200 protein-coding genes, 1 tRNA gene and 1 riboswitch (2 of these 202 cut by a window edge) are annotated in these 230,686 nt (G+C 59.7%); of the genes, 97 read left to right on the top strand and 104 right to left on the bottom strand.

The genetic code is table 11. From position 1 onward, the window contains the following. On the top strand, positions 1-363 hold the final stretch of the coding sequence (locus BLW70_RS03275) for a type IV pilus twitching motility protein PilT (RefSeq protein ID WP_074871648.1). The gene continues 672 nt to the left of window position 1, outside the view; the window shows 363 of its 1,035 coding nt (coding positions 673-1,035); its start codon lies beyond the left edge, outside the window; its stop codon occupies positions 361-363. 128 nt (positions 364-491) lie between these two features. Here BLW70_RS03275 and BLW70_RS03265 read toward each other — a convergent pair whose 3' ends face one another. Beyond that, complete coding sequence (locus BLW70_RS03265) at positions 492-1,109, bottom strand: C40 family peptidase (protein ID WP_074871646.1); 618 nt, start codon at positions 1,107-1,109, stop codon at positions 492-494. A gap of 250 nt (positions 1,110-1,359) precedes the next feature. On the opposite strand from BLW70_RS03265, the gene BLW70_RS03260 reads away from it, so the two are divergent. After that, on the top strand, positions 1,360-1,779 hold the full coding sequence (locus BLW70_RS03260) for an NINE protein (RefSeq protein WP_074871644.1): 420 nt from the start codon (positions 1,360-1,362) through the stop codon (positions 1,777-1,779). 94 nt (positions 1,780-1,873) lie between these two features. On the opposite strand, the gene BLW70_RS03255 is transcribed toward BLW70_RS03260, so the two are convergent. The 7 genes from BLW70_RS03255 to gshB all read right to left on the bottom strand — a co-directional run bounded on the left by BLW70_RS03255 (position 1,874) and on the right by gshB (position 7,971). Further along, positions 1,874-3,145, bottom strand: a complete 1,272-nt coding sequence (locus BLW70_RS03255) for a dihydroorotase (RefSeq protein ID WP_074871642.1) — start codon at positions 3,143-3,145, stop codon at positions 1,874-1,876. Continuing rightward, positions 3,142-4,146 (bottom strand): aspartate carbamoyltransferase catalytic subunit, encoded by a 1,005-nt coding sequence (locus tag BLW70_RS03250; protein ID WP_074871640.1) that lies wholly within the window; start codon positions 4,144-4,146, stop codon positions 3,142-3,144. The genes BLW70_RS03255 and BLW70_RS03250 overlap by 4 nt, the downstream gene beginning before the upstream one ends. A gap of 27 nt (positions 4,147-4,173) precedes the next feature. Further along, positions 4,174-4,677 (bottom strand): bifunctional pyr operon transcriptional regulator/uracil phosphoribosyltransferase PyrR, encoded by a 504-nt coding sequence (gene pyrR, locus BLW70_RS03245; RefSeq protein WP_008152613.1) that lies wholly within the window; start codon positions 4,675-4,677, stop codon positions 4,174-4,176. 84 nt (positions 4,678-4,761) lie between these two features. Continuing rightward, positions 4,762-5,199, bottom strand: coding sequence for a Holliday junction resolvase RuvX (ruvX, locus tag BLW70_RS03240; RefSeq protein ID WP_005792259.1), 438 nt, complete (start codon positions 5,197-5,199; stop codon positions 4,762-4,764). Further along, positions 5,199-5,771, bottom strand: a complete 573-nt coding sequence (locus BLW70_RS03235) for a YqgE/AlgH family protein (RefSeq protein WP_074871638.1) — start codon at positions 5,769-5,771, stop codon at positions 5,199-5,201. The genes ruvX and BLW70_RS03235 overlap by 1 nt, the downstream gene beginning before the upstream one ends. A 269-nt stretch (positions 5,772-6,040) precedes the next feature. After that, a complete protein-coding gene (locus BLW70_RS03230) occupies positions 6,041-6,940 on the bottom strand; it encodes an energy transducer TonB (protein ID WP_074871636.1) in 900 nt (299 codons plus the stop codon). Between the two features lie 77 nt (positions 6,941-7,017). Next, positions 7,018-7,971: a glutathione synthase gene (gene gshB / locus BLW70_RS03225; protein WP_074871634.1), complete on the bottom strand. Its 954-nt coding sequence runs from the start codon at positions 7,969-7,971 to the stop codon at positions 7,018-7,020. 234 nt (positions 7,972-8,205) lie between these two features. Between gshB and pilG the strand changes: the two genes are divergently transcribed. The 7 genes from pilG (at position 8,206) to trhA (ending at position 19,228) form a co-directional block, all read left to right on the top strand. Then, complete coding sequence (gene pilG / locus BLW70_RS03220) at positions 8,206-8,610, top strand: twitching motility response regulator PilG (RefSeq protein ID WP_008152601.1); 405 nt, start codon at positions 8,206-8,208, stop codon at positions 8,608-8,610. Positions 8,611-8,667: 57 nt separating this feature from the next. Then, the gene (pilH, locus tag BLW70_RS03215; RefSeq protein ID WP_008068134.1) at positions 8,668-9,033 is read left to right on the top strand and encodes a twitching motility response regulator PilH; all 366 of its coding nucleotides are present in this window, start codon (positions 8,668-8,670) and stop codon (positions 9,031-9,033) included. Between the two features lie 10 nt (positions 9,034-9,043). Beyond that, positions 9,044-9,592 (top strand): chemotaxis protein CheW, encoded by a 549-nt coding sequence (locus BLW70_RS03210; RefSeq protein ID WP_074871631.1) that lies wholly within the window; start codon positions 9,044-9,046, stop codon positions 9,590-9,592. A 151-nt stretch (positions 9,593-9,743) separates the two neighbouring features. Beyond that, a complete protein-coding gene (locus BLW70_RS03205; RefSeq protein ID WP_074871628.1) occupies positions 9,744-11,801 on the top strand; it encodes a methyl-accepting chemotaxis protein in 2,058 nt (685 codons plus the stop codon). A 52-nt stretch (positions 11,802-11,853) separates the two neighbouring features. Then, on the top strand, positions 11,854-17,760 hold the full coding sequence (locus BLW70_RS03200; protein WP_074871625.1) for an Hpt domain-containing protein: 5,907 nt from the start codon (positions 11,854-11,856) through the stop codon (positions 17,758-17,760). Next, positions 17,753-18,211 (top strand): chemotaxis protein CheW, encoded by a 459-nt coding sequence (locus tag BLW70_RS03195; protein ID WP_074871622.1) that lies wholly within the window; start codon positions 17,753-17,755, stop codon positions 18,209-18,211. Before BLW70_RS03200 ends, BLW70_RS03195 begins: the two co-directional genes overlap by 8 nt. A 399-nt stretch (positions 18,212-18,610) precedes the next feature. After that, positions 18,611-19,228: a PAQR family membrane homeostasis protein TrhA gene (trhA, locus tag BLW70_RS03190; RefSeq protein ID WP_074871618.1), complete on the top strand. Its 618-nt coding sequence runs from the start codon at positions 18,611-18,613 to the stop codon at positions 19,226-19,228. 6 nt (positions 19,229-19,234) lie between these two features. Here the strand turns inward: trhA and BLW70_RS03185 are convergent, their stop codons facing one another. Continuing rightward, positions 19,235-20,143: a LysR family transcriptional regulator gene (locus BLW70_RS03185; RefSeq protein WP_074871616.1), complete on the bottom strand. Its 909-nt coding sequence runs from the start codon at positions 20,141-20,143 to the stop codon at positions 19,235-19,237. A 107-nt stretch (positions 20,144-20,250) separates the two neighbouring features. Here BLW70_RS03185 and BLW70_RS03180 point away from each other — a divergent pair, with 107 nt between their 5' ends. The 3 genes from BLW70_RS03180 to BLW70_RS03170 are packed head-to-tail and all read left to right on the top strand — an operon-like array spanning position 20,251 to position 22,792. Continuing rightward, positions 20,251-21,492 (top strand): D-amino acid dehydrogenase, encoded by a 1,242-nt coding sequence (locus tag BLW70_RS03180; RefSeq protein ID WP_074871613.1) that lies wholly within the window; start codon positions 20,251-20,253, stop codon positions 21,490-21,492. Between the two features lie 18 nt (positions 21,493-21,510). Then, positions 21,511-21,861 (top strand): RidA family protein, encoded by a 351-nt coding sequence (locus tag BLW70_RS03175; RefSeq protein ID WP_074871612.1) that lies wholly within the window; start codon positions 21,511-21,513, stop codon positions 21,859-21,861. Between the two features lie 28 nt (positions 21,862-21,889). Continuing rightward, positions 21,890-22,792, top strand: coding sequence for a transporter substrate-binding domain-containing protein (locus tag BLW70_RS03170; RefSeq protein WP_074871610.1), 903 nt, complete (start codon positions 21,890-21,892; stop codon positions 22,790-22,792). Positions 22,793-22,953: 161 nt separating this feature from the next. On the opposite strand, the gene BLW70_RS03165 is transcribed toward BLW70_RS03170, so the two are convergent. Beyond that, on the bottom strand, positions 22,954-23,673 hold the full coding sequence (locus BLW70_RS03165) for a 16S rRNA (uracil(1498)-N(3))-methyltransferase (RefSeq protein ID WP_074871609.1): 720 nt from the start codon (positions 23,671-23,673) through the stop codon (positions 22,954-22,956). 133 nt (positions 23,674-23,806) lie between these two features. Continuing rightward, complete coding sequence (locus BLW70_RS03160; RefSeq protein ID WP_074871607.1) at positions 23,807-25,213, bottom strand: adenosylmethionine--8-amino-7-oxononanoate transaminase; 1,407 nt, start codon at positions 25,211-25,213, stop codon at positions 23,807-23,809. A gap of 222 nt (positions 25,214-25,435) precedes the next feature. On the opposite strand from BLW70_RS03160, the gene BLW70_RS03155 reads away from it, so the two are divergent. Continuing rightward, positions 25,436-27,199, top strand: a complete 1,764-nt coding sequence (locus BLW70_RS03155; RefSeq protein ID WP_074871605.1) for an FAD-dependent oxidoreductase — start codon at positions 25,436-25,438, stop codon at positions 27,197-27,199. Between the two features lie 358 nt (positions 27,200-27,557). Here BLW70_RS03155 and llpB read toward each other — a convergent pair whose 3' ends face one another. Beyond that, positions 27,558-28,070, bottom strand: a complete 513-nt coding sequence (gene llpB / locus BLW70_RS03150) for a lectin-like bacteriocin LlpB (protein WP_074871603.1) — start codon at positions 28,068-28,070, stop codon at positions 27,558-27,560. A 428-nt stretch (positions 28,071-28,498) separates the two neighbouring features. Here llpB and BLW70_RS03145 point away from each other — a divergent pair, with 428 nt between their 5' ends. Next, entirely contained in the window at positions 28,499-29,050 is a 552-nt protein-coding gene (locus BLW70_RS03145) for a cytochrome b (RefSeq protein WP_074871602.1), read from the top strand. Positions 29,051-29,082: 32 nt separating this feature from the next. Then, entirely contained in the window at positions 29,083-29,676 is a 594-nt protein-coding gene (locus tag BLW70_RS03140) for a YceI family protein (protein WP_074871600.1), read from the top strand. A 55-nt stretch (positions 29,677-29,731) separates the two neighbouring features. Here BLW70_RS03140 and BLW70_RS03135 read toward each other — a convergent pair whose 3' ends face one another. Further along, on the bottom strand, positions 29,732-30,568 hold the full coding sequence (locus BLW70_RS03135; RefSeq protein ID WP_235864981.1) for a LysR substrate-binding domain-containing protein: 837 nt from the start codon (positions 30,566-30,568) through the stop codon (positions 29,732-29,734). A gap of 178 nt (positions 30,569-30,746) precedes the next feature. Here BLW70_RS03135 and BLW70_RS03130 point away from each other — a divergent pair, with 178 nt between their 5' ends. Next, positions 30,747-31,118: a nuclear transport factor 2 family protein gene (locus tag BLW70_RS03130; RefSeq protein WP_074871597.1), complete on the top strand. Its 372-nt coding sequence runs from the start codon at positions 30,747-30,749 to the stop codon at positions 31,116-31,118. An 86-nt stretch (positions 31,119-31,204) separates the two neighbouring features. Here BLW70_RS03130 and BLW70_RS03125 read toward each other — a convergent pair whose 3' ends face one another. The 4 genes from BLW70_RS03125 to ahcY form a co-directional block, all read right to left on the bottom strand. Continuing rightward, positions 31,205-33,085, bottom strand: a complete 1,881-nt coding sequence (locus tag BLW70_RS03125) for an RNA helicase RhlE2 (protein ID WP_074871595.1) — start codon at positions 33,083-33,085, stop codon at positions 31,205-31,207. A 223-nt stretch (positions 33,086-33,308) separates the two neighbouring features. After that, complete coding sequence (locus tag BLW70_RS03120) at positions 33,309-34,124, bottom strand: substrate-binding periplasmic protein (RefSeq protein ID WP_074871594.1); 816 nt, start codon at positions 34,122-34,124, stop codon at positions 33,309-33,311. A 193-nt stretch (positions 34,125-34,317) separates the two neighbouring features. After that, positions 34,318-35,163: a methylenetetrahydrofolate reductase [NAD(P)H] gene (gene metF, locus BLW70_RS03115; RefSeq protein WP_074871592.1), complete on the bottom strand. Its 846-nt coding sequence runs from the start codon at positions 35,161-35,163 to the stop codon at positions 34,318-34,320. 161 nt (positions 35,164-35,324) lie between these two features. Beyond that, complete coding sequence (gene ahcY, locus BLW70_RS03110; RefSeq protein ID WP_046045260.1) at positions 35,325-36,734, bottom strand: adenosylhomocysteinase; 1,410 nt, start codon at positions 36,732-36,734, stop codon at positions 35,325-35,327. Between the two features lie 23 nt (positions 36,735-36,757). Continuing rightward, a riboswitch (S-adenosyl-L-homocysteine riboswitch) is annotated at positions 36,758-36,860 on the bottom strand. A gap of 198 nt (positions 36,861-37,058) precedes the next feature. Here ahcY and BLW70_RS03105 point away from each other — a divergent pair. Beyond that, the gene (locus BLW70_RS03105; protein WP_074871591.1) at positions 37,059-37,460 is read left to right on the top strand and encodes an acyl-CoA thioesterase; all 402 of its coding nucleotides are present in this window, start codon (positions 37,059-37,061) and stop codon (positions 37,458-37,460) included. A 93-nt stretch (positions 37,461-37,553) separates the two neighbouring features. Continuing rightward, on the top strand, positions 37,554-38,438 hold the full coding sequence (locus tag BLW70_RS03100) for a formate/nitrite transporter family protein (protein WP_074871589.1): 885 nt from the start codon (positions 37,554-37,556) through the stop codon (positions 38,436-38,438). Between the two features lie 113 nt (positions 38,439-38,551). Here the strand turns inward: BLW70_RS03100 and BLW70_RS03095 are convergent, their stop codons facing one another. Further along, positions 38,552-39,721, bottom strand: a complete 1,170-nt coding sequence (locus tag BLW70_RS03095) for an MFS transporter (protein WP_074871588.1) — start codon at positions 39,719-39,721, stop codon at positions 38,552-38,554. A gap of 285 nt (positions 39,722-40,006) precedes the next feature. Between BLW70_RS03095 and BLW70_RS03090 the strand changes: the two genes are divergently transcribed. Together BLW70_RS03090 and BLW70_RS03085 are read left to right on the top strand one after the other, a co-directional pair. Further along, positions 40,007-40,840 carry an EamA family transporter gene (locus BLW70_RS03090; protein WP_074871586.1) on the top strand — a complete coding sequence of 278 codons (834 nt, stop codon included), beginning with the start codon at positions 40,007-40,009 and terminating at the stop codon, positions 40,838-40,840. Between the two features lie 40 nt (positions 40,841-40,880). Further along, on the top strand, positions 40,881-41,264 hold the full coding sequence (locus BLW70_RS03085; protein ID WP_074871585.1) for an MAPEG family protein: 384 nt from the start codon (positions 40,881-40,883) through the stop codon (positions 41,262-41,264). Between the two features lie 146 nt (positions 41,265-41,410). Here BLW70_RS03085 and mltA read toward each other — a convergent pair whose 3' ends face one another. After that, positions 41,411-42,595, bottom strand: a complete 1,185-nt coding sequence (gene mltA / locus BLW70_RS03080) for a murein transglycosylase A (RefSeq protein ID WP_074871583.1) — start codon at positions 42,593-42,595, stop codon at positions 41,411-41,413. A 127-nt stretch (positions 42,596-42,722) separates the two neighbouring features. Between mltA and BLW70_RS03075 the strand changes: the two genes are divergently transcribed. Then, on the top strand, positions 42,723-43,172 hold the full coding sequence (locus BLW70_RS03075) for a c-type cytochrome (protein ID WP_074871582.1): 450 nt from the start codon (positions 42,723-42,725) through the stop codon (positions 43,170-43,172). A gap of 132 nt (positions 43,173-43,304) precedes the next feature. On the opposite strand, the gene BLW70_RS03070 is transcribed toward BLW70_RS03075, so the two are convergent. From BLW70_RS03070 to BLW70_RS03055, 4 genes are all read right to left on the bottom strand, one after another. Further along, entirely contained in the window at positions 43,305-43,700 is a 396-nt protein-coding gene (locus BLW70_RS03070) for a DUF1090 domain-containing protein (RefSeq protein ID WP_074871580.1), read from the bottom strand. A gap of 97 nt (positions 43,701-43,797) precedes the next feature. Beyond that, the gene (gene ligB, locus BLW70_RS03065) at positions 43,798-45,471 is read right to left on the bottom strand and encodes an NAD-dependent DNA ligase LigB (protein WP_074871578.1); all 1,674 of its coding nucleotides are present in this window, start codon (positions 45,469-45,471) and stop codon (positions 43,798-43,800) included. A 251-nt stretch (positions 45,472-45,722) separates the two neighbouring features. Then, on the bottom strand, positions 45,723-46,913 hold the full coding sequence (gene metK, locus BLW70_RS03060) for a methionine adenosyltransferase (RefSeq protein WP_074871576.1): 1,191 nt from the start codon (positions 46,911-46,913) through the stop codon (positions 45,723-45,725). A gap of 18 nt (positions 46,914-46,931) precedes the next feature. Next, positions 46,932-47,927, bottom strand: coding sequence for an ArsR/SmtB family transcription factor (locus BLW70_RS03055; RefSeq protein WP_074871574.1), 996 nt, complete (start codon positions 47,925-47,927; stop codon positions 46,932-46,934). A 273-nt stretch (positions 47,928-48,200) separates the two neighbouring features. Here BLW70_RS03055 and tkt point away from each other — a divergent pair, with 273 nt between their 5' ends. From tkt to fba, 6 genes are all read left to right on the top strand, one after another. Further along, complete coding sequence (gene tkt / locus BLW70_RS03050) at positions 48,201-50,198, top strand: transketolase (RefSeq protein ID WP_074871572.1); 1,998 nt, start codon at positions 48,201-48,203, stop codon at positions 50,196-50,198. Between the two features lie 151 nt (positions 50,199-50,349). Continuing rightward, positions 50,350-51,402, top strand: coding sequence for an erythrose-4-phosphate dehydrogenase (epd, locus tag BLW70_RS03045; protein WP_074871571.1), 1,053 nt, complete (start codon positions 50,350-50,352; stop codon positions 51,400-51,402). Between the two features lie 12 nt (positions 51,403-51,414). After that, positions 51,415-52,578, top strand: a complete 1,164-nt coding sequence (locus BLW70_RS03040) for a phosphoglycerate kinase (RefSeq protein WP_074871570.1) — start codon at positions 51,415-51,417, stop codon at positions 52,576-52,578. 34 nt (positions 52,579-52,612) lie between these two features. Then, entirely contained in the window at positions 52,613-52,834 is a 222-nt protein-coding gene (locus tag BLW70_RS03035; RefSeq protein ID WP_074871568.1) for a hypothetical protein, read from the top strand. A 56-nt stretch (positions 52,835-52,890) separates the two neighbouring features. Next, positions 52,891-53,223: an MliC family protein gene (locus BLW70_RS03030; RefSeq protein WP_074871566.1), complete on the top strand. Its 333-nt coding sequence runs from the start codon at positions 52,891-52,893 to the stop codon at positions 53,221-53,223. A 129-nt stretch (positions 53,224-53,352) separates the two neighbouring features. Next, positions 53,353-54,417, top strand: a complete 1,065-nt coding sequence (fba, locus tag BLW70_RS03025) for a class II fructose-bisphosphate aldolase (protein WP_008081027.1) — start codon at positions 53,353-53,355, stop codon at positions 54,415-54,417. A 208-nt stretch (positions 54,418-54,625) separates the two neighbouring features. On the opposite strand, the gene BLW70_RS29950 is transcribed toward fba, so the two are convergent. The 3 genes from BLW70_RS29950 to BLW70_RS03015 form a co-directional block, all read right to left on the bottom strand. Then, positions 54,626-54,940: a hypothetical protein gene (locus tag BLW70_RS29950; protein ID WP_139273352.1), complete on the bottom strand. Its 315-nt coding sequence runs from the start codon at positions 54,938-54,940 to the stop codon at positions 54,626-54,628. A gap of 239 nt (positions 54,941-55,179) precedes the next feature. Continuing rightward, entirely contained in the window at positions 55,180-55,437 is a 258-nt protein-coding gene (locus BLW70_RS03020; protein ID WP_139273351.1) for a fructose-bisphosphate aldolase, read from the bottom strand. Positions 55,438-56,062: 625 nt separating this feature from the next. Next, a complete protein-coding gene (locus tag BLW70_RS03015) occupies positions 56,063-56,731 on the bottom strand; it encodes a polysaccharide lyase family 7 protein (protein WP_074871564.1) in 669 nt (222 codons plus the stop codon). A 323-nt stretch (positions 56,732-57,054) separates the two neighbouring features. On the opposite strand from BLW70_RS03015, the gene BLW70_RS03010 reads away from it, so the two are divergent. Genes BLW70_RS03010 through BLW70_RS03000 form a run of 3 tightly spaced genes read left to right on the top strand, consistent with a single transcriptional unit; the run spans position 57,055 to position 60,043 of the window. Further along, positions 57,055-59,178: a putative bifunctional diguanylate cyclase/phosphodiesterase gene (locus tag BLW70_RS03010; RefSeq protein WP_074871562.1), complete on the top strand. Its 2,124-nt coding sequence runs from the start codon at positions 57,055-57,057 to the stop codon at positions 59,176-59,178. A gap of 45 nt (positions 59,179-59,223) precedes the next feature. After that, positions 59,224-59,715, top strand: a complete 492-nt coding sequence (locus BLW70_RS03005; protein ID WP_074871559.1) for a M48 metallopeptidase family protein — start codon at positions 59,224-59,226, stop codon at positions 59,713-59,715. A gap of 31 nt (positions 59,716-59,746) precedes the next feature. Beyond that, positions 59,747-60,043: a winged helix-turn-helix domain-containing protein gene (locus BLW70_RS03000; protein WP_008151963.1), complete on the top strand. Its 297-nt coding sequence runs from the start codon at positions 59,747-59,749 to the stop codon at positions 60,041-60,043. A 123-nt stretch (positions 60,044-60,166) separates the two neighbouring features. On the opposite strand, the gene BLW70_RS02995 is transcribed toward BLW70_RS03000, so the two are convergent. Continuing rightward, entirely contained in the window at positions 60,167-60,619 is a 453-nt protein-coding gene (locus tag BLW70_RS02995; RefSeq protein ID WP_074871556.1) for a GNAT family N-acetyltransferase, read from the bottom strand. Positions 60,620-60,789: 170 nt separating this feature from the next. On the opposite strand from BLW70_RS02995, the gene BLW70_RS02990 reads away from it, so the two are divergent. Next, positions 60,790-61,527 carry a substrate-binding periplasmic protein gene (locus BLW70_RS02990; RefSeq protein WP_074871553.1) on the top strand — a complete coding sequence of 246 codons (738 nt, stop codon included), beginning with the start codon at positions 60,790-60,792 and terminating at the stop codon, positions 61,525-61,527. Positions 61,528-61,670: 143 nt separating this feature from the next. Here BLW70_RS02990 and yccS read toward each other — a convergent pair whose 3' ends face one another. From yccS to betI, 9 genes are all read right to left on the bottom strand, one after another. Next, complete coding sequence (gene yccS / locus BLW70_RS02985; protein WP_074871552.1) at positions 61,671-63,854, bottom strand: YccS family putative transporter; 2,184 nt, start codon at positions 63,852-63,854, stop codon at positions 61,671-61,673. A 287-nt stretch (positions 63,855-64,141) separates the two neighbouring features. Further along, the gene (locus BLW70_RS02980) at positions 64,142-65,320 is read right to left on the bottom strand and encodes a BaiN/RdsA family NAD(P)/FAD-dependent oxidoreductase (protein WP_074871549.1); all 1,179 of its coding nucleotides are present in this window, start codon (positions 65,318-65,320) and stop codon (positions 64,142-64,144) included. 132 nt (positions 65,321-65,452) lie between these two features. Further along, positions 65,453-66,790, bottom strand: coding sequence for an ATP-dependent RNA helicase DbpA (dbpA, locus tag BLW70_RS02975; RefSeq protein ID WP_232252256.1), 1,338 nt, complete (start codon positions 66,788-66,790; stop codon positions 65,453-65,455). A 105-nt stretch (positions 66,791-66,895) separates the two neighbouring features. Further along, entirely contained in the window at positions 66,896-68,323 is a 1,428-nt protein-coding gene (mdtD, locus tag BLW70_RS02970) for a multidrug transporter subunit MdtD (protein ID WP_074871546.1), read from the bottom strand. Positions 68,324-68,467: 144 nt separating this feature from the next. Continuing rightward, entirely contained in the window at positions 68,468-69,817 is a 1,350-nt protein-coding gene (locus tag BLW70_RS02965) for a TldD/PmbA family protein (RefSeq protein ID WP_074871542.1), read from the bottom strand. Continuing rightward, positions 69,817-71,259: a TldD/PmbA family protein gene (locus BLW70_RS02960; protein WP_074871540.1), complete on the bottom strand. Its 1,443-nt coding sequence runs from the start codon at positions 71,257-71,259 to the stop codon at positions 69,817-69,819. The genes BLW70_RS02965 and BLW70_RS02960 overlap by 1 nt, the downstream gene beginning before the upstream one ends. Before the next feature lie 266 nt (positions 71,260-71,525). Then, the gene (gene betA / locus BLW70_RS02955) at positions 71,526-73,229 is read right to left on the bottom strand and encodes a choline dehydrogenase (RefSeq protein ID WP_074871538.1); all 1,704 of its coding nucleotides are present in this window, start codon (positions 73,227-73,229) and stop codon (positions 71,526-71,528) included. A 170-nt stretch (positions 73,230-73,399) separates the two neighbouring features. Further along, on the bottom strand, positions 73,400-74,872 hold the full coding sequence (gene betB / locus BLW70_RS02950; protein WP_074871536.1) for a betaine-aldehyde dehydrogenase: 1,473 nt from the start codon (positions 74,870-74,872) through the stop codon (positions 73,400-73,402). A gap of 107 nt (positions 74,873-74,979) precedes the next feature. Then, a complete protein-coding gene (gene betI, locus BLW70_RS02945; protein WP_033060362.1) occupies positions 74,980-75,573 on the bottom strand; it encodes a transcriptional regulator BetI in 594 nt (197 codons plus the stop codon). A 379-nt stretch (positions 75,574-75,952) separates the two neighbouring features. On the opposite strand from betI, the gene BLW70_RS02940 reads away from it, so the two are divergent. After that, entirely contained in the window at positions 75,953-77,902 is a 1,950-nt protein-coding gene (locus BLW70_RS02940; protein ID WP_229768770.1) for a BCCT family transporter, read from the top strand. Between the two features lie 187 nt (positions 77,903-78,089). On the opposite strand, the gene choV is transcribed toward BLW70_RS02940, so the two are convergent. From choV to BLW70_RS02925, 3 genes are all read right to left on the bottom strand, one after another. Next, entirely contained in the window at positions 78,090-79,268 is a 1,179-nt protein-coding gene (choV, locus tag BLW70_RS02935; protein ID WP_074871534.1) for a choline ABC transporter ATP-binding protein, read from the bottom strand. Further along, positions 79,265-80,110, bottom strand: coding sequence for a choline ABC transporter permease subunit (gene choW, locus BLW70_RS02930; protein ID WP_074871533.1), 846 nt, complete (start codon positions 80,108-80,110; stop codon positions 79,265-79,267). Before choW ends, choV begins: the two co-directional genes overlap by 4 nt. A gap of 77 nt (positions 80,111-80,187) precedes the next feature. Then, on the bottom strand, positions 80,188-81,138 hold the full coding sequence (locus BLW70_RS02925; RefSeq protein ID WP_074871531.1) for a choline ABC transporter substrate-binding protein: 951 nt from the start codon (positions 81,136-81,138) through the stop codon (positions 80,188-80,190). Positions 81,139-81,576: 438 nt separating this feature from the next. Between BLW70_RS02925 and BLW70_RS02920 the strand changes: the two genes are divergently transcribed. Both BLW70_RS02920 and gbdR read left to right on the top strand, forming a co-directional pair. Continuing rightward, the gene (locus tag BLW70_RS02920) at positions 81,577-82,953 is read left to right on the top strand and encodes an L-serine ammonia-lyase (RefSeq protein WP_074871530.1); all 1,377 of its coding nucleotides are present in this window, start codon (positions 81,577-81,579) and stop codon (positions 82,951-82,953) included. 571 nt (positions 82,954-83,524) lie between these two features. Further along, on the top strand, positions 83,525-84,628 hold the full coding sequence (gene gbdR / locus BLW70_RS02910; protein WP_074871528.1) for a choline metabolism transcriptional regulator GbdR: 1,104 nt from the start codon (positions 83,525-83,527) through the stop codon (positions 84,626-84,628). 129 nt (positions 84,629-84,757) lie between these two features. Here the strand turns inward: gbdR and BLW70_RS02905 are convergent, their stop codons facing one another. From BLW70_RS02905 to BLW70_RS02880, 6 genes are all read right to left on the bottom strand, one after another. Then, entirely contained in the window at positions 84,758-85,021 is a 264-nt protein-coding gene (locus BLW70_RS02905) for a hypothetical protein (RefSeq protein WP_074871527.1), read from the bottom strand. A 389-nt stretch (positions 85,022-85,410) separates the two neighbouring features. Then, positions 85,411-86,574 (bottom strand): gamma-butyrobetaine dioxygenase, encoded by a 1,164-nt coding sequence (locus BLW70_RS02900; protein ID WP_074871525.1) that lies wholly within the window; start codon positions 86,572-86,574, stop codon positions 85,411-85,413. 14 nt (positions 86,575-86,588) lie between these two features. Continuing rightward, the gene (locus tag BLW70_RS02895; protein WP_074871523.1) at positions 86,589-87,065 is read right to left on the bottom strand and encodes a thioesterase family protein; all 477 of its coding nucleotides are present in this window, start codon (positions 87,063-87,065) and stop codon (positions 86,589-86,591) included. Between the two features lie 144 nt (positions 87,066-87,209). Next, positions 87,210-88,175, bottom strand: coding sequence for an L-carnitine dehydrogenase (locus tag BLW70_RS02890; RefSeq protein ID WP_074871522.1), 966 nt, complete (start codon positions 88,173-88,175; stop codon positions 87,210-87,212). Between the two features lie 142 nt (positions 88,176-88,317). Next, on the bottom strand, positions 88,318-89,205 hold the full coding sequence (locus BLW70_RS02885) for a 3-dehydrocarnitine:acetyl-CoA trimethylamine transferase CdhC (protein ID WP_008151915.1): 888 nt from the start codon (positions 89,203-89,205) through the stop codon (positions 88,318-88,320). A gap of 74 nt (positions 89,206-89,279) precedes the next feature. Next, positions 89,280-90,224: a choline ABC transporter substrate-binding protein gene (locus BLW70_RS02880; RefSeq protein ID WP_007907536.1), complete on the bottom strand. Its 945-nt coding sequence runs from the start codon at positions 90,222-90,224 to the stop codon at positions 89,280-89,282. A 222-nt stretch (positions 90,225-90,446) separates the two neighbouring features. Here BLW70_RS02880 and BLW70_RS02875 point away from each other — a divergent pair, with 222 nt between their 5' ends. Further along, the gene (locus tag BLW70_RS02875; protein WP_074871520.1) at positions 90,447-91,406 is read left to right on the top strand and encodes a GlxA family transcriptional regulator; all 960 of its coding nucleotides are present in this window, start codon (positions 90,447-90,449) and stop codon (positions 91,404-91,406) included. Positions 91,407-91,547: 141 nt separating this feature from the next. On the opposite strand, the gene BLW70_RS02870 is transcribed toward BLW70_RS02875, so the two are convergent. Beyond that, on the bottom strand, positions 91,548-91,964 hold the full coding sequence (locus BLW70_RS02870) for a DUF3010 family protein (protein WP_074871518.1): 417 nt from the start codon (positions 91,962-91,964) through the stop codon (positions 91,548-91,550). A 61-nt stretch (positions 91,965-92,025) separates the two neighbouring features. Then, entirely contained in the window at positions 92,026-92,427 is a 402-nt protein-coding gene (locus BLW70_RS02865) for a lysozyme inhibitor LprI family protein (RefSeq protein WP_074871517.1), read from the bottom strand. Positions 92,428-92,663: 236 nt separating this feature from the next. On the opposite strand from BLW70_RS02865, the gene BLW70_RS02855 reads away from it, so the two are divergent. The 7 genes from BLW70_RS02855 to BLW70_RS02825 all read left to right on the top strand — a co-directional run bounded on the left by BLW70_RS02855 (position 92,664) and on the right by BLW70_RS02825 (position 101,237). Further along, positions 92,664-93,641 carry a dipeptidase gene (locus tag BLW70_RS02855; RefSeq protein ID WP_007907542.1) on the top strand — a complete coding sequence of 326 codons (978 nt, stop codon included), beginning with the start codon at positions 92,664-92,666 and terminating at the stop codon, positions 93,639-93,641. Positions 93,642-93,803: 162 nt separating this feature from the next. Beyond that, on the top strand, positions 93,804-94,334 hold the full coding sequence (locus tag BLW70_RS02850) for a DUF5943 domain-containing protein (RefSeq protein WP_008033249.1): 531 nt from the start codon (positions 93,804-93,806) through the stop codon (positions 94,332-94,334). Between the two features lie 15 nt (positions 94,335-94,349). Continuing rightward, positions 94,350-96,410 carry a dimethylglycine demethylation protein DgcA gene (gene dgcA, locus BLW70_RS02845; protein WP_074871513.1) on the top strand — a complete coding sequence of 687 codons (2,061 nt, stop codon included), beginning with the start codon at positions 94,350-94,352 and terminating at the stop codon, positions 96,408-96,410. A 161-nt stretch (positions 96,411-96,571) separates the two neighbouring features. Next, on the top strand, positions 96,572-98,521 hold the full coding sequence (gene dgcB, locus BLW70_RS02840) for a dimethylglycine demethylation protein DgcB (protein ID WP_074871512.1): 1,950 nt from the start codon (positions 96,572-96,574) through the stop codon (positions 98,519-98,521). Next, positions 98,521-99,741 carry an electron transfer flavoprotein subunit alpha gene (gene etfA, locus BLW70_RS02835; protein WP_074871510.1) on the top strand — a complete coding sequence of 407 codons (1,221 nt, stop codon included), beginning with the start codon at positions 98,521-98,523 and terminating at the stop codon, positions 99,739-99,741. The genes dgcB and etfA overlap by 1 nt, the downstream gene beginning before the upstream one ends. Before the next feature lie 15 nt (positions 99,742-99,756). Beyond that, positions 99,757-100,527, top strand: coding sequence for an electron transfer flavoprotein subunit beta (etfB, locus tag BLW70_RS02830; protein WP_030128552.1), 771 nt, complete (start codon positions 99,757-99,759; stop codon positions 100,525-100,527). A 143-nt stretch (positions 100,528-100,670) separates the two neighbouring features. Then, the gene (locus BLW70_RS02825) at positions 100,671-101,237 is read left to right on the top strand and encodes a GNAT family N-acetyltransferase (RefSeq protein ID WP_074871508.1); all 567 of its coding nucleotides are present in this window, start codon (positions 100,671-100,673) and stop codon (positions 101,235-101,237) included. 846 nt (positions 101,238-102,083) lie between these two features. Here the strand turns inward: BLW70_RS02825 and gbcA are convergent. Further along, positions 102,084-103,379, bottom strand: a complete 1,296-nt coding sequence (gene gbcA, locus BLW70_RS02820) for a glycine-betaine demethylase subunit GbcA (RefSeq protein ID WP_074871505.1) — start codon at positions 103,377-103,379, stop codon at positions 102,084-102,086. A gap of 282 nt (positions 103,380-103,661) precedes the next feature. Here gbcA and gbcB point away from each other — a divergent pair, with 282 nt between their 5' ends. Beyond that, positions 103,662-104,762 (top strand): glycine-betaine demethylase subunit GbcB, encoded by a 1,101-nt coding sequence (gene gbcB, locus BLW70_RS02810; protein WP_074871501.1) that lies wholly within the window; start codon positions 103,662-103,664, stop codon positions 104,760-104,762. Positions 104,763-104,867: 105 nt separating this feature from the next. Here gbcB and BLW70_RS02805 read toward each other — a convergent pair whose 3' ends face one another. Continuing rightward, positions 104,868-105,692: an SDR family oxidoreductase gene (locus tag BLW70_RS02805; RefSeq protein WP_074871499.1), complete on the bottom strand. Its 825-nt coding sequence runs from the start codon at positions 105,690-105,692 to the stop codon at positions 104,868-104,870. Between the two features lie 161 nt (positions 105,693-105,853). After that, positions 105,854-106,894 carry a threonine aldolase family protein gene (locus BLW70_RS02800; protein WP_074871498.1) on the bottom strand — a complete coding sequence of 347 codons (1,041 nt, stop codon included), beginning with the start codon at positions 106,892-106,894 and terminating at the stop codon, positions 105,854-105,856. Positions 106,895-107,025: 131 nt separating this feature from the next. Here BLW70_RS02800 and BLW70_RS02795 point away from each other — a divergent pair, with 131 nt between their 5' ends. From BLW70_RS02795 to BLW70_RS02755, 9 genes are all read left to right on the top strand, one after another. After that, complete coding sequence (locus tag BLW70_RS02795) at positions 107,026-107,742, top strand: TraX family protein (protein ID WP_074871496.1); 717 nt, start codon at positions 107,026-107,028, stop codon at positions 107,740-107,742. Between the two features lie 285 nt (positions 107,743-108,027). Continuing rightward, the gene (gene glyA, locus BLW70_RS02790; RefSeq protein WP_074871495.1) at positions 108,028-109,281 is read left to right on the top strand and encodes a serine hydroxymethyltransferase; all 1,254 of its coding nucleotides are present in this window, start codon (positions 108,028-108,030) and stop codon (positions 109,279-109,281) included. 23 nt (positions 109,282-109,304) lie between these two features. Next, a complete protein-coding gene (locus BLW70_RS02785) occupies positions 109,305-110,555 on the top strand; it encodes a sarcosine oxidase subunit beta (RefSeq protein ID WP_007947735.1) in 1,251 nt (416 codons plus the stop codon). A gap of 14 nt (positions 110,556-110,569) precedes the next feature. Next, positions 110,570-110,899, top strand: coding sequence for a sarcosine oxidase subunit delta (locus BLW70_RS02780; RefSeq protein ID WP_033053963.1), 330 nt, complete (start codon positions 110,570-110,572; stop codon positions 110,897-110,899). Continuing rightward, on the top strand, positions 110,896-113,913 hold the full coding sequence (locus tag BLW70_RS02775; protein ID WP_074871494.1) for a sarcosine oxidase subunit alpha: 3,018 nt from the start codon (positions 110,896-110,898) through the stop codon (positions 113,911-113,913). Before BLW70_RS02780 ends, BLW70_RS02775 begins: the two co-directional genes overlap by 4 nt. Positions 113,914-114,043: 130 nt before the next feature. Further along, on the top strand, positions 114,044-114,676 hold the full coding sequence (locus tag BLW70_RS02770; protein ID WP_074871492.1) for a sarcosine oxidase subunit gamma: 633 nt from the start codon (positions 114,044-114,046) through the stop codon (positions 114,674-114,676). A 133-nt stretch (positions 114,677-114,809) separates the two neighbouring features. After that, positions 114,810-115,667, top strand: a complete 858-nt coding sequence (gene purU, locus BLW70_RS02765) for a formyltetrahydrofolate deformylase (RefSeq protein ID WP_074871490.1) — start codon at positions 114,810-114,812, stop codon at positions 115,665-115,667. Positions 115,668-115,873: 206 nt separating this feature from the next. After that, positions 115,874-117,073 (top strand): formaldehyde dehydrogenase, glutathione-independent, encoded by a 1,200-nt coding sequence (fdhA, locus tag BLW70_RS02760; RefSeq protein WP_074871488.1) that lies wholly within the window; start codon positions 115,874-115,876, stop codon positions 117,071-117,073. A gap of 325 nt (positions 117,074-117,398) precedes the next feature. Continuing rightward, positions 117,399-117,965, top strand: a complete 567-nt coding sequence (locus BLW70_RS02755) for a DUF2780 domain-containing protein (protein ID WP_074871487.1) — start codon at positions 117,399-117,401, stop codon at positions 117,963-117,965. 1 nt (position 117,966) lies between these two features. Here BLW70_RS02755 and BLW70_RS02750 read toward each other — a convergent pair whose 3' ends face one another. Beyond that, entirely contained in the window at positions 117,967-118,854 is an 888-nt protein-coding gene (locus tag BLW70_RS02750; protein WP_074871485.1) for an acyltransferase, read from the bottom strand. A gap of 316 nt (positions 118,855-119,170) precedes the next feature. Here BLW70_RS02750 and rloA2 point away from each other — a divergent pair, with 316 nt between their 5' ends. From rloA2 to creD, 4 genes are all read left to right on the top strand, one after another. Beyond that, complete coding sequence (gene rloA2 / locus BLW70_RS02745) at positions 119,171-119,677, top strand: retropepsin-like aspartic peptidase RloA2 (protein ID WP_074871484.1); 507 nt, start codon at positions 119,171-119,173, stop codon at positions 119,675-119,677. Between the two features lie 74 nt (positions 119,678-119,751). Next, complete coding sequence (gene creB, locus BLW70_RS02740; protein WP_074871482.1) at positions 119,752-120,432, top strand: two-component system response regulator CreB; 681 nt, start codon at positions 119,752-119,754, stop codon at positions 120,430-120,432. Then, positions 120,432-121,853 carry a two-component system sensor histidine kinase CreC gene (gene creC / locus BLW70_RS02735; RefSeq protein ID WP_074871481.1) on the top strand — a complete coding sequence of 474 codons (1,422 nt, stop codon included), beginning with the start codon at positions 120,432-120,434 and terminating at the stop codon, positions 121,851-121,853. Before creB ends, creC begins: the two co-directional genes overlap by 1 nt. A gap of 131 nt (positions 121,854-121,984) precedes the next feature. Continuing rightward, the gene (gene creD / locus BLW70_RS02730) at positions 121,985-123,355 is read left to right on the top strand and encodes a cell envelope integrity protein CreD (protein ID WP_074871479.1); all 1,371 of its coding nucleotides are present in this window, start codon (positions 121,985-121,987) and stop codon (positions 123,353-123,355) included. A gap of 210 nt (positions 123,356-123,565) precedes the next feature. On the opposite strand, the gene BLW70_RS02720 is transcribed toward creD, so the two are convergent. The 8 genes from BLW70_RS02720 to BLW70_RS02685 form a co-directional block, all read right to left on the bottom strand. Continuing rightward, positions 123,566-124,195, bottom strand: a complete 630-nt coding sequence (locus BLW70_RS02720; RefSeq protein WP_074871476.1) for a glutathione S-transferase — start codon at positions 124,193-124,195, stop codon at positions 123,566-123,568. Between the two features lie 248 nt (positions 124,196-124,443). Continuing rightward, a complete protein-coding gene (locus tag BLW70_RS02715) occupies positions 124,444-124,623 on the bottom strand; it encodes a hypothetical protein (RefSeq protein ID WP_074871475.1) in 180 nt (59 codons plus the stop codon). Further along, entirely contained in the window at positions 124,620-125,750 is a 1,131-nt protein-coding gene (locus BLW70_RS02710; RefSeq protein WP_074871473.1) for a PepSY-associated TM helix domain-containing protein, read from the bottom strand. Before BLW70_RS02710 ends, BLW70_RS02715 begins: the two co-directional genes overlap by 4 nt. 72 nt (positions 125,751-125,822) lie before the next feature. After that, positions 125,823-128,258, bottom strand: coding sequence for a TonB-dependent siderophore receptor (locus BLW70_RS02705; protein WP_074871471.1), 2,436 nt, complete (start codon positions 128,256-128,258; stop codon positions 125,823-125,825). A gap of 223 nt (positions 128,259-128,481) precedes the next feature. Then, positions 128,482-129,453, bottom strand: coding sequence for a FecR domain-containing protein (locus BLW70_RS02700; RefSeq protein WP_074871469.1), 972 nt, complete (start codon positions 129,451-129,453; stop codon positions 128,482-128,484). Continuing rightward, positions 129,450-129,968 (bottom strand): RNA polymerase sigma factor, encoded by a 519-nt coding sequence (locus BLW70_RS02695; RefSeq protein WP_074871468.1) that lies wholly within the window; start codon positions 129,966-129,968, stop codon positions 129,450-129,452. The genes BLW70_RS02700 and BLW70_RS02695 overlap by 4 nt, the downstream gene beginning before the upstream one ends. Before the next feature lie 247 nt (positions 129,969-130,215). Beyond that, positions 130,216-130,923, bottom strand: coding sequence for a 3'-5' exonuclease (locus BLW70_RS02690; RefSeq protein WP_074871466.1), 708 nt, complete (start codon positions 130,921-130,923; stop codon positions 130,216-130,218). Next, positions 130,920-132,860 (bottom strand): putative nucleotidyltransferase substrate binding domain-containing protein, encoded by a 1,941-nt coding sequence (locus BLW70_RS02685; RefSeq protein WP_074880389.1) that lies wholly within the window; start codon positions 132,858-132,860, stop codon positions 130,920-130,922. The genes BLW70_RS02690 and BLW70_RS02685 overlap by 4 nt, the downstream gene beginning before the upstream one ends. Before the next feature lie 250 nt (positions 132,861-133,110). On the opposite strand from BLW70_RS02685, the gene BLW70_RS02680 reads away from it, so the two are divergent. Then, positions 133,111-133,572 carry a response regulator gene (locus BLW70_RS02680; protein ID WP_074871465.1) on the top strand — a complete coding sequence of 154 codons (462 nt, stop codon included), beginning with the start codon at positions 133,111-133,113 and terminating at the stop codon, positions 133,570-133,572. 71 nt (positions 133,573-133,643) lie between these two features. Here the strand turns inward: BLW70_RS02680 and BLW70_RS02675 are convergent, their stop codons facing one another. Then, the gene (locus tag BLW70_RS02675; protein ID WP_074871464.1) at positions 133,644-135,821 is read right to left on the bottom strand and encodes a malate synthase G; all 2,178 of its coding nucleotides are present in this window, start codon (positions 135,819-135,821) and stop codon (positions 133,644-133,646) included. Between the two features lie 599 nt (positions 135,822-136,420). Between BLW70_RS02675 and BLW70_RS02670 the strand changes: the two genes are divergently transcribed. Then, positions 136,421-136,939, top strand: coding sequence for a glycine cleavage system transcriptional repressor (locus BLW70_RS02670; protein ID WP_007947710.1), 519 nt, complete (start codon positions 136,421-136,423; stop codon positions 136,937-136,939). 215 nt (positions 136,940-137,154) lie between these two features. Here the strand turns inward: BLW70_RS02670 and rarD are convergent, their stop codons facing one another. From rarD to BLW70_RS02645, 5 genes are all read right to left on the bottom strand, one after another. Next, positions 137,155-138,042: an EamA family transporter RarD gene (gene rarD / locus BLW70_RS02665; protein WP_074871463.1), complete on the bottom strand. Its 888-nt coding sequence runs from the start codon at positions 138,040-138,042 to the stop codon at positions 137,155-137,157. 207 nt (positions 138,043-138,249) lie between these two features. After that, positions 138,250-139,224 (bottom strand): serine/threonine protein kinase, encoded by a 975-nt coding sequence (locus BLW70_RS02660; RefSeq protein WP_074871461.1) that lies wholly within the window; start codon positions 139,222-139,224, stop codon positions 138,250-138,252. A gap of 210 nt (positions 139,225-139,434) precedes the next feature. Continuing rightward, complete coding sequence (locus BLW70_RS02655) at positions 139,435-141,336, bottom strand: PhoX family protein (RefSeq protein ID WP_074871459.1); 1,902 nt, start codon at positions 141,334-141,336, stop codon at positions 139,435-139,437. 58 nt (positions 141,337-141,394) lie between these two features. Continuing rightward, positions 141,395-142,159 (bottom strand): TOBE domain-containing protein, encoded by a 765-nt coding sequence (locus tag BLW70_RS02650; protein WP_074871458.1) that lies wholly within the window; start codon positions 142,157-142,159, stop codon positions 141,395-141,397. A gap of 181 nt (positions 142,160-142,340) precedes the next feature. Further along, on the bottom strand, positions 142,341-143,081 hold the full coding sequence (locus tag BLW70_RS02645; protein WP_074871456.1) for a ComF family protein: 741 nt from the start codon (positions 143,079-143,081) through the stop codon (positions 142,341-142,343). A 93-nt stretch (positions 143,082-143,174) separates the two neighbouring features. Here BLW70_RS02645 and bioB point away from each other — a divergent pair, with 93 nt between their 5' ends. From bioB to BLW70_RS02595, 10 genes are all read left to right on the top strand, one after another. Continuing rightward, on the top strand, positions 143,175-144,230 hold the full coding sequence (gene bioB, locus BLW70_RS02640) for a biotin synthase BioB (protein WP_074871455.1): 1,056 nt from the start codon (positions 143,175-143,177) through the stop codon (positions 144,228-144,230). Positions 144,231-144,389: 159 nt separating this feature from the next. Further along, positions 144,390-145,568 carry an 8-amino-7-oxononanoate synthase gene (gene bioF, locus BLW70_RS02635; protein ID WP_074871453.1) on the top strand — a complete coding sequence of 393 codons (1,179 nt, stop codon included), beginning with the start codon at positions 144,390-144,392 and terminating at the stop codon, positions 145,566-145,568. Continuing rightward, positions 145,561-146,292, top strand: coding sequence for an alpha/beta fold hydrolase (locus BLW70_RS02630; protein WP_074871451.1), 732 nt, complete (start codon positions 145,561-145,563; stop codon positions 146,290-146,292). Before bioF ends, BLW70_RS02630 begins: the two co-directional genes overlap by 8 nt. Next, a complete protein-coding gene (bioC, locus tag BLW70_RS02625) occupies positions 146,285-147,097 on the top strand; it encodes a malonyl-ACP O-methyltransferase BioC (RefSeq protein WP_074871449.1) in 813 nt (270 codons plus the stop codon). Before BLW70_RS02630 ends, bioC begins: the two co-directional genes overlap by 8 nt. Continuing rightward, on the top strand, positions 147,094-147,774 hold the full coding sequence (gene bioD / locus BLW70_RS02620) for a dethiobiotin synthase (protein ID WP_074871447.1): 681 nt from the start codon (positions 147,094-147,096) through the stop codon (positions 147,772-147,774). The genes bioC and bioD overlap by 4 nt, the downstream gene beginning before the upstream one ends. 121 nt (positions 147,775-147,895) lie before the next feature. After that, on the top strand, positions 147,896-148,192 hold the full coding sequence (locus BLW70_RS02615) for a pyrroloquinoline quinone biosynthesis protein PqqE (protein ID WP_074871445.1): 297 nt from the start codon (positions 147,896-147,898) through the stop codon (positions 148,190-148,192). A gap of 279 nt (positions 148,193-148,471) precedes the next feature. Beyond that, positions 148,472-150,277, top strand: a complete 1,806-nt coding sequence (locus BLW70_RS02610; protein WP_074871442.1) for a phenylacyl-CoA dehydrogenase — start codon at positions 148,472-148,474, stop codon at positions 150,275-150,277. Between the two features lie 199 nt (positions 150,278-150,476). Beyond that, positions 150,477-151,766, top strand: a complete 1,290-nt coding sequence (locus BLW70_RS02605) for a GGDEF domain-containing protein (protein ID WP_074871439.1) — start codon at positions 150,477-150,479, stop codon at positions 151,764-151,766. A 90-nt stretch (positions 151,767-151,856) separates the two neighbouring features. Next, entirely contained in the window at positions 151,857-153,653 is a 1,797-nt protein-coding gene (locus BLW70_RS02600; protein WP_074871437.1) for an acyl-CoA dehydrogenase C-terminal domain-containing protein, read from the top strand. A 187-nt stretch (positions 153,654-153,840) separates the two neighbouring features. Next, entirely contained in the window at positions 153,841-155,619 is a 1,779-nt protein-coding gene (locus BLW70_RS02595; RefSeq protein WP_074871435.1) for an acyl-CoA dehydrogenase C-terminal domain-containing protein, read from the top strand. 227 nt (positions 155,620-155,846) lie between these two features. Here BLW70_RS02595 and BLW70_RS02590 read toward each other — a convergent pair whose 3' ends face one another. Then, positions 155,847-156,776 carry a LysR family transcriptional regulator gene (locus tag BLW70_RS02590; RefSeq protein ID WP_074871434.1) on the bottom strand — a complete coding sequence of 310 codons (930 nt, stop codon included), beginning with the start codon at positions 156,774-156,776 and terminating at the stop codon, positions 155,847-155,849. A gap of 169 nt (positions 156,777-156,945) precedes the next feature. Between BLW70_RS02590 and BLW70_RS02585 the strand changes: the two genes are divergently transcribed. The 4 genes from BLW70_RS02585 to BLW70_RS02570 all read left to right on the top strand — a co-directional run bounded on the left by BLW70_RS02585 (position 156,946) and on the right by BLW70_RS02570 (position 159,392). Next, positions 156,946-158,229 (top strand): aspartate aminotransferase family protein, encoded by a 1,284-nt coding sequence (locus BLW70_RS02585; RefSeq protein ID WP_074871431.1) that lies wholly within the window; start codon positions 156,946-156,948, stop codon positions 158,227-158,229. Between the two features lie 251 nt (positions 158,230-158,480). Then, positions 158,481-158,837 (top strand): type II toxin-antitoxin system RelE/ParE family toxin, encoded by a 357-nt coding sequence (locus BLW70_RS02580; protein ID WP_074871430.1) that lies wholly within the window; start codon positions 158,481-158,483, stop codon positions 158,835-158,837. After that, the gene (locus BLW70_RS02575) at positions 158,830-159,150 is read left to right on the top strand and encodes a helix-turn-helix domain-containing protein (RefSeq protein WP_074871428.1); all 321 of its coding nucleotides are present in this window, start codon (positions 158,830-158,832) and stop codon (positions 159,148-159,150) included. The genes BLW70_RS02580 and BLW70_RS02575 overlap by 8 nt, the downstream gene beginning before the upstream one ends. A gap of 83 nt (positions 159,151-159,233) precedes the next feature. Continuing rightward, complete coding sequence (locus BLW70_RS02570) at positions 159,234-159,392, top strand: YqaE/Pmp3 family membrane protein (protein ID WP_007904205.1); 159 nt, start codon at positions 159,234-159,236, stop codon at positions 159,390-159,392. Between the two features lie 148 nt (positions 159,393-159,540). On the opposite strand, the gene BLW70_RS02565 is transcribed toward BLW70_RS02570, so the two are convergent. From BLW70_RS02565 to BLW70_RS02520, 10 genes are all read right to left on the bottom strand, one after another. Beyond that, positions 159,541-161,367: a S9 family peptidase gene (locus tag BLW70_RS02565; RefSeq protein ID WP_074871426.1), complete on the bottom strand. Its 1,827-nt coding sequence runs from the start codon at positions 161,365-161,367 to the stop codon at positions 159,541-159,543. Beyond that, positions 161,333-162,508 carry a pyrroloquinoline quinone biosynthesis protein PqqE gene (pqqE, locus tag BLW70_RS02560; RefSeq protein ID WP_074871424.1) on the bottom strand — a complete coding sequence of 392 codons (1,176 nt, stop codon included), beginning with the start codon at positions 162,506-162,508 and terminating at the stop codon, positions 161,333-161,335. The genes BLW70_RS02565 and pqqE overlap by 35 nt, the downstream gene beginning before the upstream one ends. Beyond that, complete coding sequence (gene pqqD / locus BLW70_RS02555; protein WP_008024193.1) at positions 162,480-162,755, bottom strand: pyrroloquinoline quinone biosynthesis peptide chaperone PqqD; 276 nt, start codon at positions 162,753-162,755, stop codon at positions 162,480-162,482. The genes pqqE and pqqD overlap by 29 nt, the downstream gene beginning before the upstream one ends. Next, a complete protein-coding gene (pqqC, locus tag BLW70_RS02550) occupies positions 162,752-163,504 on the bottom strand; it encodes a pyrroloquinoline-quinone synthase PqqC (RefSeq protein ID WP_074871423.1) in 753 nt (250 codons plus the stop codon). The genes pqqD and pqqC overlap by 4 nt, the downstream gene beginning before the upstream one ends. A 139-nt stretch (positions 163,505-163,643) precedes the next feature. Beyond that, positions 163,644-164,555, bottom strand: a complete 912-nt coding sequence (gene pqqB, locus BLW70_RS02545; protein WP_074871421.1) for a pyrroloquinoline quinone biosynthesis protein PqqB — start codon at positions 164,553-164,555, stop codon at positions 163,644-163,646. Between the two features lie 76 nt (positions 164,556-164,631). Then, positions 164,632-164,706 carry a pyrroloquinoline quinone precursor peptide PqqA gene (gene pqqA, locus BLW70_RS02540; RefSeq protein WP_009045898.1) on the bottom strand — a complete coding sequence of 25 codons (75 nt, stop codon included), beginning with the start codon at positions 164,704-164,706 and terminating at the stop codon, positions 164,632-164,634. Between the two features lie 155 nt (positions 164,707-164,861). Continuing rightward, complete coding sequence (gene pqqF, locus BLW70_RS02535; protein ID WP_074871420.1) at positions 164,862-167,294, bottom strand: pyrroloquinoline quinone biosynthesis protein PqqF; 2,433 nt, start codon at positions 167,292-167,294, stop codon at positions 164,862-164,864. Positions 167,295-167,342: 48 nt separating this feature from the next. Continuing rightward, positions 167,343-168,137, bottom strand: a complete 795-nt coding sequence (locus BLW70_RS02530; RefSeq protein ID WP_074871418.1) for a carbon-nitrogen hydrolase family protein — start codon at positions 168,135-168,137, stop codon at positions 167,343-167,345. A gap of 12 nt (positions 168,138-168,149) precedes the next feature. After that, on the bottom strand, positions 168,150-169,832 hold the full coding sequence (locus BLW70_RS02525; protein ID WP_074871416.1) for a flavin monoamine oxidase family protein: 1,683 nt from the start codon (positions 169,830-169,832) through the stop codon (positions 168,150-168,152). 221 nt (positions 169,833-170,053) lie between these two features. Beyond that, complete coding sequence (locus BLW70_RS02520; RefSeq protein ID WP_007980298.1) at positions 170,054-170,515, bottom strand: Lrp/AsnC family transcriptional regulator; 462 nt, start codon at positions 170,513-170,515, stop codon at positions 170,054-170,056. Positions 170,516-170,719: 204 nt separating this feature from the next. Between BLW70_RS02520 and BLW70_RS02515 the strand changes: the two genes are divergently transcribed. Continuing rightward, positions 170,720-171,367, top strand: coding sequence for a peptidase M41 (locus tag BLW70_RS02515; RefSeq protein ID WP_074880386.1), 648 nt, complete (start codon positions 170,720-170,722; stop codon positions 171,365-171,367). Between the two features lie 92 nt (positions 171,368-171,459). On the opposite strand, the gene BLW70_RS02510 is transcribed toward BLW70_RS02515, so the two are convergent. From BLW70_RS02510 to rpsU, 5 genes are all read right to left on the bottom strand, one after another. Beyond that, positions 171,460-171,536, bottom strand: a tRNA-Ile gene (locus BLW70_RS02510). A gap of 15 nt (positions 171,537-171,551) precedes the next feature. Continuing rightward, a complete protein-coding gene (locus tag BLW70_RS02505; protein WP_074871414.1) occupies positions 171,552-175,298 on the bottom strand; it encodes a bifunctional diguanylate cyclase/phosphodiesterase in 3,747 nt (1,248 codons plus the stop codon). Between the two features lie 121 nt (positions 175,299-175,419). After that, on the bottom strand, positions 175,420-177,270 hold the full coding sequence (gene rpoD, locus BLW70_RS02500; protein ID WP_074871412.1) for an RNA polymerase sigma factor RpoD: 1,851 nt from the start codon (positions 177,268-177,270) through the stop codon (positions 175,420-175,422). Between the two features lie 67 nt (positions 177,271-177,337). Beyond that, complete coding sequence (dnaG, locus tag BLW70_RS02495) at positions 177,338-179,305, bottom strand: DNA primase (protein WP_074871410.1); 1,968 nt, start codon at positions 179,303-179,305, stop codon at positions 177,338-177,340. A gap of 482 nt (positions 179,306-179,787) precedes the next feature. Further along, complete coding sequence (gene rpsU / locus BLW70_RS02490; RefSeq protein ID WP_002551877.1) at positions 179,788-180,003, bottom strand: 30S ribosomal protein S21; 216 nt, start codon at positions 180,001-180,003, stop codon at positions 179,788-179,790. Between the two features lie 199 nt (positions 180,004-180,202). Between rpsU and tsaD the strand changes: the two genes are divergently transcribed. Then, complete coding sequence (tsaD, locus tag BLW70_RS02485) at positions 180,203-181,228, top strand: tRNA (adenosine(37)-N6)-threonylcarbamoyltransferase complex transferase subunit TsaD (protein ID WP_046045367.1); 1,026 nt, start codon at positions 180,203-180,205, stop codon at positions 181,226-181,228. Between the two features lie 35 nt (positions 181,229-181,263). Here the strand turns inward: tsaD and plsY are convergent, their stop codons facing one another. Continuing rightward, positions 181,264-181,833, bottom strand: a complete 570-nt coding sequence (gene plsY / locus BLW70_RS02480) for a glycerol-3-phosphate 1-O-acyltransferase PlsY (RefSeq protein WP_008147193.1) — start codon at positions 181,831-181,833, stop codon at positions 181,264-181,266. A 74-nt stretch (positions 181,834-181,907) separates the two neighbouring features. On the opposite strand from plsY, the gene folB reads away from it, so the two are divergent. Continuing rightward, the gene (folB, locus tag BLW70_RS02475) at positions 181,908-182,264 is read left to right on the top strand and encodes a dihydroneopterin aldolase (RefSeq protein ID WP_008008297.1); all 357 of its coding nucleotides are present in this window, start codon (positions 181,908-181,910) and stop codon (positions 182,262-182,264) included. Further along, positions 182,255-182,773 carry a 2-amino-4-hydroxy-6-hydroxymethyldihydropteridine diphosphokinase gene (gene folK / locus BLW70_RS02470; protein WP_074871408.1) on the top strand — a complete coding sequence of 173 codons (519 nt, stop codon included), beginning with the start codon at positions 182,255-182,257 and terminating at the stop codon, positions 182,771-182,773. Before folB ends, folK begins: the two co-directional genes overlap by 10 nt. An 83-nt stretch (positions 182,774-182,856) precedes the next feature. Here the strand turns inward: folK and BLW70_RS02465 are convergent, their stop codons facing one another. The 11 genes from BLW70_RS02465 to BLW70_RS02415 all read right to left on the bottom strand — a co-directional run bounded on the left by BLW70_RS02465 (position 182,857) and on the right by BLW70_RS02415 (position 197,048). Beyond that, on the bottom strand, positions 182,857-184,086 hold the full coding sequence (locus BLW70_RS02465) for a multifunctional CCA addition/repair protein (protein WP_074871406.1): 1,230 nt from the start codon (positions 184,084-184,086) through the stop codon (positions 182,857-182,859). Positions 184,087-184,149: 63 nt separating this feature from the next. After that, positions 184,150-185,712, bottom strand: a complete 1,563-nt coding sequence (locus BLW70_RS02460) for a SpoVR family protein (protein ID WP_074871405.1) — start codon at positions 185,710-185,712, stop codon at positions 184,150-184,152. Beyond that, complete coding sequence (locus tag BLW70_RS02455) at positions 185,709-186,980, bottom strand: YeaH/YhbH family protein (RefSeq protein WP_074871403.1); 1,272 nt, start codon at positions 186,978-186,980, stop codon at positions 185,709-185,711. Before BLW70_RS02455 ends, BLW70_RS02460 begins: the two co-directional genes overlap by 4 nt. Positions 186,981-187,181: 201 nt before the next feature. Beyond that, positions 187,182-189,104: a PrkA family serine protein kinase gene (locus BLW70_RS02450; RefSeq protein WP_033056218.1), complete on the bottom strand. Its 1,923-nt coding sequence runs from the start codon at positions 189,102-189,104 to the stop codon at positions 187,182-187,184. Between the two features lie 296 nt (positions 189,105-189,400). Next, complete coding sequence (gene glpE, locus BLW70_RS02445; RefSeq protein WP_074871401.1) at positions 189,401-189,730, bottom strand: thiosulfate sulfurtransferase GlpE; 330 nt, start codon at positions 189,728-189,730, stop codon at positions 189,401-189,403. A 33-nt stretch (positions 189,731-189,763) separates the two neighbouring features. After that, the gene (locus BLW70_RS02440; RefSeq protein WP_074871399.1) at positions 189,764-190,645 is read right to left on the bottom strand and encodes a symmetrical bis(5'-nucleosyl)-tetraphosphatase; all 882 of its coding nucleotides are present in this window, start codon (positions 190,643-190,645) and stop codon (positions 189,764-189,766) included. Continuing rightward, the gene (gene apaG / locus BLW70_RS02435; protein ID WP_074871397.1) at positions 190,645-191,025 is read right to left on the bottom strand and encodes a Co2+/Mg2+ efflux protein ApaG; all 381 of its coding nucleotides are present in this window, start codon (positions 191,023-191,025) and stop codon (positions 190,645-190,647) included. Before apaG ends, BLW70_RS02440 begins: the two co-directional genes overlap by 1 nt. A gap of 123 nt (positions 191,026-191,148) precedes the next feature. After that, positions 191,149-191,967, bottom strand: coding sequence for a 16S rRNA (adenine(1518)-N(6)/adenine(1519)-N(6))-dimethyltransferase RsmA (rsmA, locus tag BLW70_RS02430; protein WP_008147203.1), 819 nt, complete (start codon positions 191,965-191,967; stop codon positions 191,149-191,151). Further along, positions 191,964-192,953, bottom strand: a complete 990-nt coding sequence (pdxA, locus tag BLW70_RS02425) for a 4-hydroxythreonine-4-phosphate dehydrogenase PdxA (RefSeq protein WP_074871395.1) — start codon at positions 192,951-192,953, stop codon at positions 191,964-191,966. Before pdxA ends, rsmA begins: the two co-directional genes overlap by 4 nt. After that, complete coding sequence (gene surA / locus BLW70_RS02420) at positions 192,950-194,266, bottom strand: peptidylprolyl isomerase SurA (protein ID WP_139273350.1); 1,317 nt, start codon at positions 194,264-194,266, stop codon at positions 192,950-192,952. Before surA ends, pdxA begins: the two co-directional genes overlap by 4 nt. After that, positions 194,247-197,048, bottom strand: a complete 2,802-nt coding sequence (locus BLW70_RS02415) for an LPS-assembly protein LptD (protein ID WP_074871394.1) — start codon at positions 197,046-197,048, stop codon at positions 194,247-194,249. The genes surA and BLW70_RS02415 overlap by 20 nt, the downstream gene beginning before the upstream one ends. Before the next feature lie 130 nt (positions 197,049-197,178). Between BLW70_RS02415 and BLW70_RS02410 the strand changes: the two genes are divergently transcribed. The 3 genes from BLW70_RS02410 to BLW70_RS02400 are packed head-to-tail and all read left to right on the top strand — an operon-like array spanning position 197,179 to position 199,635. After that, the gene (locus BLW70_RS02410; protein WP_074871392.1) at positions 197,179-198,198 is read left to right on the top strand and encodes an aminoglycoside phosphotransferase family protein; all 1,020 of its coding nucleotides are present in this window, start codon (positions 197,179-197,181) and stop codon (positions 198,196-198,198) included. Further along, positions 198,195-198,866, top strand: a complete 672-nt coding sequence (gene murU / locus BLW70_RS02405; protein WP_074871390.1) for an N-acetylmuramate alpha-1-phosphate uridylyltransferase MurU — start codon at positions 198,195-198,197, stop codon at positions 198,864-198,866. The genes BLW70_RS02410 and murU overlap by 4 nt, the downstream gene beginning before the upstream one ends. 1 nt (position 198,867) lies before the next feature. Beyond that, positions 198,868-199,635: a TerB family tellurite resistance protein gene (locus BLW70_RS02400; protein WP_074871388.1), complete on the top strand. Its 768-nt coding sequence runs from the start codon at positions 198,868-198,870 to the stop codon at positions 199,633-199,635. Positions 199,636-199,755: 120 nt separating this feature from the next. On the opposite strand, the gene BLW70_RS02395 is transcribed toward BLW70_RS02400, so the two are convergent. Beyond that, the gene (locus tag BLW70_RS02395; RefSeq protein WP_074871386.1) at positions 199,756-200,748 is read right to left on the bottom strand and encodes an alpha/beta hydrolase family protein; all 993 of its coding nucleotides are present in this window, start codon (positions 200,746-200,748) and stop codon (positions 199,756-199,758) included. Positions 200,749-200,821: 73 nt separating this feature from the next. Here BLW70_RS02395 and BLW70_RS02390 point away from each other — a divergent pair, with 73 nt between their 5' ends. The 10 genes from BLW70_RS02390 (at position 200,822) to trpE (ending at position 213,392) form a co-directional block, all read left to right on the top strand. Continuing rightward, a complete protein-coding gene (locus tag BLW70_RS02390; RefSeq protein WP_074871384.1) occupies positions 200,822-203,221 on the top strand; it encodes a PAS domain-containing sensor histidine kinase in 2,400 nt (799 codons plus the stop codon). After that, on the top strand, positions 203,222-203,851 hold the full coding sequence (locus tag BLW70_RS02385) for a response regulator (RefSeq protein WP_003210977.1): 630 nt from the start codon (positions 203,222-203,224) through the stop codon (positions 203,849-203,851). 341 nt (positions 203,852-204,192) lie between these two features. Next, entirely contained in the window at positions 204,193-205,317 is a 1,125-nt protein-coding gene (locus tag BLW70_RS02380) for an ABC transporter ATP-binding protein (protein WP_074871381.1), read from the top strand. Positions 205,318-205,366: 49 nt separating this feature from the next. After that, entirely contained in the window at positions 205,367-206,410 is a 1,044-nt protein-coding gene (locus BLW70_RS02375; protein ID WP_074871379.1) for an ABC transporter substrate-binding protein, read from the top strand. Between the two features lie 198 nt (positions 206,411-206,608). Then, on the top strand, positions 206,609-207,856 hold the full coding sequence (locus tag BLW70_RS02370; protein ID WP_074871377.1) for an ABC transporter permease: 1,248 nt from the start codon (positions 206,609-206,611) through the stop codon (positions 207,854-207,856). Between the two features lie 12 nt (positions 207,857-207,868). Further along, positions 207,869-208,693 carry an ABC transporter permease gene (locus tag BLW70_RS02365; protein WP_074871376.1) on the top strand — a complete coding sequence of 275 codons (825 nt, stop codon included), beginning with the start codon at positions 207,869-207,871 and terminating at the stop codon, positions 208,691-208,693. Between the two features lie 160 nt (positions 208,694-208,853). Further along, positions 208,854-210,002 (top strand): iron-containing alcohol dehydrogenase, encoded by a 1,149-nt coding sequence (locus tag BLW70_RS02360; protein WP_074871374.1) that lies wholly within the window; start codon positions 208,854-208,856, stop codon positions 210,000-210,002. 347 nt (positions 210,003-210,349) lie between these two features. After that, complete coding sequence (gene rpe, locus BLW70_RS02355; protein ID WP_008027088.1) at positions 210,350-211,024, top strand: ribulose-phosphate 3-epimerase; 675 nt, start codon at positions 210,350-210,352, stop codon at positions 211,022-211,024. Further along, positions 211,021-211,839 carry a phosphoglycolate phosphatase gene (locus tag BLW70_RS02350; protein ID WP_074871372.1) on the top strand — a complete coding sequence of 273 codons (819 nt, stop codon included), beginning with the start codon at positions 211,021-211,023 and terminating at the stop codon, positions 211,837-211,839. Before rpe ends, BLW70_RS02350 begins: the two co-directional genes overlap by 4 nt. Before the next feature lie 71 nt (positions 211,840-211,910). After that, a complete protein-coding gene (gene trpE, locus BLW70_RS02345; RefSeq protein ID WP_074871370.1) occupies positions 211,911-213,392 on the top strand; it encodes an anthranilate synthase component I in 1,482 nt (493 codons plus the stop codon). A gap of 189 nt (positions 213,393-213,581) precedes the next feature. Here trpE and estP read toward each other — a convergent pair whose 3' ends face one another. Continuing rightward, positions 213,582-215,489 carry an esterase EstP gene (gene estP, locus BLW70_RS02340; RefSeq protein ID WP_074871368.1) on the bottom strand — a complete coding sequence of 636 codons (1,908 nt, stop codon included), beginning with the start codon at positions 215,487-215,489 and terminating at the stop codon, positions 213,582-213,584. Positions 215,490-215,894: 405 nt separating this feature from the next. Between estP and BLW70_RS02335 the strand changes: the two genes are divergently transcribed. The 4 genes from BLW70_RS02335 to BLW70_RS02320 all read left to right on the top strand — a co-directional run bounded on the left by BLW70_RS02335 (position 215,895) and on the right by BLW70_RS02320 (position 219,149). Beyond that, positions 215,895-216,488 (top strand): aminodeoxychorismate/anthranilate synthase component II, encoded by a 594-nt coding sequence (locus BLW70_RS02335; protein ID WP_074871366.1) that lies wholly within the window; start codon positions 215,895-215,897, stop codon positions 216,486-216,488. Positions 216,489-216,497: 9 nt separating this feature from the next. Continuing rightward, positions 216,498-217,547 carry an anthranilate phosphoribosyltransferase gene (gene trpD / locus BLW70_RS02330; protein WP_056741323.1) on the top strand — a complete coding sequence of 350 codons (1,050 nt, stop codon included), beginning with the start codon at positions 216,498-216,500 and terminating at the stop codon, positions 217,545-217,547. Beyond that, positions 217,544-218,380, top strand: coding sequence for an indole-3-glycerol phosphate synthase TrpC (trpC, locus tag BLW70_RS02325; RefSeq protein ID WP_074871364.1), 837 nt, complete (start codon positions 217,544-217,546; stop codon positions 218,378-218,380). The genes trpD and trpC overlap by 4 nt, the downstream gene beginning before the upstream one ends. Positions 218,381-218,447: 67 nt before the next feature. Continuing rightward, on the top strand, positions 218,448-219,149 hold the full coding sequence (locus BLW70_RS02320; protein ID WP_074871362.1) for a lipoate--protein ligase family protein: 702 nt from the start codon (positions 218,448-218,450) through the stop codon (positions 219,147-219,149). Here the strand turns inward: BLW70_RS02320 and crp are convergent. Continuing rightward, complete coding sequence (crp, locus tag BLW70_RS02315) at positions 219,146-219,790, bottom strand: cAMP-activated global transcriptional regulator CRP (protein WP_074871360.1); 645 nt, start codon at positions 219,788-219,790, stop codon at positions 219,146-219,148. The two genes, BLW70_RS02320 and crp, sit on opposite strands and share 4 nt — an antisense overlap. Positions 219,791-220,021: 231 nt before the next feature. Here crp and BLW70_RS02310 point away from each other — a divergent pair, with 231 nt between their 5' ends. Then, the gene (locus BLW70_RS02310) at positions 220,022-220,444 is read left to right on the top strand and encodes an OsmC family protein (RefSeq protein WP_007941657.1); all 423 of its coding nucleotides are present in this window, start codon (positions 220,022-220,024) and stop codon (positions 220,442-220,444) included. A 116-nt stretch (positions 220,445-220,560) separates the two neighbouring features. Here BLW70_RS02310 and coq7 read toward each other — a convergent pair whose 3' ends face one another. The 6 genes from coq7 to hemJ form a co-directional block, all read right to left on the bottom strand. Then, a complete protein-coding gene (coq7, locus tag BLW70_RS02305) occupies positions 220,561-221,208 on the bottom strand; it encodes a 2-polyprenyl-3-methyl-6-methoxy-1,4-benzoquinone monooxygenase (RefSeq protein WP_008147238.1) in 648 nt (215 codons plus the stop codon). A gap of 125 nt (positions 221,209-221,333) precedes the next feature. After that, complete coding sequence (locus tag BLW70_RS02300) at positions 221,334-221,672, bottom strand: histidine triad nucleotide-binding protein (protein WP_008147240.1); 339 nt, start codon at positions 221,670-221,672, stop codon at positions 221,334-221,336. Positions 221,673-221,753: 81 nt separating this feature from the next. Then, entirely contained in the window at positions 221,754-222,542 is a 789-nt protein-coding gene (locus BLW70_RS02295; protein WP_074871358.1) for an SDR family NAD(P)-dependent oxidoreductase, read from the bottom strand. A gap of 62 nt (positions 222,543-222,604) precedes the next feature. Continuing rightward, a complete protein-coding gene (locus BLW70_RS02290; RefSeq protein ID WP_074871356.1) occupies positions 222,605-223,570 on the bottom strand; it encodes a DUF805 domain-containing protein in 966 nt (321 codons plus the stop codon). A gap of 56 nt (positions 223,571-223,626) precedes the next feature. Continuing rightward, positions 223,627-224,595: an NAD(P)H-dependent flavin oxidoreductase gene (locus tag BLW70_RS02285; protein ID WP_074871354.1), complete on the bottom strand. Its 969-nt coding sequence runs from the start codon at positions 224,593-224,595 to the stop codon at positions 223,627-223,629. A 33-nt stretch (positions 224,596-224,628) separates the two neighbouring features. After that, a complete protein-coding gene (gene hemJ / locus BLW70_RS02280; RefSeq protein WP_074871352.1) occupies positions 224,629-225,057 on the bottom strand; it encodes a protoporphyrinogen oxidase HemJ in 429 nt (142 codons plus the stop codon). A gap of 135 nt (positions 225,058-225,192) precedes the next feature. Here hemJ and argC point away from each other — a divergent pair, with 135 nt between their 5' ends. Then, positions 225,193-226,227, top strand: coding sequence for an N-acetyl-gamma-glutamyl-phosphate reductase (argC, locus tag BLW70_RS02275; RefSeq protein ID WP_074871350.1), 1,035 nt, complete (start codon positions 225,193-225,195; stop codon positions 226,225-226,227). Between the two features lie 166 nt (positions 226,228-226,393). Beyond that, positions 226,394-226,744 (top strand): iron-sulfur cluster insertion protein ErpA, encoded by a 351-nt coding sequence (gene erpA, locus BLW70_RS02270; protein ID WP_007947969.1) that lies wholly within the window; start codon positions 226,394-226,396, stop codon positions 226,742-226,744. A 66-nt stretch (positions 226,745-226,810) separates the two neighbouring features. Here the strand turns inward: erpA and BLW70_RS02265 are convergent, their stop codons facing one another. Beyond that, positions 226,811-227,902, bottom strand: coding sequence for an anhydro-N-acetylmuramic acid kinase (locus BLW70_RS02265; protein WP_074871348.1), 1,092 nt, complete (start codon positions 227,900-227,902; stop codon positions 226,811-226,813). Positions 227,903-227,905: 3 nt separating this feature from the next. Continuing rightward, a complete protein-coding gene (locus BLW70_RS02260) occupies positions 227,906-229,330 on the bottom strand; it encodes a peptidoglycan DD-metalloendopeptidase family protein (RefSeq protein ID WP_074871346.1) in 1,425 nt (474 codons plus the stop codon). Positions 229,331-229,542: 212 nt separating this feature from the next. Here BLW70_RS02260 and tyrS point away from each other — a divergent pair, with 212 nt between their 5' ends. After that, a protein-coding gene (gene tyrS, locus BLW70_RS02255) for a tyrosine--tRNA ligase (RefSeq protein WP_074871344.1) crosses the window boundary here: on the top strand, positions 229,543-230,686 show its 5' portion. 56 nt of this gene lie beyond the right edge of the window; 1,144 of the gene's 1,200 nt are visible here — the first part of the coding sequence; its start codon is at positions 229,543-229,545; its stop codon lies beyond the right edge, outside the window.

The following is a 230,686-nucleotide window of genomic DNA, read 5'->3' as shown; positions in this document are numbered from 1 at the left end:
TTTGGCACGCTGCACACGACATCGGCGGCGAAAACCATCGACCGGGTGGTGGACGTGTTTCCGGGAGATGAGAAGTCGATGGTTCGCTCGATGCTGTCCGAGTCGTTACTGGCGGTGGTGTCGCAGACGTTGATCAAGAAGATCGGCGGCGGGCGGATCGCGGCCCACGAAATCATGCTCGGCACGTCAGCGATCCGTAACCTGATCCGCGAAGACAAGGTGGCGCAGATGTACTCGTCGATTCAGACCGGGGGCAACCTGGGGATGCAGACGCTGGATATGTGCTTGAAGGAGCTGGTAAGCAAGGGCTTTATCAGCCGCGAGCATGCGCGGGAGAAAGCGCGCACGCCGGATGGTTTTTGAGGGGGAGTAGATCGTTCCCACGCTCTGCGTGGGAATGCCTCAATGGACGCTCTGCGTCCGCTTCGGCAGGGACGCGGAGCGTCCCGGGCTGCATTCCCACGCAGAGCGTGGGAACGATCAGTGCCGGATTAGCGTTGAACAACCTGCAGGGTGTTCTTCTCTTTCGGCATAACCCGCTTGGCCACCACGTAGTGTTTTTCCCAGTACGGTTTCTTCAGGGTGTCGATGCTCACCGACTTGCCACGACGCGGCGCGTGGATGAAGCGGTCGTTGCCCAGGTAGATGGCAACGTGATTGACCCGACGACTCTTGATGTTGAAGAAAATCAGGTCGCCAGGCTTCAGATCCTTGCGATCGACTTTGTCGCCATGACCGCTGGCCATCGCATTGGACGTGCGCGGCAGATCAAACGTGGCGTCGTTGAACGCGTATTTCACCAGGCCACTGCAGTCGAACCCTTTACTTGGGCTGCTGCCGCCCCAACGGTAGGGTGTACCGAGGACGTTAACGGCGCGGCTCAGCACGTCGCTGCTTTCCTTGCTCGCCATTGGCGGAACAAGGCCGCTTTTGCTGCTCAGTTGAGGAGCGCGTTTTACGGTCTGTTTGTTTTTGCTCGAAGGAGCAGAAACATGGGATTTAGGGGTGTAACCATTAACGTTAGGAAGACGTTGCTCACGATTGGTGGCGTGGGCGGCCAGTGGCATCAAAAGGCAAATGGTTAGCCATGTCTTGAAAAATGGACGCATTAGGCAAGGCTCATATAAGTTAGCGCGCAACTTTATAACAGCTTTTTTGGCCCTTTCGAGGCCGTTGGTCGATTCAACCTTGGGGTCAACGGAACCAAATAAGCTGAAAATAGACGCGATTGTCGGACACAACGCTTGTGCTACAAGGCTTTGACGGGACACAAGGTAGCATTTGCCATACGTCGGCCACCTGTAAAAAAGTCACAAAGATTTAAAGAATATTTATCTATCGTGTGAATCGAGGTCCTTCATGAACACCTATCAACAGCCTGTCTCGCAACAAGACACGCACAGCAAGGTGATTGGTTACCTGCTGTGGATTTTCGGTTTTACCGGCGCTCACCGCTTCTATTACGGCAAGCCGGTGACGGGGACGATCTGGTTCTTCACCTTCGGTTTGTTGGGTATCGGTTGGTTGATCGACCTGTTTCTGATCCCGGCCATGGATCGTGAAGCGGACCTGCGTTTTACCGCCGGGCCCATTGAGTACAACGTTGCGTGGATTCTGCTGACGTTTCTTGGGGTTTTTGGCGTACACCGCATGTATCAGGGGAAGTGGATCAGCGGATTGCTGTACTTGGTGACGGGCGGGTTGTTCTTTCTGGGGGTGCTGTATGACTTCTGGACGCTGAATGACCAGGTGTCGATTCGCAATGCCCAGAGTCGATAACAGCAAAGATCAAAAGATCGCAGGCTTCGCCAACTCCTACAGGGAAATGCATATTCCCGTGTAGGAGCTGCCGCAGGCTGCGATCTTTTCGGTCTTACGCCTGGTGGCTGATGCGTCCATCCACCAGGGTGTAACGCACCACGCCCGGCAGGCTATGGCCAATGAACGGGCAGTTTTCGCCTTTGGACAGCCAGGTCTCGCCGGCCACGGTCGAAGCCGCCGGGTCGAACAGGACGATGTCCGCCGGTCCACCTACCGCCAGTTTGCCCGCCGGCAGGCGCAATGCCTCGGCAGGTCCGGTGCTCAAGCGCGCCAGCAGCGTCGGCAGGTCCAGCAAACCGTCTTCCACCAGCGTCATCGCCAACGGCAGCAGCAGTTCAACGCTGCTGATACCCGGCTCGGTGGCCCCGAACGGCGCCAGTTTGGCGTCCCGCTCGTGGGGTTGGTGATGGCTGGAGATCGCCGACACCACTCCCGATTTCACCGCTTCACGCAGGCCATCGCGGTCGGCGCGGGTGCGCAGCGGTGGCTGGACGTGATAGAGGCTGCTGAAATCGATCAGCGCTTCGTCGGTCAGGATCAGCTGATACAGGGCGACATCGGCCGTCACCCGCAGGCCGCGAGCCTGGGCCTGAGCGATCAGGGCCACGCCACGGGCACTGGTGAGCTGGCTGAAGTGCGCGCGCACGCCACTTTGCTCGACCAGCAGCAGATCACGCGCCAGGGCCACGGTTTCAGCGGTTTCCGGAATGCCAGGCAAGCCGAGGAAGCTGGCGGTCGGGCCTTCGTGGGCCAGGCCACCTTCGGCCAGGTCATGGTCCTGAGAGTTGAAAATCACCGTCAGGTCGAATGTTGCGGCGTATTCCAACGCCCGGCACAGCGTGCGGGTGTTGCGGAAGCTGTCCAGACCGTTGCCGAAGGCCACGCAACCGGCATCGCGCAAGGCGACCAGCTCGGCCAGCTGTTCACCGTCCAGGCCTTTGCTCAGGGCGCCGATCGGGAACACCTTGGTGTTGCCGGCCTCGCGGGCGCGGTCGAGGATCAGCTCGGCCACGGCCGAGGTGTCCAGCACCGGTTTGGTTTTCGGCGGGCAGCACAGGCTGGTGACACCACCGGCCGCGGCAGCGCGGGTTTCGCTGACGATTGAACCTTTACGGCTGTAGCCCGGCTCGCGCAGGGCGACGTTCAGGTCAACCAGCCCAGGGGCGGCGACCAGGCCTTTGGCGTCGAGGGTGTCGACGGCGACAAAACCGGCGGGCGCGGTGCCAAGGGCAATGATCTTGCAGGCTTCAATATGGATATCGGTAACTTGATCCAGGCCGCTGGCCGGATCGATGACGCGGGCGCCGAGAATGCTGAGCTTCACTGGGCGTTCTCCTGCTCGAATTGGCGCTGGGCAGTCTGCCCGCTCATGGCCATGGACAACACAGCCATACGAATTGCGATGCCGTAGGTGACCTGGTTGAGGATGACCGAGTGCGGGCCGTCGGCCACCGCCGACTCAATCTCCACGCCACGGTTGATCGGCCCCGGGTGCATGACGATGCAATCCGGTTTGGCGCCGGCCAGGCGCGCGGTGGTCAGGCCGAACAGGCGGTAGAACTCACCTTCGCTCGGCAGCAGGCCGCCGGTCATGCGTTCACGCTGCAGGCGCAGCATGATCACCACGTCGACGTCTTTCAGGCCTTCGGTCATGTCGGTGTAGACCTTCACGCCATACTGCTCGACGCCGATTGGCAGCAGGGTTTTCGGCGCGATCACGCGGATGTCCGGGCAGCCGAGAGTTTTCAGCGCGAGCATGTTCGAGCGCGCCACCCGCGAGTGCAGGATGTCGCCGACGATGGCTACGGAAAGGTTTTCGAAACCGCCCTTGTGCCGACGGATGGTGAGCATGTCGAGCATGCCCTGGGTCGGGTGGGCGTGACGGCCGTCGCCGCCGTTGATGATCGCCACTTGCGGGCAGACATGTTCGGCGATGAAGTGCGCCGCGCCGGAATCACCGTGACGCACGACGAACATGTCGGCGGCCATGGCTTCCAGGTTGCGCAGGGTGTCGAGCAGGGTTTCGCCCTTGCTCGCCGACGACGTGGACACGTTCAGGGTGATCACGTCCGCCGACAGCCGCTGGGCGGCCAGTTCGAAGGTGGTGCGGGTGCGGGTGGAGTTCTCGAAGAACACGTTGCACACGGTCTTGCCGCGCAGCAACGGGACTTTCTTCACCGCCCGGGCGCCGACTTCGAGGAACGAGTCGGCGGTGTCGAGGATTTCCGTCAGCAGCTCGCGGCGCAAACCGTCGAGCGAGAGGAAGTGGCGCAGCTGGCCCTGATCATTGAGCTGCAGCGGGCGCTTGGTTTCTAGAGGCGTCATCGCGAGGGGGACTCTCAATAGGGCGAATTAAAGGGCGAGGTCTTGCAGTTCGAGCTTGAGTTCCGGGCCGGACAGCTTCACCCGTTCGTGGGCGGCCAGCGACAAAGTCGCGCCGACCACGTTAGGGCGGATCGGCAGCTCGCCGGCGTCCAGGTCCAGCAGGCAGACCAATGTCACGCTGGCCGGGCGGCCGTAGTCGAACAGCTCATTGAGGGCGGCGCGGATGGTCCGGCCGCTCATCAGCACGTCATCGATCAGCACCAGGTGCTGGCCTTCGATCTCGAACGGCAGGGCAGACGGGCGTACTTGTGGGTGCAGGCCGTTCTGGCTGAAGTCGTCGCGGTAGAAGGAGACGTCCAGGGTGCCGAGGGGCGAGTCGCTGCCCAGTTCATCGAGCAACGCCTGGGCGACCCAGACGCCACCGGTACGAATACCGATGTAGCGCGGCTCGCTGATGCCACGGTGTTCCAGGTGCGCCTTGAGACGGGTCGCCATCTGGCTGATCAGTTCGGCGGGATTGGGCAGGCTCATGGTTGCTCCTTCTTGGGCCCGAGCCGGGTTCTGCTGGAGAGGTGGCTCGGGTTGTCGCTAAGTAGAGACGCGTGTTGCGGCTCTTCAGGATTCGAACAATGCGGTGTTTTCGTCGAGCCAGCCTTGCAGCAGCAGGGCGGCGGCGATGGCGTCCACCGGGTTGTCGCGGTAGCTGCCCTTTTGTCCGCCACGATCACGCCGTTCACCCTTGGCTTCGAAGGTGGTCAGGCGTTCATCGTGGGTATAGAAGGGCAGGTTGTAGCGGCCGTTGAGGCGGCGGGCGAATTTCTCAGCGCGCAGGCACATGTCACTCGGCGTGCCGTCCATGTTCAAGGGCAGGCCCACCACCACGGCATCGGGTTTCCACTCTTTGATCAGGGCTTCGACCTGATTCCAGTCAGGAATACCGTTTTGTGCCTTCAAGGTGCACAGCTCGCGGGCCTGGCCGGTAATCACCTGGCCGACCGCAACGCCGATCTGTTTGGTGCCGTAGTCGAAACCCAAAATCAGGCGCAGGGCCATCAGGCGTGTCCCGCCTGGCTGGTCAGCAGGCTGAGATTGACGCCCAGGTGCTTGGCCGCTGCTTCCAGGCGCAGTTCGCTGCTGGTGTTGAACAAGATTTCGGCATCGAACGGGCAGGTCAGCCAGGCGTTCTGGGCCAGTTCGGCTTCCAGCTGCCCGGCTTCCCAGCCAGCGTATCCGAGGGCGATCAGGCTTTTTGCCGGGCCGACGCCGTCGGCGATGGCGAACAGCACGTCCTGGGAGGTGGACAGGGCCAGTTTCTCATCGAGCTCGACGGTGGCCTGATAGCTCTGCCCCGAGGGGTGCAGGACAAAACCGCGGTCGGTCTGGACCGGGCCGCCGATGAAGATCGGCACATGCTGGCAGAGCACCGGCGGTTCGATCTCGGGGCGCAGTTGCTCGAGGATATCGGCCAGGTTGAGGTCTTGCGGACGATTGACCACCAGGCCCATGGCACCATTGGCCGTGTGCTCGACGATGTAGGTCAAGGTGTGCGCAAAGTTCGGGTCGACCATGTGAGGCATGGCGATCAGGAAGTGATGCTTGAGGTAGCTGGGGCTGACGTTCTTCATGAGCGCTAGTGTGGCGTTGGAGGCGCAAACTGACAAGCTGAGGATGGCGCAATTTGGCAGTTGGCACAGACCAAATGTGGGAGCGAGCCTTTGTGGCGAGGGGGTTTAGCGAAACGTCGCACCGCCCCGTTCGGCTGCGCAGCAGTCGTAAAACCATTGTATGCGGTGTGCCGGTCATAACGGGGTTGCAAGCTTGGGGTCGCTTCGCGACCCAACGGGGGCAAGCCCCCTCGCCACAAAGGCCTGCTTCCACAGGGGGGTGTGGGGGGTCAGTTGCTGGAGAGTCTGTCCCCGCGGGCAAACTTCCAGGTGCGGATGATTTCCAGGCGATCGATATCCGCCAAATCCCCGGTAAACGGTGAAAACGGCGCGGCCAGCCGCACGATGCGCTGCGCCGCCTGGTCCAGCAGCGGTTGCCCGGAGGATTCCAGCACCAGCACTTCAAACAGCGAGCCGTCGCGGTTGATCGAAACCATCAGGCGCAAATTGCCGTAGATCTGCTTGCGTCGCGCTTCGTCGGGGTAATTCAGGTTGCCGATGCGCTCGACCTTCTTGCGCCACTCGTCCTTATACCAGGCGCCCTTGTCGCGCATGGTCGACGCGGCACTCAGGCGGTGGATCCGCGGGCGCTTGGCATACAGCTGTTGTTCGCTGGCCAGTTCCGCTTCCAGGCTGGCGATGTCGCTGGACAGCTGTTCACTGTCGAACGTCGGCGCGGCGACTGCAGGTTTGGTGACGGGCTTGGGTTCTTCGGTTTTGGCCGGGGCCTTTTTCGGCTTGGGCGCGACGGTCGTCACGGCTGCTTTCGGTGCGGCTTCGCGCACTTCGGGCTTGGCCGCCGGCGGTGGCGTGACTTTCTGCACCTTGTTGTCCTGGAAAGGCGCGACCTCGGTGGTCTTGGGAATGGCCTTTTTATCCAGGGTGCCGCTGCCTTGCTGATTCTCTTGAGCGAGGAAATCGGCTTTTTCAGGCTTCTTTTCGCTTTTGAAGGTGGCGAGGGTGATTTCCAGGGTTTTGCTGATTTGCTGGGGTTCGACCATCGTAAAGCCGACGCCCAACAGCAAGGCCAGGTGAATCAGCGCCGCGAGAAACAGAGTAAAACCGAGGCGATCAGCCGGGCGCACGCCACGATGGGCGAGTTCAGCAGGTAGATCGGACGGAAGCGTCATGACAAAAAAACCAACATCGCGTTTTTCACAGGCCGCGGATGATAACGCAATGTTGGTCGTTTCTTGGCTGTTCTATATCAACGGGCCTTGAGCTTCTGATCGATGGCATCCATCAACAGGCCGCCGATGTCGGTGCCAAACGCGTTATCGATCTCGCGAATGCAGGTCGGGCTGGTGACGTTGATTTCCGTCAGATGCTCGCCGATCACGTCGAGACCGACGAACAACAGGCCTTTTTCGCGCAGGGTCGGGCCGACTTGTGCGGCGATCCAGCGATCTTTCTCGGTCAGCGGTCGGGCTTCGCCACGGCCACCGGCAGCGAGGTTGCCACGGGTTTCGCCAGCGGCCGGAATTCGTGCCAGGCAATAATCCACCGGCTCACCGTCGATCATCAGGATGCGCTTGTCGCCATCGACGATTGCCGGCAGGTAACCCTGGATCATGATCTGCTGTTTGCCATGCAGGGTCAGTGTCTCAAGGATTACCGACAGGTTCGGGTGGCCAGCGGTGTGACGGAAGATCGAAGAACCGCCCATGCCATCCAGCGGCTTGAGGATCACGTCGCCGTGGTGATCGGCGAATTCACGCAGTACGTCCGGGCGACGGCTGACGATGGTCGGCGGCGTGCACTGCGGGAACAGCGTGGCGAACAGTTTTTCGTTGCAGTCGCGCAGGCTTTGCGGCTTGTTGACCACCAGCACGCCAGCGCGTTCGGCTTGCTCCAGCAGGTAAGTGGAATAGACGAATTCCATGTCGAACGGCGGATCCTTGCGCATCAGGATCACGTCCAGATCGCTCAGCAGCGCGTCGGTCTCGGCTTCGAGCTCGAACCATTTTTCCGGGTTGGCGAAGACTTTCAACGGACGCATCCGCGCCCGCGCTTCGCCTTCGGCCTGGTACAAATCCCCCTGTTCCATATAGAACAGTTCCCAGCCGCGCTTCTGTGCGGCCAGCAGCATGGCCAGCGAGCTATCCTTTTTGTAGGAAATGCCGGCAATAGGATCCATGACAATCCCGACACGAACGCTCATGGGTTTTTCCTCGAATTTGGGTGGTCCGATCGGACACGAAAAAGTGGCGTCAGATTGGCGCTCAGTGTGTTCCCGGTCAAGGAAAAACCACCGCGCCGGTCCCCCGATAGATTGCATTTGGAGACTGTGCTAAAAAGGCTGCCATATCGTTCCGGCCCTTAAACATCAAGGGTTTCGAGCCTCCGGTTATCGGAAATGGACAATTTGATTCGCAAAGGCGACGGCAGAGCATTTATGGAACAGCATTCCAGCGCCTTGAAGGTCATGGTGATCGACGATTCGAAGACGATTCGCCGCACCGCCGAAACGCTGTTGAAGAACGTGGGTTGCGAAGTGATCACCGCCATCGATGGTTTCGACGCCCTGGCCAAGATTGCCGACAATCACCCCGGCATCATCTTTGTCGACATCATGATGCCGCGTCTGGATGGTTATCAGACCTGCGCTTTAATCAAGAACAACAGTGCGTTCAAGTCCACGCCAGTGATTATGCTGTCGTCCAAGGACGGGCTGTTCGACAAGGCCAAGGGGCGCATCGTCGGCTCCGACCAGTTTTTGACCAAGCCTTTCAGCAAGGAAGAACTGCTCAACGCGATCCAGGCCCATGTTCCGGGCTTCGCCGCCGTTTTGCCGCAGTAGGACACGCACAGTGACGCTCGGCCAGCGGGCCCGGCGTCGACAAGAATGGGGAAGACCATGGCACGTATTCTGATCGTCGATGATTCGCCGACCGAAATGTACAAACTGACCGGCATGCTGGAAAAGCACGGTCATGAAGTGTTGAAAGCCGAAAACGGCGCCGACGGCGTGGCCCTGGCCCGTCAGGAAAAACCCGACGCCGTGCTGATGGACATCGTCATGCCTGGCCTCAACGGTTTCCAGGCGACCCGCCAACTGACCAAGGACCCGGAAACCGGACACATCCCGGTGATCATCATCACCACCAAGGATCAGGAAACCGACAAGGTCTGGGGCACGCGCCAAGGCGCCAAGGACTACCTGACCAAACCGGTAGACGAAGAGACCCTGATCAAGACCTTGAACAACGTGCTGGCCGGTTGATCGTCCGGCCATGACCGAGTCGCTGACGGCTTTCGAACTGCTGCTGCAGATCGACCGGCGTTGTCGTCTGCTGGCGGCGGACTTGCCGTCCCAGCCGACCCGACAGGACAGCTGGAGCGGCATCGGCTTTCGCCTGGGCGAACACTGGTATGTCGCGCCAATGGGCGAGGTCAGCGAAGTGTTGCATGAGCCGCGGTTCACCCAGCTGCCGGGGGTCAGGCCTTGGGTCAAGGGCGTGGCCAACTTGCGCGGGCGTCTGTTGCCGATCATCGACTTGAGCGGCTTCTTTTCTGGTAATGAGCCAGGGCATGAGCTGTCAGCCATGCGCAAGCAGCGTCGGGTCTTGGTGGTGGAGCATAACGACGTGTTTTCCGGGTTGATGGTCGATGAAGTCGTCGGCCTCCAGCACTTTGCCCAGGACAGTCTTGAACCGCCGGATACCTTGAGCGGCCCGATTGCACCGTTCATCAAAGGCCGGTTCCAGCGTGAGCAGACCTGGCAGGTGTTCAGCCCGTTTGCGTTGGTGCAGTCACAAGGATTCATGAACGTGGCCATTTGACCGCCGAACCATCCCCTGTGGGAGCGAGCCTGCTCGCGATTGAACGATAACGCGATTTTTCTGATGCACCGCAGCGCCTGAATCGCGAGCAGGCTCGCTCCTACAGGGTTCTCGGCAAGGTTCACAGACGTTGGTTAACAGGCGAGGACCGATGATAAAAGCAAAAACAGGCAAGCCAGAAGGGTCGCGCAGCCGGTCACAGATCATCGCGCTGTTCATCGCGCTGATCGTCTTCATCATGCTGCTGTTCGCCAACTTCGCGTACCTCAACACCCAGGCCACGTACGACAAACAGTACATCGGCCACGCCGGTGAGCTGCGCGTGTTGTCCCAGCGCATTGCCAAGAACGCCACCGAAGCGGCGGCCGGCAAGGCGGCGGCGTTCAAGCTGCTGAGCGATGCGCGCAATGACTTTGCCCAACGCTGGGGCTATCTGAAGCAAGGCGACCCCGCCACCGGCCTGCCGCCGGCGCCGTCCGCCGTGCGCCCGGAAATGCGCGCCGTGCAACTGGACTGGGAACGCTTGCTGAAAAACACCGACGCGATCCTCTCCAGCGAACAGACCGTGCTGTCGCTGCATCAAGTCGCCGCGACCCTGGCCGAAACCGTGCCGCAGTTGCAGGTCGAGTACGAAAAAGTCGTCGAAACGCTCCTTCAGCGCGGCGCCCCCGCCGCGCAGGTGGCCATGGCCCAGCGCCAGTCGCTGTTGGCTGAGCGGATTCTCGGTGCGGTGAACACCGTGCTGTCCGGTGATGAAAATTCGCAGCAGGCCGCTGACGCCTTCGGTCGCGATGCAGCGCGATTCGGCCAGGTGCTCAACGGCATGCTCCAGGGCAATCCGTCACTGAAAGTCAGCCAGGTTGAAGACCGCGATGCGCGGGCGCGGTTGATCGAGATTTCCGAGCTGTTCGAATTCGTCTCGGGTTCGGTGGATGAAATCCTCGAAACCTCGCCGGAGCTGTTCAAGGTCCGTGAATCGGCCACCAGTATCTTTACCCTGTCGCAGACCCTGCTCGAGGAAGCCTCGCACCTGGCCGGCGGTTTCGAAAACCTGGCCGGCGGGCGCAACACCGACACCATTGGCGGCTACGTGCTGGGCCTGTTGGCGCTGATGTCGATCATCCTCATTGGTCTGGTGATGGTCCGTGAAACCAACCGTCAGCTGCGCGAAACGGCCGAGAAGAACGAGCGTAACCAGAACGCGATCATGCGCCTGCTCGACGAGATCGAAGACCTGGCGGACGGCGACCTGACCGTGACCGCCTCGGTGACCGAAGACTTCACCGGGACCATCGCCGACTCGATCAACTACTCCGTGGACCAACTGCGCGATCTGGTGGCGACCATCAACCTCACTGCTGGCCAGGTCGCTGCCGCCGTGCAGGAAACCCAGGCCACCGCCATGCACCTGGCCCAGGCTTCGGAGCATCAGGCGCAGCAGATTGCCGAAGCGTCCACCGCGATCAATGACATGGCCCAGTCCATCGATCAGGTCTCGGCCAACGCCGCTGAGTCCTCGGCGGTGGCCGAGCGTTCGGTGGAAATCGCCAACAAGGGCAACGAGGTGGTGCACAACACCATCCACGGCATGGACAATATTCGCGAGCAGATTCAAGACACCGCCAAGCGGATCAAGCGCTTGGGCGAGTCTTCTCAGGAAATCGGCGACATTGTCAGCCTGATCGATGACATTGCTGACCAGACCAACATCCTTGCACTCAACGCGGCGATCCAGGCTTCGATGGCCGGTGATGCCGGGCGCGGTTTTGCGGTGGTCGCCGATGAAGTCCAGCGGCTGGCGGAGCGCTCTTCCGCCGCCACCCGGCAGATCGAAACCCTGGTGCGGGCGATCCAGACCGACACCAACGAAGCGGTGATTTCCATGGAACAGACCACCACCGAAGTGGTGCGTGGCGCGCGTCTGGCGCAGGATGCCGGGGTGGCCCTGGAAGAAATCGAAGGCGTGTCGAAGACCCTCGCCGCGTTGATCCAGAGTATTTCCAACGCCGCGCAGCAACAGACGTCCTCGGCCGGTCAGATTTCCCTGACGATGAACGTGATCCAGCAGATCACCACGCAGACCTCGTCCGGCTCCACCGCCACCGCCGAGAGCATTGGCAACCTGGCGAAAATGGCCAGCCAGCTGCGGCGTTCGGTGTCCGGTTTCACCTTGCCGGCCGCCAAGGCTGAGGTTGCGGATAAAGTGTGAAACGCCTGCGAGCGAATGCTTTTTTTGAGTAGAGCAGTGATTTGGAGTGGTTATGGGTGATCGGCACGACTATGTGGCCCTCGAGTGGGTCAAAGGCGAGATTGCCGAAACGCTGAAAGTGGCTCACCAGGCGATTGAAACGTTGCTTGATGACCCGCAGGCGACGCACGCCCTCAGCGAATGCCTGGCGTGCGTCCATCAGGTTCACGGCAGTTTGCAGATGGTCGAGTTCTACGGCGCGGCGCTGCTCGCCGAAGAGATGGAACATCTGGTCACCGCCTTGCAACAGAACCGCGTCAGTCATCGCGATGAGACGCTTCACCTGTTGCTGCAAGCCCTTGGTCAACTGCCGATTTACCTCGATCGGGTACAAGGTGCGCGCCGCGACCTGCCGCTGGTGGTGCTGCCACTGATCAACGATCTGCGCAGCGCCCGTGGCGAAAGCCTGTTGTCGGAAACCAGCCTGTTCAGCCCGCAATTGGCGGACCTGCCGCCCCTGGACGAAGCGTCGCTGGCGCTGCTGGAGCCGGCGGATTTACCCAATGTGCTGCGCAAGTTGCGGCAAATGTTGCAAATGGCCCTGGTCGGGTTATTGCGTGAGCAGGATGGCGAAACGAATCTCGGTTACCTGACCAAGGTTTTTGCGCGCCTCGAAGGGCTGTGCGGCAACGCGCCCTTGAGCCCGTTGTGGCAAGTCGCCTCGGCGCTGGTCGAAGGCATGCGCGACGGCTCGATTGCCAACAGCCCGGCGTTGCGCAGCCTGTTCAAGGAGGCCGACAAAGAAATCAAGCGCCTGCTCGAACAGGGCATGCCCGGCATCAATCAGCCGGCGCCGCTAGAGTTGCTCAAGAGTTTGCTGTTCTACATTGCCAAGGCCGAACATCCCACCGGGCAGATGCTGACCATGAAAGATCGCTACGGACTGGACGACGCGCTGCCTGACAGCGCAATGGTCGACGAAGAACGCGTACGGCTGGCCGGTCCCGACCGCGATGCCATGCGCTCGGTGTTGGCCGCTTTGTGTGAAGAGCTGGTGCGGGTCAAGGAACGCCTTGATCTGTTTGTGCGCAGCGACCGCCAACACACCTCGGACCTCGAAAGCCTGCTGGCGCCCCTGCGGCAAATCGCCGACACCCTGGCGGTGCTCGGTTTCGGCCAGCCACGCAAGGTCATCATCGACCAACTGGCGGTGGTGCTGAGTCTGGCCCAGGGTCAACGTGAGCCCAACGACGCGATCCTGATGGACGTCGCCGGTGCCTTGCTCTACGTCGAAGCGACGCTGGCCGGCATGGTCGGCACCGTCGAGCCGGAAAGCCAGGAAGACAGCCGCCTGCCGACCACCGACCTGACCCAGATCCATCAGATCGTGATCAAGGAGGCGCGCATCTGCCTGCAACAGGCCAAGGACATGATCGTCGACTACATCGACGCCGACTGGGACCGCCAGCATTTGCAGCAACTGCCGGCCTTGCTGACCCAGGTGCGCGGTGCATTGGCGATGATTCCGTTGAGCCGTGCGGCGAGCCTGATCGAAACGTGCAACCACTTCATCCGCGAGCACCTGCTGCAGGATCCGGATCATCCCGGCTGGCAGGAACTGGACAGCCTGGCCGACGTCATCACCAGCATCGAGTACTACCTGGAGCGCCTCAGCGACGACCCCGAAGCGCCGGGTGAAAAGTTGCTCGACGTCGCGGAAAAGAGCCTGGCCGCACTCGGCTTTTTCCCCATCGAGCAACAGGTGCCGGTGCTTGAAGATGTGCTCAGCCCGAGTGAAGCGCAGGTCATGCAGGATCTGCAGGAACTGGACGACCCTGAGACCGTCAAGTCGCTGGCCGATGTGTTGGCCAGCCCTGTGTCCTCCGTCAATCCGCCCGCCCTGACAACCCCGGGAAGCCTGTTGCCGCCGCCCAGCGGTGAAGAACCGGTGGACGATGAGCTGCGGGAAGTGTTCCTCGAAGAAACCGATGAAGTGCTGGAAATCCTCCGGGAGTACCTGCCGCGCTGGACGGCTAACCCCGACGATAAATCTGCCTTGAGTGAATTGCGCCGGGCATTCCACACCTTGAAAGGCAGTGGCCGGATGGTCCGTGCGCTGGTGCTGGGCGAGCTGGCCTGGGCGGTGGAAAACCTGCTCAACCGCGTGCTGGAACGTAGCGTTGCGCCGGGGCCGGCGGTGCAACAACTGCTGGGCGATGCGCTGAATCTGCTGCCAGAACTGGTGGCCGAGTTTGCCAGCCATGCCCAGCGCCAGCGCAACGACGTTGACCAATTGGCCGCACGCGCCCATGCCCTCGCCAAGGGCGATACGCCTGCCAGCGATGAAGATACCCAGGATGTGGCGGCCCTCGATCCGCTGTTGCTGGAGATCTTCCGCAAGGAAGCCGAGACCCATCTCGCCAGCCTCAACCGCTTCCTCGATAAAGCCGCGGAGCACGTACCGTTGCAGGCCAGCGACGAGTTGCAGCGGGCGCTGCACACGCTCAAGGGCAGCGCCTCCATGGCGGGCGTATTGCCAATCGCCGAGCTGGCGAAGCCGCTGGATCATCTGGCCCGGGAGTACAAGGCGCACCTGCTCGCCCTCGACCTGGACGAAGTCGAACTGCTGCTCGAAGCCGAAGGCTTGTTCCGTCTCGGCTTGCGACAGCTCAAAACCGACCCGCTGGCGGAGATTCCCGGCGCCCGCTCATTGATCGAGCGAACCCAGGCGTTGCTGGCCGAGCGACTGGAAATGCTCCTGAGTGCGCCCAATACCGGGCTGCGCATCAAGCGTGATCCGCAACTGATCAACAACTTCCTCGCCCAAGGCATGGACATCCTGCTGGACGCCGAGAGCCTGTTGAAACGCTGGCAGCAACATCCCGGCGAGCGTCAGGAACTCAGCGCGTTGCTGGACGAATTGACCACCCTCGGCGAAGGCGCGCACCTGGCGGATCTGCATCCGGTGGATGAGCTCTGCGAAGCCTTGCTCGACCTCTACGGCGCGGTGGAAGAAAGCAGCCTGGCGGTCAGCGAGGCGTTTTTCCATGAAGCGCAAAGTGCCCATGAAGCTCTGATCAACATGCTCGACGAACTGGCTGCCGGCCAGGAAGTCAGCCCGCAACCGCAACGCATCCGGGCCTTGCGCGGCTTGCTCGATGAGAGCCTGGATCCGTCGGCGATGGGGCTGATTCGCAGCGATGGCAGCCGCACGCTGAGCATCCGGGAACTGGGTAGTGCCACGGCCGAACTGGAACAGACCGCGACCCAGGTCGAGCTGGACGACGAGATCGTTTCGATCTTCCTCGAAGAGGCGGTGGATATCCTCGAAAGCGCCGGTCAGGCGTTGCAGCGCTGGCTGGACGACCCGGACAACGCTGCGCCGCTGTTGTCGTTGCAGCGAGATTTGCACACCCTCAAGGGTGGTGCGCGGATGGCCGAGGTCGAGCCGGTCGGTGAGCTGGCCCATGAACTGGAAAGCCTTTACGAAGGCCTGGTGGATCGCCGCTACGCTTACAGCGAAGCCTTGGCGCACTTGCTGCAACACAGCCATGACCGGCTCGCGCAGCTGCTTGATCAGTTGCAGAACCAGCGGCCATTGGCTGATCCGGCTGAGGTGATCGAGGCCATTCGCGAGTTTCGCCAGGGCAACGCCAGCACTGTTGAGGCGGTCGAACCGGCACGGGCCGAGGATTCACCGGGGCATGATCCAGAGCTGCTGGAGATCTTCCTCGAGGAAGGTTTCGACATCATCGAAAACTCCGGCGCGGCGTTGGTGCGCTGGCAGGCCGAGCCGTCGAATCGTCAGGAAGTGGAAACCCTGCTGCGTGATTTGCACACCCTCAAGGGTGGCGCGCGGATGGTGGAAATCGCGCCGATCGGCGACCTCGCCCATGAGCTGGAATTCCTCTACGAAGGCCTGTCCGCTGGCGTGTTGCAACCCACTGCCGCGTTGTTCGGCTTGTTGCAAAGCAGCCACGACCGACTGGCGCAGATGCTCGACGCGACCCGCGCCGGTCAGCCTTTGCCGCCCGCCGATCAACTGATCGATGAGATCAGGAATTTCAGTCATCCGGCCGTGCCCGAAACACCGACGCCGGTCCAGGTGCCTGCAACGCCGAAAATCGAGACGCCGGCACAGCAACCGGATGCCGGCGCGGACATGGTCAAGGTCTCGGCAGAACTGCTCGACGATCTGGTCAACCTGGCCGGCGAAACCTCGATTTTCCGTGGCCGGATCGAACAACAGGTCAACGATGCGCGCGTGACCCTCAGCGAGATGGAAACCACCATCGAGCGCATGCGCGACCAATTGCGCCGGCTCGATACGGAGACTCAGGGGCGGATTCTCAGCCGTCAGCAAGTCGAAGCCGAACGCCTGGGCTACGAAGAATTCGATCCGCTGGAAATGGACCGCCACTCGCAGTTGCAACAACTGTCGCGCGCGCTGTTCGAATCCGCCTCCGACTTGCTCGACCTCAAGGAAACCCTCGACCGACGCAATCAGGACGCGGAAAACCTGCTGCAACAACAGGGCCGCATCAACACCGAATTGCAGGAAGGCCTGATGCGTACGCGCATGGTGCCGTTCGAGCGGATGCTGCCGCGCTTGAAGCGGATCGTCCGCCAAGTCTCCGGCGAATTGGGCAAGGACGTGGAATTCATTGTCGGCAATGCCGAAGGCGAGATGGACCGCAACGTCCTCGAACGCATGGCCGCGCCGCTGGAACACATGCTGCGCAACGCCGTGGATCATGGCCTGGAATCGGCCGAGGTGCGTGTCGCGGCAGGTAAACCGGCTCAGGGTCGTATCACCCTCGACCTGTCGCGAGAGGGCGGCGACATCATTTTCGACATCCGCGACGACGGTGCCGGCGTGCCGCTGGACGCGGTGCGGAGCAAGGCGATCAAACGCGGGTTGCTGGCCCCGGACAGCGACATCAGCGACCGCGATGTCCTGCAATTCATCCTGCAACCGGGGTTCTCCACCGCCGAGAAAATCACCCAGATTTCCGGGCGCGGCGTCGGCATGGACGTGGTGCATGAAGAGGTCCGGCAGCTCGGTGGCAGCATGAGCATCGACTCTGTGCCGGGGCAGGGCGTGCACTTCCGCATTCGCCTGCCGTTCACCGTGTCGGTCAACCGGGCCTTAATGGTGCAATGCGGGGAGGATCAGTACGCGATCCCGCTGAACACCATCGACGGCATCGTTCGCGTGCTGCCCAACGAACTTGAAGGGCACTACCGGCTCGATCCGCCGACCTACCAATACGCCGGGCAACACTATGAACTGTGCTACCTCGGCGAACTGCTGAAAACCAGCCATCGCCCGAAACTGCTGGGCCAGAGCCTGCCGTTGCCGGTGTTGCTGGTGCAGTGCAACGAGCGGCACATCGCGGTGCAAGTCGACGCCATGGCCGGCACTCGCGAGATCGTGGTCAAAAGCCTCGGCCCGCAATTTGCGGCGGTGCAGGGTTTGTCCGGGGCGACGATTCTCGGCGATGGGCGGGTGGTGCTGATTCTTGATTTGCTGGCGCCGATCCGCGCGATGCAGGCCCGCTTGCCGCAACAGCCAGTGACTCAGGACGCGGAGGCCGAACCGCACAAGCCGCTGTTGGTGCTGGTGGTCGATGACTCGGTCACCGTGCGCAAGGTCACCAGCCGTCTGCTGGAACGCCACGGCATGAACGTGCTGACCGCCAAGGACGGGGTCGACGCCATGCTGCTGCTTGAAGACCACATGCCTGACCTGATGCTGCTGGACATCGAAATGCCGCGCATGGACGGTTTTGAAGTCGCGACCCAGGTCCGCGCCGACGAACGTCTGCAGCACCTGCCAATCATCATGATCACCTCCCGCACCGGGCAGAAACACCGCGACCGCGCCATGGCCATCGGCGTCAACGACTACCTCGGCAAGCCGTACCAGGAATCGGTGCTGCTCGATAGCATCCACCTGTGGAGCAAAACCCATGCTTGAGCACCGCACCAGCAACCTCACCGGCCTGCTGCTGCCCTTGGCTGACCGCAACCTGATCTTGCCCAACGTCGCTGTGGCGGAGCTTATCGATTACCAACCCAGTGCCTTCGACCTCGACACACCGCCGTGGTACCTGGGGTTGGTGAAGTGGCGGGATCGACAGATTCCGTTGATCAGTTTCGAGTCGGCATGTGGGCAGAAAATCGTCATCGGCGAGCGGGCACGAATCGTCATCCTCAATGCGCTCGGCGGGCGGCCCGATTTGAAATTCATTGCCTTGCTGGTGCAGGGGATTCCGCGGTCTTACAAGCTTGATAGTCAGTTGAGCTATGTGGATGTGCCGTTGTGCTCGCTGGAACAGGCGGCGGTGCAGGTGGGGGAGCAAGTGGCGAAGGTGCCGAATTTGTTGGCGTTGGAGGAGTTGCTCGTAAAGGCCGGTTTGGCCAGCTGATCGTTGACTGGCCCCCAACTGATCGTTCCCACGCAGAGCGTGGGAACGATCATGGCATCGGTTTCTGCGTTAAACCCGGCGTGAGCCGTCCACATCGTCCGCCCCGGAAGTCGCGCTAATCTCAAAAAGTGTGGAGCTTGATCTGGCCCCATCGCGAGCAGGCTCACTCCCACATTGGGTCGGCGTCGTCTACAAAACCCCTGTGGGAGCGAGCCTGCTCGCGATGGCGTCGGCATGGTCAACCATTAACCTGACCGTAACGATCCGTCTCCACCCAACACCCTGAGGTGATTGCCGGACAGCGCTCACAAGGTGGCATTGTGTTCTGAAACATTGCGCTTTTAGTCTCAAGGCCTGAGCCTTGCGCGATGCGGTAATGAATCTTGAGGTGAGCAACGCATGTATCACGGGGAAAGATTGAACGCCTGGACGCATCTGGTCGGGGCGGTGGCTGCGTTTGTCGGGGTGGTGTGGATGCTGGTGATTGCCAGCATGGACGGTAGCCCGTGGAAGATTGTCAGCGTGGCGATCTACGGGTTCACCTTGTTGGTGCTTTACAGCGCGTCGACCGTTTACCACAGCGTGCGTGGACGCAAGAAAGCGATCATGCAGAAGGTCGATCACTTCTCGATCTACCTGTTGATTGCCGGCAGCTACACGCCTTTTTGTCTGGTGACATTGCGCGGTCCGTGGGGCTGGACGCTGTTCGGGATTGTCTGGGGGTTGGCGCTGATCGGCATCCTGCAAGAAATCAAACCGCGCTCGGAAGCGCGGATTCTGTCGATCGTGATCTATGCGGTGATGGGCTGGATCGTGCTGGTGGCGGTCAAGCCGTTACTGGCGGCGTTGGGCAGTACAGGTTTCGCCTGGCTGGCGTCGGGCGGCGTGCTGTACACCGTGGGCATTGTCTTTTTTGCGCTGGACAGTCGTTTGCGCCATGCCCACGGGATCTGGCATCTGTTCGTGATCGCCGGGAGTTTGCTGCACTTCGTGGCGATCATGTTTTATGTCCTTTGAAGACCTCTAAGGGATCAAGCGATCCAGCTGCGCCTGCGCCCGTCGGCTGAACACCTGCAACAAGTCGCTCAGGGTGTGGGGCGGCGGTTCGTCGGCGCGGGTTATCGCATACAAGGTGATCGGTAGCGCGGGTGCCAGAGGTCGAATCGCCGTGGCGGCGGGGGATGCGCCGAGCGCGGTAAACGGGTCGATCACTGCCAGCCCGGCGCCGGATTCAACCATCGCCCGCGCCAGCGAATAGGTCTGCACGGCGATGCGAACCCGTGGCGGTGGCTCGACCGCCTCAAGATAGCTGTCGAGCCTGGCCGCCAGCGGATCGGCGCTGGACAGGCCGATCAGCGGCGCGCCGGCCAGTTCGCTCAATGGCAACGGTTGGCCCAAGGCGTCGTCGGCCCAATAACCCAGCGGCGCCAGCGCCACCAACACCCCGCAAGCCAACACCTGTGCCTTCAGGCCCGGGTGATCCGGCGGTTGCAAGGTCAGTGCGACATCCACTTCACGCATCAACAAATTCTGCATCAGCTCACGGCTGTGGGCGCTGGACAGCTCGCAGACGATGTCCGGGTAGCGTTGCGTCCATTCGTTGATGGCCGGCGGCAGCAGCGACAGCGCCAGCGCCGGAATCGCGCCGATCCGTACGCTGTGACCCGGCTCGCGTCGCAGGCTCTGGGCCAGGCGTCGCACGCCTTGCAGGCTTTCGGTGACCTTGTCGACTTCGCGCTCAAGCTCCAGCGCTTCGGGCGTGGCCTGCAATTTACCGCGCACCCGCAGGAACAGCGGGAAGCCCAGTTGCTGCTCGGCGTGTTGCAGCACTTTGCTCACCGCCGGCTGCGACACGTGCAGCAACTGCGCGGCGCCACTGACCGAACCGGTCTGGCGAATGGCCTGGAAAATCTCGATGTGTCGCAGTCGCATGGCAAGTCCATAACCTTTGTTTATGGGTCAAGCATCTTTATGCATTGTTCAACGCCTGTCACCTGGTCCTAACCTGAAACCTGTTTCAACAACGGTTAAGGACAGACATGGCTCAGCGGGTTTGCATCATCGGTGGTGGCGTCATCGGGCTGACGACGGCTTACGCACTGGTACGCGACGGTATCGACGTGACGCTGATCGAGGCCCGGGATTCGTTGGGCAGCGAGACCAGTTTCGCCAACGGCGGCCAGTTGTCCTACCGTTACGTCGCGCCGCTGGCCGATGCCGGCGTACCGCTTCAGGCGCTTGGCTGGATGCTGCGCGGTGACTCGCCGTTGAAGCTGCGCCCGCGCCTGGACCCGGCGCAATGGCGCTGGATGGCGTCCTTCCTGGCGGCTTGCCGTCGTTCGGTGAATCAGCGCAACGGCGCGCACCTGCTGCGTCTGGCGCTGCTGAGCCAGTCCACACTGCAAGGCTGGCGCGAAGAAGACCGCCTCGACGGTTTCGACTGGCGGCGCAACGGCAAACTGGTGACGTTTCGTGAAGCCGCGAGTTTCGAGCATGCGCGCCATGGCCTGGCCGATCCGCAACAGCAACACGTGCTGTCGCAGGCCGAATGCGCACAACTGGAGCCCGCACTCGCTGAGGCGCCGTTTGTGGGCGCGATTTATACCCCCGACGAAGAGGTCGCCGATTGCCATGCTTTCTGCCAGCGATTGATGGCTCGGCTCCAGGCGTCGGGCCGCTGCGAGTTTTTGCTCGGGCGCAAGGTTACCGGCATTCGCCACGCGGACGGTGCGGTGCAGGCCGTCGAAATGGGTTCGCAGGTGTTGCCGGTCGAGCAACTGGTGATTGCCGCCGGCCATCGCAGCCCGGCGCTGGCATTGCCGGGCATGAACCTGCCGCTCTATCCGCTCAAGGGCTACAGCCTGACCTTGCCTATCCGCGCTGAACATCGCGCGCCGGAGCTGAGCATCACCGATTACAACCGCAAGATCGTTTACGCCCGTATCGGTGACCAACTGCGCGTAGCGGCGATGGTCGACATTGTCGGTTTCGACCCGGCGCTCGACCCCAAACGCTTGGCGTTGATCAAGCGCCAGGCACAGGAAACCTTGCCGAACGCCGGCGATTACGACGCTGCCATTGAGTGGGCCGGCATGCGCCCGGCTACCCCTAGCGGCGTGCCGTTGATCGGGGCCACGGCGTACCGCAACCTGTGGCTCAACCTCGGCCATGGCGCCCTGGGTTTTACCCTGGCCTGTGGCAGCGCCCGGTTGCTCAGCGAGTTGATCGCCCGGCGCACACCGTCGATTGAAATGCAGGGCCTCGCCCCCCGCGTCGCCTGACTTGAAAAGGAAAAACCGATGAGCATCAACCGTATCAACAGCAACAGCCGCCTCTCTGGCGCGGTGACCTTTGGCGATCTGGTGTTTCTCTCGGGGCAGGTGCCGGGTGACAGCACCGACGTCACCGGGCAAACCGCCGAGGTGCTGGCGAAGATCGACGCGTTACTGGCCGAGGCTGGCAGCGACAAGGATCATCTGCTCAACGCGACCATTTACCTGAACGACATTGGTCGCGATTTTGCTGCCATGAACGAGGTCTGGTCGCAGTGGTTGTCGCCGGGCAAGGCGCCGACCCGGACCACCTTGCAGGCGCAACTGGCCCGTCCAGAAGTGTTGGTGGAAATCACCGTGATCGCCGCCCGTCGCTAATCGTTCAAACCCACAACGGAGAATAACAATGCAAAAAATCACGTTGATCGGCTGCACCCTCGGCCTGCTGCTCGCCAGTCAGGTCCAGGCCAACGAAGCGCCGCTGACTGGCACGCTGAACAAGGTCGCCAATGCCAAGAGCATCACCCTGGGCTATCGCGACGCGTCGGTGCCGTTCTCCTACGTGGGTGATCACACGGGGCAGCCGATGGGCTATTCGGTGGACCTGGCGAGCAAGATTGTCGAGCGCATCAAGCAAAAACTCGAGCTGCCGGATCTGCAGGTGAAGTACAACCTGGTGACCTCGCAAACGCGCATTCCACTGGTGCAGAACGGCACGGTCGACCTTGAATGTGGCTCCACCGGCGTGACCACCGAGCGCATGCAGCAAGTGGCGTTTTCCTACGGGTTTATCTACGTGAAGGGGCAGTTGCTCACGGCGAAGGACAGCGGCATCAAGAGCTTCGCCGACCTGCGCGGCAAGAACGTCGTGACCACCGCCGGCACCACCAACGAACGGTTTCTGAAGAGCTACAACGTCGATCACAAGATCGATATGTTCGTGATCAGCGCCAAGGACCACGGCGAAGCGTTCCAAATGCTGCAATCGGGTCGAGCGGCGGCGTTCTACATGGATGACGCGCTGCTCTACGGCGAACGCGCCAAGGCCCGCGATCCGCATAACTGGGTGGTGGTGGGCGAGGAGCAGTCGCGGGAAATCTACAGCTGCATGGTGCGCAAAGGTGACCCGCAGTTTCTCGAATTGGTGAACTCGACACTTGCCGATCTGTACAGCTCGGGCGAGATCAACGGCATCTATCAGCGCTGGTTCCAGCAACCGATTCCACCCAAAGGCCTGAACCTGGAATTTCCGATGACCAGCGAACTGAAAGCAATCATCGCCAAACCGGTGAGTGATCCGGTGCAATAAGATCGTTCCCACGCTCTGCGTGGGAATGCCTCAAGGGACGCTTCGCGTCCAGTGACGCGGAGCGTCACGGGCTGCATTCCCACGCAGAGCGTGGGAACGATCAGTACGCGGTCTCCTGTGGGAGCGGCGGTGCGACGATTCGACTTGCTCGCGAAGAGGCCCTAAAAGTCACCCCAAAGTTGTTGGGCAACTGCCAATGCCACCACCGGCGCGGTTTCGGTGCGCAACACGCGAGGGCCGAGGCGGGCGGCGTGAAAACCGCCAGCCTTGGCCTGCTCGACTTCCGCATCGGACAACCCGCCTTCCGGGCCGATCAAAAACGCCAGCGTCGCAGGCTTCGCATGACTCACCAATGGTTCGGCCACCGGATGCAGCACCAACTTCAATTCTGCTTGAGTCTGCTTCAACCAATCCGCCAGTAGCAGCGGCGGATGAATCACCGGCACACGTGAACGCCCGCATTGCTCGCACGCGCTGATTGCAACCTGGCGCCAGTGCATCAGGCGTTTGTCGGCGCGTTCGTCTTTCAGCCGGACTTCACAGCGATCGCTGAAGATCGGGGTGATTTCCGTGACCCCCAGTTCGGTGGCTTTCTGAATCGCCCAATCCATCCGCTCGCCACGGGACAAGCCCTGGCCGAGATGGATCTGCAAAGGCGACTCGACCTGCCCGGTGAAGCTTTCATCGATCTGCACGACGACGCGCTTTTTGCCGACCTCCACCAGCGTGGCGCGGAACTCATGGCCCGAACCGTCGAACAGTTGCAGCGCATCACCCTCGGCCATGCGCAACACGCGGCTGATGTAATGGGCCTGGGCCTCGGGCAACTCGTGTTCGCCAGTGCTCAAGGGGGCGTCGATAAAGAAGCGGGACAGTCTCATGCGGATTCTCTTTAATTTGATCGTTCCCACGCTCTGCGTGGGAATGCCTCACCGGACGCTCTGCGTCCGCTTTTGGGGCGCGGAGCGTCCCGGGCTGCATTCCCACGCAGAGCGTGGGAACGAGCGTTGCCAATCAGCCCGGATCGCGGAAGCCCGGGTGAAAGTCCTTCGGCACCGAAACACTGACGCTGTCGCGGGTCGCGATGTCGATGCCTTCACTCGCCACTTCGGCCAGGAAGTCGATCTGTTCGGGCGTGATCACGTACGGCGGCAAGAAGTACACCACGCTGCCCAGCGGTCGAAGTAAAGCACCACGCTCCAGCGCATGCTGGAACACTTTCAAGCCGCGACGTTCCTGCCACGGATAAGCTTCCTTGGTGGCCTTGTCTTTGACCATCTCGATGGCCAGCACCATGCCCGTCTGGCGCACTTCCGAAACGTTCGGGTGCTCGGCCAAGTGCGCGGTGGCGGTGGCCATGCGCTGGGCCAGTGCCTTGTTGTTCTCGATGACGTTGTCTTCTTCGAAGATATCCAACGTCGCCAATGCCGCCGCGCACGCCAGCGGATTGCCGGTGTAGCTGTGGGAATGCAGGAAGGCGCGCAGGGTCGGGTAGTCGTCGTAGAAAGCGCTGTAGACATCTTCGGTGGTCACGCAGGCCGCCAACGGCAGGTAGCCGCCGGTCAGGGCCTTGGACAGGCAGAGGAAGTCCGGGCGGATGCCGGCCTGTTCACAGGCGAACATCGTGCCGGTGCGGCCGAAGCCGACGGCGATTTCGTCGTGGATCAGGTGTACGCCATAGCGGTCGCAGGCTTCGCGCAGCAGTTTCAGATAAACCGGGTGGTACATGCGCATGCCGCCGGCACCCTGGATCAGCGGCTCGACGATGACGGCCGCGACGCTGTCGTGGTTCTCGGCCAGGGTCTGTTCCATGGCGGCGAACATGTTGCGCGAATGTTCTTCCCAGTTCATGCCTTGCGGGCGCAGGTAGCAATCGGGGCTCGGCACCTTGATGGTGTCCAGCAGCAGCGCCTTGTAGGTTTCGGTGAACAGTGGCACGTCGCCCACCGACATCGCCGCCATGGTCTCGCCGTGGTAGCTGTTGGTCAGGGTGACGAAGCGCTTCTTGTTCGGCTGGCCGCGGTTGAGCCAATAGTGAAAGCTCATTTTCAGCGCGACTTCGATGCAGGACGAACCGTTATCGGCGTAGAAACACCGGGTCAGGCCTTCCGGCGTCATCTTCACCAGACGCTCGGACAACTCGATCACTGGCTGATGACTGAAACCGGCAAGGATGACGTGCTCCAGCTGATCGACCTGATCCTTGATGCGCTGGTTGATCCGCGGATTGGCATGGCCAAACACGTTGACCCACCAGGAGCTGACGGCATCGAGGTAGCGTTTGCCTTCGAAGTCTTCCAGCCAGACGCCTTCACCGCGCTTGATCGGGATCAGCGGCAGCTGTTCGTGGTCTTTCATCTGGGTGCAGGGATGCCACAACACCGCGAGGTCGCGTTGCATCCACTGATCATTCAGGCCCATTTTCAGTCTCCTCGAGGCGGCTCGCTGGGTGCGCGGGCAAACAATCGCGCAAGCCTATGCAATGCGTGACGTGGGGACAACCCATTGTGTCGATTGAGCTACTTTGTATAGGTGGATAGACGTCGCTGGCGGCCTTTTGATGGCTGACGTATTCTTCGCGGTTCTTTGAGCTGTCTGGCTCGCAAAACCGCTATTTCCTCGTGTATTTCCGGAGTTCGCTGAATGTCTGCTGGTTGGCTGCGCGCCTGTGCGCTGGTGATGTTGGGGCTGTTCAGCGTGTCTGCGCTGGCCAAGGATAAAACCGCGATCGTGATCGGCGGAGGGCTCTCTGGCCTCACGGCGGCTTACGAACTGCAAAACAAGGGCTGGCAGGTCACCCTGCTGGAAGCCAAACCGAGCCTGGGCGGTCGCTCGGGCATGGCCACCAGTGAGTGGATCGGCAACGACAAGACCCAACCGGTTCTGAACAAGTACGTATCGACCTTCAAGCTGAGCACCACGCCGGCCCCTGAGTTCGTGCGGACCCCGGGCTACCTGATTGACGGTGAGTATTACACCGCCGCCGATCTGGCCACCAAGCAGCCGGCCACCAGCGACGCGCTCAAGCGCTACGAAAAGACCCTGGACGATCTGGCGCGCTCGATCGAAGACCCGCAGAACCCGGCGGCCAACAGCACACTGTTCGCCTTGGACCAGATCAGCGTGTCCAACTGGCTCGACCGCCTGAATCTGCCGGCCACGGCACGTCAGTTGGTGAATCAGCAGATTCGTACCCGTTATGACGAACCGTCGCGCCTGTCGCTGCTGTACTTCGCACAGCAAAGCCGCGTTTACCGTGGCGTTGCCGACCGTGACCTGCGCGCTTCACGCCTGCCCGGCGGTAGCCCGGTGCTGGCACAGGCTTTCGTCAAACAACTGAAAACCATCAAGACCAGCTCCCCGGTCTCGGCGATCAGCCAGGACAAGGACGGCGTGACCGTCAAAGTCGGCAGCGTTGGTTATCAAGCTGATTACGTCGTCGTGGCCGTGCCACTGCGCGCACTGAACAAGATCCAGATGACTCCGTCGCTGGATGCCCAGCACATGGGCGCGATCAAAGGCACCAACTACGGCTGGCGCGACCAGATCATGCTGAAGTTCAAGACGCCAGTGTGGGAAAGCAAGGCGCGGATGACCGGCGAGATCTACAGCAACACCGGCCTGGGCATGTTGTGGGTTGAACCGGCGATGAAGGGCGGCGCCAATGTGGTGATCAACCTGTCCGGCGACAACGCGCGCGTGATGCAAGCCTTCGGCGACAAGCAGATCGCCGATCAGGTGCTGATCCGTCTGCACGCCTTTTATCCACAGGCACGCGGTGCGTTCACCGGTTATGAGATCCGCCGTTACAGCAACGACCCATCGATGGGCGGCGCCTACCTGGCCTTCGGTCCTGGCCAGATCAGCAAGTACTGGCGCCTGTGGGAGCGTCCGATTCAGCGTGTAGTCTTTGCCGGCGAACACACCGACACCTTGTACCCAGGCACCCTGGAAGGCGCATTGCGCACCGGTCAGCGGGCGGCCAGTCAGGTAGAAGACCTTATGGCCGGCAAGTCGTTTGAACCGGCGAAAGTTGTTCCGGCGGCGACCGCTGTTGCGGCTGGGGCGGTAGCGGCGAAGAAAGGTAACTTCTTCACCAACCTGTTCGGTGGTTCTGACGACAAAACGGCACCGGTCAAGGCGCCAGAGCCAGTGGCTCCGGTTGCTCCGGCACCGACTCCAGTGCCAGCTCCGACCCCGGCGCCTGTCCCGGTCGAAGCGCCGAAGCCTGCGGTACCGGTGAAAGCCGAGCCGGCGAAAAAAGCTCCGGTCAAAACTTCAGTGAAAAAGCCTGCTGCCAAGACCGAGGCAAAAAAGGCCCCGGCAAAAGCCCCGGTGAAAAAAGCTGAACTGGCGAAAAAGCCAGCGAGCAAACCGGCTGCGACTACTGAGACCAAGGCTCAGTAACGTTCAGGCGTAAAAAAAAGCGCGGCCCGAGGGTCGCGCTTTTTTTTTGCTCATCCGATTGCCGTCCTACAGGATTTAGCGGTGGGTCAGATATTTCTCACAAGATAATCAGAAGCAAATGATTGATCGTGCGTGAACTACAAACCTATGCTCTTCAAGAAATATGGAGGACATATGAAGGCGCTAGTAGCATTAATAGTAGTAATAGTACTTTCTGGCTGTGCGAGTGGTGAGTTCTTTCCTAAAGGCTATGGTCATCGACTGGCATATAAATGTCAGATTGATCCGTACTATTATGAGTGCTTGAATCCACCTCCAGCCTTCAAAAATTAATAAGTTGCTAAGTTGCCAGGAACTATTAGAGAGGGCCTAGCGAGAACTTCCATGTCTTAATCTCCGTTCCATCTTCTAGCACTCTGGTGAATCTTTCCTTTGCCTTTGGGATACGACCAGGAACAAATCCAGAGCGGGCCCAGCGCAGATCTCCCGTACGCTGATCGTAAATGACCAGATTCCCGTCATCTTGAATAACCATACATGTGTTGTACCACAGCGATTTGTCACTGCTGTGAGTGCTCTCGGCAATCCATAAACGTCTCCGGGATGGATCATAAAGAAAGCCGTTATTACTGATCACAAACATCAGAGGCTCACGCATTTTTTTTGGATGCAAGGTCCTGCTATAAGTCTGACTTCCATCTGCGATCCAGACTACTGCACCATTATCTGTAATGATTAAGTTGCCATCTGCCTGCAATAGCAATCGGAAACGACCATTCAGGGATATAAGATACTGTCCTGGTGACATCATTTGATTGGGCGGCAGCACCGGCGAGCCACTTGCTTGAAAGGGCGTGTATGTAATAGCCATATTTTTTCCTTCCTAAATGAGTGTTGAATCCTCATTGAATCAAATTGAAATAAGGAAATGGCGATACATATGTATTGCATGGCTTAAAAAGATCAGGCGAAAAAACGAACCAGTTGATAATCCAGCGACACGCTGGCGACTAATGTTGAGACCGGGGTTAGTGACGTTCAGGCGTAAAAAACAGCGCGGCTCAAAGACCGTGCTTTTTTGCCTCTAAAAAATCGCAGGTAGGCATCAAATACACCTTTTGATGCAGGTGTTCTCTGGTGGGTATTCATTTTTCCTCACAATTTTCGACGTTAATCTTTCCTTAACCCGCCTGTTTCAGGCTCTTGATCGTATTTCTCGATATTTCAAAGCGAAATTTTCCGCTTTAACTCGATAGATAACTCGATAGTCTTGGTCGCAGTTCTCACAGGATTTGGGCAATGCAGCTACGTAATTCTTCTTCGCGCTACGGTTGGATCAGCATTTTCATGCACTGGGGCGTGGCGCTGGCAGTCTTCGGCCTGTTTGCGTTGGGCTTGTGGATGGTCGGTCTCGACTACTACAGCACCTGGCGTAAAGACGCGCCCGAGCTGCACAAGAGCATTGGCCTGGTGTTGTTAGCCGTTATGGTGCTACGAGTGCTGTGGCGCTTTATCAGTCCGCCACCCCCCGCACTTGCAAGCTATAGCCGCATGACGCGTATTGGCGCCACGTTCGGCCATGCGTTCCTGTATCTCAGTCTGTTTGCCGTGATGATTGCCGGTTACCTGATTTCCACCGCAGACGGTGTCGGGATCCCGGTGTTTGGCCTGTTTGAAGTTCCTGCACTGGTTTCCGGACTACCGGATCAGGCAGACACCGCTGGTGAGATTCATCTGTACCTGGCGTGGGCGCTGGTAATTTTTTCCGGTCTCCATGCGTTGGCAGCACTGAAACACCACTTTATCGATCGTGATGCGACCCTGACGCGAATGCTGGGCCGCAAAGCTTGAAGTTCAATCTCGACTCCAAAGGAATAGAAAGCATGTTGAAAAAAACGCTCGCCGCTCTGGCAATCGGTTCTGCTCTGCTGTCCGCCAACGTAATGGCGGCCGACTACGTCGTCGACAAAGAAGGCCAGCACGCCTTCGTTGACTTCAAGATCAGCCACCTGGGCTACAGCTACATCACCGGTACCTTCAAGGACATCGACGGCAAGTTCAGCTTCGACGCTGCCAAGCCTGAAGCCAGCAAGATCGAGTTCAACGTGAACACCGCCAGCGTGTTCACCAACCATGCCGAGCGCGACAAGCACATCGCCAGCGGTGACTTCCTGAACGTGAGCAAATTTGCTAAAGCGACGTTTGTTTCCACCAGCGTCAAATCCACCGGCAAAAACGCCGCTGGCAAAGACACTGCGGACGTGACCGGCGACCTGACCTTGATGGGCGTGACCAAGCCAATCGTGGTCAAGGCCACTTTCCTGGGTGAAGGCAAGGATCCATGGGGCGGCTACCGTGCCGGCTTCGAAGGCACCACCAGCATCAAGCGTTCCGATTTCGGCAAGCAGAAAGATCTGGGCCCACAGTCCGACGCGGTTGAGTTGTATGTAACGTTTGAAGGTGTGAAAGCGAAGTAAGCTGTTTGCGTCATCAAAACGCCGACCTCAGGGTCGGCGTTTTGCTGCCTGGTGTTCAGGATAGGCTGCTTTGGTAGTCGGCGATTTCATTGCGTAGCCAAGTCAGCAGGCTCGCCAACTGCGCCGAGCGTTGTGTGTGGGTCGGCCAAAGCATGAAATAACGGGATGCGTGCAGCGGTTCAACGTCGGTCAGTTTAACCAGTTGCCCGCACTGGATCATGGCGTGAGCAATCGAGCGACGGGTTAGCGCGATTCCATAACCCAGGCGCGCCGCTTCAAGCATCAAAGTCGAGTCAGTGAACTCTAGTGCCGCGAGTGGACGCATCTGTTCAACGCCAGCGGCAGCAAGCCAGGTCGACCAGCTTTCACTGGCGTGGAGTAAGGGATGTCCCAGAACGGACTCGGCATCGACAGGCAAGCATCCTAGATTGAATCCTGGCGCGGCGACGACCAACAAGGAGTCCTGCATCAACGGCTCACAGTGCACATCTGGCCATTTTCCGTGGCCGAATCGGATTGCCGCATCGATCAGGCCGCCCTCGAAACTTGAAAACTCCATACTGGCTGCCAGCTTGAGGCGCAATCCGGGCTGCGCGTCGATAAACCCTTGCAAGCGTGGCAATAGCCAAAACATTCCAAAGGATGGCAGCACCGAAAGGGTCAGTTGCGGGTGTCGGGTTTTGGACAGGAATCTTTCCGTTACCCCGGCAATTTCACCCAGGGTTTGCCGGATCTGATAGGCGTACACACGCCCCTCTTCTGTCAGCACCACACCGCGGCCATTACGTTCAGTCAGTCTAACGTCCAGGTATTCCTCCAACGAGCGTATCTGGTGGCTGACAGCGCTGTGGGTGACGTGCAGTTCCAATGCCGCGAGGTTGACCTTGCCCAATCGTGCCAAGGCTTCAAAGGCCCGGAGGGCCGCTAGCGGAGGTAGTTTCAATAGGTGAATTCCATTCACTGAACCGGGCAGAAATCGCCGCTATACATGAATTGACGAGGCTACGGATAATCCGTCTCACGCTCAGTGAGCGTTGGTGACTTCATTTCCGCTCGACAAGGATTCGTACATGCTAATCAATGAAATTCAGAGAATGTTGGAGAACTACTTCAGTGTGTTGCAAAACCAGGATTTGAACCGGTTTGACGAGGTTTTCCATCCCGGCTGTGTCCTCTATAGCGCTCAGGACGGGGCGGTAACGGTGCGTCCTTACGCAGAATATCGTGCCATCGTACAAGGACGTCAGTCGCCGCAGGAGCGCGGGTTTGCGAGCCTGGATGAGATTTTGATGATTGACGTCATGTCTCCGGAAATGGCAATGGTCAAGGTGCGTCTGCGACTGTTCGACAATGTCATGGTTGATTATCTGAACGTGATGAAAGTCGATGGCCGCTGGATGATCGTTGCCAAACTCTTTCATAAAGAAGGAAGCGTTGCGTGAGTGCGGCGGTTTGACCAAAAACGATCGTGATGATCGGTACAAATAAAAACGCCCCGAACCAGTCGGGGCGTTTTTGTGAGTGACACTCAGCGATTGCGAGTCAGCAACGCTGGTTTTTCGCCGCGCGGACGGCCTGGCAGTTGATCCAGTTGCTCAGGAGTCGGGAACCGATCGGTTTTCGACTCTTTATGGATGATCTTCGGTGCCGGGCCGCGCGGGTTTTGCACGGCCGGTTCCGAACGCGGCTGGTCGTCGGCGCGAGCCGGGCGACGGTTGCGGGACTCTTCGCGACGGGCCTGGCCGTCACGTGGAGCGCCGTTGCGTGGGCCGCTGCGCTTGGCCGGCGGCGTGCCGGTGGTGGCGCCATCGCTGCTGCGTGGGCCGCTTTGACGACCCTGAGGCTTGCCGCCAGTGCGCGGAGCGCCTGCGCCGGCTGCCGCACCTTGTGCCGGAGCACCCGGACGACGACCGCGGCCCTGAGCCGGTTTGGCCTGAGGAACGTAGTCGACGCGGTTACCGAAGTTATCGATATCGTCGTCCAGGAACTCGTCCGGAGCACGGTCTGCAGCGGCAGCGCGTGGCGCTGGACGCTGTTGTTCGCGGGCCGGAGTGCCTTCGCGTGGCTTGTGTTCACGGGCCGGACGATCGCCGCGGCCAGTGGCAGCAGGTTTTTCCTTGCCGCCCTTGTCCTTGCCTTTGTCTTTACGACCGCCGCCACCGCCGGTGCCGTTCGGACCGTCGCCGCGCGGGCCACGTGGGTTGCGCGGGTTACGCACATCCGGACGCTCGCGAACTTCAGGCTTCTCGGCTTCTACAGCGCTGGAGTCGAAGCCCATCAGGTTGCCGTCGGCAATCTTCTGCTTGGTCATGCGCTCGATGCTTTTGAGCAGCTTTTCTTCGTCCGGAGCGACCAGCGAGATCGCCTCGCCCGAACGACCGGCACGGCCGGTACGACCGATACGGTGCACGTAATCTTCGTCGACGTTCGGCAGTTCGAAGTTGACCACGTGTGGCAACTGGTCGATGTCCAGGCCGCGAGCGGCGATGTCGGTGGCGACCAGGATGCGCACTTCGCCGGCCTTGAAGTCGGCCAGGGCTTTGGTGCGGGCGTTCTGGCTCTTGTTACCGTGGATCGCAACGGCGGTGAGGCCGTGTTTGTCCAGGTACTCGGCCAGGCGGTTGGCGCCGTGCTTGGTGCGGGTGAACACCAGCACCTGTTCCCAGGCGCCAGCGGTGATCAGGTGCGCCAGCAACGAACGCTTGTGGTTGGCTGGCAGACGGAATACCCGCTGTTCGATCCGCTCGACCGTGGTGTTCGGCGGCGTGACTTCGATGCGTTCCGGGTTGTGCAGCAGCTTGCCGGCGAGGTCGGTGATGTCTTTGGAGAAGGTCGCCGAGAACAGCAGGTTCTGGCGTTTGCTCGGCAGGCGAGCCAGGACCTTTTTCACGTCATGGACGAAGCCCATGTCGAGCATGCGGTCGGCTTCGTCCAGCACGAGGATTTCCACGTGGGACAAATCGACACTGCCTTGGCCGGCGAGGTCGAGCAGGCGGCCAGGGCAGGCTACCAGCACGTCGACACCGCGGGACATGGCCTGAACCTGTGGGTTCATGCCGACGCCGCCGAAGATGCAGGCGCTGACGAACTTCAGGTCACGGGCATAAACCTTGAAGCTCTCGTGTACTTGAGCCGCGAGTTCGCGGGTAGGGGTCAGGACCAGTACGCGCGGTTGGCGCGGACCGTGGCGCTGGGATTTGTCCGGGTGACCGTTGGGGAACAACCGCTCCAGAATCGGAAGGGCGAAGCCGCCGGTTTTACCAGTACCTGTCTGAGCCGCGACCATCAGGTCGCGACCTTGCAACACGGCGGGAATGGCCCGCTGTTGCACCGGAGTAGGCTCGGTATAGCCCGCTGCCTCGATGGCGCGGACTAAAGCCTCGGAGAGACCGAGGGAAGCAAAGGACATGAGTAATCCTGTTTTAGTTAGGGCTTGGCCCAATGGGAGTCTTGCCTGGCGCGAATGGCGTTTATGAGGAACGCAATCCCGTCCGGTCCTGCTGGGGCTTGAAAGCTCGTCTGGAGTGCTCGCGCGGGCTGAAAAGCTGCGCTGTAGCGGGGTCTAGATGCCTTGAACAAGTCCGAGCGTCCGGGCGTGAGCCTGGCGGGAAGGCCGGAGTATAACAGAGCAATCACTGCGCGCCGCTTTCCTGCTGCTCAACGGTTTTTTCCCGGGCGGCGGTGGTGCCGGGGGTTTTTACTTCGGCCGCCGGATTGGCGCCATAACGGGCGCTCAATTCAGCGTACGCAGGCTCGCGCTTGAAGCGTTTTAGCTCGGCGCCGAAGCGCTGCACCAACAAGTCCATGCCGGCGTTGCGGCGTACGGCCAGAAACTGGCTCTGGTGGCTGATGACGGTGGGGTTCTCGGTAATCTTGTCGCGGATGCCCAATTGGTCGAGCAAGTGCTGGCCAACCCTGCGATCAGTGATCAGCAGGTCGATCCGCCCGCGCACCAGTTTGCCGAAGTTGGCTTCATGGGTCGGCGCCGGTTCGCGAGTGAACAGGGTCGATTCGCTGAAATCCTGGCTGTACAGATAGCCTGGGGACGTGCCGATGGTCAGCCCCTTCAGGTCGGTCAGGTTGCGAAAAGGGTGCGGCCGTTCATTTGCGTAGAACATCACGAACTCCACTTCCGAGAGTGGCTCACCGGGGTAAAGCAGGGTGGCGTCGCGCTCATCGCTGTGGAAGATGTCCAGCGCGCCGTCTGCCTGGCCCGTTTCGAGCATCGACAGGCAGCGTTTCCATGGCAGGAACTGCCATTCCACTTCGATGCCCAGGCGTTTGAAGACGATGGCGGTGGTTTCGTAGTCCAGCCCCAGGGATTTGCCGTTTTCCTCATACACGTACGGCGCCCAGGGTTCGGTGACAATGCGCAGCTTCTCGCCCCGAGCGGCGAAGCTCAGGCAAGTAAAAAGAAACACGGTCAGTAGCTGCGCGATCAAAGGCATGGCTTGAGATTACGACGAGAAACCGGAAAGAGCCAGAAACGGGATCCAGAAGCTCTGACTCTGTGTGTGCTGCACAATAAAAGGGCGTTAAAAGCAAAAGGTCGCAACCTGCGGCAGCTCCTACACGGGTTAAACACGCCCGATGCAGGAGCTGTCGCAGGCTGCGACCTTTTGATCTTGCTGGTAACGACTATTAGCGCGGCAACTTCAGATTGTTCCACACCGCCAGGCTCGGTTCGGCCTGGTTCAGCGTGTAGAAGTGCAGCCCTGGCGCGCCGCCTTGCAGCAGGCGTTCGCACATCTCGGTGATGACTTGCTCACCAAAGCCTTGAATGCTCTGGGTGTCGTCGCCGTAGGCTTCCAGTTGTTTGCGGATCCAGCGCGGGATTTCCGCACCGCAGGCATCGGAGAAGCGCGCCAGCTTGCTGTAGTTGGTGATCGGCATGATCCCCGGAACGATCGGGATGTTCACGCCCTTCGCCCGTACACGCTCGACGAAGTAGAAGTAGCTGTCGGCGTTGAAGAAGTACTGGGTGATCGCACTGTTGGCACCAGCGTTGGCCTTGCGCACGAAGTTGTTCAAGTCGTCTTCGAAATTGCGCGCTTGCGGGTGCATTTCCGGGTAGGCGGCGACTTCGATGTGGAAATGATCGCCGGTTTCTTCACGAATGAATTCAACCAGGTCATTGGCGTGGCGCATTTCGCCACTGGCCATGCCCATGCCGGAAGGCAGGTCGCCGCGCAGGGCAACGATACGGGTGATGCCGGCCGCCTTGTATTGGGTCAGCAGGCCGCGCAAGTCGTCCTTGCTGTCGCCAACGCAGGACAAATGCGGTGCGGCAGGGACTTTGACTTCGCTTTCGAGCTGCAACACGGTGTTGAGGGTGCGATCACGGGTCGAACCGCCAGCGCCATAGGTGCAGGAGAAGAAGTCGGGACTGTAGGTCGCCAGATGACGGGCAGTGGCGATCAGTTTTTCATGCCCAGCGTCGGTCTTCGTAGGGAAGAACTCGAAGCTGTAGCGACGTTCTTGGGACATGGTCATATCCTTGGAAACACGTAAGCCTGGAAGGCTTGCACATCCCAGTGTGGGAGCGGGCTTGCTCGCGAAAGCGGTGGGTCAGTCGACATCAATGTTGAATGTTAAACCGCATTCGCGAGCAAGCCCGCTCCCACAGGGAGAGCAGGCAGCAGAACCAATCAGTAGCGGTATGCGTGCGGCTTGAACGGACCTTCAACGGTCACGCCGATGTAGTCGGCCTGGGTCTTGGTCAGTTGAGTCACGACGCCGCCGAAACCGCGGACCATTTCCAGGGCCACTTCTTCGTCGAGTTTCTTCGGCAGTACTTCAACGGTCAGGCGCTCGGCTTTCTGGGCTGGCGACAGGTCGGCGTACTTCTGGCCGAACAGGAAGATCTGCGCCAGAACCTGGTTGGCGAACGAACCGTCCATGATGCGGCTTGGGTGGCCGGTGGCGTTGCCCAGGTTAACCAGACGGCCTTCGGCCAGCAGGATCAGGTAGTCGTCGTTCTGCGCGTCGAATGCGCCAGGGCCGGTACGGTGGATCTTGTGAACCTGTGGCTTCACTTCTTCCCATGCCCAGTTCTTGCGCATGAAAGCAGTGTCGATTTCGTTGTCGAAGTGGCCGATGTTGCAGACAACAGCGCGCTTCTTCAGGGCTTTGAGCATGTTCGCGTCGCAAACGTTGACGTTACCGGTGGTGGTCACGATCAGGTCGATCTTGCCCAGCAGCGCTTTGTCGATGCTTGCTTCGGTGCCGTTGTTGATACCGTCGATGAACGGCGAAACCAGCTCGTAGCCGTCCATGCAGGCTTGCATGGCGCAGATCGGGTCAACTTCGGAGACTTTAACGATCATGCCTTCCTGACGCAGGGACTGGGCCGAACCCTTGCCCACGTCACCGTAACCGATGACCAGCGCTTGCTTGCCGGACAACAGGTGGTCGGTACCGCGCTTGATCGCATCGTTCAGGCTGTGACGGCAGCCGTACTTGTTGTCGTTCTTGCTCTTGGTCACCGAGTCGTTGACGTTGATGGCCGGGATTTTCAGCTCGCCCTTGGCCAGCATGTCCAGCAGGCGGTGAACGCCGGTGGTGGTTTCTTCGGTAACGCCGTGGACGCGGTCCAGGATTGCCGGGTATTTCTTGTGCAGCAGCTCGGTCAGGTCGCCGCCGTCGTCGAGGATCATGTTGGCATCCCAAGGCGCGCCATCTTTGAGGATGGTTTGCTCCAGGCACCACTCGTACTCTTCTTCGGTCTCGCCTTTCCAGGCGAAAACCGGGATGCCGGCAGCGGCGATAGCGGCAGCGGCCTGGTCTTGAGTCGAGAAAATGTTGCAGGACGACCAGCGCACTTCGGCACCCAGGGCAACCAGGGTTTCGATCAGCACGGCAGTCTGAATGGTCATGTGGATGCAGCCGAGGATCTTCGCGCCTTTGAGCGGCTGCTCACCGGCGTACTTGCGGCGCAGACCCATCAGGGCTGGCATTTCGGATTCGGCGATGATGGTTTCGCGACGGCCCCAGGCAGCCAGGGACATGTCGGCAACTTTGTAATCGTTAAAATCGGCAGGCGTGATAACAGCGCTCATGATGAGCCTCCATTCGTAATGTATGCGAATGGGCGCCGTTGTGCGTTTAGTGTCTGACCGATCACGGTCAAGCAACGCCCCATCCGAGCCTGACAGGTCGAACCTGCTGCAGCGCCCCTCGGACAGGTGGCGGGAAAACGGTAGCAACCGAAGATGACCGTTTTGAAACGGTGGCGATTATAGCCGTGTGAGCGATACTTCCAAAGCGTTTCTGTTGGTCAATGTCTGAACGGTAATCGAGGCCATAGTCGATGCTTGATAGAGCTCTAGGTCGGGCTCTGCCATGATGCCCCCCATCATTCGGCAAGACGCTCAGGAGTGAAGATGAATTTCCACACCCGCAAATGGGTAAAACCCGAAGACCTCAACCCCAACGGCACGCTGTTCGGCGGCAGTCTGTTGCGCTGGCTCGACGAAGAAGCGGCGATCTATGCCATCGTCCAGCTGGGCAATCAGCGTGTGGTCACCAAGTACATTTCCGAGATCAACTTCGTCAGCGCTTCGCGCCAGGGCGACATCATCGAGCTGGGCATTACCGCCACCGAGTTCGGTCGCACCTCCATCACCCTGAAATGCGAAGTGCGTAACAAGATCACCCGCAAAAGCATCCTGACGGTGGACAAGATTGTCTTCGTCAATCTGGGAGAAGACGGCTTGCCCGCGCCACACGGCCAAACCGAGATCAAGTACGTCAAAGACCAGTTCAAGGATGACATCGCCCCGTAGGAGCAAAGCTTGCTCGCGATCTGCTTAGGACAGTGAACAGCTCCGAGCCCTGCGTGTCGTACCTACATCACACGCCACTGGTTCCGGAGCTTTATGGACGCGCAAAAAGACGGCAAGACCCCGAACCTCTCCCCTGAAGAACAGCACGACGTCGACAAGAGCCAGCCCCCACGCGCTGCTGTTCTGCATGAAATCATCCGCACCCAGGGCGATCTCGAACTCGAGCGCAGTGTCGCCGCCTTGTGGTGGTCGGCGTTGGCCGCCGGCCTGACCATGGGCCTGTCGCTGATGGCCATGGGGCTGCTCAATTCCCGTCTGCCGGACGGCGAAGGCTTCAAGGTGATCGCCAGTTTCGGTTACTGCGCAGGCTTTCTCGCGGTGATCCTCGCCCGTCAGCAATTGTTCACCGAGAACACCCTGACGGCGGTGCTTCCGGTCATGACCAAGCCCACACTGAACAATTTCGGTCGATTGCTACGCCTGTGGTCGGTGGTGCTGGTGGGTAACCTCAGCGGCACGTTGCTGGTGGCGTATGTAATGCTGAATCTGCCGATTTTCGACAGCAAGACCGACCTGGCCTTCCTCGATATCGGACGCAAGATCATGGAGAACGACGCCAGCCAGATGTTCGCCAAAGGCATTGTGTCGGGCTGGATGATCGCCACCATGGTCTGGATGATTCCGTCCATGGAGAGCGCAAAGATGTGGATCATCATCCTCATCACCTACCTTATGGCGCTGGGGGACTTCACCCACATCGTGGTCGGGGCCGCCGAGGTTTCGTATCTGGTGTTTGCCGGCGAGTTGCCGTGGAAGGATTTCTGGCTGGTGTTCGCCGGGCCGACGCTGGTGGGGAACATCGTCGGCGGCAGCTTCATTTTCGCGCTGATCAGCCATGCGCAAATTCGCAGCGAGAGTGGCCCGCCGAAGAAGAGTGCGGATCAGGCGTCGGATTCACGCAAGCGCGAAGAGAAGTAAAGACAGGTGCACGGTATCAACTTCATCGCGAGCAGGCTCACTCCTACAGGGGGGCGCGGTTCATGTGGGAGCGAGCCTGCTCGCGAAAGCAATGTCATGGGCGATGCAGTTAATCAGCCGGGCACATTGACCACAGCAGAACCGCGACGTTGCAGGTAGATGTAGAAAAGCGCCGTCAGCACCGTCAAGCCACTGACCAGCGCGCCGGTCCAGGGCAAGTCCGCCAGATCCGCACCGCTGGCAACCACCAACCCGCCAATCCACGCACCGGCCGCGTTACCGAGGTTGAACGCGCTCTGGTTCAACGTCGAGCCCAGATTCGGCGCTTCATGGGCCTGATCGATGATCAGCAGTTGCAAGATCGGGCACAGGGCAAAGGCGAAGATGCCCCACAACACCAGGGTGATTGCGGCTGGAATCATTGAGTGGCTGGTCTGTGTAAACGCGGCCAGCACGACCAGCACGGCCAGCGCCATGCCTACCAGCGACGGCAGCAATCGACTGTCAGCCAGACGGCCGCCGAGCATGCTGCCCGCAGTCAAGCCGACCCCGAATAACAGCAGCATGATGGTCACGCCATGGGGGCTGACGCCGGTGATGTCTTGCAGGATGGGGGCGATGTAAGTGAAGACGCTGAACAGGCTGGTCGACGCCAGCACGCTCATGCCCAGCGCCAGTAACACGTTGACCTTGCCCAGTACTTTGAACTCGCTGGCGAGGTTGGCCTTGTCCATCGCGATGTCCTTCGGCAACCAGACCCATTGTGCGATAGCCGCGATCACACCGATCACCGACACCGCCCAGAACGTCGAGCGCCAGCCGGCGTATTGCCCGAGCGCAGTGCCCAACGGCACGCCCAGCACGTTGGCCAGGGTCAGGCCGGTGAACATCATCGCAATCGCCTGGGCGCGCTTGTTCGGTGCCACCAAGCCGGCGGCAACCACCGAACCGATGCCGAAGAACGCGCCGTGGCAAAGCGCGGTGACCACGCGTGCGGCCATCAGCGTTGCGTAGTTCGGCGCCAGGGCGCAGAGAATGTTGCCGAGGATGAACATCAGGGTCATGCCCAGCAGCGTGGCTTTGCGCGGCATGTTGGCGGTGCCGACCGCGAGGATCGGCGCACCGAACACCACGCCGAGGGCGTAGCCGGTGATCAACAATCCGGCATCAGGAATGCTCACGGCGAGGTCGCGGGCGACATCGGGCAACAAACCCATGATGACGAATTCAGTGGTGCCGATGCCGAACGCGGCAACAGCGAGGGCAAGCAAGGCGAGTGGCATGCGCAAGGTCTCTGTCGGTAGTCTTGACGCTCTGATCAGGCATACGCATGCCGACGCCCGTTCTCGACGAGAGCGGGCGGTGGCAGAAATTATTGGAATTAGTCTGTGCGCAACTGAGTGCGGCGTGGTCGCTTGCAGTATAAACAGCTGCTGACATATGGCGAATCAATTATCTCCCCGCTTCCTGTAGGAGCACGGCTTGCCGGCGATGGCCTTCTTGAGACCGCTATCGCGGGCAAGCCTTGTTCCTACAGAGCCGGGGCGGTCAACAAAAAGGAGTGTGCCGTGCTTGCAACAGCACTGGTGTTGGTCGCGGCGCTGTTGCACGCGGCGTGGAATACCCTGATCAAATTCAGCGCGGAACGGTTGTTGGTGGTGGCTTGCATGGACAGTGTGGCAATGCTGTTTGTCGCGCTGATGCTGCCGTTCGTGGCGTTGCCACCCCTGGACATCTGGCCGTGGATTCTGGCGTCGGCGGCGTTTGAATTGCTCTATCGCTATTTGCTGATCCAGGCCTATCGGGTGGGCGATCTGGGGTTGGTCTACCCGCTGATGCGTGGATTGTCGCCGTTGGTGGTGCTGGCACTGACACTGATTTTTGCTGGAGAAGTGCTGACGAACCAGCAGATCTTCGGGATTCTGCTGATCCCGTTCGGCATGCTTTGCCTGCTCTGGCAGGGCGGCGGCGGAGTGCGATTGCCATGGTCGATGCTGCCGGTGGTGGCGTTGATCGGCCTGTGCATCGGCTGCTACACCTACATCGATGGCCAGGCGTTGCGGCGCTGGTCGCATCCGCTGGATTATCTGGTGTGGGTCACGTTGCTCAGTGCTTGGCCGTTCCCGTTGCTGGCGCTGGTGCGTAAACGACCGGCCTTCATGTTGTTCTGGCGTGAACAGTGGCGACTGGGCCTGGCGGTCGGGTTTTGCGTGTTGTTCAGCTACGCTCTGGTGCTGTGGGCCATGCAGTTGGGCTCGATTGCCGAAGCGGCGGCGTTGCGCGAGATCAGCGTGATCCTGGTGGTGCTGTTTGGCATGCGCTACCTCAAAGAACCTTTTGGCAGGCCACGGCTCTTAGCCTGTGGGCTGGTATTGATCGGCATGCTGGTGATGAAGATTTGACTGGAGCTTGACTCTTGAAACTTGAAGAAGGGATTGCGTTATGACGGTTGCTCTGTGGTGCATTTTGATCGCGATTATCCTGCCCTATATCTGCACGGGCATCGCCAGGGCGAGTGGCGGGTTCAGGCCCAAAGACAACCATGACCCCCGTGACTTTCTCGAGTCACTCAATGGTTTTGGCCGCCGCGCCTATGCGGCGCACCTGAACAGTCTGGAAGTGATTCCCGCGTTCGCGGCGGCAGTCATCGTTGCGCACCTGGCCGGCAATGCCGAACTGGTGACGATCAATGTGTTGGCGGTGTTGTTCATCACCAGTCGGCTGCTGTACATCATTTGCTACCTGGCGGACTGGGCGATGTTGCGGTCGTTGGTGTGGTTGGTGGGGATTGGGTTGATCGTCAGTTTCTTTGTGGTTTCTGTCTGAAAATTCGTGGGTGTTTGTGAGGGCCTCATCGCGAGCAGGCTCGCTCCCACATTGAATCTCGGTCGTACACGTATGTTGTGTTCACTGGAGATCCAAATGTGGGAGCGAGCCTGCTCGCGATTGCTATCTATCAGTCGCAGCGGATCTCAGGGTTTGGCTTTAGCCGCATCAGCCACCTGTGGCACTTGCGGCAACGCTGCGCCTTTAGGCCAGAGCATCCAGATCTGCCCCTGCTGTTTCATGTCGCCGGCCAATTGCCCGGCCGCCTCGCCCGTGCCCCAGAACAGGTCTGCACGGACTTCGCCGGCAATTGCGCCGCCGGTGTCCTGAGCGGCAACCGGGCGAACCAGTGCGGTACCGTCCGGTTTAGTCGTCGATAGCCACAACAGACTGCCCAGCGGAATCACTTTGCGATCCACCGCCGCGCTGTAGCCGGCGGTCAGCGGTACGTTCAACGAGCCGCGAGGTCCTTCGTTGCTGTCCGGATTGCGGGTGAAGAATACGTAGCTGGGGTTGCTGCCAAGCAGTTGCGGAATACGTGTCGGATTGGCTTTGGCCCAATCGCTGATGGCGCCCATGGTCACTTCTTCTTTTTTCAGCTCGCCCTGATCCACCAACCAGCGGCCGATCGGTCGATACGGGTGACCGTTCTGGTCGGCATACGCAATGCGCAACTGGCGGCCATCATCGAGCTGGATACGACCCGAACCCTGGATTTGCAGGAATTGCAGGTTCATCGGATCGGTCAGCCAGGCAACGACCGGTGCCTTGACCCCTTTGGTTTCAATCGTGGCCGCATCGTCGTAAGGCTTGAGCACGCGACCTTCGAGTCGTCCGCGCAGGCGCTTGCCTTTGAGTTCCGGATAAATGCTGTCCAGAGAGACGATGATCATGTCCTCGGGCACGCCATACACCGGGATGTTGGCCACTTCGGTCTGGGTCAGGCTGCCGGGGTAGACCGGTTCGTAATAACCGGTGATCAAACCGTTGGGATTGTCATTGGCGGCGCGCAGGCCGTAGACGTCGAGGTTCTGCTTGAGGAAGCCACGAATGTCATTGGCGGTTTGCGGCACGTTGGCGGCAGCCGCACACGTTGAGCCCCACACCGGGTCGGCCTTGAGTCGGGTGCAGGCGCTGCGCCACGAACCGAAGCCGGCAACCAGGTCGATGTCGGACACCGTCGGAAGTGCTTCCCACGTGGCGCTGGAGTAAGTCGCCAGGGCGTGGGTTTTCGGTGTGTTGTTGTCGCCACCGGTGCAGCCCGCAAGCACGGCCACCATCGGAAGGGTCCAGGCGAGGTTGTGACGCCATGCCTTGAAACGGCTGTTCATGGAGTAATTCCTTTGTCGGTTGCCTGAGTGCTCCATGCGCTCAAACAACCCGTATTGATAATAGGGCTATTGGTCTTTGCCGATGACGCGAGGATACTGGCCGCCGTTCCCGTGACCTGAAACCACCATGACTCTTAAAAGACTTTCTGTTGTATTGCTGGCCTGCCTGACGTTGTCCGCCTGTGGTGGGGTCGACCCCAACTCGCCGCTGGGTCAGCGTAAGGCAATCTTCAAGCAGATGCTCAAGACCGGCGAAGACCTGGGCGGCATGTTGCGTGGTCGCATCCCGTTTGATGGTCCGAAATTCGCTGACGGTGCCGTGAAGCTTGATGCATTGTCCCGTGAACCCTGGAAACATTTTCCGCAGCTGCGCGAAGAAGATCACACCAGCGCCAAGAGCGATGTCTGGCAGAAACAGGAACAGTTCCAGGACATGGCCCGCACCCTTGAAGCCGCCACCGGTGAATTGGTGGTTGTCAGCAAGGTTCAGCCCTACAAGGCCAGTAACCTTGGGCCAGCGGTGCAGAAGGTCGAAGATGCGTGCAGTGCTTGCCATAAAGAATTTCGGGATCATTGATTCCTGAGCTCATCGATCGTTCCCACGCTCTGCGTGGGAATGCCTCTAGGGACGCTCCGCGTCCAGTGACGCGGAGCGTCACGGGCTGCATTCCCACGCAGAGCGTGGGAACGATCAGTGCTGAACTGATCCTTACTTATCCAGCTCATCGAGTGCTTCCTGCAATTCCTTGCGGGACTCGGCGAGTTTGTCTTTGCGTTTGTTGATCTTCTCGGCGTCACCTTTCTTCATGGCCTTGTCCAAGTCAGCCTGACGCTGGCTGACTTCGTGCTTGGCGTCGAGCACCTTGTTCTCCCGTTCTTTCTTCAGGGAAGCATCGGTGCAATGAGCAGTGACTTCGCTCAAGGCTGTTTCAAGGCCTGCCTGCTGGTCGGCGTTACCGTGAGACTTGGCCAGTTCGATCTGATTGATGATGCCCTGCTTCTTTGCGGCGCAGCCGGTCAGGCCCGGAGCTTCTTCGGCGGCCATCAGCGGAGTGGCCAGCACGCTGCAAAGGGTCAACAGGGCGAGCGGTGAAAGAAATTTCATAAAAGCTCCGTGTGAAAAAGCGATCGGGTCGATATGGCGATGGGGTGTTTGAGCCCGGCGGTACCATTGGGTTCCCGGGGGCGGGCATCGCCGGCGGCTAAAATCCGTCAATCCCCGCAACCCGTAATGTTTCTCTCAAGGCCAGGACCTGCGGGTCGCGGAAAAATGCACTCAATTGCGCCGCGCGTCCTGGGCCGATGCCGGGTTCTGCCTGCCATTGTTCGATATCTCTTTGTGCCAGTTCCGGCCATGAATCGGCAAGCTGTGCCTGGCCGGTCGGCGGTAAACCCAGGGCCTTGAGCCAGCGCGGAAAGGGACGTTGTCGGGCGCTGTTGAAACTGTTCAAAAGGCGAGCGCTGCTGCGTTCGCCGAAGCCGGCAATGTTAGCAAGCTCTTGAGCATCGAGGGTCAACCAATCCAGCAGGCCATTCAGACGGCCTGTTTCGAAAAGTTTCTCCCAGGTGCCAGGGCCGACATGCGACAACGCGAGGCCCTGCTTGCCACTGAGCCAGGCCAGTCGGGCGAGGAATTGGCTTTCGCACCCCGGTGTCGGCTGCCAGCAACTCAAATGATGAAAGTCCTCCGCCAGCGGAACGCTCAATTCAGCGCGTTCGGTGTTGCGCAGCATGACACTGTCTAACCTTGGAATGGTCAGGCCCGCCAGGCTGATGGCGACCTGGTCTCCGGGCCGGATATCCAGCGTTTCCCAGCGTTGCAGTGAGCTCACACTGACTCGCTTGATCTGCCGGTCGTCGAGCATGACCGGTGTCAGCTCCAGTACCGGGGTGATTCGTCCGGTTCGCCCTATCTTGAAGTGGACCTTGCGCACCTCGGCCAAGGCTTGGGCAAAAGGGTATTTCCAGGCGACGCTCCAATAAGGCGGTTTAGCCTGCCAGCGCTCGGCGGCTGGACGCTGATCCTGGCGTAGGACGATGCCATCACTGGTGAAGGGCAGGGGCGAGCGATACCAGTGATCGCGCCAACGTTCAGCGTCGGCAAATTCCTTGATCGAGTGACTGTAAGGGGCGGTGCTCGGAAAGCCCAGCTCATCCAGGGCTGCGATGCGCGCGGGCAAACTGGCCGGGCCTTGGGGCCAGTCCCAGACAAACAGGCCGATCCCCGCGGCTTGCTCCATGCTCAAGTTTTTGCGGGCCATCAAGCCGGCCACTGTGGCGCGTGCGTTGAGGCTGCCGGCGCGGGCCTGTACGTGATCGGTCAGGCGCCAATAGAGTTCGCCTTGCAGCAGCAGGTCCAGTGGCTGCGGCAGTTGTTGGGGGATGGCGGCGATCTGGCGCGCCGAAGCTGTCCAGTCCTGGCCATTTACGCCGTCACCGCGGCTGATGGCTTGAGTCAGCAGGCCTTTGCGGTAGATCAGCGTCACCGCCACGCCGTCGATCTTGGGCTGAATCCAGACATCGTTCCGTCCTTTTAGCCAGGCTTCGACGGCGCGACCATCGTGGAGTTTTTCCAGGCCTGTGTGGGCAATCGGATGAGGTATCGTGCCGCCCGCAGTGCGTAGCGGTTCCGCGGGTTGGTCCAGGTCGAAACAGGTGCGCCATTCAGTCAGCCGTGCACGGGACTGATCGTAGAGTTCATCGGCGACCAATGAACGGCCGCGCCGGTGATAGCTGTCGTCCCAGAGGTCGATTTGTTTCTGCAGTGACGTGATTTCGTCCTGGGCGCGTGCGGGTGGCCAGTCGGGACAATCGGTAGCGTTTGCGCTCAGGCAAGGAAAGGTCAGGAGAAAACAGAAAAACAGGCGCCGAAGCATCGTGAGCGTCCTTGCTCGGGGAGAATGCTTTCAAGGTTAGTCAGCTTTCGGGCGTCGTTAGCGAGGATGTTTTTCGGTGTGTTTCGAGAGACAGGAAGATCAAGAGGTCGCAGCCTCGTTTCACTCGACAGCTGCTACACAAATCCCTGTAGCAGCTGTCGAGTGAAACGAGGCTGCGATCTTTCGATTTTCACGCAATAAAAACCCCGCACGGCGAACCGTGCAGGGCTTTTGGTACCGCCGGGGAAGTCTTACAGGCCGGCAGCAGCGCGCAAGGATTCGGCGCGGTCGGTTTTTTCCCAGGTGAAAGTGGTGAAAGTGTCATCGCCCACAGTCTTGGTAGTCGGCGTGCGACCGAAGTGGCCGTACGCAGCGGTTTCCTGGTACATCGGGTGCAGCAGGTCGAGCATGGTGGTGATTGCGTATGGACGCAGGTCGAACACTTCGCGAACCAGCTTGACGATTTTTTCGTCGCTGATCTTGCCGGTGCCGAAGGTGTTCAGCGAGATCGACGTAGGCTGAGCAACACCGATGGCGTAGGAAACCTGAATCTCGCAGCGCTCGGCCAGGCCGGCCGCCACGATATTCTTGGCCACGTAACGACCGGCGTAGGCGGCCGAACGGTCAACCTTCGATGGATCTTTACCGGAGAACGCGCCACCGCCGTGACGAGCCATGCCGCCGTAGCTATCAACGATGATCTTGCGACCGGTCAGGCCGCAGTCGCCTACCGGGCCACCGATGATGAACTGGCCGGTCGGGTTGATGTGGAACTGGGTGTCCTTGGACAGCAGCTCGGCAGGCAGTACGTGCTTGACGATCAGCTCCATCACGCCTTCGCGCAGGTCTTTGTACGATACGTCAGGGTTGTGCTGGGTCGACAATACAACGGCGTCGATACCGACAACCTTGCCGCCTTCGTAACGGCAAGTCACTTGCGACTTGGCATCCGGGCGCAGCCAAGGCAGCAGGCCGGATTTACGGGCTTGGGCCTGACGCTGAACCAGCTGGTGCGAGAAGGTGATCGGTGCTGGCATCAGCACGTCGGTTTCGTTGCTGGCGTAGCCGAACATCAGGCCCTGGTCGCCGGCGCCCTGATCTTCAGGCTTGGCACGGTCGACACCCTGGTTGATGTCAGGAGACTGCTTGCCAATGATGTTCATCACGCCGCAAGTGGCGCCGTCGAAACCGACATCGGAGCTGTTGTAGCCGATGTCCAGAATCACGTTGCGCACGATTTCTTCCAGGTCGACCCAGGCCGACGTGGTGACTTCACCTGCGATGATTGCCACGCCGGTTTTTACCAGAGTCTCGACCGCTACACGGGCGAACTTGTCTTCAGCAATGATGGCGTCCAGCACAGCATCGGAAATCTGGTCGGCGATTTTGTCCGGGTGCCCTTCGGACACGGACTCGGAGGTGAAGAGGGAGTATTCGCTCATCTCGATTTTTTCCTGAATTTACCGATGGTGAGTGTCGCCAGCCGGTCGCTGAAAATGGCGGACCTGGATCTGGAAACCATTACGTAAGCCGATATAGAGGCTTTCCCCGGGAGCGAGTCCCGCAGCGGTGGCCCAACGGGCCAAATCGTCCTGTTCAAACCCCAACCATAGATCACCGCAGGCCTCCCTGGCCCAACTCTGGTTGTGGCTACATAACTCTGTCACGAGCAGACTGCCGCCCGGTTGCAGCAAGTTGGCCATGTGCTTGAGTGCTTCGGCCGGCGCGGCGAAATGGTGCAGCACCATGTTCAGTACAACGCAATCGGCCTGAAGGCTTACGCCATTCAATGCATCGGCCAGTTGCAGGCTGACGTTAGCCAGCGTTTCACGTTCGCAAACCTGACGCGCCAGTTCGAGCATCGCCGGGCTGTTGTCCAGCGCCGTGACCTGGGTGAAGCGGCGCGCCAGTTCCGGCAGAAACGCACCGTCGCCGGGGCCGACTTCGATGGCTGTGGCGCCTTCGCCGAAACTCAGCTTGTCGAGCAATGCCAGCACGCTTTCGCGGTATTGCGGCAGGCCGGCGATCAAGTCTTGCTGGGCGCGAAACTTCTCTGCGACCCGTGAGAAAAAATCCTGGCTGGCCGCCGCGCGTTGCCCATGGACCTGACCGATCCGCGACTGCACTTCGGCAGGCAGGGTCAGGTTGTCCACTTCTTCCAGTAGCGCGGCATGCAGCTTGCCGCCCAACAGGTCGGTGTGGGGCAGGGCGCGACGGTAGAAAATCGCGTTGCCTTCACGGCGCGTCGCCACGAGGTCGGCCTGGGCCAATACCTTGAGGTGGTGACTCATGCCGGACTGGCCGATGCCGAAGATCTGCGCCAGTTCCAGTACGCCAAACGAATCGTTGGCCAGCGCGCGCAATACATTCAGCCGCAGAGGATCGCCGCCGGCCTTGCACAGGGCCGCCAGCTCATCGCAATCGTCATGTCGAATGGAAGGCGCAGGTAAATTCATAAGGCCAGCAGTCTAGTGACGGTCAGAAAACACCGCAAGAGCAATATCAAAAAGTTTTGATATTGCTCGATAGATGGCACTTCTCAGGGAAAGGGTCACTCTACAAATCGTCAGCGGAAAGGTTTCACCAGGCGAATGCGACTTTATCCACCGGAAAAACGCCTTCAGATGACTATCTGTCATTGCCCCGAGGCGGGTGGGTGAGGGAAAATGCTCGCCTTTTTTCCGTTTCGTTTTATTCACTCTCGATTCAATATCCGCAGGAGAACAGCGATGCCCAGCCGTCGTGAGCGTGCCAACGCCATTCGTGCCCTCAGCATGGATGCCGTGCAAAAAGCCAACAGCGGCCATCCCGGTGCCCCTATGGGTATGGCGGATATCGCCGAAGTACTTTGGCGTGACTACCTGAAGCACAACCCGAGCAATCCATCGTTCGCCGACCGTGACCGCTTCGTGCTGTCCAACGGTCACGGCTCGATGTTGATCTACTCGCTGCTGCACCTGACCGGCTACGATCTGTCGATCGAAGACCTGAAGAACTTCCGCCAGCTGCACAGCCGTACCCCGGGTCACCCGGAATTCGGCTACACCCCAGGCGTTGAAACCACCACCGGTCCACTGGGCCAAGGCCTGGCCAACGCCGTGGGTTTTGCCCTGGCAGAAAAAGTCCTGGCGGCGCAGTTCAACCGTCCGGGCCACAACATTGTCGATCACCACACCTACGTGTTCCTGGGTGATGGCTGCATGATGGAAGGCATTTCCCACGAAGTCGGCTCCCTGGCCGGTACTTTGGGCTTGAACAAGCTGATCGCCTTCTACGACGACAACGGCATTTCCATCGACGGCGAAGTCGAAGGCTGGTTCACCGACGACACGCCCAAGCGTTTCGAAGCCTATAACTGGCTGGTGATCCGCAACGTCGACGGTCACGACCCTGAAGAGATCAAGATCGCGATCGAAACGGCGCGCAAAAGCGATCAGCCAACCCTGATCTGCTGCAAGACCACCATCGGTTTCGGTTCGCCGAACAAGCAAGGCAAGGAAGACTGCCACGGCGCCCCGTTGGGTGACGCGGAAATCGCTCTGACCCGTGCTGCGCTGAAATGGAATCACGGTCCGTTCGAAATCCCGGCCGATATCTACGCCGAGTGGGACGCCAAGGAAACCGGTCGCGCGGCCGAAGCCGAATGGGATCAGCGTTTCGCGGCCTACTCCGCTGCCTTCCCTGAACTGGCCAACGAGCTGATTCGTCGCCTGAGCGGCGAACTGCCGGAAGACTTCGCTGAACAAGCCGATGCTTATATTGCTGAAGTCGCCGCCAAGGGCGAAACCATCGCCAGCCGTAAGGCCAGCCAGAATGCATTGAATGCCTACGGCCCGCTGTTGCCTGAACTGCTGGGCGGCTCCGCTGACCTGGCCGGTTCCAACCTGACCCTGTGGAAAGGTTGCAAAGGTGTTACGGCTGAAGACGCCAGCGGCAACTACATGTACTACGGCGTTCGCGAGTTCGGCATGAGCGCGATCATGAACGGCGTGACCCTGCACGGCGGCCTGGTGCCTTACGGCGCGACCTTCCTGATGTTCATGGAATACGCCCGCAACGCCGTGCGCATGGCCTCGCTGATGAAGCAGCGTGTCGTGTTCGTCTACACCCACGACTCCATCGGTCTGGGCGAAGACGGCCCGACTCACCAGCCGATCGAGCAACTGACCAGCCTGCGCAGCACGCCGAACCTCGACACCTGGCGCCCAGCCGATGCCGTTGAATCGGCGGTGTGCTGGAAAATGGCGCTGGAACGCAAGGACGGCCCTTCGGCGCTGATCTTCTCGCGTCAGAACCTGCAGCACCAAACCCGCAATGCGTTCCAGATCGCCGACATCGCCCGTGGCGGTTACGTGTTGAAGGATTGCGAGGGCGAGCCTGAGCTGATCCTGATCTCCACCGGTTCGGAAGTCGGTCTGGCCGTTCAGGCCTACGACAAGCTGACCGAGCAAGGTCGCAAAGTGCGGGTTGTTTCGATGCCTTGCACCAGCGTGTTCGATGCTCAGGACGCCGGTTACAAGCAAGCAGTCCTGCCGTTGCAAGTCAGCGCCCGTATCGCCATCGAAGCCGCCCACGCGGACTACTGGTACAAGTACGTGGGCCTGGAAGGTCGCGTGATCGGCATGACCACCTACGGCGAGTCGGCGCCTGCGCCAGCCTTGTTCGAAGAGTTCGGCTTCACCCTGGAAAACATCCTGGGTCAGGCTGAAGAGCTGCTGGAAGACTGATCCAGAAAATGTATCGTCTGATCTGACGCTATCGCGAGCAGGCTCGCTCCCACAGGGATCTACACCGTCCATGTGGGAGCGAGCCTGCTCGCGATGACGATGGAACATTCAACGCTGCAATGACGGATTCACCACGGTAATCGAGAACCCCATGCCTCAACCGCGTCCTTACAAAGTTGCACTCAACGGCTACGGCCGGATTGGTCGTTGCGTCTTGCGTGCGTTGTTTGAGCGAGGCGATAAGGCCGGGTTTGAAATTGTTGCGATCAACGATCTGGCGGACATGGCCAGCATCGAATACCTGACACGTTTCGACTCCACTCACGGGCGGTTTCCCGGGGAAGTGAGGGTCGAGGGCGATTGTCTGCATATTAATGGCGACTGCGTGAAGGTCTTGCGCAGTGCCACTCCTGAAGGCATCGATTGGGCGTCGCTGGACGTCGATCTGGTGCTGGAGTGCTCCGGCGCTTACCACACTCGTGAAGACGGCCAGCGTTTCCTCGACGCCGGTGCGCCGCGCGTGCTGTTTTCCCAGCCGATGGCCAGCGAAGCGGATGTCGACGCCACCATCGTCTACGGCGTGAATCAGGATTGCCTGACCGGCGACGAGTTGCTGGTGTCCAACGCGTCCTGCACCACCAATTGCGGCGTGCCGCTGTTGCGCCTGCTGGATCAGGCCATTGGTCTGGAATACGTGTCGATCACCACCATTCACTCGGCGATGAACGATCAGCCAGTGATCGATGCCTATCACCACGAAGACCTGCGCCGCACCCGTTCGGCGTTTCAGTCGGTAATTCCGGTGTCCACTGGTCTGGCGCGTGGCATCGAGCGCCTGTTGCCGGAACTTGCCGGCAGAATTCAGGCCAAAGCCGTGCGGGTGCCGACGGTTAACGTGTCTTGCCTCGACATTACGATGCAGACCGTAAGCGATACCGACGCCACCGAGGTCAACCGGATTCTGCGCGAGGCCGCCACCCATGGCCCGCTCAAAGGCCTTCTGGCCTACACCGAGTTGCCTCACGCCAGTTGTGATTTCAACCATGACCCACATTCGGCCATCGTCGATGCCAGTCAGACCCGAGTTTCCGGCCCACGGCTGGTGAACATCCTGGCCTGGTTCGACAACGAATGGGGTTTTGCCAACCGAATGCTGGATGTTGCAGAACATTATCTGCAAACAGCTGCCTCTCCAAAACAGTAGGAAATGCGACCCATGACCGTGTTGAAGATGACCGACCTCGATCTGCAAGGTAAGCGCGTACTGATCCGCGAAGACCTCAACGTCCCAGTCAAGGACGGTGTAGTCACCAGCGATGCGCGAATCCTGGCTTCGCTGCCGACCATCAAGCTGGCCCTGGAAAAAGGCGCGGCCGTGATGGTCTGCTCGCACCTTGGCCGTCCGACCGAAGGCGAGTTCTCGGCCGAGAACAGCCTCAAGCCAGTCGCTGACTACCTGAGCAAGGCTCTGGGGCGTGAAGTGCCACTGGTGGCCGATTACCTGAACGGCGTTGACGTGAAGGCCGGCGACATCGTGCTGTTCGAAAACGTGCGCTTCAACAAGGGCGAGAAAAAAAACGCTGACGAACTGGCCCAGCAATACGCCGCCCTGTGCGACGTGTTCGTGATGGATGCCTTCGGCACCGCTCACCGCGCCGAGGGTTCGACCCATGGCGTGGCCAAGTTCGCCAAAGTCGCCGCTGCTGGCCCATTGCTGGCTGCCGAACTGGACGCACTGGGCAAAGCCCTCGGCGCTCCGGCCCAACCAATGGCGGCGATTGTTGCCGGCTCCAAGGTCTCGACCAAACTCGACGTGCTGAACAGCCTGAGCCAGATCTGCAACCAGCTGATCGTCGGCGGCGGCATTGCCAACACCTTCCTGGCCGCTGCCGGTCACCCGGTCGGCAAATCCCTGTACGAGCCGGACCTGCTGGACACCGCTCGCGCCATCGCCGCCAAGGTCAGCGTGCCGCTGCCGGTCGATGTCGTGGTTGCCAAGGAATTCGCTGAAACCGCCACCGCGACCGTCAAGCTGATTGCCGACGTGGCCGCAGACGACATGATCCTGGACATCGGCCCGCAGACCGCGGCGAATTTCGCCGAGTTGCTGAAGTCGTCCAAGACCATCCTGTGGAACGGCCCGGTGGGCGTGTTCGAATTCGACCAGTTCGGTAACGGCACCAAAGTCCTGGCCCAGGCCATCGCAGAAAGCTCGGCGTTCTCCATCGCTGGCGGCGGCGACACCCTGGCCGCCATCGATAAATATGGCGTTGCCGATCAGATCTCCTACATTTCTACCGGTGGCGGCGCGTTCCTCGAGTTCGTCGAAGGCAAGGTGCTGCCGGCCGTTGAAGTCCTGGAAAGCCGGGCCAAGGCCTGAGGCCGCCCATTTGACCAGGCAAAGGAGTGTTCAGATGGTCAAAACATTAGCGCTGTTGATGATCGCCGGGGCGCTGGCGGCTTGCGGGAGTAACCCGAAAGCCCCGAAGGTGCCCGAGACGCCTGAACAGGACAAAGGCTGCTACCAGGCCGACTGGCAGGCCGAAACCAATCCGGTGATCAACAAGCGTTCCGGGCCTGATGGCCTGGACAAATACGAGACACAGACCCCGGCCAAGGAACATGGCTGCCCTTGACGGGTCTGACACTTTACTCAGGGCTGGCGGCGTGCGCCGTCAGTCGAGGAACATGGATGAAAGGTTTTATCGCCGTTACGGCGCTGGCGCTGCTGGCAGGTTGCTCGAATTTCAATCTGTTCAAGCCTGCCGAATCGACGGACAGCTGGACCACCTGGACCTGCGACAGTCAGGCCAAAGTGCTCTGGCGCTACACCGACGAAAGCCGCAAGGAAGTCGACGTTCGCCTGGGCGGTGCCGATCAGGTCTACCGCTTGAAGCATGAGCCGGGCGCCGACGGTTCGCTGTACAGCAACGACATGCTGGCGTTTCACATAAAAGGTGAGGAAGGCCTGGTGTACTGGGTCGCCACCAATGATTTGATCGGCCGCGGTTGTAAAGCGCAGTAACGCCGCAAGATTGAGGCAACACCGAATTGGCAGACCGGGGCAACCCCCGATCTGCAATAACTTGAATAGCCGCCGCCGCTACGGCAGGCTGGCACGATTAACGACCCTCAACCGGGAGATACACACACAATGGCACTTATCAGCATGCGCCAGATGCTGGACCACGCAGCCGAGTTCGGCTACGGCGTTCCAGCCTTCAACGTCAACAACCTTGAGCAGATGCGCGCCATCATGGAAGCCGCTGACAAGACTGACTCCCCGGTGATCGTCCAGGCTTCGGCCGGTGCTCGCAAATACGCCGGCGCACCGTTCCTGCGTCACCTGATCCTCGCGGCAATCGAAGAATTCCCGCACATCCCGGTGTGCATGCACCAGGATCACGGCACCAGTCCTGACGTCTGCCAGCGCTCCATTCAACTGGGCTTCAGCTCGGTGATGATGGACGGTTCCCTGGGCGAAGACGGCAAGACCCCGACCGACTACGACTACAACGTGCGTGTTACCCAACAAACCGTCGCCATGGCTCACGCCTGCGGCGTTTCGGTAGAAGGCGAGCTGGGCTGCCTGGGTTCGCTGGAAACCGGCATGGCCGGTGAAGAAGACGGCATTGGCGCCGAAGGCGTTCTGGATCACAGCCAAATGCTGACCGACCCGGAAGAAGCCGCTGACTTCGTCAAGCGCACCCAGGTCGACGCCTTGGCCATCGCCATCGGCACCAGCCACGGCGCGTACAAGTTCACCAAGCCGCCTACCGGCGACGTACTGGCCATCGACCGCATCAAAGAAATCCACAAACGCATCCCGAACACCCACCTGGTGATGCACGGTTCGTCTTCGGTTCCGCAAGAGTGGCTGGCGATCATCAACCAGTACGGCGGCGACATCAAAGAAACCTACGGCGTACCGGTTGAAGAAATCGTCGAAGGCATCAAGCACGGCGTACGCAAGGTCAACATCGACACCGACCTGCGCCTGGCATCCACCGGTGCGATGCGTCGCCTGATGGCCACCAACCCGAGCGAGTTTGATCCGCGTAAATTCTTCGGCGCGACTGTGACTGCCATGCGTGATGTGTGTATCGCACGTTATGAAGCGTTTGGTACTGCCGGTAATGCTTCGAAGATCAAGCCGATCTCGTTGGAAGCGATGTATCAGCGTTATTTGAAGGGTGAGTTGAACGCTAAGGTTAACTAAGCCGTAAGCGTTTGAGTTGCATTAAAAACCCGCCGTGAGGCGGGTTTTTTGTGGGTGGGACGTTTTGCATGAAATGCGCCGATATAAGGCGGATGGAATGTAACCTATAGCGGACATGTTTCTACTCAATCTGGAAAAAGTCCGTAATAGGTGACATCTTTATCCTGAGTGTTTATGGCTGATACTCCCTGTTTTATATGTTTTTCGCTCACCCAATCCGACCAAGCCCTACTTGTTGAGAGTACGAAATGCCGGTAGCTTCAGTGAAACTTCGGGTCCCATTCAGAGTGTTAAAGTCGGAAGTTGTAAGTGTCCAGTTTTCTGTGTTTCCACCCACCATCCCGCTGAGCGTAATAGTTGTGTAGTTTGCCCAGATGCTCTGCGTCCCGTTGATTGTTCCGGTTTGTCCATTAACATTCGCGGTCGCGTTAACCGGGCCTGCATAGTCATCACTGCTATGGACTGTCAGATAGACGTGATTTTCCGCAAGCGCACCATAAAAAGTTCCTACTAAAGCGCCCATACTTTATATCCTTATGATGTTGAAGATAAAAAATTAAAAAAGAACAGGGGGTATTTGTTTATGTGTCCTGTTCTTGTTTTTTTGTGTTTCGTCGATAAGGCTAGTTCTGTGAGGGTGCGCGGTCACCTGTAATAAGTGACAGTTTTTAATATCTTTTTGCTATAGGAAGACAGGTTTATTGCGGGGGACGTGAGGGGAAGGGGCAGATTTGTTTAATCGTCCCCTTTTTCTCAAAGAACTTAGCTATTTGTTGGTTTATCAAACCCGCGCTGCTCAATCACCCGAAACACATCGCTTACATCCTGGGCCATGATCCGGGCGATGTTGGTGACGGTGTTGATGTCGTTCTCGGCATAGTCCGGCAGGCTGGTGCAGGCCATGAGGTGCAGGTATTTGAGGACGGCGCTGAGGCGTTCGCTGACGCAGTTGTGGAGTTCTTGGAGTGGGGCGTCGCTGTCGATGAGCAGGACGGGGTAGTCGGTGGCGAATTGGGACATGGGGGTGAAGCGGCGAGGCGGTTGTTAATTGCTCATGGAAATCCTTAACTCAAGAAAGGATTCGCCACCGTTTGCTGCGAAACAAATGGGGTGGCAGCTGTGCGCGGGTTCGCAGACCGAGGAGTTAAGACCCGGCAGACCCGAAGGTCTCCCACGCACAGCCGCCATAAAGAACGAGTACGGGCATGCGCTGCCCGTGTCGTATTTTGACGGTTGTGGTTCTAACTCGGTAGGGCTGCGAAACCCTATCGCCGACTGCTGTCAGCGACGGGGCGAACTATAAGCGGCGACTTTGGTGGCTGCAACCGGGGTGTAGGATCGCGCTCGGTCATTGTGGCGAGGGGGCTTGCCCCCGTTCGGCGGCGCAGCCGTCGTAAAACCGGGCGCTATGGTGTGTCTGAGGAAATTGCGTAGCAGGGTTTGGGGCTGCTTCGCATCCCAACGGGGGCAAGCCCCCTCGCCACAGAGGGAGTGGTCCTACGAATTTTGCGGACGCTGGGATTTGTAGCCGCTGCCGGGCTTGCGAGGACGTTGTCCTCGGACGCAGCCTCGCAGGCTCGGCAGCTGCTACAGAGGTCAAGTTGTTCTTGGTGAGCGTCCCCGGCTGTATTCCCGGGTGAGAAAGTTACCTTTCGTGATCAATATCCAGCTTGCTGAACGTCACTTTTCCGCCTTCGGTGGTGTACCCGGTGTTGTCCTGTACATACGCCCCGGCCTTGAAGTACAGCGGCTTGACGCTCCAGGTCCTGCTGATGTCGGTGTCCCACTGGTAGCCTGCCGCACTGATGCCCAACGCTCCGCCCGGGCTCAGGTGGATGAGGTAGGAAAACTCCCGATCCAGTTTCACCCCGGTAGCGATGGTGATTATCCGGGCGGTATCGTCATCAGGGCGCATACGGACCTTGGCGACGAGGTTGCCCGACTGTGTGCTGGTCGAGTACTGATACTCGAGCTTCACCATCGGTTTCTGGCTTTCATAGGCGTGGATCTGGCCAATGACGATCTTGCCCGAGGTCGGTACCTGATTTACCGCCAGGGTAGCGCGCAGGAAGTTGTCGGCGTCCGGGTAGAACCAGTTTTTCAGTGTGCCGTTGCTGTAGGTTTCGCGAAGCTCGGTGCGCGGATACTTGGCGTTTTCAGTGGTAGAACCGGTGACCGGCGTCCAGAAAAACAAAGTGCCGGTGTCGGAGTGGAAGTATTGGTCCTTGAAGCCATCCACCAGTTTTGACGTTTCAACGGTGTACGGCGGACTGCCGACGGGAACGCTGAGGTTCCAGGTTGCGAGATCGATCATAGACAAAAGCTTCCACGGTTTTTTTACTGCACGTACGTTCCAGAAGCTCTGGCGCGCGCCTTGGGGGCAGTCCTTATAATCGTAGAAGTTCAATTTGTTAATGCGTAAATGACAAACGGGTGGCGTCAAAATCCTGTTAAAAGGCCATCTTTCCCGGTTTTAGCGGGCTGTGGCGCCGACCGTTAGTCGGTAAATGGACGCATTGGTTAAATGATGGCGTACTGATAGCTTCTGCTTTTGCGGAACCCGGTCTAGAGTGAAGGCTTAGTATTTGTCCGGTTTTCACGAGAAACCGGCCTGACGTCCCGCATAAGAGAAGCAGCATGGAATGCGCGCAACCCACGCCAGCTGAAGGCAATTCAATTCTTTTAATCGTTGATGATTACCCTGAAAACCTGATCAGCATGCGCGCGTTGTTGCAGCGCCAGGACTGGCAGGTCATGACCGCCGCCTCGGGCTTCGAGGCGCTCAGCCTGTTACTCGAACACGATATCGACCTGGTGCTGCTGGATGTGCAGATGCCGGGCATGGACGGTTTTGAAGTGGCACGCCTGATGCGCGGCAGCCAACGAACCCGCCTCACGCCAATCATTTTCCTTACCGCCAACGAACAGTCCCAGGACGCCGTGATCAAGGGCTATGCCAGCGGTGCGGTGGATTACCTGTTCAAACCGTTCGACCCACAAATTCTCAAGCCCAAAGTCCAGGCGCTGCTCGAGCACCAACGCAATCGCCGTGCGTTGCAGCGCCTGAGTCGCGATCTGGAGGTCGCACGCGCGTTTAATGCCTCGGTGCTCGACAATGCCGCCGAAGGCATCCTGGTGGTCGGTGAGGACGGTCTGATCCGCTATGCCAATCCGGCGATGTCGCGGTTGCTCAATGCCACGGTGCAAGACCTGCAAGGCAAAGAGTTCCTGGATTTCCTGCAAAAACCGCACATCCCGGTCTGGACCGACTCCGAATTTTTCACGGGTTACAAACGTGGTGAAACCTTGCGCCTGCACGATGCCTTGCTGCGTACGGCGCCCGGCCAGCAGGTGCCCGTGGCGCTGTCCTGCGCACCGTTGCCCAGCGAACAAAACGCGATGGTGGTGACGGTGCTGGACATGTCGGTGGTGCGCCATCTGCATCAGCAACTGGAGTTTCAGGCCGTCACCGATCCATTGACCGGGCTGCTCAATCGTCGTGGCTTTTACCAGACGGCGGAAAACCTGCTGTTGCGTGGCGACCGTTCCGACAGTGCCTGGGTGCTGCTGTATCTGGACCTCGACGGCTTCAAGCGGGTCAACGATTCCCTCGGTCACGATGCCGGCGACCGGGTGCTGCGGTGGGTGTCCGAGCAGTTGAAGGCCTGCCTGCGGCCCTTCGACATTCTGGCGCGCATGGGCGGTGATGAGTTCACCGCGTTGCTGGATCTGGAGTTCCCCGAGCAAGCGGCAAAGATTGCCGAGAAGCTGATCGAGCGGGTGTCGGTCTGTCAGCAGATCGATGGTCTGGATATCGCCTTGGGCGCCAGCATCGGCATTGCGACGTACCCGGATTGCGGTTCCAATCTTGACGGTTTGTTGCGTGCATCGGACATCGCGATGTACGAAGCCAAGCGCGCCGGTCGTCAGCAATATCGTTTCTACGATCATGAAATGAACGGCCGGGCACGCTCGCGGTTGATGCTCGAAGAAAGTGTGCACGCGGCGATCGAGAACCGTGATTTCAATTTGGTGTATCAACCCCAGGTGGCCATTGCCAGCGGGCAGATTCGCGGGTTCGAAGCGCTGATCCGCTGGCAGCACCCGAGCGTCGGCGATGTACCGCCGGGGTTGTTTTTGCCATTGCTGGAAGAAGCACGGTTGATCAGTCGCCTGGGCAGCTGGATCTATCAACAAGGGGCGAGCCAGCGAAAAGCCTGGGAAACCCTGTTCGCCGACAACCTCGTGCTGGGCGTGAGTTTGAGCAGTACGCAATTCGGCATGCCCAATCTGGTCACCGAGTTGCGCCAGGTGCTCGAGCGCCATGGCTTGCAGGCGCACCATCTGGAAGTCGAGGTCACCGAAGAGGCCTTGATGCAAAACCCTGAGGAAACCCGTAAACAGCTGCGCCTGCTGCGAAACCTGGGTGTGCGGGTGGCCCTGGATGACTTTGGTTGCGGGCCGTGTTCGCTGTCTCATCTGCGGGATCTGGAGTTGGACACGCTCAAGTTCGACCGGCATTTGATTGCCCGGCTTCTGGAGTCCTCACGCGATGCGGCGCTGGTGCGCAATGTGATCGAGCTGTGCAAGGAGTACGGCATGCTGGTGATTGCCGAGGGGGTGGAAACCGTTGCGCAATATCGGTGGCTGCAAGCCAATGGTTGCGAGTACGTGCAAGGATTTCTGGTGGCACGGCCGATGATGGCCGAGGACGTCGGCGACTTTGTGCGGCCGTTCGACTGGAACACGCTGACCGGCTGAATTCGCTACACTGGCGACCTTTTGGTGAATCGTGTTGCCGCCCCAATGACCGCGTTGAAATACCTCCAGGCCTATCCTGCTGCTCTGCAGGACCAAGTGCGCCAGCTGATCGCCGACGGTCGGCTGGGCGATTACCTGAGCCAGCGTTACCCGGAAAAACACCGGATCCAGAGCGACAAGGCGTTGTACACCTATACGCTGGACCTTAAGCAGGAATACCTGCGTAACGCCCCGGCCATCGATAAGGTGTTGTTCGACAACCGCCTGGACCTGACCCACCGCGCCCTCGGATTGCACACAGCGATCTCCCGGGTACAGGGCGGCAAGCTCAAGGCCAAGAAAGAAATTCGTGTGGCTTCATTGTTCAAGGAAGCACCGGCCGAGTTTTTGAAGATGATCGTGGTGCATGAACTGGCGCACTTCAAAGAGTCGGATCACAACAAGGCGTTCTACAAGCTTTGCGATCACATGTTGCCGGGGTATCACCAGGTTGAGTTCGATGTGCGGGTGTACCTGACGTGGCGGGACATGCAATAAAAATCAAGATATCGCAGCCGGGAGTGTTTCGATGGATGTAAGCAAGACCAAAAGCAGCTTCTATCGTCGGTTGTACGTGGCGTACCTGATCGATAGCGGGTTGGCCAGTAGCGTCCCGGCGCTGACCGAAGTGACCGGCATGCCCCGGCGCACGGCTCAGGACACCATCGCGGCATTGGCGGATCTGGACATTGTTTGCGAGTTCCAGCAGGAAGAAGGCGCGCGCAATCATGCCGGGCGCTATCGGATTCGCGAGTGGGGGGCGATAGATCGAGGGTGGATCGAGCGCAATCTTCGGCAGATCAAAGCGGTGCTGGAATATCCCTGAACGCTCGACTCTGATCGTTCCCACGCTCTGCGTGGGAATGCCTCAATGGACGCTCTGCGTCCGCTTCGGCAGGGACGCGGAGCGTCCCGGGCTGCGTTCCCATGCAGAGCGTGGGAGCGCTCATTACGGGCGGCGCATCCCGATATGCGGAATGCCATCCTCAAGAAATTCCTCGCCCGCCACCACAAATCCATATTTAGCGTAGTACCCCTGCAAATGCGCCTGGGCCGAGAGATAGATCGGTACTTCAGGCCAGCGCTTTTCAGCCTGCTTCAACGCCTGAGCCATCAACTCATGCCCAAGCCCTGTACCGCGCGCTTGAGGGGCAATGATCACTCGCCCGATGACCACGTCACCCCCCTGTAACTCTGGGTCGAGCAGCCGCAGGTACGCCACCAGCCGATCCCCGTCCCAGGCCATCAGATGGCAAGTGTCACCTTCCAGATCCTGGCCGTCGATGTCCTGATAGACGCATTTCTGCTCAACGACAAACACTTCTGCACGTAGCTGCAGAATGGCGTACAGCTGCTCTTTGCCCAGATCGCTGTGGTGTTTGCAGACCCAATCGATTGTCATCTTCACACTCCCTTGAACTTCGTCGCTCCGATACTAAGCGTCCAGGCGAAAGATGTCTGTATGGCAAAGAAATCTGTGACATAGGCCAAAATGCCATCATTCATTTCGCGCGGCGTTGTCTTGTTTGTGTAATCTGGGCTGGAGTGCCCCGCCCGCTAAGGATTTCTAGCATGCCGCAATTGCATCGAGCCTTTGCTTTGATTGGATTGCTGTTGCTGACTCAAGGCGCAGCAGCGGAAAAGCTGCGATTGGTCGCCGATGCCTGGCCACCCTTTACCGACGCCACGCTGGTCAACGGTGGGTTGGCCACGGACATCGTCAGCACAGCCCTGGCCCGGGCCGGTTATGCCAGCGACTTTGAACAAGTGCCTTGGGCGCGTGCCTTGATGGGGGTTGGCGAGGGGCGGTACGACGTGTTGGTCAACGCCTGGTACACCGACGATCGTACGAAGCTTGGCCAGTTTTCCGGCGAATACCTGCTCAATCGAGTGCGCTTTCTCAAGCGCAAAGACACGCCGATCGAATACAACAACCTGCATCAACTGCATACCTACCCAATAGCGGTGGTGCGCGGTTACGCCTATTCGTCGGCGTTCGATGACGACGTATCACTGCAGAAAGTCCCGGTGCACAGCTTTTCCATGGCTGTGCGCATGGTCGCCGCCGACCGGGTCAAGTTGACGCTGGAAGACGAGTACGTTGCGCGTTATTACCTGGCCAGGGAATCAGCCAAGGTGCGCAATGCGGTGGAGTTTTTGCCCAAGCCATTGAGCGAGAACAGCCTGCACATCCTGGTCAGCCTGAAGAACCCCAGGCATGAACAGATCGTCGCCGGTTTCGACCGCGAGATCGCGGCGATGAAAGTGGATGGGAGTTATCAGCGGTTGATGAAGCAGCATGGGATGTGAGGTTTGTGGTGGGGCTGATGGCCTCATCGCGAGCAGGCTCGCTCCCACATTAGATCTCTGCCGTACACAAAATCTGCACCCACAGCAGATCCACTGTGGGAGCGAGCCTGCTCGCGATGAGGCCGGCCCAGCCGCCACACCTCTCAATCCTTACTCGTTTCCTTGATGAGGTGCGCCGCCAACGTGCGCAATGGCCCAAGCTGACGGCAGATCAAGGCCAACTGCGTCTGCACCAGTCGCTGCCCTTCATCGATTTCGTCCGGCATCTGTTCAAGCTCATTGGCCAGCGCCTCTTCCTCATCGCTCTGAATCGCAATCGGCAGTTTGCTTGCCAGCCCTTGGGCAATTTCATCGATGCTGGCGGCCAGTCTCACGCCCGCACCGTCGATCAAATGCTCGCGTACATCGGGTGGTAGCTGGGTTTCCCGGTGTGCGCCCAGTCCGGACAAATAACTGAGCAAGGTGTGCGAGAGCACCAGGAAGCGGAACCCGACATCCGCTTCCTTACGGAAATGCCCCGGTTCCATCAGCATGTTGGCGAGCGTCGTCGACAGTGCCGCGTCGGCGTTGTGCGCATTGCGTCGGGCCAGGCGATACGCCAGGTCGTCGCTTTTGCCGGCGGCGTATTGCTGCATGATCTGTCGCAGGTAAATGCTGTTGCACGTGAGGGTGTTGGCCAGCACTTTGTTCAGGCGTCGACCCTGCCAGTCCGGCAGGAAGAGGAACACGGCGAGCCCGGCGATCAGGCTGCCGAGCAAGGTATCGAACAGCCGTGGCAGGAACAGCCCGTAACCATCTCCGACCTGGTTGAAGCAGAACAGCACCATCAAGGTGATCGCGGCCGTCGCCAGGGTGTAGCGGGTGGTGCGGTTGATAAAGAACACCACCCCGGCGGCGATTGCGAAGCACGATTGGACCAAGGGATTCGGAAACAGATCGAACAGCGCCCAGGCCACGGTCAGGCCGATGGCCGTGCCGATGATCCGCTGGCCGAGTTTGCGGCGGGTGGCGCCGTAGTTCGGTTGGCAGACAAACAGCGTGGTGAGGATGATCCAGTAACCTTGGGACGGGTGGATCAAATGCACCATCCCGTAGCCGATGCTCAAGGCCAGGGGCAAACGCAGTGCGTGACGGAACAGCAATGACGTGGGTGTCAGCTGCGTGCGCAAGCGAATCCACACATCCTTGAGGTTGCGTGGCGAACGGTCGAGCAGGCTGCTGTCGGTGGCGTCCGCCAGGGCATCGGGGTTGCTGGCGTCGCTGAGCAAACGGTCGAGCGTGCCGAGGTTGGCCGCCAGTGCCCGCAACGACCGCAACAGTCCGCGCCAGGCCGGGTTGCTCTGGATGCGCAGGTGTTCGAGGGAGGCGTGCAGGTCGCTCAGGGCTTCGGCGAAGTTGGCGTCATAGACGAACGGCTGGCGCATCTGGATCGACTCGGCCAGCGCCCGGCAGGCTTTGCCTTGCTGGCGCAGCAAGCGTTGGCAGCGGAACATCACGTCGCTATGAAAGAAGGCATCGGCGAGGGCGTTGTAAGGGTAGTGCGAGGAACTGGCGCGTTCGTGGATGTCCTGGGCGAGGAAGTACAGCTTCAGGTAACGGCTGAGTTTCGAGCCCGGCCGGCCGTTGCCGACCCGGTGCAGGATGATTTCCTTGGCAGCGTTCAGTGCGGCCACGACACGGCCGTTTTGCTGCGCCAGTTCCAGTCGGCGCGCTTCCACGTCCATCTGCCGGATCGGCTCGAACAGCGACGATTTCAGCTTCAGGTACAAACCCAGTTCGCGGAACAATCGCGCCAGGCTTTGCTGCACCGGCTGATTGGAAAACATCGCCTGCCACAGCACCGAGAGCAAACCGTACCAGGCGGCGCCGGCCACCAGCAGCACCGGTTCGTGCCAGAAATCGATGACTTCGCCGCCGCGCTGGTCCACGCCGATCATGGTGTAGACCGACAGGATCAACGTCGCCGAGGCAATCGCGCCATAGCGTTCGCCCAAGGCGCCGAGCATGGTCAGGCCGAAACTGGCCAGGGCCAGGGCGATGACAAAAACGACGGGGTAGGGGAAGAGCAGTTCAACGGAGAGGGCGGCGACGCTGAAGCACACCAGCGTCACGGCCAGTGCGTTCAGGCGGCCTTGCCAACTGTCGTCGGTCTCGGCCAGGGCGCTGGCGATGATCCCGAGGAACAGCGGGATCAGCAGCCCCATTTCATCCTTGTACCAACACAGCGCCATGCTGCCGGTCAGGGCGATGAATACCCGTACGCTGTAGCTGAATTTATCCAGCGCCCAGAGGCGACGCAGAGACTGATTGAAGGGGGTCGATGACATGAAGTGCGAGGGCCTTCCGAGGCAATGACGCTAAATTGAGCCAGTAATGACGTCGACGCAATGGCGCCGATCACATCTGACAGCAAAATCTGTTCCTTACTGCTGGAGGTGTCAGGTCTGCATTGAATCCTGTGGCGAGGGAGCTTGCTCCCGCTCGGCGGCGCAGCCGTCGTAAATCCAGTGCATGGGTGTGTCAGACAAACGGTGATGGCAGGTTTTTGGCCTGCTGCGCAGGCCAGCGGGAGTAAGCTCCCTCGCCACAAAAGCTAGTCCCACATCGAGAAATGTCAGACGTATTGCGCAGCCGCGTAACCGGAGGCCCACGCCCACTGGAAGTTGAAACCGCCCAGATGCCCGGTGACGTCGAGCACTTCGCCAATGAAATACAGACCGGGGCTTTTCAGCGATTCCATGGTCTTGGACGACACCTCGTTGGTATCGACGCCGCCCAATGTCACTTCAGCGGTGCGATAACCTTCAGTGCCGGCCGGCACCACTTTCCAACTCGCCAGTTTTTCGGCGATGTCGGCAATTTCCGCGTGAGTGTATTGCTTCATCGGTTTGGAGACGAACCAGTTGTCCGCCAGCAGGTTGGCCATCTTCTTGGTGAAGATTTCCCCCAGAAGGGTTTTCAGCTCGCTGTTCGGCCGTTCGGCTTGCTGCTGTTGCAGCCAGGTCGGCACGTCGTGGTCCGGCATCAGGTTGATCTCAACCGTGTCGCCGGATTCCCAGAACGATGAAATCTGCAAAATCGCCGGACCACTGAGGCCGCGGTGAGTGAACAGGATGTTCTCGCGGAAACTCTGGTCGTTGCAGCTCACCAGGCAATCCACCGACGTACCGGAGAGCTCGGTGCAAAGCTCCTTGAGCTGATCGGTGATGGTGAACGGCACCAGCCCGGCGCGGGTCGGCAGCAAGTCGTGGCCGAATTGTTTGGCCACCTGATAGCCGAAACCAGTGGCGCCCAGCGTCGGGATCGACAAGCCTCCCGTGGCGATCACCAGCGATTCGCAGGTGATCTGATCGAGGGTGGTTTGCAGCAGGTAGCCGCTTTCCATTTTCTCGATGTGCTGGATCGAGGTGTCCAGGTGCAGGCTGACGCCGACCTGATCGCACTCGTTGAGGAGCATGTCGAGGATGTCGCTGGATTTGTTATCGCAGAACAGTTGGCCGAGTTTCTTCTCGTGGTACGGCACGCCGTGCTTGGCGACCATGCCGATGAAATCCCACTGGGTATAGCGCGCCAGGGCGGATTTGCAGAAGTGTTCGTTTTGCGAGAGGAAATTGCCCGGTTCGGTGTACATGTTGGTGAAATTGCAGCGGCCACCGCCCGACATCAGGATTTTCTTGCCGGCCTTGTTGGCATGGTCGAGCAACATCACCTTGCGCCCGCGCCCGGCGGCGGTCAGCGCACACATCAAACCTGCGGCGCCAGCGCCAATGATCACGACTTCGGTAGAGCGCAAAACGGTGTCCTCACACAATGATCGTTCCCACGCTCTGCGTGGGAATGCCGCCATGGACGCTCTGCGTCCGCCGTTATGTGACGCGGAGCGTCACGGGATGCATTCCCACGCAGAGCGTGGGAACGATCATGATCAGAGGATACGAACGCGCAGCGAACGGCCTTTGATCTTGCCGTCATTCAGGCGCTGCAAGGCTTGCTTGGCGATCCCGCGTTCCACCGCCACATAGGCCTGGAAGTCGAAAATCGCGATCTTGCCAACCTGAGCGCCCGGAATACCGGCATCACCGGTCAGTGCGCCCAGAATGTCGCCCGGACGCACCTTGTCTTTACGGCCAGCGCCGATGACCAGCGTGCTCATCACCGGCAGCAGCGGTGCGCCGCCCTGGGATTTGAGGTTGTCCAGTTGATCCCAGCTCAACGGCGACTTCTGCAGTAGCTCGATGGCTTGGGCGCGGTGCGCTTCGGACGGTGCGACCAGGCTGATCGCAATCCCTTTCTCACCGGCGCGACCGGTACGGCCAACACGGTGGATGTGGATTTCCGAATCACGGGCCAGTTCGACGTTGATCACCATGTCCAGCGCATCGATGTCCAGGCCGCGAGCGGCGACGTCGGTAGCGACCAGCACCGAGGTGCTGCGGTTGGCGAACATGGCCAGTACCTGGTCGCGGTCACGCTGTTCCAGATCGCCATGCAGGCCGACGGCAGAGATGCCTTTGGAGGTCAGGTGATCGACGGTTTCCTGAACCTGCTGCTTGGTGAAGCAGAAGGCGACACACGATGCCGGACGATGATGCGCGAGGACTTTGACCACGGCGTCCATGCGCTCTTCCGGGGAAATCTCGTAGAAACGCTGTTCGATCTGCGTGTCGTCGTGGAACGCCTCGGCCTTCACGATCTGAGGCGTGCGCATGAATTTCGCCGCCAACTGCTTGATACCCGTCGGGTACGTGGCGGAGAACAGCAGGGTCTGGCGACGCGCTGGGGTCTGGGCAATGATTTCTTCGATGGAGTCGTAGAAACCCATGTCGAGCATGCGATCGGCTTCGTCGAGGATCAGCGTGTTCAGGCCATGGAGCACCAGCGAACCTTTGCGCAAATGCTGCTGAAGGCGACCCGGGGTGCCGACGATGATGTGCGCGCCATGTTCCAGGGAGCCGATCTGCGGGCCGAAGGACACGCCGCCACACAGGGTCAGGACCTTGATGTTGTCTTCGGCACGGGCCAGGCGACGGATTTCCTTGGCGACCTGGTCAGCCAACTCGCGAGTCGGGCAGATGACCAGCGCCTGGCAACCGAAGAAGCGCGGATTGATCGGGTTCAACAGGCCGATACCGAAGGCGGCGGTCTTGCCGCTGCCGGTCTTGGCCTGGGCGATCAGGTCCATCCCCTTGAGGATCACCGGCAAGCTTTGCGCCTGGATCGGCGTCATCTCGGCATAACCCAAAGAGTCGAGGTTAGCCAGCATGGCGGCGGACAGCGGCAAAGTATTAAAAGCGGTGGCGATGGTGGTCACGGGACTGGCCTGCAAAACAAAATGTCGCGCAGTGTATCAGTCTCGTGGCCATTCGCCCTAAGGCTCTATGTGCTCTTCCGGACGTTTGACGCGCCGTCCGTCTTCCTTTGAAAGCTGGGAGAAGATCGTCGCGGCCAGCATCGCCATGATTCCGACCGTCACAAACGTCAGCTGGAACGCACCCAGCACCGTGTCCACGCCGTCGTTGCCGATCTCTGCGGTGAACCCGCCGAGCAAGGCGCCGGCACAGGCAACACCAAGGCTCAGGGACAATTGCGCGACCACCGACAGCAGGCTGTTGCCGCTACTGGCGCTGGCGTCGTCGAGGTCGATCAGGGTGACGGTGTTCATTGCGGTGAACTGCAAGGAGTTGATCGCGCCGAGAATCGACAGCATCACCAACAGCAGCCAGTACGGCGTTTGTTCGCTGACCAGCCCCATGCTCGCCAGCATCAGCCCCAGCGCCAATGTGTTGCCGGTCAGCACGATGCGATAGCCCAAGCGTTCGATCAACGGTCGCGCCACCGACTTGGCGACCATCGCAGCCGCCGCCAGTGGCAGCATGCTCATCCCGGCCTGGGACGGCGAATAGCCCAGCGCCACTTGCAACAGCAATGGCACGAGAAACGGCAGGGCGCCGCTACCCAGGCGGGCGAACAGGTTGCCGAGGATGCCTACGGCAAACGTCCGGGTCTTGAACAGTGACGGCGCGAACAGCGGATTATCGATGTGCCCGGCCCGCAACCAATATGCCGCCAGACAGGCCATGCCGCCGAACAGCAGCAACATCACGCGCAAGTGCGGCAGGTGCAATTCGCCCAGACCTTCCATGGCAACGGTGATCAGCACCATCGCCGCGCCGAACAGCAAAAAGCCCAGGCTGTCGAAGCGGGTGCGTTCGGTGCCGCGCAGGTCGGGGATGAATTTCCATACGGCGTAACAACCGACGGCGCCGACTGGCAGGTTGATCAGGAAGATCCAGTGCCAGGTCAGGTATTCGACCATCCAGCCGCCCATGGTCGGGCCGATCAGCGGGCCGAGCAATCCGGGGATGGTGATGAAGCCCATGATCCGCACCAGCTCCGAGCGCGGGTAGGCGCGCAACACCACCAGTCGTCCGACCGGCAACATCAGCGCACCGCCCAGGCCCTGAATCACCCGTGCGCCAATCAGCTGGCTCAGGGTGCTCGACAGGGCGCAGAGCAACGAGCCGAGGCTGAACAGCAGGATCGCGCTGAAGAAGATTTTCCGGGTGCCGAAACGGTCGGCGATCCAGCCCGAGGCGGGGATCAGCAAGGCGACGGTGAGCATGTAGGCGATGATCACGCCTTGCATGCGCAGCGGGTCTTCGGCCAGGTCTCGGGCCATGGCGGGCAGGGCGGTGTTGAGGATGGTCCCGTCGAGCGATTGCATGAAGAACGCAATGGCGACAACCCACGGCACCCAGCGGGCGGTGACAGCGTCGAGAGGCGGGCGGTTGGGCATGGGACCTCATTTGATTTAAACGACGACGATGATCGTTCCCACGCTCCGCGTGGGAATGCAGCCCGGGACGCTCCGCGTCCCTGCCGAAGCGGACGCGGAGCGTCCATTGAGGCATTCCCACGCAGAGCGTGGGAACGATCAGGGTCAGAGGGTCAAGGTCAATTTGCTGATCAACGCCCCCGGCAACAACGCCGACGCCGTGGCCCGCTGGCTGTAGGTACTGGCCGACAACATCAGCTCGCGCTCCTCGGTCAATGCTTCCAGCTGCGATCCCAGCAAACTGTAGGCGCTGTCATCAAAACGCATGGTGCTCACCGGCGCCTGAATCTCGCCGTTCTCGACCCAGAAGGTCGCAAACCGTGTCATGCCGGTCAGGCGTGCCGCCGGCTGATCGGAGTAGTTCAGGTACCACAGGTTGCTGATGTACAAGCCCGTGCCCAATTGCTTGAGAATCTCTGCATCAGGCAACGTACCGGCGGCCATGTTCACTGCGCTTGGCATTTCACCGCCGCTGGCGCCGTTGGCGGTCAGGCCGTACTCGGCCGCACTGCGTGAACTGACCATCTGTGCGCCGGCCTTGCCGTTGATAATCAACCCCAGATCGCTGCGCGGATAACCTTCGCCGGAGAACGCCGGGCTCAACGAACCGCTGACCTTTTCATCCACCGACACCAACGGACTGAACGCACTGTCGCCCGCGTAAAGTTTTTGCAGCGGGCTGTTTTTGCTGGCAATCGACTGCGCCGAGAAACCGCCCCAGCCCAGCATGTCCATGATTTCCCCCAGGGCTGCCGGTGCCAGATAGGCGCGATACTGACCCGGCGCCAGGGTGTGTTGCGGTCTGCCGAGAAACGCCAACTGCTCGCGTGCCTGCGCAAAGCGCTTGGCAAAACCTTCGCTGTTCCAGTCGTGCCCGGCGTAACTGGCTTTCACCGCCTGGCCGTTGTCATGCACCAGGCTGAAATCAAAGTTGAAGCTGTTAGCCTGATGCCAGCCGAACGCGCCCGAAGAGCTGGCGAAACCACGGCTGATCGGGCCAGCGGCGTAGAAACCGACCAGGTCCAGCCCTTCGGCGGCCTGGGTGATTTCAGCAACCACTTGCTCGGTGTCCGGCAGCGGATGCTCCTGCACATTCTTGCTCTGCCAGCCGTTGTGGTTGAGCAGCAGGTACGGATCCTGCGGCAACAGTGGCAAGGTTTCGCGCAACTGTTGCAGGCCTTCGGCCAGGCGCTGCACATCGACTTCGGCATCACCCGACAGCGTGATGTTCAGGTCGGCGTGGCGCCCCTCGTTGATCAGTTTGAAACCGACGCTCGCCTGCTGCACCTGCCCGGCCTGACGGACCTTGGCGTGGTTGAAGCGCACGAAGGCCGAGGACTCGGCGGCATAGCTGAGGGTGAATTGTTCCGGCTCGTGAATCGCATCGCGCAGCCAATCGACCAAGGCCTTGAATGCATCGGCCTGGTTTTTTGGGACGCTTTTAAAGTCAGTCATCAGGCAGCTCCCCCAAACACATCAACGTTGCTGAACACGCAGGCCGGCGAGGCATGGCCGACGCGGATCACCTGGTTCGGCTCGCCTTTGCCGCAGTTCGGCGTGCCCAGGACCTTGACGGAGTTGGCATCGCCGACGGCGCTGAGGCTTTTCCAGAACTGCGCGGAAATCGCCCGGTAGTTCGGGTTCTTGACCACGCCTTTGAGTTCGCCGTTTTCGATCAGCTGGCCCCATTCACAGCCGAACTGGAACTTGTTGCGGGCATCGTCGATGGACCACGAGCGGTTGGTGCTCATCAAGATGCCGTGCTCGATGTTGCCGATCATCTGCTCCAGCGGTTGATCGCCGGCCTCGATGTTCAGGTTGGCCATGCGATCGATTGGCGGACGGTTCCAGCTGCAGGCGCGGCTGTTGGCCACGCCCTCCATGCCCGCGCGAAACTGCGACAGCGCGCCGCCCAATGGACGCAGCAGCAAGCCTTCTTTAATCAGGAATTGTTTGCTCGCGGCCGTGCCGTCGTCGTCATGCCCGTAGCTGGCGAGCTGCTCGGGGATGTCCGGGTCGAAGGTTACGTTGAGCAGTTTGGAGCCGTATTGCAGGCGGCCAAAGTCTTCGGCCTTGACGAAACTGGTGCCGGCGTAATTGCGCTCGTCACCGAGGATGCGGTCCAGTTCCAGCGGGTGACCGATGGACTCGTGGATCTGCAGCATCATCTGGTCCGGCATCAACAGCAGGTCACGCGGGCCTTTCGGGGTGTTTGGCGCCAACAGCAATTGCAGCGCCTGATCGGCGATTTTCGGACCGGCGCCGACCAGGCCACAGCGGCTGATCACATCAAAACCGCCCTGTTGACCGAAGTTCTCGCGGCCCAGGGTTCGGGTCTGGCTGTCGTTGCCGTCGTAGGCGGTGACTTCCAGGCTCGGGTAGACGAACCGCTGGGCCTGGCGCAGTTCGGCGCCGGCGTTGCTAAGGTAGATCTGCTCGACGTTGGTGATGCCGATGCTCACTTCCCAGTTCACCAATCGTTCGTCCTTGGGCACGGCGGCGGACTCGGCGCCGAGCAGTTGGTAGCAATCGCTCAGGGACGGGAAGGGCTGGTCGAGGTTCGGCGAAAAGTAGTCGGCGCGGTCGCTGGAGACCACTTGCGCGCTCAGGTCGAGCAGGGCGTGGGGCTTGAGTCGGCGGGCTTGTTGCTCAGCCTTCTCCAGTGCGGCTTGCAGGCCGGATTGCGACAGGTCGTTGGTCGCGGCGTAGGCTTCGACGCCGTTGACCCGAACGGTCAGCATCGCGCCTTCGTCACGGCTCAGGCTCGGAGGTTCGGCGACATTCTTGCGCACCGACAGGTACTGGCCGGACTCGCGCACATAACGCAGCGAAAAGAATTCAGCGCCCGTGCGCAAGGCAGCAAAACGCTGCTTGAGCTGGGGATGGAAATCGAACATTCGGGAACCTCCTTGGTATGGAGTGGCGGTGTATCGATGTCGCGAGGGGGGTGAAACGTTTGCGTGGCGCTAGATTAGGCCGGTGCGGGGGGTAGGATCAAGCGCGGAGCGGTGTAGGAAAGGATTACCGAGAGATGTGTGGTGTTTGTCAGGGCCCCATCGCGAGCAGGCTCGCTCCCACATGGGTTTTTGGTTTGATCGCACATTTGCAATCCAACCCGGAACCTGTGGGAGCGAGCCTGCTCGCGATTGGCCGTGACGCGGTTTTACTGAGCAGTCAGGCTCACATCCCGCAACGGCTTGCCACGCACCGGCGCATCGCCGGCCACGAAGTAGGCAGCCTTGCTACGTGGCAGCGGCTTGCGACCACGGATCTTGTCGGCGATTTTCTCGGCGATCATGATCGTCGGCGCGTTCAGGTTGCCGGTGGTGATGATCGGCATGATCGAGGCATCGACCACGCGCAGGGCTTGCATGCCATGCACACGACCTTCGCCATCGACCACGGCCATTTCGTCGGTGCCCATCTTGCACGAGCAGGACGGGTGGAACGCGGTTTCGGCGTGTTCGCGGATGAACTTGTCGAGCTGTTCATCGGTTTGCACGTCGATGCCCGGGCTGATTTCGCGGCCACGGAAAGCGTCCAGTGCAGGCTGTTGCATGATTTCACGGGTCAGGCGGATGCCGTCGCGGAATTCCTGCCAGTCCTGCTCGGTGGCCATGTAGTTGAACAGGATGCTCGGGTACTCGCGCGGGTCCTTCGACTTGGCCTGGACCCGACCGCGGCTTGGCGAACGCATGGAACCCATGTGCGCCTGGAAACCGTGCTCTTTCACACCGTTGCTGCCGTTGTAGTTAATCGCCACCGGCAGGAAGTGGTACTGGATGTTCGGCCAATCGAATTCCGGACGGGTACGGATGAAACCGCCGGCTTCGAACTGGTTGCTGGCGCCGATGCCGGTGCCGTTGAACAGCCACTCGGCACCGATGGCCGGCTGGTTGTACCAGAGCAGCGACGGGTACAGCGAGACCGGTTGGGTGCAGGCGTATTGCAGGTACAACTCGAGGTGATCCTGCAGGTTCTCACCCACGCCCGGCAGGTCGTGGACCACCGGGATGTCGAGTTTTTTCAGCAGTTCGGCCGGGCCGACGCCGGAGCGTTGCAGGATCTGCGGCGAAGCGATGGCGCCGGAGCACAGCAGCACTTCTTTGCGGGCGCGGGCTTCAACGCGCTCTTCAGCGGCGCCGATCAGGTAACGCACGCCGACCGCACGCTTGCCTTCGAACAGGATCTTGTCGGTCAGGGCGTGGGTGACGATGGTCAGGGTCGAGCGCTTCTTGGCGATGTCCAGGTAACCGCGAGCGGTGCTGGCGCGACGGCCGTTCGGCGTCACGGTGCGGTCCATCGGGCCGAAGCCTTCTTGCTGGTAGCCGTTCAGGTCTTCGGTACGCGGGTAACCGGCCTGCACGCCTGCTTCAACCATCGCATGGAACAGCGGGTTGTTGCCGGCTTTGGGCGTGGTCACGCTGACCGGACCGTCGCCACCGTGGTAGTCGTTCGGGCCGATGTCGCGGGTTTCGGCCTTGCGGAAATACGGCAGGCAGTTCAGGTAGTCCCAGTCTTCCAGGCCTGGCAGTTTGGCCCAGTTGTCGTAGTCCATCGCGTTGCCGCGGATGTAGCACATGCCGTTGATCAGCGAAGAACCACCCAGGCCCTTGCCGCGACCGCATTCCATCCGGCGACCGTCCATGTGTGGCTCTGGATCGGTTTCGTAGGCCCAGTTGTAGCGACGGCCTTGCAGCGGGAACGCCAGGGCGGCCGGCATTTGCGTGCGGAAATCCATGCGGTAGTCAGGGCCGCCTGCTTCGAGCAACAGGACGGTGACGCCTTCGTCTTCAGTCAGACGGGTCGCCAGGGTGTTACCGGCCGAGCCGGCACCGATGATGATGTAATCGAATTCTTGGGACATTGAATGCACCCTCTTTGAAAGTGGTCAGGTCGACGAGTGCTTCGCACTCGATCGCGGGCAAGCCACGCTCCCACAGGGATCGGGGGCACCGCAGATTTGGCGAACGGCGCCAAACCTGTGGGAGCTGGCTTGCCTGCGATAGCGATCTCGCAGGCGAAGCAAATACCGCCTTAGAAAACCGAGGCGTAATCGCCCAGTTCGACCTGTACCGATTTGATGCGTGTGAAGTTGTTCAGCGAGCTGATGCCGTTCTCACGGCCCACGCCCGACTGCTTGTAGCCGCCGACCGGCATCTTGGCGTCGGACTCGCCCCAGGCGTTGATCCAGCAGATACCGGCTTCCAGTTGATGAATCACGCGGTGAGCGCGGTTCAGGTCCTTGGTGACGACGCCGGCGGCCAGGCCGAACTCGGTGTCGTTGGCGCGACGGATCACTTCTTCTTCGGTTTCGTAGGTCAGGATGCTCATCACCGGGCCGAAGATTTCTTCGCGAACGATGGTCATCTCGTCGGTGCAGTCGGTGAACACGGTCGGAGCCACGAACGCGCCTTTGGCGAACTCGCCTTCGGTCAGACGGCTGCCGCCGCACAGGACGCGAGCGCCTTCTTCCTTACCTTTGGCGATGTAACCCAGCACGCTTTCCATGTGGGCGAAGCTGACCAGCGGGCCGAAGTTGGTGTTCTCGTCTTCCGGGTTGCCGACACGAATGCGCGCAACGCGCTCAACGATCTTGGCTTCGAACGCAGCTTTCAGGTGGCTCGGCACGAACACGCGAGTGCCGTTGGTGCAAACCTGACCGGAGCTGTAGAAGTTGGCCATCATGGCGGTGTCGGCGGCGCGATCGAGGTCGGCGTCGTCGAAAATGATCAGCGGGGATTTGCCGCCCAGTTCCATGGTCACGTCTTTGAGCGACGAGGCGGAAGCGCTGGCCATGACCTTCTTGCCGGTGTCGGTGCCGCCGGTGAAGGAGATCTTTTCGATGCGTGGGTGTTCGGTCAACCAGGTGCCGACTTCACGGCCGCTGCCGGTCAGTACGTTGAACACGCCAGCCGGAACGCCGGCTTCGGTGTAGATCTCGGCCAGTTTCAGCGTGGTCAGGGAAGTGACTTCGCTTGGCTTGAAAATCATCGCGTTACCGGCCGCCAGGGCAGGTGCGGATTTCCACAGGGCGATCTGGATCGGGTAGTTCCACGCGCCGATACCGGCCACGACGCCCAGCGGCTCGCGACGGGTGTAGACGAACGAAGTGGTGCGCAGCGGGATCTGCTCGCCTTCGATAGCCGGCACCAGGCCTGCGTAGTACTCCAGCACGTCAGCGCCGGTGACGATGTCGACGTACTTGGTTTCGGAGAACGCCTTGCCGGTGTCCAGGGTTTCCAGGGCGGCCAGTTCATCGTTGCGCTCACGCAGGATGTCGACGGCACGACGCAGGATGCGCGAACGCTCCATGGCGGTCATCGCAGCCCAGATTTTCTGGCCCTTTTCGGCGCTGACTACAGCGCGTTCAACGTCTGACTGGGTCGCACGCTGTACGGTTGCGAGGACTTCACCGTTAGCCGGGTTGATGGCTTCGAAAGTGGCGTCGCTGCTGGCGTCACTGTAGCCGCCATCGATGTAGAGTTTTTGCAGTTCGAAACGGGCCATAAAGTCCTCGCAAGTGCATAAGTGGTTGGCGTTGGTCACCGGGCGTGCCGTGTCGCATTGGCGGCGCTGGTCAGTGACGGTTCAGGTGCCGAGCGGTTCTGTGTGCTCTAACTCACCTGCTTGGCCAGTTGGAAATCCATGTATTCGTAAGCGATCTGGTGCGCCTGCCCGGTGTCGAAAGCATCTCCCGACAGCGCGCCGCGCAACCACAAACCGTCAATGAGGGCTGCCAGGCCGCGGGCTGCACTGCGCGCATCATCGAGCGGCAATACACGGCGGAACTGGCAGCACAGGTTGGAATACAGACGGTGATCGTTGATCCGCTGCAACCTGTGCAAAGACGGGTGGTGCATGCTGGTGGCCCAGAAGGCCAGCCAGGTTTTCATTGCCGGGCCATTGACCTGGCTGGCGTCGAAGTTGCCTTCGATAATCACCTGAAGGTGCGCCCGCGGGCTGCTGTCTTCCAGCGCCTGGCGACGCGCGGTGACGTTCTCGCTGAGGACACTCATCAGATACTGCGCGGTGGCCGCGATCAGGCCGTTCTTGTCCTGAAAATAGTGACTGATGATGCCATTCGAGACACCGGCCAAACGGGCGATCAGCGCAATGCTGGCGTCCCCCATGCCGACCTGATCGACCGCCTGTAGCGTGGCTTCGATCAACTGCTGGCGGCGGATGGGTTGCATACCGACCTTGGGCATCTTGCACATCTCCTTAGGCCTTCCGGCAGACGTGAAACGTCTATCGGTTTGAAGGCCAGTCTATTTTGTTTTGATTGAACGTTCAATCAACAAAGAATAAGATCTGCGACAATTCGTCGCTACCTACAGGTTTTTCCTACATGTAGTTGGCGGAAAAACGACATCTGAAAATGCTCGAAACCCACACGCTCAGGCGTTCAGGGGTTTCGGGCTTTTTTCGGGCTGTCTTTATATCACCCGCTGGTCGGCTGCCAACTAACCGAATGGTCGGGTAACGCGTTGCCTTGTGTTTTTCTCTCGCACTGCCTGGAGCATCTGTGCCATGAGTTCCGCCTCTCTAATAAAGACCCCACCCGAGAAGGTGACGGTCAACGGTTGGGTGTTCTACACCTCTACCGCGTTGATCCTGTTGTTGACCGCCATTCTGATCATCGCCCCGCAAGAGGCCGGCAGAATGCTCGGCATTGCCCAGGCCTGGTTGTCCCGCAGCTTCGGCTGGTACTACATGGTGGTGATCGCCGCTTACCTGGTCTTCGTGGTCGGCCTGGCGTTTTCGTCCTACGGCAAGCTCAAGCTGGGCAGCAAGGACGATACCCCGGATTTCAGCTACGGCGCCTGGGCGGGGATGCTGTTCTCGTCGGGTATCGGCATCTCGCTGCTGTACTTCGGCGCTTCCGAGCCGCTGGACCACTACTTCAATCCGCCGGAAGGCGTGGCCGGTAGCAACTTGGCTGCACGTCAGGCCGTTCAGCTGACGTTCCTGCACTGGGGCCTGCACGGCTGGGCGATCTATGCATTGGTCGGCCTGGCCGTTGCTTACTTTGCTTACCGTCATAACCAGCCGCTGGCATTGCGTTCGGCGCTGTATCCGCTGGTGGGCGAGCGTTGGGTCAAAGGCGCCGCCGGTCATGCGGTGGACGGCTTCGGCATGTTCGTGACCCTGCTGGGTCTGGTGACGAACCTGGGGATTGGTTCGCTGCAAGTGTCGTCGGGGCTTGAAAACCTGTTCGGCATGGAACACAGCAATACCAACCTGCTGATCGTGATCATCGTGATGAGCACCGTAGCGACCATCGCGGCGGTGTCTGGCGTGGAAAACGGCATTCGCCGTCTGTCCAACCTGAACATCGTGCTGTTCAGCGGCCTGCTGATTTTCGTGCTGTTGTTCGGCCCGACCCTGCACCTGCTCAACGGCTTCGTGCAAAACATCGGCGACTACCTGAACGGCGTGGTGCTGAAGACCTTCGACCTCTATGTGTACGAAGGCGACAGCGAGAAGTCTGACCGCTGGTTGGGCCTGTGGACTTTGTTCTACTGGGCCTGGTGGATTTCCTGGGCCCCATTCGTGGGTATGTTCATCGCGCGTATTTCCCGTGGGCGCACGGTGCGTGAACTGGTCGCCGGTGTGTTGCTGATTCCTCTGGGTTTCACCCTGGCATGGCTGTCGATCTTCGGTAACTCGGCCCTGGACCTGGTGATGAACCATGGGGCGGTGGAACTCGGCAAGACGGCGCTGGAACAGCCGTCGATGGCGATTTACCAACTGCTTGAGCATTACCCGGCGTCGAAGATTGTGATCGGCGTGTCGATCTTTGTCGGCTTCGTGCTGTTCCTGACCCCGGCGGATTCCGGCGCGGTGATGATGGCCAATCTTTCGTGCAAGGGCGGTAACGTCGACGAAGATGCGCCGCACTGGTTGCGGATCTTCTGGTCGGCGGTGATCACCCTGGTGACCATCGGCCTGCTGTTCGCCGGTAACTTCGAAGCCATGCAAACCATGGTGGTGCTGGCGGGGCTGCCGTTCTCGGTAGTGCTGGTGTTCTTCATGTTCGGCTTGCACAAGGCCATGCGCCAGGACGTGCAGATCGAACAGGAGCAAGCGGAACTGGCGGCGCGTGGTCGTCGTGGTTTCAGCGAGCGTCTGACCCAACTGGACTTGCAGCCAAATCAGTCGATCGTTCAGCGTTTCATGGACAAGCGCGTCAGCCCGGCGCTGGAAGACGCGGCTGTGCAATTGCGCGCCCAGGGCCTGGATGTGCAGACGTTGCTTGGCAAGGCCAAGCGCTGCATGGGCGTGCGGATCGAGATGGAAGAGGGCAACCCTTTTGTCTACGAAGTAAGCCTGGACGGCTATCTGGCGGCGGCGAGTGACACGGTGTCGGCTGAAAGTGCCGATGAACCGCGCGCACGTTACTACCGTGCCGAGGTGTACCTGCACAACGGCAGCCAGGATTACGATCTGATGGGCTTCACCCAGGATCAGATCACCCGCGACGTGCTCGACCAGTTTGAAAGCCATCGGCAGCTGCTTGGCCGGGTTTATAGCTGAGGTGTGATTCAAGATCGTTCCCACGCTCTGCGTGGGAATGCCTCCTGTGACGCTCCGCGTCACGCGGCTAGGGACGCAGAGCGTCCCGGGCTGCATTCCCACGCAGAGCGTGGGAACGATCAATACCCCAATATCCCGCAAACAAAAACGCCGCGATCTCTCGCGGCGTTTTTGTGTCTGCTGTTTCTTACCCCAGGTTCTTGCCGAGCAGTGCGTGATACAGCTCGCTGTCGCCAAGAATCCCGACAACCTTGTTGTTGTCGTGCAGCACCAGCTTGTTACCCGTCTGATAACGAATCTGCAGCGCGTCGCGCATGCCGATGTTCGAATCCACCAGTGTCGGCCGACGGCCCAGGCCTTCAACGGCTTGCCCAGGGATCCAGTTCTGCAGGTCCAGGCTCGCGCCGTTCTGGCGGGCGCCTTTGATGGTGTTGCCTTCGGCCAGGTCCAGCCAGGAATCGCCACCCGGATCGAGGCATACCGAACCGTTGATGCGCTTGCAGTTGTCCAGGGTGCGCATCAGGCTGCGACCGCACAGTACGTTCAGCGGATTGGTGTGGGCGACGAAGGTGCGCACGTAATCGTCCGCAGGGTTCAGCACGATTTCTTCCGGCTTGCTGTACTGAATGATCCGACCGTCTTTCATGATCGCGATACGGCTGCCGAGCTTCAGGGCTTCATCGAGGTCGTGACTCACGAACACGATGGTCTTGCTCAGCTTGCGTTGCAGTTCCAGCAGTTCGTCTTGCAGGCCTTGGCGGATCAGTGGGTCGAGTGCCGAGAACGGTTCGTCCATCAGCAGGATGTCGGCGTCCATCGCCAGGGCACGGGCCAGGCCCACGCGTTGTTGCATACCACCTGACAGCTCGTTGGGTTTCTTGTTGCGCCATTGGGTCAGGCCCACCAGCTCAAGTTTTTCATCGACCAGTTTTTTCCGCTCTTTCTCCGGACGACCCTGCATTTCCAGACCGAAGCTGATGTTCTCGCGAACGGTCAGCCAAGGCATCAGGGCGAACTTCTGGAACACCATCGCAATGCGCTTGGTGCGCATCATTTTCAGTTCTGCCGGGGTGCAGGACGCGATGTCGATCTGCTTGCCTTCGTGCTCGACGAACAACTTGCCGCGGCTGACGGTGTTGAGGCCGTTGATGCAACGCAGCAAGCTGGACTTGCCGGAGCCGGACAGGCCCATCAGTACGCAGATTTCACCTTTTTCGACATCCAGGCTGGCCTTTTCGACGCCTACGATCTGCCCGGTCTTTTTCAGGATCTCGTTACGGGTCATGCCTTGATCCAGCAGCTTGAGTGCCTCGCGTGGATCCTTGGAGAAGATTACGTCGACGTCTTCGAAGCGAATAATGCTCATGCGTCACCCCCTACTTTGGCTTCGGGTTGTTTGCAGATACGGTCGAGCATGATCGCCAGCAGTACGATCGCCAGGCCTGCTTCGAAGCCCAGAGCGATATCAGCAGTGTTCAGTGCGTTGACCACGGGTTTGCCCAGGCCATCGGCGCCCACCAGTGCCGCAATCACCACCATCGACAACGACAGCATGATGCACTGGGTGATACCGGCCGCGATGCTTGGCATGGCGTGGGGCAGTTCGATTCGCGAGAGCAGCTGACGTCGCGAGCAGCCAAAGGCCTTGCCAGCGTCCATCAATTCTTCCGGGACATCGCGAATACCCAGGTAAGTCAGGCGGATAGGTGCGGCAATCGCAAACACCACCGTAGAAATCAGACCCGGGACCACACCCAGACCGAAGAGGGTCAGGGTAGGAATGAGGTACACGAAGGTCGGCACGGTCTGCATCAGATCGAGCACCGGCCGCATCACTGTGTAGAACATCGGTTTGTGCGCAGCGACGATGCCCAACGGCACGCCGATCAATACGCACACCAGGGTGGCGAACAACACCTGGGCGAGGGTTTCCATGGTTTCCTGCCAGTACCCCAGATTGAGGATCAGCAGGAAGGAGGCGACGACAAAAACGGTCAGGCCCCATTTGCGTTGAATGAAGTGTGCCAGTAACGCGATAAGGCCGATCAATGCCAGCGGGTTGAACCAGGTCAGCGCGAAAGTCACGCCGTGGATCATCGTTTCCAGTGACACGGCGATTGCGTCGAAGGTGTTGGCGCCGTTTTGCGTCAACCATTCAACGAAGCCCGCAATGTACTGGCCTAAAGGTATTTTCTGATCAATCAGCATGGTAGTGAACGTCCGCATGCAAGGAAATAAACAGCCCGGGCGAGCGAACTCGCCCGGCGTAAGCGATGCTTCCTAATTCAAGGCTGCGCGAGCTTGGTTTTCACGGCCTCCAGGCCTGGTTTACCGTCAATGGTGGTTACGCCAGCGAGCCAGGTATCGAGCACCTGTGGATTCTTTTTCAGCCAGGCCTTGGCGGCCGCGTCAGGCTTCATTTTGTCGTCCAGGACGTTGCCCATCAGGGTGCTTTCCATGTTCAACGTGAACTGCAGGTTTTTCAGCAACTGACCCACGTTGCTGCATTCCTGCGTATAGCCCTTGCGGGTGTTGGTGTAGATGGTTGCCTGACCGAAGTTCGGGCCGAAAAAGTCGTCGCCGCCGGTCAGGTACTTCATCTTGAAACGCGTGTTCATCGGGTGTGGTTCCCAGCCCAGGAACACCACGGCGGTGTTGCGGCGCTGGGCGCGATCGACTTGCGAGAGCATGCCTGCCTCGCTGGATTCGACCACCTTGAAGCCGGCGTCTTTCAAGCCGAAGGCGTTCTTGTCGATCATGCTCTGGATCAGGCGGTTACCGTCGTTGCCTGGTTCGATACCGTAGATCTTGCCGTCGAGTTCTTTCTTGAACTTGGCGATGTCGGCGAAATCTTTCAGACCTTTGTTATACAACTCTTCGGGGACGGCGAGTGTGTATTTTGCGTTTTCCAGATTAGCGCGCACTGTCTCCACGGTACCGGCATCGCGGTAGGCCTTGATGTCGTTTTCCATGGTCGGCATCCAGTTACCCAGGAACACGTCCATGTTCTTGCCATCGGCCAGGGACTTGTAGGTCACCGGAACGGAAATCATCGTGGTTTTGGTCTTGTAGCCAAGGGCCTCGAGAACGACGCTGGTAGTGGCGGTGGTGACGGTAATGTCAGTCCAGCCGACATCTGAGAAGTTTACGGTGCTGCATTGGGCCGGTTCTGCGGCTTGAGCCAGAAACGGCAGACTCAGCATGGCGGCCAACAACAACGACGGGGAACCTTTCATAAAGGGCGACTCCTTGGTGTTTTTTTTGGCAGTGTTCCGACTGGACCACCGCACTTATAGGTTGCGGTTGGATGGCGTTTTGGAGACATCTCTACCACGGCGCCTTGCAATCGAGTCGATACGATCATGTACCAGTGAAAATCTGACGCCTACAGGGTGCGTCGTAACCAGTACAGGGATGGTCGCATCCAGTGTCGGTGACGTCGTTTACAGCTTTTTTCAGCCCACTTTGCCTCTCTGATCTGCAAAAAAACGGCGAAAACGTAGCGTCCGCGCCTCGCGGCGTTTGTGGGCATGAGTGCGTCGGTGTGAGACGTCGAACGACATGACAAAAGCCTGATGATGCGGCCATCTCGGCGGATTGCAGCTTGAGCGTAGCAGCTCCGTCACTGGGCGCTTTTGGCGTCTGGAGTTGGCACATCCAGGAGTTCGGCAGTAATGGCTATCAGTGTTTTCGACCTGTTCAAAATCGGCATCGGCCCTTCCAGTTCGCACACCGTGGGGCCAATGCGGGCCGCGGCGTTGTTCGTGCAAGGTTTGCGTGAGCAGGGGCTTTTGGAACAAGTACGGCGCGTCGAGGTTCAGCTTTATGGTTCGTTGTCGGCCACCGGCATCGGCCACGGCAGCGACAACGCGGTGATCATGGGCCTGATGGGCGAATGGCCGGACGCGATCGATCCGTCGCAAATCGGCATTCGCATCGAAACCCTGCGCGAAACCCAAACGCTGTTGCTCGACAGTCGTTTGCCGGTGCCGTTCATCTGGGCCCGCGACATGCGCCTGATCGACGAGAACCTGCCGTTCCACCCTAACGCCATGACGCTGATCGTCGAAGGGGATGACGGCGAACTGCATCGCGACACCTACTATTCCATCGGCGGCGGTTTTGTCGTCGATGAGGCACAGGCTTCCAGCGGCGTGGTCGATCTGGATCGCACCGTGTTGCCGTACGACTTCTCCAGTGCCGTCGAGCTGCTCAGTCTCTGCAAGCAGCACAACCTGCGCGTTGCAGAGTTGATGATGGCCAACGAGAAAGTCTGGCGCAGCGAGGAAGAAATTCGCGCTGGCCTGATGACACTCTGGCGCGCCATGCAAGATTGCGTCGAACAAGGCCTCAAGCACGAAGGCATCCTGCCCGGTGGCCTGAATGTGCGTCGTCGCGCGGCCAAGTTGCACCGCAGCCTGCAAGAGTTGAACAAGCCCAATGTGATCGGCTCGACCTTGAGCGCCATGGAGTGGGTGAATTTGTTCGCCTTGGCCGTCAACGAGGAAAACGCTGCCGGCGGGCGCATGGTCACGGCGCCGACCAATGGCGCGGCGGGGATCATTCCGGCGGTGCTGCACTACTTTATGAAGTTCAGCGAAGTGGTGACCGAGGCCAACGTAGTCGACTATTTCCTCAGTGCGGCGGCGGTCGGGATTCTGTGCAAGAAGAACGCTTCGATTTCCGGTGCCGAAGTCGGTTGCCAGGGCGAAGTCGGTTCGGCCTGCGCCATGGCGGCAGCCGGGCTGGCGGAGATTCTGGGGGCGACACCGGAGCAGCTGTGCAACGCGGCGGAAATCGGTCTGGAACACAACCTCGGCCTGACCTGCGATCCGGTGGGCGGGCTGGTGCAAGTGCCGTGCATCGAGCGCAATGCGATTGCCGCGGTGAAGGCCATCAACGCAGCGCAGATGGCGCTGCGTGGCGACGGTCAGCACTTTATCTCGCTGGATCGGGTGATCCGCACGATGCGTGATACCGGTGCCGACATGCATGACAAATACAAAGAGACATCGCGCGGTGGGTTGGCGGTTAGCGCGGTTGAGTGCTGAGACCCTTTAACTCTCTGGTGGAATGAGTATCTGTGGCGAGGGAGCTTGCTCCCGCTGGGGCGCGAAGCGGCCCTAAAATCTTTACGACTGCTACGCAGCCGAGCGGGAGCAAGCTCCCTCGCCACAGAAAGCTAATTACCCATGAAGACCAGTCAAAACTGCGCACAAAGTGAACACCCGATTCAAAACGCGCCACGTTTTGGAGCGTCGCTTACAGATAAGCCCCTTGCCCGATCCGGGATCCAAGTTGGCCATTACCGCCTGTCACCTGTGCTTGCGGTGACACTCTTCTCCAGGTCGCTGTAGCCCTGTTCCCACAAGTGCTACCGATTTGCTCACGCCCAACGGGGCAGAGCCTCTCCCGCCGATAATGGCACTTATAACCCCTACTCGCGACGCGGCTTATATAGACGCGGTGCGACGTCGTTTTCAGGAGTTATTGAACAGCCATTCAATTTTAGGCATGGCAATTGCTCTGTCATTACAAAGCCCGTCTCCCACGCGAGAACGATGGCAATAAAAAGAGCCTCCGCCTGAGGCCATCACCCGCTTTGTGTGAGGAGATACCGCGATGACGACGTTCAACTCCGGGGCCCAACCCCAGAACCGTGCGCCTCAATCCATCGGCTTTTTGCTGCTGGACAATTTCACGCTTATTTCTCTGGCCTCCGCAGTAGAACCCCTGCGCATGGCCAACCAACTGTCCGGCCGCGAGCTGTATCGCTGGACCACACTGACCGTCGACGGTGGCCAGGTCTGGGCCAGTGACGGTCTGCAGATCACTCCCGACTGCTCCATGCACAAAGCGCCTCCGATGGACACCATCATTGTCTGTGGCGGTATCGGCATCCAGCGCACTGTCACCCGTGAACACGTGTCATGGCTGCAAAGCCAGGCGCGTCAGTCCAAGCGTCTGGGCGCAGTCTGCACCGGTAGCTGGGCCCTGGCCTGCGCCGGCTTGCTGGACGGTTTTGATTGCAGCGTGCACTGGGAATGCCTGGCCGCCATGCAGGAAGCGTTTCCGCGTGTGGCCATGAGCACCCGGTTGTTCACCCTCGACCGTAACCGTTTCACCAGCTCCGGCGGTACTGCGCCGCTGGACATGATGCTGCACCTGATCAGCCGCGATCACGGCCGTGAACTGTCCGCCGCGATTTCGGAGATGTTTGTCTACGAACGCATCCGCAACGAGCAGGATCACCAGCGTGTGCCGCTCAAGCACATGCTCGGCACCAACCAGCCGAAGTTGCAGGAAATCGTCGCGCTGATGGAGGCCAACCTCGAAGAGCCGATCGACCTCGACGAACTGGCGGTGTATGTCGCCGTGTCGCGTCGTCAGCTGGAGCGGCTGTTCCAGAAATACCTGCACTGCTCGCCGTCGCGTTACTACCTCAAGCTGCGCTTGATCCGCGCACGGCAGTTGCTCAAGCAAACGCCGATGTCGATCATCGAAGTGGCGTCTGTATGTGGCTTCGTGTCCACGCCGCACTTCTCCAAGTGCTACCGCGAATACTTCGGCATTCCGCCACGTGACGAGCGCGTGGGTTCCAACACCACGCAACAAGTGGCGATGATGCCGCTGCCGCAAGCACTGGTGCTGTCGCCGTTGTCCGGGCCGTTGTCGGCGCTGAGCCAGGCGCGTAACGAGTCGACGTTCGCCAGCGTAAGGCTTTGATGCTCTGATCGTTCCCACGCTCTGCGTGGGAATGCCTCAATGGACGCTCTGCGTCCGCTTCGGCAGGGACGCGGAGCGTCCCGGGCTGCATTCCCACGCAGAGCGTGGGAACGATCACTACCCTGGAAATCAGGCGCTACGGCTTTGCTGATACTCCGCCAACGCCGGCAGCAGTTGTTTGTCGATGGCCTGTCGCACGGCCGGCAGGATGGTCGCGCTGCTGGTGTACATCTGCTTGACCATGGTCCGCAGCGTCATCGCCCGTTCATCGTTCAAGCCTCGCACTGCGCATTCACAAGCTTGCGCAGCTGTAGAGCCACTCGGTACTTGAAAACCCAACGATTTCAGCTGGCCCAACAGGTCTTCCTGGTCAATCAAATCGGCGTGCATCATGACGCAATCCTTCTTCAGGGAACGGTGTCGTGGTTCGATTCTCATAGGGGTACGGAGTGGCGGCAAGGACGATTTGTCGCAATGGCCGCAATACCTATGAACAGGTCGTTTTCGGCTAACTTGCTATGGCTGGGAGTGGGCACACTGGGATCAGCTGGCTTCACGAAGGTTTGGTCACCCTCGCGCAAACGGCTCCTCAACAGTACCCACCTCTGCCCCGATCCTGTCACGGCTTGATCGGGGTTTTTTTTGCCTGTGAATCAGGAAGGGATGGGGTGTCTGGGCTGATGCCATCGCGAGCAGGCTCACTCCCACATTCGCCCGCATTCTCCTGTTAGAACCCGGTCAACTGTGGGAGCGGGCTTGCCCGCGATGAACGATAACGCGGTCTACCGTTGCAGCACCAAAATCCGCGACAACAACTCATCCCGATCCACATAACAACCCTGAAAATGCCGGGCGCCAGTAGCAGGGTCGAAGGCGTTGCGGGCATGGAGGGTGCGGCGGTTGTCGAAACACCACATTTCGCCTGGGTTTAACCGCGTCATCACGCGGAATCGCGCCTCGCGGGTCATCGCAATAAAGCGGCGGTAGGCGTGATAGAGCGCGGGCATCTGCTCGACCGACGCATCGAACGGACCGCGCAGAAAGTTCGCCATGCGAATTTCCGAAACCTGCCCAAAGGCATCCAGCGCGATGATCGGCGCGAGACAGCGGTAGTCGCTGTGACGGTCTTTGTTGCGAAACTCCACCGGGATTTCGCAAAGGCTTTTGAACGCCTCGGGATCTTCATCGCGCAAGGCTTCGGCAATGGCAAAACCGTCGACGAAAATACTCTCGCCCCCTTCGGCGTCATTCACCAGGCAATGCAGAAATTGCAGCCCCGGTTGCAACTCCCGGGTCGGCAGGTCGCTGTGCAGCGGCAGGTTGAAAGCGGTGTAGGCATTGCTGTCGGCATCGGCCCTGGATTGCACGTTGAACAGCACGCCAAAATTGCTCTCGCGAATGAAGGAAATCCGCTGGGCAATCAACTTCAACGAGCCCGGCTCGGTGGGCACGCCGCGGACCTGAGTCAGGCCGGTATCGCGCACCGCCAGCAGCCATTGCAGCAAGGCGTGGTTGTCGTTCATCAACGCCGGGTAGTCGAACACTGGCAGCGTCAGGTTGCTGTACCAGAGCTGGCTTTTGGGCTTCGCGGCCCGGCGCTCGGCGCGGGACTCGTCGTCGTAGGCGTGGGCCCGTAGCCAGCCAGGATCGAAGCGGCTGAGATGGCCGTCCTGCCAATCGACACGCAGGCAGCCTTCGGCATCAACGCTGACGTTCGAGGGCTTCAGGTTTTCGGCGACGTCGACGATTTCCAGCACTTGCTCGCGGGTTACGGTGTAGACGCACAGCGGGCACGGGCAGTTGTCCCGCAGCCACTGATGATGAAACGGGCTGACACGGTCATCGGCCCACTTCACTTGAATTCGGTCCGCCAGGGTGTCTACGGCGGTCAACGCGCTGATCAACGGGTAGGTACGGAAGTCGGCAAAAGCGGCGGCGGTGTTCAATGGCGATCTCCTTGTTATTTTTTAGGGGGTAACGCGATCACTCGGCCAATGTAGTCGGGGGCGGGAAGGTCGGTTTGCTCGGCGACGATGGCTTGCAGCTTGCTCAAGGTGTCTTCGCTGAACGGTGCGGAGCGCGGCCCGGCAAGATCGACGTGCAGCAGCATTTGTTCATTACCCGCCAGCTCCTTGTCGTCACCCACCCGATGCAGGCTGTGATAGAGGTGCAGGCGTTTGCTGTCGTGGCCGATGATTTGGGTGTGCACTTCGACGTCGGCGTCGAGCTTCACTTCGTGCAGGTAATTGAGGTGCAGTTCGAGGGTGAACAGCGAGTTGCCGCTGGCTTCGCGGTTGGTGCTGTCCATGCCCAGACGATCCATCAGCGCATCGGTGGCATAGCTGAAAATCAGCAGGTAGAAAGCGTCGCGCAAGTGGCCGTTGTAGTCGACCCAGTCGGGGATGATTTTGGTTTGGTAGGTGGTGAGGGTGGGCATGATTCTCTCCAGGCATGATCGGGGTTGATCGTTCCCACGCTCCGCGTGGGAATGCCTCAATGGACGCTCTGCGTCCGCTTTTGGGACGCGGAGCGTCCCGGGCTGCATTCCCACGCAGAGCGTGGGAACGATCAGTGGGGAGGCTTATTCGCTGAAGGCCATCCCATGCTTCTCTTTGGTGGTCTTCACCGCCTCCAGCACTGCCAGCAAGCAATCATCACGATAGCGCTCCAGCGCGGAAATGCTGTGCGTGCCCAACTGATCGCTGGTGCCATCCACCACATCATCAATCAACTTGTCGGTCAGCTCCGGCGCCGGCAGATACGTCCACGGCAACTGCAATGCCGGCCCGAATTGCGCCATGAAGTGCCGCATGCCCGCATCGCCACCCGCCAGGGTGTACGTCAAGAACGTGCCCATGAACGACCAGCGCAGACCCGCGCCAAAGCGAATCGCATCATCGATTTCGCCGGTGGTCGCCACACCGTCGTTAACCAGGTGCAGCGCCTCACGCCAGAGCGCTTCGAGCAAACGGTCGGCGATAAAACCGGGTACTTCCTTGCGCACGTGCAGCGGACGCATGCCCAAGGATTCATAGACTTTCATGGCCGCTTGAACCGCTTCCGGGGCGGTGTTTTTGCCGCCCACCACTTCCACCAGCGGCAGCAAGTAAACCGGGTTGAACGGGTGGCCGACGACGCAGCGTTCCGGGTGCGTCGAGCTCTCGTAGAACTCGCTCGGCAACAGGCCGGAAGTACTGGAACCGATCAAGGCATTGGGCTTGGCCGCCGCGCTGATTTTGGCGTGCAGTTCCAGTTTCAGGTCCAGACGCTCGGGGGCGCTTTCCTGAATAAAATCCGCATCGCGAACGCATTCTTCGATAGTGGCGACAAAGCGCAACCGATCCTGCGATGCGCCTGGCGCAAGGCCCTGTTTCTCCAACGCGCCCCAGGCATTGGCGACGCGTTTGCGCAGCGCGGATTCAGCACCGGGCGCCGGGTCCCAGGCCACCACGTCGAGGCCGTGGGCGAGGGCGCGGGACACCCAACCGCTGCCGATGACACCGCTGCCCAGGGCGGCGAAGGTTTTGATTTCAGTGATAAAGCTCATGGTCACTTCCTGAATTTGGCTCGGAAAAAACTGTGGGAGCGAGCCTGCTCGCGATGGCGTCGGTACATCCGATGCATCAATTGAGGCAGGTAAACCGCTATCGCGAGCAGGCTCACTCCCACAGGGGGAAAGTGTGTAAGGGTCAACCGCGCTTGGTCAGGCCCATTTTTGCCCGGCCTTCCGCCGGGGTCAGAACACGGGCGCCGAGGCGGCTGAGGATTTCCGAGGCGCGTTCGACCAGTTGGCCGTTGGTCGCCAGTACGCCCTTGTCCAGCCAGATGTTGTCTTCCAGGCCGACCCGCACGTTGCCGCCGAGTAGCACCGCTTGGGCCGCCATCGGCATCTGCATGCGACCGATGCCGAAGCCGGCCCAGACCGCATTGGCGGGCAGGTTGTCGACCATGGCTTTCATGGTGGTGGTATCAGCCGGCGCACCCCACGGAATGCCCAGGCAGAGTTGGAACAGCGGGTCGTCGAGCAGGCCTTCCTTGATCAACTGTTTGGCGAACCACAGGTGACCGGTATCGAAAATTTCCAGCTCGGCCTTTACTCCCAGCTCTTGAATGCGTTTGGCGCCAGCGCGTAGCTGGGCCGGGGTGGACACGTAAATGGTGTCGCCGTCGCCGAAGTTCAGGGTGCCGCAATCGAGGGTGCAGATTTCCGGCAGCAGTGCTTCAACGTGGGCCAGACGGGTCAGCGGGCCGACCAGGTCGGTGTTCGGGCCGAACTCCATCGGGTTCTCGCCCGCACCGATTTCCAGGTCGCCGCCCATGCCGGCGGTGAGGTTGACGATGATGTCCACGTCCGCCTCGCGGATGCGCTCCATCACTTCGCGATACAGCGCGACATCACGGCTGAATTTTCCGGTTTCGGGGTTACGAACGTGGCAGTGAACGACCGTGGCGCCAGCCTTGGCGGCTTCCACGGCGGCTGCGGCGATTTGTTTCGGGGTGACCGGCACGTGTGGGCTCTTGCTGGTCGTGTCGCCAGCACCGGTGAGTGCGCAGGTGATGATGACGTCGTGGTTCATGAGGCGGGTTCCTTGCAGGCGTGATGATTCCGTTCGCAGCCCGGTCGGGCTGCGAGTCGGTGGTTCAATCGGGTTTATTTACTGGTCAGTTTCAGGTTTTCAGCGGCGGGTTTGCCATCGAAGGTGGTTACGCCTTCGAGCCAGCGTTGCTTGTCTTGCGGGTGATCCTTGAGCCATTGCTTGGCCGACTCGAAAGCGTCCTTGTGATCCAGCAATGGCTGCATCATCCGGCTCTCGTCTTCGGCGGTGTAGGTCAGGTTGCTCAGCAAACGACCGATGTTCGGGCATTGTTCGGCGTATTTCGGCGCGGTGACGGTCCAGACCGTGGCCATGCCTTCGTTCGGGCCGAGGGCGTCTTCGCTGCCAGTGAGGTAAGTCATTTGCACGTTGACGTTCATCGGGTGCGGCGCCCAGCCGAAGAACACCACGGCCTCCTTGCGTCGCACGGCGCGATCCACCGCCGCGAGCATGCCGGCCTCACTGGACTCGACCAACTGGAACTTGCCAAGGCCAAACTGGTTCTTGGCGATCATTGCCTTGATCTGGGTATTGGCGCCCGAGCCAGGCTCGATGCCGTAGATTTTGCCGCCCAGTTCCTTTTCAAACTTGGCGATGTCGGCAAAGGTTTTCAGGCCTTTGTCGGCGAGGTAAGTCGGCACGGCGAGGGTGGCGCGAGCATCCTTGAGGCTCGGTGCTTCCAGCACTTCGACTTGCTTGGCATCGACGAACGGGGTGATGGTCTGGGTCATTAGCGGGTTCCAGTAACCGAGGAACAAGTCCAGGCGCTGGTCGCGGATCCCGGCGAAGATGATTTGCTGGGATGCGCTGGTTTGTTTGGTGTTGTAGCCGAGGCCATCGAGCAGGACTTGGGTCATGGCACTGGTGGCGATCACGTCGGTCCAGTTCACCACGCCCATGCGCACGTTCTGGCATGAAGCAGGTTCGGCCGCCATGACGCTGGCGCTCAGGAAAGCGGTACCGCTGAGTGCAAGAACACAGCTGCTGATCAGTCGTTTCATGTCGGGTTCCTCGGCAGACGTTATTGTGGGTTCCGGCATCTTTGTGTGCCGGTGATGCCAAGTTACGCAGCTAAGGCCCTGTGAAAACGCACTGCGGCGACCAGCTCTTGCACTGCGGCGACCTGCGCTCTTGAATGCCGCGTGCAAGTGGCGTATCAACGTCCACACGGTACCCGCCTCTCGTTACCTGGCCTCTTTTTACCTGCTAAGCGAGTGCGCTCCATGTCCCAGGATTTCTACTTCTTGTTGATGCCGGGTTTCTCGGCGATCGGATTTATCTCGGCCATCGAGCCGTTGCGGGTCGCCAATCGTTTTCGTGGCGAGCTCTACCGCTGGCATGTACTCAGCGCGGACGGCGGGGCGGTATTGGCCAGCAACGGCATGTCGGTCAACGCCGATGCGGCGCTGGAACCGCTGAAGAAAGGCGCAACCTTGCTGGTAATCGCCGGATTCGAACCGCTGAAGTTCACCACCCCGGCCCTGGAGCACTGGTTACGCCGCCTGGATAACGAAGGCGTGACCCTCGGCGCCATCGACACCGGCAGTTTCATCCTCGCCGAAGCCGGCCTGCTCGACGGCCATCGCCTGACCCTGCACTGGGAAGCCATCGACGCCTTCAAGGAGTCCTACCCGCAGCTGAGCGTCACCCAGGAGCTGTTCGAGATCGACCGCCGGCGCATTACCTCCGCCGGCGGCACCGCGTCCATCGACCTGATGCTCGACCTTATCGCCCAGGCCCACGGCCCGGAACTGGCGATCCAGGTCAGCGAACAATTCGTACTCGGCCGTATCCGCCCGCGCAAAGACCACCAGCGCATGGAAGTCGCCACGCGGTATGGCATCAGCAACAAGAAACTTGTTCACGTGATTGGGGAGATGGAACAGCACAGCGAGCCGCCGCTCAGTACGCTGGAGCTGGCGGAATCGATCAAGGTCACCCGACGGCAACTGGAGCGATTGTTTCGCCTGCACCTGAACGACACACCGAGCAACTTCTACCTGCGTTTGCGGCTGGAGAAGGCTCGGCAGTTACTGCGCCAAACGGACATGAGCGTGCTGGAAGTGAGTATCGCGTGCGGGTTTGAATCGCCGTCATATTTCACCCGCAGCTATCGGGCGCGGTTTGAGCGGTGTCCGCGGGAGGATCGGCGGCGGCTCGGGGATGGCCGGGAGCTGGTCTGAATTCAAGTTTTGACAACACCAGAGAAGAATCCTGTGGGAGCGAGCCTGCTCGCGATGGCGGTCTGTCATTCAAGTTGATGTCGACTGATCCACCGCTATTGCGAGCAGGCCCGCTCCCACAGTTTTGATCTGCTGCGAACGTTACTTCTTCATCAGCGCCGAACAGGCCGCTTTGTACGCCTCATGCTGATACTTGTTCAACGTGGTCGGCAGTTCGAAGTCGAATTTCTTGTTCTGCGCATTGATCGTCTGTGGCGACAGCAGCGTGACCTCGCAATTCTCCAGCAACTGGAAAACACCCTCGATCTTGAACGTGGTCGGCCCACCGGCAAACTCGCCTTTCTTGCTGCGCTTCTTGATCGCGATCCGATCAATGGAGTTCTCGCGTACAAACGACGCCACTTGAGCGGCAAAGACTTTGACGTTCGCGGCTTCATCGTCATCGTCGAGGGCGATTTTCTTGGTGGTCAGGGCGACATGGCTCAAGACCTGATCGTCGAGGGAGGCCACGGCGATGATGGCTTCGCTGCCTTTGATTTCGATGCCGCAGATTTTCATTTGAATCCCTTTACTGGCTGAAGATGTTCAGCTTACAGGTCTGGTTGGCAGGGGTTTGTACTTACTCCTGCCCAATCGACTCCAAAAACTCCGACCGCTCGTCACTCATCCGCGCCACACAGTCATTCTGCGCAATGGTGAACGCCTTGCTACCGCTCGTCGCCGGAAACGCCTCGACTGCGCAATCCGCATCCCGGGTCTTCAGCCACTGCTGTTGAGCAGCCTTGAGCTTGGCGGTGATGTCGGTCAGTTGCGCCGGGTTCTTTTCGTAGAGCATTTGCATGCGATCGGCCAGGCTTTTGTAGTTCTCGCTCAGCAGGTCTTCGGCGGCGGTTCTGCTGTAGACCGAGCATTCCAGGGTCTGGACCTCGTTTTCGACTTTGTCGCAGGGGTTGTCGTCGGCTTCTTCAGCCGCGTGTACGCCGGTCGCCATAAGTGCCAAAGCCAGGAAGATCGATTTCATTGCGCCGCCGCCCCTTTTTCCAGTGAAGCATCCAGTAATGGCGCGAATTCTGGCTCATGCGCAGGCCCTTGAACAGGTGGCCCATGTCGTCTGTCGACGACCCTTTGTCGCGGATTGACGCTTTCGGCAAACCCCCTGTCGTTTTTGCACCCGGCTGCCCCCTCCCTCAGGCATATGCTGGCCCCAAAGCGCCGGCACACGATTCGGCGCATGAATCGCTAATAGGGGACAGCCTGATGAGCCCAGCCGAATTGCACGCCGACAGCATCGTTATCGACGGTCTGATTATTGCCAAGTGGAACCGTGAGCTGTTCGAAGACATGCGCAAGGGCGGTCTGACCGCGGCCAACTGCACCGTGTCGGTGTGGGAGGGCTTCCAGGCCACCGTCAACAATATCGCCGCCAGCCAGAAGCTGATCCGCGAAAACAGCGACCTGGTGATTCCAGTGCGCACCACCGCCGATATCCGCAAGGCTAAAGAGCAGGGCAAGACCGGCATCCTGTTCGGCTTCCAGAATGCTCACGCCTTTGAAGACCAGATCGGCTATGTCGAGGTGTTCAAGCAGCTGGGCGTCGGTATCGTGCAGATGTGCTACAACACCCAGAACCTGGTTGGCACCGGTTGCTACGAGCGTGATGGCGGGCTGTCGGGTTTCGGTCGTGAAATCGTCGCCGAGATGAACCGCGTCGGCGTCATGTGCGACCTGTCCCACGTCGGCTCGAAGACCTCCGAAGAAGTCATCCTCGAATCGAAGAAGCCGGTCTGCTACTCCCATTGCCTGCCGTCGGGCCTGAAAGTCCACCCGCGCAACAAGTCCGATGAAGAACTGAAGTTCATCGCCGATCACGGCGGTTTCGTCGGCGTGACCATGTTCGCGCCGTTCCTGGCCAAGGGCATCGATTCGACCATCGACGACTACGCCGAAGCCATCGAATACACCATGAACATCGTCGGCGAAGACGCCATCGGCATCGGCACCGACTTCACCCAGGGCCATGGCCAGGACTTCTTCGAATACCTGACCCATGACAAGGGCTACGCCCGCCGCCTGACCAGCTTCGGCAAGATCATCAACCCGCTGGGCATCCGCACCGTCGGCGAGTTCCCGAACCTGACCGAAACCCTGCTCAAGCGCGGCCATTCAGAGCGCGTGGTGCGCAAGATCATGGGCGAGAACTGGGTCAACGTCTTGAAGGACGTCTGGGGCGAGTAAGCCCACTTTGAACAACGATCCCTTGTAGCAGCCGCCGAGGAACGAGGCTGCGTCGGGCTGCGAAGCGGCCCCCGAGGGCGGTCCTACGGACACGCAACGCAGCCTCGTACCTCGGCAGCTGCTACGCAAAACACACAACGAATTTTCTGGAGTTAAGTTTCCATGGCCAAGATCGCCCCGCAATTGCCAATCGAAGTCGACAGCGAAACCGGTGTCTGGACCTCCGACGCCCTGCCAATGCTGTACGTACCGCGTCACTTCTTCGTTAACAACCACATGGGCATCGAGGAAGTGCTGGGCGCCGACGCCTACGCCGAAATCCTCTACAAGGCCGGCTACAAGTCCGCCTGGCACTGGTGTGAAAAAGAAGCTGAATGCCACGGCCTGGAAGGCGTTGCGGTGTTCGAACACTACATGAAGCGTCTGTCGCAACGCGGCTGGGGCCTGTTCAAGATCCAGGACATCGACCTCGACAAAGGCACCGCCAGCGTCAAGCTCGAACACTCCGCATTTGTTTATGTGTACGGCAAGGTCGGGCGCAAGGTCGACTACATGTTCACCGGTTGGTTTGCCGGTGCCATGGACCAGATCCTGCAAGCCCGTGGCAGCAAAATCCGCACCGTTGCCGAACAGGTTTACGGTGGCTCCGAAGAAGGCCACGACGACGGCCTGTTCACCGTCAAGCCGTTGTAAGTCGAGGAACCCGCCATGGCTTTCGAAGCAATGTTCCAGCCGATCCAGATCGGCAAACTGACCATCCGTAACCGCGTGCTCAGCACCGCGCACGCCGAGGTTTATGCCACCGACGGCGGCATGACCACCGACCGGTACGTCAAGTATTACGAAGAGAAAGCCAAGGGCGGGATCGGCCTGGCGATTTGCGGCGGTTCCTCCAGTGTGGCCATCGACAGCCCGCAAGGCTGGTGGAAGTCGGTCAACCTGGCCGAAGACCGGATCATTCCGCACTTCCAGAACCTGGCCGATGCCATGCACAAGCATGGCGCCAAGATCATGATCCAGATTACCCACATGGGTCGTCGTTCCCGTTGGGATGGCGAGCATTGGCCAACCCTGCTGTCGCCGTCGGGCATCCGTGAGCCGGTGCACCGTGCGACCTGCAAAACCATCGAGCCGGAAGAAATCTGGCGGGTGATCGGCAACTACGCCAGCGCCGCCGGGAGGGCCAAGGCCGGTGGCCTGGACGGCGTCGAGCTGTCCGCCGTGCACCAGCACATGATCGACCAGTTCTGGAGCCCGCGAGTCAACAAGCGTACCGACGAATGGGGCGGCAGCTTCGAGAACCGTATGCGTTTCGGCCTGGAAGTGATCAAGGCTGTGCGCAAGGAAGTCGGTCCGGATTTCTGCGTCGGCATTCGTCTGTGCGGTGATGAATTCCACCCGGACGGCTTGTCCCACGAAGACATGAAGCAGATCGCCAAGTACTACGACGACACCGGCATGATCGACTTCATCGGCGTGGTGGGTTCGGGTTGCGACACCCACAACACCCTGGCCAACGTTATTCCGAACATGAGTTATCCACCGGAGCCCTTCCTGCATTTGGCCGCCGGTATCAAGGAAGTGGTGAAGGCCCCGGTGCTGCACGCGCAGAACATCAAGGACCCGAACCAGGCGACCCGTATTCTGGAAGGCGGCTACGTGGACATGGTCGGCATGACCCGCGCCCACATCGCTGACCCGCACCTGATCGCCAAGATCAAAATGGGCCAGGTCGACCAGATCAAACAATGCGTCGGCGCCAACTACTGCATCGACCGTCAGTACCAGGGCCTGGACGTCTTGTGCATCCAGAACGCCGCGACCTCCCGTGAATACATGGGCGTGCCACACATCATCGAGAAGTCGACCGGTGTGAAGCGCAAAGTCGTGGTGGTCGGTGCCGGCCCTGCCGGGATGGAAGCGGCTCGCGTGTCGGCCGAACGTGGCCACGACGTGACCCTGTTCGAAAAGAAAGAATTCATCGGCGGGCAAATCACTACCGCGTCGAAAGCTCCACAACGGGACCAGATCGCCGGTATCACTCGTTGGTTCCAACTGGAACTGGCGCGTTTGAAAGTCGATCTGCGCCTGGGCGTGGCGGCGGATGCGGCGACTATTCTCGACCTGCGTCCGGACGTGGTGGTGCTCGCCGTCGGCGGCCATCCATTCCTGGAGCAGAACGAGCACTGGGGCGCGGCTGAAGGCCTGGTGGTCAGCAGCTGGGACATCCTTGATGGCAAGGTTGCACCGGGCAAGAACGTGCTGGTCTACGACACCATCTGCGAGTTCACCGGGATGTCGACCGCCGATTTCCTCGCCGACAAGGGCAGCCAGGTCGAGATCGTCACCGACGACATCAAACCGGGCGTGGCCATCGGCGGTACGTCGTTCCCGACGTACTACCGCAGCATGTACCCGAAAGAAGTGATCATGACCGGCGACATGATGCTGGAGAAGGTCTACCGCGAAGGTGACAAGCTGGTGGCGGTGCTGGAAAACGAATACACCGGCGCCAAAGAGGAGCGGGTGGTGGACCAGGTCGTCGTCGAAAACGGTGTGCGTCCAGACGAAGAAATCTACTACGCGCTGAAGGAAGGCTCGCGCAACAAAGGCCAGATGGACATCGAAGCTTTGTTCGCGATCAAGCCGCAACCTTCGTTGAGCCAGGCGGGCGACGGCTACTTGCTGTTCCGCATCGGCGACTGCGTGGCCCAGCGCAACACCCACGCGGCGATCTATGACGCGTTGCGGTTGTGCAAAGACTTCTAACGGCTTGCACATGACCTTGTGGGAGCGGGCTTGCCCGCGATAGCGGTGGGTCAGTCAATGCAGATGTGACTGGCAAAATGCAATCGCGGGCAAGCCCGCTCCCACAGGAACCGAGTCAGGCATCTCGACCTGCAAGACCCTGCGGTCTTTGGGAGCTCCACATGTTGAACACCCTTCTTCCAATCCTGTTGTTCGCTGCCTTGGGCCTGGCTGTCCTGGGCGCGTTGCGGCGGGTGGCTATGTGGCGTCAGGGCCGGGCGTCGAAAGTCGACCTGATCGGCGGTCTGTTCGCCATGCCCAAACGCTACATGGTCGATTTGCACCATGTCGTCGCGCGGGACAAATACATCGCCAACACTCACGTCGCCACGGCTGGCGGTGCGGTGGCGTCCATTGTGCTGGCGATTCTGGTTCACGGTTTTGGCCTGCATAACCGCATCCTCGGTTATGCACTGCTGCTGATGTCGGCGGTGATGTTTGTCGGCGCGATCTTTATGTTCCTGCGCCGTCGCAATCCTCCAGCCCGCTTGTCCAAAGGCCCATGGATGCGCCTGCCGAAAAGCCTGATGGCGTTCTCGGCGTCGTTCTTCCTGTTGACCCTGCCGGTCGCTGGCATCCTCCCGGAAAACTTCGGTGGCTGGGTCGTGGCTGCGATCCTTGGCGTCGGTGTGCTGTGGGGCGTTAGCGAACTGTTCTTAGGCATGACCTGGGGCGGGCCGATGAAGCACGCCTTCGCCGGTGCCTTGCACCTGGCCTGGCACCGTCGCGCCGAACGCTTTGGCGGCGGCCGTTCCACCGGTTTGAAACCGCTGGACCTGAACGACCCAACCGCGCCACTGGGCGTGGAAAAACCCAAGGACTTCACCTGGAACCAACTGCTCGGCTTCGACGCCTGCGTGCAGTGCGGTAAATGCGAAGCCGCGTGCCCGGCGTTCGCTGCCGGCCAGCCGCTGAACCCGAAAAAGCTGATTCAGGACATGGTCGTTGGCCTGGCCGGTGGCACCGACGCCAAATTCGCTGGCAGCCCTTATCCGGGCAAGGCCATCGGCGAACACGCCGGCAACCCGCATCAACCGATCGTCAACGGTCTGGTGGACGCCGAAACCTTGTGGTCCTGCACCACTTGCCGCGCCTGCGTCGAGGAGTGCCCGATGATGATCGAGCACGTCGACGCCATCGTCGACATGCGCCGCCATCTGACCCTGGAGAAAGGCGCGACCCCGAACAAGGGCGCCGAAGTCCTGGAAAACCTGATCGCCACCGACAACCCTGGCGGTTTCGCCCCGGGTGGGCGGATGAACTGGGCAGCGGATTTGAACCTCAATCTGATGAGCGAGAAGAAATCCGTCGACGTGCTGTTCTGGGTCGGCGACGGAGCCTTCGACATGCGCAACCAGCGCACCCTGCGCGCCTTCGTCAAAGTGCTGAAAGCGGCCAAGGTCGACTTCGCGGTACTGGGCCTCGAAGAGCGCGACAGCGGTGACGTAGCCCGACGTCTGGGCGACGAAGCGACCTTCCAGCTGTTGGCCAAACGCAACATCCAGACCCTGGCCAAGTACAATTTCAACCGCATCGTCACCTGCGACCCCCACAGCTTCCACGTGCTGAAAAACGAGTACGGCGCCTTCGACGGCAACTACCTCGTGCAGCACCACAGCACCTACATGGCGGAAATCATCGGCGCTGGCGCCCTGAACCTCGGCCAGCACAAAGGCAGCAGCGTGACTTATCACGACCCTTGCTACCTGGGCCGCTACAACGGCGAATACGAGGCGCCGCGTGAAGTGCTGCGCGCCCTGGGGATCGAGATCAAGGAAATGCAACGCTCCGGTTTCCGCTCACGCTGCTGCGGCGGCGGTGGCGGTGCGCCGATCACCGACATCCCGGGCAAGCAACGGATCCCCGACATGCGCATGGAAGACATCCGCGAAACTGGCGCCGAACTGGTGGCCGTGGGTTGTCCACAGTGCACCGCGATGCTCGAAGGCGTGGTCGAACCTCGGCCGCTGATCAAGGACATCGCCGAACTGGTGGCGGACGCGTTGCTCGAAGACGCGGCCCCGAGCAAGCCGACCAAACCGGCCCAACGTGAACCTGCGGAGGCCCACTGATGAGCGACATTATCCGCCGCGACCCACGCGCCGAATGGATCGCCCGTAACCGTCTGCACCCGCTGCACGCGGCCATGCAACCGGCGCAACACAGCTGGATGGGGCCTAACGGCGTCATCCGCAAGAATCCCCATGGCATCGGTTTTATCGGTCCCAACGGGATCAAGCGGATCGACCGCAGCGGCGCACAACAAGGCGGGGCGACTAAACGCTCGGCCGCGGTTGAAGTGCAATTGCCGCTGCATCAAGTGCCACAACCGGCGTTCTACATCAGCGTGGTGCCGGATATGGTTGGCGGCCGCTTGAGCAGCCACGACCGCGACTTGCTCGGCCTGGCTCATCAGTTGGCCGGTAACGACGGCGCGGTACTGGCCGTGGTCTTCGGCGAGCACAAGGAAAATGCCTTCGCCACCGCTGGCGTTGATCGCTTGCTGGTGCTGGATGGCGAAGAATTCAGCGGTTATGCACCGGAACAACGGGTCCAGGGCCTGCGGGCTGTGGATAACCAGTTCAGCCCGCGTCACTGGCTGCTACCGGACAGCCGCAGTGGCGGTGGTGAATTGGGTCGACGCTTTGCCGCCGCGCTGGGCGAACGCCCGGCCACGCGGGTCTGGCAGGTCAAGGATGAGGAATGCATCGGCCGCGCCGGTGCCGGTTTGCAAGACCTTGCGCGCCCGGTGGCACGCTTGATCCTGGCTGCCGTCGAATGCGCCGAACCTGTGAGCGAAACCCGTCACGAAGCCTTGCCGGTGGAGTTATCCACAGCCGTGGCTCGCAGCTTGTCGCGCATCGAGGATTTGGGCGCGGTGGCGGTGGACCCGGCAGCGATTCCGATGGCCGAAGCCGAGTTCATCTTCTCCGGCGGCAATGGGGTCAAGGACTGGGGACTTTTCCACAGGACCGCCGAAGCGCTGGGTGCTACCGAAGGCGCCTCCCGTGTGGCGGTGGACGATGGCTTCATGGCGCGCGACCGTCAGGTCGGTGCGTCCGGCACCTGGGTCACCGCTCGGGTTTACGTGGCCGTGGGGATTTCCGGGGCGATCCAGCACCTGCAAGGCATCGGTGCCTGCGACAAGGTGGTGGCGATCAACCTCGATCCTGGTTGCGACATGATCAAACGGGCCGACTTGTCGGTGATCGGCGAGAGCGCCGAGATTCTTCAAGCCTTGATCGATGCGGTAGCGGCTTACCGCAACGAAGCCAAGCGCGATGCGGCTTAAGGAAAGGAAAGGGTTATGAGCACGAAAATCATCAGCCTGGTGTCCATCGGCGCCCACCCGACTTCCGGCCGGCCACGTCGCGCGGAGCAGGATGCGCGGGCGGTGGAGCTGGGCTTGCAACTGGCTGGGGATAACCTGCAAGTGCTGCATGCCGGCGATGTTGCCGAACCTGCATTGCGCGCCTATTTGGGTATGGGCCTGGAACAGCTGCACGTGCTGGAGCAACCGGAAGGCGCCGATGCGCTGCCGGCATTGACTGCGTATTTGCGTGATGCCGGGGCGCAGGTCGTGCTGACCGGCAGCCAGGCGGAAACCGGTGAAGGCTCGGGCATGTTGCCGTTTTTGCTGGCCGAAAGCCTGGGCTGGCCGCTGGTGGTGGGGTTGGCGCAAGTCGAATCGATCGACGGTGGTTCGGCGCTCGTACTGCAGGCCTTGCCTCGCGGTCAGCGCCGTCGGTTGAAAGTGCGCCTGCCATTTCTCGCCACTGTGGATAACGCGGCACCGAAGCCTCGGCAGAGCGCCTACGGCCCGGCCCGACGCGGGGTGTTGCAGGCGGATGAAGTCGAAGTCATCGACGATGAACTGCTGGCGGTCGCCACCCTGCAACCCGCCAAGCCCCGGCCTAAACGGTTGAAGGTGATCAAGGCCAAGAGCGGCGCGGACCGGATGAAAGCCGCAACGGCCAAGGCCAGCGGTGGCGGCGGGCAGGTGCTCAAAGGCGTGACGGCGCAAGCCGGTGCCGAAGCGATCCTCAAGTTGCTGATCGAAGAAGGCGTAGTCCGCTAACAGCTATCAACACCCATCTAATGTGGGAGCGAGCCTGCTCGCGAAAGGGGCGCAGTCAACATCTCCGGCGACTGATCCACCGCATTTCGCGAGCAGGCTCGCTCCCACAGGGTGCTCGTGTCACCGACATTTATGGGGAAATAATGACCGTTGAATTTCGTTCGGCCCTGCGCGCGGATGCGCGGGAGATTGCTCGCTTGTTCCAGATTTCGTCGGAAGGTGCTGCGGATTACATCTGGAGCCAACTGGCGCAACCCGGTCAGGATCTACTGGACGTGGGCGCCAGTCGTTACGCCCGTGACGACGTCGATTTTTCTTATCAGAACTGCCTCATCGCCGAGGCGGATGGGGCTGTCATCGGCATGATGCACAGCTACGTGATGCGTCACGACCCGCTGGCGCCTCCAGTGACCGATCCAGTCCTGGCGCCGTACGCCAAGCTGGAAATCCCCGACACCCTCTATATTTCCAGCCTGGCGCTGCATGAAGGCTGGCGAAACCAGGGCCTGGGCAAGCAGTTCCTCGACTATGCCTACGACCGTGCCAATCAGCTGGGGCTCAATGGCTTGAGCCTGATCGACTACGCCATGAACACCGGCGCCTGTCGGTTTTACGAGCGACATGGCTTTCGTATTGTCGATACCTGCCAGATCACGCCGCATCCGATGATTCGGGTCACGGGCGAGGCCTATCTGATGTATCGGCCCTGATGAGAGCTACATGTTTCTGTGAGCTGGCTTCTGGAAATCGACTCGGGATGGTCGTGTTTCAACACGACCTGATCGTGGTTACCCACAATCCCTGTTAGCGCTTCTGTGGATAACGTGTTCGCCCATCGCTACAACCCATACAAATCAGGCCCTGCAAGCCTTCGTACAAAAAACAACCAACCTAACTTGCGGTTTTTTCAGGCTTTTTCCAGAGGATAAGTTTGTACGCAAGCCAATACTTGCCCCCAATCTCTGTTAGCGTATCTGTGGATAAGATGTTCGCTGTCCTCTGCAGGCCATATAGACCGGGCCTTTCAGGCGACTGATTAAAAAACGATCAAATTATCGTTTTTAGTCGGTGAAACTCGCACAAACCCCGATTTGTCGCGGCTTTCAACGGTTTTCCACAGATCCGCCGAAGTTGCCCCCAAAGTCTGTTGGCGCTTCTGTGGATAAGGTGTTCGCCATCCTCTGTAAGCCACGTATAACGTGACCTTCAAGCTTCTGATTAAAAAACAACCAATCGCTGTTCAAAACCCTGCTTCTGGATAAGTCACGGATTTTCTTCAATTTCTGTGGAGAAAGTTTCCACGAAATCCACACTTGTCCCCAATAGCTGTGGGTGGAGGTGTGGATAACTTGTTTGCGGAAGGCTGGAAGGTGCGTGCGGCATAGCGCTGAACGGAATAGGTCATATTTCGTACAGTTCTAGATTGAGGGATGTATCAGTGAAAGGTATGTAGTTGAGGAGGGCGCCATCGCAAGCAGGCTCACTCCCACATTGGATCTGTGTCGTTCACAAATCCCCTGTAGGAGTGAGCCTGCTCACGATGCTTTTGATCTCGATTAGCCGCTAACAGGAACGCCTTTGAGGTAAGGCGCAGGCTCCGCGCCCAGGTTGTTCAGCAAACGCTCGCTGTACCAATCCACAAAGTTCACCACGCCAAACTCATAGGTCTTGGAGTAAGGGCCTGGCTGGTAAGCCGTGGAGTTAATTCCGCGCTGGTTCTCTTCGGCCAGGCGACGGTCCTGGTCGTTGGTCGCATCCCAGACCTGGCGCATGCGCTCCACGTCGTAGTCCACGCCTTCGACCGCGTCCTTGTGGACGATCCACTTGGTGGTGACCATGGTTTCCTGCGCGCTGATCGGCCACACGGTGAACACGATGATGTGGTCGCCCATGCAGTGGTTCCAGGAGTGCGGCAGGTGCAGGATGCGCATCGAGCCCAGGTCCGGGTTCTTGATGCGGCCCATGAGTTTGGCGCAGCCTTGTTTGCCGTCCAGGGTCATCGACACGGTGCCCTTGAGTAGCGGCATGCGCACGATGCGGTTACGCAGGCCGAAACTGGCGTGGGCGTAAGGAATCTTCTCGGCTTCCCAGGCGGCGGCAGAGGCCGCGACGTGGTCCTTGAAGGCCTGGTCGGCACGCGGGTCGGTGACGTCGTCCCATTCCAGCAGGGTTTTCAGCAATTCCGGGTGCGACGCGTTGCAGTGGTAGCACTCGCGGTTGTTTTCCAGCACCAGTTTCCAGTTGGCTTTTTCCATCAAGGTGGTGGTAATCGCCACCTTGGTGTTCTCCATGTCGTACGGTTCCATGTAATGGTTCAGCGTCGACAGGAAGTCATCAATGGCCGGCGGGTTTTCCGACAGGCTGATGAAGATGTAGCCGCCTGCGGTCTTCACGTTCACTGGTTTGAGGCCGTACTGCTTCATGTCGAAGTCGGCGCCCATTTCGGTGCCGGCGAACAGCAGGCGACCGTCCAGCTCGTAGGTCCACTGGTGGTAGTGGCAGACCAGTTTGGCGACCTTGCCTTTTTCACTGGTGCACAGACGCGAACCACGGTGACGGCAGACGTTGTGGAATGCATGGACCACACCGTCGGCACCGCGAATCACGATGATCGGGTTCTTGCCGACTTGCAGGGTCAGGTAGTTGCCCTTGGTCGGGATTTCGCAGGTCATGCCGGCGATCAACCACTCTTTCTGAAAGATTTCCTGCATGTCGATATCAAACAGCCGCTCGTCAGAGTAAAACGGCTGCGGCAGCGAAAACGTGCGCTCGCGCTCTTGCAACATCTGCGCGGTGGCCTTGCGTGCGGGTTCCAGTGGATCGCCCAGGCTCAGGGTAGTGGTGACGTCCATCGTGTGTTTCCTCAAGGCCATCTGCGTGGCCGCGAAAGTGGCTGATCAGGTTTGCTACGCAAGGTGTAAAGGTTGTGTCTTGGTATGGGGCGAGTGTGGGGCCGGCGCTCGCCAGAACCTTATCCATGGGCGACATGGCCAAATCTGTTCCCGACGCGCAACCCCCGGTAATTGGGGGCTGGTCGCGATAAGTATGTGAATGTCGCAGATAGGTAAATGGAGGAGCTGCGCTATACGCAGAATCGCCAACATAAAGGCCGGTAGTCGGCCGTGGAGAACAGCATGTCCAACAGCTTCCTGAATCCGGTAACCACCCAGACCTGGGCCAATGGTCGACACATCGTCCGTTGCGTCAAAGTCATCCAGGAAACCTGGGATGTGCGCACCTTCTGCTTTATGGCCGACCAGCCAATCCTGTTCTTCTTCAAGCCGGGGCAGTTTGTCACCCTGGAGCTGGAAATCGACGGCGTGCCGATCATGCGCTCCTACACCATTTCCAGCTCGCCATCGGTGCCGTACAGCTTTTCGGTGACCATCAAGCGTGTGCCGGGCGGCAAAGTGTCGAACTGGCTGCACGACACCCTGCACGAAGGCCAGGAGCTGGCGGTGCACGGGCCGGTCGGGCTGTTCAACGCCATGGATTTCACTGCGCCGAAGGTGCTGTACCTCAGCGGTGGCGTCGGTATCACGCCAGTCATGTCGATGGCGCGCTGGTTCTACGACACCAACGGCAACGTCGACATGGTCTTCGTCCATAGCGCCCGCTCGCCCAAAGACATCATTTACCACCGCGAGCTGGAACACATGGCGTCGCGGATCGATAACTTCAGCCTGCACCTGATCTGCGAGAAGCATGGTCTGGGCGAACCGTGGGCCGGTTATCGCGGTTACCTGAACCACAAGATGCTTGAGCTGATGGCGCCGGACTTCCTTGAGCGGGAAGTTTTCTGCTGCGGCCCGACGCCGTATATGAATGCGGTCAAGCGCATGCTCGAGTCAGTCGGCTTCGACATGTCGCGTTACCACGAGGAGTCGTTTGGCGCTACGCCACCGGAAGCCCGTGCCGATGCGGTGGAGCAAGCCGAAATCGCCGCAGACGCACCGGACATCGACGTGGCGGACCTGCACCAGGTGGAATTCACCGCGTCCGGGAAAAGCATTCGTGTGGCGCCGGGTGAAACCGTGCATGCCGCCGCTGCCAAATTGGGGCTGTTGATTCCGAAGGCTTGCGGGATGGGGATCTGCGGGACGTGCAAGGTGATGAAGCTGGGCGGTGAGGTCGAAATGGACCACAACGGCGGGATCACCGAGGAAGATGAAGCGGAAGGGTTCATTCTTTCGTGCTGCAGCGTGCCGAAGGGCGACGTGCGCATCGAGTTCTGAGCCTGTGGGCGCGAGCCTGCTCGCGATGGCGGTGGATCAATCAATATCAATGTTGAATGTTCCGGCCTCATCGCGAGCAGGCTCGCTCCCACAGTGGTTGGTGTTTCAGTCGATAAACAGATCCGGCATCAGCTTGTCGTTCGTGCCGGGCTCAAAGCGGTAATGATCGAATTCGGTCACCCCGTGCTCCCGCAAAATCTCCTCATCAATCAGCAAGCGTCCCGTCATGCTGCGACCGCTGCTGCTCAGAATCACATGGGCGGCATCGGCCATGATTGCGGGCGTACGCGCATGTTTGAACGACTCGCGTGAGCCGAGCTGAAACTCGATGGCGGCGGTGGCGATCATCGATTGCGGCCACAGGGAATTGACGCTGATGCCGTAGTTCTTGAATTCCTCGCTCATGCCCAATGTCAGCATGCTCATGCCGTATTTGGTCACCGTGTAGGGGCTGTACTGGGCGAACCATTTGCTTGCCAGATTCAGTGGCGGGGAAAGATTGAGGATGTGTCCGCTGCTTTTCTTCAGATAGGGCAGGGCGGCCTGGCTGCACAGCAGCACGGCGCGGGTGTTGATCTGGTGCATCAGGTCGAAGCGCTTGAGCTCGATGTGTTGAACCCCGGTCAACTTGATCGCCCCGGCATTGTTGATCAGCGCATCAATACCGCCGAAATGCTCGTCAGCCTTGGCCAGCGCCTCACGCACTGCGACTTCATCGCGCACATCCACCTGCAAGGCCAGCGCCTTGCCGCCCGCGGCTTCGACTTCCGCGGCCACGCTGAAAATGGTGCCGGGCAGTTTGGGGTGAGGGGTGGCGCTTTTGGCGGCAATCACAATGTTGGCCCCATCCCGCGCAGCCCGCAGCGCGATCTCACGACCAATCCCGCGGCTCGCGCCGGTGATGAACAGGGTTTTGCCTTGTAAAGACATGCGTACGCTCCTGATTATTATTGTCTGAGCGAGTGGAACAGCTCGTCAATCAATGTAGACCAGGACCGCGGAGAGGAACGACTTGCGAGGGCTTTTGTGGCGAGGGGCTTGTCGGCACGCCGCCGACAAGCCCCCTCACCACAGGGGATCGGGGGTGCTGTTTAGCGGGACATGACTTCGCGAATATCCGCCGCCAGTTCGCGTACGCGTTCTTCTTCGGTGTCCCACGAGCACATGAAGCGTGCGCCGCCGTTGCCGATGAAGGTGTAGAAGCGCCAGCCCTTGGCGGTCAGTGCGGCAATCGCTGGTTCCGAGAGTTGCAGGAACACGCCGTTGGCCTGTACCGGGAACATCAGTTCCACGCCGGGAATATCGCTGACCAGTTCAGCCAGCAGCTGCGCGCAGTGGTTGGCGTGTTTGGCGTATTTGAGCCAGGCATCGTTTTCCAGAATCCCGACCCATGGCGCCGACAGGAAGCGCATCTTCGAGGCCAGTTGCCCGGCCTGTTTGCAGCGGTAGTCGAAGTCTTCAGCCAGCTTGTGGTTGAAGAACAGAATCGCTTCCCCCACCGCCATGCCGTTTTTCGTGCCGCCGAAGCACAACACGTCGACGCCGGCCTTCCAGGTCAGGTCGGCTGGCGAGCAGCCGAGAAAGGCGCACGCATTGGAGAAGCGCGCGCCGTCCATGTGCAGGTTCAGGCCCAGCTCCTTGCATGTGGCGCTGATGGCGCGGATTTCTTCCGGGGTGTAGACGCTGCCCACTTCGGTCGCCTGGGTCAGGGTCACGACGCGTGGTTTCGGGTAGTGGATGTCCTGGCGCTTGAGCGCGATTTCGCGGATCGAATCCGGGGTCAGCTTGCCGTTTTCAGTGCGGGCGATGAGCAGTTTGGAACCGTTGGAAAAGAATTCCGGGGCGCCGCATTCGTCGGTTTCGACGTGGGCGGTTTCCGAGCAGATCACGCTGTGGTAACTCTGGCACAGCGACGACAGGGCCAGGGAGTTGGCCGCGGTGCCGTTGAAGGCGAAGAACACTTCGCAGTCGGTTTCGAACAGTTTGCGAAAATCGTCGGACGCGCGTGCGGTCCATTCGTCGTCGCCATAGGCGCGTTGGTGGCCGTGGTTGGCCTGTTCCATGGCAGCCCAGGCTTCAGGGCAGATACCGGAATAGTTGTCACTGGCGAATTGTTGGCTCTTATCGGTCATGGCCGGCTTCCGTGGTCGAAGCTCTTATGGTGAAGAGCTTCGTGGTCAATGATGATGCGCACTTTACCCAAGATCGTCAGGAGAGCACACGGGATGATGCTGTCAGAAAAATACAAGGACGACGGGCAATTATGCACATGACGCAAAGGGATGGGGCGCTGGATCTGCTCAAGTGGCTGGCGCTGTTGAGCATGGTGCTCGATCACCTGCGATATGTCGGGTATTCCGTCGATCTGCTGTATATACCTGGACGGTTGGCGTTCCCGTGGTTCTGTCTGGCAATGGCGGCGAATCTGGCACGGGCTCGCGCGGTGACGACTCACGGCCAGTGGCGTTATCTGGGGTGGTTGCTGCTGTTTAGCGCCATCAGCGAAATCCCGTACCGGATGTTCATACCTGATCCCGGCACGTTGAACGTGCTGCCCACATTGGTCCTGGGATTACTGGTGGCCCGTGGCTGGCAGGATCGAACCCTGCAAACGCGGCTGTTGGCGGCAGGCGCCTTGCTGCTGGCGGCGCTATTCCCGGAGCGGTTGATGTTCGGCTTCTTCGGTGTGCTGTTGCCGCTGGCGATGTTGCTGGTGATCGGACGGCCCTGGTATTTCGCCCTGTTGCCGGGGCTGGTCTGTCTGGCGGCCAATCAGTGGCCGGTGCTGTATTCCGCGGCGCGGTTTCACAATGTTGAAGCCATCCTCGGTATCGCCGCTTGTCTGATTGCGCCATTGCTGGGGCTGCTCTTGTTGCGACAGGCAAAAGGCTTCCAGCCACCGCCGATGCGCCGTTGGGCGTATGCGCTGTATCCGCTGCATTTTCTACTGCTGCTCGCAATACGTCAGATCATCGCCTGACCCCTGTGGGAGTGAGCCTGCTCGCGATGGCGGCAGCCCAGGCAACATCAATGTTGAATGTGAGGCCGCTATCGCGAGCAGGCTCGCTCCCACAGGGGATCCAGGCGACTTCAAGGGTTGTGTCCGGCCAGCCATTTCGGTCCATGTCGTAAACGCACCTTTGCGTGGCGTCCGTAGGCATTTGGCCTGTCTGCGCCGGTCATACCATCGCATTCAAAGGGCACTGTCGAAACACCAGTGCCTTACCGAGACGAATGGCGCATAGATGCCGCTGGGAGAGACGCGATGTTCAGCAAGCAAGACCAGATCCAGGGTTACGACGATGCACTGCTGGCGGCGATGAATGCCGAGGAGCAACGCCAGGAAGATCACATCGAGCTGATCGCGTCCGAGAACTACACCAGCAAGCGCGTGATGGAAGCGCAAGGCAGCGGCCTGACCAACAAGTACGCCGAAGGCTATCCGGGCAAGCGCTACTACGGTGGCTGTGAGCACGTCGATAAAGTTGAAGCGCTGGCCATCGAACGCGCCAAGCAACTGTTCGGTGCCGACTACGCCAACGTGCAGCCGCACTCCGGTTCTTCCGCCAACAGCGCCGTTTACCTGGCCCTGATCCAGCCGGGCGATACCATTCTCGGCATGAGCCTGGCTCACGGCGGTCACTTGACCCACGGCGCGAAAGTGTCGTCCTCGGGCAAGCTCTACAACGCCGTGCAGTACGGCATCGACACCAAGACCGGGTTGATCGACTACGACGAAGTTGAACGTCTGGCCGTCGAGTGCAAGCCGAAAATGATCGTCGCCGGGTTCTCGGCTTACTCCAAGACCCTCGACTTCCCACGTTTCCGTCAGATCGCCGACAAGGTCGGTGCGCTGCTGTTCGTCGACATGGCCCACGTGGCCGGTCTGGTTGCCGCTGGCCTGTACCCGAATCCTCTGCCATACGCCGATGTGGTCACCACCACCACCCACAAGACCCTGCGCGGTCCACGTGGCGGGCTGATCCTGGCCAAGTCCAACGAAGAGATCGAGAAAAAGCTCAACGCCGCGGTATTTCCCGGCGCACAGGGCGGCCCGTTGATGCACGTGATCGCTGGTAAAGCGGTGTGCTTCAAGGAAGCGCTGGAGCCTGGTTTCAAGGCCTACCAGCAACAAGTGATCGACAACGCCCAGGCCATGGCCGGCGTATTTATCAAACGCGGCTACGATGTAGTGTCCGGCGGCACCGATAACCACCTGTTCCTGGTCAGCCTGATCCGTCAGGGCCTCACCGGCAAAGACGCGGATGCAGCACTCGGTCGCGCCCACATCACCGTGAACAAGAACGCTGTCCCGAACGATCCACAGTCGCCGTTCGTGACCTCCGGCCTGCGCATCGGCACCCCGGCGGTGACCACTCGCGGCTTCAAGGTGACCCAGTGCGTCGAGTTGGCCGGCTGGATCTGCGACATCCTCGACAACCTCGGCGACGCCGATGTCGAGGCCAATGTTGCGCAGCACGTTTCGGCCTTGTGCGCGGACTTCCCGGTTTATCGCTGAGCGCGGTTTTGGAGTAAATGACTATGCAACGCTACTCGGGCTTCGGCCTCTTCAAACACTCCCTCAGCCATCACGAAAACTGGCAGAAGATGTGGCGCACGCCGACCCCTAAAAAGGTCTATGACGTGGTCATCGTCGGCGGTGGCGGGCATGGTCTGGCGACCGCCTACTACCTGGCCAAAGAGCACGGCATCACTAACGTGGCCGTGGTCGAGAAAGGCTGGCTGGGCGGCGGTAACACCGCGCGCAACACCACCATCGTTCGCTCCAACTACCTGTGGGACGAGTCGGCGCACCTGTACGAACACGCTATGAAATTGTGGGAAGGCCTGTCCCAGGACCTGAACTACAACGTGATGTTCTCCCAGCGCGGCGTCTACAACTTGTGCCACACGCTTCAAGACATCCGTGATTCCGAGCGTCGGGTCAGCGCCAACCGCCTCAACGGCGTGGACGGCGAACTGCTCGATGCCAAGCAAGTGGCCGACGAGATTCCGTACCTCGACTGCTCGAAAAACACTCGCTACCCGGTGATGGGCGCCACCGTCCAGCGTCGCGGCGGCGTGGCCCGTCACGATGCCGTGGCGTGGGGCTTTGCCCGTGCCGCCGATGCCTTGGGCGTGGACCTGATCCAGCAGACCGAAGTGATCGGTTTCCGCAAGGAAAACGGCGTGTGCATCGGTGTTGAAACCAACAAGGGCTTCATCGGCGCCAAGCGCGTCGGTGTGGTGACTGCCGGTAACTCCGGGCACATGGCCAAACTCGCCGGTTTCCGTCTGCCGATCGAATCGCACCCGCTGCAAGCGCTGGTGTCCGAGCCGATCAAGCCGATTATCGACAGCGTGATCATGTCCAACGCCGTACACGGTTACATCAGCCAGTCCGACAAGGGCGACCTGGTGATCGGCGCCGGTATCGACGGCTACAACGGCTACGGCCAGCGTGGTTCGTACCCGGTGATCGAGCACACCATTCAAGCCATCGTCGAGATGTTCCCGGTGTTGTCCCGCGTGCGCATGAACCGTCAGTGGGGCGGCATCGTCGACACCACGCCGGACGCTTGCCCGATCATCTCGAAAACCCCGGTTCCGAACATGTTCTTCAACTGCGGTTGGGGCACCGGTGGCTTCAAGGCAACACCTGGCTCGGGCAACGTGTTTGCCGCGAGTCTGGCCAAGGGTGAAATGCACCCATTGGCTGCACCTTTCTCCATCGACCGTTTCCACAACGGTGCGTTGATCGATGAACACGGCGCTGCTGCGGTTGCCCACTAACAGGAGAAATCCCCATGTTGCATATCTTCTGTCCTCACTGCGGCGAACTGCGCTCCGAAGAGGAATTCCACGCATCCGGCCAGGCGCACATCCCGCGTCCACTGGATCCGAACAGCTGCACCGACGAGGAGTGGGGCGACTACATGTTCTTCCGCGACAACCCTCGCGGTTTGCACCACGAACTGTGGGATCACGTCGCCGGTTGCCGTCAGTACTTCAACGCCACCCGTGACACCGTGACCTACGAGATTCTCGAAACCTACAAGATCGGCGCCAAGCCACAATTCACCGACAAGACCGATAGCCCGAAAGCGGCCGCCACGGCTCTGGGAGAGAAGGTATGAGCCAGATCAATCGCCTGTCCAACGGCGGACGCATCGACCGTAACAAAGTGCTGAGCTTCACCTTCAACGGCCAGACCTACAAAGGCTTTGAGGGCGATTCTCTGGCCGCGGCCTTGCTGGCCAACGGCGTCGATATCATCGGTCGTAGCTTCAAGTACTCGCGTCCACGCGGCATCTTCGCCGCCGGTGCCGAAGAGCCGAACGCCGTGCTGCAGATCGGCGCGACCGAAGCCACGCAGATCCCCAACGTACGCGCCACGCAACAAGCGCTGTATCAAGGTTTGGTCGCCACCAGCACCAACGGCTGGCCGAGCGTGAACAACGACATGATGGGGATTCTCGGCAAGGTCGGCGGCAAGCTGATGCCGCCGGGCTTCTACTACAAAACCTTCATGTACCCGCAATCGTTCTGGATGACTTACGAGAAGTACATTCGTAAGGCTGCTGGTCTTGGCCGCTCGCCGACCGAGAACGATCCGGACACCTACGACTACATGAACCAGCACTGCGACGTGCTGATCGTCGGCGCTGGCCCTGCGGGTCTGGCCGCTGCACTGGCAGCTGCCCGCAGCGGTGCGCGTGTGATCCTGGCCGATGAACAGGAAGAGTTCGGCGGCAGCCTGCTCGATTCCCGCGAAAGCCTCGACGGCAAGCCTGCCACCGAGTGGGTTGCCAGCGTCATCGCCGAGCTGAAAAATACCCCGGACGTGCTGCTGTTGCCCCGCGCCACGGTCAACGGTTACCACGACCACAACTTCCTGACCATTCACGAGCGCCTCACCGATCACCTCGGCGACCGCGCCCCGATCGGCCAGGTGCGTCAGCGCATCCACCGGGTTCGCGCCAAGCGTGTAGTGCTGGCGACCGGTACTCACGAGCGTCCACTGGTTTACGGCAACAACGACGTGCCGGGCAACATGCTCGCCGGCGCTGTGTCGACTTACGTGCGTCGTTACGGCGTGGCACCGGGCAAGAAACTGGTGCTGTCGACCAACAACGATCACGCCTACCGCGTTGCACTGGATTGGCTCGACGCCAGCCTGCAAGTCGTGGCGATCGCCGACGCCCGCAGCAACCCTCGCGGTGCGCTGGTGGAAGAAGCGCGCGCCAAGGGCATCCGCATCCTGACCGGCAGCGCTGTGATCGAGGCCCGTGGCAGCAAGCACGTGACCGCCGCTCGCGTTGCCGCGATCGATGTCAAAGCACACACCGTGACCAGCCCGGGCGAGTGGCTCGATTGCGACCTGGTCGCCAGTTCCGGCGGTTACAGCCCGGTGGTTCACCTGGCGTCGCACTTGGGCGGCAAGCCGATCTGGCGTGAAGACATCCTCGGTTTCGTACCGGGCGAAGCACCGCAGAAACGCGTGTGCGTCGGTGGCATCAACGGCGTCTACGGCCTCGGTGATTCCCTGGTCGATGGTTTTGCAGGTGGTGCTCGCGCCGCCAGCGAAGCCGGTTTCAGCGTGGTCGAAGGCACCTTGCCGAAAGCCCTGAGCCGTCTGGAAGAGCCAACACTGGCGCTGTTCCAGGTGCCGCATGAAAAGAACACCGCACGTGCGCCGAAGCAATTCGTCGACCTGCAGAACGACGTCACCGCTGCCGCCATCGAACTGGCGACCCGCGAAGGTTTCGAGTCGGTCGAGCACGTCAAGCGCTATACCGCACTGGGCTTCGGTACGGACCAGGGCAAGCTCGGCAACGTCAACGGCCTGGCCATCGCCGCCCGTTCGTTGAACGTGACCATCCCGCAGATGGGCACCACCATGTTCCGTCCGAACTACACGCCGGTAACCTTCGGCGCCGTGGCCGGCCGTCACTGTGGGCACATCTTCGAGCCTGTGCGTTTCACTGCGCTGCATCACTGGCATGTGAAGAATGGCGCCGAGTTCGAAGACGTCGGTCAATGGAAGCGTCCATGGTACTTCCCGAAAAACGGTGAAGACCTGCACACCGCCGTGAAGCGTGAATGCAAAGCCGTGCGCGACAGCGTCGGCCTGCTGGACGCTTCGACCCTGGGCAAGATCGACATCCAGGGCCCGGATTCGCGTGAGTTCCTCAACCGCATCTACACCAACGCCTGGACCAAGCTCGACGTGGGCAAGGCCCGTTACGGCCTGATGTGCAAAGAAGACGGCATGGTGTTCGACGACGGCGTGACTGCCTGCCTGGCCGACAACCATTTCGTGATGACCACCACCACCGGCGGCGCTGCACGCGTGCTGCAATGGCTGGAAATCTACCACCAGACTGAATGGCCAGATCTGAAGGTGTATTTCACGTCCGTGACGGATCACTGGGCAACCATGACCCTGTCCGGGCCGAACAGCCGCAAGCTGCTCAGCGAAGTCACCGACATCGACCTGAGTAACGAAGCCTTCCCGTTCATGACTTGGAAAGAAGGTCTGGTCGGCGGTGTGCCGGCGCGGGTGTTCCGGATTTCGTTTACCGGTGAACTGTCGTACGAAGTCAACGTGCAGGCCGACTACGCCATGGGCGTTCTGGAAAAAATCGTCGAGGCCGGCAAGAAGTACAACTTGACGCCTTACGGCACCGAAACCATGCACGTTCTGCGGGCAGAGAAGGGCTTCATCATCGTCGGTCAGGACACTGACAGCTCGATGACCCCGGACGACCTGAACATGGGTTGGTGTGTCGGTCGCACCAAACCGTTCTCGTGGATCGGCTGGCGTGGCATGAACCGCGAAGACTGCGTGCGTGATCAACGCAAACAGTTGGTCGGTCTGAAGCCGATCGATCCGACCAAATGGCTGCCGGAAGGGGCGCAACTGGTGTTCAACACCAAGCAAACCATCCCGATGACCATGGTCGGTCACGTGACTTCCAGCTACTTGCACAACTCCCTGGGCTATTCGTTTGCCATGGGTGTGGTCAAGGGCGGCTTGAAGCGCATGGGTGAGCGGGTGTTCGCACCGCTGGCCGACGGCAGCGTGATCGAGGCGGAAATCGTTTCTTCGGTGTTCTTCGATCCGAAAGGCGATCGCCAGAACGTTTAACACCACAGTACCTGTGGGAGTGTGGCTTGCCCGCGATGAACGATAACGCGGTGCCACAGGCAGACCGAGTTGCTCCCATCGCGGGCAAGCCACGCTCCCACAGGAATACGAATACAGGAACAGGTGCTTTATGACCGCAGCCAATGTTTACCAACAACGCCCAACCACCGGGGCCAAGGCCGAGTCGTCGCTGCATCATGCCGACCTCGCCAGCCTGGTGGGCAAGGGCCGCAAAAACGCCGGCGTGATCGTGCGTGAGAAAAAACTCCTCGGTCACCTGACCATCCGTGGCGATGGCCACGATGCTGCGTTCGCAGCCGGTGTGCACAAAGCCCTCGGTATCGAATTGCCGGGCGCGCTGACCGTCATCGTCAAAGGCGAAACCAGTCTGCAATGGATGGGGCCGGATGAATGGCTGCTGATCGTGCCGACCGGTGAAGAATTCGCTGCCGAGAAGAAACTGCGTGAAGCGCTGGGCAACCTGCACATTGCGATCACCAACGTCAGCGGCGGCCAGCAGCTGCTCGAACTGAGCGGCCCGAACGTGCGCCAGGTGCTGATGAAGTCCACCAGCTATGACGTGCATCCCAACAGCTTCCCGGTGGGCAAGGCTGTGGGCACCGTGTTTGCCAAGTCGCAACTGGTGATCCGTCACACCGCCGAAGACACCTGGGAACTGCTGATTCGTCGCAGCTTCTCGGATTACTGGTGGTTGTGGTTGCAGGATGCGGCCGCCGAATATGGCCTGAGCGTCCAGGCGTAAAGATCGTTCCCACGCTCTGCGTGGGAATGCATCCCGGGACGCTCCGCGTCCCAAAGCGGACGCAGAGCGTCCATGGCGGCGTTCCCACGCAGAGCGTGGGAACGATCAGTTTCGCTACAGGAGTCACCGCACTATGAGCCGCGCCCCAGACACATGGATTCTGACCGCCGACTGCCCAAGCGTCCTCGGCACCGTGGACGCGGTGACCCGCTTTCTGTTCGAGCAGGGCTGCTACGTCACTGAGCACCATTCCTTCGATGACCGGCTTTCGGGCCGTTTCTTCATTCGCGTGGAATTCCGCCAGCCCGACGGCTTCGACGAGCAAGCCTTCCGCGCCGGTCTCGAAGAGCGTGGTAAAGCCTTCGGCATGATCTTCGAACTGACGCCGCCGAACTACCGCCCGAAAGTGGTGATCATGGTTTCCAAAGCCGATCACTGCCTCAACGATTTGCTCTACCGCCAGCGCATCGGCCAGCTCTCGATGGACGTGGCCGCCGTGGTCTCCAACCACCCGGACCTCAAGCCATTGGCGGACTGGCATCAGATTCCGTACTACCACTTTCCGCTGGACCCGAACGACAAACCGTCGCAGGAGCGTCAGGTCTGGCAGGTGATCGAAGACTCCGGCGCCGAACTGGTGATCCTTGCCCGCTACATGCAAGTCCTGTCGCCCGAGCTGTGCCGCAAACTCGACGGCAAGGCGATCAACATCCATCACTCCCTGCTGCCGGGTTTCAAGGGCGCCAAGCCTTATCACCAGGCCTACAACAAGGGCGTGAAACTGGTCGGCGCCACGGCGCACTACATCAACAACGACCTGGACGAAGGCCCGATCATCGCCCAAGGCGTGGAAGCTGTGGATCACAGTCATTACCCGGAAGATTTGATCGCCAAGGGGCGGGATATTGAAGGGCTGACATTGGCGCGAGCGGTTGGTTATCACATTGAACGAAGAGTGTTCCTTAACGCCAATCGCACAGTCGTTCTTTAGATCGCCTTCGCGGGCAAGCCCGCTCCCACAGGGTCCTTTGTCGTTTACAGACCTTGTGTTCACCCCGTCCACTGTGGGAGCGGGCTTGCCCGCGATGAGGCCCTGACAAACAACGCAAAGACACACAGGCAATAACCCGAGCAATCAACGCGCCGCCGACCCATGGCGACGCGACCGTTACATAAAAACAACAGCGAGGTGAAAGCATGTCTGGCAATCGTGGTGTGGTGTATCTCGGCAATGGCAAAGTCGAAGTACAGAAAATCGACTATCCGAAAATGCAGGACCCGCGCGGCAGGAAGATCAACCACGCTGTCATCTTGCGTGTGGTTTCCACCAACATCTGTGGTTCCGACCAGCACATGGTGCGCGGTCGTACAACCGCTCAAACCGGCCTGGTACTGGGCCACGAAATCACCGGTGAAGTGATCGAGAAGGGCAGCGACGTCGAGAACCTGCAGATCGGCGACCTGGTGTCCGTACCGTTCAACGTAGCTTGCGGGCGCTGCCGTTCCTGCAAGGAAATGCATACCGGCGTTTGCCTCAGCGTCAACCCGGCGCGTCCGGGCGGTGCTTACGGTTATGTCGACATGGGCGACTGGACCGGCGGTCAGGCTGAATACGCGATGGTGCCGTATGCCGACTTCAACCTGCTGAAACTTCCTGACCGCGACAAGGCCATGGAAAAAATCCGCGACCTGACCTGCCTCTCCGACATCCTGCCGACCGGTTACCACGGCGCAGTGACGGCCGGCGTTGGTCCGGGCAGCACCGTGTACATCGCCGGTGCCGGTCCTGTCGGTCTGGCCGCTGCCGCTTCCGCTCGCCTGTTGGGCGCGGCCGTGGTGATCATCGGTGACGTCAACACTGTCCGCCTGGCACACGCCAAGGCTCAGGGTTTCGAAATCGCCGACCTGTCCCTGGACACCCCGCTGCACGAGCAAATCGCCGCACTGCTGGGCGAGCCAGAAGTGGATTGCGCCGTCGACGCCGTGGGCTTCGAAGCGCGTGGTCACGGCCATGACGGGGTGAAACACGAGGCTCCGGCCACCGTGCTCAACTCGCTGATGGGCGTGGTTCGGGTGGCCGGCAAAATCGGTATCCCGGGCTTGTACGTGACTGAAGATCCGGGTGCCGTCGACGCCGCCGCGAAGATGGGCAGCCTGAGCATCCGCTTCGGTCTGGGCTGGGCTAAATCCCACAGCTTCCACACTGGCCAGACGCCAGTGATGAAGTACAACCGCCAGCTGATGCAGGCGATCATGTGGGACCGTATCCACATTGCCGACATTGTTGGCGTGGAAGTCATCAGTCTGGATGACGCGCCACGTGGTTATGGCGAGTTCGATGCGGGCGTGCCGAAGAAGTTTGTGATCGATCCACACAAACTGTTCAGCGCAGCGTAAAGGCTTCAGGCAAAACAAAACGGCGACCCTCGGGTCGCCGTTTTTTGTTGGATGATGATCGTTCCTACGCTCTGCGTGGGAATGCAGCCCGGGACGCTCCGCGTCCCAAAGCGTGACGCAGAGCGTCACAGGAGGCATTCCCACGCAGAGCGTGGGAACGATCATTTACAGGGCTGCCAACGCGCGGCCTGCGCCGGTCCATTCTTTTTCGACTGTTCGTCAGACGCTTGCCAAACCTGGGAACAATCCCCCTGGATGCCAGTCCAAACCACGGTTTTTCGCCGCCCATTGCCGGGCGGTTTTCATGGCACATGAGGATGTCTGGATGAAGATTTCACGCGGTTTTGCACTGGCTTCGCTGATGTGTCTGGCGGCCAGTCCGGTCTTTGCTCAGTTCAACCTGTTCGACGCGGCCAATGCCCTCTCCGGCACGCAGGGCGATGACGCCGCCGCGCCGACTTCGCAGACCGCGCAGACCGCCGGTTTGCTGAGTGCGCTCAGCCAATTGAACGTGACGCCGGAACAAGCCATTGGCGGTGCCGGGGCGATGCTCGGTCTGGCGAGGAATCAATTGAGTTCGACCGACTACTCGGAGTTGGCCAAAAGCGTGCCCGGCATCGACTTGCTGGCCGGTGGCGGTGAACTGGGCGTCCTCAGCGGTTTGCTTGGCTCGTCCGGTAAAGCGGCAGGTCTGGACAACCTCATGGGCAACGTGAGTAACACCAACGACCTGAACAGTGCCTTCAGCGCATTGGGCATGGACACCGGCATGATCGGCCTGTTTGCCCCCGTGCTTCTGCAATTTTTCGGTCAGCAGGGCGTCGGCGGTTCACTGCTGACAAACCTGGGCGGGATCTGGGGTGCAGGCACCGGCACCGGCACCGGTATCTGATTCAGCGGCGCTCGGCGCGCAACGCGTCGATGCGCTGATCCTTCTCGATCCAGAGCTGGTTGACCCAGTTCTGGATGGTTTCGCGAAACTGCGGATCGTTTTGGTAATCGCCCTGCCACAGCGCCGGGTCGAGTTCGCGGGTCTGGATGTCGATGATGACCTTCGGCACGTTACCGCTGAGCAAATCCCAGAACCCCGGAATCGTTGGCTGCGGATAAACCACCGTCACATCAAGGACCGCGTCCAGCTGTTCGCCCATTGCCGCCAGAACAAACGCCACGCCGCCAGCCTTGGGCCTGAGCAGGTGGGTGAAGGGTGATTGCTGCCGGGCACTTTTCGCCGCGGTATAGCGCGTGCCTTCCAGGTAATTGACCACTGTCACCGGCTGACGCTTGTACAACTCGCACGCCGCTTTGGTGATCTCCAGGTCCTGGCCGGCCAGTTCAGGGTGCTTCGCCAGGAATGCCTTGGTGTAGCGTTTCATGAACGGGTAATCCAGCGCCCACCACGCCAGCCCCAGGAACGGTACCCAGATCAGCTCTTTCTTGAGGAAGAACTTGAAGAACGGCGTGCGTCGGTTCAGCGTTTGGATCAGCGCCGGGATATCGACCCAGGATTGATGGTTGCTGATCACCAGATACGACGTGTCGACCCGCAGGTCATCGCCGCCACGGATGTCCCATTGCGTGGGGATGCACAGGCGGAAAATCAGCTTGTCGATTTCGGCCCAGGTCTCGGCGATCGCCATCACCGTCCACGAGGCGTAATCACGCAAGCGCCCGGGCAGGACCAGTTTGAGCAAGGCGAACACCATCAGCGGCCCGAACAGGACCAGGGTGTTGAGCAACAGCAGCAGGGTAACGAAACAGCCGGTGAGCAGGCGGCGCATAGATAACTCTTGAAAGCTTCTGGGCGCGCAATGATAAGCAGCTTCGGACGGCAGGCCAAATCGGTGACGACAAATGTTTCACCTTTTCGGCGGTATGCTTGAGCAGATTTGAACCTGTCAGTCATTTGTGGGGGGACTGTTCCGGCCTCTTCGCGGGCAAGCCCGCTCCCACAGTAGATTGGGGTGTACCCAAGGTTTGTGAACGACACGAAACCCTGTGGGAGCGTGGCTTGCCCGCGAAGCGATTTCAAGAACGAACGAATTGCTCACTGACGGTCTAAAATTCCGCTGCCCACTCCTCAAGGAAGCCCATTACGTGAAATCCCTCCTTGCACTGCTTTCCCTTATAGCCCTGCCGGTCCTGGCTGCTGAGCCGACCCTGTACGGGCGCTACGAATACATCGCGCTGCCGGAAATCGGTGGCGAAGTCCTCAAGGCCAAGATGGACACCGGCGCCCTGACCGCGTCGCTGTCGGCCAAAGACATCGAAACCTTCACTCGTGATGGCGACGAGTGGGTGCGTTTCCGCCTCGCTACCAAAGGCGCGAGTAACAAGGTCTACGAGCACAAGGTCGCGCGGATCAGCAAGATCAAGACCCGCTCCGAAGAAGATGACGACGACAACGAATCGGTCGAACCCACCAAGCGTCCGGTGGTCGATCTGGAGCTGTGCCTGGGCAACGTCAAGCGCACCGTGGAGGTCAACCTCACCGACCGCAGCAGCTTCAATTACCCTTTGTTGATTGGCGCCAAAGCCTTGCGTGAGTTCGGCGCGGCGGTGAACCCGGCACGGCGCTTTACGGCGGACAAACCCGACTGCTGATTTGAAGTGGTCTCATTGACGTGACGTGAGCCTTGGGGCACCGTTCGCCCACTTAACTGCCGGGCTCGGACGCCATGCCTCATATCCTGATTGTCGAAGACGAAGCGGCGATTGCCGACACCCTGATTTTCGCCTTGCAGGGCGAGGGCTTCACCACCACCTGGCTGAGCCTTGGCGCCGCGGCGCTTGAGCATCAGCGCCAGACACCGGCCGACCTGATCATTCTCGACATTGGTCTGCCGGACATCAGCGGCTTCGAGACCTGCAAGCAATTGCGCCGTTTCAGCGAAGTGCCGGTGATCTTCCTCAGCGCCCGGGATGCCGAAATCGATCGCGTCGTGGGCCTGGAAATCGGTGCCGACGATTACGTGGTCAAGCCGTTCAGCCCAAGGGAAGTGGCGGCGCGGGTCCGGGCGATTCTCAAGCGCATGGCACCGCGAGCGAGCGCCGAGGTGGCATCGACGTTGTTTCGCATCGACAGCGAACGGGTACAGATCAGCTACCGCGGTCAGCTGCTAACCCTGACCCGTCATGAATTCCGTCTGCTGCAATGCCTGCTGGAGCAACCCGAACGGGTCTTCAGCCGCGAGCAATTGCTCGATGCGCTGGGTGTCGCCGCCGATGCCGGGTACGAGCGCAGCATCGACAGCCACATCAAGAGCGTGCGCGCCAAACTGCGCCAGGTGAAAGCCGACGCGGAGCCGATCCAGACCCATCGCGGCCTCGGCTACAGCTACAGCCCGGGGCGTAGCTGATGCCGCTGGGGATCCGGATCTTTCTGGTCTATGTGCTGTTTATCGGCCTGACCGGTTATTTCGTGCTGAACACCGTGATGGAAGAAATCCGTCCCGGCGTGCGCCAGTCCACCGAAGAAACGCTGGTCGACACCGCCAACCTGATGGCCGAAATCCTGCGCGACGACTTCAAGGCCGGCACCCTGAACCAGAACCGCTGGCCCGAGCTGCTCAAGGCTTATGGCGAACGGCAACCGAAGGCGAACATCTGGGGATTGCCGAAGAATCAGGTCAACCACCGCATCTACGTCACCGATGCCAAGGGTGTTGTGGTGCTGGACTCCAGCGGCATGGCAGTGGGGCAGGACTACTCGCGCTGGAACGACGTTTTACTGACCCTGCGAGGCGAATACGGCGCTCGTTCCAGCCGCAGCGATCCAGACGATCCGAGCTCCTCAGTGATGCACGTCGGCGCCCCGATTCGCGACAACGGCCAGATCATCGGCGTGGTTACCGTGGCCAAACCCAATAGCTCGTTGCAGCCATACGTTGATCGCACCGAGCGGCGATTGCTTGCCTGGGGCGCCGGGTTGATCGGCCTCGGTCTGCTGTTTGGCGCGCTGTTGTCGTGGTGGTTGAGCGCGGCGCTGCGGCGGTTGACTGCTTACGCTCAGGCGGTCAGTGAAGGCCGGCGGGTCGAGGTTCCGCATTACCGTGGTGGCGAACTGGAACAATTGGCGACGGCGGTGGAGCAGATGCGCACGCAGCTCGAAGGCAAAGCCTATGTCGAGCGTTACGTACACACCTTGACCCACGAACTGAAAAGCCCGCTGGCGGCGATTCGCGGCGCGGCGGAGTTGTTGCAGGGCGAGATGCCGCTGGCCCAGCAACAGCGTTTTGTCAGCAACATCGACAGCGAAAGCGCGCGGATGCAGCAGTTGATCGAACGCCTGTTGAACCTGGCCCTGGTCGAGCAACGCCAAGGGCTGGAAGAGCGGGTGACGGTGCCGCTGGCGAAGTTGGTCGATGAATTGCTGAGCGCTCAGGCGGCGCGCATCGAAGGCAAGCAGTTGCGCGTGGAGCAAACCATCCCAGCGGATCTGCTGCTGACCGGTGAGCCGTTCCTGTTGCGTCAGGCGCTGGGCAATCTGCTGGAGAATGCTTTGGACTTCACCCCGGCTCGTGGATTGCTGCGATTCAGTGCTGCGAAGGTTGGCGAGCAAATCGAATTCAAACTGTTCAACCAGGCCGAGGCGATTCCCGACTATGCGTTACCGAGGTTGAGCGAACGATTCTATTCACTGCCGCGACCGGACAGCGGGCGCAAGAGCACGGGGCTGGGACTCAATTTTGTTGAAGAGGTGATGAAGCTGCATGGCGGAGAACTATGCATCGGCAATGTCGGGGACGGTGTTGAAGCAGGTTTGCGCTTCCCCGTGTGATCGTTCCGATGCAGAGCGTGGGAACGATCAAACGATCAACATCAACCAGTCTCCACACACTCTCCACATTCCTCCCATAAATCCCCCACACACACCACCCAGACTCGCCCCATCCAAACAGGGAGAGTCCCATGAACCGCAGCCTGACCCTAAAACTCGGGGCAATTGCCCTTCTGATTCTGTTGTTGCTGATCCCGCTCTTGATGATCAACGGCGTGATCCAGGATCGCCAGCAACTGCGCGACATTGTCCTCGAAGACATCGCCCGCAGTTCCAGCTACAGCCAGCAACTGAGCGGTCCGATCATGGTGGTGCCGTATCGCAAAGTGGTGCGCACCTGGAAGACCAATGAGAAAACCAACAAGCGCTATCAGGAAATCGGCGAAGAACGCGGCCAACTGTATTTTCTGCCGGAGCGTTTCGAGCTCGACGGCAAGGTGCAGACCGAGTTGCGCTCGCGGGGTATTTACGAGGCGCGGCTGTACCACGCCGACAACCACATCAGCGGCCTGTTTTCGATTCCCGCGCAAATGGGCATCGAGGAAGATTTCGCCGATTATCAGTTTGACCAAGCGTTCCTGACGATAGGCATCAGCGATATCCGCGGGATCGAAAATGCCCTGAAACTAGACCTCAACGGTCAGAGTCTGGAATTTGAACCGGGCACGCAGCTGGGTTGGCTAGGCGAGGGGGCACACGTCAAGTTGCCCGCGCTGGACAGGCACAAAGGCGCGGAACTGGCATTCGCCTTTGACCTGCGCCTGCAGGGCACCGGCCAGTTGCAGATCACTCCGGTCGGCAAAACCAGCAAGGTGCAACTGGCCGCCAACTGGCCTCACCCGAGTTTTATCGGCAACTACTTGCCGGCTCAGCGTGAAGTCACCGGCACAGGTTTTACCGCGAATTGGCAGACTTCGTTCTTTTCCACCAACCTGGAAGAAGCCTTGACCAACTGCCTGACCAGCGACCGTTGTGACGAGTTCAAGAGCCGCAACTTCGGGGTGAGCTTCATCGACCCGGTGGATCAGTACCTGAAAAGCGATCGGGCGATCAAATACGCGCTGCTGTTCATTGCCCTGACCTTCGCCGGTTTCTTCCTGTTCGAAGTGCTCAAAAGCATGGCCGTGCATCCAATCCAGTACGCGCTGGTGGGTGTGGCGCTGGCGTTTTTCTACCTGCTGTTGCTATCGCTGTCCGAGCACATCGGCTTTGCCCAGGCGTATCTGTTGTCGGCGGGCAGCTGTGTGTTGTTGATCGGGTTTTATGTCTGCCATGTGCTGCGCAGCGTGCGTCACGGCTTGAGTTTTTCGGCGGGACTGGCGGCGTTGTATGGCTTGCTCTATGGCTTGCTCAGTGCCGAGGATTACGCGTTGTTGATGGGTTCGCTGCTGTTGTTCGGGTTGTTGGGCGTGTTCATGGTGCTGACCCGCAAGCTGGACTGGTACGGGATCGGGCAGAAGCCGGCCAAGCCGTTGGTGTTTGATCTCGGGGCTGTGGAATGAGCCGGTCGTTGGGGTTGCGTGAGGATCAGCGGGAAGGGGAAGCGTTGGCGACGCAGATTGCGGTGTTGTTTCCAGTGGATCCGCAGTGGTGCCATCGCAAACAGGCTCGCTCCCACAAGGGATCTCCAGTGAACACAAAATTCGTGCACACAACCGATCAACTGTGGGAGCGAGCCTGCTCGCGAAGAGGCCCTGACAGCCAGTAAAAATCTAAACCTTAGGCATCGTCGCCAGCATCGAAGCCCGCTGACTGACTTCGAAATACCAAGCAGCCAGCTTCGGATTCACCGTGCGCCATTCCAGATCCGGATGGCGCAAATCCAGGTAGCCCAACGCACAGGCGACACTAATCGCCGCCACGTCGAAGTGGCTGGTCAGCTCGGCAATCGCGTCCGCTTCCAGCAATGCCAGGCCACGACGAATCTTCTCGCGCTGGCCGTCGAGCCACTCATCCCAGTGTTTTTCCGGGGCACGCAGGGCGACTTCATAACGAATCAGCACCGCCGCGTCCATGATCCCGTCGGCCAGGGAGGCCAGGGTCAGGCGCCGCCAGCGGGCCGAACCGTCACGCGGGATCAGCGGGTTGCCGACGTGCTGGTGGTCGAGGTAATCGAGGATCACCCGGCTGTCATGGATGACGCTGCCATCGGCCAGGCGCAGGGCCGGGATTTTACCCAGCGGGTTGTCTTCGTTGAGCATCAGGTCCGGGCTGACCGGTGTGAGCACGCAGTCTTGCAGCGCTACGCGGTCCTGTTGACCGGTTTCGTGCAGCAGCACCATGACTTTGCGAACGAAGGGCGACAACGGGTTGTGGAACAGGGTCATGCTGGGGGCGGACATGGCAGCATCTCGGAGTGGGCAGTGCTGGGCAGCATAGCGCGTGGATCCGGGAGCTCAAACGGTTGGCGCATTTAACTCTGTAGCAGCTGCCGAGCAGCGCGAGGCTGCGTCCGGCTGCGCAGCAGTCGTGCATCCTGCGGCCGAGTTGTTTCAGACAAATCGCGTTTGCCGGACTGCGGCCGCTACGCAGCCGGACGCAGCCTCGCGCTGCTCGACAGCTGCTACAGGAGTTCGCCGATCGATTTGGGTTAGCGGCGTTGCAGCAGGCCGCGCAGGGCGAGGATGGCGGGAATGCCCAGTCCAAGCCAGCTCAAGGCGTCCCACACGCCATCGCCCAGCAACGCGGAAAACAACCCCGCCGCGCTGAGCAGGGCGATGACTGTCGGGGTGGAGAAGACTTTCCAGAAATTCGACTGCCGCGGCCTCATGCTGCACTCTCCGCGTTTTCGAGCACCGGTTTCACCGCCTTGCGCCGCACCACCCAAAGATAAACGCCGCTGCCGAGCACGACGATGGTCAGCCCATCCAACGTCGCCCAGAGGATTTTCATCGGCATGCCGCCGTAATCACCGAAGTGCAGCGGCTGGGACATGCCCATGGCGTCCATGTACCACGGGCGTTCAGCCACGGCGGTGACTTGCAGGGTGCTGGCGTCGATCAGCACTGGTGTCAGCAGGTGCGAGGTCAGGTGAGTGCTGCCTTTCATGAACACCGCGTAATGGTGTTCGCTGGAGAAGCGTGTGCCGGGAAAGGCAATGAAGTCCGGCTGCATGCCCGGAGCGACTTCCTTGGCGATGTCGAGCAAGCGGGTCGCTGGCGCCAAATGGGTCAATGGCGGCGCGTCGCGATAGGGCGCGACCATCGCGCTCAAGCTGTCGTTGCGCCACGCGGCAATCAGCAAGTCGGCGCAAGCGCTGATGACGCCGGTGACGCCGACCACCAAGGCCCAGGTCAAGGTCACCACGCCGATCAGGTTATGCAGATCGAGCCAGCGCAGGCGCGTGGATTTGTCCTGGCGCACGGTGGCGAATTTCAATCGGCGCATGAACGGCAGGTACAGCACCGTCCCGGACACAATCGCCACCACGAACAGAATGCCCATGAACGCCAGCAGCAACTTGCCCGGCAGACCGGCAAACATGTCCACGTGCAGACGCAACATGATCATCATGAAGCCGCCGTTGGCCGACGGCATTTCCAGCGCTTCACCGGTGCGGGCGTCGAGCATGAAGGTGTGAGAAGAATTCGGCTCAGTGCCCGCGGTGGCCGCCATGATCGTGATCACGGCGTTGGGCTCGTCTTCGTCGAAGCCGAAATACTGCATCACTTCGCCGGGGCGATGTTTTTCAGCGGCCAGCACCAACTGCTGCAAATTCAGATGCGGGGTGTCCGCCGGCATCGTCTTCAATTCAGCGGCATCGCCCAGCAAGTGGTCGATTTCGTGATGGAAGATCAATGGCAGCCCGGTCAGCGCGAGCATCAGCAGGAACACGGTGCAGATCAGGCTGGTCCAGGTGTGGACGAAGGACCAGCGGCGAATTGTTTTGCTTTTCATTTCATAGCCTTCAGAAATACCAAAGCCGTCCTCGAGGGACGGCTTGGATATCAGGTGTGTCAGATCAAGGCGTTACCACTTGTAGCCGACGCTGGCCATTACGTTGCGACGGTCGCCGTAGTAGCAGTAAAAACCGTCGCAGGTCGAAATGTATTCTTTGTCGAATACGTTGTTGGCATTGACGCTGAGACTCACACCCTTGAGCGTGTTGTTCAGGCGGCCCAGGTCGTAATGGACTGCCGCGTCATAGACGGTGTAGGAACTGCTATGGCCGTCTGATGGATCGCGTACGAAGCCCATGCTGCCGATGGCGATATTGTCGGTTTCGCCGATATAGCGCACGCCGAAGCCGATTCCGAAACCATCCAGAACACCGGTATGCCACGTGTAATCAGCCCATGCAGAAGCCTGGTTTTCCGGGGTCAGTGGGAGTGGGCGGTTTTTATCCAGAGGGTCGGTGACTTTAGTCATCTTGCTGTTGGCGTAGGTGTACGCGGCCGTCAATTTCAAGTTCTCGTTGACGTTTCCGGTAGCTTCCAACTCGAACCCGCGCACGTTGGCCTCACCCAGAGGGCGAGATACACCCAGGGTGTCACTGAGCACGATGTCCTTGCGGGTCAGGTCATAGGCCGCTGCGGTGAACAACATGTCGCTGCCCGGAGGCTGGTACTTGATACCGATCTCATATTGTTTGCCAGTGCCTGGACGGAACGCCTCGCCATTGGCGCCGCCGGCTTCCGCCTGGAAGGATTCGGCGTAGGAGATGTACGGTGTAAAGCCGGAATCGAACACATAGCTCAGCGCCGCGTTGCCGGTGAAGGCGGTGTCGTCGCGGGTGTCCTTGGCATTGTTCATGTTGTAGAAGGTCGTGTCGGTGTGCAGCCAGTCCTGACGGCCGCCCAACGTCAGGCGCCAGTTATCCAGGGCCATCTGGTCCTGGAAGTACAGGCCGGTGTCATGGGTCTTCTGGTTGTAATCATTGAACGCGGTGTAGCTGACGTTGCTGAAGTCCTGGCCGTAGATCGGGGTGATGATATTGCTGGTCGGCGCGCTGCCATACAGCCATTTGTAATTGGTGTTGACGCGCTGGTGGTCCAGGCCCAGCAACACGGTGTGCTTGATCGAACCCGTGTCGAAATCCGCCTGGAAATTGTTATCCACGGCGAACTGGCTGATGTCTTCGTTGACGATGTTGGCACCTCGGGCGAGGGTACCGTCGTCACTCACCGAACCATAAAAACCGCCTGCGGTAATGCCTTGGAAGGACAGGTCGCTCTTGGTGTAGCGCAGGTTCTGACGGAACTGCCAGACATCGTTCATCCGGTGCTCAAAAGCATATCCCAACGCGTAATAGGTCTTGTCGTAGAACTCCCACTCCGGATCACCGAGATTCTTGTGGTACTTCACTTCGCCAGCAGGCGTTGAAAGCTTGGTGCCTTGTAAAGGAAGGAACTGGCTGGTGATGCCTGTGTCGTCACGGTTGAACTGGCTCAGGAACGTCAGCTTGGTATCGGGATCGATGTTCCATGTCAGGCTGGGAGCGATGTTGTAACGCTTGTCATCGTTGTGCTCGATGGCTGTATTGCTGTCTCGCACCACGCCGCTGACACGGTAAAGAAAGCGTCCTTCGTCATCGATGGGGCCGGTGCTGTCGAAGCTGATCTGCTTGCGCTGATAGCTGCCGATCTGCAATTGCACTTCGTTGCTGGCAATGTCTTCGGGGCGGCGGCTGACCATATCGATCAAGCCACCAGGAGGCGTCTGGCCATAGACCGACGATGCCGGGCCACGCAACAATGCCACACGCTCCAGATCCCAGGTTTCCATCTTCGGCATGGCATAGGTGCCCTTGGGCAGGGGCAGTCCATCAAGGAATTGGGTGGGCTCAAATCCACGAACCTTCAACCACTCGGCGCGGCTATCGCTGCCGTAGCTGCTGGCTACGACGCCGGGCATGTAACGGACTGCGTCATCCAGGTTTTGCACGGCGCGGTCTTGCATCTGTTCACGGGTGGCAACAGAAATTGACCGCGGTGCCTCCGCCAGCGCCGTATCGGTTTTAGTCCCTGCTGCCGTACGTTTTGCGAGGTAGCCTTGTACTGGACCCCAAGCGCTCTCGGTGTTTTCCGCGCCGATCACGCTGGTCGCCGGCAGAGCCATCACACCCTCGGGCACGGCCACCAGGCTGAAGGTGCCAGTGCTGCTTTGTTCCAGTTGCAGACCGGTGCCGCGCAAGGCTTCGCGCAGGGCGCCGGCAGCGTCGAACTGGCCGTTGACCGGTGCCGAGGTCTTGCCTGCCGCCAGTGAAGGATTCAACGACAGCGCCAGACCCGCCTGGCTGGCGATCTGGTTCAGAGTGTTGGCCAATGCCGCGGCTGGCAGGTTGTAGGCGCGAACGCTGGATGCCTGTTCAGCGGCCATCAGCTGACTGCTGGCCAGAGGGGCACTAAGGGCAATGGCAATCGCCAGCAAACTGGGGCGCAACACGGTGTCTAGCGAGCGGGACATACAGCGGCTCCTGAATGGAAATATTTCTCAATTGCCTAGGTGCCGGACGAGAATTCAAAAGTGATAGGGCTGATTGAAAATAATTTCGATTCAGTAAACCAGTCGCTAAGGGGGGATCGTTCCCACGCTCTGCGCGGGAATGCCTCAATGGACGCTCTGCGTCCGCTTCGGCATGTGACGCGGAGCGTCACGGGCTGCATTCCCACGCAGAGCGTGGGAACGATCATTTAGCGTCAGTCTTCGCCGCGACCGTCACCCACCACGGCGTGTGCTGTTCGATCTGCACCGGCAGGGTCGGCAGCAGGGCGCTCAGGGCCAGATCGGTGTCGTGCAGCGGGAAGCTGCCAGTGATGCGCAGGTCGGCGATTTCTGGCGCAACGCCAAGATGCCCGCGTCGATAACGACCGAGTTCATGGACCAGGTCTTCCAGCCGTGTGTTGTCCACCACCAGCATGCCGCGGGTCCAGGCATCGGCGCCGAGGGTGAGCGCGACGATCGGCCCGAGGCCATTGCTGCGCATCAGGACTTGCTGGCCTTCACGCAGAATCTGCTCTTCCGGGCTCGACTCGGGGTGAGCCGCCACCGCTGATTTCAGCACGCTCAGGCGTGTACCTTGTTCTTCACGCTTGACCAGGAACCTTGTTCCCAGTGCGCGCATGCTGCCTTCGCGGGTTTCGACGATGAACGGCCGGGTGTCGCCATGGCCGGTTTCGACGAGAATTTCCCCTTCCTGGAGGATGATCAGCCGTTGTTTTTCATCGAAACGCACATCCACGGCACTGTGGGTGTTGAGGTTGATCAGCGTGCCATCGGTCAGGCGCAGGGTGCGTTGTTCGCCGGTGGCGGTGCGCTGGTCGGCCAGCCAATAGTCGATCGGCAGATAACGATCACCGGCAAACAACGCCAACCCGATCACCGCGACGATGCTGGCCAAGCCGCTGCCGAGTTTGCGCACGCGCCGGCGAATGCTTTCGCGCGATTGCAGTAACGCGGTGCGTGCCGGGCCGCTGGCAACGCTGAAGCGCTGGTCGAGCATGCCCAGTTGGCGCCAGGCCCGCGCATGTTCTTCGTGGGCGGCGTGCCATTTGGCGAACTCTTCGCGCTCCACCGGGTTGCCGGAGTCCAGGGACAACTGCCAGGCAATCGCGGCATCCAGCACCTGCGCCGAGACGGGTTTGGAACTGACCGGACTCATACCGGCTCACCGTACAGCGCGATGTAGCACTGACGAATGCCCTGGGCCAGATACTGGCGCACCCGCGGTACCGACACGCCCAGGCGCTCGGCGATTTCGGCGTGGCCGAGGCCATCGAGACGGTTATAGAGAAACGCCGCCCGGGCCTTGCTTGAGAGCTTGCCGAGCAGGCGGTCGATGGTTTTGAGGTCTTCGAGTATCAGTTGCTGTTCCTCCACCGACGGTTGTTCACCGGTGGGGATCAGCATCAGTTCGGTGAGGTAGGCCTGTTCCAGCGCGGCGCGGCGGAAATAGTCGAACAGCAGCCCCTTGGCAATCGCCACCAGAAACGCGCGCGGTTCGCGTGGCGCCTTCAGTTCTTCACGACCCAGCAAACGCACGAAAGTGTCCTGACTCAGGTCTTCAGCCCGTTGCGGACAGGCCACATTGCGTCGTAGCCAGGCCAACAGCCAACCGCGATGGTCGCGATACAACGCACCAACGAGCTCACTTTGAGGGCTTTGGACTGACGACACGCAGCATCACCGATTGGGAAGTGTTAAGTAACGAGAATTGTTCGCGATTGTGGCAGAGGCGGGGGAGGTAAGCAATTGGCGCTGGTCGGTTGGATTGAGTGGCGTGTATTCAATTGAACCGCGTCATCGTTCATCGCGGGCAAGCCACGCTCCCACAGGTTTTGAGTCGTTCGCGAAATGGGTGAACGACACAGAACCTTGTGGGAGCGGGCTTGCTCGCGAAGGCGCCGGACCAGGCGCCAGAGATTTAGAAGGAAGGCACTCGCTGTCTGCGTTTCCACTGACTCAACCGCTGCTGCAGATTCAACGGGCTATGGATCTGCAACTGCCGCGCCCGACTGAACAAAATCAACGCCAACTCAGCGGTGGCCAACGCATCGGCACTGGCATTGTGGCGCTCGAACACTTCGAGTTTGAACCAGTCGATCCACTGATCCAGCCCGGCATCGCGAATGTGCGCCTGAGGGCAAAGCAGCGGCGCGATATCAGCCACATCCAGAAACGGATGCTGCAACTTGTAGCCCAGATGGTCTTTCAGCGCGCGCCCGAGCATGTGCTGATCGAACGGCGCATGAAACGCCAGCACCGGGCTGTCGCCGACGAATTCCATGAACTCGACCAGGGCCTGAGCCGGATCACTGCCCGCGGCAATCGCACTTGGCCCCAGGCCATGGATCAACACACTGGGCGCCAACTTCATGTCGGCGCATTGCAACGTGCGTTCGAACTGCTGGCTGAAGTCGATCGCCCCATCCTCGATCACCACCGCGCCGATGGACAACACCCGATCCTTGTTCAGGTTCAACCCGGTGGTTTCCAGGTCGAGCACCACCCAGCGTTGTTCGCGCAGGCTGCATTCGCCCAGCTCTGCCGCCGAGGGCAAGCGTTGCAGGCGTTGTTGAAGGTCGCAGGGAAGGCTGGGACCTGCCGGACGCAGCCATGAAAACAGGCTCATAGCTGATACCTCAAGGCCAGGCTGCTTTGCAGGCGTTGGGCCTGGCGCAGGGATTCACGCAGGATCCGTCGATCCAGATGATTGAGGCTGTCCGGATCGACCCGGTTGGAGTAGGGCAAGTTCTCCCGAGTCTGTAGCTGATGTTGCTGCATGCGGGTTTGCTGGATGAAATGATAGGCCTCTTCGTACGCCGCACCGTCCAGCCGTTCGATGACTTCTTTGTCCACCAGTTGGCGAAAGCGCTCCAGCGTGTTGTTCACCTCGATGCCATGGGCCAGGGCGAGCAGTCGGGCACCGTCGACAAACGGCGTCAGTCCCTGGACTTTCAAATCAAGGGTGGCTTTCTCACCATTCTTGCGAGCCAGTACGAACTCACGGAAACGTCCTACGGGCGGACGGTTGCGCAGGGCGTTCTCGGCCATCATTCGCTGGAACAGGCGGTTGTCATTCACCTGATCGAGAATGCCCTGACGCAGCTGCTCGCAGCCTTGCTCGTCGCCCCAGACCACCCGCAAGTCGAAATAAATGCTCGAACCCAACAGGTTCTCCGGTGTGGCTTCGCGGATAAACGCGGCAAAACGTCGGGACCATTCGGCACGGGACAGGCACAGCTCAGGGTTGCCGGCCATGATGTTGCCCTTGCACAGGGTGAAACCGCAGAGCGCCAGGCTCTGGTTGATCTGTTGGGCAATGGGCAGCAATTTGCCGCGAATCTCGGCGGCGTGGGCCGCGTCCCGGGCTTCGAACAGAATGCCGTTGTCCTGATCGGTATGCAGCGTCTGTTCGCGGCGGCCTTCGCTACCGAAGCACAGCCAACTGAACGCAATGCCGGGGTCGCCTTTCTCGGCGAGGGTCAGTTCGATCACCCGGCATACAGTGTGGTCGTTGAGAAGGGTGATGATGTGCGTGATCTGGGTTGAAGAAGCGCCGTGGGCCAGCATGCGCTCCACCAGTTGACCGATTTCGCCGCGCATCGCGACCAGGTTTTCCACTTTCTGGGCGCTGCGGATGGTCCGCGCCAGATGCACCAGATCGACCCGTTGCAGGGAAAACAGATCACGTTCCGAAACCACGCCGCACAGGCGATGATCTTTCACGAGGCAAACGTGGGCGATGTGCCGTTCGGTCATGGCAATTGCCGCATCGAAGGCGCTGTGGTCCGGCGACAGGAAAAACGGCGCCCGGGTCATGTGGCGCTCGATGGCTTCGTTGAAATCGTCAGTGCCGTCGGCCACCACATGACGCAAGTCGCGCAGGGTGAAAATCCCCAACGGCGCTTTATCTTCGTCGACCACCACAATGCTGCCGACCTGCTGCTCATGCATCAGGGTCACGGCTTCACGCAGTGGCGTAGTCGGGCTGCAGGTCACTGGATGACGCATGGCCAATTCGCCCAGGCGGGTGTTGAGCGAGTACTGGGTGCCGAGGGTTTCCACGGCTTTTTGCTGGACTTGCTGGTTGACCTGATCCAGCAGGCTGCTCACGCCGCGTAGGGCAAAGTCGCGAAATGCGTTGGAAAGCGCGAACAGTTTGATGAACGCCAGCTTGTTCAGCTGTAGGCAAAAGGTGTCTTCGGAGGCCAGATGTTCGGTGCGCGTCGCGCGCTCACCCAGCAGCGCGGCGAGGGGGAAACACTCGCCGGTGGTGATTTCAAAGGTGGTTTCGGTGCCGCCCTTGGCCGTATGCGGGCGTTCTCCCACGACCCGGCCTTGCTTGACGATGTAGAAATGCTCGACCGGGCCGTCGGCGGGCTTGAGGATGCTCTCGCCGGGCGCATAAAAACGCAGCTGGCACTGCTCGACCAGGTACGCCAGGTGAGCGTGTTCCATTTGATTGAAGGGCGGGAAGCGCTGAAGGAACTGCAAAGTGCCCTGGATGTTCTGCAACACCGCGGTTTTCCCTGCCTGTGTGAAGGCATCCTCTTTACTCATAACCATTACCGCAGTCTTTTGATTGTTGTTGTCGGATGACTCAGCCATGGTCGGCCCCTGCGCGCGGGGTGCCCATTGGACGTAAGTCTAGGTAGGACGTGAAGCTGTAGGTATTTGGGAAATGTCTGACGCAACTGTGCGAAAAACCTCCTACATTGGCTATAGGAAATTTTTCCGACGAAGTGCACATTGAAGGCCTGCTTAGCGATGTCTGACGGATGTGCTAGGGAATAGAAATGAAATCGTAGAGTAAGCCATGTCCGACCACGATATTTTGAGTGACGCCGAGCGCGAGGCGCTGAGTGCCCTCATGCTGGAACCTGCCCTGCCGACGCAAAGGGTATTGATCGTTGACGATGATAGAGACGCGCGGGAGTTGTTGTCGCAGATTCTGGAACTCGGTGGGGTTCGATGCATTACCGCAGCAAGTGGCGAAACTGCACTCAAGATGTTGGTTGATGAAGCTGAACTGAAAAAGCTTTCAATCGGTTTGATGATCACTGACTTACGCATGGGCAATGTCGATGGCCTGGATCTGATCCGTCAGGTACGTGAGTCGGTGCGGGCGGCGTTGCCGATCATCATTGTCTCCGGCGACGCCGATGTGAAAGACGCCATCGAAGCGATGCATTTGAGTGTGGTGGATTTTCTGCTCAAGCCTATCGATACCGACAAGCTGTTGGCGCTGGTCAAGCATGAGTTGGGAATGGATGTGTAGGTGATCGTTCCCAAACAAAAATGCCCTGATCTTTCGATCAGGGCATTTTTTTGTCCGGCGTCAGCGCTTAGTTACAGGCCATTGGCAGCCTTGAACTCGCGGCGACGACGGTGCAGGACCGGCTCGGTGTAGCCGTTCGGCTGCTTCGTGCCTTCGACCACCAGTTCGACCGCCGCCTGGAAGGCGATGTTGCTGTCGAAGTTCGGGGCCAGCGGACGGTACAGCGGGTCATTGGCGTTCTGACGGTCAACCACTGGCGCCATGCGCTTGAGGCTTTCCATGACCTGATCTTCGGTGACGATGCCGTGACGCAGCCAGTTGGCGATGTGCTGGCTGGAAATACGCAGCGTCGCACGGTCTTCCATCAGGCCGACATCATTGATGTCCGGCACTTTCGAACAGCCCACGCCCTGGTCGATCCAGCGCACCACATAACCGAGAATGCCCTGGGCGTTGTTGTCCAGTTCGTTCTTGATCTGCTCTGCAGTCCAGTCCGGATTGACGGCCAGCGGGATGGTCAGGATGTCATCCACCGAAGCGCGCGCACGTTTGGCCAGCTCAGCCTGACGGGCGAACACGTCGACCTTGTGGTAATGCAGCGCGTGCAGTGCGGCAGCGGTCGGCGATGGAACCCAGGCAGTGTTGGCACCGGCCAGCGGGTGAGCGATTTTCTGTTCGAGCATCGCAGCCATCAGGTCCGGCATCGCCCACATGCCTTTACCGATCTGGGCGCGACCTTGCAGGCCGGTGCTCAAACCGATGTCGACGTTCCAGTTCTCGTAGGCGCCGATCCACTTCTCGGCCTTCATGTCCGCCTTGCGCACCATCGGGCCGGCTTCCATGGAGGTGTGGATTTCATCGCCGGTACGGTCGAGGAAACCGGTGTTGATGAACACTACACGCTCGCTGGCAGCCTTGATGCAGGCCTTGAGGTTGACCGTGGTACGGCGTTCCTCGTCCATGATCCCGACTTTCAGCGTGTTACGTGGCAAGCCCAGCACTTCTTCGATGCGACCGAACAGCTCGTTGGTGAACGCCGCTTCTTCCGGGCCGTGCATCTTCGGTTTCACGATGTAGACCGAGCCGGTACGGCTGTTCTTGCGCGAGTTGTTGCCGTTGAGGCTGTGGATCGCTGCGAGGCTGGTGACCAGGCCGTCGAGGATGCCTTCGGGTACTTCGTTGCCGTCTTTATCGAGGATCGCGTCGATGGTCATCAGGTGACCGACGTTGCGCACGAACAGCAGCGAACGACCATGCAGGCTCAGTTCCTTACCATCGACACCGGTATAAGTGCGGTCGGCGTTCATGGTGCGGGTAAAGGTCTGACCGCCCTTGGAGACTTCTTCCGACAGATCGCCCTTCATCAGGCCGAGCCAGTTGCGGTAGATCACCACTTTGTCATCGGCATCGACGGCGGCGACGGAGTCTTCGCAGTCCATGATGGTGGTCAGTGCGGCTTCCATCAGGATGTCTTTGAGGCCGGCAGCGTCGGTCTGGCCGACCGGGGTGCTGGCGTCGACCTGGATTTCGAAATGCAGGCCGTTGTTTTTCAGCAGGATCGCGGTCGGTGCGGCTGTATCGCCGTGGAAACCAATCAGCTGTGCATCGTTGCGCAGGCCGGTATTGCTGCCGCCTTTAAGGGCGACCACCAGTTTGCCGTCAACGATCTTGTAGCCGGTGGAATCGACGTGAGAGCCAGCAGCCAATGGCGCCGCTTCGTCGAGGAAGGCGCGGGCGAAGGCGATGACCTTGTCGCCGCGAACCTTGTTGTAGCCTTTGCCTTTTTCCGCGCCGTCAGCTTCGCTGATGGCATCGGTGCCGTAGAGCGCGTCATACAGCGAACCCCAACGGGCGTTCGAGGCATTGAGCGCGAAACGGGCGTTCATCACCGGAACCACCAGCTGTGGACCGGCCATGCGGGCGATTTCGTCATCGACGTTTTGCGTCGTTGCCTGGAAATCAGCCGCTTCTGGCAGCAGATAACCGATGTCTTGCAGGAAGGCTTTGTAGGCCACCGCATCGTGCGCAACACCTGCACGAGCCTGGTGCCAGGCATCGATACGAGCCTGGATATCATCGCGTTTGGCGAGTAGGGCTTTGTTCTTCGGCGCCAGGTCATGAATGACCTTGTCGGCACCGGCCCAGAACTTATCGGCGGTGAGGCCGGTACCGGGAATGGCTTCGTTGTTCACGAAGTCGAACAGGACTTTGGCGACCTGCAGGCCACCGACTTGAACGTGTTCAGTCATTGCTTGCCTCACTCTGCTCAGCTATTTCGCTTTTCAGCTCTTCAATTTAACAATGAAGCCTCTGGCATTTAAACCACAAACCTGTTGACCAGTACATGCCATTGCGGGCGGCTGGGTTATGACCAATCAACGGCGTTGAGGCCGTGCTGACGGGGCTTTCAGGTTGTGGCTGTACCTGCGGCAGACATCGATCCAGCGTTATGTAGTGCGCGCTGCGGCATACTACATGATGAATTGCGCTTGTGAAAATTAGACTAAATACGTCGTTCTGCGACGCCATGACGCATTGCGGTCACGTCGGGGAACGGGATGTTCTCAAAAAACTATTGGATTGTTCCAGTTAAATATAAAAACTTGTACACATAATCTTCATTGCCCTGCTATGGGGCCTTGCTTTTGTGGCGAGGGAGCTTGCTCCCGCTCGGCTGCGCAGCAGTCGCAAAATCAGCGAAAGCGGTCCGTCTGGGCTATTCAGGGGGCCGCTTCGCGCCCCAGCGGGAGCAAGCTCCCTCGCCACAAAAAAGTAGTGCCGGGCTGATTCCGGTCCCTTGCCTATACTTGCTTTTCTATAACAAAAGTCATGACAAGAGGGCTGCGCCATGGACCACCTCGTACTCACTGTTTTCGCTCCGGACAAGCCTGGGCAGGTCGAGCGCATTGCCCAATGCATCGCCGAGCACGGCGGTAACTGGCTGGAGAGCCGCATGTCGCGCATGGCCGGGCAGTTCGCCGGGATTCTTCGCGTGGGCGTGCCGGCCGAGGCCTACGATGAATTGGTCGATGCCCTACAGGCGTTGTCCGCCCACGGCATTCGTGTACTGATTGCCGAAAGCGGCATCGAGCAATCCTGCACCTGGAAACCCATAGCCATGGAATTGGTGGGCAATGACCGCCCGGGGATCGTACGCGACATCACGCGTCTGCTGAGTGAGCAGGGGGTGAACCTGGAGCGTCTGGTGACCGAAGTACGTCCGGCGCCGATGAGCAGCGAGCCTTTGTTCCACGCCGAAGCGATTCTCGCCGTGCCGCTGACGTTGTCCCTTGACGTGCTGCAATCGCGCCTGGAAACCCTGGCGGATGATTTGATGGTCGAATTGGTGCTGCGCAGTGAGCCCTGAACAGGTTATCCAAGTTATACGTGCACCTGCCTGTGGATAACCTGTAGAGACCATCCTCCAGGCCACGTCGGCCGGGCTTCTTCAGGATTTGATCAAAAAACCAGCAGTTTCAGTGACTTGCGCACAAACGCCGGGGATCACGTTGTGGATAACCTTGGGAAGGATCGATGCAGGCCACGGTAGCCGTGGCCTGTAGAGGTTTGTGTGTTTTTTGATCAGCGGCGACGACGCATACTTATCCACGCGTCGACGCTGTAAATCGCCAGGCCCGCCCAGATAAAGATGAACGCAACCAGTGTGCTCGACGACAAATGCTCGCCAAACAGCAGCACGGCTTGCAACAGCACCAGCGTCGGCGCCAGGTACTGGAGAAAGCCCAGCGTCGTGTAGGGCAAATGCCGTGCGGCGGCGTTGAAACACACCAACGGCACCAGCGTCACCGGACCCGCGGCCACCAGCCACCAGGCTTCAGACGTAGTCCAGAACTCGGGCTGAGCGCTGGTGGCCGTCTGATTGAAAAGCAGCCAGGCAATCGCAATCGGCACCAGCATCCAGGTTTCCACCACCAGACCCGGCAGCGCCTTGACCGGTGCCTGCTTGCGGATCAATCCGTAGAAACCGAAGGTCAGTGCCAGCACCAACGACACCCACGGCAGACTGCCAACTTGCCAGACCTGCTGGGCGACGCCGACCGCCGCCAGGCCAACCGCCAGCCATTGCATGCGCCGCAGTCGTTCGCCAAGGATCAACATGCCCAGCAGCACGTTCACCAGCGGGTTGATGTAGTAACCGAGACTGGCTTCGAGCATGCGCCCGTTGTTCACCGACCAGACGTAGGTCAGCCAGTTGGCCGCGATCAATGTGCCACTCAGGGCCAGGATCGCCAGGCGTTTCGGGTTGTCACGCAACTCGCGCCACCAGCTCGGATGTTTCCACACCATCAGCAGCAAGGCGCCGAACAGCGCGGACCAGAGCACGCGGTGGATGATGATCTCCACGGCGGGCACGTTGGCGATGGCTTTGAAGTAGAGCGGGAACAGGCCCCAGATGATGTAGGCACTCAGGCCCAGAATGTACCCGCGACGCGGGTTGGCGGCTTGCATGCAGAATCCTTGCTTAGGCAGCTAACAAAGAGGGGATTGTAAGGAGAATTGTCTACGGATGTCCTACCTGATTAGGTTGGTTATTTGTGAACACAAACAACTGTGGGAGCGAGCCTGCTCGCGAAAGCGGTAGTTCATTCAGCATCACTGTTGAATGTGAAACCGTATTCGCGAGCAAGCCCGCTCCCACATGGGGATTTGTGTTCGTCAGAAGAGCTTCAACGGTTCTTCGTTGAGCGCAGCCAGTTGTTCGCGCAAGGCCAACACCTGGTCGCCCCAATACCGTTCACTGCCGAACCACGGAAAACTGTGCGGGAACGCCGGGTCGTCCCAGCGGCGGGCGAGCCAGGCGCTGTAGTGCATCAGGCGCAGGGCGCGCAGCGGTTCGATCAGCGCCAGTTCCCGCGGATCGAAGTCGTGGAACTCACTGTAGCCGTCCATCAATTCCGACAACTGACCGAGACATTCCTGACGGTCACCCGCCAGCATCATCCAGATGTCCTGCACCGCAGGGCCCATGCGGCAGTCGTCGAGGTCGACGATGTGGAACATCTCGTCGCGGCACATCATGTTGCCGGGATGGCAGTCGCCGTGCATGCGGATGTTCTTGTGCGGCGTGGCTTTGTAGACCTCTTCCACCCGCTTGAGCAGGTCGCGGGCGACAGACTCGTAGGCGGGCAGCAGGCTTTTGGGTACGAAATTGCCTTCGAGCAATGTGGTCAGCGAGTCATGACCGAAGTTTTTCACACCCAGCGCTTCGCGGTGTTCGAACGGTTTGGTAGAGCCGACCGCGTGCAGGCGACCGAGCAGTTGCCCCAGTCGATACAGCTGATCGAGATTGCCCGGCTCCGGCGCACGGCCACCGCGGCGGGGGAACAGGGTGAAACGAAACCCGGCGTGTTCATGCAGGCTGGCACCGTTGTGAATCATCGGCGCCACTACCGGCACGTCGCACTCGGCGAGTTCGAAGGTGAACTGGTGTTCTTCGAGAATCGCTTCGTTGGTCCAGCGCTGCGGGCGGTAGAACTTGGCGATCAGCGGCTCGCAGTCTTCGATACCGACCTGATAGACACGGTTCTCGTAGCTGTTGAGCGCCAGAATGCGCGCGTCACTGAGAAAGCCGATGCTTTCGACGGCATCGAGCACGAGGTCTGGGGTGAGGGTTGCAAACGGGTGGGCCATGCTGACTCCTGCGCGCAGCAGGCTGCCGCGTCCGGCCAAGCATGGTAGCGCAGACGGGGCTTCTTTAGGGGGATCGTTCCCATGGGATCGTTCCCACGCTCTGCGTGGGAATGCCTCACCGGACGCTCCGCGTCCGTTTCTGGGAGGCAGAGCGTCCCGGGCTGCATTCCCACGCGGAGCATGGGAACGATCACCAGGGTGGGACTTTTATCAGGCGCCGACGATGCCGCCATCTTCCCGTGAAATCGCCATCACCGAAGACCGCGGTTTGCCGTTCGGCAAATGCTCAGGGAACGTCGACCCACCGTTTTCCCCCGGATGCTGAATCCCGACAAACAAGGTCTTCTGATCCGGCGAAAAGCTGATCCCCGTCACCTCGCAGCCCACTGGCCCGACCATGAAGCGGCGGATCTCCCCGGTGACCGGGTCAGCGCAGAGCATCTGGTTATTGCCCATGCCCGCGAAGTCGCCGGCGTTGCTCGAATCGCCATCGGTCAGAATCCATAACCGCCCAGCCTTGTCGAAACCCAAGCCGTCCGGGCTGTTGAACATGTTCTGCGGTGTGATGTTCGATGAACCGCCCTTCGGCGTGCCGGCGTGAACGCCCGGGTTGCCGGCGACCACAAACAGATCCCAGGCAAAGCTTTTCGAGCCGTGATCGTCACGGTCAGTGCGCCAGCGCAAAATCTGCCCGTAGACGTTTTTCTCGCGCGGGTTTGGCCCGTTCACCGGTTGCCCGTCCTCGCCACGCTTGGCGTTGTTGGTCAGCGTGCAATAGACCTGGCCATCCTTGGGGCTGACGACGATCCATTCCGGGCGGTCCATGCGTGTAGCTTTGACCACGCTGGCGGCGAGGCGGGCGTGAATCAACACCTCGGCCTGATCGGCGAAACCGCTGCTGGCGTCGATGCCGTTTTTGCCGTGGGTCAGTTCGATCCATTCGCCCTGGCCTTTCGGGTGATCGGCATTGCCGTCGCCCGCGTCGAAGCGCGCCACGTACAAGGTGCCGTGGTCCAGCAGGTCGCGGTTGGCCTTGGGGTTTTTGTGGTTGACCTTGTCGCGGCTGACAAATTTGTAAATGAACTCGCCGCGCTCATCGTCGCCCATGTACACCACGGCGTGACCGTCACTGGTTTCGGCCAGGGCGGCGTTTTCATGTTTGAAGCGGCCCAGCGCGGTGCGTTTGACTGGCGTCGATTGCGGATCGAACGGGTCGATTTCCACAACCCAGCCGTGACGGTTGAGTTCGTTGGGGTTTTTCGCCAGGTCGAAACGCTCGTCGTGTTGATGCCAGTTGATCTCTTTACTGGCCGCTACTGCGCCGTAGCGTTTTTGCGCGGCGTCGAACTTCTGTTCGGCATTGCTGCTGCCGAAGCAGTCGGTGAAGTTTTCTTCGCAGGTCAGATACGTGCCCCACGGCGTCTTGCCGTTGGCGCAGTTCTGGAAGGTGCCAAGGACGTTTTTGCCGTGCGGATCAGCGCTGGTTTTCAGCAGCGCGTGGCCGGCGGCCGGACCGCTCAGGTTGATCGGCGCGTTGCCGTGAATGCGCCGGTTGTAGCGCGAACCCTGGACGAAATGCCACTGGCCGTTCTTGCTCTGCACTTCGATCACCGACACGCCTTCACAGGCCAGAGCCTTGCGCACGTCAGCAGCCGACTGCGGCATGCCGCCGTGTGGATAGAGGTAGCGATAGTTGGTGTATTCGTTGTTGATCGCCATCAGCGCCCGGTTGTTGTCGTCGGGAAATTCGAACAGGCTCATGCCGTCGTTGTTGTCGCCGAACTGGACTTCCTGATGCTCGGCCGTGCCGTTGCCGCTTGGGTCGAATGCCGGACCGTTCTTCTGCAGGGGTTGGCCCCAACTGATCAATACCGAAGATTTGTAACCTGGCGGCAGGGTGATGGCGTCGCTGGTGGCGGCGGGAATACTGGCAAAACCCAACAGTTTGCTGGAACCGGCGCTGACGCTGGCGGCCAGCACGCTGCGGCTCAGCAGGTTGCCGCCCAGGAACATCGCTGCACCGCAAAGGGCGCCGGCGCTGATGAAGCCTCGACGGCTAAGGCCGACCATGTTCTCGAGGTCGGTGGATTGGTTGTCTTCTAATAGGCTCACATCAGGCTCCCTGCTGGTTTTTGCAGTCACCTTAATGAGCGTTAATGACACTTGTGTTTCAAAGCGGTGTACCGAGCAAAACGTTGGATGGCGCGAACTGCACCCGCACCGGTTTATCGGCGGCCAGATCGAGGGTTCTCAAGTGCAGCGGTTCGGCCAGTGCGCAGAGTGTCTGGCCATTGGACAAGCCGATGCGCACTTCGCTGGGGCCGTCCTCGGCGTCGAGAATTACTTCGATGATGCCTTTCAGGCAGTTGTTGCCGGGTGTTGCCACTTGATCGATGCCCAGCAACTCCAGCCAACCGGCCTTGATCAGTGCAACCACTTCGGTGCCGGTTTCCAGCTCCAGGCGCAGGGTGCTGTCGTGAGTGATCTGCGCATCAATGCTCAAGCCTTCGGCCAATTCAAGACGAATACGGTCGTTGTGCCCTTGGTTATCAATCGCCGCTACCTTGCCATGCAGTTGATTGCGCGCGCTGGTTCTGAGCATCAGTCGGCCGAGCAGGTCGAGATCGCTGGCATCCTCGGCGGCTTCCAGCACCTGAGCCTGCAAGGCTTGCAGCTTTTGATACAGGCGCAATACGCGCTCGCCTTCGCTGGAGAGTTTGGCGCCACCGCCGCCCTTGCCGCCGACACTGCGCTCCACCAACGGCTTTTGCGCGAGGTTGTTCAGCTCGTCGATGGCGTCCCAGGCCGCTTTGTAACTCAGCCCCGCGCTTTTCGCGGCGCGGGTGATCGAGCCCTGTTCGGCGATGTGTTGCAGCAACGCGATGCGTTGCGGGCGACGGACAATGTGCTGCGACAACAACGTAGGCAAGGACATGGCAGGGCGCTTTGGGCTGGGGCGATGGAAAGGACGTTGGCGGCTGGGAGCCCGGGAGTCAAGTCGGGTCATATCCTTGTAGGAGTGAGCCTGCTCGCGATGAGGTCATCAACTTCACCATAGATGTGACGGATCGACCGTCATCGCGAGCAGGCTCGTTCCTACCTTGAATGCCACTGAATCAGGGCGCATCGCCGGGTTTGGGTGTGCGGGCCAGACAATAGACGTCAACCCGGGCGGCGCCAGCGTCCATCAGCAGGCGAGCCAGGGCTTGGGCCGTGGCGCCGGTGGTCAACACATCGTCCACTAACGCTAGATGACGACCCTTGATACACGCATCGGGCGTCAGGGCGAAGGCGTTGCGCAGGTTCTTTTTGCGGGCCTCGGCATTCAGGTCCTGTTGAGCGCTGGTGTCCTGAATCCTCAGCAACAACGTTTCATCGCACGGAATGTCGAGGCTGGTACTGAGCCAGCGGGCGAGCATCGCGGCCTGGTTGAAACCCCGTTTACGCAGGCGTTTGGCGGCGAGCGGAACCGGGATGAGTACATCGGGTCGATTCAGGTCTTCATCAAAGCGATGTTGCAGGAACTGAGCGAGAAGTTCGGCGAGCAGGCGACCAAACGGCCACTTCGCAGCGTGTTTGAAGCGTGTGATCAACGTGTCCACCGGAAAGCTGTAAGTCCAGGGCGTGGCGACCCGTTCAAAAGCTGGTGGGTGTTTCAGGCATTGGCCGCAGGTCAGACCAGCGGCAGGTAACGGCAGGGCGCAGGTTTGGCATTGATCGCCAAGCCAGGGCAGCTCTGTTTCACAGGCCATGCAGAGGGGTGTGCATTCATCGGCGGGTTCTGCGCAAAGCAAACAGGTCTGGTTGTTTTTTAACCAGATGTAAACCGGTCCCTCGTATCGTGGTTGACAGCGCATGAGTCTTCCTTAAATATGCCGAACATCCGTGTCGCGTCTGTGGGTATTCCATTCCCCCAGCCGCTTGCCAAGCATAAAACAAAGGAAACGCCCATGAGCGCCAGCACCACTGCCACCCTGCGTCATGACTGGTCTTTGGCCGAAGTCAAAGCACTCTTCGTTCAGCCATTCAATGACCTGTTGTTCCAGGCGCAGACGGTGCATCGCGCGCATTTCGACGCCAATCGGGTCCAGGTGTCGACGCTGCTGTCGATCAAGACCGGTGCCTGCCCGGAAGATTGCAAATATTGTCCGCAGTCCGGTCACTACAACACCGGCCTGGAAAAAGAAAAGCTGATGGAAGTGCAGAAGGTCCTCGAAGAGGCCGCTCGCGCCAAGGCCATCGGTTCGACCCGTTTCTGCATGGGCGCGGCGTGGAAACATCCGTCGGCCAAAGACATGCCTTACGTGCTGGAAATGGTCAAAGGCGTGAAAGCCATGGGCCTGGAAACCTGCATGACCCTCGGTCGTCTCGATCAGGACCAGACAGTCGCCCTGGCAGACGCCGGCCTCGATTACTACAACCACAACCTCGATACCTCGCCGGAATTCTACGGCAGCATCATCACCACCCGCACTTACAGCGAGCGCCTGCAAACGCTGGCCTACGTGCGTGAATCCGGGATGAAGATCTGCTCCGGCGGCATCCTCGGCATGGGCGAGTCGCTTGATGATCGCGCCAATCTGCTGATCCAGCTGGCCAACCTGCCGGAACACCCGGAATCGGTGCCGATCAACATGCTGGTGAAAGTCGCCGGTACGCCGCTGGAAAATGCTGACGATATCGACCCGTTCGACTTCATCCGCATGCTGGCTGTCGCCCGTATCCTGATGCCGCAATCCCACGTGCGCCTGTCCGCCGGCCGCGAAGCGATGAACGAGCAGATGCAGGCCCTGGCGTTCTTCGCCGGCGCCAACTCGATTTTCTACGGCGAAAAACTGCTGACCACCGCCAACCCACAGGCCGACAAGGACATGCAACTGTTCTCGCGCCTGGGCATCCTGCCGGAAGCGCGCGAAGAGCACGCTGACGAAGTCCATCAGGCGGCGATCGAACAAGCGCTGGTTGAGCAGAAGAGCAGCTCGCAGTTCTATAACGCTGCCGTCTGAAGCCTCCACGGATCTTTCTGAAGGAATGCAAAACCCTGTGGGAGCGGGCTTGCCCGCGATGACGGACTGACATTCAACATTGATGTCGACTGGACCGACGCCATCGCGGGCAAGCCCGCTCCCACAGGGGACATGTGTCATTTGATAGTCGAGGCCTGCATGTCTTTCGATCTCAGCGCGCGCCTTGCTGCCCGTCGTGCCGAAAATCTCTACCGCCAACGCCCATTGCTCGAAAGCCCCCAAGGCCCGGAAGTGGTGGTCGATGGTCAGCCGTTGCTGGCGTTCTGTAACAACGACTACCTGGGCCTGGCCAATCACCCGCAAGTGATCGAAGCCTGGCGCGCCGGTGCGACCCGTTGGGGCGTTGGCGGCGGGGCGTCGCATCTGGTGATCGGCCACAGCAGTCCGCATCACGCACTGGAAGAAGCCCTCGCCGATTTCACCGGTCGCCCGCGCGCGCTGTTGTTCACCACCGGTTACATGGCCAACCTTGGCGCGGTCACCGCGCTGGTCGGGCAGGGCGATACGGTGCTGGAAGACCGGCTCAATCACGCGTCCTTGCTGGATGCGGGTCTGTTGTCGGGAGCGCGCTTCAATCGCTATTTGCACAACGACGCGGTGAGTCTGGCCAAGCGTCTCGAGAAGGCGACCGGCAATACCCTGGTGGTCACCGACGGCGTGTTCAGCATGGACGGCGACATCGCCGACCTGCCGGCGCTGGCGCGGGAAGCCAAGGCCAAAGGTGCATGGTTGATGGTTGATGACGCTCACGGCTTTGGTCCGCTGGGTGCCAATGGTGGCGGGATTGTCGAGCATTTCGGTTTGAGCCAGGAGGATGTGCCGGTGCTTGTCGGCACCCTCGGCAAGGCATTCGGCACCGCCGGGGCTTTTGTCGCGGGCAGCGAAGAGCTGATCGAGAGCCTGATCCAGTTCGCCCGTCCCTACATTTACACCACCAGCCAGCCGCCGGCGCTGGCCTGCGCGACGCTGAAAAGCCTTGAATTGCTGCGTACCGAGCACTGGCGACGGGAACATCTGAAAACGTTGATCCGCCAATTCCGCCACGGGGCCGAGCAGATCGGCCTGGAGTTGATGGACAGCTTCACGCCGATCCAGCCGATCATGATCGGCGATGCCGGGCGTGCGGTTCGACTGTCGCAGATGCTGCGCGAACGCGGTCTGATGGTCACTGCGATCCGTCCCCCGACCGTGCCCGCCGGCAGCGCCCGACTGCGGGTAACCCTGACCGCCGCCCACAGCGAGGCGCAGGTACAGCTATTGTTAAATGGACTGGCCGATTGTTTTCAACAACTGGGACCGGAGCCAAGCCATGCGTGATCGTCTGATTCTGCTGCCCGGCTGGGGGCTCGGCATTTCTCCCCTGGAGCCCTTGGCGGCAGCGTTGCAAGGACTGGATGAACACTTGCGGGTCGAAATCGAGCCGTTGCCGGAACTGCAATCGAGCGATCTTGAAGAGTGGCTCGATGAGCTGGATTCGACGGTGCCTCAGGACGCCTGGCTCGGCGGCTGGTCGCTGGGCGGCATGCTCGCTTCAGAGTTGGCAGCCCGGCGCGGCGATCGCTGCTGCGGCTTGTTGACCCTGGCGAGCAATCCTTCTTTTGTCGCTCATGAACAATGGCCGAGTGCGATGCCGGCTGAAACCTTCGATGCGTTTCTGGCCGGCTGCAAGGCTGATCCGCGCATGACATTGAAGCGTTTCTCGCTGCTCTGCGCTCAGGGGGCCGAAGACCCGCGCGGGTTGTCTCGGCTGCTGCTCGGTGGCGCCCCACACACTTCGGCAGAGGTGCTGATGAGTGGCCTGGAGTTGCTCGCACAACTGGATACCCGCCAGGCTTTGCAGGCGTTCCGCGGCCCGCAACTGCACTTGTTCGCCGGCCTTGACGGACTGGTTCCAGCCGAAGCGGCGAGCGACCTGCTGACATTGCTGCCGGATGTTGAAATTGGTCTGATCGAGCAGGCCAGTCACGCGTTTCTTCTGGAAGACCCTCACGGTGTGGCGGGGGCAATCCAGGCCTTTTTGCATGAGTGCGGTGATGACTGATTTATCCCTTCCCAACCTGCCCGGCGGTTTGCCCGACAAACGCCAGGTCGCGGCATCTTTTTCCCGTGCCGCGGCAAGCTACGACAGCGTGGCCGAATTGCAGCGCGACGTTGGCGGTGAATTGTCGAGTCGTTTGCCGGAGGACTTCGTGCCGGGTGTCTGGCTCGACCTGGGCTGCGGCACCGGGCATTTCAGTCGTGCATTGGGCGAGCGATTTCCTGCAAGTCACGGCCTGGCAATGGACATCGCCGAAGGCATGCTCAATCACGCCCGGCCGTTAGGTGGCGCAACGCATTTCATCGCCGGCGATGCCGAGCGGTTGCCATTGCAGGATTCGACCTGCGATCTGATCTTCTCCAGCCTGGCGGTGCAGTGGTGCGCGGACTTCGCTTCGGTGCTCAGTGAAGCTAATCGGGTGCTGAAACCAGGTGGAATTTTCGCGTTTGCTAGTCTGTGCGTAGGCACACTGTTCGAGCTGCGTGACAGCTGGCGACAGGTGGATGGCATGGTGCACGTCAACCGCTTCCGCGAGTTCGGGGTTTATCAACAGCTTTGCGCGGACAGTGGGTTGAGCGTCGCGAGTCTGCAAGTTCGACCGCACGTGTTGCATTACCCGGATGTGCGCAGCCTGACCCATGAATTGAAGGCGCTGGGTGCCCACAACTTGAACCCCGGTCGGCCGGGTGGTTTGACCGGCAGGGCGCGGATCCTCGGTTTGATCGAGGCTTATGAGCGGTTTCGTCAGGCCGAAGGATTGCCGGCGACTTATCAAGTGGTCTACGCCGTGTTGGAGAAACCCTTATGAGCGCAGCCTATTTCATCACCGGTACTGATACCGATGTCGGCAAGACCACCATTGCCGCCGCTTTGCTGTATGCCGCGCGCTCGGCCGGTTTGAGCACGGCGGCGGGCAAACCGGTCGCCTCAGGATGCGATGTGACGCCCAAGGGCTTGCGCAACGCCGATGCGTTGGCGTTGCTGGCGGAGTGCTCAGTGCCTTTGACTTATGCTCAGGTCAACCCTATGGCGTTCGAACCGCCGATCGCGCCGCATCTGGCAGCGCGGGAGGCCGGCGTGGCATTGACGGTGCAATCACTGTTGACGCCGATGCGGGAGATCCTCGATATGCAGGCGGACTTCACCTTGATCGAAGGTGCTGGCGGCTGGCGAGTGCCTTTGGCGGATCAGGACAACCTGTCGGACCTGGCGATGGCGCTGGGTCTGCCGGTGATCCTGGTGGTGGGCGTGCGCCTGGGTTGCATCAACCATGCGCTGCTGACGGCTGAGGCGATCGCTCAGGACGGTTTGCAGTTGGCGGGGTGGGTGGCCAATATCATCGATCCGAAGACTTCGCGTCTGGAAGAAAACCTCGCGACACTCGCTGAGCGGATCCCGGCGCCGTGCCTGGGGCGTGTGCCGAAACTCAAGTTGGTGACGGCTGAAGCGGTGGCGGAGCATCTGCAACTGGATCTGCTGGACTGAGTTTTCTGACACGGGGTTTTAACTATGACAAGGCACTGTGCTATTAGGGTTTTTGTCGGGCCTTTTGGCAGTGGGTCTGGTTCAATGGCCGCTGTTGATCCTTTGTAGGACGAGTTCTGCCATGGAAATCTCAGGAAATACCGCTTTTTATCCCGGTCTGAGCACTATTCAGACAGGGCAGAACCGTGTGGATCAGGCCTCTGGCCAGATCGCCAACACGACGATCGAGCGTTCGGTGACCAGCCAGTCTTCCGACGCTCAGGTTGATCGTCTGCGTTCAGTGGATCGCAGTCAGCAGTCGGACCTGGCCAGTAATATGGTCGAGATGTCCCAAGGCAAATTTCAGGTTGAACTGGGTGTCAAAGTCGCCAAGGCATCCGACGAAATGCTCGGTACGCTGATTGATACCTACGCTTGAATCCTCGCTGAATCCGTACCCCCAACGCCGCGAATATTCGCGGCGTTTTTCTGCGTAAGTCCTTCTCGCTCAACTAATCTTTTCTGCACAGCGTTTGCTCAGGCGACGGAGGTGTTGCGTGGCTGTGGATCGGTCATTTGCCTCGGATGATGACGAACGGCAAAAGATCGGCGCTTGACAAGATTTAGGCGTAAACGTATGTTTCAAACAACTGTTTGACCGCCACAACAAATCAACGCGGTCGTTCATTCCCGGTTACATCAGCAGAGGTTTATCGCTATGCCTGACTACAAGGCCCCCTTGCGTGATATTCGCTTCGTTCGTGACGAACTGCTCGGCTACGAAGCGCACTATCAGAGCCTTCCAGCTTGCGCAGACGCAACTCCGGACATGGTTGATGCCATTCTCGAAGAAGGCGCCAAGTTTTGTGAGCAGGTACTGGCTCCGCTGAACCGCGTGGGTGACACCGAAGGCTGCACCTGGAGCGAGTCCGGCGTTAAAACCCCGACTGGTTTCAAAGAAGCCTACAAACAATTCGTCGAAGGCGGCTGGCCAAGCCTGGCCCACGACGTAGAGCACGGCGGCCAAGGCCTGCCGGAATCTCTGGGTCTGGCCGTCAGCGAAATGGTTGGCGAAGCCAACTGGTCGTGGGGCATGTACCCAGGCCTGTCCCATGGTGCGATGAACACCATTTCCGAGCACGGCACGCCTGAGCAACAAGAGGCTTACCTGACCAAGCTGGTTTCCGGCGAATGGACCGGCACCATGTGCCTGACCGAACCGCATTGCGGCACCGACCTGGGCATGCTGCGTACCAAGGCTGAACCTCAGGCCGACGGTTCCTACAAAGTCTCTGGCACCAAAATCTTCATCTCGGCCGGTGAACACGACATGGCCGACAACATCGTCCACATCGTGCTGGCACGTCTGCCGGATGCGCCGGCTGGCACCAAAGGCATTTCGCTGTTCATCGTTCCCAAGTTCATGCCGAACGAAGACGGTACGGTCGGCGCACGCAATGCTGTGACCTGTGGTTCCCTGGAACACAAGATGGGTATCCACGGTAACGCCACCTGCGTGATGAACTTCGACGCGGCCACCGGTTACCTGATCGGCCCGGCGAACAAAGGCCTGAACTGCATGTTCACCTTCATGAACACCGCACGTCTGGGTACCGCGCTGCAAGGCCTGGCTCACGCCGAGATCGGCTTCCAGGGCGGTCTGAAATACGCTCGTGATCGTCTGCAAATGCGCTCCCTGACTGGCCCGAAAGCGCCGGAAAAAGCCGCTGACCCGATCATCGTTCACCCTGACGTACGTCGCATGCTGTTGACCATGAAGGCGTTCGCCGAAGGCAACCGTGCGATGGTTTACTTCACCGCCAAGCAAGTCGACATCGTCAAGTACGGTGTGGACGAAGAAGAGAAGAAGAAGGCCGACGCATTGCTGGCGTTCATGACGCCGATCGCCAAAGCCTTCATGACTGAAGTCGGCTTCGAATCCGCCAACCACGGCGTGCAAATCTACGGCGGCCACGGTTTCATCGCCGAGTGGGGCATGGAGCAGAACGTTCGCGACAGCCGTATTTCGATGCTGTACGAAGGCACCACCGGTATCCAGGCACTCGATCTGCTGGGCCGTAAAGTGCTGATGACTCAAGGCGAGGCTCTGAAAAGCTTCACCAAGATCGTCCACAAGTTCTGCCAGACCAACGAAGGCAACGACGCAGTCAAAGAGTTCGTCGAGCCATTGGCTGCCCTGAACAAAGAGTGGGGCGAGTTGACCATGAAGGTCGGCATGGCGGCCATGAAGGATCGCGAAGAAGTCGGCGCGGCGTCGGTGGATTACCTGATGTACTCCGGTTACGCCTGCCTGGCTTACTTCTGGGCTGACATGGCGCGCCTGGCTGCCGAAAAACTGGCTGCCGGCACCACCGAAACGGCGTTCTACACCGCCAAGCTGCAGACTGCGCGCTTCTACTTCCAGCGCATCCTGCCGCGTACCCGCACTCACGTTGTGACCATGCTGTCGGGCGCCAACAACCTGATGGACATGAAAGAAGAGGACTTCGCGCTGGGTTACTAAGCCCCACGCTGTCGCTTCATAAAGCCGCTGCTTCCTCGGGAGCAGCGGCTTTTTTGTGCGCGATATCTACGGGTAAATATTTCCTGACTAAAACGCTAAGAAGAAAGTCTTTGCTGCCGTTAAAGAGGGTGGCGATATGACATGTCGCCCGAAGAGAAGGCACAATGCCATCTTTATTTGCCGGGTCGGAGCTTTCCCCTTGCCGCGTTCTTCCGCTGTACGTTTCAGCCATTTCCTGCCGTCATTACTGCTTTTGCTCGCGGGACTGGCGGCTGCGTACGTGAAGGATCTGAACGTGTTTTTCACCTCGCTGTTCAACGTACTGCCAACCCTGGTGTTGTTGCTCGGCGGTGCTTACTGCGCGGTTTACCGACGTCAGCGTGAGCTGTTTCTGATGGTCACGGTGTACATCGCCTACTTCCTGCTCGATACCCAGACTGACTATTACCGCGACAACGGCAAGGTTCGTGAAGACGCCGCGGTAGTCTTCCATCTGTGCTGCCTGTTGCTGCCGCTGCTATTTGGTGTGTTCGCCGCATGGCAGGAGCGCACCCACCTGTTCCAGGACATGGTGGCGCGCTTCGCCGTGTTGCTGGCGTTCGGTAGCGTAGCGTTGGGACTGGAACAAAGTTACCCACAGGCGCTGTTGATGTGGCTGTCGGAGATCCGTTGGCCAGCGTTGCATGGCGCCTGGATGAGTCTGATCCAGCTGTCTTATCCCGTGTTCATCGCCTCGTTTGCGTTACTGGCCTGGCAATACTGGCGCAACCCGAGACCCTTGCATGCGGCCCAATTGGTGGGCCTGCTCGGGTTGTTCTGGATGTTGCCGAAAACTTTCATCTTGCCGTTTACCCTGAACATCATGTGCAGTCAGGTGATGTTGATGATTGCCGCAGCGGTCGCCCACGAGGCCTATCAAATGGCCTTCCGCGACGAGCTTACCGGCCTGCCGGGCCGTCGCGCCTTGAACGAGCGGATGCAGCGATTGGGGCGCAATTATGTGCTGGCGATGAGCGACGTCGATCACTTCAAGAAATTCAATGACACCCACGGCCACGATGTCGGCGATCAGGTACTGCGATTGGTCGCCAGCAAGCTGTCGAAAATCGGTGGTGGCGGTAGGGCGTATCGCTACGGCGGTGAGGAATTCGCCCTGGTGTTCGCAGGCAAGACTCTCGAAGAGTGCATGCCGCACCTGGAAGTCATCCGCGAGTCCATCGCCACCTACAACATTCAACTGCGCAATCAGGACAGCCGTCCTCAGGACGACCAGCAAGGTCGTCAACGTCGCGCAGGCTCGGGCGCCTCAAGTGTGTCGGTCACCGTCAGCATTGGCGTGGCCGAACGACTGGAGCAGCGCACCCCCGAGAAAGTGCTCAAGTCCGCTGACGAGGCGCTCTACAGTGCCAAAGGTGCGGGGCGCAACTGTGTGGTGGCGTTCGGTCAAAACCGTCGTGGCGCGGTGCGCATGGACGCCGCTACTGATTGAGTGATGATGGCGCATTCAGCGTCTGGACTGTGATTGTGAGGCCGGGTGTGCAGCAGTAGGTTTGGGGAATCTGCTGCCGGAGAAATGACCATGCCTGAGTACAAAGCTCCCCTGCGCGACATGCGCTTTCTGATCGACCACGTCTTCGATTTTCACAGCAACTACGCCGCGCTGGGTGCCACTGATGCCAGCCCGGACATGGTCAATGCGATCCTCGAAGAAGGTGCGAAATTCTGTGAGAACGTTCTTGCACCGCTGAACCGCAGCGGCGACGAAGAAGGCTGCCATTTCGACAATGGCGTGGTGACTACGCCTACAGGCTTCAAGCAAGCCTTCGCACAATATGTGGAAGGCGGCTGGCACGGTCTGGCGGCTGATCCGGTTTACGGTGGCCAGGGGTTGCCGAGTTCGCTGGGGCTGGTCATTAGCGAAATGGTCGGTTCCAGCAACACCTCCTGGGGCATGTACCCCGGTCTGACCCACGGCGCGATGTCGGCAATCCACGCCCACGGCACCGAGGAACAGAAACAGACTTACCTGAGCAAGCTCACGGCCGGCCAATGGACCGGCACCATGTGCCTGACCGAAGCCCATTGCGGCACCGACCTGGGCATCATCAAAACCCGCGCCGTACCTGCGGCCGACGGCAGCTATGCGATTTCCGGCAGCAAGATCTTCATCTCCGCCGGCGAGCACGACATGAGTGAAAACATCATTCACCTGGTGCTGGCGAAACTGCCGGACGCCCCGGCCGGGACCAAGGGCATTTCCCTGTTCATCGTTCCTAAATTCCTACCCAACGACGAAGGTCAGGCGGGAGAGCGCAACGGTGTTTCCTGCGGCTCGATCGAACACAAAATGGGCATCAAGGCCTCGGCTACCTGCGTGCTGAACTTCGACGACGCCAAGGGCTTCTTGATCGGTGAGCCGAACAAGGGCCTGAACTGCATGTTCACCATGATGAACCATGCTCGGCTGGGCACCGGCATGCAGGGTTTGTGTCTGGGGGAGGCAAGCTTTCAAGGCGCGATCAAGTACGCCAATGATCGCTTGCAGATGCGCGCGCTGACCGGCCCGAAAGCGCCGGAAAAAGCCGCCGATCCGATCATCGTTCATCCTGATGTGCGCAGGATGTTACTGACCATGAAGGCCTTCAACGAAGGCAACCGGGCGCTGACTTATTTCACCGCGCAATTGCTCGACGTGGCGCACCTGAGCGCGGATGAAACGGCGCGTCAGGAGGCCGAAGACCTGCTGGCATTCCTCACGCCGATCTGCAAAGCCTTCATGACCGATACCGGGCTGGAAGTGACCAACCACGGCATGCAGGTGTTCGGTGGTCACGGTTTCATCCGCGAATGGGGCATGGAGCAGTTGGTACGCGACTGCCGGATTGCACCAATCTACGAAGGCACCAACGGCATTCAGGCGCTGGACTTGCTGGGCAGAAAAGTCCTCGGCAGCCAGGGGAAACTGCTGCGCGGGTTCACCAGAATCGTCCACAAGTTCTGTGCGGTAAACGCCGGACACCCGCAACTCTCCAACTACGTGGCGCAGCTCGACGACCTGAATCAGCAGTGGGGAGAGGTGACCACCAAAGTCGGAATGGCGGCGATGAAAAATCCGGATGAAGTCGGCGCGGCGTCGGTGGATTACCTGATGTACAGCGGTTACATCATCCTCGGCTATCTGTGGCTGCGCATGGCGCTGGTCGCTCAGGAGCAGCTCGATTCGGGTAGTGGCGATGCCGATTACTGCCAGGCAAAACTGGCGACCAGCGAGTTTTACTTCAAGCGTTTGCTGCCACGCACGGCGGCTCACCGGGCGGCCATCGAGGCAGGCAGCGATTGTCTGATGAAGCTGCCAGCGGAGTTATTCGCACTATAGTGTTTCAAGCAGACGTAAAAGAGCCCGCCTAGTTGCGGGCTTCTTTAATGGTTCGCTTTCCGGTGACTAAAAATAACAAAACGGTCATGAGCTGACCCTATGTGTCGTAAAAGTTGTTGGGTTACACTCAAACCCAACGAAAGCACCACTCCTACGAATCACCTGTTTAGATCTTGCGAGGTTTGCCATGGCTGACTACAAAGCGCCCCTGCGCGATATGCGCTTCGTCCTCAATGAAGTTTTCGAGGTCGCCAAACTCTGGGCCGAGCTGCCTGCGCTGGCCGAGACTGTCGATGCTGAAACGGTCGAAGCCATTCTTGAAGAAGCCGGCAAGGTCACCAGCAAAAGCATCGCGCCCCTGAGCCGTGCGGCTGACGAAGAAGGTTGCCATTGGGCGGACGGTGCCGTCACCACGCCGGCAGGTTTCCCACAGTCTTATCAGACTTACGCTGAAGGCGGTTGGGTCGGTGTCGGCGGCGATCCGACCTACGGCGGCATGGGCATGCCCAAGGCCGTTTCGGCGCAAGTCGAAGAAATGGTCAACTCCGCCAGCCTGTCGTTCGGCCTGTACCCGATGCTGACCGCGGGCGCCTGCCTGTCGATCAACGCCCACGCCAGCGAAGAATTGAAAGCCGCGTACCTGCCGAACATGTACGCCGGGGTCTGGGCCGGTTCCATGTGCCTGACCGAGCCACACGCCGGTACGGACCTGGGCATCATCCGCACCAAAGCCGAGCCTCAGGCCGACGGGTCCTACAAAGTCAGCGGCACCAAAATCTTCATCACCGGCGGTGAGCACGACCTGACCGAGAACATCATTCACCTGGTATTGGCCAAACTGCCGGACGCACCGGCGGGGCCGAAAGGCATTTCGCTGTTCCTGGTGCCGAAGTTCATGGTCAATGCCGATGGCACCCTGGGCGCGCGCAACCCGGCGACCTGCGGTTCGATCGAACACAAGATGGGCATCCAGGCCTCTGCGACCTGCGTGATGAACTTCGATGAGGCCGTGGGTTATCTGGTCGGCGAGCCAAACAAAGGTCTGGCCGCGATGTTCACCATGATGAACTACGAGCGTCTGGGCGTCGGTATCCAGGGCCTGGCCTCTGGTGAGCGCTCCTACCAGAACGCCGTCGAATACGCCCGCGACCGCCTGCAAAGCCGTTCGCCGACCGGTGCGCAGAACAAGGACAAGGTCGCTGACCCGATCATCGTCCACCCGGACGTGCGTCGCATGTTGCTGACCATGAAAGCCTCGAACGAAGGCGGTCGTGCCTTTTCGACTTACGTGGCCATGCAACTGGATACCGCCAAGTTCAGCGAAGACGCCATCACCCGCAAACGCGCGGAAGATTTGGTGGCCTTGCTGACCCCGGTAGCCAAGGCGTTCCTGACCGACCTGGGTCTGGAAACCACCATTCACGGCCAGCAGGTTTTCGGCGGCCACGGTTACATCCGTGAGTGGGGCCAGGAGCAACTGGTGCGCGACGTGCGCATCACACAGATCTACGAAGGCACTAACGGCATTCAGGCGCTGGACCTGGTAGGCCGCAAGATCGTTGGCACCGGCGGCGCGTTCTACAATCTGTTTGCCGACGAGATCCGTCATTTCACTGCGACCGCCAGCGCTGACCTGGTGGAGTTCACCAAACCGCTGAACGATGCGGTGACTACCCTCGATGAACTGACGGCCTGGTTGCTGGATCGGGCGAAAAACAACCCGAACGAAATCGGCGCTGCCTCGGTCGAGTACCTGCAAGCATTTGGTTACGTGGCGTATGCGTACATGTGGGCACTGATGGCCAAGGCCGCTTTTGGCAAAGAAGCGCAGGACGATTTCTACGCGAGCAAGATGGGCACGGCGCGCTTCTATTTCGCACGTCTGCTGCCGCGTATTCACTCGTTGAGCGCGTCGGTGAAGGCTGGCAGCGAATCACTATTTCTGCTGGACGCAGGGCAGTTCTGACAATGTAACGTCATGTAAGCATTCTCTTACATGACGTGCTGCTTTTCTCCCATAGATGCAGATTGGATCCACGGCTAATCTACTTCACATGGACGTCGCGCAGGAAGCGCAAAGCAACAACACGGACACGTAGGATTCTGCCAGGACGGCGGAGTGAAATGGATGTCAGGGAAACAGTCTGCAAAGCCCCGCTTCGGCGGGGTTTTCTTTTGCCTGCAGAAAAGTGCTCAGCTCATCTCATCCAGTGTTGCCGGGCTGATCAAGCGCCCCTCCGAGCCATTCATCACTTCTTCCAGCAACGTACGCAACAAGGTCAGCGAGGCCTGTTGCCGCTGCACATCCCGACACACCAAGCCAACTTTCAGCGGCACCCGCGGCTCGCTCAGTGGCTTCCACAACAGCTCCTTGTTGCCGTGTGCCTGTTGTGAGCGTCCGGGCAGCACCGTCGCCAGTCGTGTGTGCGGCAAACTGTCGAGAATCCCCGCCATGTTGTTCAGTTCTGCCTGTACTTGCGGGCGTCGTCCCAGATTGGCCAATTGGGCTTGCCAGATCTGCCGCACTTGAAACTCTTCACCCAGCAGCAACATCGGCAATTCGGCAGCCTGACTCATCGAGACTTTCTTGAATTCGCGCAACGGGTGATCAGCCGGGATCACCAGGGTCAGCTCGTCTTCGTACAGCATCACGCCGTGCAGCCCCGGCTGACGAGGCGGCAGATAGCTGATGCCGATGTCCAGCGAGCCGTTGAGCAAGCGTCGCTCGACTTCCAGCCCCGTCAATTCATAGATTTGCACCACCAAATGCGGCTGCGCCTTGCGCACGCGTTCGAGCATCTGCGGTACCAGGCTGCTATGGACGGTCTGCAATACACCGATGGCGAGTGTGCGCAGCGCCTGGCCCTTGAAGTTGCCCAAGGCTTCACGTGCCCGCTGCAATCCATCCAGCAAAGGCAGGGCATGGTTGTACAACGTATGGGCAGCCAGGGTGGGCAGCAGGCGTTTGCTGCTGCGTTCGAACAAGCTCACATCGAGGTTTTGCTCGAGGTGGCGGATCTGCTGGGACAGTGCCGGTTGGGAGATTGAAAGCCGCTCGGCAGCCCGGCCCACATGACCTTCTTCGTAGACCGCGACGAAATAACGCAGTTGCTTGAAATCCATAAGGTGTGCTTATCGAAAATGCTGGGAAATCGAAATGGCTCAAGGCCTCGCGTAAGCCTAGTCTAACCGCATTCACAAGGCTTACAGGGCCACAGAGCGCGATGAATACCGTTTGCTTCGATGGTGTTTACATAGGCACGGCAAAAAACCTCGCACGAGGTTCGATCAGATGAATTTGTTCAGCTTGCGGCGCAATCCCCCGAGTCTTGATGACTTGGCCGTGGACGCCTCCTTGCCGTCCAAAGACGACAATCTTTCCAGCGAGTGCCTGATGCCCAGTGTCGAGCGACCGAAACAGATATTCGTGCGCGGCCAGGGCTCATGGTTGTGGGACAGCGATGACCGCGCGTATCTGGATTTCTCTCAGGGTGGCGGGGCCAATAGCCTCGGACACAGCCCTTCGGTACTGGTCAACGCCATTTCGGCGCAGGCTCAGTCGCTGATCAACCCCGGCTTCGGCCTGCATAACCGCGGCATGCTCAATCTTGCTGAGCGACTGTGTTCCAGCACCGGCAGTGATCAGGCGTACCTGCTCAACAGTGGCAGCGAAGCCTGTGAAGCGGCGATCAAACTGGCGCGTAAATGGGGCCAACGGCATCGCGGCGGGGCTTCGCGGATCATCGTTGCCAACAACGGCTGCCATGGTCGTAGTCTGGGGACGCTGTCGGCGTCGGACAGTTCAAATCTGCCTAACCGATTCGAGCCGCTGCTTCCGGGCTTCAGTCACGTGCCGTTCAATGATCTTGCGGCCTTGCATGCAGCCGTCGATGCCCGGACCGTGGCGGTCATGCTCGAACCGATCCAGAGCGAAGCCGGGGTGATACCGGCCACCGAGCATTACCTCAAAGGCGTCGAGCGCCTGTGCCGTGAGCTGGGCATTCTGCTGATCTTCGACGAAGTGCAAACCGGCATCGGTCGTTGCGGCACTTTACTCGCCGAACAATCCTACGGCGTGCGGGCAGATATCGTCGTTCTCGGCAAAGGGCTGGGCGGCGGCGTGCCATTGGCCGCGTTGTTGGCGCGAGGCAAAGCCTGTTGTTTCGACGTCGGCGAAGTGACAGGCACACATCATGGCAATGCACTGATGACGGCGGCCGGTCTTGCCGTCCTCGACAGCGTGCAGGACAAAGGGTTTCTCGAGCATGTCGGGGAAATCGGCCAGCACCTGAGTGAAGGTCTGCAGCGTTTATCCCGTCGCTATGGTCACGGCGAGTTACGCGGGCAAGGGCTTCTCTGGGGTCTTGTCTTGTCCGACGAATCGGCTGACGCCGTCGTCAAGGCGGCGTTGTACGAAGGCCTGCTGCTCAACGCTCCGCAGCCCGATTGCCTGCGCTTTACCCCAGCCCTGACCGTCAGCAAAGCCAACATCGACGAAATGCTCCTGCGTCTGGCCCGCGCCTTCTCCCGCGTGCGCACTGCGCAACTGCAATGCCGCAAAGGGATTGCCGTCTGATCAGACCTCTCCTACACGAATTCCCGAACCGTCTCGCGGTATAACGCATCGCCCCATGCCTGATTCTTTTGGTGTGGGGCGTTTTTTTGTCTCTGCGTTTTGCCAAATGCCATTCAGTGCTTGAGCGGTCGCGGGAACAATGGCTTTTTAGAGCGTATCGGCAAGGAGTGTCGGTGCCAGCGAAACAATATTGTTGTGGAACTGGCTTTGAGTTCTATACCACTGGGTGGTATGTTTTGGAAGGGAAGCCGATGTCACCAAGGTTATTCAAAACGAAACGTTTTTCGATGCAAGTTGGGAAGGCCTGGATCGATGATGACGAGCTTCGTGAAGCATTCACCGAAATGCTCAACGGCCAGGGGGACAATCTCGGCGGTGGGGTCTGGAAAAAACGGTTGAATGCCAATCGTCATCGGTCGATTGTTTTGGCCAAAGGTGGCCATTACTGGATCTATCAGTTTCTGTATGCCAAGAAAGACCAGAGCAATATCAGTCCGAGGCAGTTGGCCGACTTGCGCAAGTTAGCCAAGACGTATGGAGGGCTGACCGAGATGGAAATCCAGCGCTTGCTGGATATGAAGGAGTTTGTGGAGATACCTCATGAGTAAAAAATTCAAAAGTGAAATTTCGGAATCGATACACGAGTCAGCCGGTGCCTTGTTTGCCATCGGTGCAATCAGCAAAGCAACCATGCGCAAATTCGATGAGTCATGTCTTGCAACAGTTCCAGATGCGATCCCCGCTGAGCAGATCAAAGCGTTACGCGAACGCAACAACGTAAGCCAGCCAGTATTCGCGCGTTATCTGAACACCAGTGCCTCGACGGTTAAACAATGGGAAGCGGGAGACAAGCACCCCAGCGGCATGGCGCTGAAGTTGCTGAGCATCGTGCAGAAACATGGACTTGAGATACTGGCCTGAAGAACCGCACTGAACCCTGACGAACGGCAAAGGTCGATTAGCTGTAGGCTTACGCGAGCCAACTTTAATCAGGAGCTGACCCCATGGACTTTATTCGCATCATCATCGCCATTCTGCTGCCGCCACTGGGTGTGTTTCTGCAAGTCGGTTTCGCCGGGGCGTTCTGGCTGAATATTCTGCTGACGCTGTGCGGTTACATCCCCGGGATCGTGCATGCGGTGTACATCATCGCCAAGCGCTGAGTTTCGCGGCGCCCGTTAGATCGCTTTCGCGAGCAGGCTCGCTCCCACAATGGATCTTTGGTGTACAGAAATCCCTGTGGGAGCGGCGGTGCGACCATTCGACTTGCTCGCGAAGGGAGCACCGCAATTTCCGCACTCAGTGCGATCTTCAGTCCGCCAACGCCATCACCCTTCGATAAAACAACCACTCCTGCTCCAGCGCATGGGCCTGATTGCCGGCCTTGCGAAAGCCATGGCGTTCGTCGTCGTAGTAGTGCGCTTCAACCAGAATGCCTTTGTCCTGCAACGCCGTGACCATGTCGCGGGTCTGTTGCGGCACCACCACGGCGTCCAGTTCACCCTGAAAGAAAATAACCGGAACACTGATGTTGCCCGCGTGCAGCAACGGCGTTCGAGCAGCGTAGCGTTCGGCATCCTGCACCGGGTCGCCGATCAGCCAATCCAGATAGTCGCCTTCGAACTTGTGAGTCGTCCGGCCCAGCGCCACAGGATCACTGACGCCATACAGGCTGGCGCCGGCGCGGAAGACTGTGTGAAAGGCCAGGGCACACAGCGTGGTGTAGCCGCCGGCACTGCCACCGCGAATAAATGCCTTGTTGCCGTCGATCAGCCCGCGTTCGGCAAGTTGAGTGACGACTGCGCAGGCATCCTCCACGTCCACTTCGCCCCAGCTCAAATGCAGCGCTTGTCGATAAGCCCGACCATAGCCACTGCTGCCGCGGTAGTTGAGGTCGGCCACGGCGAAACCGCGTTGCGCCCAGTACTGGATCCGCGGATCGAGCATCGGGTAGCAGGCCGACGTCGGGCCGCCGTGGATGAACACCACCAGAGGCGGCTTCGCATCATCGGTCATCGCGGGATAGAAGAAGCCGTGGGCCTCGCCCGAACCGCTCGGGTAGCGCAGGGTTTGCGGCAGGCTGATCTGCTCGGCGGGCAACGGTGCAATACCGCCCGCCAGTGTTTTGACCTGGCGGGTCTGGCGGTCGATGGCAATGACTGCCGACGAACTGACTGGCGAAGCGGCGATGCAGTAAATGAACTGCTCATCCAGTGCGAGAGCGCGGAAGCGGCTGTAATCGCCCGTGAAATCCTCACCGGCATCACCACAAAGCCCCAGTTTGCCAAAGCCGTCTTCAGTCCAGCTCGCCAGATAGCGGCCTTCGCTTAGCGGCAACCAGGTGCAGCCACCCAACTGCCACGGTGCTGGCCCATGATCCGCAGGGGCACTCGGCAGCGGGCTCAGACCGTCTGCCGATTCCACCCAAGGCTGCCAGTAGCCGGCGCGATCAGTCAGGCAAAACAGGCGGCCGTTTGCATCGAACCTCGGTTGTTGCAGCGATTCCTCCGCGTCTTCGCCCGCCACGCAACGCGGCAGAGCAAAGCGGCCATCGTCCTGGCGTTCGGCAACCATCAGGCGAGTCGCGGTCCAAGGCTGGTCCGGGCGGCTCCACTCGATCCATGCCAGGCGTTGCGCGTCGGGACTCAACGTCGGCGCGGCATAGAAATCGGCGCCTTCGGCCAGCAGATGACGTGCGCCGTCAGCCACATCGATAGCCACCAGACGATGCCGGTCGCGGTTTTCTTCAACCGCCAATACCTGCCCGTCAGCGAACTGCAGATCGCCATATCGGCATTCGCCTGAGCTCAGTAATTCGGGTGTCTCACCGGTCAGCGACTGTCGATACAGCTGTTGGTCCGCCTCGTTGACGAACACGATCCCGTCATCGGTCAGACAGAACGCGCCGCCGCCGTATTCGTACACGCGACTGCGCACACTGAAGCCCGCTGGTGTCAGGCAATTCGCCTGGCCGTCACGCCAATGCCAGATCCGGCAGGCGGCGTCCTCGGGCCGGTACTCGTTCCAGAACAAGCCATGCGGGCCGACCTGCAACTCGGCGAAGTCGATGCCGGCCGCAACAGCCTTGGCAGCGCTGAAGGGCTCAGCTTTTAGCGATGAGTCGTGAATTTCGTTCATTGCGAAAGGCCAGTTGTTCAATGGTCTGGGTCGCGTGCTCGGCTTCTTCGCGAGCCTTGAGGATCACGCCGTGATGGTCCGATTTGCTGCACACCGGGTCGGCGTTGCTCGCGTCCCCCGTGAGCATGAAGGCCTGGCAGCGACAGCCGCCGAAGTCTTTTTCTTTCTCGTCGCAGGAACGGCACGGCTCGGGCATCCAGTCGTAACCGCGAAAGCGATTGAAGCCGAACGAGTCGTACCAGATGTGCTGCATGCTGTGGTCGCGCACGTTAGGAAATTGCACCGGCATCTGTCGGGCGCCATGACAGGGCAAGGCGGTTCCGTCCGGTGTGACCGTCAGAAAAATACTGCCCCAGCCATTCATGCAGGCTTTCGGGCGTTCTTCGTAATAGTCAGGGGTGACAAAAATCAGCTTGCACGGATGCCCTTCGGCTTCGAGTTTGGCGCGGTATTCGTTGGTGATGCGTTCGGCGCGGACCAGTTGTTCCTTGGTCGGCAACAGACCGACCCGGTTGAGCTGCGCCCAGCCGTAGAACTGGCACGTGGCGAGTTCCACAAAGTCCGCCTCAAGGGCGATGCACAGCTCGATGATCCGGTCGATCTTGTCGATGTTGTGCCGATGGGTTACGAAGTTCAGCACCATCGGATAACCGTGGGCTTTCACTGCGCGAGCCATTTCCAGCTTCTGGGCGAAGGCCTTTTTCGAGCCCGCCAGCAAGTTATTCACCTGCTCGTCGCTGGCCTGAAAGCTGATCTGAATATGGTCCAGGCCGGCCTTTTTGAAGTCGCTGATTTTCTGCTCGGTCAGGCCGATGCCGGAGGTGATCAGGTTGGTGTAGAACCCCAGCTTGCGCGCCTCGGCAATCAGCTCGGCAAGGTCCTGGCGCACCAGCGGTTCACCGCCGGAAAAGCCCAACTGCGCCGCACCCATTTCCCGCGCCTCGCGGAACACCTTGATCCACTGTTCGGTGCTCAGTTCCTTGCCTTGCTCGGCGAAGTCCAGCGGATTGGAGCAGTACGGGCATTGCAATGGGCAGCGATACGTCAGTTCGGCCAGCAGCCACAGCGGCAGGCCGATTTCCGGTTTGGGCGGTAACTTGTCTGACGCGGATTCAGGCAAGTTCGATCCAGTGCTGAGCACGGGCAACCTCCATGAATTGTTCGATGTCGTCACCGAGCTCGGGCACGCCGGGGAACTGCGCGTCCAGTTCGGCGATGATCGCCGCGACGTCTCGCTCGCCGTCGATCAAACCGCCGATCAGCGCGGCGCTTTCATTGAGTTTGATCATGCCTTCCGGGTAAAGCAGCACATGACCTTTCTGCGCCGGTTCGTACTGGAAGCGGTAGCCGGGACGCCAGGTCGGGGTCTTGCTGCGATCAAAACTCATAAGGTGATTCCTTTATGCCAGACCCGTTGCTCGGTCACGCTGTGATATGGCGGGCGTTTCAGTTCGTAGGCCATGCTCATGGCATCGAGCATGCTCCAAAGAATGTCCAGTTTGAACTGGAGAATTTCCAGCATGCGCTCTTGGCCGGCCCGCGTCGTGTAGTGCTGCAAAGTGATCGCCAAGCCGTGTTCCACGTCGCGGCGCGCCTGACCCAGGCGGGTGCGGAAATACTCGTAGCCAGCCGGGTCAATCCACGGGTAATGCTGCGGCCAGCTGTCCAGGCGCGACTGGTGGATTTGTGGCGCAAACAGTTCAGTCAGCGAGCTGCTGGCGGCTTCCTGCCAACTGGCCCGGCGGGCGAAGTTGACGTAGGCGTCGACGGCAAAACGTACACCGGGCAGTACCAATTCCTGCGAGCGTAGCTGATCGGGGTCGAGGCCGACGGCCTGGCCCAGGCGCAGCCAGGCTTCGATGCCGCCGTCTTCGCCGGGGGCGCCGTCATGGTCGAGCAAACGCTGAATCCACTCACGACGAATCTCGCGGTCCGGGCAGTTGGCGAGGATCGCGGCGTCCTTGAGCGGGATGTTCACTTGGTAATAGAAGCGGTTGGCGACCCAGCCCTGGATCTGCTCGCGCGTTGCCCGGCCTTCGTACATCGCCACGTGGTACGGGTGATGGATGTGGTAGTAAGCGCCCTTGGCGCGCAGGGCCGCTTCGAACTCGGCGGGGGACAGTGCGGTGTCAGTCATTTCGGTTCTCCGGGTACGACCGGTGGATTCTTTGGTGTCGGGTCGGGCCTTATCGCCAGCAGGCTGGCTCCCACATTGGAATGCTATCAACTGTGGGAGCCAGCCTGCTGGCGATAGACCGCGCAGCGGTCTGTATGCCCTACAGCACAATACTCATCCCGTCATACGCCACTTCAACATCGCGCCGAACCAGTTCTGCACGCTCCGGCGAATCCTCATCGAGAATCGGGTTGGTGTTGTTGATGTGGATAAGCACTTTGCGCTGGTTAGGCAGCTGTTCCAGCACTTCCAGCATGCCGCCGGGGCCGTTCTGCGCCAGGTGGCCCATTTCCCGGCCGGTGCGGGTGCCGACGCCACGGCGCTGCATTTCGTCGTCATCCCACATCGTGCCGTCCACCAGCAGGCAATCGCTGCCGGCCATGATTTCCAGCAGCGGTGCGTCGACCTTGCCCAAGCCCGGCGCGTAGAACAGTTTGCCGCCGGTGTTGAGGTCTTCAACGATCAGGCCGATGTTGTCGCCGGGGTGCGGGTCGAAGCGGTGCGGCGAGTACGGCGGCGCGGCGCTGCGCAGCGGCAACGGGGTGAAGCGCAGGCTGGGGCAGGCCGGGATGGTGAAACTGCGGTCGAGCTCGATCGGGTTCCAAGTCAGCCCGCCGTTCCAGTGGGTCAGCATGGTGAACAGTGGAAAACCGGTGCTCAGGTCTTCGTGGACCATGTCGGTGCACCAGACTTCGTGCGGGCAACCTTCGCGCAGGCTGAGCAGGCCAGTGGTGTGGTCGATCTGGCTGTCCATCAGGATGATCGCGTTGATGCCGGTATCGCGCAGGGCGCGGCCCGGTTGCATCGGGGCAAAGCTCTGGAGCTGGGCGCGGATGTCCGGCGATGCGTTGCACAGCACCCAGTTCACGCCGTTATCGGAAATGGCGATGGACGACTGGGTCCGCGCCTTGGCGTTCAGGCTGCCATCGCGAAAGCCGGCGCAGTTCACGCAGTTGCAGTTCCACTGAGGGAAACCACCGCCGGCGGCGGAACCTAGAATCTGGACAAACATGGCCGCTCCATCATTTTGAAAACTGAAAATAAAAACGCCTCGGCGAGCCGAGGCGTTGCACTGCGCTACAAAAAGATTAGCGGCTGGCGAAGTACATGGTGACTTCAAAGCCGATACGCAGGTCGGTGTAAGCAGGTTTGGACCAGGACATAAAAGCGCTCCTTCGGGTGATGGGACAGTTGAGATCTATACATATAGTCCACCTCCAGCCGGAGATGTTCAGATAGTTAGGTGGCTATGTTACTCAAAATTACAGGGCGATTGGCCGCGAATCTTTGAGAAAGCTAATTGCAGCCTCGGTAATGATCATTTTGCCGCTTGCCAAGGTGCAGCCGGGCACGGCCCGCTGGACAGACAGCGCCAACCGCCTTCAGCCTGATTCAGTCGTTGTGATGCGGCCAGTAACGTTTCGCGGTCGATCATCAGAATCGTCTGAGGTAGAAGCTCCAGATAATCCGACGAGTGGCCGGCCAGTTTGCCCTGCCAGAGCAGTTCGGCGGCCTGCGCATTGGGCAACGCTGCGCGATCGAATTGATCGGCCAGTGCCTGGCGCTGGTCGAGGAAGGTTTCGTCATCGATGGCTTCGATCATCCCCGCCAAACCGCTCAGGAAGTGTTCGATGTGTTCCAGCAGATCCAGAGGGGCAACGCTGGGTGATTGCACGCCGAACAGCACCCCGGTCTGCCCATGGATCTGCCGCAGGGCGCTGAACACCGCATAACCGAGCTGCAGGTCTACCCGCAGGCGTTGGTAAAACGGCGTCTGGTAGACGTGAGCCAGCAAGCGCCAGGCGGCTTCGTCAGCGATGTTTGCCGTTGCGGTCGGACAGAAGAGCAGCAGCGCATGTTCGCTGGAGCCGGTATCGACCGCGCTCCACAGATGCTGCGCGTTTATCGGCGAGGGCGGTGTCAGTTGATTGTCCGCAGTGCCGGGCACACGACTCAAGGCAAAGCCCATCGCTGCCTGTGTCTGGGCGGACAGCCCGGTCGCCAGGCCATCCCAGCGTGCGCTCGACCAAAGCTGCATCAAATCGTCCGAGTCAGCGCTGCGCTCAAGGCAGTGATCAGGCAGCGCTTTAAGCAACTGTCGAATCGGCATCAACGCAATGCTAGGCGGCTCTTCTTGCGAGAAACCGGCATCGGCTGTTGTCAGTTCTTTCAGCGCGTGTTCTAGGACGCTTGGCATCGGCTCCTGTAGCCCGGTCATTTTCAGCAGCCATTCATTGCCCGATGCGTTGAAGGAAAAATCGACACCTGCCTGACGAGCGTCTTCACGCAATGGCTGAAGGCGCTTTTCCAGGTTTGCCTGGAGGCTGCTGCGAGGTGCCGAGTCCAGACGCCAGCGCAGGTAAACGGCACCTTCGGCACCGTTATCCGGCAACGCCTGACTGAACTGCATGGGCGAACGTTCACGGCGACCGCGCGAGCGATCCTGGGCAAAGGTCCGCAAGCCTCGGTGTTTGCTGGTCTGGCCGCGGATCAGTCCGGCACTTGGGGCCGCAGCCTCGGCGCGTAAAAACGGATTTTGGGTTGGCAGTTGCCATTGGCCGGTGAAGTTATTCACAGCGCCGATTTGTTTCAGGACGTCCTTGAGGGCAGCAACACCCGATTCGGATAACTCGGCTTCACGCTGTTCGCTGTCCAGTCGGGCCAGTTGCAGGGCGCCGCTGACTTGCTGCTGACGTTGCAGCAAGGCAGCGTATTCTTCGCGCAACCCGGCCCAGGGTTGCTGTGAGGCAAAGAATCCAAGCCAATCCAGTAGCTGTTCGCGGATCCCGTTGGGCGTCGCGTTGGCAGGCAATGTGAACTCGATGTGCAACAAAGCCTGGCCGGCGAACTGATACAACGGCGCAGCTTTCAGGCTGTCAGCCAGCCCGCGTTCGCGCAATTGCGCCACCAGACCACCGGGTTTCGCGGCGTTCAGCCAATGACACAGGAACGCCAGCGCCTCGGACGATGAATCGGGCAATGCTTCGAAGGCAAACAGCAGATCCAGTCGACGCGCTCCAGCCTGTTGATAACTTTTGTCCGAAGAATCCATCAGCGATGGAGGCGCCTGTTGTGGGACCTTTTTTCCTATGGGAATCGCAGTGCTAAAGCGCTGAGCCATCGCCCTCAATTCATCGAGACTCTGTGGCCCGGTCAGGCTCAAAGTCATCTGCCCGGTCTGATAAAACCGCTGATAGAAACCCTGCAAGGCTTGCTGGAACTCAGGTTGCGGCACCGGCAGGCTGTAGCGGTTACCGGCATGAAACGCCCGCAGTGGATGCGCTGCTGAAAGACCGTCGAACAGCGCGAATTGCTGCTGAGCGGTCGTATCTCGAGACCAAGCGACAAATTCAGCATGCAGCACTTCCCGTTCCCGCCGCTGATCGTCCGGATTCATACGCGGTTGAGCGAGCATGTCCGACAGGCGCTCCAGTCCCCCGGCAAATGACTGAGGCGGTAACTCGAAAAAGTAGTCCGTGGTGCGTTCACTGGTCCGCGCATTCACCTGACCACCATGGCCCTGGACGTAGGCCATCAGTGCCTGGCTCGCAGGAAAGCGCTCTGTACCGAGAAACAGCAGGTGTTCGAGGAAGTGCGCCAGCCCGGGCCATGCCAGCGGCACGTCATGGCTGCCCGCCGCGACGCGCAACGCTGCTGCACTGCGCTTCAAATCGGGAGCATGACGCAGCGTCACCCGCAGACCGTTGGCCAGGGTTTCAGTGTGAGGGCGAGGGTGATTCAGCGCAGGCATGAGCACTTCCAGAGCAGAGAAGCGCTAATGCTAGCGGATTACAGAGGCTCAGCGCTTGTTAAGGTCGTCGTAAAGCTCGGGGCGACGATCGAGGAAGTAGCGATTGGCGGCGCGGGAGTCGACCATCAACTGACGATCCAGCTCACCGACAATCAGTGCTTCATCGAGCCCGGCCTGGGCGATGCGGCTGCCATCCGGCGCAGCAATGCTGCTCTGGCCGCAATACTGGATCTCGCCTTCGTTGCCGCAATAGTTGGCGTAAGCCACATAGCACTGGTTTTCGAAGGCCCGGGCGCGGACGGTGACGTCGGCGATGAAGTCGTAAGGAATCATGTTCGCTGTCGGCACCAGAATCAGCTCGGCGCCGGCCAGGGCCAAGCGGCGGGCGTTTTCCGGGAACTCCAGGTCGTAGCAGATCAGGAAGCCGAGCTTCCAGCCATTGAGTTCAACCAGCGGAAACTCATCCGGCCCGGCGCTGAACATCGAATGATCGAGGTCGCCGAACAGGTGAGTCTTGCGGTAGTTGCACAACCGCTCGCCATTGGCGTCGATCAACTGCACGGCGTTGTAGATCTGCCCGTCCTCGGTGCGCTCGGGATAACCATACAAAATGGCGATCCCGGCCGTCTTGGCGATGCGCGCGATTTGCTGCGCCGACTCACCGTTGTGCACCTCTGCCAGCACGTTGACGGCATCGAGGCCGATGTTGTAACCGGTCAAAAACATCTCCGGCAGCACCAGCAAGTCTGCGCCCTTGGCCTCCAGCGCCAATTGATGCAGACGTTGCAGGTTGCCTGCGACATCCAGGGGCAGCGGTGGACATTGGTAAAGGGCTACGCGCATTTCGGATTCCTCTTACTCGGGCAGGGCGATCGGACCGATCTCGTTGAATACATCTCCTGGACCCGGGTTCTCGGCGTGAGTTTCACCGCCGAAGTGTTTCATGATGCCCCACACCGCATTGAGCGAGGTCTGTACCGCGCCTTCGACCCAGGCAGGCGTCCACGAAACGTCGTCGCCGGCGATGAAAATCCCGCGCTGCTCGGCCGGCATGTCGTCCTGCATGAAGTGCGCGTACATGCGCTGGTTGTAGCGATAGTGGCCGGGCAGGGCACCTTTGAAAGCCCCAAGGAAATGCGGGTCGGCTTCCCAGGACACGGTGATCGGATCGCCGATGATCCGCGCGGCGATGTCTACTTTCGGGTAGATCTTTTTCAACGCATCCAGCGCCAGTTTCACGCGTTTTTCCACCGGTTGCGGGAGCATTTTCAGCGCATCGCTCATCCACGAATAGGACAGGCAAATCACCCCCGGCTTGTCGTCGCCGTTGTCGAACAGATAAGTGCCACGGGTCAGACGATCGGTGAGGGTCATGCTCATCAAGTCGCGGCCGGTTTCCGGGTCCTTGTCCTTCCAGAATGGCCGATCGACCATCACGAAGGTTTTCGACGATTGCATGTAGCGAGTGCGGTCCAGCGCCATCCACATCTTTTGCGAGAACAGGGTTTCGTCGCATTCGATCTGGGTGGTCAGCAGCCAGCTCTGGCACGTGGTCAGCACCGCTGCGTATTCGCGGGTGTCGCCCCAGTTGTCGGTGACGGCAAAGCGCCCGTCTGCCGCGTGGGCAATTTTCTTCACGCCGGTACGCGGTGCGCCGTTGTGCAGGGAGCTGAGGCTGGTGCCTTCCGGCCAGTGCACGCAACGTTCCGGCACATGACGCCAGATCCCCAATGGCACTTGTTCCACACCGCCGACCACCAAATGCTGGTGATCGTCGCAGTTGGTCATGACCACGCGGAAGATTTCCAGCATCGAATTCGGGAAGTCCGAGTCCCAGCCGCCGGTACCGAAACCGACCTGACCAAACACTTCGCGGTGATGGAACGAGAGTTTGGCGAAGGCTTTGGAAGTGGCAACGAAGTCGTAGAACGTGCGGTCGTCCCACAGCGGAACGAGAGTGTTCCACAGTTCTTTCAGGCGCGGCACATCACGGTCGCGGATCGCTTGCTGGATGTCAGAGAACTGCGAACCGGCTTCCAGCGCATCGGCCCAGGCGTCGGCGACTTCCTGGAACAGTGCAGGAAGATCCGCCAGTTTCTGTGCGTAATGGGTCTGACCTTCGAGGTCGATCACCGTGCTGCCCGAAGCAGGGGTCAGCGGGTTCGGGAAAGGTTTGGTTTCGAGGCCAAGCTTGTCGACGTAGTGATAAAACGCGGTGGACGATACCGGGAAGCGCATGCCGCCGAGCTCGGCGATGATGCCTTCGGCGCCGTTGAATGCCTGCGAGCGCAGACGGCCGCCCATTTTCGAGGCTTCGTAGACGACGGGTTTCAGGCCCAGTTTCATCAATTCGTAGGCCGCCACCAGACCGGCGATGCCGGCACCGACGATCGCAACCTCGGCGCCATGGTTGTGCACAGGGATGCTACCCAGGCCGGCCGGATGCTCGATCCAGTCATCGAAACCGAAAGGAAAGTCCGGACCGAAAATGGTGACTGGTTTTTTACCGTCTGCAGGATGGCGATTGTTCTTGTTCATGGCTGACCTTGCTGGCGACCGGACGCGGCATGCGCGTCTGAGTATAGGAAAAGATGGCAGCCATTCTAGAGAGCGTAGAACACGTTAATAAGACGCAATGTGTCGTCGTTTTGATAAATGTTTTAACAGAATGACGACAAGTTGCTGCACATCGTCAATGTAGGAGCCGAGCTTGCTCGCGATGAGGCCCTCCCAGACATCCAAGAGCTATCGGCAAAAACTCAAACCGGCTGCCCCCGATCAATCTTGCTACTCAAGATAATCGACGTAGTCGTCTTCTCCACCCCATCCACGCTGCCTATCTGATCCAGCAACTGATCAAGTTGCTCTGGTGAGTCGGTGCGCAACCACGCCACGTAATCAAATTCGCCACTGACCGCGCACAACTGCTGCACCTGGGCCATTGCGCTGAGGCGTCGCAACACTTCCTTGCCCGAGCGCGGTTGCACCGTGATCCCGACGTACGCCTGCAAGCCGCCATCCACGACACGTTGACCCAAACGCACGCCGTAACCGGTGATTACCTTGGCTTTTTCCAGCCGGGCCAGCCGCGAAGTCACGGTGGTGCGAGCGATGCCCAATTGGCGCGCGAGCATGGCCACGCTCTCGCGGGCATTGATCTGCAAGGCTGCAATCAATTGGCGGTCGATTTCGTCAAGGACGGGCGGGCGAGTGTCAGGCAAGGGGCGTCTCCAGCGGCACAGATCAATGGGTTGGCATGTTACAGGCACATCTCGCACCGCGGAGGGTTGATCTCGCCTCAGTACCGTTCAGAGCGCTTCTGCCTCTCGGGTTTTTCTTTGGCTTGAACAAGGCGTAATCGACGGTATGGACACCAACAGTCAGTCGTAGTCGAATGCGAAATCGAGGGATGCGAGGCGATGGAAATGACAAAGAAAATGCCACCCGCTGTACGGGAACGTGCGTTGCAGATTGCCAATCACGAAATGGCGCATTACGTCATGGCCCGAGCCTTGGGGTTTGAAACGGGTGGCGTGACCCTGACAGTGACCATGGACTTGCGGCATCAAGGCGGGGCGTCCATTAGCCTGGTGCGGCCAATTTCGTCGATGGTAGCCATGAGGGAACATCTGGAGGCGCGGATGATGGTCCTCTTTGCTGGCGCGATGGGGCAGACGTTAGCTTCACAGCATTCGCCCAACCAACGCGTCGATAAATCGAAAGCGACAGCCATCCTCAAAGGAGAGCTGGGGGCGGAACAGGATTACGCAAAAATAAGGGAGCTACGGCACTTGCTGCGCAATCTCGCCTACCCCGATACGGATCCGGCCTCGTCTGACCGCATAACGGCTGAACTGAAAGAGATTACTGATCGTGTGTGGCTGAGGACTCAAATGATCGTAGAAGAATTGGCCGATACGATTACCGAATTGGGACGCGTGCTGGTCGACGGCATGGTCATCGTTGAACAGTGGGGCAGGGCGGCGGATACGTATGAGGTCGTGTTGACGGGGGCAATGCTTGAGCAGCTGCGATCAGTGCAGGCCATTCCAGCGTTAACGGTTGCTTCTTAAGCTGTGAGTGATCTGCGCGCATGTAGATTGGAAGCCCCGAACACGTTATTCCAACAGACACGAAAAAGCCGCGCATTGCGCGGCTTTCAAGATGGTGGGCCCAGTAGGACTCGAACCTACGACCAAGGGATTATGAGTCCCCTGCTCTAACCAACTGAGCTATAGGCCCTCAGTAGGCCGCGGATTATAGCGACGGTTTCTCGGCTGTGCTATCCGAAAAGTCTGAAATGGCTATACGAAGAAACGTCGCGGCAAATTCTTCCGGTGGCAAAGGCAGGCTGACGATGTAGCCCTGGATCTGTTCACAGCCCTCGGCAGCGAGGAATTGCTGCTGTGCGAGGGTTTCGACGCCCTCGGCGATGATGGTGAATTGCATGCTTCGGCCCAGGGCGATGATGGCGCGAACGATGGCTGCGTCGTGGGGGTCATCCGGCAGGCCTCGGACGAAAGACTGGTCGATCTTGAGAATGTCCAGTGGCAGGCGTTTGAGGTAGCTCAGGGACGAGTAACCGGTGCCGAAGTCGTCGATCGCCAGTTGCACGCCCAGGTGTTTGAGTTGATGCAGCACGGCCAACGCCTCTTCAGCCTGGCTCATGATGAAGTTTTCGGTGATTTCCAGTTGCAGGAAATCGGGTTTGAGGCGGTTGTCCTTGAGCAGTTGTTCGATCCGGCCGAGCAGGTTCGGCTGGCGCAATTGAGCGCCTGCGAGGTTGACCGACAGTGGGCCGACGGGTTCGTAAACCTGATTCCACTGGAACATCTGCCGGCAGGCGGTTTCGAGAACCCAATCGCCGATTTGCAGGATCATGCCGTTTTCTTCGGCCAGCGGAATGAAGTGCTCCGGTGGCACCTCGCCGAAGGTCGGGTGGCGCCAGCGAATGAGCGCTTCTGCGCCGACCAGGCGATGGTCGACCAGGCTGATCTTCGGTTGGTAATGGAGGTGCAGTTCGTTGCGCTCGATAGCACGTCGCAGTTCATGTTCAAGTGCCACTCGCTCGCTGGCTTGGGCGGTGAGGTCGCGGGTATAGCTTTCGACCCGGTTGCGACCCTTGGCCTTTGAGCGGTACATCGCCGCATCGGCGTTCTTGACCAGCGTGGCGACGTCGCAGCCATCCTTGGGATACAGGCTGGTGCCGATACTGGCGCTGATAAAAAACTCATGTTCGCCAGCCTGGAACGGTGCGCCGAAGCAATTGAGCAATTTGGTCGCGATGTTGTCGGCGTCGCTGGATTGCTGCAGCCCGGGCAGCAGGATGATGAATTCGTCGCCACCCAGGCGCGCCACGGTGTCGATGTCGCGCAACTGCTCCTTGAGGCGCACGGCAATGCCCTTGAGCAGCAGGTCACCGACCGGGTGACCCAGGCTGTCGTTGATGTGTTTGAAACGGTCCAGGTCCAGGAACAGCACCGCCCCCTGGCCGCCGTTTTCCTGTTGGTTGTTGAGCGCAGTCAGCAATCGGCTCTCGAACAGCGTGCGATTTGGCAGCCCGGTCAGCGGGTCGTGGTGTGCCTGGTAATCGAGCTTGGCCTGGGCGTGTTTGAGGCTGGAAATGTCCGCGAACACCGCGACAAAGTGGGTGACGAATCTGTCCCGGTTGCGCACTGCACTGATGGTCAGCCAGCTCGGATAGAGCTCGCCGTTCTTGCGCCGATTGGAAATTTCGCCCTGCCAATGACCTTCGGCTGTCAGCTGATGCCACATGGCGGCATAAAACGCGCTGTCGTGCAGGCCCGAGGCGAGCAGGCGAGGGGTGTGGCCCAATGCTTCACTCTCGCTGTAGCCGGTGATTTCGGTAAACGCACGGTTGACCGCGCTGATGTGTTGTTGAGTGTCGGTGATCAAAACACCTTCAGCGGTACTCTCGAATACCGTGGCAGCCTGTTGCAGCTTTTCCTGCATCAAGTGTCGCTCCGTGATGTCCCGGGCGATGGTCAGCATGCAATCTTCATCGCCGATCGGCAGCGGACGGCTGGACACTTCGCAGAGGCGGATCTGTCCGTCGCTGCGGCGTATATGGCAACTGAAGTCGCGGACGAAACCGTCCCGGTGCAGCAGGTCGAGCATCTGTTTGCGTTCGTTGAGATTGACCCAGATACCCAGCTCGAGGGCGGAGCGATCCACGGACATTGCGCTGTTGAAACCGGTAATGCGACTGAAACCCTCGTTGACCTCAATCAGTAAACCGTCGCTCTGCCGTGACAACAGCAGGCCGTCGGGGGAGGCATGGAAGGCCTTGGCGAACTTCTCTTCGGAGGTTTGCAGCTGTTTCTGGGTTTCCTTGAGCTGGCTGATATCCCGCACGACCACTACCAGCGCAGGGGTTGTATCGAGGTCGAACGGCTCAGCGGAGATCAGGCCGGTAAACACCTGGCCATTGTTGCGGCGAAAGGGCATCTCCAGGTTACGGATGCTGCCGGCCTGCAACCGTTGCAACAAGCCTGGCCCGACGCCGGGTACTCCCCAGATATTGAGGTCGGTGGCCGTCTGGCCGATGACGTCTTCGGCCTTGAGACCGATCTGTTCTTCGAACGCCTCGTTGACCTCCAGCAGGCAGCCGTCGCAGAGCCGCGCAATGACCAGTATGTCCGGGCATTGCTGGAACACCGAGGCGAACTTCTGTTCCGACAGGCGCAACGCCTCTTCGGTGCGCTTGGCCTCGCTGATGTCGATCATCAGCCCACGCAACACCGGTTCATGGCCGTGCTCGATCAGGCTGACGATATCGCGCACCCAAATGCAGCGGCCATCGGCGGTAATGACCCGGTAATCGAGGCTGTGATCGCGCCCGGCCAGTACTTCGTGATCACAGAAGGTCTGGGCGCGAGTCAGGTCGGCGGGGTGAATGATGTTGCGCCAGAAGCCCGGAATCAGCCAATGAGACAAGGGGTAACCGAGCAGATCCTCGGCATGGGGGGACACATAGCTGTAGGTGAAATCGCTGATCCGCGCTTCCCAGGCAATGGCCGAAAGGCTCTCCACCAGCCCGCGGTAATGGTATTCACTGCTGCGCAGTTCCTGTTCCAGGTCGACCCGGCGGGCAATTTCTGAACTCAGCCGCCGGTTGATCCGGATAACCATCGCCAGCACGATGATCAGCAGCAGCAATCCCGGTAGACCGTAAACCAGCAGATCGTTCCAGAAAGTCCGATGATCGAGGACGTTGCCGACCCACTGCTCCTGAATCTCATTGATTTCGTCCGGGGACATGTCCGCCAGGACTTTATCCAGAATGCCGACCAGTATCTTGTTGTCCCGGGGCACGCCCATTGCCAATTGATAGCGATAAGGGGTTTCGCCGCTGACGTAGAGCCCGTCGAGCTTTAACTGACGCAGGCTCCAGACGCTGGAGGCGAGATCGCCGACTACCGCATCGACTTCATCGGTAGCCAGCGCCTGCAGCGCTGAGCTGACATTGGGCATCGCCACCAGATTGAGGTCGGGATTGTGGGTGCGCAACAGCTCATGGGGCGCATAGTTTTCCACCACGGCGATTTTCAGGCCGTACAAGTCTTCGAGTTTGCGTGGCTGGGGGCCTCCGACATGGGCAAGGATGACAATCGGAAAGTCCAGATAAGGGCGGGTGAATGAGAGGTAAGTCTGGCGCTCGGGGGTCGACATGATGCCGGGCAACAGGTCCAGCTTGGCTTGTTTGGCCTGCTCCAGGACGACGGTCCAGCTGACAGGCTCGATGGGCGTGAGCTTGATGGCCAGGCGTTGACGGATCCGGTCGATATAGTCTGCTGCAAGGCCCTGATAGCGGCCCTGATCGTCGCGAAACTCGAAGGGTGGCCATGACGCATCGACACCCAGGCGCAAGTCCGGGTGAGCCGCCAGCCAGCTACGTTCTTCGTCGGTCAGAGTCAGCGCGCCAGCCGTTGCGGTCCAGGTCAATATCGACAGCAAAAAAAGCACGGTCGGCAGTCTGGGCATAACGGTCTCGTTATGGCTCGGGGAATGTTTCGAGTGTAGACGGGCAATTCGGAGGGGGGGAGGTGCGGGGGATTTAATCTGTATAAAAGCAAAACCCCCGGCCTGGGCCGGGGGTTTTGTATTACTCGTCGAGGAAGGAGCGCAAATGCTCGCTTCTCGTCGGGTGGCGCAGCTTGCGCAGCGCCTTGGCTTCGATCTGGCGAATCCGTTCACGGGTCACGTCGAATTGCTTACCAACCTCCTCGAGGGTGTGGTCGGTATTCATGTCGATACCGAAGCGCATGCGTAGAACCTTGGCTTCACGGGCAGTGAGGCCGGACAGGACTTCGCGAGTCGCTTCTTTAAGGCTCTCAACGGTGGCGACATCGATTGGCGACTGCATGGTCGAGTCTTCGATGAAGTCACCCAGATGGGAGTCTTCGTCATCACCGATCGGGGTTTCCATGGAGATCGGCTCTTTAGCGATCTTCAATACCTTGCGGATCTTGTCCTCAGGCATTTCCATGCGTTCGCCCAGCTCTTCCGGGGTCGGTTCGCGACCCATTTCCTGCAACATCTGGCGGGAAATACGGTTGAGCTTGTTGATCGTCTCGATCATGTGCACCGGAATACGGATGGTGCGGGCCTGGTCGGCGATCGAGCGAGTGATCGCCTGACGGATCCACCAGGTGGCATAAGTCGAGAATTTGTAGCCGCGGCGGTATTCGAATTTATCTACCGCTTTCATCAAGCCGATGTTGCCTTCCTGGATCAGATCGAGGAATTGCAGGCCACGGTTGGTGTACTTCTTGGCGATGGAGATCACCAGACGCAAGTTCGCTTCTACCATCTCTTTCTTCGCGCGGCGGGCCTTGGCCTCACCGATCGACATGCGACGGTTGATGTCCTTGATCTCGGCGATCGTCAAACCGGTTTCGGTTTGCAGCGCGGTTAGCTTCTGCTGGCAACGAATGATGTCCGGTTGCAGGCGACCAATGGCTTCAGCGTATTTGCTTTTGCCTTTGGCCAGCGCATCGGTCCAGCTTTCGTCGACTTCGTTGCCCGGGAACTGGCGCAGGAAGTCGGCACGCGGCATGCGGGCATCACGAACGCAAAGTTGCATGATCGCGCGCTCTTGCTGACGCAGACGATCCAGGGCACTGCGAACACGCTCGACCAGGCCTTCGAATTGCTTCGGAACCAGTTTGATCGGCATGAACAGCTCAGCCAGCAGCACCAGCTCGGCAATTGCCAGCTTGTTGCCACGACCGTGCTTTTTCAGCGCCTTGCGGGTGATTTCCATCTGGTCGGCAACAGCGCCAAAGCGCTGAGCTGCGATGACCGGATCCGGACCGCTTTCGGCTTCTTCTTCGTCGTCGGTGCTGGCTTCAGCTTCGTCGTCGTCGGTGTCGTCGTCCGCTTTCACGGCTTTCGGGTCGACAGGCGGCGGCACTTCTGCAGCAGGCGGCGCAATGCCGTCGTCCGGGTCGATATAACCGCTCAGGACGTCGGACAGGCGGCCACCTTCGGTGGTGACGCGAGTGTATTCGGAGAGAATATGGTCAACCGTGCCAGGGAAGTGCGCAATTGCGCCCATCACTTCGCGGATGCCCTCTTCAATACGCTTGGCGATTTCAATTTCGCCTTCACGTGTGAGGAGCTCTACCGTACCCATTTCACGCATGTACATGCGCACTGGGTCGGTGGTGCGACCAATGTCGGTCTCGACCGCTGCCAACGCTGCTGCTGCCTCTTCGGCCGCGGCTTCGTCGGTATCGGCGTCGGCCAGCATAAGGGAATCCTTATCTGGCGCAACCTCGAATACGTTGATCCCCATGTCATTGATCATGCGGATGATGTCTTCCACCTGTTCCGGATCTGAAATATCCTCCGGCAGGTGGTCGTTGACCTCCGCGTAAGTCAGGTAACCCTGCTCACGACCAAGTGTGATCAACTCTTTGATACGAGACTGCTGTTGCGCTTTTCCGGACATAACACCCTATCCACTGAAGGTCTTGGCGGGCAAAAAACAAGCCGAGGATTATACCTGAGCTATGACCTCACGCGCCAGTTGAGGTCGGGCTTGTTGCGGAAACATTGCGACTTAATAGGTCGCGCAGTTGGTTTTTCTCTTCGGCACTCAGTTCACTTTGACGTGCTTTCCTGAGAAGTTGTTCCAGGTTTCGCTCGCGTTGGCGGGCTGACAAGCTAGTAATGGTGTCGAAAAACTGTTGTTCAAGGTTATCTCCATCAATCAGCCATTCCTTTTCCGCCAGCGCCTTGAGCAAACGTCCTTGCTCCGTACCGTGCCAGCGTGCAATCAACTGAAATGAGTTTAGCTTGGGATTCTTCTGTACGGCTTCGAGCAAGGCCACCAGCAATTGCGTGTTGGTGTGATCCTCGGCAGCAAAGTGCCCGGCATCCTCGACTTTCTCGGCCAATTGCGGGTGATGCAATAGCGTGCGCAAGGCGGCCAGGGTCGGCGGCTCTACAGCGGCCGGCACCCGTGGCGCGCGGGGTTGATCGTGATCACCGCCGCGTTTGCCATTTTTGTCCCACGGTTTTTTATCCCATTTCTTGCCGCCGGCGCCGGGTTTCTTCGGTGTCCATTCCTGCTGCGGCACATACATCTCTTGTGCCTGCGGCTGATGGTAGTCGCTGTAATCCGGCATGGCGTCGTAATCGATGCCCGGATCGTACGCCGGCGGAGCTTCCTGGGGCGCGCTTTGCACCAGCTGGCTCACGGCGTCACCGCTAAGCCCGGTAATTTCGGTCAGGCGCTGACGCATCAGGATGCGCAGGTTCGCCCCGGGGACTTTGTCGATCAGCGGCGCGGCGAGAGTGGCCATGTGGGCCTTGCCTTCGAGCGAGCGTGGGTCCGATTCCTCGGTCAGCTGTTGAAAAAAATAATCCGCTAATGGCTGGGCGTGCTGGTTGATCCGTGCGCGGAAGGCATCAGTGCCTTCGGAGCGGACCAGCGTATCCGGGTCTTCGCCTTCGGGGAGGAACAGAAAGCGTGCGCGCCGTCCGTCCTGCAGGCTCGGCAGCGTTGCCTCCAGTGCCCGCCAGGCGGCATTTCGGCCCGCCTGATCGCCGTCGAAACAGAACAGCACGTTGGGCACGACGCGAAACAGACGCTTCAAGTGCTCTTCGCTGGTGGCGGTGCCCAGGGTCGCGACAGCATTGCGCAGACCTTGCTGGGCCAGGGCGATAACATCCATGTAGCCTTCGACGACGATGATTTCGTCGAGGTTGCGGTTGTTCTTGCGTGCTTCATAAAGGCCGTAGAGTTCCTGGCCCTTATGGAATACCGGGGTTTCCGGTGAGTTCAGGTATTTCGGCTTGTCGTCGCCCAATACCCGGCCGCCGAAGGCGATGATTCGCCCGCGGCTGTCGCGGATCGGGAACATCACGCGATCGCGGAAGCGGTCATAGCGTTTGCCGGTTTCGGCGTTCTCGATCAGCAGGCCGGCATCGATCATGGCTTTCTGTTGCAGGGTGTCGCTGCTCAGGTGCTTGAACAGATTGTCCCAGCCGGGCGGGGCAAAGCCGAGGCCGAAGTCTCGGGCGATTTCGCCGGTCAGCCCGCGACCCTTCAAGTAATCCACCGCTGCTTTTCGCGATGGATGGCTTTTCAGCGCCTGGCGGTAAAAGTCGGCGGCGGCGGTGAGTAGCGGGTAGAGCGGCGAATCGGTCGGCTGCCGCGGTTTGTGCGGGCGTCCGCTTTCTTCGCGGGGGATTTCCATGCCGGCGGCTTTGGCCAGTTCCTCGACAGCCTGGACGAAATCCAGATTGTCGTGGTCCATCATGAAGCCGAGGGCGTTGCCGCCAGCGCCGCAGCCAAAGCAATAATAAAACTGCTTGTCGGGGCTGACGCTGAAGGAGGGGGTTTTCTCTTTGTGGAACGGGCAGCAGGCGGTGTAGTTCTTGCCAGCCTTTTTTATTTGCAGGCGCGAGCTGACCACGTCGACGATGTCGGTGCGGTTCAGAAGGTCGTCAATGAAGCTCTGGGGAATTAGCCCGGCCATGGCGTTCTCGTCATCTGCGCTGCAATGGATCCGAAACGAAGAGCGGCTGAGCGCGGGTCCTTGTTTGAGGCGCGCAAAATGTGCGGCTCGACCAGTGTCGTCTGCGTAATCGCTGTCGGGAAGTGTATCTGCCGAAAATCCACTGACGTTAGTACCAATCAGTATTCGACTATTTGAAAGTGTTGCGCTGAAATCCGCTGCGGCCTGTCGATGGCCTCGGATAGCTCATAAGCTGGCACGCAAGAAGGTGCCTTGGGCTGATCGTCGTGAGAGGAATCAGTGGGTGTGCTCGTCAGTAGCCTTGGAAGGCTCGTCAGAAAAGACGTGCACCGCTGGCAAAAGAGCCAGGTCTGACGCTGTGAAGCAGATTTGTCTCGGTCGCGTGTGCGGCTTTGACGGTGAAGCATCAAGCGTTTTCCGCAAATGCCATTAGCCCGGCTGAGGGCCGGGCTTGGCAGAAGCTTGCTACGAACGTCTGTGTATTAGTACAGACGAACGGCGCGGCGCTGTTCGCGCTGAACTTTCTTGGCGTGACGCTTAACAGCGGCTGCTGCTTTGCGCTTACGCTCAGAAGTAGGCTTCTCGTAGAATTCGCGGCTACGAACTTCAGCCAGTACACCGGCTTTTTCGCAGGAGCGCTTGAAACGACGCAGAGCTACGTCGAAGGGTTCGTTCTCTTTTACTTTGACGGCTGGCATCCAGAGCTACCTTCATTCATTACCGGGGTCAACATCCTCGTGGCAAAAGAGCACTTGAAGACGTCGGTTTTTAAGGGTTGCGGATGTTAACCCCTCATCGCCCGGAATGCAAAGCCTCTGATCGAAAACCGCTAGTCGGGGCATCACATGGCGACTATTATGCGCGCCTTCGAATTCAGCCTAAACAAGGCGCAAACCCATGCTAGTACTGGGATTAGAAACCTCCTGCGACGAAACCGGTGTCGCATTATATGACAGTGAACGCGGCCTGCTGGCCGACGCGCTGTTCAGCCAGATCGACCTGCACCGCGCCTATGGCGGGGTCGTGCCGGAGTTGGCCTCGCGTGATCACGTCAAGCGCATGCTGCCCTTGATTCGTCAGGTGTTGGCTGAGGCTGACTGTGTGCCGACCGAGATCGATGCCATCGCTTATACCGCGGGTCCTGGCCTGGTCGGTGCCTTGCTGGTGGGAGCCTCCTGCGCTCAGGCGCTGGCCTTTGCCTGGGGTATTCCGGCGCTGGGCGTGCACCACATGGAAGGTCACCTGCTGGCGCCGATGCTGGAGTCACAGCCGCCAGAATTCCCGTTCGTCGCTTTGTTGGTGTCTGGCGGTCATACGCAGCTGGTTCAGGTCGACGGGATCGGTCAATACACGCTCCTGGGCGAGACCCTCGACGATGCCGCCGGTGAAGCTTTCGACAAGACCGCGAAGATGATGGGCCTCAATTATCCAGGTGGCCCGGAAATCGCTCGCCTGGCGGAGCAAGGGGTTGCAGGACGTTTCACTTTCCCGCGTCCGATGTGCGATCGCCCGGGCCTGGCTTTCAGTTTCAGTGGCTTGAAAACCTTCGCTCTGAACACCTGGCAGCAAAGCGTCAGCGCCGGGGACGACAGCGAGCAAGCCCGTTGCGACATCTCGCTGGCGTTCCAGCAGGCCGTGGTGGAGACTTTGACCATCAAGTGCAAGCGTGCCCTGAAACAGGCCGGCATGAAGCGCTTGGTGATCGCTGGCGGCGTCAGCGCCAACAAGGCGCTGCGTACCTCACTGGAGAAGATGCTAGGCGACATGAAGGGCGATGTTTTTTATGCTCGTCCAGAGTTCTGCACCGACAACGGCGCGATGATTGCCTTTGCCGGCTGCCAGCGTTTGCAGGCCGGCCAGCACGAAAGCCTGGCGATCAGCGTGCAGGCGCGTTGGCCGATGGAGCAATTGTCGGCGCTGTGATGAGGTGCGGGATGAACCGCGCTCATGCCCGGTATTTAAAAATGCCGTTCGCGCCCGGCAAACAGGTCGCGTAGATTGCCCCGATGACGCCAGACGATCAGTCCCGTGAGTGCGCTCATGGGCAGCAGGGCCGCCGGTTCTTGCCAGGCCAGCAGCGGCAGGGTCAGCGGTGTGGCGATCAGGGCTGCCAGTGAGCTGGTGCGAGTCAGGTAGAACGTCAGCAGCCAGGCGCAGACCGCCAGCAGTGCGGCGGGCGGGTAGAGTCCCAGCAGCATGCCGGCAGAGGTGGCGACACCCTTGCCACCGCGAAAGCGAAAGTACAACGGGAACAGGTGGCCGATGACGGCACAGACGCCGATCCAGGCCTGTTCTTGAAGCGAAAGGCCCGCAACGCCGGCGATCAGTACCGGCAGCAGGCCTTTGAAGAGGTCCCCGATCAAGGTCAGAACGGCAAGTTTTTTGCCGGCCAGGCGCAACATGTTGGTGGCGCCGGCATTGCCCGAGCCACTCATTCGCGGATCGGGGTTACCGGTCAGGCGGCTGAGCAAAATGGCGAAGGACAGAGAGCCGAGCAGGTAGGCGAGGGTCGCCAGTAACCAAAACATGCTAACTATTCCGGGCGAGGACGCCCTGATTCTAACGGCGCATTGCGCCCTTGTCGTGCAGCGGAGAAAAGTGCTTGGACAGAGTGTTTATCGAGGGCCTGGAAGTCGACACCGTGATTGGTGCCTACGACTGGGAGCGAGGCATCCGACAGTGCTTGCGTCTTGATCTGAGTTTCGCCTGGGATAATCGCCCGGCCGCGGCCGGTGATGACCTGACGCTGGCACTCGATTACGCCAGTGTGTCGTCGCGTATCCAGGCCTTTGCCGAGCAGGCGCAGTTCCAACTGGTCGAGACCTTCGCCGAGCGTCTGGCTGAAGTCCTGATGAGCGAATTCAATATCACCTGGATGCGCCTCAAGCTGACCAAGCCAGGCGCCATCCCGGCTGCCACAGGCGGTGTGGGCGTGGAGATTGAGCGCGGATGTCGCTGACTCAGGTGTTTCTCGGGCTCGGTAGCAATATCGAGCGCGAATCCCATTTGCAGGCTGGCCTGGAAGCCTTGGCCGGTTTCCTCGTGGATATACGCTGCTCGGCGGTGTTCGAAAGTCAACCGGTGGGGATCAAGAGCGGGCCTTTCTTCAATTTTGTGGTATCGGCTTTTACCGATTTGCCGCTGATGGAACTGGATCGCCGGCTGAAATTCATCGAGGCGGACAATGGCCGTTATGCGCCGGACCGCAAAGGCTTGCCGCTGGATATCGACGTGTTGCTGTTCGGTGATCTGGTGGGCAACTTCGATGGCTTGATCCTGCCGCGGGCAGAAATTCTGAAAAATGCCTTCGTGTTGTGGCCGTTGTCGCTGATTGCGCCGGATCGCGTGCATCCGGGTGTGGGCAAGAGTTTTGCGACGTTGTGGCGTGAGGCGCAGATTGATCAGGTGTTGGCGCCGGTGGCGTTTGAGTGGCGCGGCGAGCAGTTGACCCCTTCAGCATTGTTGTGATGCGGATGACGCCTTCGCGAGCAAGCCCGCTCCCACAGGGCTTGCGCTGACCTTGTGGGAGCGGGCTTGCTCGCGAAGCTTTTTCAGGCAGACGCCGCGTCTTTGTAAGCCTTCAGCGCCTTGAGCCGCTCGCGCTTGATCGCCTCGCCCAGCTCCGGTCCTTTGAATCCCTTGTCCAGCAACGGCTGAACCGCTACAGCCCGCGCAGCATTCGCTGCTCCGCGCAAATAATCAGCCTGTGGATAACTTCGCTGCTCCAGCCCTTTACGTCCTCGGGCGTCCATCTCGCACGCCGCGATAAATTCCTCGAACCGCTGCGGCCGACGGTAAATGTCAAAACTCTGCAGCAACTCCAGCAAAGTCGACGGCTTCAGTTCCAGCGCGCGATGGCCGTGGGTGTGATATTCGCCCACCAATAGAGCCAGTTCCTGACAGTCCTTCGGCGCCTTGAAGCGTTCGTTGACCGCTTTGATCAGCTTCAAGCCCTTGTGCTCATGAGCTATGTGTCGGGGCCACTCTGCCTCGGGCGTCAGTCCCTTGCCGAGGTCGTGCAGCAGGCAGGCCCAACGCACGGTAAGTGGTTGTTTGTGCCGCGCGGCCTGTTCCAGCACGCTCAAAGTGTGCACGCCGGTGTCGATTTCGGGGTGATGGGCTTCCGGTTGCGGCACGCCGAACAGGGCATCGACTTCCGGCATTAATACTTTGAGAGCGCCACATTCGCGCAGCACTTCGATGAACACCTGTGGCTGATCTTCCATCAGGGCGCGGGAAATTTCCTTCCAGCTGCGTTCGGCGGTCAAGGCTTCCAGTTCACCTGACTCGCTGAGTTGGCGCATCAGTTCCAGTGTCTCCGGCGCCACGGTGAAACCGAGCCCCGCATAACGAGCTGCGAAGCGGGCAACGCGCAGAACCCTGAGCGGATCTTCGGCAAACGCGGGGGAAACGTGACGAAGCAAGCGCGCCTCGAGGTCGCGCTGGCCGTGGTAAGGATCGGTCAGGTTCTGCTGATCGTCTTCGGCCATGGCGTTGATGGTCAGGTCACGACGGATCAGGTCTTCTTCGAGGGTGACTTCGGGGCTGGCGTGAAAGGTAAAGCCGCCGTAACCGCGTCCGCTTTTGCGTTCGGTGCGGGCGAGGGCGTATTCCTCGCCGCTTTTTGGGTGAAGGAACACCGGGAAGTCCGCGCCTACCGGGCGAAAGCCCTTGGCGAGCATTTCTTCAGTGGTGGCGCCAACCACAACCCAGTCGATGTCGGTGACAGGCTTGCCCAGCAGGCGATCGCGTACCGCACCGCCGACTTTATAAATCCGCATAAAAAACCTCCGTTAGCTCGACAGAATAACCTTTGCGTCGAACTTCCGGAGGCCGAAACGGGATCAAAGATGAATAACGGCCAGGTCCAGTCGCCCGTAATCGCCTTCAGCGTGCTCGCCTCTGGGCGGAACATGATGGGTTTTCATCACCTGGTCGCCTTGGAGGGTTTCCAGATGAATATCGAAGCCCCACAGGCGGTGGAGGTGCTTGAGCACTTCCTCGGTGGACTCGCCCAGCGGTTTACGGTCGTGTTGCTGGTGACGTAAGGTCAGGGAGCGGTCACCGCGCCGGTCGATGCTGTAGATCTGCACGTTGGGTTCACGATTGCCGAGGTTGTACTGCGCCGCCAGGGTTTCACGGATGATGCGGTAGCCACCTTCGTCATGAATGGCCGGGACCAGCAGATCCTCCTTCTGGTCGTCATCGAGAATGCTGAACAACTTCAGGTCGCGGATCACCTGGGGTGACAGGTATTGCAGGATGAAGCTTTCATCCTTGAAGCTGCTCATGGCGAACTTGATGCTCGACAGCCAGTCGGTGCCGGCAATTTCAGGGAACCAGCGGTAGTCCTCTTCGGTAGGGTGTTCACACATGCGGCGGATGTCCCGGTACATGGCAAAACCCAAGGTGTAGGGGTTGATGCCGTTGTAGTAGGGGCTGTCGAAGCCGGGTTGATAGACCACGCTGGTGTGGGACGTCAAAAACTCCATCATGAAGCCGTCGGTCACCAGGCCTTCGTCATACAGGTCGTTCATCAGGGTGTAATGCCAGAACGTGGCCCAGCCCTCGTTCATCACCTGGGTCTGACGTTGCGGGTAGAAATACTGGGCGATCTTGCGCACGATCCGCACGATTTCCCGCTGCCATGGTTCCAGCAGTGGTGCGTGTTTTTCGATGAAGTAGAGGATGTTTTCCTGAGGTTCGGCGGGGAAGCGCGCGTTGTCCTTGTCGCTGTACTTGTCCGCACCTTTTGGAATGGTCCGCCACAGATCGTTGATCTGCTTCTGCAAATGCTCTTCCCGATCCTTTTGCCGGCGACGTTCTTCTTCGGCGGAAATCGGATACGGGCGTTTGTAGCGATCGACTCCATAGTTCATCAGGGCATGGCAGGAATCCAGCAAGTCCTCGACCGCGTCGATACCGTGGCGCTCTTCGCACTGCATGATGTATTGCTTGGCGAACACCAGGTAATCAATGATCGAACTGGCGTCAGTCCAGGTGCGGAACAGGTAATTGCCTTTGAAAAAGCTGTTATGCCCGTAGCAGGCATGGGCAACGACCAAAGCCTGCATGCAGATGGTGTTTTCTTCCATCAAGTAGGCGATGCAAGGGTCCGAGTTGATCACGATTTCGTACGCCAGCCCCATCTGGCCGCGACTGTAGGATTTCTCGGTGCTGAGGAAGTGTTTGCCGTAGGACCAATGGTGATAACCCAGCGGCATGCCGACGGAGGCGTAGGCGTCCATCATTTGCTCGGCGGTGATCACTTCGATCTGGTTGGGGTAAGTATCGAGCGCGTAGCGAGCCGCCAGACGACTGATTTCTTTGTCGTAGGCCTGAATCAGCTCGAACGTCCATTCGGAGCCGGTGGAAATGGGTTGGCGCTTCTGCTCTTTGGCGGTCATGTCACTAACCTGCGCTGGAAGAGTTCACGGAAGACCGGATAGATATCCCCGGCCGAGACCAGTTGTTGCTGGGCAAAAGTGTCAGAGAAGGCTTCGGCGATGCGTTCGTACTCGAACCACAGGGCCTGATGTTCGCGCGGGGTAATCTCAACGTAAGTGTAGTACTGCACGAACGGCATGATCTGGTTGATCAGAATGTCGCGGCAGATCGGCGAGTCGTCGTTCCAGTTATCGCCGTCGGAAGCCTGGGCGGCATAGATGTTCCACTCATTGCTCGGATAGCGTTCGGCCATGATCTCCTGCATCAGTTTCAAGGCGCTGGAAACGATGGTGCCGCCGGTTTCGCGAGAATAGAAAAACTCTTCTTCGTCCACTTCCCGGGCACTGGTGTGGTGGCGAATGAACACGACGTCGATCTTGTCGTAGTTACGCTTGAGAAACAGGTACAGCAGGATAAAGAAACGCTTGGCGATGTCCTTGGTCGCTTGGGTCATGGAGCCGGACACGTCCATCAGGCAGAACATTACCGCCTTGGAACTGGGGTTGGGCTGCTTGATGAGCAAGTTGTACTTGAGGTCGAAGGTATCGAGGAACGGTACGCGATGAATGCGCGCACTGAGTTTTTCGATTTCCGCCTCGACTTTCTGAATGTCGCCGAAGTTGTCTGGCTCTTCACGCTTGAGGCGCAGCAGTTCTTCCTTGGCCTCGCGTAATTTTGCCCGGCTGCTGCCAGACAGGGCGATGCGCCGAGCATGGGCCGAGCGCAAGGTGCGGATGATGTTGATCCGCGACGGATTGCCTTCGTTACTGATCCCGGCACGAACGGTCTTGAAGGTGTCGGTGCCGGTCAGGTTGCGCTTGACCAGGTTCGGCAGCTCGAGGTCCTCGAACATGAATTCGAGGAATTCCTCCTGGGTGATCTGGAAGACGAACTCGTCCATCCCTTCGCCCGTGTTGCCGGCCTTGCCCGGCCCTCTGCCACCGCCACCTCCGGGCGGACGGGCAATGTGCTCGCCACTGGTGAACTCCTTGTTGCCCGGGTGCACGACGGTCTGCTTGCCACCGCGACCGTGGTGAAGCACCGGCTCGTCAATGTCGCGACCGGGAATGCTGATTTGTTCGCCGTGTTCCATATCGGTAATGGAGCGCCGGCTGACCGCCTCTTCGACAGCCTTTTTGATGTGATCACGGTAACGCCGCAGAAACCGCTGACGGTTCACCGTGCTCTTGTTCTTGCCATTGAGACGTCGGTCGATCACATAGCTCATGACTGCTCCTTAGAAGCTGTCCTGAAAGGGGCGAGCGGTTATGCAGCATCGACGGTGCCAAGGGATGTGCACGCTCCCCCAAGCGCTTTTGGACGCTGACTGACCTCGCTACCGACTTTCGAACACCTTCCAGAGGTCTGTGTAACAGAAAACGCGTACACAGGCCTCTGGCTGACGACAACCGGTCTGACCGGCAGCGGGTTATTGTGATTTTCTGACCCGCAGGTACCACTCGGACAGCAGTCGTACCTGTTTGTCGGTGTAGCCCCGCTCGACCATCCGTGTGACGAAGTCGTTGTGCTTCTGCTGGTCCTCTTTGCTGGCCTTGGCGTTGAAGCTGATGACTGGCAGGAGGTCCTCGGTGTTGGAGAACATTTTCTTCTCGATGACCACCCGCAGTTTTTCGTAGCTGAGCCAGGTCGGGTTCTTGCCGTTGTTGTTGGCCCGGGCACGCAGTACGAAGTTGACGATTTCGTTGCGGAAATCCTTCGGATTGCTGATGCCGGCCGGTTTTTCGATTTTCTCCAGTTCTTCGTTCAGCGCTACGCGGTTGAGGATCTCGCCGGTTTCCGGGTCGCGGTATTCCTGGTCCTGGATCCAGAAGTCGGCGTACAGCACATAGCGATCGAAGATGTTCTGGCCATACTCGCTGTAAGACTCGAGGTAGGCGGTCTGGATTTCCTTGCCGATGAACTCGATATAACGCGGTGCCAGGTACTCCTTGAGGAAGCGCAGATAGCGTTCGCGGGTTTCCGCCTGGAATTGTTCCTGTTCGATCTGTTGTTCCAGCACGTAAAGCAAGTGCACCGGGTTGGCAGCGATTTCGTGCGGATCGAAGTTGAACACTTTCGACAGGATCTTGAACGCGAAGCGAGTCGACAGGCCGTTCATGCCTTCGTCGACACCCGCGTTGTCGCGGTATTCCTGGATCGACTTGGCCTTCGGATCGGTGTCCTTGAGGTTTTCACCGTCGTACACGCGCATCTTGGAGTAGATGTTGGAGTTTTCCGGCTCTTTGAGTCGCGACAGTACGGTGAACTGGGCAAGCATCTTCAGGGTGTCAGGCGCGCAGTGAGCCTTGGCCAGGGAGCTGTTGAACAAGAGCTTGTCGTAGATCTTCACTTCGTCGCTGACCCGCAGGCAGTACGGCACTTTGACGATGTAGATCCGATCGATGAAGGCTTCGTTGTTCTTGTTGTTGCGGAAGGTATGCCATTCCGATTCGTTGGAGTGGGCCAGCAGGATCCCGGTAAACGGAATGGCCCCCAGACCTTCGGTACTGTTGTAGTTGCCTTCCTGGGTGGCGGTCAGCAGTGGGTGCAGCACCTTGATCGGCGCCTTGAACATTTCGACGAATTCCATCAGGCCCTGGTTGGCCCGGCACAGTGCGCCCGAGTAGCTGTAGGCGTCGGCATCGTTCTGCGGGAATTCTTCGAGTTTGCGGATATCGACCTTGCCCACCAGTGCCGAAATGTCCTGGTTGTTTTCATCTCCCGGCTCGGTCTTGGCCACTGCGATCTGGTTGAGGATCGACGGATACAGCTTCACCACACGGAACTGGCTGATGTCACCGCCGAACTCGGCGAGGCGTTTGGTCGCCCATGGCGACATGATGGTGTTGAGGTAGCGCCGTGGAATGCCGAAGTCTTCCTCGAGGATCGCGCCATCTTCGGTGGCGTTGAACAGACCCAGAGGTGATTCGAATACCGGCGAGCCCTTGATCGCGTAGAAGGGCACTTTTTCGATCAGCTGTTTCAGCTTCTCGGCCAGGGACGATTTACCGCCACCCACAGGACCGAGCAGATAGAGAATCTGCTTCTTCTCTTCCAGGCCCTGAGCGGCATGACGGAAATACGACACGATCTGGTCAATGCATTCTTCCATCCCGTGGAAGTCTTCAAAGGCCGGATAGCGGCGGATTACCTTGTTGGAAAAGATCCGCGACAGCCTCGAGTTGGCCGAAGTGTCGAGAAGCTCCGGCTCACCGATGGCCAGTAACAGACGCTCGGCGGCGGAAGCGTAGGCGCTACGGTCGCTTTTGCACAGTTCAAGATACTCTTGCAGCGAGAGTTCTTCCTGGCGTGTGGACTCGAAGCGTTGTTGGAAGTGGCTAAAGATACTCATGACGTCACCTCGCTCGATACGTGGAGCCGACGCCGGATCATTCAGTCGATGCTGGCAGCGACCGAATATGCAGTCGCTGTTTACCCCCCAGAACTCTTTCGAAGCTGACGACCCCGAAAGCTACTCCCGATGACCCGCGCGCCGGTGTACCGGCTCTCCCCTGTTTTGGATGGCCTGCGCTTAAGGATAGTTGCTTATTCGGCAGGTAAAGGCGAGATACGTAATTAGTTGTGGCAGACCGTTCGTCTGCCACCGCGCTAGCCCCCGGGGGACGGGGCTTGCGCGTTACAAAAAAATTATTCGGAAGTGCCTTGCGCCGTTTCCGAAGGATAAGTCGTACGCCACAGCTCAAAACCGCCATCCATGCTGTAGACGTCGGAGAAGCCCTGACTAATGAGGTACGCGGCGGCGCTCTGACTGGAGTTGCCGTGGTAGCAGACGACCACGGTCGGTGCGTCGAGGTCGGCAGCGCGGATGAAATCCGAGAGGGAGTGGTTATCCAGATGCTTCGAGCCGGCGATGTGCAGCGCGGCAAAAGTTGCTGGGTCGCGGACATCGACCACTACCGCGCCTTGCTCGCGCAGGGCTTGGGCCTGTTCCGGGGGGATACGTTTGAATTCGCTCATGGCGGGCTCCTGTGGCTCGGCTGAAAGCGCAGTCTAGCGCGGGGCGCTTGCTGACGATGGTTCGGGGATAGGTGCGGCGACTGGCGGCAGGGCAAGGCCATGCTCATCGCATTTGCAAGACAGGCGTTCACCGGTGTCGACATTCATCAGGGTCAAGGCGCCACCCCAGACACAACCGGTGTCGAGGGCCGAGATGCCCGGCTCATTGCATCGGCCTTCCAGAGCGGCCCAGTGGCCGAAGATGATCTTAAGGCCCTTGGTCTTGCGCTCTTTGTGTTGAAACCAGGGTTTGTAGCCCGGTGGCGCATTATCGAGGCCTTCCTTGCTTTTGAGGTCAAGCTTGCCCTCGGCGGTACAAAACCGCATGCGGGTGAAATAGTTGGTAATCACCCGCAAGCGTGTCACGCCTTTGAGGTCGTTGTCCCATTTCGCCGGATCGTTGCCGTACATGCCGTCGAGGTAGGGCGGCAACAGGTTATCGTCGCGCAATGCAGCCTCGACTTCGGCGGCGTACTTCAAGGCTTTGCGCAGCGACCACTGCGGCGGAATGCCAGCATGTACCAGGGCAACATCGCGTTGTTCGTCGTAATGCATGAGTTTTTGCTGGCGCAGCCACTCCAGCAGTTCCGCGCTATCGGGCGCTCCCAGAATCTCGAGCAGGGTGTCGGACTTCTTCAGGCGTTCGATGTTTTTCCCGGCGGCCAGCAAGTGCAGGTCGTGGTTGCCGAGCACGCACACCAGCGATTCGCGGATGCTATAGAGGAAGCGCAAGGTGTCCAGCGACTGCGGGCCACGGTTGACCAGATCGCCGACCAGCCACAGACGATCCCGTGTCGGGTCGAAGGCGACTTGCTTGAGCAGGCATTGCAGTGCTTGAAGGCAGCCCTGCAGATCGCCGACGGCATACGTTGCCATCAGTGCAGGGCTCCGGGCACCGCCAGGCGGAATGGGGCGATGATGGCGTCGAAGTGTTTACCGTCGTCGGCAACCATTTCATAAGTGCCCTGCATCGTGCCGACCTTGGAGGTCATGACGGTGCCGCTGCTGTAGGTGTGACTTTCGCCCACCGCGATCAACGGTTGCAGGCCAACAACACCGGCCCCGCGTACCTCTTCGACATGCCCGTCACCGTCGGTGATCACCCAGTGCCGCGACAACAGTTTGGCCGGTAGCTCGCCATTGTTGTGCACGGTGATGGTATAGGCGAAGGCAAAGCGGTTTTGCTCGGGTTGCGATTGTTCTGCCAGATAGCGGGTGACGACGCTGACGTCGACCTGATAACGAGGATCGGACATGCAAGAGGCCTTAAAAACGAAGCGGGACGCGGGGCGTAGCTGAATGAACTCAGTCTAGGCCAAGTATCGGGTAGTAAACCAGACATCGCGTCTGGCGTCCTACCCGATAACGCTCATTGCCTGTCAGTCGGCGGCGGGCGTCTGTAGGACTTGTTCGCTGAGCTTGTCGGCCAGGCGCACGAAGGCGGCCAGATCGAGCTGTTCGGGGCGCAGGCTGCCATCGACGCCGGCGGCTTCGATTTCAGCGTTGCTCAGCAGCAGCTTGAGGGTGTTGCGCAGGGTCTTGCGGCGCTGGTTAAAGGCTTCGCGCACGACGCGCTCCAACAGCTTGTGATCCTTGGCCGGGTGCGGCAGTACTGCGTGAGGCACCAGGCGCACGATAGCTGAGTCGACTTTTGGCGGCGGATTGAACGCGCCCGGGCCAACGTTGAACAGATGTTCAACCCTGCAGTGATACTGAACCATGATCGACAAGCGGCCCCAGTCACCACCACCAGGGCCTGCTGCCAGGCGCTCGACCACTTCTTTTTGCAGCATGAAGTGCATGTCGCGAATCAGGCTGGCGTTATGCAGGAGGTGAAAAATCAGCGGCGTAGAGATGTTGTACGGCAGGTTGCCGACCACCCGCAGGCTGTTCGGCGCAGCGTTCAGGCTGGTGAAGTCAAACTTCAGAGCATCACCCTGATGCAGGCTGAAATTGCTCTTGCTGGCAAATTGCTGGTTGAGGATCGGGATCAGATCCTTGTCCAGTTCCACCACGTCCAACTGGGCGCCGCTGTTAAGCAGGCCTTGAGTCAGAGCACCCTGGCCAGGGCCGATTTCCAGCAGGCGGTCTTCGGGCTTGGCGCGGATGGCGCGCAGGATACGGTCGATAACGCCGGCATCGTGCAGGAAGTTCTGGCCAAAGCGTTTGCGCGCCTTGTGTTGGTAATGCTCGGTCATAAACGGGTCTCGGCCATCTGGTAGGCGGTTTCCAGGGCGACTTGCAGGCTGCCGGTGTCGATTTTGCCGCTACCGGCCAGGTCCAGGGCAGTGCCGTGGTCCACCGATGTGCGGATGATCGGCAAGCCGAGGGTCACGTTGACTGCCGCGCCGAAGCCTTTGTACTTCAGCACAGGCAGGCCCTGGTCGTGGTACATCGCCAGCACTGCATCGCAGTGCTCCAGATACTTGGGGGTAAACAGAGTGTCGGCGGGCAGGGGGCCACGAAGGTCCATTCCTTCGCCGCGCAGGCGCTCTAATGTAGGTTCGATGATGTCGATTTCTTCATGGCCCAGGTGTCCGCCTTCGCCGGCATGGGGGTTGAGCCCACACACGAGGATGCGTGGCCGGGCAATGCCGAATTTTTCTTGCAGATCGGCGTGCAGAATTCGCGTGACCCGTTCCAGGCGCTCCGGCGTGATCGCATCGGCAATCTCGCGAAGGGGCAGGTGAGTGGTGACCAGCGCCACGCGCAATCCGCGAGTGGCGAGCATCATCACCACTTGTGCGGTATGGGTCAGGTCGGCGAGAAATTCCGTATGGCCGGAAAAGGCGATTCCGGATTCATTGATCACGCCCTTGTGCACAGGGGCGGTGATCATGCCGGCAAAATGCCCGTCCAGGCAGCCTTGGCCCGCTCGGGTCAGGGTTTCCAGAACGAAAGCCGCGTTGGCCTTGTCCAGTTGCCCGGCAGTGACCTTGGCGTTGAGCGGTGTATCCCAGACATACAGGCTGTTGGCTGGCGCGGGTACATCCGGCCAGCGGTCCGGGGTTACCGGCAGCAAATCGACGACCACGCCCAGTTGCGCGGCCCGCTCGAGGAGCAGGTCGCGGCTGGTAATGGCAATCAGGGGATGTGGCTGGGCTTGCGAGGCAAGCAGCAGGCACAGGTCGGGACCTATGCCGGCCGGTTCGCCGGGTGTCAGCGCGAAACGTTTGGGTTTCACTGCGCTGCCTGGTCTGCACCAGGGAGTTTGATCTCTACGTACGCTTCGTCACGGATCTGACGCAGCCAGGTTTGCAGCTCTTCATCATATTTGCGGTTACGCAATACGGTCATCGCTTGCTGCTCACGGGCCTGGGTGGTGCTGTCAGTGGCACGACGGCCAAGGACTTCCAGAACGTGCCAGCCATATTGAGTCTGGAACGGCTTGGACAGCTGACCTTGTGGGGTCTTGGCCATCACTTCGCGGAACTCGGGAACCAGTGCATTCGGGTCGATCCAGTTCAGGTCGCCACCGTTGAGGGCGGAACCTGGATCTTCCGAGAAGCTTTTCGCCAGTTCGCCGAAGTCTTCGCCCGATTCGATGCGGGAGTAGAGGGACTCAGCGAGCGCTTTGGTTTTTGCTTCGTCGCGGATCGGGCTCGGTTTGACCAGGATATGACGCACGTGCACTTCGTCACGCACCTGGGTTTCGCCGCCACGCTTGTCGAGGATCTTCAAAATGATGAAGCCGCCCGGAGTACGCATAGGTTGGGTCACATCACCCACTGCCATGGTGCTGAGCAGGCGATCGAACGGAGGTGGCAGTTGAGCGGCTTTACGCCAGCCCATGTCGCCGCCTTCCAGTGCGGTTTCGCTGGCGGATTTGGCGATTGCCAACTGACCGAAGTCAGCGCCTTGCTGGAGTTGCTGGTAAACCGCGTCGGCTTGCTTGGCTGCATTCTGAATCGCGTCGGAGTTGGCGCTTTCCGGCGTAGGAATCAGGATGTTGGCCAGGCGGAACTCTTCGGACAGTTGCATCTTGCCAAGGTCGGAAGCGAGGAAGTTCTTCACTTCCTGTTCGGAAACCTGGATACGCTCGGCCACACGACGCTGACGCACACGGCTGATGATCATTTCGCGGCGAATCTGGTCACGGGCGTCGTCGTAAGACAGACCGTCGCGAGTCAGAGCGGCGCGGAATTGATCCACGGACATGTTGTTGCGCTGGGCAATGGTGCCGACAGCCTGGTTCAGTTCTTCATCGGTAATGCGGATGCCGGAACGTTCGCCGATCTGCAGTTGCAGGTTTTCGACGATCAGGCGTTCAAGTACCTGCTGATCCAGCACGTTAGCCGGCGGTACTGCAGCACCGCGCTTGGCGATGGTTTGCTGAACTTCATGAACCCGTTGGTCCAGTTGGCTCTGCATGACCACGTCGTTATCGACAATGGCCACCACTTTATCGATGGACTCCACCGCGGCGTTCGCCGCGGTACCCAGGAACAGCGCGCCCAGCATCAGCGGGCGCAGACAATCAGAAAGCTTGGTCTTCACGTTCACGATAACCTTGGATGCCTTTGTCGAGGAAGCTCTCTACTTTGGAGCCGGTGAGGCCGCCGAGTCCCTTCAGAACAATTTGTAGGAAGATGCCGTGGTCGCCTTTTTCGTTTTCCGGGGCGTTCTGACTGAACTCGTCATACGAAACCCAGTAACGGTTGATCAGGCGCAGTTTCCAGCAGCAGTTGTCGTACTCGAAACCACCGAAAGCTTCCAGGGTACGGTTACGGTTGTAGTCATACTGCCAGCGGCTGATGGCGTTCCATTGCGGCACGATCGGCCAGATCACCGAGAAATCGTGCTGTTGGATCTTGTAGTAGTCCTTCACGTAGCCAGGTTGGCCCGGAGTACCGTAGTCACCGCCGCCCACTTGCCATTTACCGGTGTTCTGGTCGTAACGGATCTGGTCATTACGATAGCGATAGCCGGCGTTGATGACCTTGTTCGGGTTGTCTTCAGGCTGGTAGTGGAACATCGCGCTGCCCGAGCGAGGGCTGCGGCTGTCCGGGTCCCAGTTGTAATCGGCCGTGGTGCGCCAATCACGGTTCCAGCGGTATTCGTATTCCAGCGCGTACGGCGAGACGTTAGCCTGCGCGTCCTGGCGGGTTTTTGCGTCGATTCCCGGCAACTGGACTTCACGGTCCTTGAAGTACATGGCCTGACCAACACTGATACGTTGACGTTCGAAGCCATTGTCTTCGATCCAGCGGTTGGTTACGCCCAGGGACAGTTTGTTCTCGTCGCCGACGCGGTCGGCGCCGGAGAAGCGGTTGTCACGGAACAACGACGCATAGTTGAAGGTGTATTCGCCGGTGTCGAAGACCGGAATGTCTTCCTGGTCCGTTTCAGGGACATACAGGTAGAACAGGCGCGGTTCGAGGGTCTGGCGATAATTCTTGCCGAACCATTGGGTATTGCGATCGAAGTACAGGCCGCTATCGATGCTTGCAATCGGCACGCCACGGTTCTGGCTGCTGCTGAAGGTGCCGTTGAGCTTTTGCTGCTCTGCGGTTTGCGCGTCAATCTGGCTTTTGCCGGTACCGTCCAGATCCAGTTGGTACTGGGTGTACTGGTATTTGAGCGATGGCTTCACGAAGCCATAAGTCCAGTCCAATGGCAGACTGACACCCGGTTTGAGATTCAAACGGTCGCCATTGGCACGTGCCAGTCCGGTAACGTTGTTATCAAGACGCGGTTCAACAGAGCCATCTTCGTTTACGAAGTTGCCGTCCTTCAAGTCACGGTCAAATCGAACGACTTCTGTCTCGTAATCGAAATTCAGGCCACCTGGGTGAGTCGGCAACTGACCATTGAAAGTGATCTGCGGCAAGCGGTCGTATGGGGTAATGTCCGAAACGGTCGCGAGTTGATAAGCCTGTGCGTTCACGCGAGCGGTGTAGCTGTCGCCACGATAGGTGACAGAACCCTGCTGGTTCACGAAGTCAGAACTTTTCACACCGATCTGGTCAGTCTGCAGATCCTGGAAGTAATACGGATCGCTGATCTTGGTGTAATCGACCTGGGTCAGAACGCGCGAGTCGAGACCGCCCTTGTGCTGCCAGTTATACATGTAGCGGTTTTTCTGGTAGTCGGTCTGCTTGCTGCGATCGGTGTCTTCGTCGTTGAGGTACGCGGCGCCGAACTGACCTTCGCTTGAAGGGGTCAGGTAACGGAACTCGCCTTCCATCAACAAGCCGTGCTTGCTCATGTAGCGCGGGTACAACGTGGCATCGTAGTTGGGTGCCAGGTTGAAGTAATACGGTGTGACCAGCATGAAGCCGGTATCGGTGCCGGTGCCGATGGTCGGCGGCAGGAAGCCGGACTGGCGACGGTCGTCGATCGGGAAATAGATGTACGGCGTGTACAGGACCGGAATGTCCTTGACCCGCAGCGTCACGTTGGTCGCGGTACCGAAGCCGGTGGCCGGGTTCAAGGTAATGTTGTTGCCCTTGAGCTGCCAGGCGTTGCTGTCCGGTTCGCACGTGGTGTACGTACCATCCTTGAGGCGGATGATCGCGTTCTCGGCACGCTTGGCATACAGCGCACTGCCGCGGATACGGGATTTGTGCATCACGTATTCGGCGTTGTCGACCTTGGCTTCACCGGTGTCGAGCTGCACGTCGGCGTGGTCGCCAACGATCAGTGCGCCGTTGTCGCGAACACGGACGTTGCCGCTCAGTTCGCCACGGCTCTCGGCCTGGTAAAGGTTCGCTTCGTCGGCTTCGACCTGCATGCTGCCCTGGCGCATGACCACGTCACCGGCGAGGGTCGCGACTTGCTCATCCTGCTTATAGCGAGAGGCTTTGGCGCCGAGGAAGGTCGGAGCGTCACTTTTATTCGTCTTGTCATTCATGCCAGGACGAATCGGTTCGATATAGGAACCAGCGCAGTAAGGACCGGTTTCGGCCAATTGCGCTGCAGTGAGCTTCTCGCGCGGAACCCAGTCGAGGTGACTGTAGTCTTCGCTACGCGACTTCAGGCCGCGGCCCTTGGCTTCGGTCACCAGCACAGGCTTGGCGCCGGTGTCTTGACTTGAACCGCTGTCAGCCGGAGTCTCGCCGCTGGTGGTTGCCGCCGCACTGCCGTCATGGACGGGGCGCGGTGGCAGCGCAGCTGCTGGAGATTTTGGCGCACAGTTCCAGGCACCCGAAGCAGAGACTGAGCAGTCATACTGTTCCGCGGCGACCACGAACGAAGTGGCTAGAGGTTGCAGGGCCAGCAGACTGCCGGTAACCAACAACGGAAATTTTTTACGAAACGCGGGGGATTTCAATGCCATCTTATTAGTCCGGGCTTCCTGCGTGCCATCTGCCCGCGGTGTGGGCCGCACGCCTCTCGATGGTCTGAAAAAGATGCTGGATAATAAAGCATGACCCGCTTGACGGCTAGCGCCGTCGGAGACCCTTGCAATGCCTGATCAAGATGTACGTTTGCAACACCTGAAAGTTTGGCTCGATGAGCAATTGGCTGTCCTTTTTGCAGAGCAGGGTTGGGGTGCCGTACCCCCGGCCACGTTGACCGCGGCCAGTAGCGATGCGAGTTTTCGACGGTATTTTCGTTGGGAAGGCGAGGGCCGAAGCTTCGTCGTGATGGACGCGCCACCGCCCCAGGAAAACTGTAAACCCTTCGTGGATATCGCTTTTTTACTGGGGAAATCCGGAATAAATGTTCCGAAAATTTATGCTGAAGACCTCGAACGTGGTTTTCTTTTGCTCAATGACCTGGGCAACAAGACCTACCTCGACGTGATCGACAGCGAAAATGCCGATGATTTGTTCAAGGATGCCCTACAAGCGCTGCTGGCTTTTCAGCAGTTGCCGATGGTTGCACCGCTGCCAAGTTATGACGTGGCGCTGCTGCGCCGAGAGCTGGAATTGTTCCCTGAGTGGTACGTGAAGCGCGAGTTGGGCATCGAGTTCGACTCGGCGCAGCAAGTGCTCTGGCAGAACGTGACCGAGCTATTGATCGACAGCGCACTGGCCCAGCCCAAAGTGCTGGTGCACCGCGATTACATGCCGCGCAACCTGATGCTCAGCGAGCCCAACCCTGGCGTGCTGGATTTCCAGGACGCCGTCTATGGTCCGGTGACCTACGACGTGACCTGCCTGTTCAAGGATGCATTCCTCAGCTGGCCCGAGGAGCGCGTGCGCGGCTGGCTGGAAGCTTACTGGCAGCAAGCGGGCGATCTCGGAATCCCGGTTCAGCCCGACTTCGAAGATTTCCTGCGGGCCAGTGACCTGATGGGCGTGCAGCGGCACCTGAAAGTGATCGGCATCTTTGCCCGCATCTGCCACCGTGACGGCAAGCCACGTTATCTCGGCGATGTGCCACGCTTCTTTGCATATATCGACGCCGTGATCGCCCGCCGTCCTGAACTGGCCGAGCTGGATGTGTTGCTGCTGAGTCTGCGTGCTGGAGCGAATGCATGAAGGCAATGATTCTGGCTGCCGGCAAAGGCGAGCGCATGCGCCCGCTGACCCTGACCACGCCGAAACCGCTGGTTCGGGCTGGCGGCATACCGTTGATTGAGTATCACTTGAAAGCCTTGGCGGTGGCGGGGTTTACCGAGGTGGTGATCAACCATGCATGGCTCGGCCAGCTGATCGAAAACTACCTGGGCGATGGCTCGCAATATGGCGTACGCATTCAGTATTCGGCGGAAGGTGAGCCGCTGGAAACCGGAGGCGGGATTTTCCGCGCGCTGCCGTTGCTGGGTGACGAGGCCTTTCTGGTGGTCAACGGTGACATCTGGACCGATTACGACTTCAGCACGTTGCACCAACCCATCACCGGGCTGGCGCATCTGGTGTTGGCGGACAACCCGGCCCATCATCCAACCGGCGATTTCAGCCTGATCGACGGGCAAGTCCGCGACGCTCAACCGGGCACTGCAACCCTGACCTACAGCGGCATCGCGGTCCTGCATCCGCAGCTGTTCGACGGTTGCTCCGCCGGTGCCTTCAAGCTTGCACCGCTGCTGCGCAAGGCCATGGCCAATGGTCAGGTTACCGGCGAGCACTTGAAGGGACATTGGGTGGATGTTGGCACTCACGAGCGTCTGGCAGAAGTCGAAGCCTTGTTAGAAGCGAGACGCTGACATGTTGTGGCCAGGGACTCTGATTGGAGCCGGAGCGGGCTTTTACATCGCCAGCATTCCGGGGGCCATGCTTGGCGCCTTGTTGGGGCAGGTGCTGGACCGGCACTTGCACATACAGAGTTGGGCGCACTTGCGGGAAAAGCTCGGTGGCCGCCCAGTGCTGCGCAACGATGAACTGCTGTTTGTGTTGTTGGGACGCCTGGCCAAGAGCGATGGCAGGGTGGTCGAGGGCCACATCCAGCAGGCCCGTCAGGAAATGCGTTCTCTGGACATGACCGAGTCGGCCCAGCGCCGGGCCATTGCCGCGTTCAATCGGGGCAAGTCGGGAAATGACCGGTTGCGCGGTTATTTGCGCCGCTTGAGCACTCAGCCTCATGCGGCCGAAGGCGTCTTGCGCGCCTGTTGGCGGATGATCTGGGCGGATGGCCGCGCCGGCAGTGCTGAGCGAGAGCTGATCAGGCAGTGGGGTAAATGGCTGGGCTGGACGTCACAGCAGGTGCAGGCTCTGGCGGCTGATTACGAGCAGCACAAGTTTGTAAAGACCAGCAGTGCGCTGACCTATCAGGATGCATTGCGGCTTCTGGGCGTTTCGGCGACCACCGAGCCGGCGCAGATCAAGCGTGCTTATCGACGCCTGCTGAGTCGCCATCACCCGGACAAGATCGCCGGCAGCGGTGCGACGGCGCTGCAGGTGCGCGAAGCCACTGACAAGACCCGCGAACTGCATAGCGCCTATACATTGATTCGTGAGCGGCGGGATTTTCGTTAGGGCGACAGATTTGTAGTGTTTGTACGCCCCCTTCGCGAGCAAGCCCGCTCCCACATTTGTCCTGTGTACACCGGTCAAATGTGGGAGCGGGCTTGCTCGCGAAGGGGGCGACGCGGTCTATCAGTTGACCGCGTTCTGTGGACTCAACCAACCCCGCACCCGACGGAACAGTTGCTCTTGCTCAGCCTTGGAATTACCCGGCAACGCCTTGAGCGAAACCTGACTGAACCCCACAGTCTTCAAGCGTTTGCTGGCTTGCAAGCGTTCAAGCGCCAGGTTGCGATCCAGCGGCTTGTCCATATAGAAAATGTCTGCGGTGGGCAGCTTCAGGGTCGGTGTCAGTTCGACCAGCTCTGGTTTGGCTTTCGCCGGCATCTGAGCGGCAACCATCACAAATTTCTCCACTTGCGAGGGCTGCTTCTCGCTCAGGTATCGCGCGGCCCAGTAGGCGCCAGTGCCATGCCCCAGCACGACAATGCGGCGAGCGCTTTGCTGTTCGGCGTAGGCAATCGCGGCGTCGATGCGGGCGAAGATTCGTTCGGCGTCGGCTTTGGCCTGTTCCTCGGTGGTTTCGGCGATCGCCTTGTCCGCCACCTCCGCTTCACCGCCCGCTGCTTGTTCAATGGGCGCGGCGGTGGTCGAGTCTTTGCTGCCGGGGTCAGCGGCTTTTGGTGTGGGTGCGACTTCGACGATACGCGGCGCGATGGCATCGCTTTGCAGGTCCGGCAGGGTGATACTCAGGCTGCTCCACTCGGCGTCCGGCAATTTACGGCGCAATGGACCGATTGCTTGCGGCCAGTCAACGGTTTCGCCGGCCCCCGGGATGATAATCACCGCGCCTTTGGGTTCGGCGGTATTGGCCGGTTTCCACAAGGCCAGAAACGTGTCGCCACCTGCTTGCAGTTGCTGCTGTTCCTGAGCCGGGATCTGTCGCTCAAGTGCAGACGCCTCTTCCTGACTACGCTCAAGCAGCGGCTGGCGCTCGAGCGGTTTTTCTTCGCCGGGTGTTTGCGTTGCGGCAGGTGCCGGGTCGGCGGCCTCGACAGAAAAGGCGCATGGCAGGATCAGCGACAGGCACAATGCTGGCAGTGCCAGGCGGTAGACAGGGGGCATCGGATATTCCAGGCCAGAAGTTATTCCGGCAGCCTAATGGGTTGGTCAGTATTTGTCAGTGTGTGAGATTTCGATGATGCGTTTTCGCTGCCTGTGGGTTATCGGCTGTTTGTGGTTTCCCTTGATGGGCTGGGCGGCTCCCGCGCCCCCGGTGCACGTCGCGCAATTGTCCGCGGGCCAGCAGCAATGGCTGGCGCAGCATGGCGAATTGCGCGTGGGGCTGGTGTTGCAGGTGCCCTACGCCCAATACGATCGCCGCTTGCAGCGTTTGTCGGGGGTCAATGTCGAGCTGATGAAGTGGCTGGCCAAGGCGCTCAAGGTCGAGCTGAGCTGGCGCAACTTTCCCGACCTGGCGCAACTGGAAGCCGCCGCGCGCGAGGGTGAAATCGACATCGCTCCGGGGCTGACCCAAACCCCCGGTGGCTTGCGGCTCTGGCAGTTTTCCGACCCGTATATGCGGGTGCCGCAACTGGTGGTCAGCGACCAGAAAAGCACCGGCGTGGTCGAGCTGGAAAAACTCGACAGCCAGACCCGCGTCGCCGTGCGCATGCCCGGCGCCACCGCCGATTACCTGCGCAGCAATTACCCGCACCTGAACCTTCAAGGCGTACCGATCGAACGCCAGGCACTGCAACTGTTATTGAGTCAGCAGGCCAGTTACGCCGTGGTCGACGAAGCGCAGTTGGGGCGTTTGTCTGCCGAACCTGAGTTCGCCGGGCTGGTGGTGGTCGGTGATATCGGCTTGCCGCAATTGTTGCGGGTGGCCACGCGCCGGGATTGGCCAGAACTGGCCGGCATCGTCGAAAGCGCGCTGCGGGCGATCCCCGCCAAGGACCTGGAGCAGCTGCACAACCAATGGCTGCAACCCAAATACCCGCGCCTGACCGAGTCCCCCGGTTTCTGGCAAAACCTCTGTCTGTTGTTGGCGGTGCTGATGCTGAGCAGCATGGCCATCGTGTTCTGGCAGCGTCGGCAGCAGCACAGTCTTGAGCATCGTTTGCGGGCCGCGCGTGAAGACATTGCCTTGCGTGCCGCCAGCGAAGAAGCCTTGCGCCTCACCCAGTTTTCCATCGACCAGAGCACTGTCGGCATCCTTTGGGTCAACTGGGACAGCCATGTGCGCTACGCCAATCGCGCGGCCGAAACCATGCTGGGTTATCCGGCGGGCGGGATCATTGATCGGCCGCTGATCGACTTCGAGCCCGGCTTGCACATGGACCGCTGGCTGAACCTGTGGAAGCGCGCCCGGGCCAGCGAGGACGGCCCGCAAAGTTTCGAAACCAACTGCATACGGGCGGATGGCAGCAACCTGCCGGTGGATGTTTCGCTGAGCTTTTTGCGGTTTCGCGACAGCGAATACCTGGTGGTTTACCTCAATGACGTCACCGAGCGCCGTCGTGCATTGGCTGCGCTGCAGGAAAGCGAGGCGCGTCTGCAAGGGATCGCCGCCAACGTTCCGGGGCTGGTCTTTCGTCTGGAGCGGGCGCCGGTGACGGGACAGATCGATTTTGCCTACATCAGTGAAGGCAGCGAGAGCCTGGTCGGTTACGCGCCGGCCACCCTGGCCCATCGCGACAAAGGCTTGCGCAGTCTGGTGCACCCGGACGACAAGGCCAGTTATCACCAAACCCAGGACCATGCGCTGGATACCGACAGTGACTGGTCATGGCAGGGACGGATTCTCACCCGTTCCGGCGAACAGCGCTGGGCCGAGATCAAGGCCATCACCCGCCGACTCGAAGACGGCGCCTATGTCTGGGACGGGATCGTCTGGGACATCAGCGAGAGCAAGCGCATCGAATTGGAACTGGCCAGCTCTCGCGAACAGTTGCGTGAATTGTCCGCGCACCTGGAGAGTGTGCGAGAAGAAGAAAAAGCCCGCATCGCCCGGGAAGTTCACGATGAACTGGGTCAGATGCTTACCGTGTTGAAGCTGGAAACCTCCATGTGCGAATTGGCCTACGCCCAGCTCGACCCTGGTCTGAACGAGCGCTTGAACAGCATGAAGCGACTGATCGCGCAGCTGTTCCAACTGGTTCGCGATGTAGCCACGGCACTGCGGCCGCCGATTCTCGACGCCGGGATCGCCTCGGCTATCGAATGGCAGGCCCGCCGATTCGAGGCGCGCACGCAGATTCCGTGCTTGGTGCAGGTGCCGGAGAATCTGCCGCTGCTCAGTGATGCCAAGGCGATTGGTCTGTTTAGGATCCTTCAGGAAGCGCTGACCAATGTCATGCGCCATGCCCAGGCGCATACTGTTGAACTGACGCTGGTGCTTGAAGGTGACGAGTTGTGTCTGACCGTCAGCGATGATGGCGTAGGATTTGTCCCTGCCACCGGTAGGTCAACCTCCTTCGGGGTGGTCGGCATGCGCGAGCGAGTGTTGATCATGGGCGGGCAGTTGTCGCTTGAGAGTGAACCGGGTGAAGGCACGACCCTGAGCGTGCGAGTGCCGCTGGATGAGGAGAAGTAAGTGATCCGTGTACTGGTAGCCGAAGACCACACCATCGTCCGCGAAGGCATCAAGCAATTGATCGGCCTGGCCAAGGATTTGCTGGTGGTAGGGGAGGCGAGCAATGGTGAGCAGTTGCTCGAGACCTTGCGTCATGTTCCCTGTGAAGTGGTCTTGCTGGACATCTCCATGCCCGGGGTTAACGGGCTGGAGGCGATTCCGCGGATTCGCGCCTTGAACAATCCGCCGGCGATTCTGGTGTTGTCGATGCACGACGAAGCGCAAATGGCCGCTCGAGCGTTGAAGGTCGGCGCCGCGGGTTATGCGACCAAGGACAGCGATCCGGCACTGCTGCTGACGGCAATCCGCAAGGTCGCGGCGGGCGGGCGCTACATCGACCCGGACCTGGCCGACCGCATGGTCTTCGAAGTCGGCCTGACCGATTCGCGGCCGTTGCACTCGTTGTTGTCCGAGCGTGAATTCTCGGTGTTCGAACGCCTGGCCCAGGGCGCCAACGTCAACGACATCGCCCAGCAACTGGCCCTGAGCAGCAAAACCATCAGCACCCACAAGGCGCGGCTGATGCAAAAACTCAACATCACCTCCCTGGCGGAACTGGTGAAGTACGCCATGGAGCACAAACTTCTCTAAGAACACCGCTGTCCCCTGTGGGAGCGAGCCTGCTCGCGATAGCGGACTATCAGTCGACATTAATGTTGAATGTCAGACCGCAATCGCGAGCAGGCTCGCTCCCACAGGGATAGTGGTCGCATGCCCATTTACGACATCCTGCAAAGCTGCTTTTACCCGTTCTTGCGGCTTGCAGCTTGAAGCTTGCCGCTGCCCCTATCCATCCCCGCCATCCTTGTAGGGCAATCCCTACCCCCAACCTTCCATCCTGCTGAGGCCATTCTCTCCTGCGCCCCGATTTGCGTGGTCGGCAGCGTCCACTAGGCTTAGTCCACAGCAGTCATCACAATAAAGGTGTGGGTATGAGCCAGGTCGATTCAAACGCAGGGGCCAGCGATATTCTGGTCAGCTTTCGTGGAGTGCAAAAAAGCTACGACGGCGAGAACCTGATCGTCAAAGACCTCAACCTGGAGATTCGCAAAGGCGAATTCCTCACCCTGCTCGGGCCGTCCGGCTCCGGCAAGACCACCAGCCTGATGATGCTCGCCGGTTTCGAAACACCGACTGCAGGCGAAATCCTGCTGGCCGGGCGTTCCATCAACAACGTGCCGCCGCACAAACGCGACATCGGCATGGTGTTCCAGAACTATGCATTGTTCCCGCACATGACCGTTGCCGAGAACCTGGCGTTCCCGTTGACCGTGCGCGGCTTGAACAAGAGCGACGTCAGCGACAAGGTCAAAAAAGTCCTGAGCATGGTCCAGCTCGACACCTTCGCCCAGCGTTATCCGGCGCAACTGTCCGGCGGTCAGCAGCAGCGTGTGGCTTTGGCCCGCGCGTTGGTGTTCGAACCGCAACTGGTGCTGATGGACGAACCCCTCGGCGCACTCGACAAACAACTGCGTGAACACATGCAGATGGAAATCAAGCACCTGCACCAGCGCCTCGGCGTGACCGTGGTCTACGTGACCCACGACCAGGGCGAAGCCCTGACCATGTCCGACCGTGTGGCCGTGTTCCATCAGGGCGAAATCCAGCAGATCGCGCCGCCGCGCACCCTCTACGAAGAGCCGAAAAACACTTTCGTCGCCAACTTCATCGGCGAGAACAACCGCCTCAATGGCCGCTTGCACAGCCACACCGGCGACCGCTGCGTGGTTGAGTTGGGGCGCGGTGAAAAAGTTGAAGCCCTGGCGGTCAACGTCGGCAAGACCGGCGAACCCGTCACGCTGTCGATTCGCCCCGAGCGCATCAGCCTCAACGGCGCAAGCGATCAATGCGTCAACCGCTTCTCAGGGCGGGTGGAGGAATTCATCTATCTGGGCGACCACGTCCGGGTTCGCCTGGAAGTTTGCGGCAAGAGCGATTTCTTTGTGAAACAACCGATTGCCGAGCTCGATCCTGCGCTGGCTGTTGGGGATGTGGTACCGCTTGGCTGGCAGGTCGAACACGTTCGCGCGCTCGACCCACTTTTAGAGGCGCATTGATCGCCCCCTGCTTCAACAACACCAACCCTGCACGTGGAGAGAACAATAAATGTTGAGATCCCTGAAATTCACCGCTTTGGTCATGGGCATGATCGGTGCGGCACACGCAATGGCGGCGGGCCCGGACCTGACCGTGGTGTCCTTTGGCGGGGCGAACAAGGCGGCGCAGGTCAAGGCCTTCTATGCACCGTGGGAAGCGGCAGGCAACGGCAAGATCGTGGCAGGCGAGTACAACGGTGAAATGGCCAAGGTCAAAGCCATGGTCGACACCAAGAGCGTGTCCTGGGACCTGGTAGAAGTCGAATCGCCAGAACTGTCCCGTGGTTGCGACGAAGACATGTTCGAGCAACTCGATCCTGCGCTGTTCGGCAAGACCGAAGACTACGTCAAAGGCGCCATCCAGCCATGCGGCGTGGGCTTCTTCGTGTGGTCGACCGTGCTGGCCTACAACGCCGACAAGCTGAAAACCGCGCCAACCAGTTGGGTCGATTTCTGGGACACCAAGACATTCCCGGGCAAACGCGGCCTGCGCAAAGGCGCCAAGTACACCTTGGAATTCGCACTGATGGCCGACGGCGTTGCGCCGAAGGACGTCTACAAGGTACTGGCCGGCAAGGATGGTCAAGACCGCGCGTTCAAGAAGCTCGATGAGCTCAAACCAAGCATCCAGTGGTGGGAAGCCGGCGCGCAACCGCCGCAATACCTCGCTTCCGGTGACGTGGTCATGAGCTCGGCCTACAACGGCCGGATCGCTGCCGTGCAAAAAGAAAGCAACCTGAAAGTCGTGTGGAACGGCGGTATCTACGACTTCGACGCATGGGCCATCCCTAAAGGTCTGGACCCTAAGCGCGCCGAAGCGGCGAAGAAATTCATCGCGTTCTCCGTGGCGCCGCAGCAGCAGAAGACCTACTCGGAAAACATCGCTTACGGCCCGGCCAACATTCAAGCCGTACCGTTGCTGGCCAAGGATGTCCTGAAAGACATGCCGACCACCCCGGAAAACATCGCCAACCAAGTGCAGATCGACGTCAGCTTCTGGGCTGACAACGGTGAGCAACTGGAACAGCGCTTCAATTCCTGGGCTGCGAAGTAAGCAAGTCACACGGGACGACGGTTCACCGGATGATCGTTCCCACGCTCTGCGTGGGAATGCCGCCCGGGACGCTCCGCGTCCCTGTGACGCAGAGCGTCACTGGATGCGTTCCCACGCAGAGCGTGGGAACGATCAGTACCAAAAGTTCGAGGCGGCGTTTGTCGCCTCTGTAACGATCAAAGATTTCCGGAGTACGCCATGGCCACCGCCATTCCCCTGAACGCGGGCACCGACCCCACCTTGAAGCAGCGGCTCAAGCACGCCGAGCGGATCAACCGCTGGAAAGCACAAGCCTTGATCGCGCCGCTGGTGCTGTTTCTGTTGCTGGTGTTCCTGGTGCCCATCGTGGCGCTGCTCTACAAAAGTGTCGGTAACCCTGAAGTGGTCGGCGGCATGCCGCGCACCGTGGCGGCAATCGCCAGTTGGGATGGCCGAGGCCTGCCCGCTGAACCGGTTTACAAGGCCGCCAGCGAAGACCTGGCTGAAGCCCGCAAGAATCAGACATTGGGCGACCTGTCCAAACGCTTGAACATGGAATTGGCCGGCTACCGCAGCCTGCTGACCAAAACCGCACGTGCCTTACCGTTCGCCACCGAACCGGCCTCCTATAAAGAAGCGCTGGAAGCTCTCGACGAGCGCTGGGGCGACCCGGCCTACTGGCAAGCCGTGCGCCGCAACACCAGCAACATCACGCCTTATTACTTGCTGGCGGCAGTCGATCACCGTATCGACGACCTCGGCGAAATCGCCCCGGCCACTCCCGATCAGGCGATCTACCTCGACATTTTTGCCCGGACGTTCTGGATGGGCCTGATCATCACCGCCATTTGCCTGGTGCTGGCGTATCCGTTGGCCTACCTGCTGGCGAACCTGCCGTCACGGCAAAGCAACCTGCTGATGATCCTGGTGCTGCTGCCGTTCTGGACTTCGATCCTGGTGCGAGTCGCCGCGTGGATCGTGTTGCTGCAATCGGGCGGCTTGATCAACAGCGGCCTGATGGCGATGGGCATCATCGATAAACCGCTGGAACTGGTGTTCAACCGCACCGGGGTTTACATCTCCATGGTGCACATCCTGCTGCCGTTCATGATTCTGCCGATCTACAGCGTGATGAAAGGCATTTCGCCGACCTACATGCGCGCCGCGATTTCCCTCGGCTGCCACCCGTTCGCCAGTTTCTGGCGGGTGTACTTCCCGCAGACCTATGCCGGTGTCGGCGCCGGTTGCCTGTTGGTGTTCATCCTCGCCATCGGCTACTACATCACCCCGGCCTTGCTGGGCAGCCCGAACGATCAGATGGTCAGTTACTTCGTCGCTTTCTACACCAACACCAGCATCAACTGGGGCATGGCGACCGCTCTCGGTGGGCTGCTGCTGTTGGCGACCGTGGTGCTTTATCTGATTTACAGCTGGCTGGTGGGCGCCAGTCGCCTGCGCCTGAGCTAAGGGGAGAACGAAATGCTGAGTCCTTATATGTCGCCCATTGAACGAGTGTGGTTCTACAGTTTGCGGATTCTCTGCGGCTTGATTCTGTTGTTCCTGATTCTGCCGGTGCTGGTGATCATTCCGCTGTCGTTCAACTCCGGGAGTTTCCTGGTGTACCCGCTGCAAGGCTTTTCGCTGCAGTGGTACCAGGACTTTTTCGCCTCGGCGGAATGGATGCGGGCGTTGAAGAACAGCATCATCGTCGCTCCGGCGGCTACGGTGCTGGCGATGATCTTCGGTACGCTGGCGGCCATCGGCCTGACCCGTGGCGACTTTCCCGGCAAACCGCTGGTGATGGCGCTGGTGATTTCGCCGATGGTGGTGCCGGTGGTGATCATCGGTGTGGCGAGCTATCTGTTCTTTGCGCCACTGGGTCTGGGTAACAGCTTCTTCTCTCTGATCGTGGTGCATGCGGTGTTGGGCGTGCCGTTTGTGATCATCACGGTGTCGGCGACCTTGCAGGGGTTTAACCAAAACCTGGTGCGCGCCGCTGCGAGCCTGGGTGCTTCGCCGCTGACGGCGTTCCGTCGGGTGACCTTGCCGCTGATTGCGCCTGGTGTGATCTCCGGTGCCCTGTTTGCCTTCGCCACTTCGTTCGATGAAGTAGTGGTGACGCTGTTCCTCGCCGGTCCTGAGCAAGCGACATTGCCACGGCAGATGTTCAGCGGCATCCGCGAAAACCTCAGCCCGACCATCGCGGCGGCGGCGACGTTGCTGATTGCCTTCTCGGTGATCCTGCTGCTGACTCTCGAATGGCTGCGCGGCCGTAGCGAAAAACTGCGCACCGCCCAGGTATAAAGCTACACCCCGATCAAACTGTGGGAATGAGCCTGCTCGCTCCCACAGGTGTTTTGTGTGGTTTTCGGGATCGGCGGTTATTCATGACCTGAATAGCAGACAAACCCCAATCCCCAGCTACTCTTGTGCCCAGCTCCCCTATCTATAAGAGGCTGCGCACATGAGTCTTTCCTCTTTCAAAATCGCTCACAAACTGATCACCGGCGCAGCTGCCATCGAGCAACTGGCGGCTGAACTGACACGCCTGGACATCGATAACCCACTGATCGTCACCGATGCCGCACTGGTCAAGTCCGGCACGGTCGAGCTGGCGCTGGCGCAGTTGGGCGACCGAAGCTACGAAATTTTCGACCGCGTGCTGCCAGATCCGGAAATCGCCATCGTCGAAGATTGCATGCGGGTCTACCGCGAAGGCGGGCATGACGGCCTGATCGGCCTGGGCGGCGGCAGTGCCATCGACATCGCTAAAAGTGTCGCGGCCTACGCCGGTTATCACGGGGCGCTGGAGGATCTGTTCGGCATCGATCAGGTGCCGCGCAAAGGCCCACCGCTGATCGCCATCCCGACCACCGCCGGCACCGGTTCGGAAGTCACCAACGTAGCGATTCTCTCCGACAAGGTCGCGCAGCTGAAGAAAGGCATCGTCAGCGACTATCTGTTACCGGACGTGGCGCTGGTCAGCCCACAAATGACCCTGACCTGTCCGCGCAGTGTCACGGCTGCCAGTGGTGTGGATGCACTGGTACATGCCATCGAGTCCTATCTGTCGCTCAACGCCTCACCGATTACCGACGCGCTGGCCATCGGCGCCATCAAGCTCATCGCCAAGGCGCTGCCGAAGGCCTACGCCAATCCATCCAATCTCCAGGCCCGCGAGGACATGGCCACCGCCAGCCTGATGGCCGGCATGGCGTTCGGCAATGCCGGGGTCGGTGCGGTGCACGCGCTGGCGTATCCGCTGGGCGGCCGTTTCAATATCGCTCATGGCGTCAGCAACGCCTTGCTGCTGCCGTATGTCATGACCTGGAACAAAATGGCCTGCGTGGAGCGCATGCAGGATATCGCCGAGGCCATGGGGGTGAAGACCGCTCATCTGAGCGCCAACGACGCGGCGGACAAGGCCGTGGAGGCGATGACCGAATTGTGCGCTGCGGTGGAAATCCCGCCGGGCCTGCGCAGCTTCGGCGTTCCAGAAGATGCCATCCCGGCCATGGCGGTGGAAGCGGCGGGAATCGAGCGCCTGATGCGCAACAATCCGCGCAAATTGAGTGCGGTCGATATCGAGAAGATCTACCGAGCGGCCTACTAGGGCCTGCCATCCATTATTTTCTGTGCCGCGCCGGGTCTGCTGTTGCGCAGGGCAAGGCGCGAGGAGCGTGGTTTGGTCATTCCAAATAAGCTCCGAGCAACGCAGCCCTGCGCAACAGCAGGCCCGGCCCTTCGGGTTGTGTCTGAAAGCGGGCCAGGCTGCGTTGCAGTCCTTGGCAAGGGAACAACCATTACCGGCGGCCTGCGCCTTGCCTGGCCCGCTTTCAGACGACAACGCGGCACAGAAAATAATGGATGGCAGGCCCAATCATCGCGGCCACGGTGCGCGGGTCAAAGCATGAGGTATACAATGCGCGCCATCGTGATTCTGCTCAAAAAAGGTGCGTCATGCAGCCCTTCGTAATTGCTCCGTCGATTCTCTCCGCCGACTTCGCCCGCCTGGGTGAAGAAGTGGACAACGTCCTGGCCGCTGGCGCCGACTTCGTGCACTTCGATGTCATGGACAACCACTATGTGCCGAACCTGACCATCGGCCCGATGGTGTGTGCCGCGCTGCGCAAGTACGGCGTGACCGCGCCGATCGACGCGCACCTGATGGTCAGCCCGGTGGACCGCATCGTCGGTGACTTCATCGAAGCCGGCGCGACCTACATCACTTTTCACCCGGAAGCCTCGCAGCACGTCGACCGCTCCCTGCAACTGATCCGCGAAGGCGGCTGCAAGTCGGGCCTGGTGTTCAACCCGGCGACGCCGCTGGACGTGCTCAAGTACGTGATGGACAAGGTCGACATGATCCTGTTGATGAGCGTCAACCCGGGCTTCGGCGGGCAGAAGTTCATCCCCGGCACCCTCGACAAACTGCGTGAAGCGCGGGCGCTGATCGATGCTTCCGGCCGCGATATCCGCCTGGAAATCGACGGCGGCGTGAACGTGAACAACATTCGTGAAATCGCCGCTGCTGGCGCCGACACCTTCGTCGCCGGCTCGGCGATCTTCAATGCGCCGAACTACCAAGAGGTGATTGAAAAGATGCGTTCCGAACTGGCGCTGGCCCGCCCATGAGTGGCTTTGAGCAGTTGTTTCCGGGGTCTCTGCCACGGCTGGTGATGTTCGATCTGGATGGCACGCTGATCGATTCGGTCCCCGACCTCGCAGCGGCTGTGGATAACATGCTGCTCAAACTCGGGCGAAAACCTGCCGGCATCGAATCGGTGCGTGAGTGGGTGGGCAACGGCGCTCCGGTGCTGGTTCGTCGCGCGCTGGCCGGTGGCATCGACCATTCGGCGGTAGATGACGGCGAGGCCGAAGGTGCGCTGGAAATTTTCATGGAGGCCTACGCCCAAAGCCATGAGCTGACAGTGGTCTATCCCGGCGTACGCGATACCTTGAAATGGCTGCACAAACAGGGTGTCGAGATGGCGCTGATCACCAACAAGCCGGAGCGTTTCGTCGCGCCGCTGCTGGATCAGATGAAAATCGGCCGTTATTTCCGCTTGATCATCGGTGGCGACACCCTGCCACAGAAAAAACCAGACCCGGCCGCGCTGTTTTTCGTGATGAAAATGACCAACATCCCGGCGTCGCAATCCTTGTTCGTCGGCGATTCGCGCAGCGATGTGCTGGCGGCGAAAGCGGCGGGGGTCAAATGCGTGGCGCTCAGTTACGGCTACAACCATGGTCGACCGATTGCCGAAGAGTCGCCGGCGCTGGTGATTGACGATCTGCGCAAGTTAATTCGCGGTTGCCTGGATCCAGCCGCTGAGATAACGTTGCCCGACGCTGTTCAACCCCCTTCTGGAAACGCCATCGTGGTGGTCACTCGCAAACTCTGGATGAAAGTCATCAAGGCCCTGGCCCGCTGGCGTTGGCGCGCCTGACTTGTTCCTGGCCGGCATACCGGCGCGTTTGCATACCTGACTGTCAGACCCTCAAGCCACGAGGCTACCCCATGATCCGCGAAGAATTCCTGCGTTTGGCCGCTGCCGGCTACAACCGCATCCCGCTTGCCTGCGAAACCCTGGCCGACTTCGACACGCCGCTGTCGATCTACCTGAAACTGGCCGACGAGCCAAACTCCTACCTACTGGAATCGGTGCAGGGCGGGGAGAAGTGGGGCCGTTACTCGATCATCGGCCTGCCGTGCCGCACCGTGCTGCGGGTTCACGATCATCACGTCAGCGTGACCCACGACGGCATCGAGATCGAAAGCCACGAAGTCGAAGATCCGCTGGCCTTCGTCGAAGCATTCAAAGCGCGCTACAACGTGCCGACCATCCCTGGCCTGCCGCGCTTCAATGGCGGTCTGGTGGGCTACTTCGGATACGACTGCGTGCGCTATGTGGAGAAGCGTCTGGGCAAGTGCCCAAACCCGGATCCGCTGGGCGTGCCGGACATTCTGCTGATGGTTTCCGACGCGGTGGTGGTGTTCGACAACCTCGCTGGCAAGATGCACGCGATTGTCCTGGCCGATCCTTCGCAGGACGATGCTTTCGAGCAAGGTCAGGCGCGCCTGGAAGAGCTGCTGGAAAAACTCCGTCAGCCGATCACCCCGCGCCGCGGCCTGGATTTCAGCAAGCAACAGTCGGCTGATCCGGTGTTTCGTTCGAGCTTCACCCAGGACGATTACGAAAAAGCCGTCGACACCATCAAGGAATACATCCTGGCCGGTGACTGCATGCAGGTCGTGCCGTCCCAGCGCATGTCGATCGACTTCAAGGCTGCACCCATCGACTTGTACCGGGCGCTACGCTGCTTCAACCCGACGCCTTATATGTACTTCTTCAACTTCGGCGACTTCCACGTCGTCGGCAGTTCGCCGGAAGTGCTGGTGCGGGTCGAAGACAACCTGATCACCGTGCGTCCGATCGCCGGCACTCGCCCACGCGGGGCCAACGAAGAGGCTGACGTGGCGCTGGAAAAAGACCTGCTGTCCGACGACAAGGAAATTGCCGAGCACTTGATGCTGATCGACCTGGGCCGTAACGACACCGGTCGGGTCTCGGAAATCGGTTCGGTGAAGCTCACCGAAAAAATGGTCATCGAGCGTTATTCCAACGTGATGCACATCGTGTCCAACGTCACCGGTCAATTGAAGGCCGGCCTGACGGCGATGGACGCACTGCGGGCGATTCTGCCGGCGGGCACCTTGTCTGGCGCACCGAAGATTCGCGCGATGGAAATAATCGACGAACTGGAACCGGTCAAGCGTGGCGTCTACGGCGGTGCCGTCGGCTACTTCGCCTGGAACGGCAACATGGACACCGCGATCGCGATTCGCACCGCGGTGATCAAGAACGGCGAACTGCACGTGCAGGCCGGTGGCGGCATCGTTGCCGACTCGGTGCCGGCGCTGGAATGGGAAGAAACCCTGAACAAGCGCCGTGCGATGTTCCGTGCCGTGGCCCTGGCCGAGCAAACCCCGGCAAGCTGAGTTTCCACAAAACCTGTGGGAGCGGGCTTGTTCCGGGCGGCGTTCCGACGATGACGGACTGACATTCAACATCTTTGTTGCCTGACCCACCGCTTTCGCGAGCAGGCTCGCTCCCACAAGGGCTTCCCAGCATAAAAAAACGCGGCACCCGTGAGGGCGCCGCGTTTTTTGTGCCAGCTGTTTACTGGATCAGAAGTCCAGTGCAACCCCGACGGTAAGCCCTTGCTGGGTAAAGTCATCATCCTTGCGGAACGTGTATCCGCCACGCAACGCCAGATCGGCCGTCAACTTGTGACTGACCCCCAGGCTCACGCGATTCAAGTGGCTTTGCGGTGTATAGCCGTCCAGCTTGAAGTCCAGGGACGGCAAGCTGTTGAGCGCGATGTTTACTTTCTGAGTGTCATCCTCGTATTCATGCTCATACGCGTATTCACCAAACACTTGAGTCTGCGGGGTGATCTGATACTTACCCTGCAGACCGGCGCCCAGACGTTTTGAATCGCGAGTCTGATCATCAAAGGTCAGTGCTGTAGAGCGAGTGCTGTTTTCCGAATAGCCGTCGACTTCCACTTTTGCGTAATCGGCGCTGATGAACGGCGACAGGTGCCACTCGCTGCCCGGTTGCGCAATGTCGTAGCCAAGGCGAGTGCTGAAGGCCCACAGATCGCCATCGGTATCGCCTTTCTCCGCTCCTTCGCCGCCGCCCAGATCAAATTTGCGTTTGAGGTTGTCGTAATCCAGCTTGCCGCCGGTCAACGCGGCATCGGCCCACCAGCGATTCTGCTGGAACTGGGCGAAGGCGGTGGCCAGGTAGCTGTTGAGTTTGTAGTCCGAATCGTTATTGCCTGCTTCCAGGTTCTGACGATAGAAACCCGCCGCCACACCGACGCGCCAGGCATCATTGAGACGATAGCTGCCGCCGATGTTCAGGTTGTAACCGTCGCCATCAGCGCTGGCGCCGCTGCTCTGGCTATCGACATCCAGATGCTGTCCGCCTCCGGCGACAATCGGGCGCCATTGGCCGACCGCCTGCCAGTTCCCCCAGTCCGATTGCCATTGGCTGCGCAGTTCATCCTGGTGCGCACGCAAGGTGGCGTGGGCCATTTCCGGCAACAACGTCAGCTCCCACGGCGCCGCCAGCAAGGAATAGGCGTAGTCGGAAATCAGTTTCTGCCCGGCTTCGGTCGGATGAACCCCATCGTTGTAAATCAGCTTGCTGGGGTCCGGGGTGGCACTGTTGATGCCAAACGTAGGGTTTTCGGTGCAGCTGTTACCGCTGAAGCAGGTCGCTGTCAGGTTCTGGCCAGCAGCAAAACCGAATCGAGCCGGATCGGCGAAGGTTTCCTGCAACAGCAGCGGAATGTTCAACGGGATGATTTCGGCATCGATCCCTGCGAGGCGAGTGACCAATTGCCGATTGAAAGCAGAGCTCAGTAGTGAAGTAGGCGTCTGCTGGGGTGTGCCGTTGATGGCGGGCGTCAAACCGAGGTCGGGCAGCAGCCATACCATGATGTATCGGGCGCCGGCGGTTTGCAGGACCTGGACGCTGTTGGCCAGTCGATCCGCAGCGGCATTCGCCTGGGCGCCACTTTGTACGCGTCCCTGAAGAAAATCGTTCCCGCCCCCGGAGATGTAATACAGCGCATTCGGATCGGCGCTGAAGTTGTTTGTCGGCAGATAGCCCGCGCGCGCGCGTTCACCCGTGGCGGACACACTGGTGATCGAGGTGAGGATCTGGTCCGTGCGGTAACCGCCTACGGCCCAGTTGTTCCCGTCCGGCAGGCCCTGGTTCGCACGCGCCGCCGAGGTCGACGCGGCGGTCTGATCCGGTGAAAAGCCGAGCCTTTCACCCAGCAGTTGGGTCGAGTTGGCGGAGTAGACTTCGCCGCTGCCGTTCCGGTAAGTCGGGCCGGTCCGGTTGGTGAAGCGCACGGTAGAGCCGGGAGGGCCGCCCGTGTCGGTAAACTGCCCGGCATCGTTGAGGCTATCGCCGAAGACAATGAAATTCGAATAAGGGTTGGGCGCTGCGATCGCCTGGGTGCAGGCCATCGCGAGCAAGCAGCTGGCAAGCGGTACAGCCAATGTCTGTCTGATCATGAGCAAGTCCGTTTGTTATTGTTGTAGTGAGCAAAACGATAGTGCCAAAAACTATAGAGCCTATTGCCGTTCGGCGCGAACCCGTCAATTGTTTCAAGAGCTTCGATCGCCCCATATTGCACGCTCTGCCCAGCTAAGTTACTGTGCCGAGACGTATAAATGAGACCTTCCCCGTGTTGATCGTCAGCAAACTTCTGGATCAAGTCATCAAGGCACACGCCCGTTGGCGTTGGCGCGCCTGAATCCTTCTGCCGGCCCGGCCGGATCTTTACCGCTTTGCCTTCTTTACCCGCAAGACAAACCGCTTTGCAGCGCGACTACAGCGACTGACAAAGTGCAGGAAGCTGCGGGTAAATCTTTCGAAGGCTGTATTCAAAGTCAGTAAATTCAAGAGGTTCTTAAGCCATGTTGCTGATGATCGATAACTACGACTCTTTTACTTACAACGTTGTGCAATACCTCGGTGAGCTCGGCTCCCAGGTCAAAGTCGTGCGCAACGATGAGCTCACCATTGCCGAAATCGAAGCCCTCAACCCTGAGCGGATTGTCGTTTCTCCCGGTCCTTGCACGCCGAACGAAGCCGGTGTGTCGATTGATGTGATCAAACATTTTGGCGGAAAACTGCCGATTCTCGGCGTTTGCCTGGGTCATCAATCCATCGGCCAGGCCTTTGGCGGCGATGTGGTGCGTGCCCGTCAGGTCATGCACGGCAAGACCAGCCCGGTGTTCCACGAGGACAAAGGCGTATTTGCAGGCCTGAACCATCCGCTGACAGTCACCCGCTATCATTCACTGATCGTCAAACGCGAGACCCTGCCCGATTGCCTGGAGCTGACCGCCTGGACCCAGCTTGAAGACGGTTCGGTCGACGAGATCATGGGCCTGCGCCACAAAACCCTGAACATCGAAGGCGTGCAGTTTCACCCTGAGTCGATCCTCACCGAACAGGGCCACGAGCTGTTCGCTAATTTCCTCAAACAAACCGGCGGCACGCGCTAAGGACTTTTCATGAATATCAAGACAGCCCTGAGCCGTATCGTCGAACAGCTCGACCTCAGCACCGATGAGATGCGCGATGTCATGCGCGAAATCATGACTGGGCAATGCACGGACGCGCAGATCGGCGCGTTCATGATGGCCATGCGCATGAAGAGTGAAAGCATCGACGAAATCGTCGGCGCCGTGTCGGTCATGCGCGAGCTGGCGGACAAGGTCGAACTCAAGACCCTCGACGGCGTCGTCGATGTGGTGGGTACCGGTGGCGATGGCGCGAACATTTTTAACGTCTCGACCGCTTCCTCGTTCGTGGTCGCGGCGGCCGGTTGCACGGTGGCCAAGCACGGTAACCGTGCGGTCTCGGGCAAAAGCGGCAGCGCCGATTTGCTGGAAGCGGCGGGTATCTACCTGAACCTTACGCCGGTTCAGGTGGCACGCTGCATCGACAACGTCGGCATCGGTTTCATGTTCGCCCAGACCCATCACAGCGCCATGAAGCACGCTGCCGGCCCGCGCCGCGAGCTGGGCTTGCGCACGCTGTTCAACATGCTCGGCCCGCTTACGAATCCGGCCGGCGTGAAGCATCAGGTGGTGGGCGTGTTCAATCAGGCGTTGTGCCGGCCGCTGGCCGAAGTCTTGCAACGTATGGGCAGCAAGCACGTACTGGTGGTGCACTCGAAGGATGGCCTGGACGAGTTCAGTCTGGCGGCGCCAACCTTCGTGGCGGAATTGAAGGATGACCAGATCACCGAGTATTGGGTCGAACCAGAAGACCTGGGCATGAAAAGCCAGAGCCTGCACGGTCTGGCAGTGGATAGCCCGGCGGCTTCCCTGGAGCTGATTCGTGATGCCCTGGGCAAGCGCAAGACCGAGAACGGTCAGAAAGCCGCGGAAATGATTATGCTCAATGCCGGTGCCGCGCTGTACGCCGCCGACCATGCCAGCAGTTTGAAAGAAGGCGTTGCCCTGGCGCACGATGCGCTGCACACAGGCCTCGCTCGGGAAAAACTGGAGGAGTTGGGTGCATTTACCGCGGTATTCAAAGTGGAGAATGAGGGATGAGTGTACCGACGGTTCTGGAAAACATTCTGGCCCGCAAAGTCCAGGAAGTCGCCGAGCGTAGCGCTCGCGTAAGCCTGGCGGAGCTGGAAAGTCTGGCCAAGGTGGCCGATGCACCCCGTGGTTTTGCCCAGGCACTGTTGGCTCAGGCCAAGCTCAAGCAGCCAGCGGTCATTGCAGAGATCAAGAAGGCTTCACCGAGCAAAGGCGTTATCCGCGAGAACTTCGTTCCCGCCGACATCGCCAAGAGTTACGAGAAGGGCGGCGCGACCTGCCTGTCAGTGCTCACCGATATCGATTACTTCAAGGGCGCCGATGCTTATCTGCAACAGGCGCGGGCAGCGTGCAAACTGCCGGTGATCCGCAAGGACTTCATGATCGATCCGTACCAGATCATTGAAGCCCGAGCGTTGGGCGCCGACTGTGTGCTGCTGATCGTCTCCGCACTGGATGACGTGAAAATGGCCGAGTTGGCTGCCGTCGCCAAAAGTGTCGGCCTCGATGTGCTGGTGGAAGTTCACGATGGCGACGAGCTGGAGCGGGCCTTGAAAACCCTCGACACTCCGTTGGTCGGCATAAACAACCGCAACTTGCATACTTTCGAAGTCAATCTGGAAACCACCCTCGATCTGTTGCCGCGCATTCCGCGTGATCGCTTGGTAATCACCGAAAGTGGCATTCTCAACCGGGCCGATGTCGAACTGATGGAAATCAGCGATGTGTACGCGTTCCTGGTTGGCGAAGCGTTCATGCGCGCCGAAAGCCCGGGCACCGAGCTGCAGCGTCTGTTCTTTCCTGAGCGTGGTATCGCGGTGAGCGGTTCTACACTCGACTGAACGTGACTTGATGAAGAAGCCGGCGATGCCGGCTTTTTTATACCCCAAACAAAGGATGTCTACTGCCATGACCCAGCCCATTGCCTTGACCGTCGAAGCCGGCCTGCTCGCCGAACAGAATCTGTTGGCGCATGTGTGCACTGGTGATTCGGAGTTTGGCCTTCTGTTCTGGCAACCCAGTGACCGGGCGCTGGTCATGCCGCGACGATTGAATCGTCTGCCTGGGTTCGAGGCCGCGTGCGAAGTGTCGGCGGCGGCAGGTTGGCCGGTGTTGTTGCGTGAAACCGGCGGTGAACCGGTGCCGCAATCGGCCTCGACGATCAACATTGCACTGGTCTACGCGCCACCGCGTAGCGAGGGTGACCAGAACCGCATCGAAGCCGGTTATCGCCGGCTTTGCGATCCGATTTGCCAATTACTCGATGAGCTGGGCGGCGTTTCGTCTTTGGGCGAAATAGAGGGGGCGTTCTGTGATGGGCGTTTCAACGTCAACCTTGATGGGCGCAAAATGGTCGGCACAGCTCAACGCTGGCGCCAGAGCAAGGGCGGCACGCGTCCGGTAGGGTTGGTGCACGGGGCTTTGTTGCTCGATAACGAGCGTGAGTCGATGGTTGCTGCGGTCAACCGTTTCAATGAAGTCTGTGGCCTGGAACCGCGGGTTCGCGCCGAGAGCCACATTGCTCTTCATGAAAAATATGCAGCACCTGATGCGTTGGGGCGACTCGACAGTTTGTACCGCGAATTGCTGACAGACATGTTCAGGGTTTAGCGCGTACCGAAGACCACCATGGTCTTGCCTTTGACGTCCACCAGGTTGCGTTCTTCCAGATCCTTGAGAACGCGACCGACCATCTCACGTGAACAACCGACAATCCGCCCGATTTCCTGACGGGTCACCTTGATCTGCATGCCGTCGGGATGGGTCATTGCATCTGGTTGCTTGCACAGTTCCAAGAGGCAGCGTGCGACGCGGCCGGTAACATCGAAGAACGCAAGGTCACCCACTTTGCGGGTGGTGTTACGCAGGCGTTGTGCGATTTGTCCGCTGAGCACGTAAAGAATGTCTGGGTCCTGTTGGGACAGTTCGCGGAATTTTGCGTAGCTGATCTCCGCGACTTCGCATTCGATCTTGGCGCGCACCCAGGCGCTGCGTTCCTGTTCCAGGCCGGCCTGTTCGAACAGGCCCAACTCGCCGAAAAAGTCTCCAGAGTTCAGGTAGGCGATGATCATTTCGCGGCCGTCGTCATCCTCGATCAGGATGGTGACCGAACCCTTGATGATGAAGAACAGGCTTTCCGAGCGGTCGCCGGCACAAATGATGTTGCTTTTGGCTGCATAACGACGGCGCTGGCAATGCATCAACAGCTTGTCGAGGTTCTTGATTTTGGGTGTTGGGGTAATAGCAACCATGGTTGTATCCCGAAAAGACTTCACGGTGTGTTTGGTTTTCTTATAAGTCGCTGAGGTTGTTATGAAGCTGGCAATACGCCATTGAATTGGCGCCAGCTTAACAGACACTTCCTGCAATATTCGAGAATTTACCTACAGCGCAACGGCTTGCGTCGTAGGAAGGCGAGACGTCGTCAATCAAGGCCCCTGTGCTAAGCTGGCGACCCTTTTTTATACAGTGGAGTCTTGGCGATGAAGGCACGCATCCAATGGGCTGGCGAAGCCATGTTCCTCGGCGAATCCGGCAGCGGTCATGTCGTGGTCATGGACGGGCCGCCCGATGCCGGCGGTCGCAACCTGGGTGTCCGGCCGATGGAAATGCTCTTGCTGGGTGTTGGCGGTTGCAGCAATTTCGACGTGGTCAGCATCCTCAAGAAGTCCCGTCAGGCCGTTGAAAGCTGCGAAGCCTTCCTCGAAGCCGAGCGCGCCACCGAAGATCCGAAGGTTTTCACCAAGATCCATATGCACTTCGTGGTCAAGGGTCGAGGCTTGAAAGAAGCCCAGGTCAAACGCGCCATCGAGCTGTCTGCCGAGAAGTATTGCTCGGCGTCGATCATGCTTGGGGCTGCTGGCGTGGCAATTACCCACGACTACGAGATCATCGAGCTCGGTTGAGTCGACATCCCACTACCGTAAAAGCAGCGCGGACGGTCGCGATCCCAAGCTGATGTCTGTAAGGCTTGCCCGCGATTGCGTCCTTGAGATCGCCATCGCGGGCAAACTACCTGAGGTCAGATCCGGTAAGTACTCTTGGTCATGACCTTGGCCATCAGGCTCATGCCGAACTTCACCGGTGCCGGAAAGCGGAACCCCCCAGCCTCCAGCGCGCTTTCGGCGTGGTGTTCTTCATCAATGCGCATCTGCTCGAGGATCGCCCGGGACTTTTCATCCTCGGCAGGCAGTTGCTCAAGGTGTTCGTTGAGGTGTTTGCAGACCTGATGCTCGGTAGCCGCAACGAAACCCAGGCTGACTTTATCGCTGATCAACCCGGCTACCGCGCCAATCCCGAACGACATGCCGTAAAACAGCGGATTGAGAATGCTGGTATGGCTGCCCAACTGTTTTATGCGTTGTTCGCACCAGACCAGGTGGTCGATTTCTTCTTCGGCGGCATGCTCCATGGCGGCGCGCACTTGCGGCAGCTTGGCGGTCAGGGCCTGGCCTTGATACAGCGCCTGGGCACAGACTTCGCCGGTATGGTTGATGCGCATCAGACCGGCGACGTGCCGGGTGTCTTCGTCGCTCATTTGCGCATCCGGCTGCACGATAGCGGGCGAAGGACGGTACGGCTGGCCACTGAAAGGCAGCAAGGTGCGCATCGCGGCATCGGCTTGTAGCAGAAGGCGGTCAATCGGCGAGTAGTGACGTTGGGTTGTCATGCTGACCTCCGGGAAAAATCTCGGCGGCCAGTTTAACCCAATCGGCCGCTGGAAGGTTTGCGCTGAGTCATTGCGACGCAGGTGCTTGTGGGGGGGATTGCCCACCCCACAGGAACTTGCTGCGATCAGCCCGGCGGCCAATGCATCTGGCGCTGACCCAATACGTGCATATGTATGTGATAGACGGTCTGCCCACCCAATGGATTGCAGTTCATGACCACGCGAAAGCCTTCTTCGCAACCCAGTTCCAGGGCCAGACGCTGGGCGGTGAACAGAATATGTCCGGCCAATGCCTTGTCGTCCTCGGTCAGGTCGTTAAGTGTGCGCACCGCTTTTTTCGGGATCACCAGAAAATGCACGGGTGCCTGTGGGGCGATGTCGTGGAAGGCCAGTACCTGGTCGTCCTCGTAAATGATCTTCGCCGGGATTTCCCGGTTGATGATCTTGGTGAACAGAGTATCCACAGCTTTTTTCTCCGTTGTTTGGGCTGGCCTGAGTGTAACCATGGGTTATGCCCGAGCCCAGCCTTTTACCTTGAGGGGCGATCAGCGCGGGCAGTAAACCTTGTTGACCATGCCGGCAATTGTCCGGGTCAGCCAGCGCGAGCCGAGTCGCGGCAGGAAGGCGCGCCAGCGGTTGCGTCGACCCGGAATAATAATGGCGCGATTTTTCTCCAGCGCCCGGACGGTGTAGAGCGCGACTTCCTCGGGGCTCATCAGCATTTTGCTGTCGGCCAGTTTGCTAGCGTCCAATTGCGCGGTGCGGAAAAACGCCGTGCGGGTAGGGCCGGGGCAGAGCACCGAGACCTTGACCGCGCATTTTTTCAGTTCGACGCGCAACCCTTCGGAAAAATGCAGCACATAAGCCTTGCTGGCGTAATAAGTGCTCATCCACGGGCCGGGATGGAACGCCGCCACCGAGGCGACATTCAAAATCTGCCCGCCGCCCTGCAGCGCCATACTGTTGCCGATCGCGTGACACAGGCGAGTGAGCGCAAGGATGTTCACTTCGATCAGGTCCTGCTCGGTCATCCAGTCCTGAGCCAGGAAAGGGCCGCAGGTGCCGATGCCGGCGCAGTTAACCAGCAAATCGATCTGTCGGTCACCTTCCTCCAGCTCCAGCAGAAAACCCGACAGCCGTAGCGGCTCGCCGAGGTCACAAGCTCGGAACAGCACTTCCACGCCAAAACGTTGGGTCAGTTCAATCGCAATACTTTCCAGCTGATCACGCTGACGGGCCACCAGAATCAGACTGCGGCCGCGCCGGGCCAGCGCTTCGGCCATCGCCAGGCCGATGCCGCTGGAAGCGCCAGTGATCAGTGCGTAACGGGTCATGCATTTCTCCATCGCAACAGCTCCGCGCCGGCGACGCAGGTGTCACGGGCGGGGAGCGCTGTTCATTCTTTCGCAGAGTCTACAGGGGGCTGGGCTGCTTCGGCTGCATCGTCGGCTGAATTTGGCGCTGGCTCTGCTTCCACAGCGGTTTGATCTTCGATCTCTTCGGTGGTCACGGAGTCACTTTCATAGCTGCTCTGGGTAGCACTTTCATACTCACTCTGAATGGTAGTAAGGCCACCGCTCAGTCCGCCGATGAACAGGATCGCGATAAACACCAACCACAATGAAGACAGGACTTTAACCGCGGTGCTGTTGGGCGGTGGTGGCGCACCGTATCGATTGGCGGTGTTATTGCCCGGCACAATCATCATTACGAACGGGAAGATGCTGCCCACGAACGGTACGAGCGTCAGTAGCCAGAGCCAACCAGACCAGCCGATATCGTGCAGACGCTGGACGCTGAACTGGATGCTGACGAACGCCAGCGCCACGAAGAGAATGAAGGCCAGCAAGCCACCGAGAATCAGGCCGGCGGTAGTGTCCGTAGTGATGAGGGCCAAGCCGAAAACAGCAAGCACAGCGCCAACACCGAGGGTCACCAGCGTCAGCGACATCGTCCAGGCCAGATAACGCAAGCGGCCGATCCGACCCTCGAAGCTGAACGGTTTGAGTGTGGCAAACGCTGGCAAGGCTTCGCCAACGGTAGCCTGGGGTGGCGCATAAGGGGATTCGGGATCTGCCGCGACGGCCGGGGCGTGTTCATGAACGTCAGCCAGGTTCAGCTCGATCGAGGGTTCGGATTCGATCCGGGCATCGATACCGGTTTTGGTCAGCGCCTGGAGATAAGTCTGCGCATCGCCCCGCGACAGGTCGCGTTTGAGCGCAACCGGCTTGCCACTGAACAGCCGCTCGATGGCAGCCACATCGGTTTTGAACAGCTCGGCGAGATTAAGCTTGGCGGTGATGACGTCAACACCTGGCAGCAGAGCGCCGTCGAACACGATCTTGAAACGGGTTTCGCTCATTACGAGGCATCCTTGCAGTGTGAAGCCAGCCGGAATGGACTGGTCTGGTTTGCCCGTCAGCGTGGCCAGCGCTTGGGTAGCTCTGCCGCCAGTTCTAGCGCTTTGCGGTATTCGGCATCAAGGCGAGCGACCAATTGATCGACACTCGGCAAATCATCGATCTCGCCAACACCCTGGCCTGCGGACCAGACGGTTTTCCAGGCTTTGGCTTCATCGCTCATGGGCTTGAGTTTGGAGCCGAAGTCCACTTCGCCCTTGCCTTGCAACGCGGCCATGTCGAAACCTGCCGCCTCAAGACTCTGACGCATAAAGCTCGCCGGTACTCCCGACACCGCTGGAGTATGGACGATGTCTGCGGCTCTGGCAGTCAGCAGCATCTCTTTATAGGCGTCAGGCGCATGACTTTCGGTGGTGCCGATAAAGCGCGTGCCGAAGTAGGCCAGATCCGCACCGAGCAGTTGGGCCGCGAGAATCTCGTGGCCGTGGTTCAGGCAGCCGGCCAGCAGCAGGGTCTTGTCGAAGAATTGGCGGATCTCGGCAATCAGCGAGAACGGGCTCCAGGTCCCGGCATGTCCACCGGCGCCCGCTGCCACGGCAATCAAACCGTCGACTCCGGCCGCGGCGGCTTTCTCTGCGTGGCGACGAGTCGTCACGTCATGGAACACCAGGCCGCCGTAGCTGTGCACCGCATCGACCAGTTCTTTCACGGCGCCGAGACTGGTGATCACAATCGGCACTTTGTGCTCGATGCAGATCTCCAAGTCCGCTTGCAGCCGCGGGTTGCTGTGGTGGACGATCAGGTTCACCGCATAAGGCGCCGGATTCTCTATTGTCGCCAACCCTGCTTCGATCTCTTCCAGCCAGGCCTTGAAACCGCTGCTCTCGCGCTGGTTCAGCGCAGGAAAGCTGCCCACCACGCCATTACGGCAGCAGGCGAGCACCAGCTGCGGGTTGGAAATCAGGAACATTGGCGCGGCCACCACCGGCAGACGCAAGCGTTGTTCGAGTAGAGCGGGCAGCGACATTGGAAGTACCCCGATGAGTTGTGCTTATTGGAGTTAGAACGGCCGGACGACGACCAGAATTACAATGGCCAGCAATATCAGAACCGGCACTTCATTGAACCAGCGATAAAAGACATGACTGCGGGTGTTCTCGCCACGGGCAAAACGTTTCACCTGGGCGCCGCACATGTGGTGGTAGCCGATGAGGATCACCACCAGGGTCAACTTCGCGTGAATCCAGGCACCTTGACTGAATATGCTGGGGTTCAAGGCGATCAGTGCGATGCCGAAAACCAGGGTGGCGATCATCGCCGGCCCCATGATGCCGCGGTACAGCTTGCGCTCCATGACGCTGAAGCGTTCCTTGCTGACGGTGTCTTCACTTTGGGCGTGATAAACGAACAGGCGGGGCAGGTAGAACAGGGCGGCAAACCAGCAGACCATGCTGACGATGTGAAGCGCTTTGAGCCACAGATAGAGCATTTTTAGTTATTCCCAGGTTCACGGTAGCGAAGATAGTAGAGGGTAGAGCGCCCGCACGTCACCTTGACGGTTGTCGCAGAGCCGCGTGGCCCCTATTATCGACGGCTTTCCAGTGGGTTCGTTGAGGGCAGGTTTATGGTCAAGGTCGGTATCGTCGGCGGCACGGGTTACACCGGTGTCGAACTGCTGCGTCTGTTGGCGCAACATCCGCAAGCTGAAGTGGCAGTCATCACTTCCCGATCCGAGGCCGGTCTGGCCGTGGCTGATATGTATCCGAACCTGCGCGGTCATTACGACGGTCTGGCATTCAGCGTTCCGGACATCAAGACGCTGGGCGCTTGCGACGTGGTGTTCTTCGCCACGCCTCACGGTGTTGCCCATGCGCTGGCTGGCGAACTGTTGGCGGCCGGGACCAAAGTCATCGACCTGTCGGCGGACTTCCGACTGCAAGACGCTGATGAGTGGGCCAAGTGGTACGGTCAGCCGCACGGCGCGCCGGAGCTGCTGGAAGAGGCGGTTTACGGCTTGCCGGAAGTCAATCGCGAGCAGATCAAGCAGGCTCGTCTGATCGCCGTGCCGGGTTGCTACCCGACTGCTACGCAATTGGGTTTCCTGCCATTGCTTGAAGCAGGTCTGGCCGACACCACTCGCTTGATTGCCGACTGCAAGTCCGGCGTCAGTGGTGCCGGTCGTGGCGCGTCTGTAGGTTCGCTGTACGCCGAGACGTCGGAAAGCATGAAGGCTTACGCGGTCAAAGGTCACCGTCATCTGCCGGAAATCCGCCAGGGTCTGCGTCGTGCTGCGGGCAAGGACGTCGGTCTGACGTTCGTTCCGCACCTGACGCCAATGATTCGAGGTATCCACTCGACGCTCTACGCGACAGTCGTGGACCGCTCCGTAGATCTGCAAGCGCTGTTTGAAAAGCGCTATGCCAACGAACCGTTCGTCGATGTTATGCCGGCCGGCAGCCATCCGGAAACCCGCAGCGTGCGTGGTGCCAACGTTTGCCGTGTCGCCGTGCATCGTCCGCAGGATGGTGATCTGGTGGTGGTGTTGTCGGTGATCGACAATCTGGTCAAAGGCGCGTCGGGTCAGGCGGTGCAGAACCTGAACATCCTGTTTGGTCTGGATGAGCGCTTGGGTCTGTCTCATGCAGGCATGCTGCCGTAAGGTTTTCCTGCCCAGTAAAAAGGCCCGTCTGACGGGCCTTTTTGCATTCCGGGCTTACGATTGGGTTGATTGATATACCGTAACAATAGTTGACCGATTTTCTAGGAGAAGCGGATAATGCGCGTCATCACGCATTATGGCGGCGTAACGCCGGGAGATAGTTAGCATGAGCGTCGAATCCTTCACCCCCACGGCTTTGCAATTTACCCACGGTGCCGCGCACAAGGTGAAGAGCCTGGTCGATGAAGAGGGGAATGATCGTTTGAAGCTGCGCGTATTCGTTACGGGCGGCGGTTGTTCAGGGTTTCAATACGGCTTCACCTTCGATGAAGAAGTGGCCGATGACGACACCATCGTCGAGCGCGAAGGTGTCAGCCTGGTGGTCGATCCGATGAGCTTCCAGTACCTGGCAGGTGCCGAGGTGGATTATCAGGAAGGTCTGGAAGGTTCGCGCTTCGTGATCAAGAATCCGAACGCCAGCACTACGTGTGGCTGCGGATCTTCGTTCTCGATCTGATCGCAATCATCGCATCACCAAGCGCCGCGTGGCCTCAGGGCTCCGCGGCGTTTTGCTGTTTGCAGATCAAGCGGGGTAGATGGCGCCGAGTACGCGCAGGCCACTTGCACCGGTAACGCTCGGGCGATTGGCGGCGATGCCTTCAAGGCAGCAATGGGCCAGCCAGGCGAAGGCCATGGCTTCGACCCAGTCCGGGTCTACACCGTAAGCCGCGGTACTGCTGACGTGGGTGTTCGGCAGCAAGCTGGCCAAGCGGTTCATCAGCGTAGCGTTATGGGCGCCGCCGCCGCAGACCAACAGTTCCCGGGTATCTGATTGAGCGCTTTGTAGTGACTCGACAATAGTCAGGGCGGTCAGTTCGAGCAGGGTTGCCTGCACGTCTTCGGGGGTGAAGGTCGACAGTTTCGATAAATGCTGTGTCAGCCATGCAAGGTTGAATACTTCGCGGCCGGTGCTCTTTGGGCCTTTGGTCACGAAAAATGGATCACTCAGCAGTTCGTGCAGCAGAACCGGTTGGACCTTGCCGCTGGCGGCCCACTGGCCGTCACGATCAAAGTTGTCGCCGCGTTGCTGGTGAATCCAGGCATCCAGCAGAACATTGCCCGGGCCGCAGTCGAAACCGGCTACGGGTTTGCCGGGCTCGATCAGGCTCAGGTTGCTGAATCCACCAACGTTCAATACCGCACGATTGCCTGCGCGTTCTTCAAACAACGCTTCGTGAAAGGCTGGAACCAATGGGGCGCCTTGTCCGCCAGCCGCAACATCGCGGCTTCGAAAGTCGCTGACCACAGTGATACCGGTCAACTCGGTCAGAAGGGCAGGGTTGCCAATTTGCACAGTGAAGCCGCGCGCCGGCTCGTGGCGAATGGTCTGGCCGTGGCTGCCAATCGCGCGAATATCTTCGGGTTTCAGTTTTTGTTGGTCGAGGAGGGTGTGAATACCCCGTGCCGCCAGTTTCACCCAGTTCTGCTGGGCGATGGCGGAGCGGGCAATCTCGTCCGGGCCGCTGGCGCACAAACCAAGCAGCTCGGTGCGCAAGGAGTCAGGCATTGGCGTGTAGTGCGTGGCGATGAGTTTTATCGCCGGGGCCAGCTCGACCAGCGCTATGTCCAGGCCGTCGAGGCTGGTCCCGGACATCACACCTATATAAAACGTCATGGCTTAGCGCTTTCTCGAAGCCAGTTGCGTGGATTTCTCTTGATCCATGCGCGCCATCAGCGGTTGGCTCTGCGCGAGGAAACGTGCGCGTTCAGCTTTGGAGATCGGATCAGCCATGGCAACTTTCTGGCCTAGTGGGTCGACGTGCACGCCATTGACCTGGAACTCGTAGTGCAAGTGTGGACCGGTGGAGAGACCGGTAGTGCCGATGTAGCCGATCACCTGGCCTTGCTTGACACTGCCGCCAGTCTTGACGCCTTTGGCGAAGCCCTGCATATGACCATACAACGTGCGGTAGGTATTGCCGTGCTGGATGATCACGGTGTTGCCGTAACCGCCGCGACGACCCGCCAACAATACTTTTCCGTCACCGGCAGCCTTGATCGGCGTACCGCGTGGTGCCGCGTAATCGACACCTTTGTGGGCGCGGATCTTGTTCAGGATCGGGTGTTTGCGTCCCATGGAGAACTTCGAGCTGATGCGGGCGAAATCCACCGGGGTACGGATGAACGCCTTGCGCATGCTGTTGCCGTCAGCAGTGTAGTAGCTGCTATTGCCTTGTTTGTTGGTGTAACGCACGGCGGTGTAGGTCTTGCCGCGGTTAGTGAAACGTGCGGAAAGGATCGGGCCATTGCCGACAACCTTGTCGTTGACGACTTTCTGTTCGTAGATGACATCGAACTGGTCGCCTTGGCGAATGTCCTGGGCGAAGTCGACGTCATAACCAAACACACTGGCCATGTCCATGGTCAGGCTGTGGGACAAACCGGCGCGTGCAGCGGACTGCGACAGCGAACTGTTGATTACGCCATGAACGTAGGCAGAGCGCACGGTCGGTTTGGCTGTAATGCGATTGAATGCATAACCCTTGTCATTCTTGGTGAGGGTTATGCTTTCAACGTCGCTGACCTTGCTGTGCAGATTGGTCAACTGGCCATCGGGGCCCAGTTCGAATTCGAGTTTCTGGCCATGTTTGAGTCGGCTGAACTGCTTGGCTTGTTTGTCGCTGGCCAGTACTTCATGCACCAAAGCTGTTGGAAGGCCGACTTTTTCAAACAGTGTGGAGAGGGTGTCGCCTTTAGAGACGATCACTTCCCTGTGGTTTGGAGACTTTTTTTCTTCGATCACAGGCGCCGGCACGGGCGCGGCCTGAGCGGTTTCCTGTGGTTCTTCGACGCTGTTTTCGATCTGCGCGAAAGGGGAAGCTGCTGGCTCATTTGTGGCCTGGACGGCCTCGGCAGCGTCTTGATCTTGTGTCAGTTGTTCTGCAGGGCTTTCCAGTTCAAGACTCAGGGTCGTCTTTTTGGCTTCAACATCACTGGAAGGAAATACCAGAAGCGCCAGGCTCAGAAGGGCGGCGATGCCACTTGCTGCGAGCAGGTGGGTCTTCGGGTAAAGCGGCGGCGCTTTAGACGATTCTTTGGTCATAGGTAATTTTTGACTTTGAAAAAGATGAATTGGAAAAGATGAATGACATGATGAAGATGAAATAACTGTATAAAATATAACCAAATCATCTCTGAAGCAAGTCCGCGAACGCTGTGTTCGCGGATTGGCGTCCGTGCGCCGGGCAAAACTTGTATTTGACGCGCGATCTTGTATGGTTGGTTCCCTTTGAATTCGAGCCTTGCGGGTCTGTTATGAAGTCGGTTGAAGAGCAGCTAGCGCTGATTAAACGTGGTGCAGAAGAACTGTTGGTCGAGTCCGAGCTGATCGAAAAGCTCAAGCGTGGCCAGCCGCTACGTATTAAGGCAGGCTTCGATCCTACCGCGCCGGATTTGCACCTTGGTCATACTGTGCTTATTAATAAGCTGCGCCAGTTCCAGGAGCTGGGGCATCAGGTGATCTTCCTTATAGGTGACTTCACTGGGATGATCGGTGATCCAAGCGGCAAGAGCGCGACACGTCCTCCGCTCACCCGTGAGCAGGTTCTCGAGAATGCCGAGACTTACAAGACTCAAGTCTTCAAGATTCTTGATCCAGCCAAGACCGAAGTGGCGTTCAACTCCACCTGGATGGATCAGATGGGGCCAGCCGACTTCATTCGTCTGACTTCGCAATACACCGTGGCTCGCATGCTTGAGCGCGACGATTTCGACAAGCGCTACACAACCAATCAACCAATTGCCATTCACGAGTTCCTCTATCCGCTGGTTCAGGGTTATGACTCGGTTGCTTTGCGTGCTGATGTCGAGTTGGGTGGTACTGATCAGAAGTTCAATCTGTTGATGGGGCGTGAGCTGCAGCGTGGATATGGTCAAGAGGCTCAATGCATTCTGACGATGCCGCTGCTCGAAGGTCTGGATGGCGTGAAGAAGATGTCCAAGTCCCTGGGCAACTACGTGGGGATCCAGGAGGCGCCGGGTGTGATGTACGGCAAGCTGGTTTCCATTCCGGATGCGCTGATGTGGCGTTATTTCGAATTGCTCAGTTTCCGCTCTATGGATGAGATCGACGCATTTCGTGCCGATGTCGAGGCTGGCGCCAATCCGCGTGATATCAAGATCAAGTTGGCTGAAGAGATTGTTGCGCGTTTTCATGGTGAAGAGGCTGCGGCCAATGCTCACCGTGGGGCGGGTAACCGTATGAAGGAAGGCGAGCTGCCGGACGATCTGCCGGAGATCGAATTGACTGCTACTGAAGACATGCCGATTGCTGCTGTCCTTAATAAGGCAGGCCTGGTCAAGAACTCGGCTGTCGCGCGGGACCTTCTAGGTTCTGGTGGTGTGCGTATAGATGGTGAGGTTGTCGATCGCACCTTTATATATGCATTGGGCGCGACCC

This window comes from Pseudomonas frederiksbergensis (genome assembly GCF_900105495.1).
GTDB lineage: Bacteria > Pseudomonadota > Gammaproteobacteria > Pseudomonadales > Pseudomonadaceae > Aquipseudomonas > Aquipseudomonas frederiksbergensis.
This window is presented reverse-complemented; position numbering and strand designations above follow the sequence as displayed.

What these genes read in the sequence shown, in the direction of transcription:
- BLW70_RS03265 (WP_074871646.1), bottom strand. Translation starts at nt 1,109, where the DNA reads ATGCGTCCATTTTTCAAGACATGGCTAACCATTTGCCTTTTGATGCCA.
- BLW70_RS03260 (WP_074871644.1), top strand. Translation starts at nt 1,360, where the DNA reads ATGAACACCTATCAACAGCCTGTCTCGCAACAAGACACGCACAGCAAG.
- BLW70_RS03250 (WP_074871640.1), bottom strand. Translation starts at nt 4,146, where the DNA reads ATGACGCCTCTAGAAACCAAGCGCCCGCTGCAGCTCAATGATCAGGGC.
- pyrR (WP_008152613.1), bottom strand. Translation starts at nt 4,677, where the DNA reads ATGAGCCTGCCCAATCCCGCCGAACTGATCAGCCAGATGGCGACCCGT.
- ruvX (WP_005792259.1), bottom strand. Translation starts at nt 5,199, where the DNA reads ATGGCCCTGCGCCTGATTTTGGGTTTCGACTACGGCACCAAACAGATC.
- BLW70_RS03235 (WP_074871638.1), bottom strand. Translation starts at nt 5,771, where the DNA reads ATGAAGAACGTCAGCCCCAGCTACCTCAAGCATCACTTCCTGATCGCC.
- BLW70_RS03230 (WP_074871636.1), bottom strand. Translation starts at nt 6,940, where the DNA reads ATGACGCTTCCGTCCGATCTACCTGCTGAACTCGCCCATCGTGGCGTG.
- gshB (WP_074871634.1), bottom strand. Translation starts at nt 7,971, where the DNA reads ATGAGCGTTCGTGTCGGGATTGTCATGGATCCTATTGCCGGCATTTCC.
- pilG (WP_008152601.1), top strand. Translation starts at nt 8,206, where the DNA reads ATGGAACAGCATTCCAGCGCCTTGAAGGTCATGGTGATCGACGATTCG.
- pilH (WP_008068134.1), top strand. Translation starts at nt 8,668, where the DNA reads ATGGCACGTATTCTGATCGTCGATGATTCGCCGACCGAAATGTACAAA.
- BLW70_RS03210 (WP_074871631.1), top strand. Translation starts at nt 9,044, where the DNA reads ATGACCGAGTCGCTGACGGCTTTCGAACTGCTGCTGCAGATCGACCGG.
- BLW70_RS03205 (WP_074871628.1), top strand. Translation starts at nt 9,744, where the DNA reads ATGATAAAAGCAAAAACAGGCAAGCCAGAAGGGTCGCGCAGCCGGTCA.
- BLW70_RS03200 (WP_074871625.1), top strand. Translation starts at nt 11,854, where the DNA reads ATGGGTGATCGGCACGACTATGTGGCCCTCGAGTGGGTCAAAGGCGAG.
- BLW70_RS03195 (WP_074871622.1), top strand. Translation starts at nt 17,753, where the DNA reads ATGCTTGAGCACCGCACCAGCAACCTCACCGGCCTGCTGCTGCCCTTG.
- trhA (WP_074871618.1), top strand. Translation starts at nt 18,611, where the DNA reads ATGTATCACGGGGAAAGATTGAACGCCTGGACGCATCTGGTCGGGGCG.
- BLW70_RS03185 (WP_074871616.1), bottom strand. Translation starts at nt 20,143, where the DNA reads ATGCGACTGCGACACATCGAGATTTTCCAGGCCATTCGCCAGACCGGT.
- BLW70_RS03180 (WP_074871613.1), top strand. Translation starts at nt 20,251, where the DNA reads ATGGCTCAGCGGGTTTGCATCATCGGTGGTGGCGTCATCGGGCTGACG.
- BLW70_RS03175 (WP_074871612.1), top strand. Translation starts at nt 21,511, where the DNA reads ATGAGCATCAACCGTATCAACAGCAACAGCCGCCTCTCTGGCGCGGTG.
- BLW70_RS03170 (WP_074871610.1), top strand. Translation starts at nt 21,890, where the DNA reads ATGCAAAAAATCACGTTGATCGGCTGCACCCTCGGCCTGCTGCTCGCC.
- BLW70_RS03165 (WP_074871609.1), bottom strand. Translation starts at nt 23,673, where the DNA reads ATGAGACTGTCCCGCTTCTTTATCGACGCCCCCTTGAGCACTGGCGAA.
- BLW70_RS03160 (WP_074871607.1), bottom strand. Translation starts at nt 25,213, where the DNA reads ATGGGCCTGAATGATCAGTGGATGCAACGCGACCTCGCGGTGTTGTGG.
- BLW70_RS03155 (WP_074871605.1), top strand. Translation starts at nt 25,436, where the DNA reads ATGTCTGCTGGTTGGCTGCGCGCCTGTGCGCTGGTGATGTTGGGGCTG.
- llpB (WP_074871603.1), bottom strand. Translation starts at nt 28,070, where the DNA reads ATGGCTATTACATACACGCCCTTTCAAGCAAGTGGCTCGCCGGTGCTG.
- BLW70_RS03145 (WP_074871602.1), top strand. Translation starts at nt 28,499, where the DNA reads ATGCAGCTACGTAATTCTTCTTCGCGCTACGGTTGGATCAGCATTTTC.
- BLW70_RS03140 (WP_074871600.1), top strand. Translation starts at nt 29,083, where the DNA reads ATGTTGAAAAAAACGCTCGCCGCTCTGGCAATCGGTTCTGCTCTGCTG.
- BLW70_RS03130 (WP_074871597.1), top strand. Translation starts at nt 30,747, where the DNA reads ATGCTAATCAATGAAATTCAGAGAATGTTGGAGAACTACTTCAGTGTG.
- BLW70_RS03125 (WP_074871595.1), bottom strand. Translation starts at nt 33,085, where the DNA reads ATGTCCTTTGCTTCCCTCGGTCTCTCCGAGGCTTTAGTCCGCGCCATC.
- BLW70_RS03120 (WP_074871594.1), bottom strand. Translation starts at nt 34,124, where the DNA reads ATGCCTTTGATCGCGCAGCTACTGACCGTGTTTCTTTTTACTTGCCTG.
- metF (WP_074871592.1), bottom strand. Translation starts at nt 35,163, where the DNA reads ATGTCCCAAGAACGTCGCTACAGCTTCGAGTTCTTCCCTACGAAGACC.
- ahcY (WP_046045260.1), bottom strand. Translation starts at nt 36,734, where the DNA reads ATGAGCGCTGTTATCACGCCTGCCGATTTTAACGATTACAAAGTTGCC.
- BLW70_RS03105 (WP_074871591.1), top strand. Translation starts at nt 37,059, where the DNA reads ATGAATTTCCACACCCGCAAATGGGTAAAACCCGAAGACCTCAACCCC.
- BLW70_RS03100 (WP_074871589.1), top strand. Translation starts at nt 37,554, where the DNA reads ATGGACGCGCAAAAAGACGGCAAGACCCCGAACCTCTCCCCTGAAGAA.
- BLW70_RS03095 (WP_074871588.1), bottom strand. Translation starts at nt 39,721, where the DNA reads ATGCCACTCGCCTTGCTTGCCCTCGCTGTTGCCGCGTTCGGCATCGGC.
- BLW70_RS03085 (WP_074871585.1), top strand. Translation starts at nt 40,881, where the DNA reads ATGACGGTTGCTCTGTGGTGCATTTTGATCGCGATTATCCTGCCCTAT.
- mltA (WP_074871583.1), bottom strand. Translation starts at nt 42,595, where the DNA reads ATGAACAGCCGTTTCAAGGCATGGCGTCACAACCTCGCCTGGACCCTT.
- BLW70_RS03075 (WP_074871582.1), top strand. Translation starts at nt 42,723, where the DNA reads ATGACTCTTAAAAGACTTTCTGTTGTATTGCTGGCCTGCCTGACGTTG.
- BLW70_RS03070 (WP_074871580.1), bottom strand. Translation starts at nt 43,700, where the DNA reads ATGAAATTTCTTTCACCGCTCGCCCTGTTGACCCTTTGCAGCGTGCTG.
- ligB (WP_074871578.1), bottom strand. Translation starts at nt 45,471, where the DNA reads ATGCTTCGGCGCCTGTTTTTCTGTTTTCTCCTGACCTTTCCTTGCCTG.
- metK (WP_074871576.1), bottom strand. Translation starts at nt 46,913, where the DNA reads ATGAGCGAATACTCCCTCTTCACCTCCGAGTCCGTGTCCGAAGGGCAC.
- BLW70_RS03055 (WP_074871574.1), bottom strand. Translation starts at nt 47,927, where the DNA reads ATGAATTTACCTGCGCCTTCCATTCGACATGACGATTGCGATGAGCTG.
- tkt (WP_074871572.1), top strand. Translation starts at nt 48,201, where the DNA reads ATGCCCAGCCGTCGTGAGCGTGCCAACGCCATTCGTGCCCTCAGCATG.
- epd (WP_074871571.1), top strand. Translation starts at nt 50,350, where the DNA reads ATGCCTCAACCGCGTCCTTACAAAGTTGCACTCAACGGCTACGGCCGG.
- BLW70_RS03040 (WP_074871570.1), top strand. Translation starts at nt 51,415, where the DNA reads ATGACCGTGTTGAAGATGACCGACCTCGATCTGCAAGGTAAGCGCGTA.
- BLW70_RS03035 (WP_074871568.1), top strand. Translation starts at nt 52,613, where the DNA reads ATGGTCAAAACATTAGCGCTGTTGATGATCGCCGGGGCGCTGGCGGCT.
- BLW70_RS03030 (WP_074871566.1), top strand. Translation starts at nt 52,891, where the DNA reads ATGAAAGGTTTTATCGCCGTTACGGCGCTGGCGCTGCTGGCAGGTTGC.
- fba (WP_008081027.1), top strand. Translation starts at nt 53,353, where the DNA reads ATGGCACTTATCAGCATGCGCCAGATGCTGGACCACGCAGCCGAGTTC.
- BLW70_RS29950 (WP_139273352.1), bottom strand. Translation starts at nt 54,940, where the DNA reads ATGGGCGCTTTAGTAGGAACTTTTTATGGTGCGCTTGCGGAAAATCAC.
- BLW70_RS03020 (WP_139273351.1), bottom strand. Translation starts at nt 55,437, where the DNA reads ATGTCCCAATTCGCCACCGACTACCCCGTCCTGCTCATCGACAGCGAC.
- BLW70_RS03015 (WP_074871564.1), bottom strand. Translation starts at nt 56,731, where the DNA reads ATGATCGATCTCGCAACCTGGAACCTCAGCGTTCCCGTCGGCAGTCCG.
- BLW70_RS03010 (WP_074871562.1), top strand. Translation starts at nt 57,055, where the DNA reads ATGGAATGCGCGCAACCCACGCCAGCTGAAGGCAATTCAATTCTTTTA.
- BLW70_RS03005 (WP_074871559.1), top strand. Translation starts at nt 59,224, where the DNA reads ATGACCGCGTTGAAATACCTCCAGGCCTATCCTGCTGCTCTGCAGGAC.
- BLW70_RS03000 (WP_008151963.1), top strand. Translation starts at nt 59,747, where the DNA reads ATGGATGTAAGCAAGACCAAAAGCAGCTTCTATCGTCGGTTGTACGTG.
- BLW70_RS02995 (WP_074871556.1), bottom strand. Translation starts at nt 60,619, where the DNA reads ATGACAATCGATTGGGTCTGCAAACACCACAGCGATCTGGGCAAAGAG.
- BLW70_RS02990 (WP_074871553.1), top strand. Translation starts at nt 60,790, where the DNA reads ATGCCGCAATTGCATCGAGCCTTTGCTTTGATTGGATTGCTGTTGCTG.
- yccS (WP_074871552.1), bottom strand. Translation starts at nt 63,854, where the DNA reads ATGTCATCGACCCCCTTCAATCAGTCTCTGCGTCGCCTCTGGGCGCTG.
- dbpA (WP_232252256.1), bottom strand. Translation starts at nt 66,790, where the DNA reads ATGCTGGCTAACCTCGACTCTTTGGGTTATGCCGAGATGACGCCGATC.
- mdtD (WP_074871546.1), bottom strand. Translation starts at nt 68,323, where the DNA reads ATGCCCAACCGCCCGCCTCTCGACGCTGTCACCGCCCGCTGGGTGCCG.
- BLW70_RS02965 (WP_074871542.1), bottom strand. Translation starts at nt 69,817, where the DNA reads ATGACTGACTTTAAAAGCGTCCCAAAAAACCAGGCCGATGCATTCAAG.
- BLW70_RS02960 (WP_074871540.1), bottom strand. Translation starts at nt 71,259, where the DNA reads ATGTTCGATTTCCATCCCCAGCTCAAGCAGCGTTTTGCTGCCTTGCGC.
- betA (WP_074871538.1), bottom strand. Translation starts at nt 73,229, where the DNA reads ATGTCCCAAGAATTCGATTACATCATCATCGGTGCCGGCTCGGCCGGT.
- betB (WP_074871536.1), bottom strand. Translation starts at nt 74,872, where the DNA reads ATGGCCCGTTTCGAACTGCAAAAACTCTACATCGATGGCGGCTACAGT.
- betI (WP_033060362.1), bottom strand. Translation starts at nt 75,573, where the DNA reads ATGCCCAAGGTCGGTATGCAACCCATCCGCCGCCAGCAGTTGATCGAA.
- choV (WP_074871534.1), bottom strand. Translation starts at nt 79,268, where the DNA reads ATGAGCATTATTCGCTTCGAAGACGTCGACGTAATCTTCTCCAAGGAT.
- choW (WP_074871533.1), bottom strand. Translation starts at nt 80,110, where the DNA reads ATGCTGATTGATCAGAAAATACCTTTAGGCCAGTACATTGCGGGCTTC.
- BLW70_RS02925 (WP_074871531.1), bottom strand. Translation starts at nt 81,138, where the DNA reads ATGAAAGGTTCCCCGTCGTTGTTGTTGGCCGCCATGCTGAGTCTGCCG.
- BLW70_RS02920 (WP_074871530.1), top strand. Translation starts at nt 81,577, where the DNA reads ATGGCTATCAGTGTTTTCGACCTGTTCAAAATCGGCATCGGCCCTTCC.
- gbdR (WP_074871528.1), top strand. Translation starts at nt 83,525, where the DNA reads ATGACGACGTTCAACTCCGGGGCCCAACCCCAGAACCGTGCGCCTCAA.
- BLW70_RS02905 (WP_074871527.1), bottom strand. Translation starts at nt 85,021, where the DNA reads ATGATGCACGCCGATTTGATTGACCAGGAAGACCTGTTGGGCCAGCTG.
- BLW70_RS02895 (WP_074871523.1), bottom strand. Translation starts at nt 87,065, where the DNA reads ATGCCCACCCTCACCACCTACCAAACCAAAATCATCCCCGACTGGGTC.
- BLW70_RS02890 (WP_074871522.1), bottom strand. Translation starts at nt 88,175, where the DNA reads ATGAGCTTTATCACTGAAATCAAAACCTTCGCCGCCCTGGGCAGCGGT.
- BLW70_RS02885 (WP_008151915.1), bottom strand. Translation starts at nt 89,205, where the DNA reads ATGAACCACGACGTCATCATCACCTGCGCACTCACCGGTGCTGGCGAC.
- BLW70_RS02880 (WP_007907536.1), bottom strand. Translation starts at nt 90,224, where the DNA reads ATGAAACGACTGATCAGCAGCTGTGTTCTTGCACTCAGCGGTACCGCT.
- BLW70_RS02875 (WP_074871520.1), top strand. Translation starts at nt 90,447, where the DNA reads ATGTCCCAGGATTTCTACTTCTTGTTGATGCCGGGTTTCTCGGCGATC.
- BLW70_RS02870 (WP_074871518.1), bottom strand. Translation starts at nt 91,964, where the DNA reads ATGAAAATCTGCGGCATCGAAATCAAAGGCAGCGAAGCCATCATCGCC.
- BLW70_RS02865 (WP_074871517.1), bottom strand. Translation starts at nt 92,427, where the DNA reads ATGAAATCGATCTTCCTGGCTTTGGCACTTATGGCGACCGGCGTACAC.
- BLW70_RS02855 (WP_007907542.1), top strand. Translation starts at nt 92,664, where the DNA reads ATGAGCCCAGCCGAATTGCACGCCGACAGCATCGTTATCGACGGTCTG.
- BLW70_RS02850 (WP_008033249.1), top strand. Translation starts at nt 93,804, where the DNA reads ATGGCCAAGATCGCCCCGCAATTGCCAATCGAAGTCGACAGCGAAACC.
- dgcA (WP_074871513.1), top strand. Translation starts at nt 94,350, where the DNA reads ATGGCTTTCGAAGCAATGTTCCAGCCGATCCAGATCGGCAAACTGACC.
- dgcB (WP_074871512.1), top strand. Translation starts at nt 96,572, where the DNA reads ATGTTGAACACCCTTCTTCCAATCCTGTTGTTCGCTGCCTTGGGCCTG.
- etfA (WP_074871510.1), top strand. Translation starts at nt 98,521, where the DNA reads ATGAGCGACATTATCCGCCGCGACCCACGCGCCGAATGGATCGCCCGT.
- etfB (WP_030128552.1), top strand. Translation starts at nt 99,757, where the DNA reads ATGAGCACGAAAATCATCAGCCTGGTGTCCATCGGCGCCCACCCGACT.
- BLW70_RS02825 (WP_074871508.1), top strand. Translation starts at nt 100,671, where the DNA reads ATGACCGTTGAATTTCGTTCGGCCCTGCGCGCGGATGCGCGGGAGATT.
- gbcA (WP_074871505.1), bottom strand. Translation starts at nt 103,379, where the DNA reads ATGGACGTCACCACTACCCTGAGCCTGGGCGATCCACTGGAACCCGCA.
- gbcB (WP_074871501.1), top strand. Translation starts at nt 103,662, where the DNA reads ATGTCCAACAGCTTCCTGAATCCGGTAACCACCCAGACCTGGGCCAAT.
- BLW70_RS02805 (WP_074871499.1), bottom strand. Translation starts at nt 105,692, where the DNA reads ATGTCTTTACAAGGCAAAACCCTGTTCATCACCGGCGCGAGCCGCGGG.
- BLW70_RS02800 (WP_074871498.1), bottom strand. Translation starts at nt 106,894, where the DNA reads ATGACCGATAAGAGCCAACAATTCGCCAGTGACAACTATTCCGGTATC.
- BLW70_RS02795 (WP_074871496.1), top strand. Translation starts at nt 107,026, where the DNA reads ATGCACATGACGCAAAGGGATGGGGCGCTGGATCTGCTCAAGTGGCTG.
- glyA (WP_074871495.1), top strand. Translation starts at nt 108,028, where the DNA reads ATGTTCAGCAAGCAAGACCAGATCCAGGGTTACGACGATGCACTGCTG.
- BLW70_RS02785 (WP_007947735.1), top strand. Translation starts at nt 109,305, where the DNA reads ATGCAACGCTACTCGGGCTTCGGCCTCTTCAAACACTCCCTCAGCCAT.
- BLW70_RS02780 (WP_033053963.1), top strand. Translation starts at nt 110,570, where the DNA reads ATGTTGCATATCTTCTGTCCTCACTGCGGCGAACTGCGCTCCGAAGAG.
- BLW70_RS02775 (WP_074871494.1), top strand. Translation starts at nt 110,896, where the DNA reads ATGAGCCAGATCAATCGCCTGTCCAACGGCGGACGCATCGACCGTAAC.
- BLW70_RS02770 (WP_074871492.1), top strand. Translation starts at nt 114,044, where the DNA reads ATGACCGCAGCCAATGTTTACCAACAACGCCCAACCACCGGGGCCAAG.
- purU (WP_074871490.1), top strand. Translation starts at nt 114,810, where the DNA reads ATGAGCCGCGCCCCAGACACATGGATTCTGACCGCCGACTGCCCAAGC.
- fdhA (WP_074871488.1), top strand. Translation starts at nt 115,874, where the DNA reads ATGTCTGGCAATCGTGGTGTGGTGTATCTCGGCAATGGCAAAGTCGAA.
- BLW70_RS02755 (WP_074871487.1), top strand. Translation starts at nt 117,399, where the DNA reads ATGAAGATTTCACGCGGTTTTGCACTGGCTTCGCTGATGTGTCTGGCG.
- BLW70_RS02750 (WP_074871485.1), bottom strand. Translation starts at nt 118,854, where the DNA reads ATGCGCCGCCTGCTCACCGGCTGTTTCGTTACCCTGCTGCTGTTGCTC.
- creB (WP_074871482.1), top strand. Translation starts at nt 119,752, where the DNA reads ATGCCTCATATCCTGATTGTCGAAGACGAAGCGGCGATTGCCGACACC.
- creC (WP_074871481.1), top strand. Translation starts at nt 120,432, where the DNA reads ATGCCGCTGGGGATCCGGATCTTTCTGGTCTATGTGCTGTTTATCGGC.
- creD (WP_074871479.1), top strand. Translation starts at nt 121,985, where the DNA reads ATGAACCGCAGCCTGACCCTAAAACTCGGGGCAATTGCCCTTCTGATT.
- BLW70_RS02720 (WP_074871476.1), bottom strand. Translation starts at nt 124,195, where the DNA reads ATGTCCGCCCCCAGCATGACCCTGTTCCACAACCCGTTGTCGCCCTTC.
- BLW70_RS02715 (WP_074871475.1), bottom strand. Translation starts at nt 124,623, where the DNA reads ATGAGGCCGCGGCAGTCGAATTTCTGGAAAGTCTTCTCCACCCCGACA.
- BLW70_RS02710 (WP_074871473.1), bottom strand. Translation starts at nt 125,750, where the DNA reads ATGAAAAGCAAAACAATTCGCCGCTGGTCCTTCGTCCACACCTGGACC.
- BLW70_RS02705 (WP_074871471.1), bottom strand. Translation starts at nt 128,258, where the DNA reads ATGTCCCGCTCGCTAGACACCGTGTTGCGCCCCAGTTTGCTGGCGATT.
- BLW70_RS02700 (WP_074871469.1), bottom strand. Translation starts at nt 129,453, where the DNA reads ATGAGTCCGGTCAGTTCCAAACCCGTCTCGGCGCAGGTGCTGGATGCC.
- BLW70_RS02690 (WP_074871466.1), bottom strand. Translation starts at nt 130,923, where the DNA reads ATGAGCCTGTTTTCATGGCTGCGTCCGGCAGGTCCCAGCCTTCCCTGC.
- BLW70_RS02685 (WP_074880389.1), bottom strand. Translation starts at nt 132,860, where the DNA reads ATGGTTATGAGTAAAGAGGATGCCTTCACACAGGCAGGGAAAACCGCG.
- BLW70_RS02680 (WP_074871465.1), top strand. Translation starts at nt 133,111, where the DNA reads ATGTCCGACCACGATATTTTGAGTGACGCCGAGCGCGAGGCGCTGAGT.
- BLW70_RS02675 (WP_074871464.1), bottom strand. Translation starts at nt 135,821, where the DNA reads ATGACTGAACACGTTCAAGTCGGTGGCCTGCAGGTCGCCAAAGTCCTG.
- BLW70_RS02670 (WP_007947710.1), top strand. Translation starts at nt 136,421, where the DNA reads ATGGACCACCTCGTACTCACTGTTTTCGCTCCGGACAAGCCTGGGCAG.
- rarD (WP_074871463.1), bottom strand. Translation starts at nt 138,042, where the DNA reads ATGCAAGCCGCCAACCCGCGTCGCGGGTACATTCTGGGCCTGAGTGCC.
- BLW70_RS02660 (WP_074871461.1), bottom strand. Translation starts at nt 139,224, where the DNA reads ATGGCCCACCCGTTTGCAACCCTCACCCCAGACCTCGTGCTCGATGCC.
- BLW70_RS02650 (WP_074871458.1), bottom strand. Translation starts at nt 142,159, where the DNA reads ATGTCCTTGCCTACGTTGTTGTCGCAGCACATTGTCCGTCGCCCGCAA.
- BLW70_RS02645 (WP_074871456.1), bottom strand. Translation starts at nt 143,081, where the DNA reads ATGCGCTGTCAACCACGATACGAGGGACCGGTTTACATCTGGTTAAAA.
- bioB (WP_074871455.1), top strand. Translation starts at nt 143,175, where the DNA reads ATGAGCGCCAGCACCACTGCCACCCTGCGTCATGACTGGTCTTTGGCC.
- bioF (WP_074871453.1), top strand. Translation starts at nt 144,390, where the DNA reads ATGTCTTTCGATCTCAGCGCGCGCCTTGCTGCCCGTCGTGCCGAAAAT.
- BLW70_RS02630 (WP_074871451.1), top strand. Translation starts at nt 145,561, where the DNA reads ATGCGTGATCGTCTGATTCTGCTGCCCGGCTGGGGGCTCGGCATTTCT.
- bioC (WP_074871449.1), top strand. Translation starts at nt 146,285, where the DNA reads ATGACTGATTTATCCCTTCCCAACCTGCCCGGCGGTTTGCCCGACAAA.
- bioD (WP_074871447.1), top strand. Translation starts at nt 147,094, where the DNA reads ATGAGCGCAGCCTATTTCATCACCGGTACTGATACCGATGTCGGCAAG.
- BLW70_RS02615 (WP_074871445.1), top strand. Translation starts at nt 147,896, where the DNA reads ATGGAAATCTCAGGAAATACCGCTTTTTATCCCGGTCTGAGCACTATT.
- BLW70_RS02610 (WP_074871442.1), top strand. Translation starts at nt 148,472, where the DNA reads ATGCCTGACTACAAGGCCCCCTTGCGTGATATTCGCTTCGTTCGTGAC.
- BLW70_RS02600 (WP_074871437.1), top strand. Translation starts at nt 151,857, where the DNA reads ATGCCTGAGTACAAAGCTCCCCTGCGCGACATGCGCTTTCTGATCGAC.
- BLW70_RS02595 (WP_074871435.1), top strand. Translation starts at nt 153,841, where the DNA reads ATGGCTGACTACAAAGCGCCCCTGCGCGATATGCGCTTCGTCCTCAAT.
- BLW70_RS02590 (WP_074871434.1), bottom strand. Translation starts at nt 156,776, where the DNA reads ATGGATTTCAAGCAACTGCGTTATTTCGTCGCGGTCTACGAAGAAGGT.
- BLW70_RS02585 (WP_074871431.1), top strand. Translation starts at nt 156,946, where the DNA reads ATGAATTTGTTCAGCTTGCGGCGCAATCCCCCGAGTCTTGATGACTTG.
- BLW70_RS02580 (WP_074871430.1), top strand. Translation starts at nt 158,481, where the DNA reads ATGTCACCAAGGTTATTCAAAACGAAACGTTTTTCGATGCAAGTTGGG.
- BLW70_RS02575 (WP_074871428.1), top strand. Translation starts at nt 158,830, where the DNA reads ATGAGTAAAAAATTCAAAAGTGAAATTTCGGAATCGATACACGAGTCA.
- BLW70_RS02570 (WP_007904205.1), top strand. Translation starts at nt 159,234, where the DNA reads ATGGACTTTATTCGCATCATCATCGCCATTCTGCTGCCGCCACTGGGT.
- BLW70_RS02565 (WP_074871426.1), bottom strand. Translation starts at nt 161,367, where the DNA reads ATGAACGAAATTCACGACTCATCGCTAAAAGCTGAGCCCTTCAGCGCT.
- pqqD (WP_008024193.1), bottom strand. Translation starts at nt 162,755, where the DNA reads ATGAGTTTTGATCGCAGCAAGACCCCGACCTGGCGTCCCGGCTACCGC.
- pqqC (WP_074871423.1), bottom strand. Translation starts at nt 163,504, where the DNA reads ATGACTGACACCGCACTGTCCCCCGCCGAGTTCGAAGCGGCCCTGCGC.
- pqqB (WP_074871421.1), bottom strand. Translation starts at nt 164,555, where the DNA reads ATGTTTGTCCAGATTCTAGGTTCCGCCGCCGGCGGTGGTTTCCCTCAG.
- pqqF (WP_074871420.1), bottom strand. Translation starts at nt 167,294, where the DNA reads ATGCCTGCGCTGAATCACCCTCGCCCTCACACTGAAACCCTGGCCAAC.
- BLW70_RS02530 (WP_074871418.1), bottom strand. Translation starts at nt 168,137, where the DNA reads ATGCGCGTAGCCCTTTACCAATGTCCACCGCTGCCCCTGGATGTCGCA.
- BLW70_RS02525 (WP_074871416.1), bottom strand. Translation starts at nt 169,832, where the DNA reads ATGAACAAGAACAATCGCCATCCTGCAGACGGTAAAAAACCAGTCACC.
- BLW70_RS02515 (WP_074880386.1), top strand. Translation starts at nt 170,720, where the DNA reads ATGACAAAGAAAATGCCACCCGCTGTACGGGAACGTGCGTTGCAGATT.
- BLW70_RS02505 (WP_074871414.1), bottom strand. Translation starts at nt 175,298, where the DNA reads ATGCCCAGACTGCCGACCGTGCTTTTTTTGCTGTCGATATTGACCTGG.
- rpoD (WP_074871412.1), bottom strand. Translation starts at nt 177,270, where the DNA reads ATGTCCGGAAAAGCGCAACAGCAGTCTCGTATCAAAGAGTTGATCACA.
- dnaG (WP_074871410.1), bottom strand. Translation starts at nt 179,305, where the DNA reads ATGGCCGGGCTAATTCCCCAGAGCTTCATTGACGACCTTCTGAACCGC.
- rpsU (WP_002551877.1), bottom strand. Translation starts at nt 180,003, where the DNA reads ATGCCAGCCGTCAAAGTAAAAGAGAACGAACCCTTCGACGTAGCTCTG.
- tsaD (WP_046045367.1), top strand. Translation starts at nt 180,203, where the DNA reads ATGCTAGTACTGGGATTAGAAACCTCCTGCGACGAAACCGGTGTCGCA.
- plsY (WP_008147193.1), bottom strand. Translation starts at nt 181,833, where the DNA reads ATGTTTTGGTTACTGGCGACCCTCGCCTACCTGCTCGGCTCTCTGTCC.
- folK (WP_074871408.1), top strand. Translation starts at nt 182,255, where the DNA reads ATGTCGCTGACTCAGGTGTTTCTCGGGCTCGGTAGCAATATCGAGCGC.
- BLW70_RS02465 (WP_074871406.1), bottom strand. Translation starts at nt 184,086, where the DNA reads ATGCGGATTTATAAAGTCGGCGGTGCGGTACGCGATCGCCTGCTGGGC.
- BLW70_RS02460 (WP_074871405.1), bottom strand. Translation starts at nt 185,712, where the DNA reads ATGACCGCCAAAGAGCAGAAGCGCCAACCCATTTCCACCGGCTCCGAA.
- BLW70_RS02455 (WP_074871403.1), bottom strand. Translation starts at nt 186,980, where the DNA reads ATGAGCTATGTGATCGACCGACGTCTCAATGGCAAGAACAAGAGCACG.
- BLW70_RS02450 (WP_033056218.1), bottom strand. Translation starts at nt 189,104, where the DNA reads ATGAGTATCTTTAGCCACTTCCAACAACGCTTCGAGTCCACACGCCAG.
- glpE (WP_074871401.1), bottom strand. Translation starts at nt 189,730, where the DNA reads ATGAGCGAATTCAAACGTATCCCCCCGGAACAGGCCCAAGCCCTGCGC.
- BLW70_RS02440 (WP_074871399.1), bottom strand. Translation starts at nt 190,645, where the DNA reads ATGGCAACGTATGCCGTCGGCGATCTGCAGGGCTGCCTTCAAGCACTG.
- apaG (WP_074871397.1), bottom strand. Translation starts at nt 191,025, where the DNA reads ATGTCCGATCCTCGTTATCAGGTCGACGTCAGCGTCGTCACCCGCTAT.
- rsmA (WP_008147203.1), bottom strand. Translation starts at nt 191,967, where the DNA reads ATGACCGAGCATTACCAACACAAGGCGCGCAAACGCTTTGGCCAGAAC.
- BLW70_RS02415 (WP_074871394.1), bottom strand. Translation starts at nt 197,048, where the DNA reads ATGGCATTGAAATCCCCCGCGTTTCGTAAAAAATTTCCGTTGTTGGTT.
- BLW70_RS02410 (WP_074871392.1), top strand. Translation starts at nt 197,179, where the DNA reads ATGCCTGATCAAGATGTACGTTTGCAACACCTGAAAGTTTGGCTCGAT.
- murU (WP_074871390.1), top strand. Translation starts at nt 198,195, where the DNA reads ATGAAGGCAATGATTCTGGCTGCCGGCAAAGGCGAGCGCATGCGCCCG.
- BLW70_RS02400 (WP_074871388.1), top strand. Translation starts at nt 198,868, where the DNA reads ATGTTGTGGCCAGGGACTCTGATTGGAGCCGGAGCGGGCTTTTACATC.
- BLW70_RS02395 (WP_074871386.1), bottom strand. Translation starts at nt 200,748, where the DNA reads ATGCCCCCTGTCTACCGCCTGGCACTGCCAGCATTGTGCCTGTCGCTG.
- BLW70_RS02390 (WP_074871384.1), top strand. Translation starts at nt 200,822, where the DNA reads ATGATGCGTTTTCGCTGCCTGTGGGTTATCGGCTGTTTGTGGTTTCCC.
- BLW70_RS02380 (WP_074871381.1), top strand. Translation starts at nt 204,193, where the DNA reads ATGAGCCAGGTCGATTCAAACGCAGGGGCCAGCGATATTCTGGTCAGC.
- BLW70_RS02375 (WP_074871379.1), top strand. Translation starts at nt 205,367, where the DNA reads ATGTTGAGATCCCTGAAATTCACCGCTTTGGTCATGGGCATGATCGGT.
- BLW70_RS02370 (WP_074871377.1), top strand. Translation starts at nt 206,609, where the DNA reads ATGGCCACCGCCATTCCCCTGAACGCGGGCACCGACCCCACCTTGAAG.
- BLW70_RS02365 (WP_074871376.1), top strand. Translation starts at nt 207,869, where the DNA reads ATGCTGAGTCCTTATATGTCGCCCATTGAACGAGTGTGGTTCTACAGT.
- BLW70_RS02360 (WP_074871374.1), top strand. Translation starts at nt 208,854, where the DNA reads ATGAGTCTTTCCTCTTTCAAAATCGCTCACAAACTGATCACCGGCGCA.
- rpe (WP_008027088.1), top strand. Translation starts at nt 210,350, where the DNA reads ATGCAGCCCTTCGTAATTGCTCCGTCGATTCTCTCCGCCGACTTCGCC.
- BLW70_RS02350 (WP_074871372.1), top strand. Translation starts at nt 211,021, where the DNA reads ATGAGTGGCTTTGAGCAGTTGTTTCCGGGGTCTCTGCCACGGCTGGTG.
- trpE (WP_074871370.1), top strand. Translation starts at nt 211,911, where the DNA reads ATGATCCGCGAAGAATTCCTGCGTTTGGCCGCTGCCGGCTACAACCGC.
- estP (WP_074871368.1), bottom strand. Translation starts at nt 215,489, where the DNA reads ATGATCAGACAGACATTGGCTGTACCGCTTGCCAGCTGCTTGCTCGCG.
- BLW70_RS02335 (WP_074871366.1), top strand. Translation starts at nt 215,895, where the DNA reads ATGTTGCTGATGATCGATAACTACGACTCTTTTACTTACAACGTTGTG.
- trpD (WP_056741323.1), top strand. Translation starts at nt 216,498, where the DNA reads ATGAATATCAAGACAGCCCTGAGCCGTATCGTCGAACAGCTCGACCTC.
- trpC (WP_074871364.1), top strand. Translation starts at nt 217,544, where the DNA reads ATGAGTGTACCGACGGTTCTGGAAAACATTCTGGCCCGCAAAGTCCAG.
- BLW70_RS02320 (WP_074871362.1), top strand. Translation starts at nt 218,448, where the DNA reads ATGACCCAGCCCATTGCCTTGACCGTCGAAGCCGGCCTGCTCGCCGAA.
- crp (WP_074871360.1), bottom strand. Translation starts at nt 219,790, where the DNA reads ATGGTTGCTATTACCCCAACACCCAAAATCAAGAACCTCGACAAGCTG.
- BLW70_RS02310 (WP_007941657.1), top strand. Translation starts at nt 220,022, where the DNA reads ATGAAGGCACGCATCCAATGGGCTGGCGAAGCCATGTTCCTCGGCGAA.
- coq7 (WP_008147238.1), bottom strand. Translation starts at nt 221,208, where the DNA reads ATGACAACCCAACGTCACTACTCGCCGATTGACCGCCTTCTGCTACAA.
- BLW70_RS02295 (WP_074871358.1), bottom strand. Translation starts at nt 222,542, where the DNA reads ATGACCCGTTACGCACTGATCACTGGCGCTTCCAGCGGCATCGGCCTG.
- BLW70_RS02290 (WP_074871356.1), bottom strand. Translation starts at nt 223,570, where the DNA reads ATGAGCGAAACCCGTTTCAAGATCGTGTTCGACGGCGCTCTGCTGCCA.
- BLW70_RS02285 (WP_074871354.1), bottom strand. Translation starts at nt 224,595, where the DNA reads ATGTCGCTGCCCGCTCTACTCGAACAACGCTTGCGTCTGCCGGTGGTG.
- hemJ (WP_074871352.1), bottom strand. Translation starts at nt 225,057, where the DNA reads ATGCTCTATCTGTGGCTCAAAGCGCTTCACATCGTCAGCATGGTCTGC.
- argC (WP_074871350.1), top strand. Translation starts at nt 225,193, where the DNA reads ATGGTCAAGGTCGGTATCGTCGGCGGCACGGGTTACACCGGTGTCGAA.
- erpA (WP_007947969.1), top strand. Translation starts at nt 226,394, where the DNA reads ATGAGCGTCGAATCCTTCACCCCCACGGCTTTGCAATTTACCCACGGT.
- BLW70_RS02265 (WP_074871348.1), bottom strand. Translation starts at nt 227,902, where the DNA reads ATGACGTTTTATATAGGTGTGATGTCCGGGACCAGCCTCGACGGCCTG.
- BLW70_RS02260 (WP_074871346.1), bottom strand. Translation starts at nt 229,330, where the DNA reads ATGACCAAAGAATCGTCTAAAGCGCCGCCGCTTTACCCGAAGACCCAC.